This is a genomic window from Erwinia sp. 1181_3, from assembly GCF_052824965.1.
The window spans coordinates 576,210-806,895 of the sequence record NZ_VTDE01000002.1 but is presented as its reverse complement, the minus strand read 5'-3'; the positions used below and the strand labels follow the sequence as shown (position 1 = coordinate 806,895).

Here is a 230,686-nt window from a genome sequence, read left to right as displayed (position 1 = left end):
ACAATGCCGTTTTCCAGCGCGTAACCTTGCGGCGTCTGCATCCAGCTATTGGAGGCCAGGATCCAGAAGGTGGAGATAATCGTGCCCAGCGCGACCATACAGGTCGCGAAGAAGTGCAGGCCACGGCTGACACGGTTCCAGCCAAACAGCATCACCCCGAGGAAGCCAGCTTCAAGGAAGAATGCGGTAAGCACTTCGTAGGTCAGGAGCGGGCCGGTAATACTGCCTGCAAACTGCGAAAATCCTGCCCAGTTGGTCCCAAACTGATAGGCCATCACCAGACCCGATACCACCCCCATACCGAAGTTAACGGCAAAGATTTTTGACCAAAAATGATAAAGGTCGCGATAGACCTCATTTTTGCTTTTCAGCCACAGACCTTCGAGCACGGCGAGAAAACTGGCCAGGCCAATGGTGATGGCGGGAAAGAGAATGTGGAAGGCTACGGTGAAACCAAACTGTATCCTCGCCAGATGGAACGCATCTAATCCGAACATTGCTTACCTCGATCTAACATGAACAACTGCCTTTTATTTTTTTACCCACGGTTAACAAATAGGTGACATATAGCAAAAAAGAAAATGTGTCAGCCGGGGGACTTCTCATCGGAGATTTGATCCTAAGACCAAAGCAGGTGAAGAAGTAGCAACAGTAATAGTGAACTGGCCTATAACAGTAACGATTATTACGAGTAATTGTTTCGTCAACAGGTTAAATCAACGGAAGATAATGTTAATGCAGGATAGAAGAATGATGCTCATATGTGAAAATGCTGTATCTTTCTGTCGTAAAAGCATTTTTTTCGTTGGTGCGTCGGCGGGGTTCGTCAGGTGACTATCGTTATTCTGCGTTGAAAACCTCAGGTGAGGCGTACATCCAATATAGCTAACAGGGCTATAAAAAAGGATGTTTACGCATCATTATTATAATAACCCTATAGTTTTTCATGACTTATGAATAATATGTGGATTTAATGTTATTATTTGGTTCTATTAATTTTAAATGACCTTTTCCCACTATTTGGATTGGCTTATCAATCCCTCTGCCTGACCAATCGTCTCTCTCCTCCCTGTAAATGTTAAGGGTGTAATACACATAAATATGTAAATTGAATTATTTAGTTACAAATTTCTGGCGTTTTTATCGCCGATCGTTGCGGCGAATCAAGAAATCGTCTGAATAATGATGCTTGTGGTGAGTGGGTGCAGTGCGTGCTATAACCAAAAAAACGTTGTCAGCCTCGGGAGTCAAATGGATACCTTTATGATGTTGTTACCCGTATATGTTGCCTATCTGCTGGGCACGGCCAGCCCTGGCCCGAGCAATATGGCGATTATGGGTGTCGCGATGCGCCAGGGGCGCCGCCCGGCATTGATGCTGGCGGCGGGTGTGATCACGGGGTCACTGTGCTGGGCGCTGCTGGTTGCGACCGGTTTATCCACGCTGCTACTGGCTTACGCTCAGGCTATTGTGGTGATCAAAGTGGTGGGGGGCTTCTATTTGCTTTTGCTGGCGTGGAAAGCGGCACGGAGTGCTGCCCGTCGTGGGGAAGACAGCGTTGTACCGCTGGCGGTAGGGGGGGCAGCCGCTTCCCTCTACCGCCGTGGTTTGCTGCTGCATCTGGGAAATCCAAAGGCGATTCTGGTGTGGACGGCGATAATGTCATTGGGGATTCACCCGGATGCGGCCCCTTCCGTACTGCCGTTGATTGTCGGTGGCTGTGCGTTACTGGGGATAATGGTGTTCAGCAGCTACGCGCTGTTGTTCTCCACCCCGGCGATGAGCCGGGGGTATCAGAAATGCCGCCGCAGTATTGAAGGCATTTTCGCGCTGTTTTTCACGGCGGCGGGCGTGAAGCTGCTGTTTTCACGTTAACCGTACGCCGGGCCTCCGGCGTGCCTTATGCCTGAGGCTGATAACCGGCCAGTTCACTGTCCGGCATTCCGGCATCACGCGCCGCCTGACAAATCTGCTGCCAGCTATTGGCATCAATCGGAATACCGTGCAGGCGGCGTTCGGCGCGCTGTGCTTCCTCCCACTCACCCGGGATCAGGATTGCATTGTCACCCGCCTGCGGTGAGGCTTTCGTCCAGGCAATAAAGGCTTCCGCTTCCTGCTGCATGTCCGGTGCGTCAAATGCTGCCGGGTCAAGTACTACGGTGGTCATGCAGTTAAAGATAGCGTCACTGGTATTTTTCAGTGACTGTAGGTGGGTCGTTTGGCCACCGGAAAGTGCCCCGCCGAGGATTTCGCACATCACCGCCAGCGCATAGCCTTTATGCAGGCCAAAGGCCAGAAGGGAACCAAATGGCGCTTCATGCATCACCGCAGGGTCAATGTCCGGCTTCCCTTGATGATCGATCAGATAGCCAGGCGGGACGTTGACACCTTTATTCCAGGCAACGCGGGTTTTACCGTAAGCAATGCCGCTGGTGGCGAAATCAAGCAGCAGCGGTGGCTGGCCGGGGCGCGGGAAGATGGCGCAAAATGGGTTGGTCCCGAAGCGGCGGTCACTGCCGTTAAACGGCGCAACCATCGGATCGCCAACAACGTTGACGAAATGAAACGAGATATAACCGGCGCGTGCGCACTGCTCCGCCCAGTGACCAATGCGCCCAATATGGTGCGAGTTCCGCAATGCGATGGCACACATTCCCAGCTTCTGGGTACGTGCAATCGCCAGATCCATCGCTTCAGCGGCCATCACCTGGCCAAAGCCCTGGCCGCCATCGACGGTGAGCACCGCCCCGGCGTCTTTAACGATCCTGAGCTGCTGGTTCTGCTGCAGATGTCCCTGGGATTTTGAGAGCATATAACTTGGGATCATCCCGACACCGTGAGAATCATGCCCGGCAAGGTTCGCTGCCACCAAATGCTCGGCGACGCGTTGCGCTTCCTGCTTGCTGCTGCCTGCGTGCTGCCACAGACTCTGCACCATCTGCTGTAAAATGGTGTGATTAATGTAAATGTCACCCTGAATCTGGTTCATTTTTTTTCCTTAAAATAATGAAGGTTACTGCTTATTTTTAAACGAATAATTGGTTTTTGTCCGTTTAATTTTTCTGCACGCCAGGCTTCTTTTTCGATGAATATCGCGACATTCCTGTTCGATATATTGCTAATTTCATCGGTTGCTAAGTATACTATTGCATTGATATGTATTGATTTTTTAACTAAAGCCAAATTTTTTTGCTCGTGCTCGGACAGACGCCGCTTGGGGTAAAACAGCCGTATGGAAAGTGAACACACAGAACCCACCAGCACTAACAGTATTCCTTTACTGGATCTGTCTGCGATTTCGCGCGAGATGCTGCTGCTGGGTAAACGGCTGGCAGATACCAAATATAAGATTGATATGCTGGGGAAAGTCGGCTGGGGTGAGCTGACGGCTAACCTGCACGGTCTGGAAGCTAGTGGCGAATGGAATGGCCCGGACGATGCGCTGACTTTTTTCAGTAAGATTTTTCCCTTTGCGATCCTGCCTTCAGAAACTGAGCCGATGGGGATCTATCAGGTGCCAACCGAGCGGGTGATTGGCCGAAGCTGGCGCTGGTGGCCCGATCACCTTAGTGGTAACAGCGAAGAGAAATTGCGTGAGCATCTGAACGGCCCCAATGCTGCCGAGAGTACCTCTTACTATTTTATTTCCGCACTGGCTGTGCTGTTGGCGGTACAGGGACAGAGCAGGGTGAATTATTGCCGACAACGGCATATTCCGCTTATTACGGCGCGGGTAACGTATCTTTCCTACCCGCCCGCTGACCGTTTCAAGCTCTACCATGTTACCCGTGGCAACACCCGGCAGAGCTGGATAGTGCTGAATGATCGCTATTTACAGGCGATTCAGTGGCCGCGTATTACGCTGCCGGCACTGAGCAGTTATGGAGTGCATAGCGCCGTCTGGCCTCAGACGTTTCCCTCCACGGAACGAATTTTCGACGAGTTACATCATCCTCAACCCGCCGAGGATTTTGTCGCACCCTGCGTGGATTTACAGGCGCTGCAACAAAAAATAGAAGTGGAAGAACAGGAAGCGCTGCTGGCGGCTAAGCCGGTGAAAATGGCGCTGAGCGATATGGATATCGTGAATCTCTGGCCGGTGACGATGACCCTGACGTTCTTTTTCCTGCTCTCGCTGGTGGCAGCGGGCGTGACGGCGGGCGGGGGTTGGTTAGGTCTGATTAGTCTGGTGATCTGCGGGATGTCCGGCGCGCTGCTGCTGCTGCTCGCTGCACCTGTTTTCCTTGTGCGACAGAGTTTACGCAGCCGCAACAAAAAGGAGAGGGAAGAGTCGGCCACTTCTGTGCCAGAAGAGAACCCGGCATCCCCGCCAGCCGTATAAAAAAGCCCACGTAAAGTGGGCAACTAAAGCTATTCATCTGACTTTGCCATAATAATTACGGCAATAAATCATCGCACTAATCCCACAATAAATATAAGTGATTATACAGATCGATCTTTAGTGATCGATCGGAAAAACCGATTGATAGTCAAAATGTGAAGCAGGCGATACAAAGATAGAGCGAAATCGCACAATGCGCTTCTAAGTGGCGTCAATAACAGCCTAATGCGGTTGTTCAAATCCTGCTTTAACCATCTGTTCGCGCAGGGCGCTGGTGATAACCCGGTTGCCCCCCGTGACCGGAAAGATCACGTTATTGATCACATCATCCAGATAGTGCTCATTAAATTCATGTGCGGTCAGCTGACCACCACCTTCATCGTTGATCGCAATCGATCCTTTAATATGATCGCCCGCATTCTTCGCGGTCAAACTGTAACGACCCATGCTGGTATTTATCGTGCTCATAAGATCTCCTTGTAACATTTTCAGGGGGAAAGGGTAGCAAGTGAGTCCATAAAATGACCTGAATAAGTCTAGCCAGGCTGCGCGCGATCCTCTAAGTCCTGAGCGTAAAGAAGTGAAAGATCGTGAGCGTGGTCGCTAAATTTTTTGCATGTTGCAGGGCATTATCTGTCCGTCGTTAACCCGCGAGGGTGACGTCAAGTTCAAGCGTAGCCAGTTCCTGACGTGCAGCGGCAGGCAGGTGTGGGTCAGTGATGATGCTGTCAAACTGTGTCAGTGGCAGGGCAAGAAAGGTGGCAATTTTGTTGTACTTTGAGCTATCGGCCAGCAGTACACGTTTTCGGCTGACTTCACTGACGGCGCGTTTAACGGCGATTTTTTCTTCATCCGGGGTAAAGGTGCCACGCATTCCCCAGCATGAGGCGGAGATAAATGCGATGTCTACGGACAGGCCACGCAGCGCCTGAGCAGCAGCATCCCCTACGCAGGAGCGGTTGTCGCGGCACAGTGTACCGCCAGTGTGGATCATCCGGCACTGGCTGGTGTCGATCAGGAAATTGGCAATCACAAAATCGTTGGTGATGATCAGCAGGTCATCACGGATGCCCAATTCGCGTGCCAGGGCCAGCGTGGTGGTGCCGGCATCCAGGTAGATGCAGCTGTTACGCGGGATATGGCGGGCGGCGGCGGCACCAATGGTCTGTTTTTCAAGGCTGAACATACTGGTTTTATCCAGATGCGTCGGCTCGCTGGAGAGGCGTTCTGTGGAACGGACACCGCCTGACACCAGTAACACGGCTCCCTGTTCTTCCAGCTTTTGCAGATCGCGGCGAATGGTCATGTGCGATACGGCCAGACGTTCAGTCAGTTCAGCAATGCTCACGACTCCCCGCTCTTGTACCAGCGTTAATATTTGTTGATGTCGTTCTACCGGGATCATCATTATTCCTGTTGAGAGGGGAGTTGGCTTGACCAGAGTGTAAAGGAGCGTACCCGGCGTCTGCACCACAATTTTTATCAATTTATCACGGAAAGAAGACGTTTTCCTTCCCATATATCGATGGTTTTGTTTTTATCTTTATGAATTTAAATGAGTATTTTTATATCACGGTTATCGTGCTGCGGTGTTAATTCTTGTTATTCCTTCCTTTTTTACGGTTAATTGTTGTGATGCACGTCACCAAAAGTGCCGATAAAAGCGCCTATACTTCACATATCAAAACAAATAATCACCAAAATTAACACGGAGTGCGTATGTCTAAGGCAACATCAATGTCGGTTTGTGTCGTCGGCCTCGGTTCAATGGGGATGGGAGCTGCGCAGTCCTGTATCAAAGCGGGCCTGAAAACCTGGGGCGTGGATCTTAACCCACAGGCTCTGCAAACACTGCGCGACAGCGGTGCGCAGGCGGCGGAGAACTCGGCCAATGACTTTGCAGCCCAGCTTGATGCGGTGCTGCTGCTGGTGGTGAATGCCGCCCAGGTGAAACAGATTTTGTTTGCGGAGCACGGACTGGCGTCACGCTTAACACCCGGCACTGTGGTGATGGTTTCTTCGACGATCTCTGCGCAGGATGCACAGGCGATTGAACAGCAGCTGGCCGCACACCAGTTAATTATGCTCGATGCACCGGTATCCGGAGGGGCAGCGAAAGCGGCAACCGGTGAAATGACCGTGATGGCCTCCGGTAGTGATGAGGCATTTGATCGGTTACAGCCCGTGCTGGACGCGGTAGCGGGAAAAGTGTATCGCATTGGCAGCGAGATTGGTCTTGGTTCGACAGTGAAGATCATTCACCAGTTGCTCGCCGGTGTTCATATTGCCGCAGGCGCAGAAGCGATGGCACTGGCCGCCCGCGCCGGTATTCCACTGGATACCATGTATGACGTGGTGACCAACGCCGCAGGCAACTCCTGGATGTTTGAAAACCGTATGCGTCATGTGGTTGACGGCGATTATTCACCGAAATCGGCGGTCGATATTTTTGTTAAAGATCTCGGCCTGGTCGCTGACACGGCGAAAGCGCTGCATTTCCCACTGCCGCTGGCGTCCACGGCATTCAATATGTTTACCTCCGCCAGTAACGCGGGCTTTGGCCGCGAAGATGACAGCGCAGTAATTAAGATTTTCAGCGGCATTACGCTGCCCGTAAAACAGGAGCAGAAATAATGCGTCTGGGTGTGATTGCGGATGATTTTACCGGGGCGACGGATATTGCCAGTTTCCTGGTACAGAACGGCATGTCTACCGTCCAGGTCAATGGCGTGCCAGCAGGGCCACTGTCGTCGCAGGCTGATGCCATTGTTGTCAGTCTGAAGTCGCGCTCCTGTGCAGCGGAGAAAGCGGTGGCTGATTCGTTACAGGCGCTGGCCTGGTTACAGCAGCAGGGGTGCGAACGTTTTTATTTTAAATACTGCTCCACTTTTGACAGTACCGCACAGGGGAATATTGGCCCGGTCACCGATGCGCTGCTGGCGGCACTGGGTGAGTCACAAACCATTATCTCTCCGTCACTGCCGGTGAATGGTCGCACGGTGTATCAGGGGCATCTTTTTGTCATGGATCAGCTGCTGTCAGATTCCGGTATGCGTCATCACCCTGTGACGCCGATGACCGACAGCAATTTGTTACGGCTGATGGAAGCACAGGCGAGCGGTAAGGCGGGATTGATTAACAGTCAGACGCTGGATCAGGGCGCCGATGCGGTGCGTCTGGCGCTGGAGGAACTGGCACAGCAGGGCGTGCAGTATGTAGTGCTGGATGCGCTGAATGAGCAGCATCTGCTGACCCAGGGAGAAGCGCTGCGCGATCGCCGCCTGGTGACGGGCGGCTCAGGGCTGGCAATCGGCCTGGCGCGTCAGTGGGCCAGTGCCGGGCACGATAGTGCGCGTGCTCAGGCCGCGGGTGCGCCGCAGGGCCAGCGCGCAGTGGTGCTGTCTGGTTCCTGCTCGACCATGACCAACCGCCAGGTGGCGCGTTATCGCCAGCAGGCTGCAGCCGCGGCGATTGATGTGGAACGTGCGCTGCATGAGCGCGACCGTTATGCCAGCGAACTGTGCGACTGGGTGGTGCAGCACGAATCAGATGCACTGGCCCCGTTGTTGTTCGCGACCTCAGACCCAGAAACCCTGCAACGTATTCAGCAGCAGTACGGCGCCGCGCACAGCAGTGAAGCCGTTGAGCAGTTGTTTGCCGCTGTGGTGCGTGAGTTGCAACAGCGTGGCTGGCAGCGTTTTATCGTGGCAGGAGGGGAAACCTCCGGCGTGGTAGCGCAGACGTTAGGCATTGATGCATTTCATATCGGCCCGGTGATTTCGCCAGGCGTGCCCTGGGTGCGCGCCGTCGGGCAGCCCGTTTCGCTGGCGCTGAAATCCGGTAATTTCGGCGATGAAAACTTTTTTGCCCGCGCACAAACGGAGTTCGTAGTATGACTGAACAACAAGCACGTGAAGAGATGGTCCGGCTGGGCGCTTCGTTTTTCCAGCGTGGCTATGCCACGGGCTCAGCCGGGAATCTGTCTATGCGACTGGAAGATGGTACGTTGCTGGCGACGCCCACCGGCTCCTGCCTGGGTGAGCTGGTCGCAGAAAGGCTATCGAAAGTGACCCCGGAAGGAGAGTGGATTGGCGGTGATAAACCGTCGAAAGAGATCAGCTTTCATCGCGCTATTTATCTGAATAATCCGGCATGTGGGGCGATTGTTCACCTGCACTGCCTGTATCTTACTGCGCTCTCCTGCCTGGAAGGGCTGGACACGAAAAACTGTATTCGCCCGTTCACGCCGTATGTGGTGATGCGCGTGGGCGATGTCCCCGTGGTGCCTTATTATCGCCCGGGCGATGAGCGCCTGGGAGAGGACCTGGCGAAACTGGCCCCGCACTACAAGGCGTTTCTGCTGGCGAATCATGGTCCGGTGGTGGTGGGGAAAACCCTGCGTGAAGCCGCTGATAATACCGAAGAACTGGAAGAGACTGCCCGGCTGATCTTTACGCTGGGCGACCGCCCGATTCGTTATCTTAATGATGACGAAGTGGCTGAATTACGGAGCTGAACATGCCTAAATTTGCTGCCAATCTGTCCACCCTGTTTAACGAGCTGCCGTTTTTGGCGCGTTTTGATGCCGCAGCTGAAGCCGGTTTTCATGGGGTAGAGTTTCTTTTTCCCTATGAATACGACGCCGATACGTTAAAGCAGGCGTTAACCCGCAATCATCTGGAACTGGTGCTGTTCAATACGGCGCCCGGTAATACAGCGGCGGGTGAGTGGGGTGTTTCTGCGATCCCCGGCCGTGAAGCGGATGCCCGCAAAGATATCGATCGGGCGCTGGAGTATGCGCTGGCGCTGAATTGCCGCCAGGTTCATATCATGGCGTCGGTGGTGCCGGAAGGGGCTGACCGTGAGGCTTACTGCCGCACTTTCATCGATAACGTGCGCTATGCCGCAGAGCGCTTTGCTCCGCATGGCGTGCGTGTTTTGCTGGAAGCGTTGAATCCAAAGACGAAACCCAATTATCTCTATTCCAGCCAGTATCAGGTGCTGGATATCATCAAACGTATCGACCGCCCAGGCGTGTTCAGCCAGCTCGATCTGTTCCATGCGCAGTTGGTAGATGGCAACCTGAGCCATCTGATTACTGACTATATCGGGCAGTATCAACATATCCAGATTGCTTCCGCACCGGATCGTCATGAACCGGACGAGGGTGAAATTAACTATCCGTGGCTGTTCGATCTGCTCGATCGTAGCGGATATAGCGGCTGGATAGGCTGCGAGTATTTCCCGCGTACCACTACGCTGGAAGGACTGGGCTGGTTTAACGCCTTTAAATAACAGGACCTGTTGTGATGAACGCTGCGTGTTCTGGCGCGCAGCGCTGGCTTTTTGCTGCCTGAATCAGGCGGTAAAGCCGGGGAAAATGAAATAAAACGGTGCTGTAGAGCACTGCGTAAAAAATAAAACCCTACGAGGCTGCAAAGATGTCTACTGCCCTGTTATTAACCATTGCTGTTGCCAGCGTGCTGATCCTGCTGCTGCTGGTGATTAAAGCCAAAGTTCATCCGTTTGTTGCTCTGCTGGTCGTCAGCCTGTTAGTGGCGATCTCGACCGGTATACCTGCCGATAACATTATGAAGGTGATTGTTTCCGGTATGGGCGGGCTGCTCGGCTCGATTACCATTATTATCGTGCTGGGCGCCATGCTGGGTGCGATCATTGAATCGTCCGGCGGAGCGGAGTCGCTGGCACAGCGCTTTACCCATACGCTGGGAGTCAAACGCACCGTCGCTGCACTGACTATGGCGGCGTTTATCCTCGGGATTCCAGTCTTCTTCGAAGTCGGGTTCATTATTGTTATCCCGCTGATTTACGGTTTCACCAAAGTGGCGCGCGTCTCTCCGCTAAAATATGGTTTGCCGATGGCGGGGGTGATGTTAACCGTGCACGTCGCATTGCCTACTCATCCGGGGGCGGCAGCAGCGGCGGGGTTGTTAGGGTCTGATATGGGCTGGTTGATGTTGCTGGGTATCGCGGTATCGATTCCGGTCGGTGTGGTGGGTTATTTTGTCGCGAAAGTGATGAACCGCCGTCAGTATCATTTGTCGCTGGACGTCCTGGAGCAGCTTCAACTGGCGAAACCGGAAAGTAGCCCGCGTCAGAATCAGGAATTACCACCGGGTGCCTGGATGATTTCATCGCTCATTGTGGTGCCGATTGTCCTGATTGTGGTGGGTACACTGGCACATAGCGTACTGCCTGAAGGCAACAGCCTGCGCCAGTTCCTGACGCTGGTGGGGACGCCGGCCATTGCATTACTGATCGCACTGGCGCTTTCTGCCTGGTTGCTCGGTCTGCGCCGTGGCTGGAGCAAAGAAAAGCTCAGCGAATTGCTGGACCGCGCTATTCCGAGTTCAGCAGGGGTGATTCTGGTAGCAGGTGCAGGGGGCGCGTTTGGTAAGGTGTTGGTGGAATCAGGCGTCGGTAAAGCATTGGCACTGTCGCTGGAAACTATCCATCTGCCGTTGATTCCGGCTGCTTTTATTCTGTCGCTGGCACTGCGTGCCTCGCAGGGATCGGCGACCGTTGCCATTCTGACGACCAGTGGCCTGCTGACGCAGGCGGTCACCGGGTTAAGTGATACACAACTGGTGCTGGTCACCCTGTCTGCCTGCTTCGGTGGCCTGGGGCTGTCGCATGTGAATGATGCCGGATTCTGGGTGGTGACGCGTTATCTTGGCCTGTCGGTCGCCGACGGTCTGAGAACCTGGACCGTGCTGACAACGGCGATGGGATTGACCGGTTTTGCGCTGGTATTGATGCTGTCTCTGGTGCTGTAGTGTTTGTCTGATCGGTTTCACCACGCGAAGAATCAATCTTCTTCTATACTTAAGTCACTACGTTGTAGTGACTTTTTTTATGAGAAGAGGGCATGGAATGAAAATTATTCTCTGGATTATTGCGATCATCTTTATTGTCGGTCTGCTGACTATTACCGGTGTATTCAAGCTTATTTTCTAACGGTATGTGGATAAGCATTATTCCGTTTTAACACGGCGGTCAGCAGTTTGCTGGCCCCGTACTCAACGTCATTCCGTCAACATCAGCCGCGTAAGGGTTTATCCGTAAAGTAGCATACGGCATGCTTATCGCCTTTTTTCGCTGGCCATACTGAAACCGATTCCGCAGAACGGATGCAGACATCATGTGGATTCAGACGCTTATGACAGACTGCACAAGCAGCCCCGTGATATTCAGTACTATCATTACGCGTCGTGAATATAAATTTTGAACTTCCGCACCTGCCACACCTTAGCATTTTCACAACCTCTACTCTTCCTGAGTGCTATTCAATGAGAATTATCTTATCAAAAATTCCGAGGAGATCTATAAATAATATTCATTAATTAGCTTTGTGAATTAACGGCTAATAGTATGATTTTTGTAGTGTTTACGGTTTTTTTATCAGTTTTTTCGAATTATTGAGGATAAAAACAGTCATTTCATTCACTGTACAATGATTTTCATCAAGTAAACTTCACCGAATTTTTACTGATTGATTAGCGCTGTGAAGGTTTTTTTCACTTTTTGGAAAGATTACTACTGAAGTTTACGAGTTTTCCTGGTGTGATATTTTCTCAGCTGAATTATATTTTTTCTTACCTACACCGATGTTTTATAATGTGAAATAACGGGAATGCTCTTTTTACTGATGGGATATATTTCGGTGATTAATGGAGTGTTTAAGTGCTTTGTTTATAATTATTACCAGAACGGGTAATACATTTGGTCAGGGTTTCTGACTAACGTTGAGGATGTTGCATACAGCGATCATCCAGGGAGCAGTGAATTTATCGTGAACACAAAACCGGCCTTATTACTTTCAACCCTGCTCGGTGGGCTGACTCTGAGCAGCGCGCATGCGGCAACTCTCGGAGATGGGATTGCTGATACCTGGCATTCCTTCAGTGATAACGTTAGCCAGACATGGAATGAACCACAAACTGTCGATCTCTATGTCCCTGCTATTACCTGGCATAACCGCTGGACTTACGACAAAGAGAAAACGGACCGCTACAATGAACGTCCCTGGGGCGCGGGTGGCGGTGTTTCACGTTATGACGAAAAGGGTAACTGGAATGGCATCTATCTGATGGTGTTTAAGGACTCTTATAATAAGTGGGAACCGATTGGCGGTTATGGCTGGGAGAAAACCTGGCGACCGCTTAATGACCCTGACTTCCGCCTTGGTCTGGGTTATACCGCCGGGGTAACAATGCGTGATAACTGGAACTACATCCCGATCCCACTGGTGCTGCCGCTGGCCTCAGTCGGCTATGGGCCTGCAACTTTCCAGATGACTTACATTCCAGGAACTTACAATAACGGCAATGTTTTCTTCGCCTGGCTGCGCTGGCAGTTTTAATCTCCGGGGTTTGTCGTAAAAATGATGTCGGGTAAAAAAAGGCGATATTTATCACTTTTTCGTCCTCGGCTACTGGACAAAAGCCTTGGCAATTGCTGTACTAACCCCCGACACAGTTTAGTGTCCATTTTTCATGTAAAGGTAATATAGATGTCTAAGATCAAAGGTAGCGTTAAGTGGTTTAATGAGTCCAAAGGATTCGGTTTCATTACTCCTGAAGATGGTAGCAAAGACGTGTTCGTACACTTCTCTGCCATCCAGAGCAATGGTTTCAAAACTCTGGCTGAAGGTCAGCGCGTAGAGTTCGAAATCACCAACGGTGCCAAAGGCCCATCTGCTGCTAACGTTGCCGCTATTTAAGTTATCAGACAGAATTTTTAAAAACCCGCCAATGGCGGGTTTTTTTTCGCCTGCGATCCGGGGGCACAGTATGTCTCTACGTGTTGAAATACTGCATTAGCCAGGCAACAGTCGCAGTACAGGCCAGCAGGACGGCAAGATACTCATTTTTGTGGCGGGGAAGAAGGTTCATGGCGATCATCTCTGTTGGCTGAATGATGACCAGTGTGCCGTGCGATTATTAAGGAAACATTAAAATAGGGGGTTGCACGCCATAATTAAGGGGATCCTTACACGAATTAGCTTTTGTAACATTACCCTGTGATCTGGCTCCTTGCAGGGACTGCCTTGCTACAGCTATAAACATAGGCAGAAGTTTTCACCTGTTCACCCGGCTTGTTGGCATATTGCGGAGAATGACCATGAATATTCGTCTGGCTGAATCGAAAGATGCTTTTGCCCTCAGCGCATTGTTAACAGAACTGGGCTATGCGGATACCGCGCCTTTTATTGAGCGCAGGCTGGCTCAACTGATGATCGACGAGACTGAACAACTTCTTATTGCCGAACAGGGAAATACGGTATTGGGGTTTCTGTCGTTGCATTTTATTCCACAGCTTGCGTTGGCAGGGGATTTTGCCCGTATCAGCTATTTCTGCATTGCCGAAGGTGAGCGCAGCAAAGGGGCCGGGCAGCAGCTGTTACAACATGCTGAGCAGTTGGCAATGGAGCGTGGCTGTGACCGGGTCGAGGTACACTGCCATGAGCGTCGTGAAAAGGCGAATGCGTTTTACGCGCGCGAGGGTTACCAGGAATCACCACGCTACCACATCAAAGATTTGACCTGACCGCCCCAGGAGCATAACGATGACGATGAAAGTGGCATTAGGACAGTTCGCCGTGAGCCGTGAGTGGCAAGATAACGCCGATATCTGCATCGGCTTAATGGCTCAGGCAGAGCAGCAGGGAGCAAGACTGCTGGTGCTGCCAGAAGGGGTGCTGGCGCGTGATATTACCGACCCGGACCTGGTGCTAAAAGCGGCGCAGCCGCTTGATGGCCCGTTCCTCAGCCAGGTCCTGGCCGCCAGTCGGGCGAATACGCTGACGACGATGATGACGGTGCACGTACCGACGGCGGATGGACGGGCGCTGAATGTGCTGGTGGCGATACGTAACGGTGAGATTATTGCCCGTTACGACAAACTGCATCTGTATGACGCCTTTGCGATGCAGGAGTCGCGCAATGTCACGGCGGGCAATAATGTCCCTTCGCTGGTGGATGTGGACGGGTTGAAGGTCGGGTTGATGACCTGTTATGACGTCCGCTTCCCTGAGCTGGCACGTCGCCTGGCGCTGGACGGTGCTGACCTGTTGGTACTGCCTGCTGCCTGGGTGAAAGGGCCGCTGAAAGAGATGCACTGGGAGGTGCTGGTGACCGCCCGAGCGCTGGAGAATACCTGTTATGTGGTCGCGGTGGGTGAGTGCGGCCCGCGTAATATCGGCAATAGCCTGGTGGTTGACCCGCTCGGTGTGGCGATTGCCAAAGCCGCAGAAGGCCCGGCACTGGTGTTTGCCGAGGTCGACCCACAGCGTATTGCCGATGCACGCCGTGCATTGCCGGTATTAGAGAATCGTCGCTTTGCCCGCCCTGAACTTGATTGTGGGAAGACTCAGTAATGAAATAACACGCTATTGCGCTGATGCTGGGGACGTTAAATCTGGTCAGTCACGCTGCGCCAATACAGCGCATATTCTGTTACAGATTGCAGTTGTAATTTCACGCCATCAGCGCGTTAATACTCGCCTGTTACCGACCGTTGTGACGGTCAGATAAATGAAAGAAGGTAAGTATGGAAGGTCTCAGTCTTGGCAAATTGCTGATCGTTGGCGCGTTAATCGTCCTGTTATTCGGAACCAAAAAACTGCGCACCCTGGGAGGGGATTTAGGTTCGGCCATAAAGGGATTTAAGAAGGCGATGAATGACGATGATTCTTCTGCGCAGAAAGCCTCGTCAGAAGAGAAAAACGCCGGACAGATCTCTCACAAAGAGTAATTCTGCTCAAAAAAAACGGATGACATTGTCATCCGTTTTTTTTGCTCCGGGCAGAAGGATTACTTTACTTCCAACCCTTTCGCCTGCAGATCAGCATGGTATGACGAACGTACGAACGGGCCACAGGCTGCATGGGTGAAGCCCATATCCATTGCGGCTTCTTTCATTTCGTCGAACTCAGCAGGGCTCACATAGCGCTGTACGGGTAAATGGTGGCGGCTTGGCGACAGATATTGCCCGAGGGTCAGCATGGTCACGCCATGGCGACGCAGATCACGCATCACTTCAACGATTTCTGCATTAGTTTCACCCAATCCCACCATCAGGCCTGACTTGGTTGGAACGTCCGGGTGAGCTTCTTTAAAGCGCTCCAGCAATTTCAGTGACCAGTCATAGTTAGCACCCGGACGTACCTGGCGGTAAACGCGCGGCACGTTTTCCAGGTTGTGGTTAAACACATCCGGTGGTGTATCAATCAGAATTTCCAGTGCGCGGTCCATACGACCACGGAAATCAGGCACCAGCGTTTCGATTTTAATCGCAGGGCTTTTTTCACGGATAGCACGGATACAGTCAGCAAAGTGCTGTGCTCCGCCATCGCGCAGGTCATCACGGTCAACCGAGGTGATCACCACGTAGCGCAGTGCCATATCCGCGATGGTCTGTGCCAGTTTGCCGGGTTCATTGGCATCAGGTGTTACCGGGCGGCCGTGGGCCACATCGCAGAACGGGCAGCGGCGTGTACAGATGGCGCCCAGAATCATAAAGGTGGCCGTGCCGTGGTTAAAACATTCAGACAGGTTAGGGCAGGAAGCCTCTTCGCAAACGGAGTGCAGACCATTTTTACGCATCGCGGCTTTGATGCCCTGAATACGGCTGGAATCGGCAGGAAGTTTAATACGCATCCAGTCTGGCTTACGTAAAATCTCCGTACGCTCGGTCATCACGGTTTTCACCGGGATCAATGCCATTTTGTCTGCGTCGCGGTATTTTACACCGCGTTCCATCACGATCGGTTTACTCATATTCTTGCAGGTTCCAGGTTGGATTGCGGCAATCTATTCGTATACAAAACAGCCGCTAACACTCAATGAGTTGGTGATTTTCAACTTTTTTTGATAAAGCGCAAAAATTATATCATCTCCTCGCAGCAGATTCAGCCTGACTGTGCGAGAAAGCGTTGCAGAATTGTAAAGCAACATACGTATTTGCCCCCTATCTTAGCGGGAGTTCCGTACTTTCGCTCCAGGAAACGTCAGTTATTGCCAGTTGAAGAGCAAAATTTTTGATCAGCAACGGCTGGATATCGGCAGGTGTCGCAGAGGCAGTGAGTGCCGCCAGCTGTGTCATCTCCATTCCGGCATAGCCGCAGGGGTTAATGCGCAGGAAAGGGGTTAAATCCATATCAATATTCAGCGCAAGGCCGTGAAAGGAGCAGCCATTGCGGATCCGCAGCCCTAATGAGCAGATTTTTTTGCCGTCAACATAGACACCCGGGGCATCGGGGCGCGCATTGGCGGTCACGGAAAAATGCGCCAGTGTATCGATCACCGTTTGTTCAAGGGCGGTAACCAGCTGGCGTACGCCCGTTTTACGACGCTTCAGATTCACCATCACATACATGATCTGCTGACCGGGGCCATGATAAGTCACCTGGCCGCCACGATCGCTCTGCATGACTGGAATGTCGCCGGGCATTAACAGGTGTTCACTTTTTCCTGCCTGCCCCTGAGTAAACACCGGGGGGTGTTCCACCAGCCAGATCTCGTCCGGCGTATTATCGTCACGCTGGTCGGTGAACTGATGCATGGCGAGAGAAACAGGCGCCCAGGGCTGCATGCCGAGTTGGCGGATAATCAGGCTAGTGTGAGGCAAAACGGACAATCCGGTTGGGTAACGAGGGGAACAGTATAACGTTGGCACAGGGCAAGAGCCAGCTTGCCCCCGCCAACGTCAGGGTTACAGCACCATGCGGACAATTTCAATCTTACCCAACTCGTCATACAGGGTTTCGACCTGTTCGATGTGGGTGGCGGTGATGGTAATCGACACCGAATGATAATTGCCTTTGCTGCTTGGTTTAACATCCGGAGAGTAGTCACCTGGTGCATGACGCTGCACCACTTCAACCACTTGATCGACCAGCTCCGGCTGTGCCAGACCCATCACTTTATAGGTAAAAGAGGTGGGGAATTCGAGCAGTTCTTTAAGATTGGTTTTCATATGGACTCCGGTGACACCAACAAGGACTCCCGCCGCAGCGGGAGTAAACAGATACTCACAATATGGGGATATTAGAGATTAATTTCAAGATGTGAGCGATCGCGTAGGGGTCGGGCATGCCCAACCCGGATCTGTGGTTAACCGAACCAGTGGTGGAACATCAGTTTGATATAATCAATGATGCGGCCAAAGAAGCCACCTTCCGGCATATCATTCAGCACCACCAGTGGGTGCTGTTCAATGGTTTTGCCGTCCAACTGGAAGTTGATGCTGCCGACGACCTGGTTTTTCTGCAAGGGAGCATGCAGCTCGGTATTGCTCAGGGTATAGCTGGCTTTCAGGTCTTTCATGCGGCCACGAGGGATGGTAAGGAACACATCTTTTTCCACGCCCAGCTGCACACGATCGCTGTTACCGAACCATACAGGCTCAGAGGCAAACTCTTTCCCGGCTTTCAGTGGTGCCACCGTTTCGAAGAAGCGGAAGCCCCAGGTCAGCAATTTCTTGCTCTCGGTTTCACGCCCTTTGTAGGTGTGGCCGCCCATCACGGTGGAGATCAAACGCATCTGGCCTTCGGTCGCAGAGGCCACCAGGTTGTAACCTGCCGCATCGGTGTGGCCGGTTTTAATACCGTCAACGTTGAGGCTGGTATCCCACAACAAACCGTTACGGTTGGTCTGGCGAATATTATTAAAGGTGAACTCTTTCTCGTGATAAACAGCGTATTCGTCCGGCACATCACGGATCAGTGAGCGGCCAATCAGTGCCATATCGCGCGCAGAGCTGTACTGCCCTTCAGCGTCCAGACCGTGGACCGTCTGGAAGTGAGTGTTTTGCAGGCCCAGCGCTTTCACGTAGTTGTTCATCAGGCCCACGAACGCATCCTGACTGCCGGCAACATAATCGGCCATGGCCACACAGGCATCATTACCTGATTGCAGTACGATACCGCGCGTCAGCTGGGAGACCGGTACGCGGTCGCCAGGCTTCAGAAACATCAGAGACGAACCTTTGAACACCGGGTTGCCGGTGGCCCAGGCATCTTTCCCGACGGTGACGATATCATCCTGATGGATTTTACCGGCTTTGACCGCCTGGCCGATGACATAGCTGGTCATCATTTTTGTCAGACTCGCCGGGTCACGGCGCGCATCGGCATTCTTCTCAGCCAGGACTTTCCCTGAGTTGTAATCGATCAGGACATAGGCTTCAGCATCAATTTCCGGTACGCCGGGGATCATGGTCTTGATGTTCAGGTCGTCAGCATAAGCGACAACATTGAGGCTGAGGGCGATAAGCGTGCCTGTAGTCAGGCGTTTGAGCAGTCGGGATGGCTTCAGAGTGTTCATGTAAGGACAACAACATCCATGGGCTAGGTTAAAAAAAGTGACTCACTATAGCAAAATCATCCTGCCACGACCCGCCTAAATCTGGCGGATCGGTGGAGAATTACATTGCGTCAGGTGCGACAGTAATAAACGATTGTTGCTGTGCTTCACTCGCCAGGCGCTGCTGTAATGCGGCGGCCTGCTGGCGCGAAGTGAAACGACCAAGCTGGACGCGATACACATTGCCACGGCTGTCTACTGAGCCGGGAACGCCGAACTGTTTACCCAAACTGGTTGCCAGCTGGCGTGCACGTGGACCATCGCTCAGTGCGCCAACCTGCACCACATAATTGCCGGTGGCACCCGTTGCAGGGCGTGAAGCTGCTGCTGCTGCCGTTGGGGCCGCGACAGCAGCAGGGGCTGAAGAAGCGGAAGGTGTTACCGCGACCGGTTCACTGCTTTCCAGTACGCCGCCCGGTAAGGGTTGTGCCGCGCCAAGGAAACCACTGCTGCGCACGGGAGCGCCCATGGTGTTATCACTGTTCAGCGAGCCGTTATCCACCGGACGTGACTGTTGTTCCATTTCCTGTGGCTGCGGACTGGAGTACTGTGCGGGCTGTGATGGTGATGATGACATCACGGGTGTCGAAGCAGCACCGCCGCCCATTGTCATACCGCCACCAATTTCCGGGCGCGAGGGCAGTGCATAGCTCTGTTTCGCCACGGTAGTGCCAACCGTCCCCGGGCCTGACAGGCTGCCATCCGGTGCGACAGCAATGTAATCGACGCGGACTTTGCTGTTATTGGAGATATTAAGGCGGTCGCCTGCCGCACGAGACAGGTCAATAATACGGCCTGGCGTGTAAGGGCCGCGATCGTTGACGCGCACCACAATCATACGGCCATTGGCAATATTGGTCACACGGACGTAGCTGGGCAGAGGCAGCGTGGGGTGTGCGGCCGTCATGGCGTTCGGATCGAAGGTTTCGCCCGTTGCGGTACGGTTGCCGTTGGCTTCTTCGCCATACCATGCAGCCAGGCCAACCTGACTGAAGTTCGATGGATCTTTGACAATTTTATAATTTTTGCCGTTGACCGAGTAATCCTGGCTGGTGCCGGGATTAATCGGTTCATAGCGAGGCTCCGCACCGCCAATCTCGACCACCGGGCCGTTATAGGTCGCTTGCTGTTGGGTGACGGGCGCCTGCTGGTCGCTGTCAGTAGTACAGGCTGCCAGCAATGCTGAAGCCAGGGCAATCCAAAGCCAATCCTTACGCATGTTTATGCCTCTTAAACGCTCTTCGACAACAGTTTTCGATGGGTGTGAATCGACATAATGATCCCGAACCCGGCCATCAGGACGATCAGCGCGGAACCCCCGTAGCTCACCAGCGGTAACGGTACCCCAACAACGGGCAGAATGCCGCTCACCATGCCAATGTTAACAAAAACATAAACAAAGAAGATCAGCATCATTCCACCAGCCATCACGCGACCAAAGGTTGTCTGCGCGCGGGCGGCCATCATCAGGCCGCGCATAATCAGCAGCACGTAGAGTATCAGCAGAACCAGCACCCCGACTAATCCTAATTCTTCGGCCAGTACGGCAAAAATAAAGTCCGTGTGACGCTCCGGTAAAAACTCCAGCTGTGACTGGGTTCCATGCAGCCACCCCTTCCCGCGCAGGCCACCAGAGCCGATGGCTATCTTCGATTGAATAATATGGTAACCCGCCCCCAGCGGATCACTTTCCGGATCCAGCAACATCATCACGCGATCGCGCTGATAGTCGTGCATCAGGAAGAACCACAGGATCGGGATAAATGCGGCGACCAGCAGCACCGCAACAGCGATCAGTTTCCAGCTCATGCCAGACAGGAAAAGGACAAAAAGCCCGGAAGCGGCAATCAGGATCGACGTTCCCAGATCGGGCTGTGCAGCCACCAGCAGGGTCGGCATAAAGATCAGTACCAGCGCGATAGCGGTATTTTTCAGCGTAGGCGGGCAGACATCACGGTTAATAAAGCGCGCCACCATCAGTGGTACGGCTATTTTAGCGATTTCCGATGGTTGGAATCGTACCACGCCGAGATCCAGCCAGCGCTGTGCGCCTTTACTGATATGACCGAACGCATCGACCGCAATCAGAAGGATCACGCAGACAATATACAGATAGGGTGCCCACCCTTCGTAGACGCGTGGTGGGATCTGCGCCATCACCAGCATGACAATCACGCCCATGGCGATTTGACCGAGCTTGCGCTCCATCATGCCGGGATCCTGGCCGCTGGCACTCCACATCACCAGCGCACTGTAGATCAGCAGCGCGGTAATGATGAGGCAAAATAGAGGATCAACGTGGATGCGAGTCCAGATTGTCCGTTTTTGATGGCTATCATTCATAACCGGTTATTCGCCTTCATAGCCTGGCGGCGTTGGTGCAGCGTCAGGCAGGTTGGTATTGTTATCGCCAAGAATAATATGGTCGAGTATCTGGCGCATGATCGTACCGACTGCCGGGCCTGCGCCGCCGTTTTCGAGAATAATACTGACGGCCACGCGTGGGTGATCATAAGGCGCAAACGCGGTCATCAGTTTATGGTCACGCAGGCGCTCAGTCAGTTTGTGGGCGTTGTAGGTTTCGTTCGCTTTCAGGCCAAATACCTGCGCGGTACCGGACTTGGCGGCAATTTTATAGGGCGCATCGTCAAAGCTTTTACGCGCCGTACCGTTTGGACGGTTCGCCACGCCATACATCCCGTCTTTCGCAATTTCCCAGTATCCGGTGTGAATATCCGCGATAGGCGCAGCCGGGGGTTGACGCCACGGCACTTTCACCGAGCCTTGCATGGTGTCCATCATCAGGTGTGGCGTTTTAATCACACCGTCGTTAATCAGGATCATCAGCGCTTTGTTCATCTGCACCGGTGTCGCGGTCCAGTAACCCTGGCCGATGCCCACCGGGATGGTATCACCCTGGTACCAGGGTTTCTTAAAGCGCTTCATTTTCCATTCGCGCGTGGGCATGTTACCCGGGGTTTCTTCGATCAGATCGATGCCCGAAAGATGACCGTAACCGAATTTGCTCATCCATTCGCCCAGACGGTCAATGCCCATATCATAGGCGACCTGATAGAAGAAGGTATCGGCAGATTCTTCCAGCGATTTGGTGACATTCAGACGACCATGACCCCAGCGTTTCCAGTCACGAAAGCGCTTCTCAGAACCGGGCAGCTGCCACCAGCCGGGGTCAAACAAACTGGTATTGCGGGTGATAACACCTGCCGTCAGGGCGGAGACCGCAATATACGGTTTCACCGTCGAGGCGGGAGGGTAGGCACCCTGGGTGGCACGGTTAATCAATGGGCGGTTTTCGTCATGCAGCAGGCCGTTGTAATCTTTACTCGAGATACCATCGACAAACAGATTTGGATCATAGCTTGGCATGGAAACCATCGACAGGATTTCGCCATTCCGCGGATCCGTTACCACCACTGCCGCACGGCTACCCGCCAGCAAGGTTTCGATATATTGCTGAAGTTTAAGATCAATGGTCAGGTAGATATCACGCCCGGCCTGAGGGGATTGCTCATGCAACTGGCGGATCACGCGGCCACGATTGTTAACTTCTACTTCTTCGTAGCCGGTTTTACCGTGCAGAACATCTTCATAGTAGCGTTCAATACCCAGTTTGCCGATGTCATGAGTGGCAGCATAGTTCGGCCATTTACCCTCTTTGTCCAGGCGCTCGACGTCACGATCGTTAATTTTCGACACGTAACCCAGCACATGGGTCAGGGCAGATCCGTAGGGATAATAGCGACGCTGGTAGCCTTTGACTTCAGCGCCGGGGAAGCGATATTGGTTCACGGCGAAACGCGCCACCTGGACATCGTTCAGGCTGGTTTTCACCGCGATAGACGTAAAGCGGCGCGAGCGTTTGCGCTCTTTTTGAAAGGCTTCGATATCGTCATCGGTGAGATCGATAATCGGTTTAAGTTCCTGCAACGTCTGCTGCAGGTTCTCCACTTTTTCGGGCATCAGCTCAAGCTGATAAATGGTGCGATTAAGCGCCAGCGGGACGCCATTACGATCGTAAATAATACCGCGACTCGGTGCGACAGGAACCAGCTTGATGCGGTTTTCATTGGAGCGCGTGCTGTAGTCATCAAAGCGGATGATTTGCAGGTGGTAAAGATTGGCCACCAGAACACCGGAAAGTGTGATAATGCCAAAAAATGCAATCAGAGCCCTGCGAACAAACAGAGTCTGCTCGGCGGTGTAGTCACGAAAGGAGTTACGTTGTAATTTCATCCGCTGCTTTGTCAGTCCGGTTAGCCTTATTCGCTATTCGCGATGATAAGGATGATTCGCAGTAATGCTCCATGCACGATATAAACTCTCTGCAACCAATACGCGTACCAGCGGATGGGGCAGGGTTAGCGCCGAGAGTGACCAGCTTTGTTCCGCCGCAGCCTTGCAGGCGGGTGACAAGCCTTCCGGTCCGCCAATAAACAGGCTGACATCACGGCCATCCTGCTTCCAGCGCTCCAGCTGGCTGGCAAGCTGCGGGGTTTCCCACGGCTGGCCGGGTATATCCAGCGTGACGATGCGGTTGCCTTTTCCTGCGGCGGCCAGCATCAGTTCGCCTTCTTTTTCCAGAATGCGTTTGATATCCGCATTTTTACCGCGCTTTCCGGCGGGCACTTCAACCAGTTCAAAGGGCATATCTTTGGGAAAACGCCGCAGATATTCCATAAAACCAGTTTGTACCCAGTCAGGCATTTTGGTGCCGACGGCGACCAGTTGAAGCTTCACGGTTTAACTCCAGAGCTTTTCCAGTTCGTAGAGCTTACGGCTCTCAGCTTCCATCACATGAACAATGACTTCACCGAGATCAACCACTACCCAGTCACTTGGGGCACGGCTGTTCACGCGAAATGCATCCAGACCGATCAGCTTGGCTTCCTGTACCACGTGTTCTGCGATTGAAACCAGATGACGTGTAGATGTACCGGTGCAGATAACCATGCAGCTGGTGATGCTTGATTTGCCCTGAACGTCGATAGCAATGATGTCCTGAGCTTTTAAATCGTCACATTTATCAATGACGAAGTCTTGGAGTGCTTGACCTTGCAAAAGGTTCCCCCTTGGGATTTTAAGTCTGATGGGTTATCTCATATAAGCTATGTCAGCCGAAATGATAACCGTAACATTGTGTGTTTGCGGGGCTTACGCCCTGAAAATTTGAGCGGCGCAGTATATCACGCTGTTAGAGGTTACGATATAAACCCTCGCGATCGATGTAGTCGCTGACTGCCGGGGGCAGCAGGTCGACATCCGACTGGCCCCGATGGCGGCGAGCGCGGATTTCCGTGGCGGAAATATCAATCAACGGTGTTTCAGCCAGAAGAATATTACCGGCGGGCGATTGTTGTAGCACCTGTGGCTGTGTTGTCAGATGACAGTCAAGCCAGCGTTGCAGCTCTGGTGTCTCCATTTCACTGCGATAGCCGGGGCGTTGACAGACCAGCAGGTGGCAAAGTGACAGTAAATCCTGCCAGCGATGCCATTTGTGTAAGGTGAGCAGGGAATCCTGACCAATGATAAAGGCGAGTGGCTGTCGGTCACCGCGTTCAAGGCGCAGGGCTGCCAGCGTGTCGATAGTATAAGACGGCGTGTCGCGCTGCATTTCCCGCAGATCAAGGTCAAACAGCGGGTTATCGCTAATCGCCAGTTTTACCATCGCCACACGCTGTTCTGGTGTGGCTTCCGGCTGTGGACGATGTGGCGGGACGTTGTTCGGCAATAATGTCACTTTTTCCAGCCCGGTGAGATGGGCCAGTGCTTCTGCTGGTTTCAGGTGACCGTAATGAATCGGGTCAAATGTGCCACCGAACAGCGCATGGAGCGCGTAGCGATCAGACATCACAAAAACTCGTCGGGAATGATGGATGGCATAACATCAGCGCCAGGGTTTCCAGCTCAGACCAAACAGACTGGCCGTAATCCTGTTTTAGTGTTAACTCAATCTGCGTTAGCAGCCTTACCGCCTGGGCGAGTTGCATGGCACTCAGTCGCTGTAATGCATCGCTGAATAGCGTACGGCGGTTCTGCCAGACGCGATGCTGATCGAACAGCGTGCGGAGCGGCGTCTGTGCCATTTGTCGCTGTAACGTCACCAGCAGCAGCAGGTCGCGTTGCAGGGTTCGCATCAGGATCACCGGCTCGCTATCTTCGGAATGCATCTGGTGCAGGATGTGCAGGGCGCGTTTGCTTTTACCTGCCAGCAGGGCATCTACCCAGTGGAAAGGGGTAAAGTGCGCAGCATCGTTTACCGCCTGCTCAACGCGGGGTAGCGTCAGCTTTCCGTCCGGCCACAGCAGCGAAAGCCGCTCCAGCGCTTGCGACAAAGCCAGCAGGTTGCCTTCGTAGCAGTAACACAACAGCTGATTAGCGGCATCATCCAGCGTGAGTTGGTGCTTTTTGGCGCGTGCAGAAACCCAGCGCGGCAGTTGCGCCTGTTCCGGCGTCTGGCAGGGAACCACAACACCTTGTGCACTGAGCGCTTTATACCAGGCGCTATTTTCCTGCGCCTTGGTCAGTTTGGCGGCTCGCAGCACCAGCAGAATATCGCTGTGCAGCAGTGTCGACAGGGTGAGCAGTTGTTCACCTGTCGCGGCATTGGGGCCATTTTCTGGCAAAGTCAGTTGCAGTGTCTGGCGGCTGGAAAACAGACTGAGCGCCTGACAGATGGCAAAAATATCCTGCCAGTCGGTGCTCGCTTCCAGTGTGACACTGAAGTGTTCGGTAAAGCCGTGCTGCTGGGCGGCGGCACGAATGTCATCTTGCGCTTCCTGCAGCAGCAGCGGTTCATTACCACTCAATAAATAACAGGCGCGCAGCCCCTCACGGAGTTGCGCGCCTAGCTGTTCAGGGTAAATCCTGATCATCGTGTGTAAGAACTGTCCGACATACTGCCCGGATCAGTCGGTAAACGGTCGACCGCTGAGGGGGTATTGCCAAGCGTGTTGATTGACGCATCGTTCTCAGCCGCATGCACGGTGAGAAGCTTGCGCACCAGCTGCTGCACGGCCTGAGTTCGCATTTCATTGACAATGATCTGCTGTTCAGAGTCTTTCGCCAACGCTGCCAGTGGGTTATCAAAGAATGAACGATACACCGTGGCGCTGATTGGATAGATGCCCTTATTGGGTACCAGTACCTGAGCATTAACAGTCATCACCATTGAATACTCCGCCGTTTTACCGTCCTGGAAAATCGAGGCGGTATCACGACCCCGAGTTTCGCCCATCAGACGCAGGGAAGGGACATCGGTGCGCTCTTGCGGATTATCAATAATGTTAACATCGTTCAGTCTTAACTGTTCACGCACCTCGCGAGTCAGTGGACCGTACGGGTCAGCGGTATCGAGAATCAGGGTTTTCATTTCCGGCGGCACCGATGTGGTGCCGCGCAGATGGTAACCACAACCGGCGGTGATCAACACCGCCAGGCTGAGTAACAGAGAGACTATAGGATGTCGCACAATTCCTCCAGACATCAACCAACGACCAGGTTAAGCAGCTTGCCCGGTACGTAAATCACTTTACGAATGGTGACGCCATCGAGATATTTGGCCACCAGATGCTCCTGCGCAGCGCGAGCCTGCACCTGTTCTTGATTAGCGTCAGCGGCTACGGTGATTTTACCGCGCACCTTGCCGTTAACCTGTACCACAACCAGCAGTGAATCTTCTACCATTGCAGCGTCGTCTGCCTGCGGCCACGGTGCGTTGTCAATATCCCCGGCGCCACCCAGCGCCTGCCACAGCACGAAGCTGGCGTGCGGGGTAAACGGGTTGAGCATGCGTACAACGGCCAGCAGCGCTTCCTGCATCAGCGCACGATCCTGTTCGCTCTCCTGTGGGGCGCGTGCCAGTTTGTTCATCAGCTCCATAATTGCCGCAATCGCGGTGTTAAAGGTCTGACGACGGCCGATATCATCAGACACTTTACTGATGGTTTTGTGCAAGTCACGACGCAGGCTTTTTTGATCGTCGTTGAGTTCATCAACGTTCAGGGCAACCGTTGCACCTTTTTCTGTATGTTCAAACGCCAGCTTCCAGACACGTTTCAGGAAGCGGTTAGCCCCTTCCACGCCGGATTCCTGCCATTCCAGCGTCATTTCTGCTGGTGAAGCAAACATCATAAACAGACGAACAGTATCTGCACCGTAACGCTCAACCATGATCTGTGGGTCGATGCCGTTGTTTTTCGACTTCGACATTTTGCTCATGCCGGCATACACCAGCTCATGGCCTTCGGCATCGCTGGCTTTGGTGATACGGCCCTTCTCATCACGCTCAACGGTCACGTCAACCGGTGAAACCCAGTTACGTTCTCCGCTGGTACCAAGATAGTAGAAGGCATCTGCCAGTACCATTCCCTGACACAGCAGGCGTTTTGCGGGTTCATCCGAGTTCACCAGGCCTGCATCACGCAGCAGTTTATGGAAGAAACGGAAGTAAAGCAGGTGCATGATGGCGTGTTCGATGCCGCCAACATATTGGTCCACTGGCAGCCAGTAGTTGGCGGCAGCCGGGTCCAGCATGCCTTTATCGTAATCCGGGCAGGTGTAACGCGCGTAATACCATGAGGATTCCATAAAGGTGTCAAAGGTGTCGGTTTCACGCAACGCAGGCTGGCCGTTGACGGTGGTCTTTGCCCATTCAGGATCGGCTTTAATCGGGCTGGTAATACCATCCATCACCACGTCTTCTGGCAGGATCACCGGCAGCTGGTCTTCCGGGGTTGGCATAACGGTACCGTCTTCCAGGGTGACCATTGGGATTGGGGCGCCCCAGTAACGCTGACGAGACACACCCCAGTCGCGCAGGCGGTAGTTCACTTTACGCTCACCGACGCCGTTATCGGCCAGTTTTGTCGCGATGGCGTTGAAGCCTTCTTCGTAAGACAAACCGTCAAACTCACCGGAGTTAAACAGCGTGCCTTTTTCGGTCATTGCCGCTTCGCTCAGATCCGGTGCGCTGCCGTCTGCAGCCAGGATAACCGGTTTGATCTGCAGGTCGTATTTAGTGGCGAACTCCCAGTCGCGCTGGTCGTGGCCAGGAACGGCCATCACAGCACCTGTGCCGTATTCCATCAGCACGAAGTTAGCGACCCATACCGGCACGTCCTCACCCGTCAGCGGGTGTTGTGCGTACAGGCCGGTGGCCATGCCTTTTTTCTCCATGGTTGCCATTTCTGCTTCAGCAACTTTGGTGTTACGGCATTCAGCGATAAAGTCAGCCAGCGCAGGGTTGCTTGCTGCTGCTTGTGCAGCCAGAGGATGGCCTGCAGCCACAGCGAGGTAAGTCACACCCATGAACGTGTCAGGACGTGTGGTATATACGCGCAGCTTTTCCGGGCTGTTGCTGACATTAAACTCGATTTCCACGCCTTCAGAACGGCCAATCCAGTTACGCTGCATGGTTTTAACCTGTTCAGGCCAGCTTTCCAGCGTGTCGAGGTCATTCAGCAGTTCGTCAGCATAATCCGTGATTTTTACAAACCACTGCGGGATCTCTTTACGCTCAACTTTGGTATCACAACGCCAGCAGCAGCCATCGATGACCTGCTCGTTAGCCAGAACGGTCAGATCGTGTGGACACCAGTTAACCGCAGAGGTCTTTTTATAGACCAGGCCTTTTTCATACAGCTTGGTAAAGAACCACTGTTCCCAACGATAGTATTCTGGCTGACAGGTCGCCAGTTCACGGTTCCAGTCGTAGCCGAAGCCCAGCAGTTTAAGCTGGTTCTTCATGTAGTCGATGTTGGAGTAAGTCCATGGCGCAGGCGCAGTGTTGTTTTTAACTGCGGCTCCTTCAGCGGGCAGGCCGAATGCATCCCAGCCGATAGGCTGTAAGACGTTTTTACCCAGCATGCGCTGATAGCGGGAGATCACATCGCCAATGGTATAGTTGCGTACGTGGCCCATGTGCAGGCGGCCAGAAGGATAGGGCAGCATGGAGAGGCAGTAGTACTTCTCTTTACCTTCTTCTTCGGTCACTTTGAACGTTTGCTTGTTATCCCATTGCTGCTGAACATGGGATTCTATCTCTTCCGGGCGATATTGCTCTTGCATAGTAGCCAGTAGTCCTTTGTATCAATTTTTTCGTGTTCGTTCAGATCCGCATAGCATAGCTGATTCGGCCCCGAGGCAACAACAGTAAGCGTCCTGCCGCGGGGCATTTCTCTACAAGCTGGAAGCGCGGCGGCAAATTTCAGTGCGAAAATGTGGGTATTTGCCATCAGCAACTAGAATGAGGAGAAACGCTTTCGTTATCAATAAGGAGTGTCTATGAACAAGGTTGCTCAGTATTATCGCGAGCTGGTGTCCTCGCTGACCCAACGCCTGGAGCGCGGGGAACGTGACATCGATACCCTGGTGGAGAGTGCCCGACAGCGTATGCAAAACCGGGGTGAGTTGACCCGTAGCGAAATTGATGAAGTCAGTCGTGCCGTTCGTCGTGATCTCGAAGAGTTTGCCCGCAGCTATGCGGAGAACCAGGAAGAATTAAGCGATAGCGTGTTTATGCGGGTTATCCGTCAGAGCCTGTGGAAGGAGCTGGCTGATATTACGGATAAGAGTCAGCTTGAGTGGCGCGAGGTCTTCCAGGACCTCAACCATCATGGTGTCTATCAAAGTGGTGAAGTGGTGGGATTGGGCAATCTGGTGTGTGAGAACTGTCAGTATACGCGGGCGATTTACACACCCGAGGTTCTGAAACGTTGCCCGGAGTGCAATCATGACCAGTTTGTACGTCAGCCCTTTGAGCCATAAATGAACGCAGGACAATGGCACAACGGATTAATGTAGGGGTCGGGCATGCCCGACCCAGAGCCAGGCATACCTGGCTCCCTACGGATTAATGCAGAATCTTCGCCAGGAAGTCTTTAGCACGCTCAGACTGTGGATTGTTGAAGAACTCATCCTTCGGTGAATCTTCGACAATCTTTCCTTCATCCATAAAGATCACCCGGTTGGCCACTTTACGGGCGAAGCCCATTTCGTGCGTCACCACCATCATTGTCATGCCTTCATTCGCCAGTTCGACCATGACGTCCAGCACTTCATTGATCATTTCTGGGTCCAGCGCTGAAGTGGGTTCGTCGAACAACATGGCGATAGGATCCATACACAGCGCGCGGGCAATTGCTACACGCTGTTGCTGACCACCGGAGAGCTGTCCAGGGAACTTATTGGCATGGGCGGACAGTCCAACGCGTTCGAGTAGCTTAAGCCCTTTCTGACGCGCTTCTTCTTTATTGCGTTTCAGGACTTTTACCTGTGCCAGCGTCAGGTTCTCGACGATCGACAGATGTGGGAACAGCTCAAAATGCTGAAACACCATGCCAACTTTAGAACGCAGTTGGGCAAGGTTGGTCTTCTTGTCGTTGACGGGGGTGCCATTCACTTCAATCAGCCCTTTTTGGATAGGCTCAAGACCGTTCACCGTTTTGATCAGCGTCGACTTCCCTGAGCCTGAAGGACCACACACCACCACCACTTCACCTTTTTTGACTTCGGTTGAGCAGTCGGTCAGCACCTGAAAGTGACCATACCACTTAGAAACATTTTTCAGGGTAATCATTTACGCAGTCCTTTTTTTCTTTAAATAGCTGACCAACAGCGAAGCGCTAAGGCTGATAACGAAGTAAATCGCACCGGCAAACAGCACCATTTCAATCTCAGTACCATTATTCACACCGATGGTATCGGCAGTACGGAAGAAGTCCGCCAGGCTCAGAACATAGACCAGCGAGGTGTCCTGGAATAAAACAATGCCCTGGGTAAGCAGCAGCGGCACCATGGCGCGAAACGCCTGAGGCAGGATGATCAACCGCATCGATTGCCACTGCGTCATACCCAGTGCCAGTGCAGCGCTACCCTGACCACGAGCAATACTCAAAATACCCGCACGGATGATTTCTGAGTAATACGCGGCTTCGAATAGCGAGAAGGCCACCATCGCAGAGATCAGGCGGATATCTGTCTTCGGCGACAGCCCCAGCACCTGCTGCAGGAAACTTGGCACCACCAGATAGAACCACAGCAACACCATCACCAGCGGAACGGAGCGGAACAGGTTGACGTAGATCTTGGCGAACCAACTGATAGGTTTGAAGGATGACAGGCGCATGACCGCCAGCAGGGTGCCCCAGATGATGCCAAAAATTACCGCCGTCACGGTGATTTTCAGCGTAACAACCATCCCTGCCCAGAGGTAAGGAAGATTGGGGACGATGGTACTCCAGTCAAATTCATACATTGTTTATTTGCCCCCCGGTAAGCGGACTTTACGTTCAACCAGCCCCATCAGCAGCATGATCACCGCGTTGATAGCGATGTAGGCGAGGGTAATTGCGGTGAAAGATTCATAGGCGTGTGCGGAGTAGTCCAGCAGTTTTCCCGCCTGAGCCGCCATATCAACCAGCCCGATGGTGGAAGCAATGGCTGAGTTTTTGACCAGATTGAGCATCTCCGAGGTCATCGGCGGCACAATCACGCGATAGGCGTTAGGCAGCAGCACATAGCGGTAGGTTTGTGGCAGCGTCAGCCCCATGGCCAGTCCGGCATTTTTTTGGCCGCTGGGCAGTGACTGAATAGCGGCACGAACCTGTTCACAAACACGGGCGGCGGTGAACAGACCCAGGCACAGCACGGAGCAGGTGAAGAACTGGATGTTCGGATCGATTTCCGATTTAAACCACATGCCAAGACCTTCCGGCAGCAGCTCCGGCACCACCAGATACCAGATAAAGAATTGCACGATCAGCGGCACGTTACGGAATAACTCAACGTAGCAGGTGCCAAGACCGGACAGTAAACGGTTAGGAACGGTTCGCAAAATACCGAACAGGGAACCGACTAACAGGGCGATGATCCAGGCACAAACGGAGACGGCGATGGTGACCTGAAAACCGGACCACAGCCAACCAAGATAGGTTGTATTACCGAATGGGGCCTCTTGCAGGAATATTCCCCAGTTCCAATCAATAGACATAAAATACTCCGGAAAAAAAGGGTAGCGACCGCTACCCTGAAGATTGATGAGAGGCTCAAATACTCTCCCTGCTTCGGGAGAATATTTTGATATGCGCACCGGGGAACGACCGGTTTGCATCTTCGTCAGGCGCCAGAACGTAAGCCCTGTCCGCCTGACTGTGTCTGTCCGAGCCTGTGTTCAACAATCGTAGGGCAGCGTACCGCCCTGTTGACACGCGAATCAGTGCGTGCTTTTTCTTTATTAATTCATTGCCTTGTCGTTAGGCGCTTTGAACAATGCTTTCATGTCGTCAGACAGGTCAAAGTCCATCGTCATATTTTTTGGTGGGATAGGCTGTTTGAACCATTTGTCGAACCACTTAGTGGCTTCGCCAGACGTCTGTGCCTGGGCAATTGTGTCGTCCATCAGCTTTTTAAACTCGCCATCACCTTTTCTCAGCATACAGCCGTAAGCTTCGTGAGACTGTGGAGTGCCAAGAATTTCCCAGTTAGCCGGTTTTTTTGCCTTAGCTCGTTCACCTGCCAGCAGAGCATCATCCATCATAAATGCGACAGCGCGGCCGCTTTCCAGGGTGCGGAAAGAGTCACCGTGATCTTTTGCACTGATGATACGCATGTCGAGTTTCTTCTCGTCGTTCAGCTTGTTCAGCAGAATTTCTGACGTGGTACCTGAAGTCACAACAACACTTTTGCCTTTCAGATCGGCGAAGTCTTTAATCGCGCCGCCTTTCTTCACCAGAAGACGCGTACCGACGACGAAGATGCTGTCGGAGAAGCTGGCCTGTTTCTGGCGCTCAAGGTTATTGGTGGTAGAGCCACATTCAAAATCGTAGGTGCCGTTTTGCAACAGCGGAATACGGTTCTGCGAGGTAATCGGTAGCATTTTTACTTGCAGGTCAGGTTTGTTCAGCTTTTTCTTGATAGCTTCAACAATCGCGTTGGAATAATCCTGAGAGTAACCCACAACTTTTTGCTGGTTGTCGTAGTAGGAGAACGGGACGGAGGATTCACGGTGGCCAACGACGATCACGCCGTTTTTAGCAATCTTTTCCAGAGTAGATGCTTGCTGTTGTGCATCAGCTGCTGCCTGTGGTTTTGCGTCCTCAGCGTGAGCGATACCAGAGGCGAATCCTGCCAGTGCAAGGCAAAGCCCCAGTTTCCGTAATTTCATGTTCCAACTCCTTTGCAGTTGTGGCGCGAAATAAACCCACGCCGACGTGATGTGATGTGTGTATTTCCTGCTAGTTATCTGTTTTATCCATAGCGAAAACGGTGTCATTCCTCCATAACATAGCTGAATGTTAATGAAGTGATACGGAAAAGTTTCTTTTTTGCGATGCAACCCGCACCAATTAAGTGCGATTCTTTCGACAATGCTTCGCATGGGTGCAATATCTGCGCCATGAAGGTGCGCGAACGATTTCGTAGCGACTTGATATCGGGCTGACACACGTTTCACGGAAATATTTTGCAATCATCGTGCCAACGGCGGTTTTTTAACAGAAATGCAGCATAAGCTGTTGGGGATGGGGGGAGAAAGATAGGGGCGAGGCATGCCTCGCCCGGAGAGAGTTATGAACGGCGTGAACGCCAGGCGCAGAGGACGCCAGCAAGGGCAAACAGTAATGTCACAGCCCAGATACCCCAGTTGCCGATTCGGGCATAAGGTGTCAGCCCGGTCGTCGGTGTGACCTTGGCTGCCAGTACTTCCGCTTTGAACTGTGGAATAATCTGTGCAATCTCACCCTCAGCATTCACCACTGCTGTCACTCCGTTATTGGTGCTGCGAAGCAGTGGGCGGCCGAGTTCCAGTGCACGCATACGCGCCATTTGCAGATGCTGCCACGGACCAATGGAGTGACCAAACCAGGCATCGTTCGAGATTGTCAGAAGGAAGTTGGTATCGGGCCTGAAGTTGTCACGCACCTGCTGGCCCAGTACGATTTCGTAGCAGATGGCGGCTGTCAGGTTGTAACCCGCAACCTGGAGCTGTGGCTGCACGTAGTCACCCCGACTGAAGGAAGACATTGGCAGGTCGAAGAACGGTGCCAGTGGACGCAGCAGGGTTTCCAGCGGAACGAACTCACCAAAAGGCACCAGATGATTCTTCTGGTAGCGGTTCTTGCTGAAATAGTTGTAAGGCTGCGGTCCGCCCAGCACGATGATGGTGTTGTAGTCGTGGTAGCGATTGCTTTCGAGGCGTGAATCAACAATGCCGGTCACCAGGCTACTGCCTCCAGCCCGCAGTTGTTCATCCACGGCTTTCAGGAACGGCTGCTGGCGAGTTTCCAGGTCAGGAATCGCCGACTCTGGCCAGATGATGATCGGCGCTTTCCCTACAAACGGACGGCTGAGCGCGGTATAGGTTTTCAGCGTATTTACCAGCTGATCCGGATCCCACTTCATCGATTGTTCAATATTGCCCTGTACCAGCGCCACATCCACTGCCCGCTCGGGCAAAGGCTGGAACCAGCTGATCTGACGCAGCGGCCAGGGGAGCAACAGTAATGCCAGGGCGGCGACACCAGCAGCCAGATGGCGTTTCAGTGCGGCATACACCGCCAGGCCGGCGATAATCATCAGCAGGAAGGTGATGCCTTCCACACCCAGTAATGGCGCCAGGCCTTTCAGCGGGCCATTAATCTGGCTGTAGCCAAACTGCAACCACGGGAAACCGGTCAGTACCCAGCCGCGCAGGAACTCCGTCATTTGCCACAGCACCGGAGCCGCCAGCGCCAGGCGCAGCAGCGTGGTTTTCGGGCTCAGGCGGTTGAGCAGGGCAGCAAACAGCAGGGGATAGAGAGACAGCCAGGCTGCCAGCAGGATCACAAGGAAGACATTGACCGGACCAGGCATTCCGCCGAAGGCGGCAATGCTGACGTAAACCCAGTTAATGCCGCTACCGAACAGTCCCATGCCCCAGACAAAGCCGATGGCACTGGCCTGACGCGTGCTGCGGTTTAACGTCAGGGCCTGTAAGCCGATCAGTGAAACCAGTGCCGCAGGCCAGAAATCATAGGGGGAGAAAGAAAGGGTGCCAATGGCACCCGTGATAAGCGCTAAAAGCAGGCGAACCTGCTGGCGCTGGCAGAATAAGGCAATTGCCATAAGTCGGTTACTCTTCCAGAGTCGGTTGCGGCGAATTTTCCGGGATTTTGACATGGACCTGAATAATACGGCGGCTGTCTGCCATCGCGACTTTAAACTGGTAACCATCGATCTCAATGCTTTCACCCCGTGCCGGCAGATGGCCAAAGCCCTGCATCACCAGGCCGCCGATGGTATCCACTTCTTCATCGCTGAAGTGGGTGTTGAAGACTTCGTTGAAATCTTCGATCGGCGTCAGGGCGCGAATGGTGTAAGTGTGGCGACTGAGCTGACGAATATCGCGATCTTCTTCATCGTCATACTCATCTTCAATTTCACCGACGATCAGCTCAAGGATATCCTCGATAGTCACCAGGCCGGACACGCCACCAAATTCATCAATCACAATAGCCATATGATAGCGCTGTGAACGGAACTCTTTCAGCATCCGGTCGACACGCTTACTTTCCGGCACCACCACCGCTTGACGCAGTACCTTTTCCATACTGAACGGCTCGGACTCACTGCTCATAAATGGCAGCAGGTCCTTGGCCATCAGGATGCCTTCAACATGGTCCTTGTCTTCGCTGATCACCGGGAAACGCGAGTGGGCAGACTCAATAATCACCGCCAGGCACTCTTCCAGCGTCTGGTTACGCTTGAGCGTGACCATCTGAGAGCGAGGGATCATGATGTCGCGTACACGCTGTTCGGCGATATCCATCACACCTTCCAGCATGTCCCTGGTATCCGGGTCGATCAGGTCATTCTGTTCAGAATCACGGATCAACTCCAGCAGGTCATCGCGGTTTTTCGGCTCACCGTGGAACAATTGGTTGAGAATCAGCGTAAAAAATCCCTTTTTGGTACTGGGACTGTCATTGTTTTGTGAATGGTCATCGCTCATGGCGTTTTTGAGTTTGTCTCTCTATCAATAAAATCGGCTGCCCCAGGTGGGGCAGGCGTGATGGCTTGTACAAATCTGTCATCTGAAGCCGCAGTGGCCTTCATTTTCAGGCGATACAAGCCAGGTACTTATTCTTTCTCCGAAATGTACGGATCGGGATAGCCAAGAGCAAGCATTATCTCGGTCTCCAGCGATTCCATCTCTTCGGCTTCGTCATCTTCAATGTGATCATAACCCAACAGATGCAGGCTACCGTGGATCACCATGTGCGCCCAGTGGGCCTCAAGCGTTTTTTCCTGTTCGGTAGCTTCCGCTTCCACCACCTGGCGACAGATAATCAAATCGCCCAGCAGGGGCAGTTCGATGCCCGGAGGGGCTTCAAATGGGAAGGACAGCACATTAGTCGGTTTGTCTTTTGCGCGATAGGTGTGGTTTAACTCACGGCTTTCCGCTTCATCAACCAGACGGATAGTGACTTCGCTTTCTGGCTGGAACTGCGGCAGTACCGCCTCCAGCCAGCGTTGAAAATCGGCTTCAGCCGGCAGACCCTGCTCGCTTTCACAGGCGAGTTGCAGGTCCAGAATAACATTACTCATTTGTTCTCCTGTGAAGCCTGCTGGGCAGCCAGTGCTTCACGTTTACGTTCTTCTGCCTGGGCATCACGCCGTTTTTGGTCGGCAGCTTCCCAGGCTTCATAGGCAACGACAATGCGCGCAACGACAGGATGGCGCACCACGTCTTCACTGTGAAAGAAGTTAAAACTCAGTTCATCCACATCGGACAGCACCTCAATAGCATGGCGCAGGCCGGATTTCAGGTTACGTGGCAGGTCAATCTGCGTCACATCACCGGTGATCACCGCTTTCGAGTTAAATCCAATACGCGTCAGAAACATCTTCATCTGTTCGATGGTGGTGTTCTGGCTTTCATCGAGAATGATAAACGCATCGTTCAGTGTACGACCGCGCATATAGGCCAGCGGTGCCACTTCAATCACGTTACGCTCGATCAGCTTCTCCACGCGTTCAAAGCCCAGCATCTCGAACAGAGCGTCGTACAGAGGGCGCAGGTAGGGGTCCACCTTCTGGCTGAGGTCCCCCGGCAGGAAGCCGAGTTTTTCACCGGCTTCAACGGCAGGACGGGTCAGCATAATACGACGGATCTCCTGGCGCTCCAGGGCATCCACCGCGGCTGCGACCGCCAGATACGTTTTACCGGTTCCCGCAGGGCCAATACCAAACGTAACATCATGGTCGAGAATGTTGGCGACATACTGCGCCTGGTTTGGCGTACGCGGTTTGATCACGCCGCGTTTGGTTTTAATATGAATCGCTTTGCCGAACTCGGGCACACTGTCCGCGGTCTGTTCAAGCACGCCGCTCTCTTTGATAGCCAGATGAATCTGTTCCGGGTCGATATCCGGGATATGGCCTCGTACAGGGGCGGTATCCACATAAAGATGACGCAGAATGTCTACGCCAGCATGAACGCTCAGCGCACGTCCCACCAGCTTAAAGGCGTTTTCACGGCGGTTGATCTCAATACCCAGTCGGCGTTCCAACTGTTTGATATTGTCATCAAATGGGCCGCACAGGCTCAGCAGCCGCGCGTTATCAATAGGTTCCAGCGTTACTTCACGTGTTTCAATATTCAAACTAATCCTTTGGGTCACACAGGGCCAGGTTGAGAAATGGATGACTGTCTGGCTTCAGCGCCATAAATGAATTATTTATGGCAGCACATAAAGCTGCAAGCGTCCGAGTGGATATTTGGGCGCGTCTTTCAGAAAGCAAGTGTAACGCAATGAAATCATACGGCGAACCCGGAAGGCTCGCCGCATTATTGAGGGATTAAGGCTGGAAGGTGCCGACGCCCAGTTCGTTCTCTTTGCGCGTGCGCGCAATAACGGAGGCTGGGGTCTCGATGCTGCGCAGGTCCATTTGAGCTTCACCGCGGACAAAAATGCCGCGCAGTGAGTTGGCATAGACATCGACGATATCGACATCAACGAATTTGCCAATGTGTTCTGGCGTGCCTTCAAAATTCACCACGCGATTACATGCAGTACGGCCGGACAGCTCCATCACATTTTTACGTGAAGTGCCTTCGACCAGAATGCGTTGCACAGTGCCAAGCTTACGGCGACTCCAGGCCATCACCTGCTGATTAAGGCGATCCTGCAGAATATAAAGACGCTGTTTTTTCTCGTCGTCGGAGACATCATCCGGCAGGTCGGCAGCGGGGGTTCCCGGACGGGCTGAATAGATAAAGCTGTAGCTGGTATCAAAATTGATTTCACCGACCAGCTTCATGGTCTGCTCGAAGTCTGCCTGCGTTTCGCCAGGAAAACCGATGATAAAGTCAGAGCTGATTTGAATATCCGGGCGTGCAGCAACCAGCTTGCGAATAATCGCTTTGTATTCCAGCGCCGTGTGGGCACGCTTCATCAGCGTCAGGATGCGGTCGGCTCCGCTTTGTACCGGCAGGTGCAGGAAGCTCACCAGCTCTGGTGTGTCGCGGTAGACATCAATGATATCGTCGGTAAATTCGATAGGGTGGCTGGTGGTAAAGCGAATGCGGTCAATACCATCAATGGCGGCAACCAGGCGTAGTAGCTCAGCGAATGAGCAGATACCGCTGTCGAAGGTCTCACCGCGATACGCATTGACGTTCTGACCCAGCAGATTCACCTCACGCACGCCCTGTGCGGCCAGTTGAGCGATCTCGAACAGAATATCATCCGAAGGGCGGCTGACTTCCTCACCGCGCGTATAAGGCACCACGCAGAAGGTGCAGTATTTATTGCAGCCTTCCATGATCGAGACAAATGCGGTCGGCCCATCAGCACGCGGCTCGGGCATGCGGTCAAATTTCTCGATTTCCGGGAAGCTGACGTCAACGATTGGGCTTTTCGTGCCACGCACCGTGTTAATCATCTCTGGCAAACGGTGCAGGGTCTGCGGGCCAAAAACAATATCCACGCAGCTGGCACGTTGGCGCAGTTGATCGCCTTCCTGTGATGCCACACAGCCGCCGACGCCGATAATCACATCGGGATTAGACTCCTTCAGTTTTCTCCAACGGCCAAGCAAAGCAAAAACTTTTTCCTGGGCCTTTTCACGAATCGAACAGGTGTTGAGCAGCAGGACATCGGCATCTTCTGCCGCATCGGTCAGGGTATAACCATGAGTGCTGTTTAACAGGTCTGCCATTTTGGATGAGTCATACTCATTCATCTGACAGCCCCAGGTTTTAATATGCAGTTTTTTTGTCATCGACTTGCCATTTGTCATGCAGAAAGGAGAGCGGGGCGCGTATTGTAGTGCTTCGCTGCCAGTGAGGCCGGTGTTCTGAATGTCACAGAAAAATCCGGTACACTTACGAACGATCAGGATAACAGAATTCTGCCGGTGAGGTGTAGCTGCACAGCACGCGTGATACGGCCGGAGAAGGAAAAAAAATGACGGAAAAAAAACATAAAGTAGATGTGGCCATCGTCGGTGGCGGCATGGTGGGCGCCGCGCTGGCAAGTGGGCTGGCACAGCAGGGTTTTCAGGTCGCGGTACTGGAGCAGGCGGCACCGGCCGCGTTTGATGCTGCCAGCCACCCTGACGTGCGAATTTCGGCCATTGGTGCGGCCTCTGTCGCACTGCTGAAGCAGCTGGATGTCTGGCCTGCGGTACTCGGTATGCGCTGCGTCCCTTATCGTAAGCTGGAGACCTGGGAGTGGCAGACCGCGCATGTCGGATTCGATGCTGAATCGCTCGGCTTACCTGAGCTCGGTTATATGGTTGAAAACAGTGTATTGCAGCGTGCGCTGTGGCAGCGTTTGCAACAACAGGAGGTGGCGCTGTTATGCCCGGCCCGCCTGCGCGATTTACAGCAAGTTAACGGTGGCTGGCAATTGGCGTTGGAGAACGGTGAGACAGTCACAGCCAGGCTGGTCGTGGGGGCCGATGGTGCCAATTCGCAGGTACGTCAGTTAGCGGGCATTGGTATTCACGGCTGGAATTATGCTCAGTCCTGTATGTTAATCAGCGTTCGCTGTGAACAGGATGCCGGGGATACCACCTGGCAGCAGTTTACCCCGGAGGGGCCACGTGCTTTCCTGCCGCTGTTTGACCGCTGGGCTTCACTGGTGTGGTACGACAGCCCGGCGCGTATTCGCCAACTGCAAGCAATGACGATGCCACAGCTGCAAAAAGAGATTCAGGCGCATTTCCCGGCACGTCTCGGCCAGGTTACGCCGTTTGCGGCTGGATCATTCCCGTTGGTTCGTCGTCACGCCACGCGTTATGTCCTCCCTGGCCTGGCGCTGGTGGGTGATGCTGCGCACACCATTAATCCGCTGGCCGGACAGGGCGTAAATCTGGGCTATCGTGATGTTGATGCATTAATCAGTGTATTAAGCGAGTCGCGTCTGCGGGCAGAGGATTGGGCGTCGACGGCGGTATTACAGCGTTATCAGCGTAAACGACAGAAAGATAATCTGCTGATGCAAAGTGGTATGGACCTGTTCTATTTCGCCTTCAGTAATCAGTCTGCGCCGCTTAAAGTGGTGCGTAATCTGGGGCTGATAGTGGCGCAGCATTCTGGCGTGTTAAAACGGCAGGCGCTGAAGTACGCACTGGGATTGTGAGATTGCGGGTTGACCGAAACAGAAGGCCAACCCCTGCATGATCGTTAGTTTGGATTTACTACAGACGTAAAAAAGCCCGCTTGCGCAGGCTTTTATACTTTATGGCTGGGGTGCAGGGATTCGAACCCCGGAATGCTGGTATCAGAAACCAGTGCCTTACCGCTTGGCGACACCCCAATTTTTTATGCGACTGGCGAACCAGGCGTCTTCTTCTTTGCGACTCGTACTACCAGCCGTCTTTATATGGCTGGGGTGCAGGGATTCGAACCCCGGAATGCTGGTATCAGAAACCAGAGCCTTACCACTTGGCGACACCCCAATAAAATTGGTGGCTACTACGGGAATCGAACCTGTGACCCCAGCATTATGAGTGCTGTGCTCTAACCAGCTGAGCTAAGTAGCCTAATTTTACTGCTTTACAATACTAACATACTTCTAAAAAAATGGCTGGGGTACCTGGATTCGAACCAGGGAATGCCGGTATCAAAAACCGGTGCCTTACCGCTTGGCGATACCCCATCCGTGCAAAACCGCTTATGGAAATGGTGCGGGAGGCGAGACTTGAACTCGCACACCTTGCGGCGCCAGAACCTAAATCTGGTGCGTCTACCAATTTCGCCACTCCCGCGCAAAAAAGATGGTGGCTACTACGGGAATCGAACCTGTGACCCCAGCATTATGAGTGCTGTGCTCTAACCAGCTGAGCTAAGTAGCCTTCTTTTTTCGCGTAACCTTCTGCGGCGTTGCGGGGCGCATTATGCGGAGTTGGCCTAAAAGCGTCAACAAGTTTTTTCCCGTTTTTTGTCACAATCGTGTTGTTTGACTGCCTTGTGAGCAGGATGACGATAAAATCAACGAATTCTGATGCTAACAGACGCAACGGCTAAATAAAAACGGGCCACAAGGGCCCGTTAGCGGTGATTCATCAGAACATATTAGTAAGCAGACTGGTGCACACCTACGGCGCGACCTGATGGATCGTCCATGTTTTTGAACGCTTCATCCCATTCTATGGCCTTAGCGGACGAACAGGCCACTGACGGGCCGCCAGGGACGCATTCTGCTGCGCTTGGCAGCGGGAACAGCTCTTCAAAGATTTCACGGTACAAATACGCTTCTTTAGACGTTGGCGTGTTGTACGCGAAACGGAAGTGGGCGGTTTGCAACTGCTGGTCGCTAATCTGCTCTGCAGCCACTTCTTTCAGCGTATCAATCCAGCTGTAGCCCACACCATCAGAGAACTGCTCTTTCTGGCGCCATGCGACGCTGGCTGGCAGGTAAGATTCAAAACACTCACGCAGGATGTGTTTTTCCATTTTACCGTTGCTACCACACATTTTATCCTGTGGGTTGATGCGCATTGCCACATCCAGGAATTTTTTATCCAGGAACGGTACACGCGCTTCCACGCCCCAGGCTGACATCGCCTTGTTAGCGCGAGCACAGTCAAACATATGCAGTGCATGCAATTTACGCACGTTCTCTTCGTGGAATTCACGGGCGTTCGGTGCTTTATGGAAGTAAAGGTAGCCGCCGAACACTTCGTCAGCACCTTCACCGGACAGTACCATCTTAATGCCCATTGCCTTGATTTTACGTGACATCAGGTACATCGGCGTAGACGCGCGGATGGTGGTCACATCATAGGTTTCGATGTGGTAAATCACATCGCGAATCGCATCGAGACCTTCCTGCACGGTGAAATGAATTTCGTGGTGCACGGTACCCAGATGTTCTGCCACGGCTTTCGCCGCGGTCAGGTCCGGCGATCCTTCCAGGCCAACGGCAAAGGAGTGCAGCTGTGGCCACCAGGCTTCGCTTTTATCCTGATCTTCTACGCGCTTCGCCGCAAAACGTTTGGTCACGGCAGAGATAATCGAAGAATCCAGACCACCGGACAGCAGGACACCGTAAGGCACATCTGACATCAGGTGGCTTTTAACGGACTCTTCCAGTGCGTTTTTCAACGCCGCTGCATCAGTGACGTTTTCTTCTACTGCGGCATAGTCAAACCAGTCACGCTGCCAGTAGCGGCGGATCTCGCCATCGGTGCTGGACAGATAGCTTCCCGGTGGGAATTCTTTAATGCTGCGGCATACAGGCACCAGCGCTTTCATTTCGGAAGCGACATACAGGTTACCGTGCTCGTCGTTGCCCATATACAGCGGGATAATCCCGATATGGTCACGGCCGATTAACCAGGTGTTTTTCACACTGTCATACAGAATGAAGGCAAACATGCCTTGCAGGTCATCGAGGAAATCGATGCCTTTTTCCTGATACAGCGCGAGAATCACTTCACAGTCAGACTCGGTCTGGAACTCATAGCGATCGCTCAGTTCAGCGCGCAGCGCCTGATGGTTGTAAATTTCACCGTTCACCGCAAGTACGTGGGTATGCGCTGCGTTGTACAGCGGCTGTGCGCCGTTGTTAACGTCAACGATCGACAGACGCTCATGGACGAGGATCGCTTTGTCATCGGCATACACGCCGGACCAGTCCGGGCCACGGTGACGCATCAGACGTGAAAGCTCCAGGGCTTTCTTGCGCAGTTCAACAGGATCGCTTTTCAGATCGAGTACACCAAAAATAGAACACATAAACAGCTCCCTAACGACTTACCTTGCGGTGATGATATTGGTTTAAAGCGACAGATATCGCGTGATGTATAAGAAAATGCGCTAACCAGTGAGGTGATGCAAGTAATTTAGTCATTAGGTGAAAAATAGCCTGTTGACCAAGGTGAATTCTTAGTGGATATGCAAATTAAATGGAGTTTTATTGACGAATCGATAATGAATGGTGAAAAGTGAACAAGAAGTGCACAGCGTGGGGGCGGTGCCCGGCGGACCGGGCAGAAAACTAGATAATGTCGATATCGGCAACGGAAGGGTAGATCCAGGTAGGACGGAACGGCATCGCGTCAACGTCACTCAGGCTGGAAACTCCCGACAGAACCAGAATGGTTTCCAACCCGGCCTGGAAGCCAGCAAGAATATCGGTGCGCAGGTTATCACCTACGATCACCGTTTCTTCGGAGTGCGCCTGAATCTTATTCAGTGCTGCACGCATAATCCACGGACTGGGTTTACCGACGTAAAAAGGCTGACGGCCGGATATTTTTTCGATACCTGCGCAAAGCGCGCCACAGGCTGGTGAGAAGCCATGTCCACGGCTGTCCGGGTTAGTTGCGATGAATCGTGCACCATTGGCCACGAAGAAAGCGGCTTTATGCATCATGTCCCAGTTAAAGGAACGGGTTTCTCCGACGATAACGAAATCAGGATTGATATCGGTAATCGTAAATCCGGCTTTGTACAGCTCATGGATCAACGCGCCTTCTCCAACCACATAGGCTTTTTTTCCTTCCTGACGCTTCAGGAAGTCCGCAGTGGCCATTGCAGAGGTATAGAACACGCTGTCCGGCAGTTCAATGCCGGCAGAGGCAAAGCGATTAGACAGGTCCATCGCGGTTTGGGAAGGGTAGTTTGTTAACACCACCAGCGGCATATTATTGCCGACGATGCGCTGTAAAAACTCACGCGCGCCGGGGACGGCAGTATTGTCGTGCATCAGCACGCCGTCGATATCACAGATTACGTTCTTTATCGTCATGCGTTCAGAGTCCATCATTCAATTAACCTTCCAGCAGGCGCTGAAGCAGAATTCCGTTGAGCATGGCGCGTTTCACCAGTGCAAAAGCACCAATGGCCGATCGGTGGTCGATCTCCGAGCGTACAACGGGTAAATTTTTACGGAAGGCTTTGAGTGCCTGAGTATTAATGCAGCCTTCAATTGCCGGCAGCAGCACTTTATCTGCTTCCGTAATTTCACCGGCAATGACAATTTTTTGTGGATTGAACAGATTAATGGCAATGGCGATTGCTTTGCCGAGGTGACGGCCAACATGTTCAATCACTTCACTTGATAGCGCATCTCCGCGATTGGCGGCACGGCAGATAAGTTGAATCTGACAATCATCAAGGGTGAGACTACTTGGATAACCCTGCGTGAGTAGATGGCGCACGCGATGTTCAATGGCGCTGTTGGCAGCGATAGTTTCAAGACAGCCAAAGTTGCCGCAGTGGCAACGCTCGCCTAACGGGTCCACCTGGATGTGCCCCAGCTCACCCACGTTGCCGTTGCTGCCGAGGAAAATCTGACCGTTAGCAATAATCCCGGCACCTGTTCCCCGATGAACACGCACCAAAATGGAGTCAGCACAATCGCGCGATGCGCCAAAATAGTGCTCTGCCAGGGCCAGACTACGGATGTCATGGCCGACAAAACTGGTGACATTGAATCGTTTTTCCAGGTTGGCGACCAGCGGCCAGTGGCTGACGCTGATGTGTGGCATATAACGAATAATACCGTTTTTCGGGTCGACCAGACCTGGCAGAATGACGGAGATCGCAATCAGTTCGCGCAGTTTGCGCTGATGCAGTTCGCTAAAGTCAGCAATGGCCTTAAACAGCGCGTTTTCGAGGGTTTCCTGCGTGCGTTCTGGCAGTGGGTAGTGCTCTTCCGCCAGCGATTTTCCGCTTAAATCAAACAGGGTGACGGTGGCATCGTTGCGACCAAGGCGCACGCCAATGGTATTAAATCCGCGGGTTTCCGTAATGATAGAAATCGCCCGGCGCCCCCCGGTAGAAGCCTGTTGGTCAACTTCTTTAATCAGACCACGCTCAATGAGCTGACGCGTGATCTTGGTGACACTGGCGGGGGCGAGCTGACTGTGCTCGGCGATCTGGATTCGTGAGATAGGGCCCTGCTGATCGATGAGCCGGTAGACGGCTGCACCATTAAGTTGTTTAACAAGATCAACATTTCCAATTTGAGCCTGGCCGCCAGTGGTCATTAAATATCTACTCGCTTAAGACCTCGTTACCATTAACGATAGTCCGGGTGATTTTGTAATCGCGGGTGAACACCGTCAGATTAGCCACTTTCCCGGCTTCAATTGACCCTAAATGCGTGTCTACCCCCATTGCGCGGGCCGGATAAAGTGTTGCCATACGCAGCGCCTCGTCAAGGGAAATGCCCACGTGTTCGACGCTGTTTGCTACAGCCTCAATCATAGTTAGCGCAGATCCGCTCAGAGTGCCGTTCTCATCAACACACAGCCCGTTGCGATAGTATATTGTTTTACCAGCAAAAATGAACCGATCAATAGAAGCACCCGCCGGTGCCGTGGCATCGGTAACGAGGATCAGTTTGTCGCCTTTGGTTCGTTTAGCATTACGAATGTTAGCGTAATGGACATGTAAACCGTCGGCGATGATACCGCACCAGACATCCGGTGAATCAAACAACGCACCGATTAATCCAGGTTCACGACCGCTGGTGGTCGGCATAGCGTTATATAAATGCGTGGCAAAGGAGACCCCGGCATCAATCCCGGCAAGCGCTTCGTCATAAGTACCGTGGGAATGGCCCGCAGAGATGATAATCCCGGCATCACGCAGTTGACGAACAACCGCGGCGTCTACTTTTTCTGGCGCGAGGGTAATCTTACTGATGACATCGGCGTTGGCACACAGGAAATCGACCAGCGCGCTATCTGGAGCACGGATGAGGTCTGGATTGTGGGTGCCTTTTTTCAACGGATTGAGCCAGGGGCCTTCCAGATGCAGGCCGAGCGCCTGGTTGCTGTTCTGCGCCAGCCAGGCACGCATCACTTCAACGGCACGTTTCATCAGCTCATCGGTGCTGGTGATAAGCGTAGGCAGAAAGCTGGTACAGCCTGACTTCTCATTGGCTTTCTGCATGATTTGCAGGGTTTCTACGCTGATCGCTGAAATATCATCGTTAAACTGCACGCCGCCGCAGCCATTCAGCTGCAGGTCAATAAAGCCAGGGGCAATAATCGCACCGCCAACCTGACGAGTTTCAATGCCAGCGGGCAGATCCTCCAGCGGGCAGATACGATCGATCAGGCCATTGGCAACCACTACCGCATGCCGATCGAGGATTTTATGGCCTGTGTAGATACGGCCCTGGGTTAATGCGTACATAGTTGTTCTCCTGACTTTCCTGATATTTCTTGTCCTGCCGGCAGGGCGCTAACCCTCCGGCAGGCACCGGTCTGAAATGACGACAGCGACCAGGGATGATCACAGATCTTTAATATTTCCAGCTTCCATCTCGCGGAAATACTTCACGGTTTTCATCTTCAGCTCCATCGTGGACGGTTCATCACACACCACGACCGCTTTCGCGTGCAGCTGCAAACAGCTGATGGTCCACATATGATTCACGTTGCCTTCTACTGCGGCTTGCAGCGCCTGAGCTTTCAGATGGCCCGTGACCAGAATCATCACCTCTTCTGCATCCAGTAATGTACCCACACCCACCGTCAGGGCATATTTTGGCACCTGGTCGACGTCGCCACCAAAGAAGCGTGAGTTGGCGATGCGGGTATCGTGAGTCAGCGTTTTAATACGGGTACGAGACGCCAGAGAGGAAGCGGGTTCGTTAAAGGCAATGTGTCCGTCATTTCCTACGCCACCCATGAACAGGTGAATTTTGCCGTAAGAACGGATTTTTTCCTCATATTGGCGACATTCTGCGTCAATATCCGGTGCATTACCATTGAGAAGGTTGATGTTTTCACTTGAAATATCAACATGATCAAAAAAGTTACGGAACATAAAACTGTGGTAACTTTCCGGGTGCTCTTTCGGCAGGCCGACATATTCATCCATATTGAAGGTCACAACATGCTTGAAGCTGACCTGGCCCGCTTTGTGCATATCAATAAGATGTTTATAGGCTTCCAGCGGTGTGCCTCCAGTGGGTAAGCCCAGGACAAACGGACGATCGGCGGTAGGATTGAACGCATTGATGCGATTTACAATATGGCGTGCCGCCCATTTTCCGACCTGGGCTGGTGTTGCCAGAGGAATCAGTCTCATGTTGCACCTCGTATATAAGCAGAGTTAGGTATTAAGTTAAAACGGTGCTCTGTCGTTGTTCTGGTAAGCGTAACGCGATTACCATCATGCAACAGAGGGATTTGTCCGTTTTGATTTTTCGAATCATAAAATAAGTTTGTGCTGTTGACCAGCCATATGCTAAGAATAATGCGTTTTTAGGTGATTTTAATCACATATATGACGGTTTAATTTGCGAAGCGAATTAATTTTTTTTTACACTTCGTTTCGTGGTGTGTAGTGTCGGGCTGACAAAAAAAACCGTGAAAAAAAACAGACGGTTTTTGCCGCCTTAACGGGTCTCATAGGGGGAAATGGTGAATATTTTAGGATTCTTTCAAAGATTAGGGCGGTCGTTACAGCTGCCAATAGCCGTGCTGCCTGTTGCTGCACTGATGCTGCGCTTCGGCCAGCCTGATTTACTCAATATGCCGTTTATTGCACAGGGCGGCGGGGCGATTTTTGACAACCTCGCACTGATTTTTGCTATCGGTGTGGCGTCGACCTGGTCTAAAGACAACGCCGGTGCTGCCGCGCTGGCTGGTGCTGTGGGTTACTTTATTCTGACCAAAGCGATGGTGACCATCAACCCAACGGTCAATATGGGTGTGCTGGCGGGGATTATTACGGGCCTGATAGCCGGTATGACCTACAACCGCTGGGCTGACATCAAACTGCCTGACTTCCTGAGCTTCTTTGGCGGTAAACGCTTCGTACCTATCGCGACGGGCTTTTTCTGTCTGGTGCTGGCGGCGGTGTTTGGTTATGTCTGGCCTCCGGTTCAGGCGGCAATTCATTCCGGCGGTGAGTGGATTGTCTCTGAGGGGGCTTTCGGTGCGGGTATCTTCGGTTTCGTTAACCGTCTGCTGATCCCAACCGGTTTGCATCAGGTGCTGAACACTATTGCCTGGTTCCAGATTGGTGAGTTCACCAATGCGGCCGGTGCTGTGGTCCACGGTGATATCAACCGCTTCTATGCGGGTGACGGCACGGCGGGGATGTTCATGTCCGGGTTCTTCCCGATCATGATGTTTGGTCTGCCGGGTGCTGCACTGGCGATGTATCTGGCTGCGCCGAAAGCGCGCCGTCCAATGGTTGGCGGTATGCTGCTTTCTGTTGCGGTGACCGCATTCCTGACGGGTGTGACCGAGCCGCTGGAATTCCTGTTTATGTTCCTGGCGCCGATGCTGTATCTGATCCACGCCTTGCTGACGGGCATCAGTCTGTTTGTGGCGACAACGCTGGGCATTCATGCCGGGTTCTCTTTCTCTGCGGGCGCCATCGACTATGTATTGATGTATAAATTGCCTGCGGCCAGCCAGAATGTGTGGTTGCTGCTGGTGATGGGGCTGGTGGCCTTTGTAGTCTACTTCGTTCTGTTCAGCGCAGTGATCCGTATGCTCAATCTGAAAACGCCAGGCCGCGAAGATGAAGGCGACCTGCTGGTAAAAGATGAAGCGAACAGCAATACCGAAGAGGGCTTGGCAGACCTGTCCCGCCAGTATATTGGTGCGATTGGTGGCTCGGATAACCTTAATGTTATTGATGCCTGCATCACTCGCCTGCGTCTGTCCGTTAAAGATGCATCGCTGGTGAATGATGCACAGTGTAAACGCCTGGGGGCTTCCGGGGTGGTGAAACTGAACAAGCAGACCATTCAGGTGATTGTGGGTGCGAAAGCAGAATCCATCGCCGAAGAGATGAAAAAGCAGATTGCTAAAGGCCCGGTTGCTGCCGCAGCGGCGAGCTCGAAACCTGTTGCGCCAGTCGCCGCTCCGCAGGCAATACCCAATGCGGCTAAAGGGGTGATCGGTACACTGGTTGCACCGGTTAGCGGTAAGGTTGTTGCCATTGACCAGGTGCCTGATGAAGCCTTCGCCAGCAAAGCCGTGGGCGACGGCCTGGCCATCTTGCCAACCGGTAGCACCGTTGTTGCTCCGGCTTCCGGTACGCTGGTGAAAATCTTTAATACTAACCATGCATTCTGTCTTGAAACCGAAAACGGCGTCGAAATTGTAGTGCACATGGGGCTGGATACGGTTGCACTGGAAGGTAAAGGGTTTACGCGTCTGGCTGAAGAAGGCTCAACGGTAGTGGCGGGTCAGCCAGTACTGGAAATGGACCTTGTCTTCCTGAATGCGAATGCCCGTTCGATGATCAGTCCGGTGGTGATCAGCAACATTGATGATTTCGCGGGATTAACGCTGCTGGCCGGTGAAACCGTGGTAGCGGGTGAGACCCGAATCGTTGAAATTAATGGCTAACACCGTCGACTGATGCGACTGTGACAGGGCGGGAAGCGATTCCCGCCCTTTTTTTATGTGATTCCCGCAACAAACGGTTGTTTCCCCTCTCTGCTTTGTGGATCATACTCCGTTATTTCATAGCTAATTTAAGCCATGCACTATTGAGGAAATTGAGATGAGTGAGGCTGAAGCCCGCCCAACTAACTTTATTCGTCAGATCATCGACGAAGATCTGGCGAACGGCAAGCACAGCTCAGTGCATACCCGCTTCCCGCCTGAGCCGAATGGCTATCTGCATATTGGTCATGCGAAATCGATCTGCCTGAACTTTGGCATCGCACAAGATTATCAGGGGCAGTGCAACCTGCGCTTCGATGACACCAACCCGGTGAAAGAAGATCTGGAGTTTGTTGAGTCGATCAAGCGCGATGTGCAATGGCTGGGTTTCACGTGGAGCGGTGAAGTACGCTACTCATCTGATTATTTTGAACAGCTGCATAACTATGCTGTTGAACTGATCACCAAAGGGCTGGCTTATGTTGACGAACTGTCGCCTGAGCAGATCCGTGAATACCGTGGCAGCCTGACGTCAGCGGGTAAAAACAGTCCCTACCGCGATCGCAGTGTGGAAGAGAACCTGGCGCTGTTTGCCAAAATGCGTGCCGGTGGCTTTGCCGAAGGCACCGCCTGCCTGCGCGCTAAAATCGATATGGCTTCCAACTTTATCGTGCTGCGCGATCCGGTGATTTACCGTATTAAATTTGCTGAACATCATCAGACCGGTAACGCCTGGTGCATCTATCCGATGTACGACTTTACCCACTGCATCTCGGATGCGCTGGAAGGCATTACCCACTCCCTGTGTACGCTGGAGTTCCAGGACAACCGTCGTCTGTACGACTGGGTGCTGGATAACATCACTATTCCCGTTCACCCGCGTCAGTATGAGTTCTCCCGTCTGAATCTCGAATACGCCATTATGTCTAAGCGTAAATTGAGCCAGCTGGTGTCTGAGAATGTGGTGGAAGGCTGGGACGATCCTCGCATGCTGACTGTTTCTGGTCTGCGTCGCCGTGGTTACAGCGCTGAGTCTATCCGTGAGTTTTGCCGCCGTATCGGCGTGACAAAACAGGATAATATCGTTGAGATGGCTGCGCTGGAATCCTGTATTCGTGACGACCTGAACGAAAATGCACCGCGCGCGATGGCGGTGATGGATCCGGTTAAAGTGGTGATTGAAAACCTGCCTGCGCATCATGACGAGATGATTAGCATGCCGAATCATCCGAACAAGCCCGAAATGGGAACACGTGAAGTGCCGTTCAGCCGTGAGATCTATATCGATCGCGCTGATTTCCGAGAAGAAGCGAACAAGCAGTACAAACGTCTGGTGCTGGGCAAAGAAGTCCGCCTGCGTAACGCTTACGTGATCAAAGCCGAGCGTGTGGCGAAAGATGACGAAGGCAACATCACCTGCCTGTTCTGTACCTGCGATGTGGATACTCTGAGCAAAGATCCGGCTGACGGCCGTAAAGTGAAGGGCGTGATCCACTGGGTATCGGCTGTTCATGCGCTGCCAGCGGAGTTCCGTCTTTATGATCGCCTGTTCAGCGTGCCGAACCCGGCAGCGGCAGAAGACTTCCTCGCCAGCATCAACCCGGATTCTTTAGTGATCCGCCAGGGCTTTGTTGAGCCGGGTATGCAGCAGGCGGAAGCCTCTGCGCCGTATCAGTTTGAGCGCGAAGGTTATTTCTGTGCCGATAGCGTGTATTCCAGTGCCAGCAATCTGGTGTTTAACCGCACCGTTGGCCTGCGTGATACCTGGGCAAAAGTGGGCGAGTAAACCGCTATTTGCTGATAAAAGGCCGCCGATGCGGCCTTTTTTTCGTCTGCTACTTATAATTCGGCACACAGATAATCAATAAACATCCGCGTTTTACGCGGCAGAGCGGTGCGGGTGGCAAAGACAGCGCTGACGGGCTGTACCGGTAGCTGCCAGTCATTGAACAGAAGCTGTAATTCTCCGCTGGCCAGATCGTCTGTCACCAGCCATTCAGGCAGCACCGCCACGCCCATTCCGGCCAGTGCCATCTGGCGCATAATCTGCGCAGAATTGGCGCTGTAACGTGCTTCGCTTTTCACTTCACAACGATCCTGCCCGCGCTGGAAATGCCAGCGGCCGGGATGGGAGAGATTACTGTTGTGTATCCATGGCAGGGTGCCCACCTCACTGAGCTGTTGCAGCGAATAGCGCGCCATCAGCAGCGGCGACGCCACCAGCACAATACGGTATTCCCCCAATTTGCGACTCTTTAGCGAGGAGTCGCGCAGTGTGCCGAGGCGGATAGCCACATCCAGTTTGTTGCTCACCAGGTCATCAAGCGAGGCACCGACGTTATAGCTCAGGGTGAGCCCGGGGTGACGCTGGCAAAAACGGGCTACGGGTGGCATCAGGAACTGCTGGCCATACTCCCAGGTGGAGGTGATACGCAGTTCCCCCGATAGCGGCTGGCTGTCATCGGTGATGCGACTTACGGCAAGGTCGATATCGCAGAAGATCCCCTTAAAATCCTGGTAGAGCTGGCTTCCGCTCTCTGTCAGCGCCAGGTTACGGGTATTGCGCGTCAGCAGGGCGACGCCGAGTACCTGTTCCAGTGTCTTAATATGCAGGCTGACCATCGCCTTACTTAAGCCGAGATTATCGGCGGCGCGGGTAAAACTGCCGCTTTCCACGACCGCAAAAAAAGTGTGAATTTTATCCAGTTGAGCATGCATGGGATTGTTTACTTATATCGAACAATCTTTTCACTGTATGCCAGTCGATCTCCGTGGTCAATCGCCGCTATGCTGCGCCCGGAGGTATGACTATGAGCTATCGCTACCGCATAGCAGTAATTTTCCTGCTCGGCTTCTTTATTGATTGTATTAATATTTTTATGTCGGCGATTGCGCTGCCGGAGATGGCGGGAGAACTGCGTATAGCCAGCGGTTCGCTCGGCTGGGTGGCCAACAGCTATATACTCGGCTTGACGGTGATTATCCCAATAAGCAGCTGGCTTGCCGGGCGTTATGGTGCTCGCCGGGTGCTGGTGGCCTCGATGTTGCTGTTCAGCCTGGCGGCACTGGGCTGCGGTCTGGCAGATACGTTTATCACGTTGGTAATGTGGCGTTTTGTACAGGGTATGGCGGGAGGGTTGCTCATCCCGGTGGGGCAGGCTCTGACATTTAATCTGTTTAAGGGCAAGGAACGGGCAACCATATCGACCCTGATTATGAGCGTGGCATTGATTGCGCCAGCACTGTCGCCGCTGCTGGGCGGCATGATTGTCGACAGCCTCTCATGGCGCTGGATTTTCTGGTGCAATATTCCGTTCAGCCTGATGGCCGCTGCGCTGGCCGCGCTGTGGGTGCAGCGTGAAACGCGGGTGGCAGTCCGGCCTGATATCCGTGGCATTCTGCTGGTGTGCCTGGCACTGGCTGCCGTTCTGCTTGGGTTGTCGCAGCTTGCGGAGGCGGGGTCTCTTATTTCTGCATCGTTATGGCTGCTGGCCGCGTTGGGCCTGGCTATCGGCTATTTGCGCCATTACCATCGTCAACCCCAGGCGGTGATTGATTTGAAGCTGTTGCGTAATCCCCGGCTAAAGCTGGCGGTGGTCATTTACTACGCCGTGCCGGGCATCTTCACCGGTGTGAACCTGCTCAACATTTTTTATCTGCAACAGTGCCTGCATTTTTCTGCCGAACGTTGTGGAGCATTTATGCTGCTGTACGGTGGTGGGGCACTGGTGGCGATGCTGGTATGTGGTCGTCTTTACCATTGTCTGGGCGCACTGACCCTGTTCAGCTGTGGGTTGGTCTTACATGCAGGCGGCATCGTGCTGCTGGCGCTGGTACAGAGTCCCGAACAGGTGATGCTATTGAATGCGGCTTATCTGCTGATGGGGATTGGCGGTGGAATCAGTGCCAATACGGCACAAACCAGTGCTCTGACTGATTTTCACGATGAGCAGATGACGCGGGCCAGTGTGATATGGAATATTAATCGTCAGCTTTCATTCAGCCTCGGCGCCGCATTGTTTACACTGCTGTTTACGTTGATGAGCCGCCACTATTCTGCTGCTCAGTCTTATCATCAGGTCTTTGTTGTTGCCGCAGTTACCGGCCTGTTCCCCTTGTGGATGATTTATCGCCACGCCCGTCATAAGGATGTTGTATGTCAGCGTTAACCGAAAAAGCCTGTGAAAGTATCATTGTACTGCATCAGCTTATTGAGAAAGTGTTTCACGGAGATGGGAGCTTTGTCCCTGAGCTGTTGCGACATTTTGAACCCGATTTTATCATGGTCGCGCCCAGCGGAAAAAGTCTGTCGATGGAGGAGGTGACTGCGCTGTTCACTCGTCTGGTCGGCGAACGGCAGGGTGTTGCTATCACGATTGAACACTGCAAAGTGATCTCTCAGTTTGGCCAGGAAGTAGCGATCCAGTATCACGAGCTACAACAGCAGGGTGATAATCATACCCACCGTATTTCACTGGCGGTGATTGATTGTGGTTGTACGCCACCTCGCTGGCGCTATTTGCAGGAAACAATGGTGGTCAGTTAATTACTGTACTAGTTCGTGAGTGTGATTCTGTGTAGACTATGCGGCATTCTTGCCGTTTAGCCAGTGGATTATCCCGGTTTATGGCATGTTATTTATTGCATTCGCTAAGGGATTTCATGGCTACACCTGCTTCTGCTGTTCGTCTGCCGTCAACACTCTGGGGGGCGTTGATTATCAGTGGCACCATTATTGGTGCCGGGATGTTCTCGCTGCCGGTAGTGATGTCCGGTGCCTGGTTTGCCTGGTCCTCCGCGCTGCTGATCGTGACCTGGTTCTGTATGCTGCTGTCCGGATTACTGTATCTGGAAGCCAGCCTGCATTATCCCATCGGGGCGAGTTTTGATACGGTCACACGCGATTTACTTGGGCGTGGCTGGAACCTGATCAACGGTTTGTCCGTGGTCTTTGTGCTGGGGATCCTCACCTATGCGTACATTTCTGCCAGTGGCGCGATTATTCAGCACAGCCTTAATCAATTAAATGTCGGAATATCGGCACGTATGGCTGGGCTGCTCTTTACGCTACTGGTGGCGCTGTTTATCTGGCTGGGAACAGCGGTTGTCAGCCGGATGACGCTGATTTTTCTCGGCGCGAAGATCCTCACCTTTTTGATGATTTTTGGCGGCCTGCTGTGGCATGTTCAGCCGGCTATTCTGCTCGACAGCCAGGGAGCCGATCGCGATTATCTGCGATATCTCTGGATAGTGGTGCCGTTTTGTCTGGCCTCCTTCGGCTACCATGGCAACATTGCCGGGTTGACGACTTACTACCATAAGAATGCAGGCCGCGTGAGCCGTTGCCTGATTTACGGCACGCTGCTGGCTCTGATGATTTACTTTATCTGGATCATCGGCACGATGGGCAATATTCCCCGCAGCGAATTTAAAGCGATTGCCGCGCAAGGCGGTAATATTGACGTACTGGTGGGGGCGTTATCCGGCGTACTGCACAATCGCTCTCTGAATCTGTTACTGGATATCTTCTCTAACTTCGCCGTTGCCTGTTCATTCCTCGGTGTCAGTCTTGGCTTTTTTGATTACCTTGCCGATCTCTTTAAACTGGATAACTCCGCGTCCGGAAGATTAAAAACCACGCTGCTGACGTTTATTCTGCCGCTAACGGCCGCGATGATCTGGCCCAACGGTTTTCTGCTGGCAATCGGTTATGCCGGGCTGGCCGCGACGTTGTGGGCTGTTGTCACGCCAGCGCTACTAGCCTGGCAGTCACGTCGACGTTTTGCCACTGCCACGTGGCGAGTCAGAGGGGGGATGGCACCGATTGTGCTGGTTCTGCTGTTTGGTGCACTGAATGCCGTGGTCTCGTTGCTTTCATATGGTGGCTGGCTGCCGCTCTATACGCGATAACCTTTTGAGACAGATTGGCAGCGTTTTAGCCGGGAGGAATCGCTATAACGCAGGCATAAAAAAACCGGTGGCAAGCCACCGGTTTTTACACTGAACAGTGCAGATTATTTGTCGTGCAGAGTCTCGTCTTCACGACAGTCACCCAGAGAACAATGGCCATAAAGATACAGGCTATGGTTGCTCAGTTTGATACCGTGACGCGTGGCGATTTCACGCTGACGTTCCTCAATGTATTCGTCTCTGAACTCAATAACTTTACCGCAGTCCAGGCAGATCAGGTGATCGTGATGGTGCTGCTGAGTCAGTTCGAAAACGGATTTACCGCCTTCAAAGTTATGGCGGGTAACGATCCCCGCATCATCAAATTGGTTCAGCACGCGGTAAACGGTGGCCAGACCAATTTCTTCGCCCATATCAATCAGGCGTTTGTACAAGTCTTCCGCACTGACATGATGGCCCTCTGGTTCCTGAAGCACTTCCAGAATTTTCAGTCGGGGAAGCGTGACTTTCAGGCCGGCCTTCTTTAATGCGGTGTTATTGTCAGTCATGCGGATATTGTCCTGTTACTTTGCTAGTCACTTAGTGGCTGAAAAGCCCTGAACATCGGTCGACGCTAAAAGATGAGTGCGTCTCAGTATAGAACTGATACTCCGAAATGAAAACCATAAGGGGTGCCTGAAACCGCAATGGATGTAAGGATAAGTGTCATTACATCCAGGGTAGCACGCGCCCGAATTAGGCTGGGTTAACATTTCAATCTGCATCATCTTCACCGCTCTTTGGGCGACTCACATCCTCAAAGAGTGGGGCAGGTGCTGAGTAAGCGGGTAACCGATGGGGTTATTGTACAGTTTTGCAGATGAAAGTTACAAACATGTATCTATTACTTCTATAGGAAAAACCACTTACTTGATGTGAGATAGCTCCCACATCAAGCGGCTATGGTTATGCTTCGATGATATCTTTTAGCTGAAGTTCATCAAAAATTTGTTTTACCCACTTTTCAACGCGTTCGTTGGTGAGCTCTGGCTGGCGATCTTCATCAATGGCCAGGCCAAGGAAATGGTTATCATCTGCCATGCCTTTCGAGGCCTCGAAATGGTAGCCTTCGCTCGGCCAGTGGCCGACAATCACTGCGCCGTTCGGCTCAATGATGTCGCGGATGGTGCCCATTGCATCGCAGAAATACTCGGAATAGTCTTCCTGATCGCCGCAACCAAACAGCGCAACCAGTTTACCGTTGAAGTCGATTTCTTCCAGCGTTGGGAAGAAGTCATCCCAGTCGCACTGGGCTTCACCGTAGTACCAGGTTGGGATGCCAAGCAGCAGAATATCAAAGGCTTCAAGGTCTTCTTTGCTGCTTTTAGCAATATCACGAACTTCTGCAACATCTTTCCCCAGTTGCTTCTGGATCATTTTTGCAATGTTTTCGGTATTGCCTGTATCGCTACCAAAGAAAATGCCGACGAGTGCCATGAGTTTAATAACCTCTTGAATCTTAATGATATGGTGACTGCTGATTTTTTCGCAGATATCGCTAATGATAACAGACCGTCGTGAGCGGATAAATGAGTAATGCTGCCGGTTTTGTCGCTGAGTGCTAAGGCCCTGATACCATCAGGACGGATGACGTTGCAACTGTTCCAGCAGCATTTCTTCGATCAGTTCACTGCGGCTGATATTGCGCTCGAAAGCTAGCTGATTCAGGACATCAACCGCGTCGCTGTTCATTTTCAGTTCGACACGCTTCAGGCCGCGCACTTTATCGCGCTTGAGCTGATTGCGTTTGTTGATACGCAACTGCTCATCACGCGTCAGCGGATTAGTCTTGGGTCGTCCCGGACGTCGTTCATCTGCAAACAGATCGATCGTTGTGCGGTCCGTGTTCTCTTTTGCCATAGGAATCGTAATACTGAAAGGCTGGATTGCTGATGAATAGGGCCGTTATGCCGTCTGATAATCAGCAGCGGCAAAATTTTAGCGCGCCATCATACCCCAGCGAAAATGGTTTTCACAGCGCTAAAAAACGTCGGATTGCACGTAATACCGCATCGGGTTTCTCAGCATGTACCCAATGCCCTGCGCCGGTGATGACATGGGCACGCGCCTGCGGGAACTGGGTTAACAGTGCATCGCGATATGCATCGGCCAAATAGGGAGAACGCTCCCCACGAATGAACAGCACAGGATGTGACCAGGGGGCCAATGGCTCCCAGCCAATGATGTTTTCATAACATGCCAGCAGCGCCGGAACGTTGAAACGCCAAACACCCTCGTGGAACGACTTGAGTAAAAACTGGATAACGCCTTCTTCACTGATACTTTGACGCATCAGGGCAGTAGCTTCGCTGCGCGTGGTGATACCGGCCTCAGTCACCGCATTCAGTGCGGCAAAAATATCGTCATGATGACGCGTGGTGTAGGCCACAGGAGCGATATCAATCACTACGATCTCCTCAACACGATCGGGCGCCAGTGCGGTAATCGCCATGGCGATCTTCCCCCCCATCGAGTGACCGATCACGCTGAAACGATCGACCTGCATCGCGTCAAGCGTGTCCAGGACATCCTGAGCCATTAACGCATAATCCATCTGTTGCGCACGCGGAGACAAACCGTGGTTGCGGACATCGAGTTGAATCAAACGGCGATCGTCTTTTAATCCCCGGGCCAGTACGCCGAGGTTATCCAGGCTACCAAATAAACCGTGGATCAATACCAGTGGAAGCCCGTCAGTGGCGGATTGTTCAGATTGCAGGCGAAAATTCAAATTCATAGAGAAAGTTCTTACAGTTGGCACCAAGGCTTAGGGTATCATGGATCCCACAATTTCTGCCGCTGGCGCGAATGGCGGGTATGATCTTTTTGCGGCATATTCCGACTTTTGCCCTGAAACGGGTCTGGCGCTACACCCTGGCGGGATTTAACTTTATAATCCTGATGTTAGAACTGGATCGGCTCAACGTCATGATGGTTGCGTGGATTGTTGTCCCCGAACAACCGGTTCTGATACTAGCAACAACCGTACTGGATAAAGATGAAAACGATAGAAGTCGACGAAGAGCTATACCGTTATATTGCCAGCCACACTCAGCATATTGGTGAAAGCGCATCCGATATTTTGCGCCGTATGCTGAAGTTCACTGCGGGTCAAACTGCTCCTGTGGCGGCGAATGCTGCAGCGGCAGCCAAAGAACCTGCCGCTGCAGGTATTAAATCTGAATCCCGACCGCAGGATCGTGTTCGTGCGGTACGTGAGCTGTTGCTTTCGGATGAGTACGCGGAGCAGAAGCGTGCAGTGAATCGCTTTATGCTGATTCTATCGACTTTATACAGTCTGGATGCCAAAACGTTTGGCGCAGCGACTGAGTCTCTGCAAGGTCGTACGCGTGTTTACTTCGCGGGCAACCAGCAAACGTTGGTAGAGAATGGCACCCATACCAAGCCGCAGCACGTTCCGGGCACACCGTATTGGGTGATCACCAACACAAATACTGACCGTAAGCGCAGCATGGTGGAACACATTATGTTGTCGATGCAGTTCCCGGTGGAGCTGACAGAGAAAGTTTGCGGTACCCTCTAACTGAAGCGTCAGGGAGAAGCGCCAATGGCCAATCACCCCCGTGCCGGGCAACCCGCCCAGCAGAGCGATTTGATTAACGTTGCACAATTAACATCTCAATATTATGTCCTGCAGCCTGAACTGGGTAACGCAGAGCATGCGGTGAAATTTGGCACTTCCGGCCATCGCGGTAGCGCGGGCCGTCATAGCTTCAACGAGACGCACATTCTGGCCATCGCGCAGGCGATTGCGGAAGAACGCAAAAAGAACGGTGTAACCGGTCCTTGTTTTGTGGGTAAAGATACGCACGCGTTGTCTGAACCGGCCATCATCTCGGTATTGGAAGTGCTTACCGCTAACGGTGTTGATGTGATCGTTCAGCAGGATAACGGCTATACGCCGACCCCTGCGATCTCCAATGCGATCCTTGAACACAACAAAACCGGTGGTGCTCAGGCTGATGGTATCGTCATCACGCCTTCACACAATCCACCTGAAGATGGCGGTATTAAATACAATCCACCAAACGGTGGCCCGGCCGATACGAACGTCACGAAAGTGGTGGAAGATCGCGCTAACGCTCTGATCAAAGACAGCCTGAAAGAAGTGAAACGCATAACGCTGGATCAGGCCTGGGCCAGCGGTCACTTGACGGAAAAAGATCTGATCCAGCCTTATATTGAAGGTCTGGCTCAGATCGTTGATATTCCGGCGATCCAGAAAGCCGGTCTGAAGATTGGCGTTGATCCGCTGGGCGGTTCAGGGATTGCCTACTGGCAGCGTATTGCGGAGTTCTACAATCTTGATTTGACCATCGTTAACGATGCTGTCGATCAGACTTTCCGCTTTATGCACCTTGACCACGATGGTGTGATCCGCATGGACTGCTCGTCTGAGTCGGCGATGGCGGGTTTGCTGGCGTTGCGTGACAAGTTCGACCTGGCCTTTGCCAACGATCCTGATTATGACCGTCACGGTATCGTCACGCCTGCGGGACTGATGAATCCAAACCACTATCTGGCAGTAGCGATTCAGTATCTGTTCCAGCATCGTCCACAGTGGGGCAAAGATGTCGCGGTGGGTAAAACGCTGGTGTCCAGCGCGATGATTGACCGCGTAGTCGACGATCTGGGCCGCAAGCTGGTAGAAGTGCCGGTTGGCTTCAAATGGTTTGTTGATGGTCTGTTCGATGGCAGTTTCGGTTTTGGTGGCGAAGAGAGTGCGGGTGCTTCGTTCCTGCGCTTCGACGGCACGCCTTGGTCAACCGATAAAGACGGCATCATCATGTGTCTGTTGGCTGCAGAGATTACTGCGGTAACGGGTAAGAACCCGCAGCAGCACTACGACGAACTGGCACAGCGCTTTGGCGCACCAAGCTACAACCGTATCCAGGCTCCGGCCACTTCCGCGCAGAAAGCTGCGTTGTCAAAACTGTCCCCGGAAATGGTCAGTGCTGACACGCTGGCGGGTGATCCTATCACGGCACGTCTGACGGCAGCACCGGGTAACGGTGCCTCTATCGGCGGCTTGAAAGTGATGACCAAAAACGGCTGGTTCGCTGCGCGTCCATCCGGTACGGAAGATGCTTATAAAATCTATTGCGAAAGCTTCCTGGGTGCTGAACACCGCGAGAAGATTGAGAAAGAAGCGGTAGAGATTGTGAGTGCGGTACTGAAAAACGCCTGAGATATCAGGCAGTGAAGAGAAGGGCTCACGCAGTGAGCCCTTTTTTTATGGCATAAAGCGATAGCCCACACCGGTTTCGGTCAGCAGATGTTGGGGTCTGGCGGGGTCGCGTTCAATTTTGTGACGCAGATGCCCCATATAAATACGCAGATAGTGGCTGTGCTCAACCGCATTCGGCCCCCAGACTTGAGTCAGCAGCTGTCGCTGAGTCATCACCTTACCCGGGTGGTTAATCAGGCTGACCAGCAGACGAAATTCAATCGGCGTCAGGTGCAGGTCCGCACCGTCGCGCATCACCCGGCGGGCGGCAATATCCACCGTGACGCTACCAATATTAATTGGCGCATCCACGCTGTCGTTACCCTGCTGTGGGCGATGACGTAAGGCGACACGCACTCTTGCCATCAGCTCACCGACACCAAAGGGTTTCGTCAGGAAGTCGTCAGCGCCAGCATCCAGCGCGGTGATTTTATCCTGCTCATCACTGCGTGCCGAGAGCACAATCACCGGGATATTGCTCCACTGGCGCATATCACGAATAAATTCTGTCCCATCACCATCTGGCAGACCGAGGTCAAGTATCACCAGTTCCGGTTTGCGCGTGGCGGCTTCGATTAAACCCCGGCTCAGGGTTTCGGCATCAACCACGCGAAAACCTTCCCCTTCCAGCGCCATGCGCAGGAAACGGCGGATCTCTTTTTCATCTTCAACAATCAGAATTGTGGACACAGAACCTCAGTAGCTAAGCGGCGTGACGACGGGAAAAATGATAACAGGGCTAATTTAGCAAAAAGAACGAAGGGCGTCTGTGATTGTTGCGCTCACCCCTGATGTTAAAGAAAGGATATATTTTTCACATTCTAAGGTTAATATTTAACGAATATGTAACCTTCTTTCATTTTTTAGGCGGTTGGTGGTTTTTATTTCGACAAAAGTGGTCGGATCAGTAGTAAAATTACATCTGAAGGCGTATATTTTGTTCAGATTACACACAACCCTTTTAATCATCTCAGGAGGACGTATGAGTCTTTATCATAACTATTCATCTGCTCGGATTTTCATGCGTCGCACTGCGGTGCTGGTTATCGGCATCGCTGCGCTGCCATTTATGCTGTTTCGCGCCGATCGTGCCCGCTTTTACAGTTACCTGCATCGCGTCTGGGTGAAAACCAGCGATCAGCCCGTCTGGCTGGCACAGGCAGAAGCTGCCGGGTGTGATTTCTATTAACTGACCTCGCATTCATAAAAATCCCGCCGTCTGGCGGGATTTTTTTTGCCTGTTACACCGTGTTTTGCGCTACACTCAAATCTGTACAAGATATCTGAGGTTGTATAATTATGGGCGATAAAATTCCAGTGGGTATTAGTGCCTGTTTGTTAGGTCAGAAGGTGCGTTTTGATGGCGGCCACAAACGCAATGAATTCGCAGCTGAACATCTGGCGCCCTTTTTACACTTCGAGCCCGTGTGCCCGGAAATGGCTATCGGTTTACCTACTCCCAGGCCCGCACTGCGCCTCACTGAAGCCGGGGAAGGGGAGGTGTCACTCTGTTTCAGCAACGGACAGGATGCCCCTGTTACAGAAAAAATGGCATCTTTCTCGCAGGAGAAAATCAGCCATCTACATCATCTCTGTGGCTACATTGTCTGCGCAAAATCCCCTAGCTGTGGCATGGAGCGGGTACGTATTTACCAGCCAGATAATAACAATAACCGCAAAGCCGGAACCGGGGTCTTTACCCGGGAACTGATGGAACAGATGCCCTGGCTGCCCGTAGAAGAGGATGGCCGCCTGCACGATCCGCTGTTGCGCGAAAATTTCGTTGCGCGAGTCTATGCCCTGCATGAATTTAACCAGCTTTGGCAAAGCGGGCTGACCCGCGCCAAACTGATGGCATTTCATACGCGTTACAAGCTGCTGCTACTGGCACACTCTCAGCCCGACTACCGTGAAATCGGGCCCTTTGTCGCGAAAATGGATCAATGGGAATCGCTGGAGGATTTTGCAGTAGAGTATCGGCAGCGGCTGATGGACCTGATGAAGCAGGTGGCCTCCCGCAGCAATCACACCAACGTACTGATGCATGTTCAGGGCTATTTCCGTCGTGATCTGACATCGTCTCAGCGTCAGGAGCTGGCCGGGCTGATTGACCATTACCGTCAGGGGATCCAGCCGTTGCTGGCACCCATTACCTTACTGAAACACTATATGGCGGAATTCCCGCATCCGTGGCTGGCCGGACAGCGTTATTTTGCGCCTTATCCGGAAGCTCTGCGTCTGCGCTACGGGCATTAATCTCAGGGAGCACTATGACAACTCATCTGGTCTGGCTGCGCAATGACCTGCGTATCAACGATAACTACGCACTCCATGCCGCCTGCCGTTCAGCAAATGCCCGGGTGATAGCGTTGTTTATCGCCACTCCCGGGCAATGGGCGCAGCACCATATGGCGCCGAAACAGGCGGAGTTTATCTGGCAGAGCTTGCTTGACGTCCAGCGCTCACTGGCCAAAAAAGGCATTCCTCTTCATATCGCTGAGTGTGATGATTTCACTGCCTCGGTGGCTTTGTTACAGGACTTTTGTCGGGATCAACGTGTCGACCGTTTGTTCTATAACTATCAGTATGAAGTGAACGAGCGTCAGCGTGATGCAATGGTAGAACAGACGCTGTTTGATCAGGATGTCATGGTACAGGGATTTGACGACAGCCTGCTGCTGCCACCCGGCAGCGTGCTGACCGGCAACCGTGAGATGTACAAAGTGTTTACGCCGTTCAGCCGGGCGTTTGTGAAGCGATTGAAAGAGGGATTACCTGAGTGTCTGCCTGCTCCTGATGTCAGGAAAGGCGGGGCGATCGAAACCGATGATCGTCCCTTAAAGGCATTTGATTACCCGCGCGAAGCGGTGGACGCCCGCCTTTTCCCGGCAGGAGAGCAGGCGGCGATTGCGCGATTGCGCGAGTTTTGTCAGCAGCCTGTGACGGAGTACCCCGAGCAGCGTGACTTACCCGCCCGCGATGGCACCAGCCGCCTGTCGGTCTATCTGGCGACCGGTGTACTGTCTCCGCGTCAGTGTCTGCACCGGTTACTGAAACAGCACCCACGTGGGCTGGAAGATCAGCAGGTGTTTGTCTGGTTGAATGAATTAATCTGGCGTGAGTTTTATCGTCATCTTCTGGTGGCCTGGCCGTCATTGTGCCGGCATCAGCCTTTTACACGCTGGACCCGAGGCGTGAAATGGCGGGACGATAAACAGGGGCTGCTGGCGTGGCAACAGGGGAAAACCGGCTATCCGATTGTCGATGCAGCGATGCGTCAGCTCAACAGCCTTGGCTGGATGCATAACCGTTTGCGCATGATTACAGCCAGCTTTCTGGTGAAAGACCTGCTGATCGACTGGCGCGAAGGTGAGCGTTATTTTATGTCGCAGTTGCTGGATGGTGATTTGGCGGCGAATAACGGGGGATGGCAGTGGGCAGCCTCCACAGGGACCGATGCCGCCCCCTATTTTCGCATTTTTAACCCTACCACCCAGGGTGAGCGCTTTGATAAAAGTGGGGAGTTTATCCGCCACTGGTTGCCAGAGTTGCGCGCGGTGCCGGAAAAATATATCCATCAGCCGCATGAGTGGGCAAAGAAAAATCAGCAAAGTCTCGATTATCCGCTGCCGATCGTGGAACATAAACAGGCGCGCCAGCAAACGCTGGATGCCTTTGAAGCAGCACGAAAACAGACGGACTGATTATGCTAAATACTGAACTCGAACAGCTGGTTAACCAGTTACTCAACAGCGCGGATTACAAAGACTATGCCCCGAACGGGTTGCAGGTTGAGGGACGCCGCGAGATTAAAAAAGTGATTACCGGTGTCACCGCCTGTCAGGCGCTGCTCGATGAAGCCGTGCGTCTGGAGGCCGATGCTGTGCTGGTGCATCACGGTTATTTCTGGAAAAGCGAAGCGCCAGCTATCAGGGGCATGAAACGTCAGCGCCTGAAAACGCTGCTGGCTAACGATATCAACCTGTTTGGCTGGCACCTGCCACTGGACGGACACCCTTCAATCGGCAACAACGCTCAGCTTGCCAGGCTGTTTGGCATTGATGTAAAAGGTGAAATTGCATTGCTGCTGCCCTGGGGTGAACTGGTTGAGCCGGTCAGTGGGGAACAGTTTGCCCAACGTATCACGACGGTACTGGGCCGCGAGCCACTGCACTGTGGCGACAATGCACCCGCGCTTATTCGTCGCGTGGCCTGGTGCAGCGGTGGCGGTCAGGGCTATATCGATCAGGCCGCTGCTTTCGGTGTTGATGCTTTTATCAGTGGTGAAGCGTCTGAGCAGACAATCCATAGCGCACGTGAGCAGGGCCTGCATTTCTTTGCTGCGGGCCACCATGCGACCGAACGTGACGGCATTAAAGCGCTGGGGGAGTGGCTGGCAAACGAGCACGGCCTGGACGTGACATTTATCGACATTCATAACCCTGTCTGAGCCTTTCCAATCGTTCAGCGCGTTCTGATGGAATGCGCTGAAGGTTGACTCCGTTACAACAATTCCGCATAACTGTCTGTCATATCTGCAATTAACCAGACTCACCTTCTTACTGGCCATTCTGTTTTGCCATTGGAGTGAGTGGTTTTTTCCCTTTTCTTATTTTCAGGAGGCGCCTTTTGCAACGAGCACGTTGTTATCTGTTAGGCGAACGCGCAGTCGTACTGGAGCTGGACCCGCCAATATCGCTCGCCAGCCAGCAACGTATCTGGGGCCTGACGCAGCGATTGCAGGATCGCCCGGAAGTGATCGAAGTGGTGCCGGGCATGAACAACATCACCGTGATGCTCAGCGATCCACAGCAGACCGCGCTGGATGCGATTGAGTGGTTACAGCAATGGTGGGAAGCCAGTGAATCACTGACGCTGGAATCCCGGTTGATAGAAATCCCGGTGGTCTATGGCGGTGATTCAGGCCCGGATCTTAATGAGGTTGCCCGCAACAGTGGCATGAGTACGTCTGAGGTAGTGGCCTGCCATGCCTCGGTGGACTACGTGGTCTATTTTATCGGTTTTCAACCCGGATTTCCGTACCTCGGTGGGTTAGATGAGCGGTTGCATACGCCACGGCGCGCCGAGCCACGTGTACAGGTTCCCGCCGGTTCGGTCGGGATCGGTGGCAGCCAGACCGGTGTTTATCCGCTGGCAGCACCGGGTGGATGGCAGCTGATTGGCCACACTAAAACGGCACTTTTTACCCCGGATACGCACCCTCCGGTGTTGCTGCGTCCCGGCGACCGCGTGCGCTTTGTGCCGCAAAAGGAGGGGGTATGTTAAAGATTATTCGTGCCGGTATGAGCACCAGCATTCAGGATGGCGGCCGTGTTGGCTGGCGAAAATACGGTATCAGCCTGGGCGGCGTGCTGGACCATCCGGCGATGCAAACCGCCAATATGCTGGTGGGCAATCCCCGCGACAGTGCGGTGCTGGAAATCACCCTGGGCCAGTTTTGTGCTGAATTCCAGCGCGATGGCTGGATAGCGCTGGCGGGGGCAGGCTGTCACGCCGAACTGGATGGTAAAGCCGTCTGGACCGGCTGGCGCACCGAGGTGAAAAAAGGCCAGCGTTTAACGTTGAGTTTGCCATTACGTGGGATGCGCAGCTATCTGGCTGTCAGCGGCGGTTACCGTGTTGATGAGCGGCTGGGATCGGACAGTACCGATTTGAAAGCCGGTTTCGGTGGTTTTGCCGGACGTAAGCTGGAAGACGGTGATATTTTGCCGCTGGGCGAACCGACACGCCAGTTCCACCAGCCGGCGGGGGTGCGTCAGTTGCTGTGGGGCAATCGGGTGCGTGCCATGCCAGGCCCGGAATATCATGAGTTCAGTGAAGACAGTCAGGAAGCGTTCTGGCGCACTGCCTGGCGGCTTAACCCACAGAGTAATCGTATGGGATATCGTTTACAGGGGCGGAAATTACAGCGTGATGCTACCCGTGACCTGCTCTCACACGGTCTGGTGCCTGGCGTGGTGCAAGTGCCACCTAATGGGCAACCTATTGTGCTGATGGCCGATGCCCAAACCACCGGGGGATATCCGCGTATTGCCTGCGTGATCGAAGCGGATCTTTATCATCTGGCGCAGTTGCGTCTGGGAGAACCGATCCATTTTGTGCACTGTACGCTGTCCGATGCCCTGCATGCCAAGAATGAGCAGCAGCGCTCACTGGATCAAATGGCCTGGGGGTTAGCAGATGAACGTCGATCTTAATGCCGATCTCGGGGAAGGAGCGGCATGTGACCGCGAGCTGTTGCAACTGGTCTCTTCAGCCAATATTGCCTGCGGGTTCCATGCGGGTGATGCGCAGACGATGTTGCAGTCCGTTCGCTGGGCACGGGAGTTCGGTGTCGCCATTGGTGCCCATCCCAGTTTTCCTGACCGTGAAAATTTCGGCCGTACGGCCATGCAACTTCCTGCAGAAACCGTGTATGCGCAGGTGGTTTACCAGGTTGGCGCGCTGAAAGCACTGACCGAAAGTGAAGGGGGCAGGCTGGTTCATGTTAAACCGCACGGGATGCTTTACAACCAGGCGGCCTGCGACCCGCAGCTGGCGGATGCGATTGCCGCAGCGGTTAACGCCGTTGATCCCGGACTGATGCTGGTCGGCCTGGCCAACAGCGAGCTGATTCGCGCAGGCGTGCGGCACGGATTAATCACCCGGCAGGAAGTGTTTGCCGACCGCGGTTATCAAACCGATGGCTCACTGGTTCCTCGTGGCCAGCCCGGTGCGCTGGTGGACAGCAACCAGCAGGCGATTACCCAAACGCTGGCGATGATTCAACAAGGGCAGGTTCAAAGCCTGAGTGGAGAATGGGTGAAGGTGCAGGCCGACACAGTGTGCCTGCACGGTGATGGCGCACACGCACTGGATTTTGCCCGACAGCTCCGGCAGGCATTCAGCCAGCAGCAGATTGTGGTGACCAGCTGCTAATACCGATTACTTATTATACGCCCTGACCACGGTTGGGGCGTTTTTTTCTGTTTCAGGAGTCAATATGGACGCTGCTGTTAATCTCTGGCCCCTTGCGGGGATCGCCGCCATCGTGGTGGGTTTTCTCTTACGGTTCAACCCGGTCATTGTGGTGGTGGTTGCCGGGCTGATCACGGGTCTGGCGGCACAGATGCCGATCGCCGATATTCTGGAAAAACTGGGTGCCGGGTTCCTTAATACCCGTAATTTACCGTTTATTCTGTTACTTCCTCTGGCAATCATCGGGTTGTTGGAGCGCAACGGTTTGAAAGAGCGTGCCCAGGCATGGATTGCGCGCATTCGAAGCGCCACGGCGGGCAGATTGATGATTGTGTATCTGTTTGCACGTGAAATTACCGCAGCGCTGGGGCTGACCAGCCTCGGCGGACATCCCCAAATGGTGCGTCCACTGCTGGCACCGATGGCGGAAGGTGCCGCTGAGAGCCGTTATGGCGAACTGCCTCCGGCGGTGCGCTACCGGCTTCGTGCTATGGCCGCCGCCACCGATAATGTCGGGCTGTTCTTTGGTGAGGATATTTTTGTCGCCTTTGGCGCGATTATCTTTATGCATAACTTTATGCAGGAGTCCGCGGGGATCCAGACCGAACCGCTGCATATTGCCCTGTGGGGGATCCCTACCGCGCTTTGTGCGTTTTTAATTCATGCAGTACGGTTGCATCGCCTCGATAAAACGCTGGCGAACGAGTTGAGTAAGCTGAATGCCAGTGCGCTGCAACAGAAGGGGGGACGCTAATGTTCCAGCAAAATTATCTGTACTGGCTGGCGGGCAGCATCCTGCTGGTGGTGGCGCTGATGTCGTGGCGTGATAAAACCAATCCCCGCCGACTGACGACCGGGTTGTTTTGGGCGTTGTATGGCCTGGTGTTCTTTGTGGGGGAATGGGCCACGGATCTGGTGGGGGCGCGTGCTCTGCATATCAGTATTGGCGTGGGGGTTGTCGTGATGGCGCTGATTGCCGGTCTGGGGGGCGTTAAGCTCGGCAGTTACTCACAGCGTACCCCGGAACAGCGTATTGAACGGGCAGAGCGCCTGGGGAACCGCCTGTTTATGCCTGCACTGATCATCCCGGTGGTCACCGTGATTGGGGTTCTGATGTTCAACAATATTCCTGGTCTGCAACAGACGGTCTTCGGGGCCGGGAATCATGCCACACTGGTTACGTTGTTCTCGATGTCGGTTGGCTGTCTGCTGGCATGGTTGCTGGCACTGAGGATGACGCGGGAATCCCCGGCACAGTCCTTACAGGAGGCCCGGCGTCTGCTGGACTCGATTGGCTGGGCATTTATCTTGCCGCAGATCCTGGCGACGTTAGGGCTGCTGTTCACCAGTGCGGGCGTGGGAACGGCAATTTCCCATCTGACCGAAAGTTACCTCGCCGTGGATAATCGCTTTATTGCGGTGGTGCTGTATGCGGGCGGTATGGCGTTGCTGACCATGGTGATGGGCAATGCCTTTGCGGCTTTCCCGATTGTGACGGCGGGCATCGGTATTCCCATTCTGGTGCTGCAACATCATGGTAATCCGGCCGTCATGGCGGCAATTGGGATGTTCTGTGGTTACTGCGGCACGCTGATGACACCGATGGCAGCAAACTTCAATATTGTGCCCGCCAGACTGCTGGAGTTGCCTGACCGTAACGCGGTGATCAAGGCGCAGATTCCGACGGGCGTGCTACTGTTAATAGCCAATATCTTCCTGTTGTATTTCCTGATGTTTTTGTGAGGAAAAAATGAAAACGGTACTGATTACAGGTTTTGAGCCTTTTGAAGGCGCGCGTATCAACCCCTCCTGGGAAGCTGCCAGCCAGTTAAATGAACGGATGATCGGCGGTGTGAAGGTGGTTGCCAGACAGCTGCCCTGTGTTTTTGGCCATTCGCTGGAAGTACTGGAGCAGGCGATTGACGAGCTGGATCCTGTTCTGGTGATTGCTGTGGCGCTGGCAGGGGGGCGTACGGATATCAGCGTTGAACGGGTAGCAATAAATATTGATGATGCGCGCATAGCGGATAATGCGGGTAACCAACCGATTGATGAACCCATTATCGTCGCGGGTCCGGCGGCTTATTTTTCAACCTTGCCGATTAAAGCAATTGTCTCCGGCATTCGTGAGGCCGGTATCCCTGCATCGGTTTCCCAAACCGCGGGGACTTTTGTCTGTAATCATGTCATGTATGGTCTGTTGCATCGCCTGCGGCGGCGTAAAGCACGGGCTGGGCTGATTCATGTGCCCTGTTCGCCCGAGCAGGCGATTGAGCGCCCGGGAACACCCAGCATGTCGCAGGCCTCGGTGGTGCTGGCGCTGGAAATGGCGATCAGTATTGCCTTGACGGTTGAAGACGATATCCGCCTCGAAGGCGGCGCAACCCATTAATTCAGAGTGAGGATCTATGCCTGAGGGCCCGGAAATCCGCCGAGCGGCGGATCAACTGGAAAAGGCAATACAAGGTAAGGTGTTAACCGATGTCTGGTTCGCATATCCGGCATTGCAAACGTATCAGCAGGCGCTGATCGGCGAACGTGTTGTCTCAATAGAAACCCGTGGGAAAGCCTTGTTGACCCATTTTTCAAATGGCCTGACGTTGTACAGCCATAATCAGTTGTACGGCGTCTGGCGGGTGGTGAAAACCGGCAGTCTACCGGAAGGAAAACGCATTCTGCGTGTTCGTCTGGCCGCGGCAGACAAGACGCTGCTGCTGTTCAGCGCATCGGAGATTGCGCTGCTGGATGCTGACGGGGTGGCCAGTCATCCCTTCCTGTTAAAGATCGGACCGGATGTCCTTGATATGTCGCTGACTGAAGAGACGGTGCGTGAGCGGCTGTTATCGCCGCGTTTTCGCCGCCGTCAGTTTAGCGGCCTGCTGCTGGATCAGGCTTTCCTGGCCGGGCTGGGTAATTATCTGCGCGTGGAGATACTCTGGCAGGCGCAGTTGGCCGCACACCATAAAGCAGAATCGTTAAACAAAGCCCAGCTTGATGCGCTGGTCGCCGCATTACTGGCAGTACCGCGTCTCTCTTATCAGACTCGCGGACAGGTGGATGAGAACCATCATCATGGTGCATTGTTTCGTTTTAAGGTATTTCACCGGGCAGGGCAGGCGTGTGAGCGCTGTGGCGGGATGATTGAGCGTACGATGCTGTCATCGCGGCCGTTTTACTGGTGTGCGGGATGCCAGAAATAAATCAGGGCGAGGCATGCCTCGCCCCAACGGGTCATATCTGCAGGAGTCGGGCATGCCCGACCCGGAAGATTATTTCTTGATGTTTGACGAGAAATCACGCTGATCGTAGCCAGTGTACAACTGGCGTGGACGGGCGATTTTTACACCATCGTCATGCATTTCTTTCCAGTGTGCAATCCAGCCCACGGTACGTGCCATCGCAAAGATAACCGTAAACATGGAAGACGGAATGCCCATTGCTTTCAGAATGATGCCTGAATAGAAGTCGACGTTTGGATAGAGTTTACGCTCAATGAAGTACGGGTCGTTCAGCGCAATGTGTTCCAGCTCCATCGCCACTTCCAGCAGGTCATCTTTCATGCCCAGCTCTTTCAACACTTCATGGCAGGTTTCACGCATCACGGTGGCACGCGGATCGTAGTTCTTGTAAACGCGGTGGCCGAAGCCCATCAGACGGAACGAATCGTTTTTGTCTTTCGCGCGGCGCAGGAACTCAGGAATGTGCTCAACGGTGCTGATCTCTTCCAGCATGCGCAGACAGGCTTCATTGGCACCACCGTGCGCCGGTCCCCAAAGGGAGGCGATACCTGCAGCGATACAGGCAAACGGGTTGGCGCCAGACGAACCGGCGGTACGCACGGTAGAGGTTGATGCGTTCTGCTCATGATCGGCGTGCAGGATCAGAATGCGGTCCATGGCGCGTTCCAGCACCGGGTTCACCACATATTCTTCACACGGCGTAGAAAACATCATGTGCAGGAAGTTGCCGGCATAGGACAAGTCGTTGCGCGGATAGGCAAACGGCTGACCGATGGAATATTTGTAACACATTGCCGCCATAGTTGGCATTTTAGACAGCAGACGGAACGCAGCGATTTCACGATGGCGCTCAATGTTGACGTCCATAGCATCATGATAAAATGCCGCCAGCGCACCGGTAACACCACACATGACTGCCATCGGATGTGAGTCACGGCGGAAGCCACGGAACAGATGGTGAATCTGCTCATGCAGCATTGTATGGCGCGTCACAGTGAGTTTGAATTCTTCAAACTCTTTCTCGGTTGGTGGTTCACCATTCAGCAGGATGTAACACACTTCCAGGTAGTTTGAGTGCAGCGCTAACTGGTCAATCGGGAAACCACGGTGCAGCAGAATGCCTTCATCACCGTCGATATAGGTAATTTTAGATTCGCAGGATGCAGTAGAAGTAAAGCCGGGGTCAAAGGTGAAATACCCTTTGGAACCCAGATTCCGGACATCGATTTCTTCCTGACCCAACGTACCTTTCAGTACATCGAGCACGATAGGATCTTCGCCATCCAGGGTTAGTGTTGCTTTTTTATCAGCCATTTACAGTCTCCTTAGCGCCGTATTTTAGGGATCTTTATCACCAGGAAAGTCATATTCCCCAGCCTTGTGTCTGGCGCAGAAGGTCATCATCTCTGTGGCATCTTTTTGCGTGCAGGGTACAGAGTGACGGGCGCGTGCTGGCCGGGATGACATATTACTGATGCGTAGCATGGTTGTATAAAGACCCGGTTTGGTAATGACTTACGTTGTCGTCAAAACCTGATGCTTTATGGGTAATCCCAACCAATGTTACATAACTTGTGCTTAGGGGAAAGTGTATCCCCATAACTTTTGTGCATCATAGAACTTTTATTCGTCCGTTTGTAACAAGAATGTTGAACTTTTGTCAAATCAGATAATTAAAATTGTATCAATTATGAAAACCGTGAGAGTGATCACTGTTCCGCTGAAATGTTCCCAAAGAGTTTGTAGGGGAATTGTAATGAGAATGTGATCCACCTATACTGCCGCCAGGTCTCCGGATTTCCCCTGCAGTAGGAGCCACCCAGCGTTTCATACGCGTCGTTTTTGACACTGGACGTTGTAGTTTTGGTGCCTGGCGCGAATGGTCAACTTAGATAACGCTGTCTGACCCCCCTTCAGGACCGGAGGAAGCAAAATAAGAAAAGCTGTGTGGGCAAAACCGTGAAAAAACAAAGACCTGTCAACTTGGATCTCACTACGATCCGGTTTCCCTTAACCGCAATTGCGTCCATTCTCCACCGCGTGTCCGGCGTGATCACCTTTGTGTCGATCGGGATTCTGCTCTGGTTACTGGGTCTGTCTCTCTCTTCTCCCGAAGGCTTCCTTCAGGCTTCTGCCGTCATGGATAGCTTTATTGCCAAATTCATCATGTGGGGCATCTTAACCGCACTGGCGTACCATATCGCTGGCGGCATTCGCCATATGATGATGGACTTTGGTTTCCTCGGTGAAACCTTAGAAACGGGTAAGTTTTCCGCGCAAATTGCATTCGGTATCACTGTCGTGCTCTCAATCCTGGCTGGAGTCCTCGTATGGTAAGCAATGCTTCTGCACTGGGTCGCAACGGCATTCATGACTGGTTGCTGCTGCGTGCTGCCGCCATGGTTATGACCCTCTATGTGCTGTATATCCTCGGCTTTATCGTGATGTCAGGGACCCTGACCTATGACATCTGGCGTGGTTTTTTTGCCTCAAACTTCACGAAAGTCTTCACCCTTCTGACGCTGTTCTCCATTCTGGTGCATGGCTGGATTGGGATGTGGCAGGTACTGACTGACTACATTAAACCACTGGCGCTGCGCATGATGCTGCAACTGGTGATTGTGGTAGCCCTGTTGGTGTATGCAATTTATGGAACCGTTGTTGTGTGGGGTGCGTGATGAGTTTGCCAGTCAGAGAATTTGATGCCGTGGTTATCGGCGCAGGCGGTGCAGGTATGCGCGCCGCCTTACAGATTTCCCAATCGGGCCAGACTTGTGCCCTGTTGTCCAAAGTTTTCCCAACCCGTTCTCATACCGTTTCTGCGCAAGGCGGTATTACCGTTGCGCTGGGTAATACCCATGAAGACAACTGGGAATGGCACATGTATGACACGGTCAAAGGTTCCGACTATATCGGTGACCAGGACGCGATTGAATATATGTGTAAAACCGGTCCGGAAGCGATTCTTGAGCTGGAACATATGGGCCTGCCATTCTCCCGTCTGGATGATGGTCGTATTTATCAGCGTCCGTTTGGTGGCCAGTCGAAAAACTTCGGCGGTGAGCAGGCGGCACGAACGGCTGCAGCCGCTGACCGTACCGGCCACGCATTGTTGCATACGCTGTATCAGCAGAACCTAAAAAACCACACCACTATCTTTTCCGAATGGTATGCGTTGGATCTGGTGAAAAACGCCGATGGCGCGATTGTCGGCTGTACTGCGCTGAACATTGAAGATGGTGAAGTGGTGTACTTCAAAGCGCGTGCCACCGTGCTGGCGACCGGCGGTGCCGGACGTATTTACCAGTCTACAACCAATGCGCATATCAACACCGGTGACGGCGTCGGTATGGCATTGCGTGCCGGTGTACCAGTGCAGGATATGGAAATGTGGCAGTTCCACCCGACCGGTATTGCGGGTGCGGGCGTGCTGGTGACCGAAGGTTGCCGTGGTGAAGGCGGATATCTGCTGAATAAACACGGCGAACGCTTTATGGAGCGTTACGCGCCAAATGCGAAAGACCTGGCGGGTCGTGACGTGGTAGCACGTTCTATCATGATCGAAATCCGTGAAGGTCGTGGCTGTGACGGTCCGTGGGGTCCACACGCTAAGCTGAAGCTGGACCACCTGGGTAAAGAGGTGCTGGAAGCGCGTTTGCCGGGCATCCTTGAGCTGTCGCGGACCTTTGCGCACGTTGATCCGGTGAAAGAACCGATCCCGGTCATCCCAACCTGCCACTATATGATGGGGGGGATTCCAACGCGTGTGAGCGGTCAGGCACTGACGGTGAACGAGAAAGGTGAAGATGTTCTGGTTCCGGGCCTGTTTGCGGTGGGTGAAATTGCCTGCGTATCCGTCCACGGGGCTAACCGTCTTGGCGGCAACTCGCTGCTCGATCTGGTGGTGTTTGGCCGTGCTGCTGGTGTGCATCTGCAGGAATCCATTGCCGAGCAGGGTGAGCTGCGCGAAGCCACGGAAGAAGAAATTGACGCTTCTCTGGCCCGACTGAACCGCTGGAATAACAACGTCACGGGTGAAGATCCGGCAGATCTGCGTAAAGCGTTGCAGGCCTGTATGCAGAATAACTTCTCGGTCTTCCGTGAAGGTGATGCGATGGCGCGGGGTCTGGAAGAGTTGAAAGTGTTGCGCGAGCGTCTGAAGAATGCCCGTCTGGATGACCGTTCCAGCGATTTCAACACCCAGCGTGTTGAGTGCCTGGAGCTGGATAACCTGATGGAGACGGCCTACGCCACAGCGGTGTCAGCCAACTATCGTACGGAAAGCCGTGGGGCACATAGCCGCTTCGACTATCCTGAACGTGACGATGCAAACTGGTTATGTCACAGCGTGTATCTGCCGCTGACTGAAAGCATGACGCGCCGTGAAGTGAACATGCAGCCGAAACTGCGTGCGGCCTTCCCGCCGAAAGCACGTACATACTAGTTTGCGGAGATAACACCATGAGACTCGAATTTTCCATCTATCGTTACAATCCGGATGTCGATGATGCTCCGCGTATGCAGGAATACACGCTGGAGTCAGAAGACGGCCGTGACATGATGTTGCTGGACGCGCTGATGCGTCTGAAAGAGAAAGACCCGACGTTAGCGTTTCGCCGCTCGTGCCGTGAAGGGGTGTGTGGCTCTGACGGTCTCAATATGAACGGTAAAAATGGCCTTGCCTGCATTACCCCCGTTTCTGCGCTGGGTAATGGTAAACAGAAAATTGTGATCCGCCCGCTGCCCGGTTTACCGGTGATCCGCGATTTGGTGGTGGACATGGGGCAATTCTATGCTCAGTATGAGAAGATTAAGCCTTACCTGTTGAATAATGGGCAAAAACCACCAGCAAGGGAACATCTTCAGGAGCCGGAACAGCGTGAAAAACTGGATGGTCTGTACGAATGTATTCTTTGCGCCTGTTGCTCGACCTCATGCCCGTCATTCTGGTGGAACCCGGACAAATTTATCGGTCCGGCAGGTTTGCTGGCGGCATACCGTTTCCTGATTGATAGCCGTGACACCGAAACCGATGCGCGTCTTGATAATCTGAACGATGCTTTCAGTGTATTCCGCTGTCACAGTATCATGAACTGTGTGAGCGTATGTCCTAAAGGGCTAAACCCAACGCGTGCCATCGGCCATATTAAGTCGATGCTGTTGCAGCGGGGCGCTTAACACTGACGTACCGGGAGCCTGCGGGTTCCCGGTGTTTTACCAGGTCATCTTTGTAAGGTGTTTTCGGCAGAGTGAAGTTGCCGGAAACCCTTTGCAAAGGTTCCCTTACGGGCCGGTCGCTCGTATCGAAGAACCGTACCACGGTAAGCCGTTAACGCGGCGCGGGACTTGCAAAGGTTCCATTAACCAACCACGGCGAAAAAAAAAGCACAAATATGCTTAAGGGATCACAATGCAGAACAGCGCGATGAAACCCTGGCTGGACTCCTCCTGGCTGGCCGGCGCGAACCAGTCCTACATAGAGCAGCTCTATGAGGACTTTTTAACCGATCCTGACTCTGTCGATGTGGCCTGGAAGTCTCTTTTCCAGCAGCTTCCTGGAACTGGGGTTAGACCTGAGCAATTTCACTCCACCACCCGCGAGTATTTCCGCCGTCTGGCGAAAGATGCTTCGCGCTATACCGCCTCCGTCAGCGATCCTGAAACCAATGCTAAACAGGTTAAGGTACTGCAACTGATCAACGCCTTCCGTTTCCGCGGACATCAGCAAGCAAACCTCGACCCGTTAGGCCTGTGGAAGCAGGAAGCTGTACCGGATCTCGACCCAGCCTACCATGGTCTGAGCGAAGCCGATTTCCAGGAAAGTTTCAATGTCGGTTCCTTTGCCATTGGTAAAGAGACACTGAAGCTGGCGGATCTGTTTGCGGCGCTGCAGCAAACCTATTGCGGTTCGATCGGTGCGGAATATATGCACATGACCAACACCGAAGAAAAACGCTGGATCCAACAGCGTCTGGAATCGGTGGTGGGGCAGGCATCTTACTCTGTTGAAGAGAAAAAGGGCTTCCTCAAGCAGCTGACTGCAGCAGAAGGTCTGGAGCGCTATCTGGGCGCGAAATTCCCGGGTGCTAAACGCTTCTCACTGGAAGGCGGTGACGCGCTGGTGCCGATGCTGAATGAGATGATTCGTCATGCCGGTAAGAGCGGTACGCGCGAAGTGGTGCTGGGTATGGCACACCGCGGCCGTCTGAACGTGCTGATCAACGTGCTGGGCAAAAAGCCACAGGACCTGTTCGACGAATTCTCTGGTAAGCATAAAGAGCATCTTGGCACGGGTGACGTGAAGTACCATATGGGCTTCTCATCGGATGTGGAAACTGAAGGCGGCATGGTTCACCTGGCGCTGGCGTTTAACCCATCACATCTCGAGATTGTCAGCCCGGTGGTCATGGGATCTGTCCGCGCCCGTCTTGACCGTCTTGATGAACCTGCCAGCAACAAAGTCTTACCTATCACTATTCACGGTGATGCTGCCGTTATCGGGCAGGGCGTGGTGCAGGAAACCCTGAACATGTCGCAGGCCCGGGGTTACGAAGTGGGCGGTACAGTACGTATCGTGATCAACAACCAGATTGGTTTCACCACCTCAAACCCTAAAGATGCACGTTCAACTCAGTACTGTACCGATATTGGTAAAATGGTGCTGGCCCCGATCTTCCACGTCAACGCGGATGACCCGGAAGCGGTTGCCTTTGTCACCCGTCTGGCGTTGGATTTCCGTAACACCTTTAAACGCGACGTGTTTATTGATCTGGTCTGTTATCGCCGTCATGGTCATAACGAAGCTGATGAGCCAAGCGCCACGCAGCCTGTGATGTACCAGAAAATCAAGAAACACCCGACGCCGCGTAAACTCTATGCTGACAAGTTGGAAGCCGAAAAGGTCGCCAGCCTGGAAGATGCCACGGAAATGGTCAACCTGTACCGTGATGCACTGGATGCAGGTGAGTGCGTGGTACCGGAATGGCGCCCAATGAGCCTCCACTCTTTCACCTGGTCGCCGTATCTGAACCATGACTGGGATGAAGGCTACCCGGAATCTATCGAACTGAAGCGTTTGCAGGCACTGGCGAAACGCATCAGCACGGTACCGGAATCTGTCGAAATGCAGTCCCGTGTGGCGAAGATTTACAACGATCGCGCTGAAATGGCGGCCGGAAATAAGCCGTTCGACTGGGGCGCAGCAGAAAACCTCGCGTACGCCACGCTGGTGGATGAAGGCATTCCATGCCGTCTTTCCGGCGAGGATATGGGGCGCGGTACGTTCTTCCATCGTCATGCGGTTATCCATAACCAGGCGAATGGGTCGACCTACACTCCGTTACAGCATGTGCATAACGGGCAGGGCATCTTCAAAGTATGGGACTCCGTGCTGTCAGAAGAAGCCGTGCTGGCGTTTGAATATGGCTACGCCACCGCAGAACCGCGGACCCTGACCATCTGGGAAGCACAGTTCGGTGACTTCGCTAACGGGGCGCAGGTCGTGATTGACCAGTTCATCAGCTCCGGCGAGCAGAAGTGGGGCCGTATGTGTGGCCTGGTGATGCTTCTGCCACATGGCTATGAAGGTCAGGGCCCTGAGCACTCCTCTGCGCGCCTGGAGCGTTACCTGCAACTTTGTGCAGAGCAGAACATGCAGGTTTGCGTGCCGTCTACACCTGCGCAGGTTTACCACATGCTGCGTCGTCAGGCGCTGCGCGGTATGCGCCGTCCGCTGGTGGTGATGTCACCGAAGTCATTGTTACGTCATCCGCAGGCGGTATCTTCACTGGAAGAGTTGGCCAGCGGTGCGTTCCTGCCTGCCATTGGTGAAATCGACGATCTCGACCCTAAAGGCGTCAAACGTGTCGTGCTGTGTTCCGGTAAGGTGTATTACGACCTGCTGGATAAACGTCGTAAGAATGAGCAAGCCGACGTTGCTATCGTGCGTATTGAGCAGCTTTATCCGTTCCCGCACAAAGCGGTGCAGGATGTGTTGCAGCAGTATTCTCATGTGCATGATTTTGTCTGGTGTCAGGAAGAACCACTGAACCAGGGTGCCTGGTATTGCAGCCAGCATCACTTCCGCGAAGTCGTGCCGTTTGGGGCTTCATTACGTTATGCCGGTCGCCCTGCATCTGCATCTCCGGCAGTTGGCTATATGTCCGTTCACCAGCAGCAGCAGCAAGATCTGGTTAATGACGCGCTGAACGTTGAATAATTAAGGAAATAGAATGAGTAGCGTAGATATCGTTGTTCCTGACCTGCCTGAATCCGTGGCAGATGCCACCGTGGCAACCTGGCACAAAAAACCGGGCGACAGCGTCAAACGTGACGAAGTGCTGGTAGAAATTGAAACAGACAAAGTGATTCTGGAAGTGCCTGCCTCGGCGGATGGCGTACTGGAAGCTATCCTCGAAGATGAAGGCGCCACCGTGGTGTCTCGTCAGGCGCTGGGTCGCTTGAAAGAAGGTAATAGCGGCGGCAAAGAAACCTCTGCCAAAGCCGAAGCCAAAGAGGCGACCCCTGCGCAGCGCGCAACGGCCTCACTTGAAGAAGAGAGCAACGATGCGCTCAGCCCGGCGATTCGCCGTCTGATTGCCGAGCACAGCCTTGACGCTGCCGCAATAAAAGGCAGCGGCGTGGGTGGTCGTATCACCCGTGAAGATGTGGAAAAACATCTGGCAAATGCTCCGGCGAAAGCTGCTGAAGCGAAAGCGGCACCTGCTGCTACCGCACCGGCTGCTTCTCTGGGCAACCGCAGCGAGAAGCGTGTGCCAATGACGCGCCTGCGCAAGCGTGTGGCTGAACGCCTGCTGGAAGCGAAAAACAGCACGGCAATGCTGACCACGTTCAACGAAGTCAACATGCAGCCCATCATGGCACTGCGTAAGCAGTATGGTGATGCCTTCGAAAAACGTCACGGTGTGCGTCTGGGCTTTATGTCCTTCTACATTAAAGCCGTTGTTGAAGCCTTGAAACGCTACCCGGAAGTGAATGCGTCCATCGATGGTGAAGAAGTGGTGTATCACAACTACTTCGACGTCAGCATTGCGGTTTCCACACCGCGCGGCCTGGTGACTCCGGTGCTGAAAGATGTTGATGCTTTGAGCATGGCTGACATTGAGAAGAAAATTAAAGAGCTGGCAGTGAAAGGACGCGACGGTAAGTTGACTGTTGACGAACTGACTGGCGGTAACTTCACCATTACTAACGGTGGTGTTTTCGGTTCCCTGATGTCTACCCCGATTATCAACCCGCCGCAGAGCGCGATCCTGGGTATGCATGCCATTAAAGATCGCCCAATGGCGGTGAATGGCCAGGTCGTTATCCAGCCAATGATGTATCTGGCACTCTCTTACGATCACCGTCTGATCGATGGCCGCGAATCAGTGGGCTATCTGGTGGCGATCAAAGAGCTGCTGGAAGATCCGGCGCGTCTGCTGCTGGATGTCTAAACCCCTGGGGTACGGCAGTATATTGTCGTACCCAACCCTATGTGTAGCCGCTTCTGGCGGCTAAGTCTTTTCAGACCTGAATGGATAGAACATCATGAACTTACACGAATATCAGGCAAAACAGTTGTTTGCACGGTATGGTTTACCGGCACCAACCGGTTATGCCTGCACCACGCCACGCGAAGCAGAAGAAGCCGCCTCTAAGATTGGTGCCGGCCCGTGGGTAGTGAAATGTCAGGTTCATGCCGGTGGCCGCGGTAAAGCGGGCGGTGTGAAAGTGGTTAACAGTAAAGAAGAGATCCGCGCTTTCGCTGAAAACTGGCTGGGTAAACGTCTGGTGACCTACCAGACTGACGCACATGGCCAGCCGGTTAACCAGATTCTGGTGGAATCCGCGACCGATATCGACCAGGAACTGTACCTGGGCGCAGTCGTTGACCGTGGCACCCGTCGCGTGGTGTTTATGGCGTCAACCGAAGGCGGCGTGGAAATTGAGAAAGTGGCGGAAGAAACCCCGCACCTGATTCACAAAATGGCGCTGGATCCCCTCACCGGGCCACAGCCTTACCAGGGTCGTGAGCTGGCGTTTAAACTAGGTCTGACTGGTAAGCAGGTTGGTCAGTTCACCAAGATCTTTATGGGTCTGGCAACGCTGTTCCTGGAGCGTGATCTGGCGCTGGTTGAGATCAACCCGTTAGTGATCACCAAGCAGGGCGACCTGGTTTGCCTGGACGGCAAGCTGACGGCTGACGGCAATGCTTTGTTCCGCCAGCCAGAGCTGCGCGAAATGCGCGACCCAAGCCAGGAAGACTCCCGCGAAGCACATGCAGCGCAGTGGGAACTGAACTACGTGGCGCTGGAAGGTAACATCGGTTGTATGGTCAACGGTGCGGGTCTGGCGATGGGTACGATGGACATCGTGAAACTGAGCGGTGGCCAGCCTGCTAACTTCCTTGATGTTGGCGGCGGTGCGACCAAAGAGCGCGTGACCGAAGCCTTTAAAATAATCCTGTCAGATGACGCGGTGAAAGCGGTCTTTGTTAACATCTTCGGCGGTATCGTTCGCTGCGACCTGATTGCTGACGGCATTATCGGTGCGGTGGAAGAAGTGGGTGTAAACGTGCCGGTGGTGGTGCGTCTGGAAGGGAACAATGCCGAGCTGGGTGCCAAAAAACTGGCAGACAGCGGCCTGAATATTATTGCAGCAACCAGCCTGAGCGATGCGGCGCACCGTGTTGTTGCCGCAGCGGAGGGTAAATAATGTCTATTCTGATTGATAAAAACACCAAAGTTATCTGCCAGGGCTTCACCGGTGGTCAGGGGACTTTCCACTCCGAACAGGCGCTAGCCTATGGTACTCAGCTGGTCGGCGGTGTAACGCCAGGTAAAGGCGGCACTGAGCATCTGGGTCTGCCGGTATTTAACACCGTGCGCGAAGCGGTAGAAGCAACAGGTGCGACAGCATCCGTGATTTACGTACCGGCTCCGTTCTGCAAAGACGGTATCCTGGAAGCGATTGAAGCGGGCATTAAGCTGATCATCACCATCACTGAAGGCATCCCAACGCTGGATATGCTGACCGTGAAAGTGAAGCTGGATGAAGCCGGTGTGCGTATGATCGGTCCAAACTGCCCGGGTGTTATTACCCCGGGAGCCTGTAAGATCGGCATCATGCCTGGCCATATTCACCAGCCAGGCCGCATTGGCATCGTGTCCCGTTCCGGTACGCTGACCTATGAAGCCGTGAAGCAGACGACAGATATTGGTTATGGCCAGTCTACCTGCGTCGGTATCGGTGGTGACCCGATCCCAGGCTCTAACTTCATCGATATCCTGAAGCTGTTCCAGGATGACCCACAGACCGAAGCCATCGTCATGATTGGTGAAATCGGCGGTAGCGCAGAAGAAGAAGCTGCTGCGTTTATCAAAGAGTACGTGACTAAACCGGTAGTGGGTTACATCGCCGGTGTGACGGCGCCTAAGGGCAAACGTATGGGGCACGCAGGGGCTATCATCGCAGGCGGTAAAGGCACAGCAGACGAGAAGTTTGCAGCGCTGGAAGCAGCAGGCGTGAAAACCGTGCGTAGCCTGGCTGATATCGGCGAGGCCGTAAAAGCGGTACTGCCACAGTAATACGCTTGTTTACTGCAATACAGGCCACCTGAGGGTGGCCTTTTTTATGGTTGTCTGCCACACTTTTTACTGTTAGTGATTAACGTTAAATTATTATTAAAGCTCTCAGATGTAATTTAACGTTAAATTGCCACTCCATTGTTTTTATATTTTAACCTTCCCCCTGTAATCGCATACAAACCTTTAACAAACAAACCTTGCTACCACAATATATGAGATCTCAATCTTAATTTAGATCAAGAAAAGCAGACTTATTTATTGGGTATATTACTGGAGTCTTTGTGCGTTTTTGGTTTAAATTGCGCTACATCAAATTCAGGTTGTTTCCGCTATCTCATTAAAAGTTGATACAGCCTGCTAAAAATAATACTGTCGTCACAAAACCACTTTAAACCTGTGTGTATAAAGGCGTATTATGGAAGCCGGGATGTCTTTCTGGATCTTCTAAGGTTGTTACTAACCCTTTTAGCCCTATGGCTGGGATGATTCCCTGTGTCAGGAGACACTTTACGGGATTACGTTTTCTTTTTTATTTATTGGGATGTCTCCAGGTAATTCTGAGTAATTTACTCGGGTATTCTTCTGTCGGAACCCACTTGCGGAGCAAGGAGTCAGAATGTTTGATATTGTCGAACTGTCGCGATTACAGTTTGCTTTGACTGCTATGTACCATTTTCTGTTTGTGCCTCTAACGCTAGGTATGGCGTTTTTACTGGCCATTATGGAAACGGTATATGTGTTGTCGGGTAAACAAATCTACAAAGATATGACCAAGTTTTGGGGCAAGTTATTTGGTATTAACTTTGCCCTGGGTGTTGCAACCGGGCTTACGATGGAGTTTCAGTTCGGCACTAACTGGTCTTATTACTCGCACTATGTGGGTGATATCTTCGGTGCCCCGCTGGCCATTGAAGGCCTGATGGCATTCTTCCTTGAGTCGACATTTGTCGGGCTGTTCTTCTTCGGCTGGGATCGCCTGGGCAAAGTACAGCACATGGCCGTGACCTGGCTGGTGGCTCTCGGTTCCAACCTCTCCGCATTGTGGATTCTGGTGGCAAACGGCTGGATGCAGAATCCAGTGGCCTCTGAGTTTAACTTCGAAACGATGCGTATGGAGATGGTCAGCTTCTCCGAACTGGTATTAAACCCGGTAGCACAGGTGAAATTCGTGCACACCGTGGCAGCCGGTTATACCTGTGGTGCGATGTTTATTCTGGGTATCAGTGCTTACTACTTGCTGCGCGGCCGTGATATCGCTTTTGCCAAACGTTCATTCGCGATTGCTGCCAGCTTTGGTATGGCCGCTATCCTGTCTGTTATCGTACTGGGTGATGAATCGGGCTATGAAATTGGTGATGTGCAGAAAACCAAGCTTGCCGCGATAGAAGCCGAGTGGGAAACGCAGCCAGCGCCGGCCGCCTTTACACTGTTCGGTATCCCCGATCAGGAAGCACAGAAGAATAACTATGCTATTCAGATCCCCTGGGCGCTCGGCCTGATCGCGACCCGTTCCGTCGACAAACAGGTCACCGGTTTGAAAGAGTTGATGGAGCAGCATGAAGTGCGCATCCGTAACGGGATGAAGGCTTACCAGCTGTTGCAGGAACTACGTACCGGCAACCAGGACCCAGCCGTGCGTACTGCATTCAATGCGGCCAAACAGGATCTGGGCTATGGCTTGCTGTTAAAACGCTATACAGCGAACGTTGCGGATGCCAGCGAAGCTCAGATCCAGCAGGCAACGAAAGATTCGATTCCCAGCGTTGCTCCACTCTACTTCTCCTTCCGCATCATGGTGGCCTGTGGCGTGTTGATGTTACTGATTATCGGGCTGTCATTCTGGACCGTTATTCGTAATCGCATTGGTAAATGCCCACTCCTGCTGAAATGCGCGCTGTACGGCATTCCGCTGCCGTGGATTGCGATTGAATCTGGCTGGTTTGTTGCGGAATATGGCCGTCAACCCTGGGCGATTGGTGAAGTGCTGCCCACCGCTGTAGCGAACTCATCACTGACTGTAGGCGATCTACTGTTCTCGATGGGGCTGATTTGTGGTCTGTATACGCTGTTCCTGGTGGCTGAAATGTACCTGATGTTCAAGTTTGCCCGCCTGGGTCCTAGCAGCCTGAAAACCGGACGCTATCACTATGAGCAGTCCAGCATCGCCTCGCAGCCGGCACGCTAAGACAGGAGTCCATACATGTTAACTTATGAAGAATTGCGCTTTCTCTGGTGGTTGCTGATTGGTATTTTGCTGATCGGTTTTGCAGTCGCTGACGGTTTTGATATGGGCGTTGGCATGCTGACCCGCATCCTGGGGCGTTCTGATACTGAACGCCGTATTATGATCAACAGTATCGCCCCACACTGGGACGGTAACCAGGTCTGGTTGATCACGGCTGGTGGTGCATTGTTTGCTGCCTGGCCGATGGTTTATGCCGCTGCGTTTTCCGGTTTTTATGTGGCGATGATCCTGGTGCTGGCCTCATTATTCTTCCGTCCGGTCGGGTTTGACTACCGCTCCAAGATTGAAGATATGCGCTGGCGCGGGATGTGGGACTGGGGGATTTTCATCGGCAGCTTTGTCCCGCCGCTGGTCATTGGTGTCGCCTTTGGTAACCTCTTACAAGGTGTACCTTTCCACATCGACAACGATTTGCGCCTGTTCTATACCGGCAACTTCTTCCAACTGCTGAATCCGTTTGGTCTGCTGGCGGGGATTGTCAGTCTGACGATGATCCTGACCCAGGGTGCAACGTATTTGCAGATGCGCACCGTCGGTGAATTGCATCTGCGTACCCGTAAAGCCGCGCAGATTTCTGCTGCCGTGATGATGGTCTGCTTCGCGCTGGCGGGTGTCTGGGTGGTGTACGGCATTGATGGTTATGTGGTGACCTCGGCACTCGATCATAACGGTGCGTCTAATCCACTGGTGAAAGAAGTCAGCCGTCAGGCGGGTGCCTGGATGGTGAACTTCAATAATGCGCCGATTCTCTGGGCCATTCCGGTGCTGGGCGTGGTACTGCCGTTACTGACTATCCTCTTCTCGCGTATTGAGAAAGGGGCCTGGGCGTTCCTGTTCTCTTCACTGACGCTGGCCTGTGTCATTCTGACGGCCGGTATTGCGATGTTCCCGTTCGTTATGCCATCCAGTACCGTACCGAATGTGAGCCTGACCATGTGGGATGCTACGTCGACGGTATTGACACTCAACGTCATGACCGTGGTAGCGGCTATCTTTGTGCCAATTATCCTGGCTTACACAACCTGGTGTTACTACAAAATGTTCGGCCGTGTGACCAAAGAACAGATTGAAAATAACAGTAATTCTCTCTACTAAAGAAGGAGCGACATCATGTGGTATTTTGCCTGGATTCTTGGCACGCTGCTGGCCTGTGCCTTCGGTATCATTACCGCTCTGGCGCTGGAACAAGCTGAAGCGTCAGCCGCGAGTAAAGAGGAACTGTGATGGGGGAGGGCATCGCTCGTCTCTATCAACTGATGGACAAGGGCCCGCTGAGGGCGCTTTCCCTGGTGGCCGCGTTACTGCTGGCGGGGTGTATGTTCTGGAACCCATCGCGCTTTGCCGCGAACAGCAGTGAGCTGGCTATCTGGCAGGGGCTGTTGCTGATGTGGGCGGTCTGCACGGGCGTAATTCACGGTGTGGGGTTCCGCCCGCATCGTCTACGCTGGCGCGGATTTTTCTCTCCACTTCCTGCCTTGTTAGTTGCCATGAGTGGCGTTGTTTTTTTCTTCCTCTGATCGTGCAGAGGGACAGATTCATCTGTCCCTCTGTTTTCCTCTTTGTCCCTCGCCATAATAAATGTCGCTGAAGCTATTTTTAGCTGCGTTTATGTCAATATTTGTCTAACAAATGTCCTGAAATTAGTGAAGTTGTTACGCAGGGATAATTATTTTCGTCAGCCTCTGGCAACCCATTCCCAACAGGTTAGCTCTTGCGTATAGTAGCAACGTTTTCCTGTACCAACGTTAGCATTACCGGGATGTAGAGTGAGTACAACGCTGTTTCGATGGCCGGTGCGTGTCTATTACGAAGATACCGATGCCGGTGGTGTGGTTTACCACGCCAGCTATGTCGCTTTTTATGAACGGGCACGGACTGAAATGCTGCGCCAGCGCCATTTCAATCAACAGGTTCTGCTGGAACAGCAGGTGGCCTTTGTCGTGCGTCGTATCACGGTTGATTACCTTGCAGCTGCACGCCTCGACGATATGCTCGATGTGCAAAGCGAGGTTATTGGCATGACCAGAACGACCATGACATTCGCACAACGCATCGTTAATGCAGAAGGCCGTGTGCTCAATGAAGCAGAGGTCCTGATCGCCTGCATCAATCCACATCTAATGAAGCCGATAGCGCTTCCCAAGTCTATTGTCGCGGAGTTCAAGCAGTGACTGACATGAACATTCTTGATTTGTTCCTGAAGGCGAGCCTTCTGGTCAAACTTATCATGTTGATATTGATCGGATTTTCTATCGCCTCCTGGGCTGTAATCATTCAGCGTACCCGTATTTTGAATGCGGCCACGCGTGATGCAGATGCCTTCGAAGATAAGTTTTGGTCCGGTATCGAACTGTCTCGTCTCTATCAGGAAAGCCAGGCCCGTCGCGATGAGCTGGGCGGTTCTGAGCAGATTTTCTATGCGGGTTTTAAAGAGTTTGCCCGTCTGCATCGTGCTAACAACCATGCGCCGGAAGCGGTCGTGGAGGGGGCGACGCGTGCCATGCGTATTTCCATGAACCGTGAACTGGAAGCGCTGGAAAACCATATACCTTTCCTGGGTACCGTAGGTTCCATCAGCCCTTATATTGGTCTGTTTGGTACGGTATGGGGGATTATGCATGCCTTCATCGCGCTGGGCGCGGTGAAACAGGCCACCTTACAGATGGTGGCACCGGGTATTGCTGAAGCACTGATTGCAACTGCAATTGGTCTGTTTGCGGCCATCCCTGCGGTCATGGCTTACAACCGCCTGACGCAGCGTGTGAACAAACTTGAGCAGAACTACGACAACTTTATGGAAGAGTTCACGGCTATCCTGCATCGTCAGGCGTTCTCTAGCGACGTAAGCAAGTAAGTCGGAGGTTAGCATGGCCAGAAGGCGTGGTCGCGGTCGCCGCGACGTCAAGTCCGAGATCAATATTGTTCCGTTGCTGGACGTGCTGCTGGTGCTGTTGCTGATTTTCATGGCAACGGCGCCGATCATCACTCAAAGCGTGGAAGTTGATCTCCCGGACGCTACAGATTCTAAAACCGTCTCCAGCGATGATAATCCTCCTGTGATTGTTGAAGTCGCGGGTGTCGGGCAGTACAGCCTGGTGGTCGATCACGATCGGATGGAGCAGTTGCCAGCGGAACAAGTGGTGGCCGAAGCGCAGCGCCGCATTACGGCTAACCCGAAAACGGTGTTCCTGATTGGCGGGGCCAAAGAGGTTCCTTACGAGGAAATCATCAAGGCGCTGAACTTGCTGCATCAGGCAGGCGTGAAGTCTGTCGGATTAATGACGCAGCCGATTTAATTCATTCGAACCGTTTTTGGGAACCGAGAGTGTCGAAGGCAACCGAGCAAGACGAAAAGTTAAAACGAGCGATAACAATATCAGTCATCTTCCACATTATTCTGGTGGCCGTGCTGGTATGGAGTTCGTTTGACGAAAACATCGACGCCAGCGGCGGTGGTGGCGGTAGCGATATTGATGCAGTCATGGTCGATCCTGGCGCGGTGGTAGAACAGTACAATCGTCAGCAAAATCAGCAGAGCGACAGCAAGCGTGCCGAGCAACAACGTCAGAAGCAGGCTAAACAGCAGGCGGAAGAGTTGCAGCAGAAACAGGCCGCAGAACAGCAAAGGCTGAAACAGATCGAGAAAGAACGTCTGCAGGCGCAGGAAGATGCCAAACAGCAGGCGGCAGAACAGGCCGCCGAGCAGAAGCAAGCCGCGGATGCGGCGAAGCAGGCACAGCAGGAGCAGAAACAGGCTGAAGCCGCCGCGGCAAAAGCCAAAGCCGATGCGAAAGCCCAGGCGGATGCCCAGGCGAAGTCTGCTGCTGATGCACAGAAAAAAGCTGCAGAAGAAGCGAAAAAAGCGGCTGCTGATGCGAAGAAAGAAGCCGAAGCAGAAGCGAAACAGGCCGCTGCGGAAGCCGCTAAAGTGAAAGCGGCAGCGGATGCAAAAGCCAAAGCGACTGCTGAGGCAAAAGCGGCGGCGGATGCGAAGGCTGCTGCTCAGGAAGCCAAAGCACAGGCGGCGGCTGAGGCGAAAGAAAAAGCAGCGGAAGAAGCCAAAGAGAAAGCGGCGACTGCTGCCAAAGAAAAAGCGGAAGCGGCTGCAAAAGCGAAAGCTGATGCCGCAGCGAAAGCCAAATCCGATGCCGCAGCCAAGAAGAAAGCAGCAGCTGAAGCCGCGAAAGAGTCGGGTGATGTCGGTGACTTACTGGGTGACCTGACCTCAGGTAAAAATGCGCCGAAGTCGGGTAACGCTGCTGGCGGCGGTGGTGCTGCGGGGCAGGGTACGCAGAAAAAATCGGGTGCATCCGGTGCTGCTATCGACAGTTACCTCGGACAGGTTAAAGGCGCGATTCAAAGTAAATTGTATAATGCGGATACTTTCGCCGGGCAAACCTGCGATATCCGCATCAAACTGGCTCCGGACGGGCTGCTGATTTCAGCGACGACGGCCGGTGGTGATGCTGCGCTCTGTCAGGCCGCGTTAAGTGCTGCTCGTACTGCTAAAATTCCAAAACCGCCTACCCAGGATGTCTGGCAGGCGGTGAAAGAAGCGACAGTCGAGTTTAAACTGTAAGAATTCGGTCATCAGCGGCATGTTGAACTATGTTTTGCATGCCGTACTCTTAGGTTTCTTGATACAAGGCTAATTATCGTGGGTGCTATGCCCGGATAAGGGAGAAAGAATGAAGCAGGCATTTCGTGTAGCGCTGAGTTTTTTAATGCTGTTTGTCGCGGTCGCGCATGCAGAAGTTCGCATTGAAATTACTCAGGGTGTGAATTCCGCACGTCCTATCGGCGTTGTGCCGTTTAAATGGGATGGTCCAGGTGCCGCACCGGAAGATATTGGTGGCATTGTTGCTGCCGACTTGCGTAACAGCGGTAAATTCAATCCAATCGATCGTTCACGTTTACCACAGCAGCCAACCTCTGCTGCCGAAGTGCAGCCCGCTGCATGGAGCGCGCTGGGCATTGATGCCGTCGTGGTAGGCCAGGTTCAGCCAGGTGCTGACGGCAGCTATACAGTTTCCTACCAGTTGGTCGATACCTCGGCTAACCCTGGCGCTGTGCTGGCGCAGAATCAGTTCAAAGTGACAAAACAGTGGTTACGTTATGCGGCGCATACAGCCAGTGATGAAAGCTTTGAAAAACTGACCAGCATCAAAGGGGCATTCCGTACCCGTATTGCTTACGTAGTGCAGACCAACGGCGGTCAATTCCCGTATGAACTGCGCGTATCTGATTACGATGGTTACAACCAGTTTGTTGTGCATCGTTCACCAGAACCACTGATGTCACCAGCCTGGTCTCCAGATGGTAGCAAAGTGGCTTACGTGACCTTTGAAAGCGGTAAGTCTGCACTGGTTATCCAGACGCTGGCGAATGGCGCGATCAGGCAGGTTGCTTCGTTCCCACGTCACAACGGTGCGCCAGCCTTCTCTCCAGATGGCAGCAAACTGGCGTTTGCGTTATCAAAAACGGGTAGCCTGAATCTGTATGTGATGGACATTGGTTCTGGTCAGATTCGTCAGATCACTGATGGTCGTTATAACAGCACCGAACCAACCTGGTTCCCGGACAGCCAGAGTCTGGCTTACACCTCCGATCAGGCAGGTCGTCCACAAATTTATAAAATCAGCGCAAGCGGCGGTACAGCTCAACGTATTACCTGGGAAGGTTCTCAGAACCAGGACTCAGACGTCAGCTCTGATGGCAAATCAATGGTGATGGTCAGCACCAATGGCGGTGCTCAACACATCGCCCGACAAGATCTGGTAACGGGAGCCGTTCAACAATTAACGGACACGTTCCTGGATGAGACGCCAAGTCTCGCACCTAACGGCACAATGGTAATCTATAGCTCTACTCAGGGTATGGGTTCCGTATTGCAGTTGGTTTCGACGGATGGGCGTTTCAAAGCGCGTCTTCCGGCAACTGATGGACAGGTCAAATTTCCTGCCTGGTCGCCGTATCTGTGATGCATGTGTAAATATGTATGGCAAACTATAATAGGAATTAAATAATGCAACTGAACAAAGTGCTGAAAGGCTTAATGCTGGCACTGCCAGTAATCGCAGTGGCTGCATGTAGCTCTCATAAGAACAACAACAACGACCAGACTAACGGTCTTGGTGACGGTTCTAACAGCGGCATGAACAGCGGTAACATGTCTTCTGACGAGCAGGCACGTCTGCAGATGCAAGAACTGCAGAAAAACAACATCGTATACTTCGGTCTGGACAAGTATGACATCGCTTCTGACTTCGCTCAGATGCTGGATGCGCACGCTAACTTCCTGCGTAGCAACCCATCATACAAAGTGACCGTAGAAGGTCATGCGGATGAGCGCGGTACACCTGAATACAACATCGCCCTGGGCGAACGTCGTGCTTCAGCTGTTAAAATGTACCTGCAGGGTAAAGGCGTTTCTGCTGACCAGATCTCTATCGTTTCTTACGGTAAAGAAAAACCTGCAGTACTGGGTCACGACGAATCAGCTTATGCTAAAAACCGTCGTGCAGTACTGGTTTACTAAGAGAATCACATGATTAGTAGCTTCAGAACTCACCTGTTGAGTCTGTCGTTACTGGTTGGCGTAGCGGCCCCCTGGGCCGCTAATGCCCAGGCAACAATCAGTAACGTTGGCTCCGGCTCGGTTGAAGACCGTGTCACTACACTTGAGCGTATTTCTAATGCTCAGGCGCAACTCCTCCAGCAACTTCAGCAGCAACTTTCCGAAACTCAAAATGATATTGACTCACTACGTGGTCAAATTCAGGAAAACAGCTATCAGCTGAATCAGGTTGTGGAGCGTCAGAAAGGACTTTACCAGCAGATTGACAGTCTCAGCAGCGGTGGTGCAAACGCCGGTGCAGCGGCCGCGTCAGGTGCGGGTGCGGCAGCCGCCGATACGTCCTCTGACGGCAGCAATGCAGCGGCAGCAGCTCCTGCTGCCGCTGCTGCCCCGACCCAAAGTGGGGATGCGAATACCGATTACAATGCGGCAGTGGCGCTGGTACTGGAGAAAAAACAGTACGATCAGGCTATCGCAGCATTTCAGTCCTTTGTGAAGAAATACCCGGATTCGACTTTTCAGCCTAACGCGAACTATTGGCTTGGTCAGTTGAATTACAACAAAGGCAAAAAAGACGATGCCGCGTTTTATTTCGCGACTGTTGTCAAAAATTACCCAAAATCACCGAAGAGTGCAGATGCGCTGCTGAAGGTGGGGGTGATCATGCAGGAAAAAGGCGACAAGGCGAAAGCCAAAGCGGTCTATCAGCAGGTGGTCAAACTGTACCCTAACAGTGAAGCCGCAAAACAGGCACAAAAGCGCTCAGCGGCACTCTGATTGGCGTGATTGAGCTCATTTTAGCCTGAAATATGGTCTTACCGCGTGAAAGCTAAGCAGTTGAACAACTTATCCTGAAATAGTGGTTGCGCTGGAAATTCAAATCAGTAATATATGCCGCCGTTGCCGGGGGATATGTTAAGAGACGCCAGCAGCACAAAAGTGGGTCGTTAGCTCAGTTGGTAGAGCAGTTGACTTTTAATCAATTGGTCGCAGGTTCGAATCCTGCACGACCCACCACTATTAAGTTTTAAACGGTGTAAACCGTGAAGGATGAGAACCGTAAAAGGTTCGAGTCGAGCGAAAGCGAGACAACGTTGCTTCAGCAACGGCCCGTAGGGCGAAGTCATCCTGCACCACCCACCAGTATTAAGTTTTAAAACGGTGTAAACCGTGCTTTGAAGTTTCGATATGGGTGATTAGCTCAGTTGGTAGAGCATCTCCTTTACACGGAGGGGGTCGGCGGTTCGAGCCCGTCATCACCCACCATATCGGGTCGTTAGCTCAGTTGGTAGAGCAGTTGACTTTTAATCAATTGGTCGCAGGTTCGAATCCTGCACGACCCACCACTTCAAAGTAGTCAGCGGTGTAAACCGTGGAGGATGAGAACCGTAAAGGTTCGAGTCGAGCGAAAGCGAGACAACGTTGCTTCAGCAACGGCCCGAAGGGCGAAGTCATCCTGCACGACCCACCACTTCAAAGTAGTAAGAGATAGCATAGTACAGATATACCGCATTGCGGGTCGTTAGCTCAGTTGGTAGAGCAGTTGACTTTTAATCAATTGGTCGCAGGTTCGAATCCTGCACGACCCACCATCTCTTAAGAGATAAACATGCGTAGCAGTTCTGATATGGGTGATTAGCTCAGTTGGTAGAGCATCTCCTTTACACGGAGGGGGTCGGCGGTTCGAGCCCGTCATCACCCACCATATCGGGTCGTTAGCTCAGTTGGTAGAGCAGTTGACTTTTAATCAATTGGTCGCAGGTTCGAATCCTGCACGACCCACCAATTCAGAAAAAAGCGCCTAACAGGCGCTTTTTTCGTTTCTGTGCGGTGAAGCTTAACGTGCAGGATGAGAACCTGCAGCAGGTTCGACAAAATTGCACTGCAATTTTGTGCTGATGCGCCAGCATCACCCGCAGGGCGAGCATCAATATGATGCGAGGCATATCCTGCACGACCCACCAATGTAAGAAGGCGCCCTAAAGGCGCCTTTTTGCTGTCTGCGATTCGTGTAGGGTGAGAACCTGCAGCAGGTTCGAGTCGAACGCAGTGAGACAGCGTTGCCAAAGGCAACGACCCGGAGGGCGAGGCGAAGCCGAGTCATCCTGCACGACCCACCAGTGTAAGAAGGCGCCCTAAAGGCGCCTTTTTGCTGTCTGCGATTTGAGTGTCCGGTCGCCCCGTTCCTTTATACCAATTTTCCACTGTGCCAGATATGCATCACCGCATAGCTGCGCCACGGACGCCACGCCTGTGAACACTCCTCCGCCTGTTTAACGCTAAGACCACCGAGATTATTGCGTACCACAATATCTCCCGCCGGAAACGCGTCAGGCCAGCGTAATGCGCGCATAGCGAGGTATTTCGCCGTCCAGTCACCAATGCCAGGCAAGGCTAACAGTTGTGCAATCGTATCGTCAGGATTGCTGACGATATCCAGTTGCAGTTTCTCCAGAGCACACTGTTCCGCCAACGCCAGGATACAGCGGGTGCGGGCACTGACAATCCCCAGGCGGGCAATCTCATCCACACTGCATTGCGCCACCCGGGCTGGCAGGGGAGAAAGATGTGTCAGTTCGGCAAAGGGCGTGGCGATCTCTTCTCCCAGTGTGGTGGCGAAGCGTCCACCCAATGTGGCAGCGGCTTTCACTGTGATCTGCTGGCCGAGAATCGCACGCACGGCCATCTCAAAACCGTCGAACGCACCGGGAACCCGTAATCCGGGATGCGCCAGCACCGAGGCGTGCAACAACGGGTCCTGTCCCAGGTGCTCTGCAATCAGGTCAGGGCGGGCATTCAGGTCAAACAGATTTCTCAGTCGGCGCAGCAGCACAGGCAAAACGGCATTCAGTGAATGTGTGAACTCAACCTGCAGCATATTTTTCTCTGCCTGCTGCGTCACTCTTATCCATCCATAATGCGGCCCCAGACGCACGGTACGGGCATAACTGACATCATCTACACTCTCTACGCCCAGCAGCGCACGACGGCGCAGGAAGGCCAGCATCGCCTCCCAGTCATAAGGAGGGCGATAGCTGAGCTGCAATGTTGACGTGTCGTTGCTGTCGATGCCTCCTTCTCTGATCTTCATGTTCTTACGCAAATGCGAAGGGGGCATACGATACTGGCTGCTGAACGCAGCGTTAAAACGACGCAGGCTGGAAAACCCACTGGCAAACGCAATTTGCGTGACGGGCAAATGGGTTTCGCTCAATAACTGTTTAGCCAGCAGCAATCGCCGGGTTTGGCGTAACTCCTGTGGCGAAACGCCCAGCTCTTTATGAACAATGCGGCGAAGTTGACGCAGACTGAGATGAAAACTGGCAGCAATCTCTTCCAGGCTGTCGACCTGCTCAATCATCCCTTCATCAATACGCTGCATCAACCGTTCGGCAATACGCTGACTGTGATCGACAGGCGCATGGCCGGGAGCCAGCTCGGGTCTGCAACGGAGGCAGGGCCGAAAGGTGGCTTTTTCTGCCGCTTCAGCGCTGTCGAAAAACAGGCAGTTCTCCGCACGTGGTGCCTTCACCGGGCAAACGGGACGACAATAAATGCCGGTTGAGGTCACACCCACGTAGAATATGCCGTCAAAACGCGCATCGCGTGAGGTGAGGGCGCGGTAAGCTGAGACTGGGTCAATCATCGTTATGTCCTGTCGCACAGAATTCACTTCAGATTAGGTGTTTAGCGCATCCAGTACTCGCCGTTTGCGGACACAACATTATTCTGTACTGATGTCCGAAAACGGCCAGTGATATGCCATCCCCAGGGCATAATAGCGCGTACCCCAGACAGAGAAGGAGAGGGAAGATGGCTTTCTACTATAAAATGATGCAATCCCCGGTTGGTGAGTTGAAACTGGTGGCAAGCGAACAGGGTCTCGCCGCTATTCTGTGGGAAAATGATGATCCCAAACGTGTGCGCTTCAGGCCACAGCTGGAAGACACCCACAACGCAACCTTGCTCGAAGCCGAACGGCAGCTGCGCGAATATTTTGCCGGCCATCGCCAGCAGTTCAGCTTGCCGCTGGATTTCATCGGCACGACGTTCCAGAAGCAGGTCTGGGCGGCGTTGATCACCATCCCCTTTGGTGAAACGCGCAGCTACGGGGAAATCGCCCACCAGATCGGCAACCCCAACTCTGTTCGTGCAGTGGGCGCAGCCAATGGAAAAAATCCACTCTCAATTATTGCCCCTTGCCACCGGGTGATTGGCGCCAATGGTAAACTGACCGGATTTGCCGGTGGCCTGGCAGCCAAAGCCTTTTTACTGCGTCTGGAAGGGGGGCAGTTGTGGGCGGAGGAGTCTCTTTGATGATCGGCATCACATCCTGAGGCAAAAGTTAGAAATCCGGCGACATAGGTTCATTTTTCAGCTATCGTGTTTAGCATATAAAACAAACCAGCCGTAGAGTTGGCACCAGATGGGCCTTCTACGTTAATTCGGTTAAGTTGAAGAAACGAGAGTTGCCTTATGAGCCTGATGTTTGATCCCGAAGCCGCTGTTTACCCCTTCCCGCCAAAACCGGCACGTTTATCTGTTGATGAAAAACAGTTCTACCGTGAAAAAATCAAACGCCTGCTGAAAGAGCGTGATGCGGTCATGGTCGCTCATTATTACACCGATCCGGAAATTCAGGCCCTGGCAGAAGAGACCGGTGGCTGCGTCTCTGATTCTCTTGAAATGGCGCGCTTTGGCAGCCAGCACTCTGCTTCCACCCTGCTGGTTGCTGGAGTGCGTTTTATGGGCGAAACGGCCAAGATCCTCAGCCCGGAAAAAACCATTCTGATGCCAACCCTTCAGGCCGAGTGTTCACTCGATCTCGGCTGCCCGATCGAGGAATTCAGCCAATTCTGTGATGCCCATCCTGATCGCACCGTGGTGGTGTATGCCAATACCTCTGCGGCGGTAAAAGCCCGTGCTGACTGGGTGGTCACCTCCAGTATCGCCGTGGAATTGATTGAGCATCTCGACAGTCTGGGAGAGAAAATCATCTGGGCGCCCGATCGCCATCTTGGACAGTATGTCACGCGAAAAAGTGGCGCAGATGTCATTTGCTGGCAGGCGGCCTGTATCGTTCATGACGAGTTTAAAACGCAAGCACTGCAGCGCATGAAGATGCTCTACCCGGAGGCGGCGGTGCTGGTCCATCCTGAATCCCCGCAGGCGATCGTCGATCTGGCCGATGCCGTTGGTTCTACCAGTCAGCTGATCCATGCTGCGCAGACGATGCCGCATAAGCAAATGATCGTCGCCACCGACCGCGGTATTTTTTATAAAATGCAGCAGGCGTGTCCGGACAAAGAATTGCTGGAAGCGCCGACGGCCGGCGAAGGTGCCACCTGTCGTAGTTGCGCTCACTGCCCGTGGATGGCGATGAACGGCCTGAAAGCGATTGCTGATGGTCTGGAGCAGGGGGGGAGTGAACATGAAATTTTTGTTGATGATGCGCTGCGTGAAGCTGCATTGATCCCGCTGAATCGTATGCTAACCTTTGCCGCAGACCTTAAATTAAAAATTAAGGGCAACGCATAATCGATAAAATTGAAGGAATTTCAATATGGATTTTTTTAGTACCTCGAATATTCTGGTTCACATTCCTCTGGGTCAGGGCGGGTACGACCTGTCATGGATCGAGGCGATCGGTACCATTGCGGGCCTGCTGTGTATCTGGCTTGCCAGCCTTGAAAAGATCGCTAACTATGCGTTTGGCCTGATAAACGTCACCCTGTTTGCGGTGATCTTCTTCCAGATCCAGCTGTATGCCAGCCTGCTGCTGCAACTGTTCTTCTTTGTTGCCAATATTTACGGATGGTACGCCTGGAGCCGGCAAACCAGTGATAATCAGCAGGCGCTGAAAATACGCTGGCTGCCGCTGCCTAAACTGCTCGGCTGGGGCGCGGCAATTGTCGTGGCGATTGCCCTGATGACGCGCTATATCGATCCGGTGTTTGCTTTCCTGACGCACACCGCCGTATCGCTGATGCAGGGGCTGGGCATGAACGTGGTGATGCCGCAGCTACAGCCGGATGCGTTCCCCTTCTGGGACTCCTGCATGATGGTGCTGTCGATTGTGGCGATGGTATTGATGACACGTAAATATGTCGAAAACTGGCTGCTGTGGGTGATTATCAACGTGATCAGCGTGATGATTTTCGCCCGCCAGGGGGTTTATGCGATGGCGCTGGAATATGCCGTGCTGACATTAATCGCCCTCAACGGTTCGTGGCTGTGGGTGAAAAGCGCCCGTCAACGCTGATGCCTGGCTCAGGGCAGACCGTCTGTTTTGGTCCGCCCTGAGCCACGGATACCCTCATTCCAGGCATCTCAATGATGGTGATGTGTGCTGTGGTTCTCCTGAACCCCGTGCAGGCCACAGTCGTCATCTTCACAGCGCTGATACTCCATCTGTACCGTTGCATGCGCAATATGATAGTGCTGACGCAGATAATCCTGAATGCAGTGCAGCAGAGCATCATGATCCCGCGGGGGAATCACCTGGACATGCAGCATAATCACCGGTTTCTCCCCCACCTGCCATAAATGCACATGGTGCACGTGACGGACTTCAGGAATGCTGCGGACCAGGGCGCGTTGCAGCTTATCCACGTCAATATCCCGTGGTGCACCTTCCAGCAATTCGCGACCGCTCTCTTTCATCAACGCCCAGCCGCTGCGCAGTACCAGTAACGACACCAGAACCGATAAAATAGGGTCGATGGGCGTCCAGCCGGTGAGCATGATGATCAGTGCAGCAACAATGGCACCGACTGAGCCAAGCAGATCGCCAAGGACATGCAGTGCTGCGGCCCGTACATTCAGGTTCTTCTCTTCACTGCCGCTGCGCAGCAGCCAGAGCGACAGCAGGTTCGCCAGCAGCCCGCCGATAGCAATGATCAGCATCATACCTCCTGCAATCGGCTGCGGTTGCCGGAAACGCACCAGCGCTTCCCAGACAATCAGGGCAGTAATGACCAGCAGGGCGATCGCATTCACAAAGGCGGCAAGCGTGGTTAAACGCAACAGACCAAATGAGTGCTGTGCCGTCGGTTTGCGCCGGGAAAACTGGGTAGCGAGCAGCGCCAATAGCAGTGCAGCGGCATCGGTGAGCATGTGTCCGGCATCGGCCAGCAGCGCCAGCGAGCCTGAGATCAGTCCACCCGCGACTTCCGCCGCCATAAAAATGGCGGTGACGGCGAAAGCGGCCAGCAGACGGGATCGGTTGGTGTCGGTTTCACCGTGGTTGTGAGCCATAAGATTCCAGTTGAGTTAATAACTTATCGCTTAATGATATCAATAAAGTTAGCGCAGATTTAGGGGGCTGATGGTTTTTTGCCGACTGAATGATCTGCTGGCAAAGTCGTTCCCCTTCGCTATAACCCAGCAGCAGCCAACTTCCCTTCATCCGGTGAGCAGCGCTCTCAAGTGCAGGCCAGGCCTCAGCGGCAATGGCTTGATTCATCGCCTCGACATCGCGCGCTAATGTCTCACTCAGTGTCTGGCAGAGGCGCTGAAAATAGTGCACGTCATTGTGGGCAAGCTGGTTCAGACGTTGGGTGATATCCGCAAACAGGTCCGGTGCATCGGCCTGCAACAGCGTAGCGATATCCGCAAGAGACACGGGCTTGAGCAGCAGATGATCGGCAACCTGCTGTGCCTGCGGATGGTTAAGAATATGCGCATCAGCCGAACAGAGCACAATGCGCGTACGGTGCGGCTGATGGCGTTCGCGGCGGCGCAGGATTTTTGCCAGCGTCAGGCCATCCGGATGAGGCATGCTGAAGTCGATAAACAGCAAATCCCATTGCGCCTGTTTTGCGGCATCCAGCAGTGCGCGTCCATTGCCGAAGGTGTCAGCCTGAATGCCACAGTGTGCCAGCTGCTGCTGCATCACCAGTAGGTTAGTGGGATGATCATCGATAATTGCCGCCCGTAAATGGTGGGTCATCGCCGCAACAGGACCCGCCTGTGACGCTACAGGCTGCGGTGGATTGATCACCTGCCACGGCAGCGTGACACTGACACAGGTGCCTTCGCCAGGTGCCGATTGCAGGTCAATGGTCCCGCCCATGCGACTCACAATTTCACGGCAGATAGAGAGCCCCAGCCCGCTGCCCTGCACTGACAGTTGGCGGCCGGAAGGCGTCTGATACCAGGGTTCAAACAGCCGTTGCTGTTCAGCCAGAGGAATGCCGCTGCCGGTATCAGTGACCCGCAGACAGAGGCGGGGCGGATCCTCCAGCGCGGCCAGCGTCAGATGGATCTCGCCTTGCGGGGTAAACTTAATGGCATTCCCCATAAGATTATTGGCGATCTGTTGCAGACGCTCACCATCAATCAGCACCCAGTCGGGCAGGGTCGTCAATGCACTGACGTTCAGCTGCGGTCCATTACGGCGAATAAGAGGGGGATAAAAAACGGCCAGATGCTTCAGCCAGCTTTCCGGTTCCAGCGGGCGCGGCACCAGGTTGAAGCTGTTGCTCTCTACTCTGGCATGATCCTGGAGATCATTGAGCAGCGTCAGCAGGCTGGCAGCGCTGCTGTAGATCAACGATAAATTATGGCGCTGAGGTTGTTGTACCAGCTCCAGTTCAAGCAGTCCCAGCACTGCCTGCATTGGCGTGCGCAGCTCGTGGCTGACGGTGGCCAGGAACTGGCTTTTCATGCGGTTTTCCCGAAGAGCCACTTCGCGCTCCTGTTCCAGCCGTTGCCGCTGCTGACGTTCACGACGCTGGTCAAGATAGCGTCTCAGCAGCAGGATCAGCAGGAAGACAATGGCAAACAGCGCCGCCACCAGCACGAACAGCGATATGGGTCGCATGGCTCCCTGATGACCGTCATCAACACTTTCCGGTGTGCTGCCCCAGTTTTCCCGCAGCCGCTGCCAGCTTTCCGCCGGGATCTGTTGCAGGCTATTGTTCAGTAATGCCCGCAGTAGCGGCTGGTCAGGGGCAATGCCCAGGGTAATGGGCCAGGCGGTATCACTGGCAGTAAACGCCAGTTGCAGCGTATTGACATAACGGCTTTGGATACGCCAGCGAGCCGACAGCACATTGTCCACCAGTGCATCAATCTGACCGCTGGCCAGCGCGTCATACAGGCGGGTTGTGTCATCGAACACCTGAGGCTCGGTGCCCGCAGGCAACAGGCGGGAAGCAATATCGCCACGCTTTACCCCGATGCGCTTGCCATTAAGATCTGCCCAACTGCTGATGCTCTGTTCCGATGGGCGAACGTAAACGCCCCATAGCGCTCGCCAGACGGGCTGCGTATTATTCAGCATGGCGTCATTGCCGGTCAGGGGTAACGTCAATTGGATCAGGGCACGACCCTGCGTCACCAGCGTACCCGCCTGCTGAGCATTGCTGACCCAGTAAGGCTGGAAGCGCAACCCGGTGAGCTGGCCAATGCTGTTGAGCAGATCCACACTGTAACCGGCGGGCTGACCGCTGGCATTGCGGTAGCTCCACGGATAATCATCACTGACGGCGGCATAAATAATCATCGGATGTTCGGCGATCCAGCTGCGTTCCATCGGAGTGAGCCGGGCGGTATTACTGTCCTGATAGCGCGGCAGTGCGCTACTCCAGCGTGCCTGGATGCCGTTGACTACCTCCATAGGGAGCTGACGAATGGCATCGTCCAACTGCTGCGTCAGTGCCGGACTCCGGGTTACTGCTCTGATTTGCAACATACCCGGATCAAGGGGCGAGGCCAGTTGGTAAATTTCACCCTGCTGTAACTGACCAAGCAGGAAACCTGCGCTGGTTTCATCCGCGACCACATAATCACTGTGCTGATTCAACAGACCTGAGAGTGCCTGAACATCGCTGTCAACGATCTGCCAGCGATGCTGTTGGACAAAGGCGGGATTGACGCGTGCCAACGTATCACGGCTGACGCTGATGCGTGCTTCGCTGGAATTAAACATCACCGGACGCAGATTGTTGCGATTACGATAGATGCGCAGTGGGCTGCTAAACCAGGGCTGTGTGGCGCTGATGCCGGGGGGCAAAGGGTGCTGAGGCACGCCGAACAGCACGTCCACTTTCCTCTGCTGTAAGGCTTCCAGCATATCGGGCAGGCGATTAAAGCCCTGTACGTTCATACTCAGGCCGCTGGTTTGCTGTAACGCCACCAGATAGTCTGCATTAATGCCGTAAAGATCGTTGCCCACCACCATATTCCACGGAGAACTGCCGCCAACCAGCACACCAATGCGCAGGTTTTTTAACGATTCTGACGCAGGCGAGGCCAGCGGCATCATCTCCTGTGGCAGGGCAATACTGCTGATGGGCCGCAGACTGGCGCTGACGCTACTGACGAACAGCAGCAGGATAAGCAACAGTGGTCTGGCTATCACTGGCGCGACTGCCACAGCTGTGCCAGTTCAACCACCGACTGTGCCCCGGTTTTATCCATAATATTCTTTTTATGCGTGCTGACCGTTTTATTGCTGATATGCAACTGTTCGGCAATTTGCAGATTGGACTGACCCCGTGCCAGCAGAGCAAGGATCTGCAACTCTTTAGCGGTGAGCTGTTCATGCAGCGTTTCATCCTGCTGCTGGGCAGGGAAAGCCCGTTGTCCCCCCAGCACGGCGAGTACGGCCGATAACAGCTGGCTTAAAGGCTGGCGTTTTGCCACAAAACCCGATGCCCCAGCCGCTTCTGCCAGACGCGGCCAGACACGCTCTTCCTGCGCTGAGTAGATCACCACGGGCAGTGAGGGGGCAAGCCGTTTGATACGTTTAAGCAGTTGCAGACCGTCGCTGTCAGGCAGACCAATATCGAGTATCACCAGGCTGACACGCTGACTGTCGAGTAACGCCAGTGCATCCTGCTGATTTTCAGCAGACAATAAAGTCAGAGGGAATGGCGCATGAACCAGAGCGGCTTCCAGTGCAACCTGCACCAGCGGGTGATCGTCAATCAGCAGCAACGTGGCCATGAAAAAGTCCGAAGTGAAACAGGGGATTCAGGATAGCTGATGGGATGGCCGAAGAAAACGAGAAAGAAAAAAGGAGAGCACCCGCTCTCCTTTAATGAATCTGACGTTATAACAGATTACTGACTGGTACCATCGGTTTTGGTATCAGCTTCATTACCGACTTTTTTGTTGATGTCGGGGCATTTGCCATCTTTACATTGGGTATTTTTATTCACTTCATCCGCACTCATGCCTTTATGGTGCTTCATATCTTTGTGCGTACCCGTACCGTCAGTGTTAATTTTACTGTTATCAACGTTATTTGGGGCAATTTTTTCATTAGAACCTGGGGCCACTGCACCGGCATCTGCGGCTGCATTCGCTGAACCGTTATTATCGGCAGCCATTGCCGCACCGCTGCCCAGGGTCATTGCTGCTGTCAGAAATACGATTGCAAACTTATTCATCATTATGCTCCGTTAATTATTGAATGTTGCCTGACTCATTAACTCGATTCGATGAGTTACGCGATTTCATTATCTTCAGAATAAAATCCTGTAAAAAGGTCAGGGTGAAATCGTAAGTGGTACAAATGCGTTTAATGCAAGAGTTAACGAGTAAAAGTGTAGTTCACGACAGGGATAAATCAAATCTGAGTGTGGGTTAACCAATGTAATGCGATTTACAGGGCTGGGGAGTCGCGATAGATTGGAGGCGATGCGCCTGGTGTGCAGTACGGCAATGAAATAACATGGAAATATTATGAATTATCAGAACGATGACTTAAGAATCAAAGAGATAAAAGAACTTTTACCTCCGGTTGCGTTATTTGAAAAATTCCCTGCCACGGACAAAGCGGCCAGCACCGTTTCCCAGGCCCGTCAGGCCATTCATCATATTCTGAAAAAACAGGATGACCGTCTGTTAGTGGTGATTGGTCCCTGCTCGATTCACGATACGGCGGCGGCCAAAGAGTACGCCTCCCGCCTGCTATTGCTGCGTGAAGAGTTGAAAGACTCGCTGGAAGTCGTGATGCGCGTCTACTTTGAAAAACCGCGCACCACGGTGGGCTGGAAAGGGCTGATCAACGATCCCCATATGGATGGCAGCTTCCAGATCAACGATGGCCTGCGAATCGCACGTCAGCTGCTGCTGGAGATCAACGACAGCGGCCTGCCAGCGGCGGGGGAATTCCTCGATATGATCACCCCGCAGTATGTCGCCGACCTGATGAGCTGGGGCGCCATTGGCGCACGTACTACCGAGTCTCAGGTGCACCGTGAACTCTCGTCCGGCCTTTCCTGCCCGGTAGGATTCAAAAATGGTACTGACGGCACCATCAAGGTCGCCATTGACGCCATCGGCGCAGCCAGCGCCCCTCACTGCTTCCTTTCGGTGACCAAATACGGGCATTCGGCGATTGTTGAGACCGCCGGTAACGAAGACTGCCATATTATCCTGCGTGGCGGCAAAGAGCCTAATTACAGTGCTCACCACGTCAGCGCCGTAAAATCCGGCCTGGAAAAAGCCGGTCTGGATCCACAGATAATGATCGACTTCAGCCATGCCAACAGCAGCAAGCAGTTTAAAAAGCAGCTGGAGGTGTCAACGGATGTGGCACAGCAGATTGCGGGCGGCGATCGCGCAATCATTGGTGTGATGATCGAAAGCCATCTGGTTGAAGGAAATCAGAGCCTGGAGAGCGGTGAGCCGCTGGTCTATGGCAAAAGTGTCACCGATGCCTGTATTGGCTGGGAAGATACTGAAACCGTGCTGCGTCAACTGGCGGATGCGGTGAAAACACGTCGCGGTTAATCCGTTAACGTACATAAAAAAACCCGCCGTCTGGCGGGTTTTTTTATATCAGCGAATCCTCTATTGCTAAAGGATTACTTCGCTTTACCCTGGTTAGCAACGGCAGCGGCTTTCGCAGCAATCTCGTCAGCATCACCCAGGTAGTAATGTTTAATAGGTTTGAAGTTTTCATCGAACTCATACACCAATGGCACGCCAGTTGGGATATTCAGTTCCAGGATCTCTTCTTCGCTCATGTTGTCCAGGTATTTCACCAGCGCACGCAGGGAGTTACCGTGGGCGGCGATAATCACTTTCTCACCGCTTTTCATGCGTGGCAGAATAGATTCATTCCAGTAAGGCAGCACGCGATCGATGGTCAGCGCCAGGCTCTCGGTGGTTGGCAGCTGTTCAGCGGTCAGTGATGCATAACGTGGGTCGTGGCCAGGGAAACGCTCATCCGCACGATCCAGTTCTGGTGGGGTCACGGCAAAACCACGACGCCATTGCTTAACCTGCTCATCACCGTACTTGTTCGCGGTTTCAGCTTTATCCAGACCCTGCAGCGCACCATAGTGACGCTCGTTCAGGCGCCAGGATTTCTCCACTGGCAGCCACACCTGGTCCACTTCATCCAGGATGTTCCACAGCGTGTGGATGGCACGTTTCAGCACAGAAGTGTAAGCGAAATCGAAGGTGAAGCCTTCTTTCTTCAGCAGCTGACCAGCAGCTTTCGCTTCGGTGCGGCCTTTGTCTGACAGATCAACGTCATACCAACCGGTGAAACGGTTTTCATTGTTCCACTGGCTTTCGCCGTGACGTACCAGAACCAGCTTAGTTACAGCCATAGCTTAACTCCTTAATAACTTTACGTTTCTATGATAATGGTGACCGGTAAACTGCCGGAGACGACAACGCGGCAATTTTAATGTGCATTACCATAGCTGAATTCTGCGCAGCGCGTAAGTCCGTAACGCTCGCGATGCGCGATTTTCATGCGCTTTATCAAACCGCAGTCAGTTGATAACGCGTTATCGACTGATACGATTCACCTGGTTGCAGCCAGCAGTTGGGCTGTGGCCACTCAGGGTGGTTAGGCGAGTCGGGTAGGAACTCGCTCTCCAGCGCAATACCCTGGAAAGCAGTATAGACGCCCTGTTCGCGCGCCGGAGTACCTTCCAGATAATTCCCGCTATAAAGCTGTAATGCCGGGGCACTGGTAAAGACGTTAAGTTGCAGTTTGCCATCGGCAGACCACAACGTGGCAGCGGGCTGTGCCGCGCTGTTATTTAACAAATAGGCGTGATCGTAGCCTTTTACCGCGCGCTGATCGGCATCACTGAGGAAATCCTGTGCAACCGATTTTGCCTGGCGGAAATCAAAACTGGTCCCTGCCACGGCTTTCAGTGGGGCATTGGGGATCCCTTCGCTATCCACCGGCAGATAATGATCGGCATTCAGGTACAGGCGATGCTGACGTGCATCACCGTGTTCCGCATCCAGATTGAAATAGGCATGATTCGTCAGGTTAACCGGGCAGGCTTTATCCACGGTAGCGTCATACTGAATCGACAGCGTGTTGTCATCATCCAGATGGTAGCGCAGCGATACCAGTAGCGTGCCTGGGAATCCCTGATCGCCATCGGGAGAGTCCAGGCGATATTCCACTTCGCTGTCGCTTTGACAGACAATCTGCCAGCGACGGTTGTGGAAGCCCTCCGGGCCTCCGTGCAACTGATGCGCACCCTGATTGGCAGTGAGTGCGATGCGCTGGCCGTCATGCTGCAACTGTGCGTGGGCAATGCGGTTGGCATAGCGGCCTACGGTCGCACCTAAGTAAGCGCTCTGTGCCAGATAGTCTGACGGCGTGGCGCAGCCGAGCAGCGCCTCACGAACGTGACCATCGCCCATCGGGACCCGGGCAGAGAGCCAGGTGGCACCCCAGTCCATAAATGTCGCGACCATCCCATTGCGATTGCGCAGGGTAGTGATGCGCCACGGTTGCCCATCGGGCGCGTGAGAATTTGGGGTTAACATTCGCCGGCTCCTGCTGAGGCTTTGCAGACGTAGAAGGTCTCTTTAATGCCAGATTTTACTTCGTACTGTTCTGCTACGGCGGCTTTGACCTCGTCCACCAGATCGAACGGCATCAGCGCTACGATGCAACCCCCGAAACCACCGCCGGTCATGCGCACGCCGCCGCGATCGCCGAGCGTGGCTTTGACAATCTCAACCAACTGGTCGATCGGCGGTACGGTGATTTCGAAGTCATCACGCATTGAGGCGTGCGACTCGGCCATCAGCACGCCCATGCGGGCCAGATCGCCGCGCGCCAGGACATCGGCGGCTTCAAGGGTACGAGCGTTTTCCGTCAGAACATGACGAACACGTTTGGCCACCAGCGGATCAAGCTGATCCTGCTGCGCGGTAAACTGGCTCAGTTCCACATCACGCAGTGAGGTTTCGCCGAAGAATTGTGCTCCGGCTTCACACTGCTGGCGGCGCGTATTGTATTCACTGCCTACCAGGCTGCGGCGGAAGTTGGAGTTGATAATGACCACCGCGATATCGGATGGCATCGGCACCGGGCGCGTGCCCAGCGTGCGGCAATCGAGCAGCATGGCGTGATCTTTCTCACCCAATGCCGAGATCAGTTGATCCATAATGCCGCAGTTACAGCCGACAAACTGATTCTCAGCTTCCTGTCCGTTTACCGCAATGGCGGCACCGTCCAGAGGCAGTTCATACAGATGCTGGAACACGGTACCGACGGCCACTTCCAGCGAGGCTGAGGAACTTAATCCGGCACCCTGTGGCACATTGCCGCTGATCACCATATCGGCACCGGCAAAATCGGGTGCACGCTTCAGCAGGTGTTTTACCACGCCGCGTACATAGTTAGACCACATCTGATCCGGGTGGCTGACGATCGCTTCATCCAGCGAGAAAATGTCCTGCTGATTGTCATAGTCGGCGGCAATCACCCGCACCTGACGGTCGCTGCGTTTTGCACAGGCGATAACAGTCTGGTAGTCAATGGCACAGGGCAGCACAAAACCGTCGTTGTAGTCGGTATGCTCACCGATCAGGTTGACGCGGCCCGGTGCCTGAAGGGTATGGGTTGGCGCGTAGCCGAACACGGTACTGAAAATCTGTTGGGTAGCGGTCTGTAAGCTCATGATTATTCCGCCTCACGGAAATGAATATCGCTGACGGCGCGCAGACGTTCTGCTGCCTGCTCGGCCGTTAAGTCACGTTGGGTTTCAGCCAGCATTTCATAGCCGACCATAAATTTACGCACCGAGGCTGAACGCAGCAGCGGTGGATAGAAATGTGCATGTAGCTGCCAGTGGTCATTGGCATCGTCATTAAACGGCGCGCCATGCCAGCCCATGGAATAGGGGAAAGAGCACTGGAACAGATTGTCATAGCGACTGGTGAGCTTTTTCAGCGCCAGCGCCAGATCGCTGCGTTGTGCCTCGCTCAAGTCGGGCAGGCGCTTCACGTGGGCTTTCGGCAGCAGCAGTGTTTCAAACGGCCATGCCGCCCACCACGGCACCACGGCCAGCCAGTGCTCCGTTTCCACTACGGTACGACTGCCATCGTTCAGCTCGCGAGCCGTGTAATCAACCAGCATCGGGGAGGCATGTTTCGCAAGATACGCGCGTTGCAGATCGTCTTCACGCTTCGCTTCATTCGGCAGAAAACTGTTGGCCCAGATCTGGCCATGCGGATGCGGGTTAGAGCAGCCCATTGCGGCGCCTTTGTTCTCGAACACCTGTACCCAGGGATAGTGCTGGCCCAGATCCGCCGTTTGTTCCTGCCAGGTTTTTACGACATCGACCAGGCCTGCCAGCGTCAGTTCGGGCAGCGTTTTGCTGTGGTCCGGAGAGAAGCAGATCACCCGGCTGGTGCCGCGTGCGCTCTCGCAACGCATCAGGATGTCGTCGCTCTCTGGCGCATCCGGGGTGTCGGTCATCAACGCAGCGAAGTCGTTAGTGAAAACGTACGTGCTGGTGTAATCGGGATTTTTATCCCCGGTCACACGGGTATTTCCCGGGCAAAGGAAGCAATCGGGATCGTGTGCAGGCAGTTTTTCCTGCGACGGTGTTTCCTGTGCACCCTGCCATGGTCGTTTGGCACGGTGAGGGGAAACCAGAATCCACTGATCGGACAGCGGGTTATAACGTCGATGAGGGTGATCGACCGGATTAAATTTCTGCATGTTGTGTCCTGATAACCGGGTTTATGCATTTCTGAACTGCAAAGAAAAATAGCACAATCTACGCGCTGAAAGCGTGATCGAGTTTGTATAAATGGAATCGTTTACACAAGCTGAAAAATCCGAAGTATCAATAAAAATAGTGCGGGCTTGGAGAGTTATCAGGCAGGGTGGGGTGAATAATGGTAGCGGTTACACCAAAAAAGCAACGGTCAGGTTGCCACGAACTGCAGGGGTCGATCGTTTTTTCCGATCGACCCGAAAGGTCAGAGTGACAACGCGTCCTGCGTGTAACGATATCCCTCGCCATCAGCGACAAAGCTCAGACGATGAGTAATGCACTGCGGAGCATCCTCCGCATGGTGCGAGACAAACAGCAGTTGGGTACGGCCTTCTCCAATCAGCACATCAACGAAGCGGCGCACCAGCAGGCGATTTATCGGGTCCAGGCCTTGCAGAGGTTCATCGAGGATGAGCAGCGCCGGATGTTTCACCAGCGCCCGGGCGATCAATACCAGCCGTTGCTGACCCCAGGAGAGATCGTGGAAAGGGGAATCCGCCACGGCTCCGCTCATGCCCAGCAGCGCCAGCCACTGTTTTGCCAGCGCCTGCTGACGGTCGGACACCGCCTGATAAATCCCGATGGAGTCAAAGTAGCCGGAAATCACCACATTGCGCACGCTGCTGCTGACACGATAGTCGAGATGCAGACTGCTGCTGACATAACCAATATGCTGTTTGATATCCCAGATAGTTTCCCCGCTGCCACGGCGGCGGCCAAACAGCGTCAGATCGTTGCTGTAGCCCTGCGGGTGATCGCCTGTCACCAGGCTGAGCAGTGTCGATTTTCCGGCACCGTTAGGGCCGGTGATCTGCCAGTGCTGGCCACGTTCCACCTGCCAGCTGAGAGAATGCAGGATGGGACGGTCGTTGTAAGACACCACGCCATCGCGCAGCGTAATCAGCGGTGCGTCCTCCGCCAGTAATGGGATCGCGCTGGCATCATCGGCTTCCGGCAGTGTCATGCCCGCCAGCTGTTCACTGTGCGCCAGCTGCGCCACCAGCGCTTCCGCCAGGATCGCCTGCCGTTCACCGGTGTGGGTCAGGGTGCATTCAGCCAGCACGCCCACCCGATCGATGAAATCAGGAATATCATCAAAACGGTTAAGCACCAGCACCACCGTTAATCCCTGCTGTTGCAGGTTGCCGAGGACATCGGCAAGGTTGGCGCGTGACGCCACATCTAAACCGTCAAACGGTTCATCGAGGATCAGCAGATCGGGCTGCGCCATCAATGCCTGACAGAGCAGCGTTTTGCGGGTTTCCCCGGTCGAGAGATACTTAAAACGGCGTGTCAGCAGGTGCTCAATACCAAACTGAGCAGCCAGTTGCTGGCAGCGAACGTTATCGCGTACCGCTTCCTGAATAATTTCACTGGCAGTGAGGCCGGTATCGTCTTCATCAGCACTCAGCAAATCGGTGTTATTACGCTGCCATTCATCGGCTACCAGTTTTTGTAACTGCTCCAGCGATAAACGGGTGGGGCGTTGAAACTGGCTGGTCACGCTGCCTTTCGAGGGCGGCAGTTCACCTGAGAGGGCGCGGGCCAGTGAGGACTTACCGCTACCGTTAGCGCCGACAAACGCCCAGCTTTCACCGGCCGTCAGGGTCAGGTCGTTGAGGTTAAGTACCCGGGTATCGTTCAGACGGAAGATACCCTGGCGAATCTGCAATACTGGCATTCTCGTTTCCCTTTTCGATTCACAGTAACGTCGCGATGATGACGCGGTCGGCATTAAAACTGGCGGTCACAGTGGCGCCCGGTTCGATTTTTTGCTGCACAATATGCAGATTATCCACGGTCGCGCACAGGATTTCACCGCCTCCCACGGCAATCAACACCTCGCTGTGGGTTTCCCCCTGCTCAATCTGACTCACGGTTCCGGCCAGCTGATTATCCGCCTGGGTGGGAGCGCGAGTCACCTCAATCCACGGCGCTTTAATCAGCACCAGCACCTCTTTGCCGTGGGTCAGTTGCAGACGATTGGCACTTACTTCCGTCAGGGCGACCTGGATTTGTGTCTGCCCGTCGGCCAGTTGCACTCTTATATGCTGCTGCACCGGACGCTCATCGCGGGCGATAAGCGTGCCGAAAAGCTGATTGCGTGCGCTGGTTTGCAGTGAAAAGCGCGCAATGGCACCTAACAGACTGCCTGGCAGTGCGTCATCCTGCAAGACATCAAACGCTTTTTGCTGAATCTGCTCCAGCAGGGCATACAGTTGCAGCAGGCGCTCGCCGTAGGCGGTGACCACGGCACCGCCGCCGCCTTTTCCTCCGGTGGCGCGATCCACCAGCGTCCGGTCGGCCAGCTGATTCATTTCGTTAATCGCATCCCAGGCACTTTTATAGCTGATGCCCGCAAGTTTGGCACCCTGGCTGATCGAGCCACTCTCTTTCACCTGGCGCAGCAGTTCAATACGGCGTGGGTCGGCAAACAGCCGTTGTTGCAGTTTCAGGATCAGGGAAATATCGGCCTGCATAGGAACTCCGGAAGGGGGCAAGATAAAGGGTCTGGGTTGATTCTATCAGTGCGCGGCAAATAAATTGCGCACGAAGGCACAAAAGGTCAGTGCTTTCTTAACCATGCCCGCTACAATGCTTCTTTTATCCCGTAAGATGAGGTTTCCATGCTGGAGTTACTGAAAGGCCTTGCCGTTGCCATTATCATGGTGCCAATCGTCATGGCGATTATCCTCGGTCTGATTTGGGGTCTGGGCGAAGTATTCAACGTTATTTCCAAAATTGGTCACCGCAAAGACCAGCCAGCGAAAAAAAACCAGATTACCCAGTAAATCTCTCCTGTTTCTGATCGGCGCCCGGCTCTGCCGGGCGTTGTCGTTTCTGCCCCACTAAACTTCTCGCCTCAGATGCCGATAATTACGGTTACAGATCCCAGTGCATCGTTATATTATTCAGTACATAACGAACCCACTGGAGAGAAAACATGTCTGTAAAATGGAATCACTGGCTGGCCGCCGCCGCCGTCAGCCTGAGCGTTGGTGGCCATGCCATCGCGGCAGAAAACGTGACTGTATTTGCGGCAGCTTCACTGACCAATGCGCTGCAGGATATTGCCAGCGAGTATGAGAAGGGCAAGGACGTGAAAATCGTCTCTTCGTTTGCCTCCTCATCAACGCTGGCTCGCCAGATTGAGCAGGGTGCGCCGGCCGATCTGTTTATCTCTGCCGATCAGCAGTGGATGGACTATGCCAGCGAGAAGAAAACGATCGATAATGGCAGTCGTGTGACCCTGTTGGGTAACGACCTGGTGCTGGTGGCCCCAACGGCCAGTCAGCCACAGCCGGTGAACATCAGTAAAACAACCGACTGGAAAAGCCTGCTAAAAGGTCAGCGTCTGGCCGTCGGGGACCCGGACCATGTTCCTGCGGGAATTTATGCCAAAGAAGCGTTGCAAAACCTGGGCGCATGGGAGCAACTTTCCCCGCTAATGGCGCGCAGTAACAGCGTGCGTGCGGCGCTGGCGCTGGTGGAGCGTAATGAAACCCCTTACGGAATTGTTTACGGCTCTGACGCCATAGCCAGTAAGAAAGTCACCGTGGTCGGCATCTTCCCGAAAGAGAGCCATAAACCGGTTGAGTATCCGTTGGCGATCGTCACCGACCATAACAATGCCCGTGTGAAGGCGTTTTATGACTATCTGAAAGGGCCGGAAGCGGCGGTTGTGTTCAAAAAGTACGGGTTCGCGCCATTATAATTGCAGGTTAAAAAGATAAATTAACCAAAATATTTTAAGCTGCAGCAAGGCGGCAAGTGAGTGAATCCCCAGGAGCTGACTAAAGTCAGTGACTGGGGTGAGGGAGTGCAGCCAACACTGCTGCAGGTTAAAAGATAAAGGTTAAAACGATGTTTTTAAGCGATCCTGAATGGCAGGCCGTAGCGCTGAGTCTTAAAGTTTCTCTGGTCGCAGTCGCCTGTAGTCTGCCTTTTGGGATCCTGATGGCATGGCTACTGGTGCGCCGTCAGTTCCCCGGAAAAACCCTGCTCGACAGCATTATCCATCTACCGCTGGTGCTGCCACCGGTGGTGGTGGGCTATTTGCTGCTGCTGGGATTCGGGCGTCGCGGCTTTATTGGCGAGTATCTTTATGACTGGTTCGGCTTCAGTTTTGCCTTTAGCTGGCGCGGTGCCGCACTGGCCTCAGCGGTGATTGCTTTTCCGCTGATGGTGCGCGCTATCCGTCTGGCGCTGGAGGCCGTGGATACCAAACTCGAACAGGCAGCACGTACCCTCGGGGCCGGGCGCTGGCGGGTCTTTTTCACCATTACCCTGCCGCTTACGCTGCCGGGTATTATTGCCGGTACGGTGCTGGGTTTTGCCCGATCGCTGGGCGAGTTTGGCGCCACCATTACGTTTGTTTCCAATATTCCGGGCGAAACCCGTACGCTGCCTTCTGCCATGTATACCCTGATTGAAACGCCGGGGGCCGAAGGGGCGACAGCGCGCCTGTGCGTGATCGCCATCCTGCTGGCGCTGGTTTCCCTGCTCCTTTCCGAATGGCTGACCCGTTGGGGTCGTAAGCGTTTAGGGCTCTGATGCTGATCCTCGATTTTACTCAACAGCAGGGCGACCACACCCTGACGGTAAAGGCCAGTCTGCCTGCCAGCGGTGTCACGGCCATTTTTGGCGTATCCGGTGCGGGAAAAACCTCACTAATCAATGCCATTGGCGGGCTAACCGTACCGCAGCAGGGCAGCATTACGCTGAACGATCGGGTGCTGAGTGATACGGCCACCGGCATCTGGTTACCGCCGGAGCAGCGGCGTATTGGTTATGTCTTTCAGGATGCCCGCCTGTTCCCGCACTACCGGGTGCGCGGTAATCTGGAATACGGCATGGTAAAAAGCATGCGCCCGCAGTTCGATGCACTGGTCAAACTGCTGGGGCTTGAATCCCTGCTCGATCGTTTTCCGTGGTCATTATCCGGTGGTGAGAAACAGCGCGTTGCCATTGGCCGGGCGCTGCTGACCGCCCCGGACATGTTGCTGATGGATGAACCCCTGGCGTCCCTCGACTTACCGCGTAAGCGCGAACTGCTGGCCTGGCTGCAAACGCTGGCGCGCCAGGTTTCTACGCCAATCCTCTATGTCAGCCACAGCCTGGATGAACTGCTGCATCTGGCCGATAACGTCATGGTGCTCGATCAGGGGAAGGTAAAAGCGTTTGGTGCACTGGAGAGAGTCTGGGCCAGCAGCGCCATGCGTCCGTGGCTGCCAAGAAGTGATCAGAGCAGCATTCTGCGCGTGCAGGTGCTGGAACAGCATCCGCATTATCAGATGACGGCGCTGTCGCTGGGCGATCAGCATATCTGGGTGAATCGGGTGGATTCCCCGGCGGGCACGCCGTTACGTATCCGTATTCAGGCCGCCGATGTATCGCTGGTGCTCAAGCCACCGGTGAACAGCAGCATCCGCAACGTCATCCCGGCGCAGGTGGCTGAACTGCTGGAGATTGATAACCAGGTGGAAGTGAAGCTGCTGGTGGGGCAAAGCGAGCTATGGGCGCGTATCACGCCCTGGGCTCGCGATGAACTGATGATAAAACCGAATATGTGGTTGTTTGCTCAAATCAAAAGCGTGTCGATCACCACCTGATTACAGCACTTCCTGATAGAGAGTGTCGGCAATCCCGGTTTCCAGATTGGTGCCAATCACGCGTTTTGCCCGCGCTTTAATGGCTTCGTCGGCGTTGCCCATGGCCACGCCTAACCCCACGGTTTCCAGCATACTGAGGTCGTTATAATTATCGCCAAAGGCGATCACGTCACTCATCTGGTAACCGTTGGCGGCCACCCATTGCGCCAGTCGTTTACCCTTGCTGTTGCCCGCTTTGGCGATATCCACCTGATCATGCCATGACCATTCACAGGCCAGGCCCATCTCGGCTTCGACCTTTTCAGCGAACTGTTGCAGCGCTGTGGTGTCTGCATGAGACAGGGCAAATTTCCAGATCGACTGCGCATTTCTTGCCGCATCTGCCAGGCTATTGACCTGCAAGAATGTCGGACGCTGGGCTTCAGGCAGTGACAGCCCCCAGTTAATGGTGCGCGTCACATGGCCGGTTTCTGTCTGGTACAGCATCGCATCATCGACGTAAAGCAGACCGTGGATCCCCGCGGTGTCGAGCATCTCAATCACACGCAGCGCCTGTTCTTTGGGCAACGGGTCACTTTGCAAGACTGTTTTTGCCTGATAATCATACAAATAAGTGCCATTGCAGCAGATTGCAGGTGTATCCAGCGCCAGTGCCTGATAAAAAGGATGGATGGCCACATGATGGCGACCCGTCACGATCAGGATTTTTATGCCGGCCTGTTGCGCCTTTTTGAGCGCTTCCAGTGATTCTGGCAGTATGGTTTTGGAAGGGGTTAACAGCGTGCCGTCCAGATCGAGGGCGATGATGCGATAGCTCATAACAGTTCCCGTGGCTCAAAAGAAGTCAATAAGTGTACACCTTGTGACGCCAGCCACAAAACTGGCGGCACAGAGAGAAAGCATCATCCGAAGATGAAGAGAAAAGCCACTTACCGATTTCCCGTTCAGAACAAGGAGCATTCATGAAACAAGTTGTTTATACCGCCAGCCCAGAGAGCCATCAGATCCACGCCTGGCAGCTGAATGATGACGGCGCACTGACGTTGTTGCAGGTGGTTGATGCCCCAGGCCAGGTGCAGCCGATGGTGGTCAGCCCGGACAAAAAGTTTCTTTATGTCGGCGTGCGCCCGGATTTCCGTGTGGTCGCCTATCGTATTGATGCCGAAGGTAAACTGAAAGAAGCGGGCCATGCACCGCTCACAGGCAGCCCGACGCATATCTCTACCGACCGCCAGGGGCACTTCATTTTCGTCGGCTCTTATAACGATGCTTTCGTCAGCGTCAGCCCGATTGGCGCTGATGGCCTGCCGGGTGCGCCAACGCAGATTGTAAACGGTCTGGAAGGTTGCCATTCGGCCAATATCGATCTGACCAATCAGACGCTGTTTGTTCCGGCACTGAAGCAGGACCGTATCGCTTTGTTCAACCTGTCTGACAGCGGCGAACTGACGCCGCGAGCGCAGTCTGAGCTGAACACCACCAAAGGGGCCGGTCCGCGCCATATGGTGTTCCACCCTAACCAGCGTTACGCCTACTGCGTGAATGAACTGGACAGCACGGTTGACGTCTGGGATATCAGTAAAGATGAAGTGGAGAAAGTACAGAGCCTGGATATGATGCCGGAAGGTTTCAGCGATACCCGCTGGGCGGCCGATATTCATATCACGCCGGATGGCCGTCATCTGTACAGTTGCGACCGTACCGCCAGCATTATTACCGCGTTCAGCATCAGCACCGAGGGCGCAACCCTGACCGTTGAAGGCCATCAGCCTACGGAAACGCAGCCACGTGGTTTCAACATCGACCATAGCGGCCAGTACCTGGTGGCAGCAGGGCAGAAGTCGCACCATATCGAAGTGTATAAAATCACAGCCGACCGTGGCCTGTTACAACCGCTGGCACGCTATGCGGTAGGGCAGGGACCAATGTGGGTGGTGGTTCACCAGCTGGATTAATCGCGTTAATTTTTCAGTCAGTAAATATCAAGGGTCGGCCATATTCTGGCTGGCCTTTTTTATTGGTCTGAGAGAGATAACATGAAGCATTATTAAAGATGATTGATTACCGCTTAGCGTAACGGACTCAGATAATAATGAAGAGGGTTGAGTCAAAATAACCATAACGAAAAGTAGCATATTTTTTTCCAATCGTATTTTTACCATTTCTCAATAATTATGATCTATGCTGCACTTTTGGTTTTTATCCTCATATTAATTAGGATGTACTGACTGCGACCGATAAATTACGTTGTCGGCAACTGAATGACACTTTCTCTGATGCCGCATGAGAACTGACAGGAAGTCAGCGTCAGGATGACTATTTTTAAAAACAAGGAATGTTTTCAATGTCCGCATTATCTTTTCCCTGTAACATTTTTACCACCCAGCAACGTATGGATGACTTCGGCGCCAATGACATGTGCTGCGGTGATTTAAGCGCGGAACAGCTGAAAAGAGATTTTGGCCTTGCAATTGTCTCTGACAGGGTTGATCCCTGGACGCTGGCACGAAAAAAGCACCAGCAAGTGCCCACTTATCCTGCATCCTCATCCGCCTGGAAGGCGGAGTCGATTAGCAAACAGGAGTGCATCAATATCCTGTTTGATGAGTTCCGTGAGTGCGCAAAATTATTCTCTTTTTACGGTCCCTATCGGGATAACATCATTGAGATGATCACCCATATGCAGCATAAGAAGGGTCTGGATTTTAGCAGTTCGAGGCTGGATTCGGCATTGAGAGTACAAATACTGACTGATCAATCAAACGAAAATAGTTCACGGTTGTTATTACAAAAAACGTTAATAAAAAATATTGATTGGGAAAATGGTTACTATCCTTCAAATGAGAAAAATGAACTTACAGATGCGATATTCAAAGGTAGACTTCCAAAGTTTGATCGCATTCAGGATCGGTTTAACGGTATGGGAATTAGCGTGCATGATACCTGGGCAACCCAGATCAGTATTAAGTCGCTAAGAATAGACGGCAATCGTTTTCGCGCTGTTGTGCATTATAAAATTCAGGACCATTTTGGCTTGGATAACCAGGATATCCAAAACTGGAAATACAGGAATTTCAATTTATTCCGTATCTGGTTTGTCCTTCAGCGTTACAGTAATTTTGCCTTTAAACCGTTTATGACCAATATGGAAGCTACCATTGAGATTACAGGTGAGCGTAATGTTAAATAGTTCTAAAAAAAGAAAGCTCATGGTTCTGATAATCATGATTATTGGTGGTTACATATTATGGTTATGGTGTCGTCCAGTAAAAATAATCGCCGTTCATCAGAGTGGTAGTTATAGCATCGTATTAGTAAAAAATTATCCGTTTACTGATGCAGGGAAAATGGAATGGTGGTTAAAAAATAAAGAAATGGTAAAGGAGACGTATAATATACCCAAGCTAGATAAGCAGGGACGATATCATGTAACATTGTGGGATTTTGACGAGGGATATAAAGAGTTGGATAAATACGATCGTCTTTGTTTTGAGGATATGAAACCACCCAAAAACTGTGTGGATAAAAATGCGATGATGACCGTTAGTCGCGATAAATACAACGTTACAGATTTCACACTTGATGATGGAGTTTACATCCTTCAGGACAATGGCCTCATCGTAAAAAGAAAATCGGATTAAGATAATGTTTTTAAAGTTGATTAAAAAAAGAGTGCTTATCCTACTGATGCGATAGATAGCGGAATACTGCCAAAATTTGATCGCATTAAGGATAGGTTCAACGGGATGGGAATTAGCGTGCATGATACCTGGGCCACCCAGATTACTATCAAATCCCTGAAGGTGGAAAATAATCGTTTTCGCGCTGTCGTATACTATAAAATCCAGGATCATTTTGGGCTGGATAATCTGGATATACAGAACTGGAAATTCAGGCAATTTAACCTGTTCCGTATCTGGTTTGTCCTTCAACGTTACAGTAAGTTTGCTTTTAAACCGTTTATGACGATTATGGAAGCTACCATTGAGATTACTGGTGAACGTCGTGTTAAATAGTTCTAAAAAAAGAAAGTTCATGATGCTGTTGGTCATAATCGTTGGTGGGTATTTATTATGGTTGTGGTATCGTCCAATGAAAGTCATAAACGTTCATCAGAGAGGTAGTTATAGTGTTATCTTGGTCAAGGACTATCCTTTCTCTGATAGGGAAAAAATGAAATGGTGGTTAAAAAATAAAGAGATGCTAAAGGTGAAGTATAATACTCCTAAACCCGATGAGGATGGGCGATATCGTGTGATACTGTGGGATTTTGATGAGGGTTATAAAGAAGAGGGTAAATATGATCGTCTGTGCTTTGATGATATGAAACCACCTATCAACTGCGTTGATAAGAATGCGATGATGATCATCCAACACAGTAAAGACAACATAACTCAAATTACCGTGGGTAACGAGTATTATATTCTTCAGGATAATGGTCAGTTCGTAAAAAGAAAACGGAATTGATGATGAGTTTCGGGAGTGATAGTAGACTCCCAAAGTTTGATCGCATTCAGGATCGGTTTAACGGTATGGGAATTAGCGTGCATGATACCTGGGCCACCCAGATAATTTTTAATTCGCTAAGAATAAACGGTAATCGTTTTCGCGCTGTTCTACATTATAAAATCCAGGACCATTTTGGGTTGGATAACCAGGATGTCCTGGATTGGAAGTTCAGGCAGCTTCGCTTGTTTCGTCTCTGGTTTGTCCTTCAGCGCTATAGCAAGTTTGCCTTTAAACCGTTTATGACCAATATGGAAGCTACCATTGAGATTACTGGTGAGCGTAATGTTAAATAGTTATAAAAAAAGAAAGTTCATGGTTCTGATAATCATGATTATTGGTGGTTATATATTATGGTTATGGTGTCGGCCAGTAAAGATTATCGCCGCTCATCAGAGTGATAGTTATAGCATCGTATTAATAAAAAATTATCCGTTTACTGATGCAGGAAAAATGGAATGGTGGTTAAAAAATAAAGAAATGGTAAAGGAGACGTATAATATACCCAAACTAGATAAGCAGGGGCGGTATCATGTAATACTGTGGGATTTTGATGACGGTTATAAGGAGTTGGATAAATACGATCGTCTTTGTTTTGAGGATATGAAACCACCAGTAAACTGCGTAGACAAAAACTCGCTCATGATAATCAGTCGCGATAAATATAATGTCACCAAGTTCATCGGTGATGATGGAGTTTACATCCTTCAGGACAATGGCCTCATCGTAAAAAGAAAATCGGATTAAAATAATGTTTTTAAAGTTGATTAAAAAAGAGTGCTTATCCTACTGATGGTTATTGTATTCGCTGGGGCTATATTATGGCTGTTGTGTCGGACAATGAAGATTGTCGCCGTTCATCAGGATGATAGTGTGAGAATAAAATCTAATTGAATGGAGGTTGTTGATTTTAATTAAAGAAGGAATGTTTTTTCTGTTGTCTATGGTTTTTATAGAGGTTTATTATAACTAGCTGTAATGGGCGAGGTGTTGACACCTCCTGTTACTATTCGTATTTTTACTATTTATCAATAACTATGATCTGTGCTGCACTTTTGGTTTTTATCATCATATTAATTTGGAAACACAGACGGTGATCGATAAATTACGTTGTCGGCAACTGAATGACACTTTCTCTGATGCCGCATGAGAACTGACAGAAAGTCAGCGTCAGGATGACTATTTTTCAACACAAGGAGCGTTTTCAATGTCGGCATTATCTTTCCCCTGCACCATTTTCACCACTAAGAAGCGCATGGATGACTTCGGCGCTAACGATATGTGCTGCGGTGATTTAAGCGCGGAACAGCTGAAAAGAGATTTTGGCCTTGCAACTGTCTCTGACAGGGTAGATCCCTGGACGCTGGCACGAAAAAAGCACCAGCAAGTGCCTACCACCTATCCTGCAGCCTCATCCGCCTGGAAGGCGGAGTCGATTAGCAAACAAGAGTGCATCAATATTCTGTTTGATGAGTTCCGTGAGTGCGCAAAATTATTCTCTTTTTACGGTCCCTATCGGGATAACATCATTGAGATGATCACCCATATGCAGCATAAAAAAGGTCTGGATTTTAGCAGTTCGAGGTTAGATTCGGCACTGAGGGAGCAAATATTGACTGATAGATCAGATAAATATAGTTCGAGATTATTATTACAAAAAACGTTAAGAGACAGAATTGACTGGGGTAATTGTCATTACCCTTTAAAATGGAAAAATGAACTTACTGAAGCTATAAACCGCAGCATACTTCCAAAATTCGACCGTATTGAGGATCGGGTAAATGGAATGGGAATTAGCGTGCATGATACTTGGGCTACACATATTACCATTAAATCTCTGAAGATAGAAAATGAACGTTTTCGCGCTGTTATACATTATAAAATTCAGGACCATTTTGGCTTGGATAACCAGGATGTCCAAAACTGGAAATACAGAAATTTCAATTTATTCCGTATCTGGTTTATCCTTCAACGTTACAGTAAGTTTGCTTTTAAACCGTTTATGACGAATATGGAAGCTACCATTGAGATTACAGGTGAGCGTAATGTTAAATAGCAAAAAAAAAATAAAGGCCATAATGCTGGTGATCATGGCTATTGGTGGCTATTTATTATGGTTATGGTCTCGGCCAGTGAAAATCATTGCCATTCATCAGAGCGGTAGTTACAGTGATGTTTTAGTTAAAGACTATCCTCTTACTGATACGGGAAAAATGGACTGGTGGTTGAAAAATAAAGAGGTATTAAAAGAGAAGTATAATATCCCTAAACCTGATGAGGATGGCGGATATCATGTTGTATTCTGGGATTTCGATAAAGGGTATAAAGAAGAGGGTAAGTATGACCGATTATGTTTTGAAGATATGCACCCACCGAAAAACTGTATTGATAAAAACAAACTGATTACGGTTGGTCGAAATAAATACAATGTAACAGATTTTACCGTAAGTGGTGGGGTTTACATCCTTCAGGATAATGGTCTGATCGTAAAAACAAAATCGGATTAAGGAAATATTGTTAACATTGACTAAGAAAAGAGTGCTTATCTTGGTGATAATGATGGTATTGGTTAGTTTTTTACTCTGGTTATCATTTCGTTCAGTGAAAGTCATCGCTGTCCATCAGGACGGTAACTATAGTGAGGTTTTAGTTAAAGACTATCCTTTTACAGATGAAGGAAAAATAAAATGGTGGTTAAAAAATAAAGCGATATTAAAAGAAAAATACAACATTCCCAGACCAAGTAAGGATGGGCGATATCATGTGATACTGTGGGATTTTGGCGATGGTTATAAAGAAGGAGATGGATATGATAGTCTATGTTTTGATGATATGCCTCCTCCCATCAACTGTATTGATAAGAACAAAGTGATAACAATTGGCCATAATATAAATAGCCCTGCAAGTTTCACCGTAAGTGGTGGGGTTTACATCCTTCAGGATAATGGTCTGATCGTAAAAAGAAAGCGCCAGGAGTAATCATATTGGCCAGGAGCATTGATTCTGTGGGGGATCATCTGGCAGGTCCGCTTACTCCTCATTAACTCTCTTTAAACTGCCTGTTAAGCCAGTCGGAAAACATCGTCATTGCCTCACTTTCTGGCTGGGACTGCAACCGTGTCAGCCAATAGCCTCCAAGGTGGATTTCAGCGTCAAAAGGGCGAACAATTTTCTCCGTTTGTAGCAGGTGATGAAAAATCTTAACTGGTGCCAGCGCAATGCCCGCTCCCAACAAGGCAGCCTCGATCATCGTCAGCGAAGAGTCGAAAATCATCACCGGATGTGAGGGAGAAGGTGGGAGTTCGTTAAGACTGTGCAACCAGTGGCTCCACTCGTCACGACGAAATGACCGCAACAGCGTAAATTTATGCACGTCCGCCGGTTGCTGTAACTGACGGGCTATCGTGGGATGACAGAGCGGTGAAAACGGGGCATCACAAATTAACGTCGCCTCGGTGCCGTGCCAGGCACCGCTACCGAAGCGGATGGTGTAATCGTGACCTTCGGCTGCGGGGTCAACCCGATTATTGTGTGTGGACAGTTGCAGCTCAATATGCGGATGACGGTGGTTGAAATCCTCCAGGCGCGGCAACAGCAAACCAGTAGCAAAGGAGCCAACCACCCCCACTTTTAATTTTTCGCGCATCTTACCCGCAGAGAAACGGTCCAGCGTATTGGCAATACGATCAAAAGATTCGTTTAAGACCGGTAACAAATTCTCGCCTTCCGTGGTCAGCATCAGACCGCGAGCAACACGGATAAATAACGAGCAACCCAACTGCTGCTCAAGCGACTTTACCTGCTGGCTCACGGCCGCATGCGTTACATTCAGTTCAACTGCTGCATTAGTAAAACTTAGATGGCGCGCAGCTGCTTCAAACGCTCTTAGCGCATTGAGAGGGATGTAAGGACGGGTCACGGATTTACCTGTAAGATTTTCTTTTATCAGGTGTAAAAATTAACAGTTTGTTGCTGATTGTCAAACCCGTCAAACTGACTGCTGTTCAAGAATATGGAAGGTTAGAAACAGTGAAATTACGTTCTCAGGCTGTGATGGTGGCTGTACTGGCATCGGCATACTCATTGGGTGCCGTGGCGGCTCCTGATGTGGAAACAACGGTCAGCCAGGCGATTAAACCCCTTATCGATCAGCAAAACATTCCGGGTATGGCAGTGGCGGTCCTGGTAAAAGGCAAACCTTACTATTTTACCTGGGGTATGGCAGATAAAGAGCAGCATCTCCCGGTGACTCAGGACACCCTTTTTGAACTGGGTTCGGTGAGTAAAACGTTCACCGGTGTGCTGGGGGGCGTGGCGGTGGCAAAAGGTGAGATCGCGCTGAACGATCGTGCCAGTCAATACTGGCCGGCACTTAATCTTCCTCAGTGGCGCAATATTACGCTACTACAACTGGCAACGTATACGGCAGGTGGCTTGCCCCTCCAGGTTCCGGATGCCGTTACGGATGAAGACAGGCTGAAAAACTTCTATCAACAGTGGCAACCTCAGTGGGCTCCGGGAGAGACGCGGCAGTATGCGAATAGCAGTATCGGACTTTTTGGTATGCTCGCGGTCAAGCCAACGGGACTCTCCTTTGAACAGGCGATGCAGCAGCGTGTATTGACGCCGCTAAAACTCACACACACATTTATTACCGTACCAGAAGCCAGCGAAAATGCTTATGCGTGGGGTTATCGCGATGGGAAACCCGTCCGCGTATCGCCTGGCATGCTGGATGCAGAATCCTACGGTGTGAAGTCGTCCATAAAAGATATGTTGCGCTGGATGCAGGCCAATATGAATCCTGAACAGGTTGGGGATAAGACATTGCAGCAGGGGTTGGCACTTGCCCAGACGCGTTATTATCGCACTGATGCGTTATATCAGGGACTTGGCTGGGAGATGCTTGACTGGCCAGAACAGTCAACACTGGCCATCAGAGGCGCTGATAGTCCGGTGGCTCTGGGGCCCCAGCAGGTGCGGGATGCGCAATCGCATCCACGGGTGAAGGCATCATGGGTACACAAAACGGGCGCTACAGGGGGCTTTGGAGCCTATGTTGCCTTTATCCCGCAAAAACAGATCGGTATTGTCATGCTGGCGAATAAAAACTATCCCAATACCTTGCGGGTAAAAGTCGCCATGCAAATAGTCAAAGCTTTAGAGTAATAGTGAGGCGGGGGCATTGTGCCGGAAGGGAAACGCCCCCGCCTCTTTCAACATTAGATTTTAACGTGAATTAGGCATACATCGCCGTTATGGATGCACTGCCCAGTGAATGGAAGTGCACGTTAAAGCCTACCAACGCACCGCTGGCGTTCTCATCCACTTCCAGCACTTCAACGTCAATGGCATGAACGGTGAAGATATAGCGGTGGGATTCACCTTTAGGCGGGGCCGCGCCGCCGTAGCCCGCGCTGCCGAAGTCCGTGCGCGTTTGCACTGAACCCGTTGGCAAATCGACTTTGCCGGAACCGGCACCTTCGGGAAGTTCACGCGTGTCGGCGGGCAGGTTAGCTACCACCCAGTGCCACCAGCCAGAACCGGTAGGGGCATCAGGATCGTAACAGGTGACCACAAAACTTTTTGTCCCTGCGGGAACATCGTCCCAGGCCAGATGTGGCGACAGATTATCACCCTGGTAACCCATGGCGTTCAGCACCTGGCGTTCCGGCAACTTGTCTCCGTCGTTAAAATTCTGGCTGCTTAATTTCATGTCATCCCCCATTTATTGGTGTAGTAGCTTCAGCAGCTCTTCTGCCGCCGCTGCGGAAGAGGCCGGATTTTGTCCGGTGACCAGGTGGCCATCGGTCAGCACATAAACACCCCAGTTATCAGTGTGTTCAAACTGACCGCCAAGCTTCTTCAGCTCGTCCTCGACCAGAAAAGGTACCACATTCGTCAGGCCAACGGCGGCTTCTTCGCTGTTGGTAAACCCGGTCACCCGTTTCCCGGCAACGATGGGCGTGCCATCGGGTTTTTTGGTATGACGCAGTACGCCCGGCGCATGACAGACGGTGCCCACCGGTTTGCCATGAGCAAACAGCGTTTCGATCAGCTGAATACTGTCGGCATTCTCGGCCAGATCCCACAGCGGGCCGTGCCCGCCAGGATAGAACACCGCATCAAACTGGCTGGCATCGATAGCATCCAGACGTTGCGTATGGGCCAGCGCCTGCTGTGCCTCCACGTCACTGCGGAAACGTTCGGTGTCGCGGGTTTGTGCATCCGGCTCGTCGCTGACCGGATCGAGCGGGGGTTGTCCGCCCAGCGGAGAAGCCAGCTCTACGGTGATCCCGGCATCACGGAAAACATAATAAGGCGCAACAAACTCTTCCAGCCAGAAACCGGTTTTATGGCCGGTATCGCCCAGTTTATCGTGCGAGGTTAATACCATTAATAACTTCATGAGGGTTTATCTCCTGCCACACGCACCACCAACTTGCCGAAGTTTTTCCCTTCCAGCATACCGATAAACGCCTCCGGCGCATTATCCAGCCCGTCGATAATATCTTCACGGAATACCAGGCGCTCTTCAGCCACCCACTGGCTCATCTGGCGGAAGAACTCATCAAAGCGGTGGCCATAATCCTGAGTAATGATAAAGCCCTCAACGCGCAGGCGTTTTTTCAGGATGGCGCTTTGCAGCAGCGGCAGGCGGTCCGATCCGGCGTGCTGCCCGGTGCTGTTATAGTCGGCAATCAGGCCACAGACCGGAATGCGTCCTTTGGTGTTCATCAGCGGGAGCACGGCATTAAACACCTTGCCACCAACGCTTTCGAAATAGACGTCAATGCCATCGGCGCAATGACGGCTCAGCTGTTCGGCCAGGTTGTCATCACGGTGATCGAGGCAGCGATCAAAGCCCAGCACGTCTTCGGCGTAGCGGCATTTCTCCGCACCGCCTGCAATGCCCACCACATGGCAGCCTTTCAGTTTGGCAATCTGGCCAACGAGGGAGCCAACGGCACCTGTCGCGGCGGCGACCACCACGGTTTCTCCCGCCTGGGGATTACCGATATCCAGCAGTCCCATATAGGCGGTAAAGCCCGGCATCCCGAGCATTCCCAGCGCCCAGGATGGATGCTTCAGCACCGGGCCGCTGAGTTTCACCAGCTCTTCTCCGCTGGAGATCGCGAAATCCTGCCAGCCGCTGTAACTCAGCACCCAGTCCCCGGCGGCAAAATCTGCGTGCTCAGAGCGCTCAACAATCGATACGGTTCCGCCACACATCACCTCATTAAGGGCGACGGGTGGCACATAGGAAGGGGCATCGCTCATGCGTCCACGCATATAAGGGTCGAGCGACAGCCAGACAGTGCGCAACAGCACCTGTCCGGCAGCGGGTTCAGGAACGTGCTGTGCCTCGAGGCGGAAATTCGCCGTAGTCGGTGCGCCGTGCGGACGAGAGGCCAGCAGCAGCCGACGGTTGGTCTGTTTATCTTGTGGCATGTTATCTCCTGTTTGCGGCAGCAGGCCGCGCAAAACCTGATAAAAGCGTAGCGCATCACGCTGACGGCTGCCTGGAGACTGCCTCCATTGTTAACAATTAAACAGGGCAGGATGTGCTATAGCGGCACTGACGGCGTCCGTAAGCTGTGTCAGCGCCTGTGAAGTGATCACGTAAGGCGGCATCAGATAAATCAATTGCCCGAACGGGCGGATCCACACACCCTGTTCAACAAAGAACTGCTGCATCGCCGCCATATTGACGCTTCTGTGCGTCTCCACCACGCCAATCGCCCCCAGCACCCGCACATCGGCCACTTCCGGCTGTGTGCTCAAGGGCAACAGTGCCGTGCGTAGCTGTCGCTCAATGTTTGCCACCTGCGCCTGCCAGTGGTTCTCCTGCAATATTGCCAGGCTCTCTGATGCCACGGCGCAGGCCAGCGGATTGCCCATAAACGTTGGACCGTGCATAAAGCAACCGGCGGCGCCGTTGCTGATGGTGTCTGCCACCTGGCGTGTCGTCAGGGCTGCTGAGAGTGTCATGGTGCCGCCGGTCAGCGCTTTCCCCACGCAGAGAATGTCCGGGCTGATGGCCGCATGTTCACAGGCAAACAATTTGCCGGTACGGCCAAATCCGGTCGCGATCTCATCGGCGATCAGCAACAGCTGATAGCGGTCACACAGCTCACGCACCCGTTGCAGATAGCGCGGATGATAAAAGCGCATGCCGCCTGCACCCTGCACGATAGGTTCGAGGATCACCGCCGCCAGCTGGCGATGATGCTCAACAATCAACGATTCCAGCTCATTGGCATCTTGTGCCTGCCACGGTTGATCGAAACGCGGCGGCGCAGGTGCAAAAAGATGTTCCGGCAGATAGCCCTGATACAGGCTGTGCATCGAGTTTTGCGGGTCGCACACCGACATCGCCGCAAAGGTATCGCCATGATAGCCGTTACGCAGGGTGAGGAAACGCTGGCGTTTTTCTCCCTTCGCCTGCCAGTACTGCAAGGCCATTTTCATCGACACTTCAACGGCGACGGACCCCGAGTCTGCCAGGAATACGCACGTCAGATTCTGTGGCGTCATCGCCACCAGACGACGGCACAGCGCAACCGCCGCCGGATGCGTGACGCCGCCGAACATCACATGGGACATCTGCGCCATCTGCGTCTGTAACGCCTGGTTAAGGCGCGGATGGTTGTAGCCGTGGATCGCCGCCCACCACGAGGACATGCCGTCCACCAGCTGGCGGCCATCCGCCAGTTCCAGCGAGGTGCCAGCGGCAGCGACCACCGGGTAGCAGGGAAGCGGCTGGCTCATTGAGGTGTAAGGGTGCCAGATATGCTCACGGTCAAAGGCGAGATCGTCAGGGGTCATAAAATCACTTGTAAACCAAAAATAAAAAATTTAGTTTACAAGTATAACCAGGCCGTGAAGACAAATGACAGACTTTTTTGGAGCAAGCAATGGCAACTCGTTGGACCCTTTCTCAGGCACAGGCGCTGTTTGATAAACCTTTTCTCGAACTGATGTTTGAGGCGCAGCAAATCCATCGCCAGTACTTTGATCCGCGTCAGGTGCAGGTCAGCACGCTGCTGTCGATCAAAACCGGGGCCTGCCCCGAAGACTGTAAATACTGTCCGCAAAGCTCGCGTTATAAAACCGGGCTAACCTCCGAACGCCTGATGGAAGTGGAGGAGGTGCTCAGTTCAGCGCGTAAAGCCAAGGCCGCCGGATCCGGACGCTTCTGCATGGGCGCCGCATGGAAAAACCCGCACGAGCGCGATATGCCTTACCTGGAGCAGATGGTGCAGGGGGTAAAAGCGATGGGGATGGAGACCTGCATGACGCTGGGCACCTTGAGCGAGCAGCAGGCGCAGCGACTGGCGCATGCCGGGCTGGATTTTTATAACCATAACCTGGATACCTCGCCGGAGTTTTACGGCAGCATCATCACCACCCGTAGCTATCAGGAGCGACTGGATACGCTGGGCAAAGTGCGCGATGCCGGGATCAAAGTCTGTTCCGGTGGCATCGTCGGGCTGGGAGAAACAGTCAGCGATCGTGCTGGCCTGCTGGTGCAGCTGGCCAACCTGCCAACCCCGCCGGAGAGCGTGCCAATCAATATGCTGGTCAAAGTCAAAGGCACCCCGCTGGCGGATAACGATGACGTCGATCCCTTCGATTTTGTACGCACCATTGCGGTGGCGCGCATCATGATGCCGCGTTCCCATGTGCGCCTCTCTGCCGGGCGTGAGCAGATGAGCGAGCAAACCCAGGCGATGTGCTTTATGGCCGGAGCCAATTCGATTTTCTACGGCTGCAAGCTGCTGACCACGCCAAACCCGGAAGAGGACAAAGACCGGGTGTTGTTCCGCAAGCTGGGCCTGAACCCGCAGCATACGGAGACGGAAAGCGGGGATAACGAGCAGCAACAGGCGCTGGCAGCCCAGTTGATGACTGCGGATACCGACCTGTTCTACAACGCGGCGCTGTAATGAGCTGGTCACAGCGTATTGAACAGGCACTGACCGCCCGGCGCAGCAGCGGGCAGTACCGCCAGCGCCACCCTAGCCAGCAAGGGGATGCACGCAGCCTGCGGGTGGCGGGGCAGGACTATCTGAACTTCTCAGCGAATGATTACCTCGGATTAAGCCACGATGCCCGCATCATCAGCGCATGGCAGCAGGGCGCTGCGCGCTATGGCGTTGGCGCAGGCGGTTCGGCGCATGTGACCGGCTATCGCGCCCCTCAGGCCGCACTGGAAAGTGAGCTGGCCGACTGGCTGGGATACGATCGCGGATTACTGTTTATTTCAGGATTTGCGGCGAACCAGGCTGTTGTCACGGCGATGATGGCGAAAAATGACCGGATCTTCGCCGATAAGCTGTGCCATGCCTCGTTGCTTGAAGCCGCCAGCCTTAGCCCGGCGACGCTGCGGCGCTTCGCGCATAATCAGTCGTCGGCACTGGCGCAGCTGCTGGTTCTGCCTGCCAACGGCGAAACGCTGGTTGTGACGGAGGGGATTTTTAGTATGGACGGCGACCGTGCCCCGCTGGCAGAACTGCATCAGCTCTCTCTGGCACAGGGCGGCTGGCTGCTGGTGGATGATGCGCACGGTATCGGCGTCTGCGGCGAGCACGGGCGCGGCAGCTGCTGGCAGCAGGGGGTGAAACCGGAGCTGCTTATTGTCACCTTCGGCAAAGCCTTTGGTGTCAGCGGCGCAGCGGTGCTGTGCAATGAGGACACTGCCGAGTACCTGCTGCAGTTTGCCCGTCACCTGATTTACAGCACCGCGATGCCGCCTGCGCAGGTCTGCGCACTGCAGGCGGCCCTCGGCTGTATCCGGCAAGGCGAGGGTCTGCGCGAGCAGCTGTCGGCCAACATTCACTACTTCCGCCAGCAGGCGGCTGGTTTGCCCTGGTCACTGGCATCCTCCGACAGTGCCATCCAGCCCCTGATGGTCGGTGATGAACAGGCGGCGCTGACATTGTCGCAGCGGCTGCGTGAACGCGGCTGCTGGGTCAGCGCCATCCGCCCCCCCACCGTGCCGCCGGGGACGTCACGTCTGCGTATTACTCTCAGTTCGGCTCATCGCACGGAGGATATCGATCGGCTTCTGGAGGCTCTCCATGCAGCAAACCGTTGATAAGCATGCCGTAGCGGCAGCCTTCGGGCGCGCAGCACACTGCTATAACCAACATGCGGATCTTCAGCGTCAGTGCGGTGAACACCTGATGGCGCTGGCACGCCCCGGTCACACGCTGCAGGTGCTGGATGCTGGCTGTGGCACCGGCTGGTTCAGCCAGCGCTGGCGTGCTGCCGGGCATCAGGTCACGGCACTGGATCTGTCGGAAAAAATGCTTCAGCAGGCAGCGAACAGCCACGCTGCGGACCATTACCAGCCCGGCGATATCGAGGCGCTGCCGTTTGCCGATGCCCGCTTTGATCGCTGCTGGAGCAATCTGGCCGTTCAGTGGTGCAGCGATTTATCACAAGCGCTGCGTGAGCTGCAACGGGTGACGAAACCGGGCGGTCAGGTGCTGTTCTCTACGCTTGCAGCCGGGTCACTTGCTGAAGTGCAGCAGGCCTGGCAGGTGCTCGGACGGGCGGCGCCGGTTAACACGTTTGCCAGCCTGAGCAGGATTGAACAGGCGGCGGCGGGCAGTGCACTGACGCTGACCCCTTACACGTTGACGCTGGCCTTCCCGGATGTCCTGAGTCTGCTTCGTTCCTTAAAAGGCATCGGTGCCACCCATCTGCATCAGGGCCGCGAAGAACGGCCGCTTAGCCGTGGACAGCTGCAACAGCTTGAACAGGTCTGGCCGCGTGATGTGCGCGGTTGCCTGCTCAGTTATCAACTGGTTTCAGGAGTGATGGAACGTGAATAAACGCTGGTTTGTGACCGGAACGGATACTGAAGTGGGAAAAACCGTGGCCAGCTGTGCGTTACTCCAGGCGGCACGGGCCGCGGGCTATCGCTGCGCAGGCTATAAGCCAGTTGCCTCCGGCAGTGAGATCACCCCGGAAGGGATTCGTAATGAAGATGCTCTGGCATTGCAACGTAACAGCGCGGTCAGGCTACCCTACGATGTGGTGAATCCGCTGGCCTTTGTTGAACCGACCTCACCGCATATTATCAGTGCCGTGGAGCAGCGGACGATTACTGCACAGCAGCTTTCTGACGGGCTTGATGCGGTGGCACAGCAGGCGGATTGGGTGCTGACGGAGGGGGCGGGTGGCTGGTTTACGCCGCTGTCGGACACCCTGACGTTTGCCGATTGGGTGCAGCAGATGCAGCTGCCGGTGATTCTGGTGGTGGGGATGAAGCTGGGATGTATCAACCATGCGCTGCTGACCGTACTGGCGGTACAGTCTGCCGGTTTATCACTGGCAGGATGGATTGCGAACGGTATTCAGCCGCCGGGTCAACGGCATCAGGAATATCTGGCTACGCTGAAACAACGTATACCCGCACCGTTACTGGGTGAAATCCCGCATCTGACCGGGCAGGGGAGAGAGGATTTAGGGCGTTTTATTACGCTACCTTGAGGCTGACTGGCGGACCAGAAAACAGGGGCCGCCCCTACGATATCCTGTAGGGGGAGCCCCTTTTTTCCGGTCGACCCGTCGTCATTACACCGTCAGCCATGTATTCACCATGCTGTCATCCAGTTGGGCAACTTTGCCATGGGCGACATTGCGCCCGCGATGCAGCAGCAGGAAGTAATCGGCCACGCGGCGAATAAACGACAGGCGCTGCTCCAGCAACAGAATCGTCATGCCGAAGTCGTGATTCAGACGATGGATCAGATTGCCCATCTCCTCTTCCAGCCAGGGTGACATCCCCTCCGTCGGCTCATCCAGAATCAGCAGCTTCGGTTGCAGTACCAGCGCACGTGCCAGCGCCAGTTGCTGTTGCTGGCCAATCGGCAGCTCGCCGCTGCGCTGATGGCGCAGAGAGTAAAGCGCCGGAAACAGATCGTAAACCATCGGCGGGATTGCGCGGTGGCGCTCCATACCTGCCCCTGCCAGTAGGGCAATTTGCAGGTTCTCTTCAATGGTCATCTGCGAAAAAATCTGGCGCCCTTGCGGCACATAGCCAATGCCCAGCGACGCGCGTTTCTCTACCGGTTGCAGTAACAGATCCTGCGGCGGGCCGTTATCTTCCTGCCAGATCATGGAACCGCTGTTGATGGGCAGGTGTCCCATAATGCAGTTCACCAGCGTGGTTTTACCCATTCCCGGCTGGCCGATAATGCCGGTGCAGGTGCCCGGTTGCAGATCCAGGTCAACGTCCCACAGAATGTGGTTTTGCCCATAAAATTGATTAATAGAACGTAAACTGAGCATCTGACACTCTCCTTCAGACAGTTATCGATCGCACCTGTTTTGCTTACGCTCTTTGTCGTCAGGCAAACAGTCCGGCATTGATAAAAATGCCCGCGGCTTTGCGCTTTTCGCTTTGGTGTGATGAAAGCGTGAGGCGGTACTGATATAGCTTGCAAATAGCAGGCCAGTTCGGAAAAAGGCCAAAAATACACAAAATGGTAACATTGACGGCAGGTATTGGTGAGCGGCGCTAAACAATTTCTCGTGGTCAACCGCGCGCTGCACCGGGCCAGTGCCGCAGGTGAAACGGTCATGGTGCAACTGCCATGTAAAATAGCAGAGCCGAAAATGTGAGGTGATAATTCGATAGGCGCACGTGGCTCAAAACGGTGCATAAGTTGCCCGTTTATCCTTGCTGCTGCCCCCTTTGCGTGACGAAAAAAAAGCAAAAAAAAATATTTGGCGGTCAGATGGGAGCGTGGGGACGATTTATACACATCAGACGGGTCAGGCGCTGAAAACAGTTATCCACTATTCCTGTGGATAACCTTGTGCATTAACGTCTGAAAACCTGCGCAATGCGAGAGCGGACGCGGCTTTGGCTCGGGTTGGTGTGAAACTCGGCTTATTGATAAACTATAGTTAAATCAATTGTTTATTTAAAATCAATACAGGTAAAAATCCTGGGTTGATCCATCAGCGCTTTTGGCGGGCGGCTATTGACAAATGTTAAAAGGCTAAACTATCTGGGGATAAGCCTTTCAGACACTTTCCGCATACGTTTGCGCACCGGGCGGCAAAAGTGCGGCTTTGCGTTTCTTTGAAGCAGTATGAAAAATACCTGGGATTTTATCCAGCCTTTTTTGCTGGCAAAATCGTCACGGCAGAGTAGAATTACAGTCCGGTTCGCGTCCCTCTTCATCAGGTAGCCTGTTATGAGCAAAGTGTTTAAACTCAACTCCGATTTCAAACCTTCTGGCGATCAGCCGGAAGCGATTCGCCGCCTGGAAGAGGGGCTGGAAGATGGCCTGGCGCATCAAACGTTATTGGGCGTAACCGGATCAGGTAAAACCTTTACGATTGCCAACGTGATTGCCGATCTCAATCGACCGACGATGGTACTGGCACCCAATAAGACGCTGGCGGCACAGCTTTACGGCGAGATGAAAGAGTTCTTCCCTGATAACGCGGTGGAGTACTTTGTCTCTTACTACGACTATTACCAGCCTGAAGCCTATGTCCCCAGTTCTGACACCTTTATCGAAAAAGATGCCTCGGTAAACGAACACATTGAGCAGATGCGTCTTTCTGCCACCAAAGCCCTGCTCGAACGGCGCGATGTGATTGTGGTGGCCTCAGTGTCAGCAATTTACGGCCTGGGTGACCCGGACCTCTATCTGAAAATGATGCTGCACCTGTCACGTGGCATGGTTATTGACCAGCGCGCGATCCTGCGTCGTCTTGCCGAGCTGCAATACACCCGCAATGACCAGGCTTTCCAGCGCGGCACGTTCCGCGTGCGCGGTGAAGTGATCGATATCTTCCCGGCAGAGTCTGACGACTATGCGCTGCGCATTGAGCTGTTTGATGAAGAAGTCGAACGCTTATCCATTTTCGACCCGCTGACCGGGCAGATTGACTCGGTGGTGCCGCGTTATACCATCTACCCCAAAACCCACTATGTGACCCCGCGTGAGCGCATTCTGCAGGCGGTGGAAGAGATCAAAGTGGAGCTGGTTGACCGTAAACAGGTGCTGCTGGCTAACAATAAGCTGCTGGAAGAGCAGCGAATCAGCCAGCGAACCCAGTTTGACCTGGAGATGATGAACGAGCTGGGTTACTGCTCGGGCATTGAAAACTACTCCCGCTATCTTTCCGGGCGTGGCCCTGGTGAGGCACCGCCTACGCTGTTTGACTATTTGCCCGCCGATGGCCTGCTGGTCATTGATGAATCCCACGTGACGATCCCACAAATCGGCGGGATGTATCGCGGCGACCGGGCGCGTAAAGAGACGCTGGTCGAGTACGGTTTCCGCCTGCCATCAGCGCTGGATAACCGCCCGATGAAATTTGAAGAGTTTGAAGCGCTGGCGCCGCAAACCATCTATGTGTCCGCGACTCCTGGCAACTATGAGCTGGAGAAATCGGGTGGGGACGTAGTGGATCAGGTGGTGCGTCCCACCGGCTTGCTTGACCCGACCATTGAGGTGCGCCCGGTAGGGACGCAGGTCGACGATCTGCTGTCTGAGATCCGTAAACGCGTGGTGATAAACGAGCGCGTGCTGGTCACGGTGCTGACCAAACGTATGGCAGAGGATCTCACCGAGTATCTGGAAGAACACGGCGAGCGGGTGCGGTACCTGCACTCAGATATCGATACCGTGGAGCGCGTGGAGATTATCCGCGACCTGCGCCTCGGTGAGTTTGATGTGCTGGTGGGGATTAACCTGCTGCGTGAAGGGCTGGATATGCCCGAAGTGTCGCTGGTGGCAATCCTCGATGCGGATAAAGAGGGCTTCCTGCGCTCTGAACGCTCACTGATCCAGACCATTGGCCGCGCGGCGCGTAACCTTAACGGTAAGGCGATCCTCTACGGTGATAAAATCACGCCGTCTATGGCACGTGCGATCAGTGAAACGGAACGGCGTCGTGAAAAGCAGGAGCAGCACAACCTGGAAAACGGCATTGTACCGCAGGGCCTGAATAAGAAAATCGCGGACATTCTGGAGTTGGGCCAGGGGCTGGCGAAGAACAAAGCGAAGGTGCGCAGCATGAAAGGGCGCAGCATTGTGGAAGACGATCCTGAGTATGTTGATCTGTCGCCGGGTGGATTGCAGAAACGCATCCACCAGTTGGAAGCTCAAATGCAAAAGCATGCACAGAATCTGGAGTTCGAAGAGGCCGCCCAGGTACGCGACCAACTACACAAGGTGCGCGAACTGTTTATCGCGGCATCTTAGCGTAGGGTCTGACCCGATTCTGTAGGGGCGACCCCTGAGGGATCCCCACAAAACAAGACCTGCATTATTTGCAGCCACCTTCTTTTCCGGTCGGCCAGTGACGCGGGCCTGCACGATGGTTCAGGTCAACGTCAAGGGCGTTTCGCTTTCCCGCTGCGCGGGCTGAGCGACCCAGGGCGGCCAGTCGCCGCCGCCCTGGGGGCCCGGGCTTTGCGGCAGGCGCTGCGTCCACTGCGTGGATACCTTCGCAAGCATCGTTCACCGACGGAGCAGTCGTGACGGCACATCCCTGTGCCGGCTCTCACTCTCACCGCCGTCCTGGCGGTTCGTCCTGGTTCACTGCGCTTCCTCAGCGCTGCTGAATGCCGCCTCAACGTCAAAATCCAGGTCAAAACCAAGATCCAAAATCCTGATTCAAATCAATCCGCAGAGACTGTCACATGGTGGGGGTTGTAATACCTACAGCGAGCAGACGTTCTGCGGGGATGGGGCCAGTTTGAGGTAAGCCGGACGTCACGCGGCAGGGACGCCGCGTGCCGAGGCCCGCATGGATGCGGCAGTTGCCGATCCGGCGTGCTCAAACTGGCCTCAGACCTGAAGCCGAATGATCAGACATTAATTTTTCCGGTCGCCCCGTCTTTACACCATTGCCTGCACTGCGTGCTCCAGCGCCATACGTAGCAACTGGCGATCGTGGCGATACGGAATATCTCCGGCCTCCAGCGGTTCCTGAATGATCAGTCGCCCGTCGAGTTGGCTGCTGTCGACCTTTGGCCCCAGCACCAGCGCATCAATCACACGTTTGCCTATCGCCTTCTCCATCATGGCCAGCTTATCGGTGACCGTCAGCTTCGCGGCCGCCGGGCTGAGTTCTTTCCCGAGATTACCAATAAACACCATCGTGGCCGGCGTGCGGCGCAGGGCCTGAGCAATCTCAGGCAGCAGCAGAACGGGCATCAGGCTGGTGTAAAAACTGCCCGGACCAATCAGGATCAGGTCAGCTTCGCCAATGGCCTCCACCGCTTCACGCGTGGCGCTGACTTTGGGCGCGAGCATCAGCTCCTGCGGCGGTTGTATCATCTGATCAATTTCAGTTTCGCCGTATATCAGATGGCCTTCTTCATCCAGCGCCACCAGGTCAACCGGCTGCTCGGACATCGGGATCAGGAATGCATCCACCTTCAGCAAATTGCGGATCAGATTGATAGCTTCAAACGGCCTGACGCTGAGGTGATCGAGGGCTTTCAGCATCAGGTTACCGAGGTTATGCCCTGCCAGCTCACCGTTACCGGCAAAACGGTACTCAAACATGGCGGAAGCAACGCTCGGTTCGGCGATCAGCTGATTCAGGCAATTACGCATATCGCCCCAGGCGATACCGCCTTCAGAGCGGCGTATACGCCCGGTGGAACCCCCGTTATCGGTGGTGGTGACAATGCCGGTCAGGCGGGAACCCAAAGGTGAAAGGGCGGACATCACACGGCCCAGACCGTGTCCTCCCCCTAATGCCACCACGCGGTCGAGGTCAGCTAACGTGCGATTTCGCATAATATCCATTCGTCATGTGATGAAACTGTTATGAGCCTTATTTTACGCTAAACGTCCGCTAAAATGCGGGGAAAATGCGTTATATATAATAATACATAGCGAAATACTGCGCTGGTAACCCTGCTGTATTAGCGCTAACATTTGCGCTATCACGGTTTACCGATTTTCGGTGAATCACACTTAAGCCCTGATACCTGTGTCCTGCTGGATATGGTGTCCTGGCCGCAACCGTTGAGTTGCCAGGGTGCAGAAAGAAATGACTGCATCTCCCTATCTGGAAAGGTGTCACAGGTGCCACAATTTACTGATAACTTCGCGCGCAGGTTTTATTACCTGCGCCTGTCGATCACCGACGTGTGCAATTTCCGTTGCACTTACTGTCTGCCCGACGGTTACAAGCCGCAGGGCGCGCAGAACAAAAGCTTCCTGTCGCTGGATGAAATCCGCCGCGTCACACGTGCCTTCGCCGCAGCAGGTACGGAAAAAGTGCGCCTGACGGGCGGTGAACCTTCAATGCGCCGTGATTTTACCGAGATCATCGCGGCCGTGCGTGAAAATCCTTCCATTCGTCAGATAGCCCTCACCACCAATGGTTATCGCCTGAAGCGCGATGTCGCGCAGTGGCGTGCTGCCGGGCTGACCGCGCTGAATGTCAGTATCGACAGCCTGGATGCGCGCCAGTTTCATGCCATCACCGGGCAGGATAAATTTGATGACGTGATGCGCGGGATTGATGCGGCCTTCGACGCCGGATTCAGCAAGGTAAAAGTCAACACCGTACTGATGCGTGACGTCAATCATCAAAGCCTCGATACCTTCCTCGACTGGATACGCACCCGTCCCATTCAGCTGCGTTTTATCGAACTGATGGAAACCGGTGACGGTGGTGCACTGTTCCGCAAACACCATGTTTCCGGCCAGGTGATCCGCGACCAGTTACTGCAACAGGGCTGGGTGCAGCAACTGCGCGCCCGTAGCGACGGCCCGGCGCAGGTGTTCAGTCATGCGGATTATCAGGGTGAAATTGGCCTGATCATGCCGTATGAAAAAGACTTTTGCGCCAGCTGCAACCGTCTGCGCGTCTCTGCCACGGGAAATCTTCATCTTTGCCTGTTTGGCGATGGCGGTGTGCCGCTGCGTGATTTGCTGGCCGATGACAGCCAGCAGGCCGAATTACAGGCGCGTATTGCCGGTAGCCTGACGACGAAGAAAGAGACGCATTTTCTCCATCAGGGAAATACCGGTATTACACAGAATCTCTCGTTTATCGGCGGCTAACAGCCGACGATACAGGCGTTAATCTAAGGAGTATATATGGGCAAAGGATCAACGGATTTTATCCCCCTTAACGTGGCGGTACTCACCGTCTCCGATCGCCATACGACTGAAACTGACAGCTCCGGCGACTATCTGCGCGAAGCGCTGGCAGAGGCCGGGCACCACACGGTGGAGAGCGGTATCGTGGCGGATAACCGCTACGGTATTCGTGCCGAAGTCTCGCGCTGGATCGCCAGCGATAATGTGCAGGTGGTGCTGATTAACGGCGGCACGGGGTTTAACGAGAAAAACGCCACGCCAGAGGCGTTACTGCCGCTGTTCGATCGCGAGATTGAAGGCTTTGGCGAACTGTTCCGCATGATCTCCTATGAGGATATTGGCACATCTACCCTGCAATCGCGCGCGGTGGCCGGTTTAGCCAATAACACGCTGATTTTCGCCATACCGGGATCAACCGGGGCCTGCCAGCTTGCCTGGGAGCGCATCATTCAGGATCAGCTCGATGCCCGCACCCGTCCCTGTCACTTTGTTTCGCATGTGAAGAAGCCGTAAATGTCTCAGTTAACGCATATTAATGCCGCCGGAGAGGCGCATATGGTGGATGTGTCCACCAAACAGGAAACCGTGCGTGAAGCACGGGCAGAAGCCTATGTCGTCATGCGTCCTGAAACGCTGCAAATGATTATCGATGGCAGCCACCACAAAGGGGATGTGTTCGCCACGGCGCGCATCGCCGGTATTCAGGCGGCCAAACGGACCTGGGAGTTGATCCCGCTGTGCCATCCGCTGCTGCTGAGCAAGGTCGAAGTGTCGTTAAGCGCCGAACCTGAACATCACCGGGTTCGCATTGAATCGCTGTGCCGCCTGACGGGGAAAACCGGGGTTGAGATGGAAGCGCTGACGGCTGCATCGGTCGCTGCGTTAACGATTTACGATATGTGCAAAGCCGTGCAGAAAGATATCACCATTGAGCAGTGTCGCCTGTTAAGTAAGAGCGGCGGGAAATCCGGTGATTTCCAGGCGGTGGCCCATGATTAACGTGCTGTTTTTCGCCCAGGTGCGCGAACTGGTCGGTATTGATCGCCTTGAACTGCCCGCGGAATATCAGAATGTCGAAGCCCTGCGCAGTCAGCTGGCGCAGCAAAGCGAGCGCTGGGCGCTGGCGCTGGAATCCGGCAAGCTACTGGCCGCGGTTAATCAGACGCTGGTGTCAATGCAGCATCCTGTTCGTGCCGGGGATGAAGTTGCCTTCTTCCCGCCGGTCACCGGGGGCTGAAATGGATACCCGCATTCGCGTGGGCAGTGCGCCCTTCAGCATGAGTGATGAGTACCAGTGGCTGGCGGCATCCGATCTTGACGGTGCCGTGGTGACGTTCACGGGCAAGGTGCGCAACCACAATCTGGGGGATAATGTCAGCGCGCTGAGGCTGGAACACTATCCCGGTATGACCGAAAAAGCGCTGGCAGAGATTGTCGAAGAGGCGCGCGCCCGCTGGCCGATGCAGCGTGTGACGGTGATCCATCGTATTGGCGAGCTGTTCCCTGGCGATGAAATCGTGCTGGTGGGGGTTAGCGGTGCGCATCGGGGAGCGGCGTTTGCCGCCGCAGAATTTATCATGGATCAGCTTAAGACCCGTGCCCCGTTCTGGAAACAGGAAGCCACCGCTGAAGGTGACCGCTGGGTTGCCGCGCGTGACAGCGACCATCAAGCCGCAGACCGCTGGAAATAGCGTATTTATCATTTTGACTCTGCCTTGAGGATTTTCATGCGCCGGATTGAACTGCATCATCTTTTGCCGCTGGCCCTGCTGGTGCTGGCGGGTTGTAGCCATCAGCCGTCGGACACAGCATCTCAGCCGCGCCCGACCGATGTAAAAGCCGATATTGCCCGTCTGTTACCTGCGGGCGTCAGCGATCGTCAGGGATGGACGCAGGATATTTTCGTGGCATTTAACAGCCAGAATATCGTGCCCGACGTCAGCAATATCTGCGCCGTCATTGCGGTGACCGGACAGGAATCTAACTTCAGCGCCGATGCCACCGTGCCGGGTCTGCCAAAAATTGCCTGGGCGGAGATAGATCGCCGTGCCGGGCAAATGCATATTCCGTCCTTCCTGGTGCGCACCGCACTGATGATCAACTCACCGACCGGCAAAAGTTATGCCTGGCGTCTGGATCACGTCAAAAGTGAGAAAGAGCTGAGCGCGGTATTTGATGATTTTATCGATATGGTGCCAATGGGACAGAAGCTGTTTGGCAACCTGAATCCAATCCACACGGGCGGGCCGATGCAGGTCAGTATTGCCTTCGCGGAAGCCAATGCTAAAGGGTATCCGTATCAGGTGGACAGTTCTGTTCGCCGCGAAGTCTTTTCCCGCCGGGGAGGCATGTGGTTTGGCACCCGGCACCTGCTTGGCTATCCGGCTAATTATCCGTCGCCGCTGTATCGCTTTGCCGACTTTAATGCAGGCTGGTACGCCAGCCGTAATGCGGCATTCCAGGCGGCAGTGTCGCGGTTAAGTGGCATTAAGCTGGCGCTGGATGGTGACCTGATAAACTACGGTTCCGACAGTGCAGGATCGACCGAGAAGGCGGTACGTACTCTGGGTAAGCGGCTGGATTACAGTGACCGGGCGATTCGCCGTGCACTGGAGAAAGGCGACAGCATCGATTTCGAGAAAACCGATCTGTGGAAGTCGGTATTTGCTCTGGCTGAGAAAGATGCCGGGAAAAAGCTGCCGCGCGAAGTGTTACCGGGGATCAAGCTGGAGAGTCCGAAGATTACCCGTAATCTCACCACCGCGTGGTTTGCCCAGCGGGTGAACAGCCAATATCAGAGCTGTATCGGTCGTCATTAACAGGGACGGGCATGCCCGTCCCCTACCGCTGTCTTACACTGATTGCAGTTTGAAAATCTGCACCGTCTGCGCCAGCGTCTTCGCCTGATCTTCCAGCGAAGCCGCAGCCGCGGACATCTCCTGAACCAGCGCGGAGTTTTGCTGCGTTGCGCCATCCATCTGGTTCACGGCGACCGTTACCTGACCAATACCCTGTGATTGCTCATCCGAGGCATGCACAATTTCCCCGATAATGGTTTTCACCGAGTTCACCGCCTGGGTCATCTCCTGCATGGTTTTTCCGGCGCTCTGCACCAGCGTCACCCCCTGATCAACACGTTGAGTCGATTCGCTGATCAGGGCAGAAATGTCTTTCACTGCGTTGGCACTGCGCTGCGCCAGATTGCGCACCTCTGCCGCCACAACGGCAAAACCACGCCCCTGTTCCCCGGCTCGTGCAGCTTCAACCGCCGCGTTCAGCGCCAGGATGTTGGTCTGGAAAGCGATACTGTTGATAATGCTGGTGATAGCACCGATTTTCTGTGAACTTTCATCGATCTGTTGCATGATCTTCACCACCTGCGACACCAGATGCTCACCGCGTTGGGCAATATCCGTGGCATTTTCGGTCAGTGCCGTGGCCTGATGCGCGTTATCGGCGTTATGTTTTACCGTCGCTGTTAACTGCTCCATGCTGGCTGCTGTCTCTTCCAGCGCTGCCGCCTGCTGCTCGGTACGGGAAGCGAGGTCAAGGTTGCCGCTGGCAATCTCTTCTGCACCCTGGCGCACGGAATCACTGGCCGAAATAATCTCACCGACCATATTGCGCAACTGATGCTGCATGGTCTGCATGGCGAAGAAAATACTCTGCTGATCATTCTTTTTCACCGGAATATTGGCGCTGAGATCGCCTTCCGACACGGCCATGGCGATATCTGCCGCCTGACGCGGTTCGCCACCAATAGGCGTTGCCACTTTACGGCTGAAGATCACGCCCAGCACGCCGCACACCACGATGATACTGATCAGCATCATTGCCACTGCGTACATTAACTGGCGGTTAGCGGCGGCCATCACCAAATCAACCGGAGCGACAACGCTGAGATACCATGAAGCTTTGCTGTTACCGACGGTCACCGGACGCCAGGTTTGCAGCACCTCTTCGCCCAGTACCGGATCAAAGCGTTCGACCATTTTGGTGGTGAAGCCGTCAGTTTCGCCTTTGTACTGCTTACCGGCATCCGCTTTATTCGGACTGGAAACCACTTTACCGGCGGTGGAAATCAGCATGGCATAGCCGCTGCCTTCCCAGGGTTTGATTTTACTGACACGCTCTTGCAGCGAGGCGAGGGAGATATCAGAGGTGGTGACCGCTTTCAATTTACCGTCATCGACAATGACCGCAGAAACCGACGTCAGCAGGGTAGGGATGCCGTTATAAGCGTAGCTATAGGGTTCGGTCAGGGTGTCGCGCTCAAGTTTGCGCGGCACCAGGTAGTAGTCACCCTGGCCTGGTGTCAGGAACGATCCCATAAAGTGCGCTTTATAGTTTCCGGCCTGGTCACGGTCAACAAAACGGGCAAAACGCCCGGCGGGCGGCGATCCTGGCTGGCTGGCGAACTCGGCATCGCGGCCATCAAAGGCATCAGGTTCGAACACGACCGACATCGACAGATAGCTTGGGTTAAGTTTCAGGGAGTAGATCATCTGCTGTTCTGCAATAGCACGATCGCTGATGCCAGAGGCACGCAGAGCGACCAGGCTCTGTCCCATCGATGTGGCGACAGTACGGGCATAATCCAGCTCATTCTGTACGGCCAGTGCCTGGCTCTGGGCGATCTGACCGAGATATTCTTCTGCCAGTTTCCTTTGCTGTTGGCTGGACTGCCAACTGAGCAGTCCAATCGTCACGCTGAAACCGAGGGTGATAGTCAGCACCCCGGTCAGCAGCATCAGTGTACGGGTACTCATTTTCTTTTTTGGAACCGACTGACTCTGCATCTGACTTCCCCCGATGTGGCAATAATGTGATCGCTATGTGTCTTCTTGTAACTAAAATTCCCTGTAAGCGATCTATCGGCAGAAGCTGCACAATCTTTATCCGCTTATTGTCTCACTCCGTAATAACTTCAACAGGTAATCAATCTGGCAAAAAGAGCACGGTTGCAGGGTGGCGGAGCGGGTGGAGTTTGTGCCAAGCTAATAGCGGATCTAACCGTAATTTCATTCACCTTTTAAGGGGAGCATCATGGACCGATATCCACGTTCCAGTGATTCAATCGTACAGCGCGCCAGCACCGGCCTGTCTGTTTATATGGCGCAGGTCTACGGCTGGATGACCTGTGGACTGCTGTTAACCGCCTTTATCTCCTGGTATGCGGCCAATACGCCGCAGGTGATGGAACTGGTGTTTGCCAATCGTATTACCTTCTTTGGCCTGATTATCGTCCAGTTGGGACTGGTGTTTGTGCTGTCGGGGATGGTGCATAAACTCAGCGGCACCGTTGCCACCGGGCTGTTTATGCTCTATTCGGCGCTGACCGGACTGACGATGGCGAGTATTTTCCTCGTGTATACCTACTCTTCCATTGCCAGCACTTTCCTGGTGACGGGCGGGATGTTTGGTGCCATGAGTCTGTGGGGCTACACCACGAAACGCGATCTGAGCGGAATGGGCAGTATGCTGTTTATGGCGCTGATCGGCATCGTACTGGCATCACTGGTGAACATCTGGCTGAAGAGCACGGCACTGATGTGGGCGGTAACCTACATTGGGGTAGTGGTGTTTGTTGGTCTGACGGCGTATGACACCCAGAAGCTGAAAAATATCGGTGAAGGGATCGACGTTAATGATAAAGAGAACCTGCGTCGCTTCTCCATTATGGGGGCGCTGACGCTGTATCTCGACTTTATCAACCTGTTCCTGATGCTGCTGCGGATTTTCGGCAACCGCCGTTAAAACCAGAGTGGGCGAGGCGTGCCTCGCCCCTACGTGTCTGCATGTCCCGCAGGTGTCAGGCGCGTATCTGAATTCACGTAGGGGTCAGGCGCGTATCTGAATTCACGCAGGTGTCAGGCGCGTATCTGAATTCACGTAGGGGTCAGGCATGCCTGACCCGCTATCATTACGTTGACAAATTCTTTGCCCGTAACGATTTCGCCCGGCCTTCCAGCCATAAATACAGCACCAGCGCCAGCAGCAGCGGGGCAATAAAATAGAGCACTCGATAGGCCAGCAGCGCGGCGATAATCGCACCATGCGAAATCGGTTCACCACGCAATAACGCCAGGAACACCGCCTCCAACACGCCAATTCCGGCCGGAATATGAATGATTACCCCGGCAATACTGCTGATCAGCAATACGCCCAGCACCTGCGGGAAATCCACTTTCTGCATTAACAGCAGCCAGATAATGGCGCCCATCACCAGCCAGTTGGCGCTGGATACCGCAAACTGAATCAGCGCCATTCGCAGTGACGGGAGCGCCAGCTTCTGTCCTTTGATCGTCCAGCGCCGTTTTTTTGAGAATGCACACAGCGCCAGATAAGCCACGACAAAAGCCAGCAGTGCGAAGCCCGTGATACGCAGGGTGCCGGCACCGATAAACCAGCCGCCTGGCACGCTGACCATACCGGCGCTGAACACCACGCCGGCCACCAGAACATAACCCAGCCAGTTAGTCGCGATACTCAGTGAGAAGATGCGCGTAATGGTGCTGCCGTCCAGCCCCAGCCGTGAGTAAAGGCGATAGCGCATCGCTACCCCTCCGACCCAGGTACTGAGCGTCAGGTTAAAGGCGTAACAGATAAACGACACCAGCATGACCTGGCGTTTTTCCAGCTTATGTCCGCAGTAGGCGCGGCCGATCAGGTCATACAGACCGTAAGTCAGGTAACTGACCACCACCAGCGCCACTGAGCCTAAAATGGCCAGCCGGTTATAATTGACCACCACATTCCAGACATCGGCCCAGTTCACCTGGCGGGCGTAGACCACCAACAGGACAATAACCGCGATAAAAAACAGCCAGGTGAGGACTTTTCGCGTACGTTTCCAGAGTAACGAGGAGGTTGCCATCAGGGTTTTGCCCCTTCGTTTTCCGGTTCAACGCGATCCTGAGTTTCCATCTCCGGCTGAACCGGTGGAGGTACCTGGGCCAGTTTCGGCGTATGGGCCGGCAGCCAGCCTGCAATTGCCGGGAAGTGGCGCAGAAAGTGGAACACCACCACATTTTTAGTGAGCTGCCACCAGCTGCGTGACGGTAGCTGACTTTCCTGCACCCGCTGACAGTCGGCTGACAGCAAGCCCTCCAGGTTATCACGCACCTGCTGATTAAATGCACTATCGTGGATCATTAAATTAGCTTCCAGATTTAGCGACAGACTCAACGGATCAAGGTTACTGGAGCCCACCGTTGCCCACTGGCTGTCCTGCACCGCGATTTTGGCATGCAGCGGGCGACGGCAATACTCATAGACTTCCACGCCGCCCTCCACCAGGTAGTTGTACAGCAGCTCGGCACCCACTTTGACAATCGGCATATCCGGTTTGCCCTGCACGATAAGGCGCACGCGCACTCCGCGCCGCGCCGCCTGACGCATCTCACGCAGCAGGCGATAGCCGGGAAAGAAATAGGCATTGGCGATGATCACATCCTGTCTGGCATTTTTCAGCATTTCGATATAATGCTGTTCAATATCATCGCGGTGCTGATGGTTATCACGATAAACCAGCAATGCCTGGGCATCCCCTGGCGTGGCATTGTGCGCCGGACGGTGAGAACGGTGTCCCCACCAGCGGTAATGTTTTTGTTCGCTGCCGATCTCCTGCTGCACATAGTGTGCAATATCGTCAACAATCGGGCCTTTCACCTCAACGGCATAATCCTGTTTGGCCTGCGGGCCAAAGCTGGCGTTATGCTCTGCGGAATAGTTGATGCCCCCGACGAAAGCGATCGTACCATCGACGACCACGATTTTACGGTGCAGGCGGCGGAACAGGTTGGTGCGCATCCCCAGCACCAGCGGACGCGGATCATAATAGAGAAAACGTACCCCCAGCGACGTCAGGCTGTGAACGAATGTGTCCGACAGATCCGGTGAACCATAACCATCCACCATCATCTCGATTTTCACCCCGCGCTGCGCGGCCGCCAGCAGTTCCTCATGGAGGGCGTTACCCACGTCATCCTCAAACAGGATAAACGTCTCCAGCAGCAGGCTGTGCTGTGCGCGGCGGATCGCCCCAAATACCCGGGGGAAAAATTCTTCACCGTTTTCCAGCAGCGTAATCTGGTTGCCCTCACGCCAGTTCAGATTCATAGGTGGATCTCCACGGCGAGCGGGGCATGATCGGAGAGATGTGCCCACGGGCGTAACGGGATGGTTTGCGGATGGCTAATGCCCGCATTGCGCACATAGATACGGTCAAGCCGCAGCAGAGGAAAGCGGGCAGGGAAGGTGCGAGCCGGACGGCCATTTTTGCGGCTGAATACCTCTTCCATCCCCGCCTCACGCTTCAGAATGGCATTCGCCCGCTGGCGCCAGTCATTGAAATCGCCGGCGATCACCACCGGCGCTTCCGGCGGCAATTCATTGACCAGCTGACACATCATGCGCAACTGGGCCGAACGGTGCGCCTCGCGCAGACCAAGATGTACGCAGAGAATATGCAGCGTAACGGGGGAGTCCGGCACCTGAATCTGGCAATGCAAAATGCCGCGTTTTTCCGTGCCCGCAACAGAGATATCCCGGTTTTGATAATCGACGATCGGCAGACGTGATAACACGGCGTTGCCGTGATGCCCCTCCGGATAGACCGCGTTGCGCCCATAGGCAAAGTCTTTCCACATGGTATCCGCCAGAAATTCGTAATGAGGGGTTTCAGGCCAGTCAGCAACGCGTAACTGATGCAACGCATGGCTGCCCATCACTTCCTGTAACAGCACAATATCCGCCCCGGTGTTGCGAACGGCATCACGCAGTTCAGGCAAAATAAAGCGACGGTTAAAGGCGTTAAAACCCATATGTGTATTGATCGTCAGGACTTTAAATGAAAATCCTTGCGCTTTTTGTGACATACTGATGACGCTACCTTCATAACTAATGAAGGATAAAGTGTAGTCTTTGTCACAAAAGTGTGGCGGGATATGCGTTAATTTGCAGCATAATCCGAAAACTACGTTAGTCTGAGGAAATATGTTACTGGCCTGTGTCAGTAACCCGCTTGGGTAACCTTTAACGGAGGTTGCCAGGAGAAGAGCATGAAATGGTCTAATCGTATTCAGATTGTCACCGGACAAAACTGCGTACATATCGCACTGCACCTGCTGCTGATTGCTGCGCTGGTGTGGGGGTGGAAACATCAGGCCTTGTTACAGGTCAGCACGATTTTACTGGCGATGTATGTCAGCGTGTTTGCCGCGATGTTATTGACCCAGCGTTTGCCGCGTCTGCGGCGTATTGGCGATTTTCTGGAAGACGTGACCACCACTTACTATTTTGGTGCCGCAATGCTGGTGCTGTTGGTGCTGTCACGAGTCATCCATAATAACCTGCTGCTGTGTGCCGCAGGGGTCGTTATGTTAGCTGGCCCTGCGCTGGTCTCCCTGCTGGTGAAAGAGCGGGTGCAGCCGAGTCAGCGCCCACGCTAAACCCCAACGGGCCACTTCGGTGGCCCGTCTGTTTTATGGCCTTTCTCTCCGTCGTTTCAATCACTCTGCCAGCGTTAGCAATACCACCACGACCACCACGTGCTGCAGTGTCACCAGGGCCGTCATCACTTCATAAACCTCCTGCATGACAAAAGTGTTGTTACGTTAATGCGTTGTATGCAACAGCAAGCGATCGTTTGTGCACTGTTACAGGCTGTAGCGCATTTTCGGATAACACGATAAGAATAACTCCCTGTGCAGCGTAGGGATCTGTTATAATGCCCGGCTTACGCACCGTGGTTTGTGCTCTCATTCAAGCGTCAGGAATGATCCTGGCGTCAACTCTCCCCCTGGAAACTACACCGCTATGCGGTCAGGGCGGATCCGGAGTCAGTCAACTTTATGTCATTTGATTCTCTCGGCCTTAACGCCGATATTTTGCGCGCTGTTGCAGAACAGGGCTATAACGAGCCGACGCCTATTCAGCGCCAGGCTATCCCGGTAGTCCTTGCTGGCCGCGACCTGATGGCCAGCGCACAGACCGGTACCGGTAAAACCGCAGGTTTCACCCTGCCACTGCTGCAGTTGTTAAGCAGCAACAACCCGCACCCTAAAGGCCGTCGCCCGGTGCGCGCACTGATTTTGACCCCGACCCGCGAACTGGCGGCTCAGGTGGGCGAAAACGTGCAGGAATACAGTAAATATCTGGATATGCGTTCGCTGGTGGTCTTCGGCGGCGTGAGCATCAACCCGCAGATGATGAAACTGCGCGGTGGTGTGGATGTGCTGGTCGCGACCCCGGGTCGCCTGCTGGATCTTGAGCACCAGAACGCTCTTGATCTGTCTCAGGTGGAAATCCTGGTTCTGGACGAAGCGGACCGTATGCTGGATATGGGCTTCATCCACGACATCCGTCGCGTGCTGGCAAAACTGCCTGCAAAACGTCAGAACCTGCTGTTCTCTGCCACTTTCTCTGATGAGATTAAAACCCTGGCGGAAAAACTGCTGCACAACCCGGAACAAGTGTCCGTGGCGCGCCGCAACACGGCTTCTGAGCAGGTGACGCAGCATGTGCATATGGTTGATAAGAAACGTAAGCGCGAGCTGTTATCGTTCCTGATTGGTCGTGACAACTGGCAGCAGGTGCTGGTGTTTACCCGTACCAAGCACGGTGCTAACCATCTGGCTGAACAGTTAAATAAAGACGGCATCACGTCTGCTGCTATTCACGGTAACAAGAGCCAGGGCGCACGTACCCGTGCACTGAGCGACTTTAAAGACGGCAAAATTCGTGTGCTGGTGGCAACGGATATCGCTGCCCGTGGTATCGATATCGAAGAGCTGCCACACGTAGTGAACTACGAACTGCCAAACGTGCCGGAAGACTATGTACACCGTATTGGTCGTACCGGTCGTGCGGCCGCAGTGGGTGAAGCGTTGTCACTGGTGTGTGTGGATGAGCTGAAGCTGCTGCGTGATATCGAACGCGTACTGAAGCGTGAAATCCCGCGTATGGCGATTGACGGCTACGAGCCAGACCCAAGCATCAAAGCAGAACCGATCATCAACGGTCGCCAGCAGCAGCGTGGCGGAGCCGGTGGCGGCGGTGGACGTGGTCGTGGCGGCCCGGGCCAGGGTCAACGCAGTAACAGCGGTGGCGATCGCAGTGCCAGCGGCAGTCGTACCGGTAACGGCGGCGGCGGCAATGGCGGCGAACGTCGTCAGGGTAATGCGAATGGCAGCAGTGCAGGAGCCCCACGCGGCGCTCGCCCTGAAGGCGGTAACGCTGGCGCACCACGCGTCAACAAAACCCGCCCACGTCGTTCTAACCCGGCGAACAACGGCTAATTAATCAGGGGGAAGCGCCCGCTTCCCCCTTTGCTCACCCATCCCACAGGTTTACCATGCGCGTATTACTTGCCCCGATGGAAGGCGTTCTCGATTCGCTGGTGCGTGAACTGCTGACCGACGTCAACGACTACGATCTCTGTATTACCGAATTTCTGCGGGTAGTGGATGCACTGCTGCCGGTGAAATGTTTCCAACGCCTCAGTCCCGAACTCGATCATGACAGCCGCACGCCGTCAGGCACCCGTGTGCGTATTCAGCTGCTTGGGCAGTATCCGCAATGGCTGGCAGAGAATGCCGCGCGTGCCGTCGAGCTGGGCTCCTGGGGCGTGGATCTCAACTGTGGTTGCCCGTCAAAAACGGTGAACGGCAGCGGCGGTGGGGCAACGTTATTAAAAGATCCCGAGCTGATTTATCAGGGCGCGAAGGCGATGCGTGCCGCCGTGCCTGCCCATCTCCCCGTCACGGTGAAAATCCGGCTGGGCTGGGATTCCGGTGCGCGGCAGTTTGAAATTGCCGATGCGGTGCAGCAGGCTGGCGCCACGGAGCTGGCGGTACATGGCCGAACCAAAGAGGATGGCTATCGCGCTGAGGCGATAAACTGGGCGGCGATAGGCGAGATTCGTCAGCGGCTGTCGATTCCGGTGATTGCCAACGGTGAAATCTGGGACTGGCAGAGTGCGCAGGATTGTATGCAGGCCACGGGATGTGATGCCGTTATGATCGGGCGCGGTGCGCTGAATGTGCCCAATCTCAGCCGTGTGATCAAATACAACGAACCGCGGATGCCGTGGCCGCAGGTTGTTCAACTGCTGAAAAAGTATGTGCTCCTGGAGAAGCAGGGCGATACCGGACTGTATCATGTGGCGCGTATCAAACAGTGGCTGGGGTATCTGCGTAAAGAGTATGAAGAAGCCTCACCGTTGTTTATGCAGGTGCGCGTGTTGCAAACCTCCGCGGATATTGCGCGGGTGATTGGTTCCGTGAATGGCTAACCCTCTGTTAATGGCTGGCCCACAGGCCAGCCTCTGCCTGCTCATCTGCATCAACCCTCTTTCCTCTCACGGACATAACTTGTCTCTAAACTGATCGGGATCTGTTAGCAAGCTAAGGGTATAATGTGACACATATCGTATCTTTTTCTGGCTCCGCTATGTCCGCAATCCCGGCGTTAACCAATGCCCAACTGAACAAACGTATTATCTCTGTCGTGATCTTCACCTTCTTTTGCTACCTGTCTATCGGCCTGCCGCTGGCGGTATTGCCGGGCTACGTGCATAACCAGCTGGGCTACAGCTCGTTTATTGCCGGACTGATTATCAGCCTGCAATATTTCGCCACGTTGATCAGCCGACCGCAGGCCGGGCGTTATGCCGATCTGCTGGGGCCGAAAAAAGTGGTGCTGGTGGGGCTGATCCTCTGTGGTGCCAGCGGGCTGTTTACCCTGCTAGCGGTGCTGATGGATGCCTCACCGCTCACCAGTCTGCTGCTGCTGGCCGTGGGGCGCGTGGTATTAGGCTTTGGTGAAAGCCTCACTGCCACCGGATCGATCCTCTGGGGCATCAATGTGGTGGGCACCGTGCAGAGTGCTCGGGTAATCTCGTGGAATGGCGTGGCAACCTATCTGGCAATGGCAATGGGGGCACCGCTGGGCGTGATGCTCAATGCGCTGTTCGGCATCCCCGGTTTTGCCGTGTTGATCATGCTGATGGCCGCCTTTGGCTACTGGCTGGCGACCCAACGCCCGGCGATTCAGGTACAAGTGGGGCAGCGCATTCCCTTCAACCAGGTGTTTGGAAAAATCTGGCTGTATGGTCTTTGCCTGGGATTAGGCACGGTCGGGTTTGGGACTATCGCCACCTTTATTACGCTCTACTTCTCCCATCATGGCTGGAACGGTGCGGCGTTCTCCCTGACCCTGTTCAGCATCGGTTTTATTCTCATGCGCCTGCTGTTTAACAACAGCATTGCGCGCTACGGGGCCATTCGTGTTTCGCTGGTCTCCTTTGCCATTGAATGTGTAGGATTGCTGCTAATCTGGCAGGCCGGTTCGATCTGGCTGGTGGATCTGGGGGCATTTCTTACCGGCAGCGGTTTCTCGCTGATCTTCCCGGCGCTGGGCGTGGAAGCGATCCGTCGGGTTCAGCCACAAAATCAGGGATCGGCGCTGGGGCTTTACTCCGCGTTTCTCGACTGTGGATTAGGCATTACCGGGCCGATTGCCGGATTGCTGATTGGGCACTGGGGCGTGGACAGTATCTATCTGGCGGCGGCAGGGGTGGTGTTGCTGGCCCTGTTAATCATGGTCAGTGTGCTAATCCGGGGCAATAACACATTGCCCCGACAGGCTTAGTACACTTCCGGCACAATCATATCGTCCGGCACCGGGGTGCGGTGATAATCCTCGTTGCGCTCACGGCTGGGCAGGGTGATGGGTTTTAAGGCGCTGTCCTCATACGGCACCTGGCGCAGCAGGTGGCTGATGCAGTTCAGGCGCGCCTTCTTTTTATCCACGCCCTGGACCACCCACCACGGCGCTTCGTCAATGTGGGTGCGCGACAGCATAATCTCTTTGGCTTCGGTGTAGTCTTCCCAGCGGCGGCGGCTTTCCAGGTCCATCGGGCTGAGCTTCCACTGCTTCAGCGGATCGTGAATGCGGCTGAGAAAACGCAGTTCCTGCTCTTCATCGGTGATAGAGAACCAGTATTTAACGATCTGGATCCCGCTGCGCGTCAGCATCTTCTCGAACTCCGGTACGCTGCGGAAAAACTCTTCCACTTCCTGTTCATTACAAAAACCCATGACCCGCTCAACGCCTGCGCGGTTGTACCAGCTGCGGTCGAACAGCACCATTTCGCCCGCCGCAGGCAGGTGTGCAATGTAGCGCTGGAAGTACCACTGTGTACGTTCACGGTCGTTGGGGGCGGGCAGGGCAGCCACACGACAGGTACGGGGGTTCAGACGCTGGGTAATACGTTTGATCACGCCACCTTTGCCCGCGGCATCGCGGCCTTCAAAGATAATCACCATGCGGTGCCCGGTGCGCATCACCCAGTCCTGCATCTTCACCAGTTCGCCCTGTAGCCTTAGCAGCTCGCGGAAATAGTGTTTACGCCAGGCTTTCTCGCCTTCTTCCATCTTGCTGTCATCGCCAAAACGCAGATCGTCCAGCTCCATTTCCAGCTCTTCGTCGTAGCTGTCGTAAAATTCCTGTAGCAGACGATGGTGAATATTCTCAGCTGAGAAATCATTACCTTGCATCGCCATACGTCGTTCTCCCGGTCATGTGGTGAAAATAGCCATTCAGGCAGGTTCATCAATTTATCCTCTGGTAATACGCACTCTGTGTGACAGGAAAATGACATCCGTGAGGGATTTCTGCGCGAACAGTCGCTCCGGTAACAAAACTGTCATCGGCATACGGCAGGATAAGACTATCGCCATAACGCGCCCGAACCGGAAAAAAACGAATGACGCAACACCTGCCGTTACTGCGGCAAAAACCGGACTTCAGTGATGATGTTTCCGGCCTGATTTATGGCTACCGCTTTGTTCAGGATCACGCACCCGAAAGCCTGACCGTTCAGCAATCCTGTGAGGCCTGGGCCAGCGGAGCCGTTGAGGGCAGCTTTCTCTGGCTGCACGTTAATCTTAACCATGCCGCCGCCGCCCGCTGGCTGAAAACCCACTTTGGTGTTGATGAAGACTTCTTTGACGAAATCCAGCAGGGGTCGCACAGCACCCGTATAGAACGACAGAATGATGCGCTGATGGCGGTACTGAACGATGTTACTTTCAACGCACGGGAAACCAGCGACGAAAGCGCTACGCTGTGGATCTGGTGTCGCGATGGGCTGGTGGTCAGCGCCCGCTTTAAACCGCTGCGGCTGGTGGAACGGTTAGTCAGTAAGCTGGACCAGCTGGAGCTGCGTTCGTCGACCGGGCTGCTGGCTCAGTTGCTGGCGGAACAGGAAGAGGTGCTGGCGCTGATTGTGCGCCAGTCGAATCAGTATGTGGATCAGATAGAAGAGCGCCTGCTCGGGCAGCATATAAAAAGTAATCGTGGTGAACTGGGGCGCCTGCGCCGCACATTGCTGCGTTTCCAGCGCCTGCTGGCACCGGAACCGGCGGCACTGTTTCGCCTGATCAATCGCCCGCCGGGCTGGCTGCATCATCATGTGGTGCAGGATCTGCGTCAGTTTACCGAAGAGTTCACCGTGGTCCTGAACGACCTGAATGGACTGACCGAGCGCATCCGGCTGCTGCAGGAAGAGATCGCTGCGCAGCAACTGGAACAGAGTAACCGGACCCTGTTTACCCTGACGCTGATCACCGTGCTGGCCCTGCCGATTAATCTGGTGGCCGGGTTCTTTGGCATGAATGTGGGCGGTGTGCCGCTGGCCAATAATCCGCACGGTTTTTTCCTGCTGGTGATGCTGGTAACGCTTTTCACCTGCGTTGCGGCCTGGCTGGTGTTGCGGCGGCGTGATAAGCCCTGACGGCTATCTCGCGCCAGTAAAAAACGCACAATAAAAAACCCCCGCACCTTAACGGCACGGGGGTTTTTATATCTACTGCGCGGAATTAAGGCTTCGGCGTGCTGTAGATCGGGCCAGGCTGAGTCAGCGCGGGAACCGCCTGTACTGACGCATCGGTTGTTGCCGGTGCTTCCGTGGTTGCTGGCACGTCAGTAGCGGCAGGTGCGTCAGTGCCCTGAGCTGCGGCTGGGGCAGCAGGTGCTTCCTGAGGCGTGGCAGCCTGCTGAGGCACCACAACCGGAGCAGAAGGCTGGCTATTTGCATCGCCGTTCACTTTGGTTGGCATGCCAGAACGTGCTTTCAGCGCGTCTTCCATTGCGGTTGTGTTAACGCTGGCGTCTGAAACCACCTTGTTCACCGCATTGGTCAGTGTCAACGGAACCGGCTCGCGTGAAGCAAACTGCTCTTCGGTCTGCGACAGTGGGTTATGAATTTCCACGTAGCGTGAACCGTCCGGCTCAACCGATGCTTTAATCGGCTGATCGATAAACTGCACGCGTGTACCCACTGGCACATTCTTGAACAGCCATTTGATATCGTCAGCACGCAGACGCACACAGCCGTGACTCACGCGCAGGCCGATACCGAAGTTAGCATTGGTGCCGTGGATGGCATACAGGCGGCCGATGTACAGCGCATACAGACCCATCGGGTTGTCCGGGCCAGCCGGGAAGACCGCTGGCATGGATTCACCGCGTGCGGCGTACTCTTCATGCATCTTCTTGGTTGGAGTCCAGGTCGGGCCATCTTTTTTGCGCTGAACGGTAGTCGTCCAGTTTACCGGTGTATCACGGCCCAGTTCGCCGATGCCAATAGGCAGCACAACCACAGTTTTACTGCCTTTCGGGTAGTAGTACAGACGCATTTCCGCACTGTTGATCACGATGCCTTCACGCGGAGCGTCAGGCAGGAGCAACTGCTGAGGAATGATCAGTTTGCTGCCTGCTTTCGGCAGATAAACGTCCACGCCTGGGTTCGCTTCCATAACGTTGCTCAGACCCATCTGGTACTGAGCAGCGAAAGCTTCCAGCGGAAGTTTGCTGTCTTCCGGGATGGTAATTTCCAGATTTTCCCCGGTCAGGCGGCTGTTGGCGGCCGGAAGAGGGTAAACCACAGCGAAGGCAGAGTGGCTGAAAGCCGCAGCGGCCAGAATCAAGGTGACTAACGCACGGATGTTCTTTTTCATAGTAATTTCAGGTGTAGCGCCATGTAGACTGTTGATAAACGACCCAATACTGGCCAACTGTGACCGGCTGCACATTATATGTGCATTATGGCCCCGGATGAAACCAGGATTTTCCCTGTTGAACTATCTTTACGATAAATTGTCTGCAATACGACCATTTTTGCGATGCATCATTCTGTTTCTGCGATGCATCGTCCTGATTTCAGGGTTGCCAGAGCGGATCTTTCCCACTCAGTTTCCGGTCAAGGAAGAAGGCGGCACTGATCAGGGCCAGATGGGTGAGCGCCTGAGGCGTATTGCCTAACGCGTGACCGCGACTGTCAAACTCCTCCGCATACAAGCCGAGGGGGTTGGCGTAATTTAGCAGCTTCTCAAATTCAAAGTGTGCTTCATCAAGCCGCCCGGCACGCGCAAGGCACTCAACGTACCAGAAAGAGCAGGCGGCAAAGGCGCCTTCTTCACCCTGCAGGCCATCGGCCGGGGTTTCGCTGACGTTGTAGCGGCGCACCATTCCATCACTGACCAGCTTCTCTTTAATCACATCCAGCGTTGCCAGCCAGTCCGGGTCGGTCGCCCCGACAAAGCGCACCAGCGGCATCAATAGCATTGAGGCATCAACAAACTCGCCGTGACGGGTGGCGACAAAGTGACCCGCCTCTTTATGCCAGAAATTCTCCCAGATATCGCTACGGATCGCATCCCGGGCGGCGGTCCAGCGTTCGGCAGGCATCGACAGCGATCGCTTTTCACCCAGACGTATTGCACGGTCGAGTGCTACCCAGCACATCAGGCGTGAATGCAGGAAGTGCTGCGGTTCCCCGCGCATTTCCCAGATGCCTGCATCACGCTGCTCCCAGTGGTCGGCCACATAGTCAATCATCCGGCTGACGTGGCTCCAGCCGCGCTGGGAAATCGCTTCGCCGTATTTGTTGGCGAGATAAATGGCGTCCATCAACTCACCGTAGATATCCAGCTGCGACTGGCGCCAGGCATCATTACCAATGCGCACCGGGGTGGAACCGGCATAGCCCGACAGGTTCAGCAGTTCGCTTTCGTGTAGCTCGGTGCCGCTGTCGATGCGGTACATCACCTGTAATTTTTCAACGTCGTTGTGACTGTTCTCAACGCAGCGGCTGACCCAGTGCGTGAAGTGTTTTGCTTCATCGACATAGCCGAGGCGCATCAGGGCATACATGCTGAAGGAGGCATCACGGATCCAGGCGGCGCGGTAGTCCCAGTTCCGTTCACCACCCAGCTCTTCCGGCAGGCCAAACGTGGCAGCAGCGGCAATCGAACCGTGTTGCCAGGAGGTCAGCAGCTTCAGCGTCAGCGCCGAGCGGTTCACCATTTCCCGCCAGCGTCCCTGGTAGCTACTCTGCGCGCTCCATTGCCGCCAGAACGCCAGCGTGGCATCAAAGCAGCTTTCGGTACCTTCTTCTTCACGCTGCGGATCCTCATCGCCCCCGAAAATAAACTCGCGCGATTCCCCTTCCTGTAGGGTGAAGCGGGCGACCGCCGCGGCACCTTCCAGGGCAAAGTCCACTTCGCCCGTCAGGCGTAACGTGGGCTGACCTTCTGCGTGGAATATCACGCCTCCTGATTGCAGAGTGGCGCGGGTTTCTGCCCGGGCATAATCATGGACAGGCGCACAGCGCAGGTTGATGGTGGCGCTGCCGTGCACCACATTAATCCGACGAATTATGCGCGGCTGGCGGTCTTCCCGCTGGCATACCGGCATATAGTCGGTCACTTCCACGACACCCAGATCGTCCAGCCAGCGGGTTTGTAGCAGGGTGGTATCGGGCAGGTAGATCTGCATACGACGCGCATCGGGCCAGTCGGGGCTGAGGCTGAATAAGCCCGCCTTATCGCTGTCGAGCAGGGCGCTGAATACCGAGGGGCTATCGAGGTTGGGCCAGCAGAAGTAGTCGAGGGTTCCGTCATTGGCGATCAGTGCGCAGGTGCGCAGATCGCCAATGACGCCGTGGTCTTCAATCTTTCGTTTGATTTTATTCATCGTTTAACTATAGCGGTTGTTTTGGCTGATGGGCGCGGCATGCCACGCCCCTACGACAACCGCACTATCTTTTCGCCGGGGTCAGGCATGCCACTCGTCTACTACAACCGTAATCTTTCGCCGGGGTCAGGCATGCCACTCGTCTACTACAACCGTAATCTTTCGTAGGGGTCAGGCATCCCACTCGTCTACTACAACCGTAATCTTTCGTAGGGGTCAGGCATGCCTGACCCTCACTCAACTATCATCCCGTAAAAAACGCTCTTCCAGCGTCGCCTGCAGCAACAGCATCGCCTGCTCAGCATGCTGCATATGATCGCGCATGATGCGTTCCACCGCGGTGACATCCTCACGGCGCAGCGCATCAATCAACTGATACTGATATTCGATGCCCTGGCGACGATCGACGGGCTGCGGCTGCTGATAAATGTCTTTGCACACGGCCAGATCTTTCAGCAGACGTTGCAGAAAGCGACAGAAAAAGGCCAGCAGCGGATTAGTCGAATAGCTGGCCACCACGCTGTGAAAATCCAGCTCGGCCATACGCTGCTCCCAGCGCTCTTCCTCACTGGCGGGCGGGTGATCATAGATACGAATCAACTGATGCAACTGCTGAAAACCCGCCTCATCAATCTGGCCGATGGCGCTGACGGCGACCTGCGGTTCCAGCGTTTTACGCAGCGCATAGATATGGCTGATGCTCAGCTCACGGGTAAACAGATAATTCGACAGCAGGCTCATGGCACGGTTTTCCGGCATGCTGTCGATAAACGCACCACCGCCAGGTCCGGTACGTGTGCGGATCAGCCCCTGCGCTTCCAGCGCCTTAAGTGCCTCGCGCACCGTACTTTTTCCGGCGGAAAACCGCACCATCAGATCTTTTTCCTGCGGCAGGCGATCGCCGGGCAGCAGGTTGTCATCCACAATGCTCTGCTTGATGGCATCAATGATGGTGTCGGTGCGTTTACGCTTTACTGCCTCGGGGGGCGTTGATACTGAAGACATGGTCACCTGTATGTCAGAGAGTGGGCTGAACGCTGGGCGGCGTGGCCTGCCAGGCTGGCGCGGCTGCCAGCAGTTGACGACTGTATTCGTGCTCAGGCGCACTGAACAGCGTCTGCGTGGCGGCGCATTCGACGATAGTACCAGAATTCATCACTGCAACGCGGTCGGCAATCGACTCCACCACGGCCAGGTCATGGCTGATAAACAGATAAGACAGACCCAGTTCCTGTTTAAGATCCTCCAGCAATAGCAGAACCTGTGCCTGTACTGAGACGTCAAGCGCAGAGACAGGTTCATCCAGCACCAGAATCTGTGCCTCTGCCGCCAGCGCACGGGCAATCGCCAGCCGCTGCGCCTGACCGCCAGAAAACTCATGAGGATAACAGTTCAGGGCATCGGCAGGCATATTGACCGCCGCCAGCAGCTGTTGCATACGCGGCAGACAGTCATGCGCAGAGTAACCACACAGCCGCCGCAGCGGTACGCTCAGCGTCTGACGAATGGTTTTACGCGGATTGAGCGATGCCACCGGGTCCTGAAACACATACTGAATGGTTTTGCCAAAGGCCTGCACGCCACGCTGTGCCAGCAGGCTGGCCTCTTCACCCTGTAGGGTCAGGCTGCCAGACGTGGGGGATTCCAGCCCGACCAGCATACGGGCGAGGGTGCTTTTTCCACTGCCACTTTCACCGACCACGGCAAGGGTTTCCCCCTGGCAGAGATCAAAACTGATGCCTTTTACCGCCTCAACGGCGTTACTGCGTCGCCACCATCCTCCCTGACCCGGGTAGGTTTTTATCAGATTTTTCACTTCAATCACGTTCTTCATGAAGAGGTCTCCTGCTGGTGTAGCTGGCGGATTTGTTGCAGGAAGGCGCGGCCCTGACCGCGCTGCGGCACGCTGGCAATCAGTCGTCGGGTATAGTCGTGTTGAGGAGCCTGTAATACCGTGGCGGTGAGACCGCTTTCCACAATCTCACCCTGACGCATTACCGCTACCCGGTCACACATCTCACTGACCACGGCAAAATCATGCGTGATAAACAGCAGGGCCAGCCCGCGTTTGTGACGCAGTTCGTTCAACAGGGCGAGGATACGCGCCTGCACCGTGACATCCAGCGCCGTGGTGGGTTCATCGGCAATAATCACCTGCGGATCGTTGGCGAGGGCGATTGCAATGCCCACGCGCTGACGCTGGCCGCCGGAAAGCTGATGAGGCCAGGCATCAAAGCGTTCTGCCGCCTGCTGAATGCCGGTATCTTCCAGCAGCGTAATGGCTTTGGCGCGTGCTGCCGCGGCGTTTAGCGGCTGGTGGCACTGAATCGCTTCGACCAGCTGCTGACCAATGCGCATCTGGGGATGCAGTGACGTCAGCGGGTCCTGGAAGATATAAGCCACGCGTACACCACGGCGTTGCTGCATCTGGGTGGCAGAGAGAGACAGCAACTCCTCATTCTCCAGCCAGACGCTACCGCCGGTGATCACACCGGGTGGCGAAGCCACCAGACCCATAATCGCCAGCGCGCTGACGCTTTTACCGGAGCCGCTTTCGCCAATCAGCCCGAGGCATTCACCCGCCTGCACATGGAAGCTGACGCCTTTTACCGTGGGCACCCGATGGCTGCCACGGCTGAACGCCACCTGTAAATCCACCACTTCCAGCAGCGCATCAGGATGAGCACGCGGGGCGACCGCTGCACGATCAACGGTGGTCATTGCCTGTGAGCGTAGCAGGGCGCCGGACTTCAGACGCGGATCCAGCAGGTCACGCACGCCATCTCCCAGCAGGTTAAAACCGATCACCAGCAGGAAGATCATCACGCCCGGCACCAGGGCAACATGGGGGGCGATAAACAGCTGGTTGCGCCCCTGGCCCAGCATCGAGCCGAGATCGGCATCCGGTGGCTGCGTGCCCAGACCGAGGAAGGAGAGCCCGGCCGTTTCAAGGATCATCCAGCCGATGGTGGTGGAGAGCGTCACCACGATCAGCGGCAGTACGTTTGGCAGGACTTCGCTTAACAGGATCTGCGTATGATTTTTCCCCGACAGTTTGGCTGCCTGAATAAAATCACGGCTGCGCAGGCCAAGGGTCAGACCACGTACATTACGGGCAAAGAACGGAATATTGACCAGCGCGATGGCATAGAGCGCATTCAGTAGCCCTGGCCCGAGCACCGCGACAATCGCCAGCGCCAGCAGGATATAGGGAAAGGCCATGATCATATCGATCAGGCGCATCAGGATACTGTCGGTGCGCCCGGCGGCGTAGCCGGCAATCAGGCCGATCAACGTGCCGAATACGGCGGCCAGCAGGGTGGCGCTCAGGCCCACGGCAACGGAAACCCGGGTGCCCCACAGCAGGCGCGATAACATATCGCGGCCCAGCGCATCGGTGCCCAGCAGGTGGCCCGGCGTCAGCGGTGGAGCAAGACGTTGCAGCAGGTCGGTGGCATCCGGGTCCGGCAACGGCAGCAGCGGGGCGATAAAGGCCGCGGTTAAGGTGATTGCCAGCAGCAGCAATCCCAGCGCGGCGAGGCGGTTGTGCAGTAACAGCGACCAGCTGGAGCGGCGCGTGGGCAGGGTAGTGGAAGTCGTCATGATTTTACCCTCGGGTCGAGGCAGGCCTGAACGATGTCGGTCAGCAGATTAATCAGCACGTAAGCAATGGCAGCGACCAGCACGCCGCCCTGAACCAGGAGCAGGTCGCGGGTCGAGACGGCTTTCACCAGCATCGCGCCCAGGCCCGGCCACTGGAACACGGTTTCGATATACACCGCACCGCCCAGCACAAAGCCAGCCTGAATACCGATCGCCGGGATCACCGACACCAGCGCCACGCGAAAGGCGTGACGCCATATCACCCGGCGCTCGCTGACGCCTTTCGCGCGTGCCGTACGGATGTAATCCTGGCGCAGCACTTCCAGCATCGCGGTGCGCGTCAGGCGGGCAATCACCCCGGTGGCAACAATTGCCAGCGTGATGACGGGCAGCGTCAGATGATGCAGCAGGTCCCATGCATCGCCGCCACCATAAATCGCGAACATGCCGGAGGCCGGGAACCAGCGCAGGCTGACGGCAAACAGCATGATCATCAGCAGGCCGATCAGGAACGAGGGCAGGGAAATGCCGATCAACACCAGCAGGGTGATCAGTTTGTCGCCCCAGCCGAACTGGCGTACCGCCGAGGTGACACCCGCCAGCAGGCCGAGGATCACGCTCAGCAACAGCGCGCAGCCGCCCAGCAACAGGGTGGCGCTCAGGCGTTCCAGCACTTCATCGATCACCGGGCGGTTCAGCACATAGGAGCGACCAAAATCGCCGTGCAGCAGGTTGTTGACCCAGATGAAATACTGCTGCCACAGCGGTTTATTCAGCCCCAGTTCGGCGCTGACGCGCGCCACATTTTCCGGTGTGGCAAATGCGCCGAGCAATGCCTGTGCCGGGTTGCCGGGGATCATCGCCATCAGCAGAAAGACAATCAGCGACAGGCCGATAATCACCGGGATGATGCCAATCAATCGCCGCAGTAAATAGTTCCACATGGCAGGCGGCCTCCGTCAGGGTTTGCTGACCTGATGCAGGATCAGGTTGAAGTTAGGTTGCAGGGCAAAATTCTGCACCTGGCGCGTGGTCACAGCGTTTTGCTTCCAGTTGGCGACGAACAGCCAGGGCGCATCATCGTGAACGAGGGCCTGGACCTGGCGATACAGTGCACCGCGCGTCTGCTGGTCGCTGCTGCTACGGGCTTCATCCAGCAGCTTATCGACCTCGGGATTGCTGTAATAACCGGAATTAAAGCCGCCTTTATCCGGCCACGCATCGCGCCGCAGGGTGAGGAACGGCAGGGTATCCGGGTCATTGGTCATCCATGCCATCTCTGCCATCTGGGTTTGCGGGGTCAGCCCGGCATTCACTTTGGCCAGATAGGTGTTCCACTCCCAGGTCTGAATAGTGACGTTGAGGCCCACGGCTTTCAGATCGGCCTGAATCGCGGTGGCCATTGGGATCGGATCAAGCATCCCTGATCCCCCTTCTGTGACGTAGAAATTCAGCGTAGCTCCTTCTGCCCCGGCTTCTTTCAGCAGCGCACGGGCCTTTTCTGGATCGTAAGGATACGGGCTGACCTCTTTATTCGCCGCCCAGGTAAATGCTGAAGGGATCGGGCCATCGGCAACCTGTGCCGATCCCTGCAAGACTTTATCGACCAGTGCCTGCTTATTCACGGCGTAGTTCACCGCCTGGCGGACGCGCTTATCGTTAAACGGTTTCTCTTTGGTGTTCAGCAGCAGGAACCAGACGTGCGGGCCGACCGCCTGGTGCATCTTGAACTGCGGGTTATCGGCGAAGGTTTTTACCGTGTCCGGTGGCACTTCCACCATCGCATCAATGCCGCCGGAGAGCATCTCCGCGGTACGGGTGTTGCCATCGGTAATCGGACGGAACACGGCGGCTTCCAGTTTCGGTGCGCCGTCCCAGTAGTCTTTATTGGCGGTCAGCACCACGCGCTGGTTGGCCTGCCACTCGCCAAAACGAAAGGCCCCGGTGCCGACCGGATGGCGACCAACGTCTTTGTCATATTTCTTCACCGCTGCCGGAGACACAATCAGCCCGGCAGGGGTCGCCAGATTGGAGAGCAGGGGGGCGAAGGGTTGTTTCAGCGTAAACACCACCGTTTGTGCATCCGGGGTGGTGATGGTATCGATGGAAGAGAAGAAGAAACTCAGCGGGAAGGGGCCGGTGTGATAGTACGGATGTTGCTTGTTAAGCATGCGTTCAAAGGTAAATTTCACCGCATCGGCATTGAACGGCGTACCGTCGTGGAACGTGACGCCTTCACGCAGATGGAAGGTATAGCGCAAGCCGTCCGGGCTGATTTCCCAACGGCTGGCGAGTGCCGGTTCAATCGAGAGTGAACCCGGCGCATTGCGCACCAGACCATCGTAAATATTGACCAGAATACGCGAATCGTTAGCAGCTGTAGCCACCTGAGGATCGAGCGACTGTGGCTCTGCCACCTGGCCGATAATTAGCACGCCGGGGGGAGATTCTGCCCCGGCCTGGGGTGCCAGGGCCAGCAGGCCCAGGCAGAGGGAAAGACAGTGCAACCCGGTGCGTAGCGATGTGAACATGGTGGTCCCCGTTAAGCAGAGTGGTCAGCGCACGGTGTGACGTGCGGATGAACAAAGTTTGTCCTGTTTGTTATTTATGCGTATAAATAGCGTTAAGTGCAATAATTTATCCATATAAATTTGATCTGCCTGGCAGAAGGAGGGTGCAATGACCTTTTCTATTGTGGCACGCGATCCACAGAGTGGCGCACTGGCGGCGGCCACGGCCACGGGCGGCCCGGCCGTGGGTGCGCTGGTGATCCATGGCCGCGCTCGTACGGGTGCTATTGCCACGCAGGCGCTGACCAATCCACTGTACGGCAGTCGCGGGCTGGCATTGCTGGCTGAGGGGCTGACGGCAGAACAGACGCTGCATCTGTTGCTGAAGGAAGATGATGCGCGTGAGCGGCGGCAGTTGCTGATTATCGATAATGCCGGAGCGACCGCGCACTGGAGCGGCAACCTGTGCGGGCGCTGCTTCAGCAGCATGGCGGGCCCGCAGCTGGCCGTGGCGGGCAATATGCTGGTCAGTGAGCAGGTCCTGACGGCGATGCAGACTGCGTTTGCAGCGGCGCACCGTCTGCCGCTGGCCGATCGGATGCTGGCGGCGCTCAATGCTGCGCATCAGGCCGGAGGGGATGAGCGTGGCATTCGTTCTGCGGCGCTAAAGGTCTGGGATCGTCGTGCTTATGCCGACATTGATGTGCGTGTTGACTGGTCGGATGCCCCCCTGGCGCAATTAGCCGCGGTGCTGGAGCAGGTGCGTGCGCCCACCTATGCGGATTTTTTCCGGCAGTTGCCGGGGGGGGAATAGGGACCACTGGCCGACCGGAAAAAATGATCGACCACAAGGGGTCAGGTATCCGCATTTCGTAGGGGATGACCTTTTTTTCCGGTCATCCCGTGCCGGGGGTCAGCACCATGGGTGGGCCCGGTGCTGCTGGTCGACCGAAACAGAGGGTAGACCACTACTGATGCTTTTTATGGCGGTGTTTCACCGCCAGGCGTATGCCCCACACCAGCACCACCGCCAGCAGCAGCCAGAAAAGGTGCTTGAGATGATGGTCAAGCTGATGCAGCCACGGCGCAATCACCTGGCCGCCGAGATAACCGAGCGAAACAAAAATCAGCGCCCACAGTGCGGCGCCAATCGCGTTAAAGAGCAGGAACTTGCGTGGCGAGAGCTGACTGGCCCCGATAATAATCGGCCCGACAATGCGCAGTCCGTACATAAAGCGCACGCCAATCACAAACAGCACCGGACGTTTGCGGATCAGGCGGTTAGCACGCTCAATTTGCTGCTGATGTTTTTTGAAACGCTGGAGGATCGGCTCACCGTAGCGGCGGCCAATGAAAAACAGCGCAGTATCACCCAGAACACCCCCACACATCGCCACCAGCATCACCCAGCCGAAATGCAGCAGGCCTTCATGTGCGGCGACACCGCCCAACAGCGTAAATGTCTCACCCTCAGCCAGACAACCAATAAACAGTGCCCAGTAGCCATACTGGGAAATCAGCGTATTCACATCCATCTGTTAAACCCGTTCCTCATGTTGCTTTTAGGGTTAAGTCTAACCCTTTTGATAAAAGTTGCAGCGAAAAGGGCCGTCTCCGTGTTTATTTTTAACGGAAAATGAAGCGCTTAACGCGTTCATCTGCTGGATGAAAAACAAACAGGCCAGGGCCGTTTATACTTGAAGAGATGCCGCCCGAGACTGTGCCTGCTGGCGGTCCGTTGTACAGAGGAGTGAAGATATGAATCATGTCTGGGGACTTCTTGCGCACCCGGGTCGGGAGATGCGCGACATTAAGCAAGAGAATGAAACGCTCTCGCATCATTACACTCATCATGTGCTGCTGATGGCGCTGATCCCGGTGCTCTGCGCCTTCATTGGTACCACTCAAATCGGTTGGGATATCGGCATTGAACGGACTATTCCGCTGTCGTTATTCAGTGCGTTCTCACTGGCCATCCTGTTCTATGCGCTGATCCTGCTGGGTGTGGCCGTCATGGGAAGGGTGATCTGGTGGATGGCGCGTGACTACCCGCAGCGGCCCTCACTCTCAAACTGTCGGGTCTTTGCCGGTTACGTGGCAACGCCGCTGTTTCTCAGCGGGCTGGTCGCTCTCTATCCTCTGGTGTGGCTTTGTGTCCTTGTCGGCGCGCTGGCGCTGGTTTATACCGGCTATCTGCTGTATGTCGGTATCCCGCTGCTCCTCAACATTGACCGCGAAGAGAGCTTACGTTTCTCCGGCTCCACACTGGCCATCGGTATCCTGGTGTTTGAAGTGTTACTGGCGATAACCGTGCTGATGTGGGGTTACGGCTATCAGCTATTTTGAGCGTGGATACCGCCGGGAAACCGGCGGTGTTTTGGTAACGCTCAGAAACGAATATCCTGTAGGATAATCCTTAACTTCCGGCGTATTATGCCTGCGCCAGCCCCCGCAACAGTGCGGGACGCGGTGTGTGGTCTCCACACCCTCATTATCAGCCGCTAAGTTTACAATGCCTGCAAAAATCCGTTTGTCTCTATTAAGTGTGGTTATGCTGTTTTCTGGTCAGGCCATCCTGAATCAGGCCGTTGCCCGTACTCACCAGCCTGCCGTAGAAACTGCATCGGCCCAGCCTGAAATTGCATCAGGCAGTGCGATGATTGTCGACCTGACCACCCAGAATGTGATCTACGCCAGTCACCCGGATTTGGTCCGTCCGATTGCCTCAATCACCAAGCTGATGACGGTGATGGTGACGCTGGATGCCCATCTGCCGATGGACGAAATGCTCAAGGTTGATATCAGCCGTACGCCAGAAATGCGTGGAATCTATTCGCGCGTGCGTCTTAACAGCGAAATCAGCCGTAAGAACATGATGTTGCTGGCATTGATGTCCTCAGAAAACCGCGCGGCGGCCAGCCTGGCGCACCACTATCCGGGCGGATATGATGCCTTTATTCGCGCCATGAACGCCAAAGCCCGTGCACTGGGCATGAGTAACACGCATTACGTAGAGCCGACCGGACTGTCGATTAAGAACGTCTCAACGGCGCGTGATTTGAGCAAACTGCTGATCGCGACCAAACGTTATCCGCTATTGGGCGAACTCAGCACCACCCATGAAGATATGGCAACGTTCCGCAACCCGAATTACACCCTGCCGTTCCGTAACACCAACCATCTGGTGTATCGCCCGGACTGGAATATACAGCTGACGAAAACAGGGTATACCGATGAGGCAGGACACTGCCTGGTGATGCGCACGGTGATCAATAAGCGCCCGGTTTCACTGGTGGTGCTGGATGCCTTTGGCAAATACACCCATTTTGCTGACGCTAACCGTCTGCGTAAGTGGATGGAAACCGGCAAAATCTCTCCGGTTCCTCCGGCAGCGCTGAGTTACAAGAAGCAGAAAGCCTCGCAGGTGGTCACTAACCGGGCGGTCGATGACAGCGCGGTAGAATAACCTGCGCTCACGGGGCGACCTTTTTTTGCGGTCGCCCTGGTTATAACGCTCGCTGCATCAGTAATGTATCGCGCCATTCGCCATGTTTAAAACCAACGGCGCGAAAATTACCGACAATCTCAAACCCCATTTTTTTATGCAGATTAAGCGAGCCGGCATTGCGCTCGCCATTGCCGATAATCGCCAGCATCTGGTGGTAAGGACCTTGCTGACAGCGGACGATCAGCGCGGCCAGCAGGGCGCTGCCGATGCCCCGGCCCCCCATTTCCGCATCAATATAGACCGAATCTTCAACGGTAAAACGGTAGGCGGGACGTGGACGATATTGTGTGGCATAGCAGTAACCCACGACCTGCCCGTCGATCTCGGCGACCAGCCACGGCAGTTCGAACGAACAGACTTTTTGATGTCGGGCAGCCATCTCTGTTGCATCGGGGGGCGTTTCCTCAAAGGAACCGCAACCGTGCAGCACATGCCAGCTATAAATACGGGTCATCGCGTCGATATCGGCTGGTGTTGCATCACGGACGATCGGCTCAGAAGAGGAAAGGGACATTTTTTGCTCCATGCATTTTTGGATAATTTGCCATAACACCAGGAAGGTGAGGTCATAGAATATTCTTATGACAACGACCTCATTTTTCCATCACGAATCCTATAGTCCCGGCCAGATCAAAAGCTTAAACTAGCCGGAAAATTGACAGGCGCCGCCCGGCGCTGCCCTTAGTCTCAGGAACCTGCACATGTCTGGCTTGTTAACTTTTCTTCGTGTTTGTCTGCTGGCGCTGGTGGCGCTGTCGCCCCAGTTTGTACTGGCGGCGGATAACGACAACACTCAGCAAAATGATGCTCCCCCTAAAATCAACGCCTCCGTTGAACTGCCGAAAATGCAGAAGGTGCTGGACAAGATCAAACAGCAGGTTTCCGGTGAAACAAACGACAGTAAACTCAATGCGCTCAACGATCTGGCGCTGGAGTTGTCCGGCGATGCCGATACGCTGATGCAAAGTATCATCCCACAGCGTGCGCAGTTACAGGCGCAGCTGGCGGTGCTGGGCCCGGCCCCGGAAGCCAGCAGCGGTGTGAAAGAAACGGCTGAGGTCACCAGCAAACGCAACAAGCTGGAAAACCAGAAAGGCAAAATGGATGACCAGATAAAACAGGCCGAGGCGATCAAAAGCGGGGCGATTAACCTGTCGGCGCAGATCGTCAACCTGCGTCGTGACGCGCTGAAAACCCAGCTTGCGCTCAACGCTGGCAGTATTTTCGGTCCGCGCTTCTGGGCGCCGCTGTTTAATACCCAAAGCGATGACAGCGAAAAGATCAGCGCTTTTGTCGATGAGCTGACCGGCGCCGCTGCGCTCTCCTGGGAACCCGGCTGGCGCTTTGGCACGTTGGCATGGCTGTTGGCCGCCGGCCTGGTGGCCACGCTGGGGCGCCGCTATCTGGAAGAGTTTCTTGCCTGGGTGGGGATTCACCATTTGCCGGAAGGGCGCCTGCGCCGCAGTTTCCTGGCGGCAGCGACCGCTATCACCACCCTTGCCGCAGTAGTGCTGGCCTTTAACTTCCTCGACCTTGCCTTCACCCGCCACGATGACGTTGTCGACGAGGTCCGGGATTTCGCTGACAAGCTGGTCGGGCTCAGTGTGCTCTGTGGTCTGATTGCCGGCCTCGGGCGGGCTTTCCTCTCCACCCGTCGCCCGTCATGGCGTTTGCCGAATATCTCTAATGAAGTGGCGATGGCGTTAAAACCCTTCCCACCGCTCACCGCTGCGCTGGTGTTTATCTTCCAGACAGTTGAAAGCTTCAACAGCAGCGCCAGCACCAGCGTTGGCACCACTATCTTTGCTAACGGCCTGACTGCACTGCTGATTGGTGCCACGGCGCTGTCAATCAGTATGCGCACCAACCGCGTACGTCGCCGTATGATGCAGGAAGGTAATCAGCCGGAGGCGAAATCTACGCTGGTCGGGCTGATCCAGATGGCGCTGACGCTGATTGGCGTGGCGATTATGATTGCGCTGGTCATTGGCTATATCACGCTGGCGCGCTTCCTGAGCTACGAGCTGATCTGGATGGGGATTGTTTTTGGCTCTTTCTATATCCTCAGCCAGCTGGTGGCCGATGGGTGTGAAAGTCTGTTTTCCACTAACAATGCCTCCGGTAAACGCATTCAGGCTTCGCTGAATATCGATGAGCGTCATCTGGGGCAGGTTGCAGCAGTGCTGGGCGCCATAGGCAAAACTGTGCTGGTGCTGGCTGCTGCGATGGCGTTGCTTAACGGTACTTTCGGCAGTTCGACACCGATTGAGCTGGTGCAGAAAGCCATTGAGTTCTGGGGCGGTAAAGGCCTTGAATCCCTGAATATCGTCCCGGCGCATCTGGTGAATGCGCTGATCTGCATGGTGGTGGGCATCTGGGTTCTGCGTTCGGTCAAGCGCTGGCTGGAGCATGATTTTCTGCCGAAAACGACGATGGACAAAGGGATGCGCCTGTCGCTGATCACCCTGTTCAGTAATATCGGTTTTGTGCTGGTGATCCTGATGACCCTGTCGATTATGGGCCTGCAATGGAACAAGCTGGCCTGGATCGTCAGCGCCCTGTCAGTCGGTATTGGTTTTGGCTTACAGGAAATTGTGAAGAACTTTATTTCCGGCCTGATCCTGCTGACGGAACGTCCTGTTAAGGTCGGTGATCTGGTGAGTATCAGCGGCATTGAAGGCGATATTCGCCGTATCAATGTGCGTGCCACGGAAATCCAGCTGAGTGATAAATCGACGGTGATTGTGCCTAACTCGCAGCTGATTTCGCAGAACGTACGTAATGCCACAATGGGCAATGCCCAGGGGGTGGCGACCATTACGCTGACCTTCCCGCTGGATATTGACCCGCAGCAGGTTCGTCAACTGCTGCTTGAGGTGTATAACGAGAACGAACGCATTCTGGAGACCCCGGAGCCGTCAGTCACCTTTAAGGATCTGACCTCCACGGGGATTGTGCTGTCTGTAACCGGTAACGTTGCCAGCCCGCGTCAGGTGGGTGGGGCGAAAAGTGATCTGCTGTTTGATATCCTCACCCGCTTACGCAAAGAAGGGGTGATGTTATCCACACCGCAGACCATGATCATTGAACGTAAAAACGGTCAGATGGTATTGCAGGAGCCGAAAGAGTAAGGTCGAGGCACGCCCCGACCAGGGCACATTGAACGTAACAATGTAGGGTCGAGGCATGCCTCGACCGCCTCAAGGGTCAGGCGTGCCGGTCCCCCTGTGATTTATCGCACCCGCATTCGCCCCAGTGCTTCGCCCGCGTGGTTTTACCAATCCCCGGATTAAAGCTGTTGGTCGGGTCGAGCTGTTGATAGAACGCCTTCAGCTGCGGTTTGGCTTTGTACAGATGCCCGACGTTATGCTCTGCCGGGTACTCCGCGCCACGCGCGTGCAGGATGTCCAGCATCTTCTCCTTGAGCGCGTGCACATCCACCCCTTTTTTCACGATGTAATCCTGATGGAACACATGACAGAGGAAATGGCCGTAATAAAGACGGTGGGTCAGCGCATCGTCGAACTCCGGCGGGAGTTGCTCAAACCAGTCACGATCGTTACGGCGCAGGGCAATATCCAGCGCCAGGATATCCTCCACTTCCTCATGGTGTACCGCGTGATAACGCACGGCCGCGCCCGCCGCGGCAAAGCGATGCAGGAAAGCGTGTGCTCCCTCTTTTCCTTCGCACGCGAAGAACTCCCCTTCGGCGCTGCTGAAAAAGTCGTTTAAATAAGCGCGCGCTTCCGCCACCCCGTCGCCGGACATCTTCAGCATCAGATGGTGTTCAAAACGATCGCGATACTGCTTCATGCGCGGTGGCAGATGTGACGGCAGCAACGCGGCTATTTTCTGCAACAGACGGTCGCTGAAGTGGGGCTTCAGCCATTTGATCCGGGCGAGCAGGGCATCTGCGCGTCCCTTGAGCGTGAAGAACAGCGGCATTTTGTCGGTGCCGAGCTTATCGATCATCACAAAGGTGTCTTTGCCGTAGGTTTCCGCCATATCAAAAATATCGCGGTGCATATATTCCCCGGCCACGGGCAGATTATCGAAGCTGGCCAGCATATGGCGGCGCAGTTGGTCGAGCACCGCCGTGTCATTGGTGCCGATGTAAAACACCTGCTGGGCGCTTTCGCTGGCAAAGGTGTCCAGGCGGACGGCAAACAGGGCCAGTTTGCCGGCACAGCCGGAGGCCTCAAACAGCCGGCGTTCATCGGCATTAAAACGCGATGGCGTGTCAGCATCGACGTCGCGCACCCGTTCGGCGTAATCCGGGTCAGAGGCGTGACGCTGGTCGTGCAGCACATCACTCTGCTGCCAGCTGTCGTCATCCAGCTTGCCTAAAATCTGCTCCGGTGTGACGCCGAGGTTGATCCCAAGATGATTCACCAGCTGCAATTTTCCGCTGGCATCAATCTGCGCATACAGCGCCATCTCGGTATAGGCCGGGCCGCGTTTCACCAGCGATCCACCCGAGTTATTGCAGATACCGCCCAATACCGAGGCGCCGATACAGGAGGAACCAATCACCGAGTGCGGTTCACGTCCCAGCGGTTTCAGGGCTTTTTCTAACTGATAGAGCGTGCTGCCGGGAAACGCCAGCACCTGCTTCCCCTCATCCAGCAACTGGATTTTATCCATCCGCAGGGTGCTGATAATCACGATATCACGCGGATAATCTTTGCCGTTCGGCGTTGAGCCTTCGGTCAGCCCGGTGTTGGCTGCCTGCATCAGAATAATCACGTCGGCGGCAACACAGGCCTGCAAAATACGCCACTGCTCCAGTAAATTGCCGGGGAAGACCACCGCCAGCGCATCGCCTTCGCCCGATCGGAAGCCTTTACGATAGCGTTCCGTTTTTTCCGGTTCCGTTAACAGATGGTTGCGGCCCACAATGCGGCCCAGTTCAGCGATCAGTTTTTGTTCTGCGTGTTGGGAAGTGTGCATGTCATATCCTTGTCAGTATCACCGTCCTACTGTAGCACTCGCAGCGTGGCAATAAAGTCCGGCCTGTGGCGTCTGTGATTCATCACCTGAAAACTAGCTGCTATTCTCAAGGTATGACACACTGCACCCGCTTGTTACTTGCACTAAAATAATATAGATACGCCACAGTCACTTGAGAGAAAATCATCTGATGAAATGGATTTGTTCTGTCAGCCTTGCCGTTACTCTGGCGATCCAGCCAGCTTTTGCCGACGATTTGATCGGCCCACATCAACTGACTCCGCAGGCGCGTGACGCATTCGTTACCGATCTGCTGACAAAAATGACCCTGGATGAAAAGATCGGCCAGCTCCGGTTGATCAGCGTGGGGCCGGAAAATCCGAAATCCGCCATACGAGATATGATCCAGCAGGGGCAGGTGGGGGCGATCTTTAATACCGTCACCCGGCATGACATTCGTCAGATGCAGGATCAGGTGATGCAACTCAGCCGCCTGAAGATCCCGCTGTTCTTTGCTTATGATGTGATCCATGGGCAACGCACCCAGTTCCCGATCCCGCTGGCGCTGGCCGCGAGCTGGGACACCGAGGCCGTAGCGAATGTTGGCCGCATTGCGGCGTATGAAGCCGCTGATGACGGGCTGAATATGACCTGGGCGCCCATGGTGGATGTGACCCGTGAACCCCGCTGGGGACGTGGCTCAGAGGGCTTTGGTGAAGATACTTATCTGACGTCGGTGATGGGCCGCACGATGGTGCAGGCGATGCAGGGCAAAAGCCCGGCGGATCGCTATTCTGTCATGACCAGCGTCAAACACTTTGCCGCCTATGGTGCGGTGGAAGGCGGGCGTGATTACAACACCGTAGACATGAGTTCGCAGCGTCTGTTCCAGGACTATCTGCCGCCGTACAAAGCGGCGTTAGATGCGGGCAGCGGCGGCGTTATGGTGGCGCTTAACTCGCTGAACGGCGTACCGGCCAGCGCCGACAGCTGGCTGTTGAAAGAGGTGCTGCGTGATGACTGGAAGTTTAAAGGCATCACCATCAGCGATCACGGTGCCATTAAAGAGCTGATCAAACACGGCGTGGCACGTGATCCGGAAGACGCGGTGCGTATTGCGCTGAAGTCCGGCATTGATATGAGTATGAGCGATGAGTATTACAGCAAGTACCTGCCGGGCCTGGTAAAACGCGGTGAAGTGAGCGAGAAAGAGATCGACGATGCGGCACGCCATGTGCTGAATGTGAAATACGATATGGGGCTGTTTAACGACCCGTACAGCCATCTTGGTCCGGTGGGGAGCGACCCGGAAGACACCAATGCGGAAAGCCGTCTGCATCGCACCGAAGCCCGCGATGTGGCGCGCAAAAGCATGGTGCTGTTGAAAAACCGTCTGGAGACGCTGCCGCTGAAAAAATCCGGCACAGTGGCTTTAATTGGCCCGCTGGCGGACAGCCAGATCGACATCATGGGTAGCTGGTCTGCCGCCGGTGTGGCAGCGCAGTCCGTCACGCTGTTGCAGGGGATGAAAAACGCCACGGCCGGTAAAGCCACGCTGCTGTACGCCAAAGGCACGAACGTCACCGACGATAAAGGCATTCAGGACTTTATCAACCTGTATGAAAAAGCGATGACCGTCGATACGCGTTCACCGCAGCAGATGCTGGATGAAGCCGTTGCCACCGCTAAAAAAGCGGATGTGGTGGTGCTGGCGATAGGTGAGGCGCGTGGTATGGCGCATGAAGCCTCCAGCCGGAGTGACCTGACGCTGCCACAAAGTCAGCTGAAACTGATTGATGCGCTAAAAGCGACCGGAAAACCGCTGGTGCTGGTGCTGATGAATGCCCGTGCGCTCACGCTGGTGCATGAAACGCAGCAGGCCGATGCGATGCTGGAAAGCTGGTACAGTGGCACCGAAGGCGGTAACGCCATCGCCGATGTGCTGTTTGGCGACTACAACCCGTCTGGCAAATTGCCGATGTCCTTCCCGCGCTCCGTGGGCCAGATCCCGATCTATTACAACCATCTCAACAGTGGCCGTCCGTATAACTTCGAAAAACCGAACAAATACACCTCACACTATTTTGATGAAGCGAATGGCCCGCTGTTCCCGTTTGGCTACGGTTTGAGCTATACCTCGTTCACGCTGTCGCCTGTGAAGATGTCTGCGACGACCATGCCACGTAACGGCACGGTCAACGCCAGCGTCACGGTGACCAACAGCGGTAAGCGCGATGGTGCAACCGTGGTCCAGCTTTATCTGCGCGATCAGGTGGCCAGCATTAGCCGCCCGGTGAAAGAGCTGAAAGGCTTTAAGCGCATCATGCTCAAGGCCGGTGAATCACAAACCCTCACCTTCCCGATTGACGTCAGCGCGTTGCAATTCTGGAATGCCAGAATGCAGCAGGTGGCCGAGCCGGGTAAATTCAGCGTGATGATCGGGCTGGATTCCGCGCGCACCGTCGATGCGGAGTTTGATTACCTGTAAAGCGGGTCGGGCAGGGCATGCCCACCTCATTTTCCATTGGGGTGAGGCATGCCTCGCCCGGTTTCACTGGACGCTGTAATGGTCAATTTTCGCGATAAAATTCAGCAGCAGGTGTTCCGCTTAAATGGCCTGTCATTAAATGAGTTTGACCTGTCAAAACCACCTGGTGACCCCGGTCTGTACGGCCCGGACAGTGTGATATGGCGGGTGCACGGTGATTTTTCTTCCATGCTGTGTGGCGGGATCGCCGCGCTGTTGTTACAGATGCAACATCCGCTGGCGCTGGCTGGCGTGTGGGATCACTCCACTTTCCGCGACGACATGATGGGGCGGTTACGCCGCACCAGTCAGTTCATCGCCGTCACCACTTTTGGTAACACCATCGATGCACACACCCTGATTGAACGGGTGAAGCGCATTCATCTGCGCGTCAGCGGTGTGGATGCGCACGGGCAACCTTATGCCGCCAGCGATCCGGCGCTGCTCACCTGGGTTCATGTCGCGGAAACCCGCAGTTTCCTGGCGGCGCATTTGCGCTATAAAAACCCGCAGCTCAGTCTGGCTGAACAGGATCGTTATTATGCAGAGGCAGCGTTAGTGGCCGAAGCGCTGGGCGCGCAGGATGTACCGAAAAGTGTTGCCTGCGTTGCTGCGTATCTTGAGGCGATGCGGCCGCAGTTACGCTGTGATGAACGCACACAGGAAGTGTTATCCCTGCTGCTGAATGCGCCCGCGCCATCATGGCAGGCGCGTCCGGCGATGAATGCCATGCTGCTGGCGGGCATTGAACTGCTGCCGGAGTGGGCACAACAGGCGTTCGGACTGCATTTTTCTCCGCTACGGCGGCGCATTATTCGCCTGCGTATTGAGGTGATTGCCAGGCTGCTGCGCTGGGCGATCTCGCGCGGGGCGTATCAACGGGCCATGACGCGGGTCGGACGTTAATTCTCTTTCACGGTTCAAGGATCTCATCATGAAAAATATTCTCATCAGCGTGCTGCTGCTCAGCGGCACGGCCAGTGCAGCAGAAACATTACGTCAGGATCTGGATACCCGCCTGGCAAACTGCCAGCAGCAGGCGGTCAGCACGCTGGAGAATCTTCAGTGTTATGAGGTGGCGAATAAAGCCTGGGATAGTGAGCTGAATAAACAGTACCGGCTATTGCTGGCAGGGCAGTCACCTGAGGCGCAGGCCGCGCTGAAAAATGCCCAGCGGGCGTGGATCAGCTACCGTGACAGTTATTTGCAGGCAATGAACCGCTTTTATCAGCAGCAGCAGGGAACAATCTGGGGGCTGGTGGCGTCAGAAGCGAAGCTGAATGTGATTAAAGAGAAGGCCCGCGATCTCTATCGATTGCGTGAAAGCACCCATATGGGGGAGTAACAAAAGGCATTTTGAGACTTTTACCCTTGCCCCAACGTGATGTAACGCGCCATTCTCTTCTTATTGCCCAGGCCTATTCTCAAGGGAATGGAACCCGCCACACACCGTCGAGGCGTTATGACACAGCCCTATCAGATTGCTGAAGTCACCAATCAGCAACAGACGCTCATCGCAATTGTCGAACAGGATGAGCGCACCGCGTATTTTTATATCTGGCCGACAGACGCATTTCGTCAACAGTTTGCCGTGCGCGGCTGCTGGTTGCGTAACCTGTTGCCTGCCCCCTTGCAGGATGATGTTGCCGCGATGGAGCAGGGCACACCGCCGCTGCTCAGTGCCGAGTATTGCCGTACGCTGGCCGCCGAGCCGATGCTTGACCCGGCCGGGCTACAGATCATTTGGGAGCCGTCAGATGACGGTGCTGCTCTGTGGTACCAGGGGCAGCTTCTGGCCGTGATCCCGGGCTGGAGCCTGTACCAGGATCAGCAGGTGAGCTTTTCGGCGGGCTGCATTAAAGCGAACCGTCTGACCGCGCCGCTGGGTTCTGCGTCGACCAACAAAAACTACGCCGCCGCACAACAGCACCGGCAGTTTTTTCGCGAGTGGCAGGATGGCCAGCAGTGGGAGCCCTTCCAGCAGGAGATGCTGCAATGTTATGAAGCGCAGTACGGTGAATCACTGAAATATTACTCTATTGATCAGGGCAACTGGCCGCCGATGGCGATCTCCCAGCATTACCATGAGGGCTGCTGGTACTTTCTGACGCTTGGCATGTGCATCCGCCCGATGCCGTGGGTGGATTTCCTGTTTGATGACCTCGCCCCGGAATATCGTCGGACGGAGCTGGCGCTGGCCATCGATGCCGAGGTGATGACGGAAGAAAATGCCGTGCAAATGGCCAGTGCGTTAGCCGGATTTGCGCATATGCCATGGTCTCGCCTCAGCTGGCTGGGGGAAGGGCATACGCTCGAATCCTCAGTGGCCCCGATGGGGTTTGAAGGGTTTATTCTCTCATCTGCCCTGGGGCGTGAAAGCGGCCAGTTCCCGCTACCAAAACGTGACGGCGAAAAGGTCAATCTGCTCTGGGCGGCCCCGATTACGCAGCTTGAGCGCGAATTCGCGCAGGCCGAAGAGAACGGTGGCCTGGATCTGGTGGCGCGTCTGTTGCAGTACGGCGGCGGGCATATTTTTCGCGCCCGTCAGCAGGTGGTGAATGTAGAAGAGTAATTTCTCGCGATCCCGGCCTGCCAACGCCGGGAAACTTTCGGTTTACGCCCGCCTCGCATAAAGCACGATTTTATGCAGACCATGAGATGCCTCTTATGCCAGAATAGTCAGTATCATTTCTGAGGAGTCGGCATGTCTGCAATTGAAGTTATTCTGGTCGACAGCCAGGATCGTCCTACCGGTAAGATGGAAAAAATGGAAGTTCATGAAAAAGGTCTGCTGCATCGTGCGGTCACCGTTTACGTGTTCAACACCGACCATCAGCTGCTGTTACAGCGTCGTGCCAGTGGTAAATACCACTGTGGCGGGCTGTGGAGCAACACCACCTGTGGGCACCCTTATCCGCAGGAGTCGACTCAGGATGCCGCTGAACGCCGCTTGCGCGAGGAGATGGGGCTGCGCCTGACGCTGCAACCGGTGTTTGAACTCAGTTATTATCTGCCGCTCAGTAATGGCCTGACCGAACATGAATATGGCCACGTCTATTTTGCCATCAGCGATGTGCAGCCTGATATTAATCCGGAAGAGGCCGACGACTGGCGTTATTGTTCCCTGGCCGATATCCAGCGAGAAATGCACGCTCACCCGGAACGCTTCACTCCGTGGTTTTTGCTGACGTTTTCCCGCATCCCTTCTGAATTTGCGCGTTTTACCGCGCAGCAGTCAGATCACTCTTCCAGATAGATCCCCATCCGGTCAGCCAGCGCCAGTAACTCGCCAACCACCGGCGGGGTAGTGAGAAGCTGAGTTCCCTGGTGGTGCATCTGTAATTCTCCGTTAATACGGTCGCCAAAAAACAACCATGCCTGGCCTTCGTGTTGACGTGAAGGCCAGGTCAGACCCTGAATGTGCGGATATTGATGATGGACTGCTTCAGCCCACTGGCGTGTAATGTTGTATTCACTGGCATCGGAGTGAATGAGCTTTTTGTTGGCGCGCATTTTTACCAATGAAGCCAGGTCGAGGCTGGCTAACTGCATGGGGACTGTGGTGACCAGTTGGCTATGACGAAATGCAGCCAACGCTTTAACCTGATAGACGATAGCCGACTGCGAAATATCGATATCATGAAATATCACTTCGCACAGCGCCACCCTGGTGACGTCTCCGGCATAGAGTGTCGGAATGAGTCTGCCCTGCTGGTCGAAAATCGGGCTGAAGCGCGCGTTACCCTGCAATGTATTGTTAAAACTGTCGCCAGCAAACTGCTGACGATGAACGCGAAACAATAAATGACCTGCAGGTAGTAACACAGGGTTAATCGCAACCGAACCTACAGGACATAAAAACGGCGAAAGTCCTTTTCCGTTACTGCTCTCCTTAGCCATGCTGTGCTCCGGATTTTGCCTGAAGCGCAGCATCGGTGACTGCCTGAGGATCGCTGGTGAGCAGGTCTTTTGGCCTGCGTCCCCCCAGCCAACTGTTTCCAGTAGCAAACCAGGCGGCCAGCGACCAGGGCGTGCGTGTGCCATCGAAGATGTCCAGCACCTGTTTGATCACGGGCAGAGGTTGCCAGGCTTCATCAAACGCGTAATCCGGGTAGCGGTCCTGGCCTTCAACGTTGATGGCAAAGGTTTTACCCCGACGTTTCCAGGCATTGGGCCCGGCACTGCGGTTAGCATTGGTAAAATGGGCTTTGTCAGACAGTTCGCCGGATCTGATCCATCGGTCTTCGCTCAGTACGAATTCACGGATATCGTGCTGACGCTGTTGATTACGTGCATGGTACTGCTCATAGCCATCAAAAATACTTTCTGATTTATTTCCCCCGGCGTGAGCGGTTTTTTTTTTGCGCGCAGGTTTAAGCAGTGTCTGGGCAATTTCAAAAAAAGCCAGCGCCAGGGAGGGATCAAGAAGGGGATTACTGACCATCTTCTCCAGTTTTTTGCGCAATGCGACACCATTGCCTGCAGGCGAAGGGGCGGCATCTTTTAGCTGATTAACATTGATGACCAGATATTCAGCACTCTCTTCAGCAGCCATATTGCGTAGCTGCTGACCATTAAACAGGCTGATGGTTTCTGATATGGCTGGTGTAGATTTTGCTGACATAGAACACCCCCGACTGGATATATTGCATATTTTGAATATATCGAATATTTGTCGGTATGTCTAAAATTTCATCGAAATTTGCGTGCAATGCGGGAGCGTGTGACGAATCATTTCGCCACACGCTTTCTCCTCTACTGATGACTGAAAGCAAAATCCTCGGAATCCACATCATAACCTGAGGGTTCCCAGCGGATAGCCAGCAGGGCGATCAGGCCGATAATCGGTGCCATCCCAATCACCCAGAACACATTAGTGCCCAGCAGGGCGGCCAGCACCGGGAACAGGAACAGCGAAGCCCTCGAACTGGCGCGCACCATTGTCTGATTGAAGCCCACGCCCACGCCGCGCAGCGACGTCGGGTAGCTGAGTGAGGCGTAAGTCATGGTATGTGCGCCCGGTCCGAAGCCCTGGCCCAGCAGGAACAGGGCCAGCATGCCAATCGAGATCGCCGCCTGTTGCCCGTCTTCCGGGCGTCCAACCAGTGCCAGACCGACCAGCGCCGCGATCTGGAACGTATAACCGAGTGTCATCATTTTCCAGGCACCAAAACGTGGCACCAGCCGTACGGCCAGCGTACCCCCGACAAAGGCAAACAACAGATTCAGCGCCAGCGACAGCAGAATGGTGTTCAGCATCGATTGTGCCAGGAAGCTGGAGATAATCACCGGCAGGCCAAACGCCACCGCGTTATAGGCGAAGGGGGAGACAATCGAGGTAACAGTCGCCAGCACGGTACGCTTCAGGTAAACCCCTTTGAACAGCGAGCCGTAGTTGCTCCAGCTGGCACGGCGTACCGCTTTGACTGGCGCGAGATCCGCATCTGCGGCGACATGTGCATTAATGCCCCAGGAGCTGCGCAGGATGGCCGCTGCCCCTTTCAGGTCACCCTGATTGGCGGCCCAGACCGGAGACTCGCTCATATAGCGACTGCGAATGGCGATAATAATCAGTGCCGGTACGGCCCCGAAGCCAAGAATAATGCGCCACATCAGGTCGCTGTGGCTTTCCGGCAGCACTGACCAGAAGAACAACACCAGCAGATAAGAGATAGAGATCGCTGCGTACCAGGTGGGGCACCACATGGCAATACTGGCGGCTTTATTGCCGCGCCCCCGCAGTTTGGAAAACTCGGCAAGAAAAGCCATCGCTACCGGTAAATCAATACCGATGCCCATGCCCATCACGAAACGCGCACCGGCCAGAACGTACTCATTGGGGGCAAAGGCACAGGCGAGGGCTGCAAAAACAAAGAAGAACATATCCGCCATAAAGACGCGGTAGCGGCCAATTTTATCGGTAAGGTAGCCACCAATCAGCGCGCCGACGATGGCACCCAGCGTAATCGATGAGGCGATCATACCTGCCCCAGCCGGGGAGAGGCCAAATTCGCGGGTGACATCTTTCATGCCAAAGGCCAGTGCACCCAAATCATAGGCGTCAAGAAAGACACCGCCGAGGGCGATACCGATAACAATACGTGCATTGTTGCCAGAGTGACTGCTGGTGTTGACCAGCTGAGAGACATCCGATGCCTGACGGAGGGTGACGACTTCGCCTGTCGGCGTGTTCCCTGCCAGCGCGACGTGCGCCGAAGAAGTGATTTCAGTCATGATGTTGAGTTTTATTGTGATGAGTAAACTCAGAGCATAACTGTCTGACCTGTCGTGTTAAATTCCGTCTGATTATAAGTTACAACCAACGGTGCTAGCGGGGCGGCAACAGGCTGCCGCCGGGCCGCACGATCAGGAACGCACGATGAAGGTATATCCGGCGAGCATCACGCCGCCAATCCCGCCCAGCGCCATCAGCAGGAAGATAAATATCACACCAATCTTTTGTAAGTTCATCACTTCATCCATTTTCTCAACCAGGGGCGAAGTATAGCGCTTTCGCCCGTGGGAATTAAGTTAAAGCCGGCGTTTTATTGTGCCGAATCGGGCTGTTTTGAGAAGAACAGCGTGACGCGTGCCACTTCAATACCAAATTTTTTCATCGAGGTGACGTTCATCAGATGCTGCGCATCCTGCTGATAAATCCAGTCGTCAAAGTTCAGTTTATAACTGCTGTCGTCGGTTTTGACCGTCATGGTGTAACGCCAGTTAAACGCGTTACCGCTGGCATGGCCGGTTGCCGTGCCGATAATATCCCCGGCCGTTCCGGTGTAGCTGCCGTCGGCCAGGCGGCGGATATGCCAGACCCGCGTCTGCTTCTCGCCGTCGTCATAAACGAACTGCTCGTTTAACGTCAGGGTTTCGCCCACCACCTGGCCGCGGATAACCACTTCAAAACGGCGGATCTGCTTCCCGCTGTAATCCTGCACCATGCCCCAGGCGCGGGACTCACCGTTGAACCAGCTGAAAATATCAATCTTCGGTTGCGCCTGCTGATAGTCTTCCAGCGTGGCACCACAGCCTGCCAGCAGCAGGCTGAACGTCAGTAACAGGGATTTCCACATGATTAACCTCCGGTCAGTTCCCGACGGATATCGGGGTAAGTCGACGATGGCGATAGCCAGATATTGAGGAAAGCGTCGCGAAAGGCAGCATCAAAGCGCGGGCCGATCGGGCTAATAGCCGCCTGCGTTCCGGCGGCCTGCCAGTAAAACTGTCCGCCGCGGGCATCCGCCTGAAATGCCAGGCGGGTGCCATCGCTGACGTCCGGCCAGACGGTGGCCAGCTGTTGTAGCCACTGCTGACGCTGATCGCTGCTGCCGGTATTCTGTGCCTGCCACTGTTCCAGCGTGGCATCCAGCAGTTCCTGGCGGCTGATGTCGCGGCGGTAGGTGATCACCAGTGCCAGCGGCCACTGCTCGGGTTGCCAGCGTCCGCCGGGCGTCAGGAGCTGGGAATCGTACAGTGTAAATGGCCCCCAGGTCAGCGTCGCTTTGCCCACGTTCTTCCAGCGTAGCCAGTCAGCGGCCTGGCTCAGCGATGAAAATAACAACAGCAATAACAGCCATTTTTTCATGAATTTCTCCGCAGGAGTCTGCTGGCTAACGGTAGCCAGATCGCCCAGCCAATCGCCAGCGCACCCAGCGCCATGGCGGGTGACTGATGCCATTGCAGGCCACCGAGCCGCTCACCAATGAAATAGGAAAAGGGTCCGCCCAATGCGCCAGCCACGATCAGCCAGCGCCAGTCAGGTGCAAAGCGATGGAGGATCAGCCCCCACCAGCAGGCGAACGTCAGCCACAGTGCAAGCATCCAGACGGGAAACGCGTGGCTGCCGCTAAAACTGAACAGATCGACGCCCAGCCACAGACTGTCGAGCGCGATACCTGCCAGCGCGACCAGCAGCAGGCGCAGCTTCATCACGCGCGGGCTCAGCAGCCAGGCCAGCAGCGCCCCGGCGCACAGCAGCAGCCCGATGCGCTCGCGCAGCGCCACGGCCAGCCCCCAGTAGAGATCAAAACCGAGGGTGAGCAACCAGAAGCGCAGGCGGCTCATGCGCGTTGCAGTGTGAGCTGGACGGTGCCAATGGTCTGCGCGCGGAAACCCGCCTCGCAATAGCAGAGATAAAACAGCCACATACGGCGGAAGCGCTCATCAAAGCGTCCTTTTGACAGCTGTGGCCAGGCGTTGTCAAACCGCCGCCGCCACAGTTGCAAGGTCTGCGCGTAGTCCGGGCCGATTTCCAGCTGGTCAATTTCGCTGAAATCGCTGATTTCTTGCAGCGTGTTCTGCAACAGGCTGACTGAGGGTAAAAAGCCGCCGGGGAAGATATAACGCTGGATAAAATCGACGCCGCGCGCATAGCTGTCAAAACGTTCTTCACTGATGGTGATCGCCTGCAATGCCAGACGGCCGCCCGGCTTCAACAACTGCTGGCAGCGCTGAATAAACAGCGGAATATAGGCTTTACCCACCGCTTCAATCATCTCTATCGAGACAATTTTGTCGTACTGGCCGCTAAGATCACGGTAATCTTCACACAGCACGGTTACCTGGTCGCTCAGCCCGGCGGCGGCGATGCGCTGACAGCAATAGACATACTGTTCGCGCGAGATGGTGGTGGTGGTCACCCGGCAGCCGTACTCGCGAGCGGCAAATTCAGCCATGGCGCCCCAGCCGCTGCCAATCTCCAGCAGATGATCATTCGGCGTCAGCCCCAGCTTCACGCACAGGCGTTTCATTTTGGCCTGCTGCGCCTGCTCCAGCGTCATCTCCGGCTGCTGGAACCAGGCGCTGGAATAGAGCATCGCCTCATCAAGAAACGTGGTGTAGAAGTCGTTGCCGAGGTCGTAATGGGCGGCGATATTGCGCTTTGCCTGGCGCACATTGTTGCGGCGCAACGCATGACGCAGCTGATTAAACGGTGCGGTCAGCCAGCTGAGGCGGGCCTCCAGTTTATCAGCGACACGGGTATTTTGTGCCAGCGTCAGGATCACGGCGGTTAAGTCCGGGGTTTCCCATTCGCCATCCATATAGGTTTCTGCAGCGGCTATGCTGCCGCCCAGCAGGATACGGCGATACGCCCGTGAGTGATGCACCATCACTTCGGCCTGAAGCGCAGCCTGCGCATCGCCGAAGAAGCAGGTGCCGAGATGCGGGTCATGCAGGGTTAATCCCGCCCCTTTGATGCCCTGCAACAGGGATAAAATCACCCGGCGTGATGCGGAGAAGCGTTTACCCGTTTTTGCACGGCGTGCCAAGCTGAAATCAGTGCCAGTCATGGGTTATTTCTCCGACTTGCTGTGGTCATACACCGGCGCACCTTTGCGCCAAAGTTTCCACGCCTGCCAGTAAATCGCCAGCGCGGTACGAACGGTCATCATTGGAAAACGCCAGAGAAAATGGCGCAGCGTCTGCCGGGTCAGCGGCTGACGGCGTAAATGCAGGGTGGCATCAAACTCGCGCCCCTCACGGTGATTCTCAATATGCACCTGCAGTGATTTACCCGGCGGGGACAGCCGCCAGTGGTAAACCATCTCCATGGGGTTAAACGGCGAGACATGAAACGCTTTCTGCGTGGTTTCGCTGCCGTCAGGTTTCACCGCATACGTATGACGCTCATTCCACGGCGTATTACGCACTTCGGCCAGCATCCAGCGCAGGCTGTCGGCAGCATCGTACAGGTAGTAAAGGTTGACCGGATTGAATGAGCAGCCAAAGTAACGCAGCTGCGTCAGCAGCATCACGCGTCCGGTAAGATGCTCCCCAGTCAGGGCGGCAATGCGCGCCTGAGCACGCTCTTTGATGCCGCTGCCGCCACCAAGATAATCGTCCTCACTGAAGCTGGCAGCGCGCAGATTGTGGTGGCCGATGCCGACATTTTTTAGCAACGGCAGCTCATCAAGATCAATTAGCGGCATAAAAATGCGGTAGCTGAACTGATGATCGACCGGGGTGAAGCGACGATGGCGCACATGGCCGCTGTACAGCACGCTGTTCACAGTAAACCTGCCTGGTCCATGGCCGTCGTTACATCTAACGCGCTGCGAATGCCATCTTCATGAAAACCGTTGTAGCTCCATGCGCCGCAGAACCAAGTACGGTTGTTCCCGTTCAGCAGCAGCCGCTGCTCTTGTGTGTGCAGAGCATGTGGTCCGAACTGCGGATGATGGTATTCAAAGCGGCGTAACACGCGGGCCGGATCGATCGGTTGTGTCGGGTTGAGGCTGACGCAGAACGTATGCGGTGACTGAATGCCCTGCAGGATATTCATATTGTATGTCACGCTGGCACCCTGCTGTTCGCTGTCGTTTGCTTCATCATCCAGACGGTAGTTCCAGCTCGCCCAGGCTGCGCGGTTCTGTGGAAGCAAACGGGTATCGGTATGCAGCACCACTTCATTGGCGCGATAGGGCACACCGGCCAGCATCTCACTTTCCTGCGGCGACGCATCGCCCAGCAGCTGCAATGCCTGATCGCTGTGACAGGCGAAAATAACCTGGTCATAGCGCTCGACGCCTCGCGGGCTTTCCAGCGTGACGCCATCGGCATCACGCGTTATCCGGGTGACCGGGGTATCGAGATAGACCTGCATCTGCTGCCCGATCAGCTGCATCATGCGGCGGATATATTCCCGCGAACCGCCGGGCACTACGTACCATTGCGGTCGCTGGGTTAAATCCAGCAGGCCGTGATGATGGAAGAAGTTCAGAAATTGGGTCAGCGGCATACGGCGCATCTCACTCAGTGAGACTGACCAGATGGCGGCACCCATCGGCAAAATATAGTGCCGGGCAAAAAATTCACTAAAGCCCTGCGCGGTCAGAAACTCATCCAGTGAACCCTGGTCCTGCTGCTGCGCCAGCCACTGCTTTCCACAGCGATTAAACCGCACGATCTCTGCGAGGAAGCGATAAAACGAGGGCTTTAACAGGTTGCTACGCTGGGCGAAAAGGCTGCTGAGCGTGTGGCCGTTATACTCCAGCCCGGTGCGGGAATTGCGCACTGAAAAACTCATTTCCGTGGGCCTGCCTTCCAGCCCCAGTTCGGCCAGGAATCCCTGAAAACGCGGATAAGTGCGATCGTTAAAAACAATGAATCCGGTATCAATCGCCCAGTGCTGACCGTCCAGCTCAACGTCCACCGTGGCGGTATGGCCACCGAGTGTACTGCCGGTTTCATAAAGATGAACCTCGGTGCGTGGGGCTAATTTCCACGCACAGCTCAGGCCAGCAATTCCACTGCCAATAATCGCAATGCGCACGCATTACCTCGCTATTTTTTGCGTTAACAGACGCTGAAGGGCCTGGGGCAACCGTGAGGTCACCCGCAGAATAAAAGCAAACAGCGCCGGGAAAGCGATTTCGGCCTTTCCTTTTGCCAGCCCGCGCCGGATAAAGCGCGAAGCCTGAACCACGTCGACAATCATCGGCATGGCAAAATCGTTGCGCTGTGTCAGCGGCGTGTCGACAAAGCCGGGCAGCACCAGCGTGATGCCAATCTGCTGACGCTTGACATCCTGCGCCAGGCTGCGGGCGAAATAGGCCAGCGCGGCTTTCGAGGCACCGTACGCTTCGGCGCGCGGCAGGGGAACCATGCTGGCGGTAGAGCCGACCAGCGCCACGCGGCTGCCAGGCTGCATCTGTGGGAGCAGGCTGTCCAGGCAGTTCACCGGACCACTGAAGTTCGTCAGCATCACGCGGTGGACTTTTTCGGCATCGACAATGCCATGGTCAAGATATTCACAGGTGCCTGCACAGAGGATCGCCAGATCTGCCCGCTTGCCGTCCAGAGCGGCGCGCGTTTCAGCCAGGTCAGTGATATCAAACAGGCAGATGTCAATCAGCGGGAACTGCTGGCGCAGTGCGTCCAGTCGCTCCGGATTACGCCCGCAGGCGGTGACATGCCAGCCTTCCGTTGCATAATCCTGCGCTAATTGCAGGCCGATGCCGGAGCTGGCGCCAGTGATCAGGACACGTTTCATGGTTGCAACCTCTTTTTGACCAGGCCGATGATCGTGCCCAGCAACGGTAGCTTTTCGTAGAGCATGGCGCCCATATCGTAGTAATCGCGCTGAAAGACCACTTTATTGTCGCGAAATTGCAGGTAGCTGCTGCCCTCCAGCGTCTGGTCAGCTCCCCGTTGCAGGGCAGGGTGGGCATACTCCATGCGCCACAGCAGCAGCGCGTCGGTATCAAACTCGCGCACCTGCGTCACCACAAAGCGGCAGTAACGCATGTTTTTCAGCAGGCTGGCAAAGTACTGCTCCACCACCGCAATGCCCTGGTGTTCACCTACCGGATCGCTCAGGCAGATCTCCGGATGGTAAATCTGCGCCAGCATTGTCAGCCTGTCGCTGTCCAGCGTCTGGTAAAATGTCACTAACTGCTGTAGTGCGGCCTGCTGAGTCATACCTGATTCCTTAGTGACCGTATGCGGTAATCGAGAACCCCTGCGCCTGCCAGTGGCTCATCTGTTCCTGCTGGCGTTTGGTTAACGCTTTTCCGGTATAAACAAAAATATGCTGACCGGGGAAAAGCTCGGGGCGGGGAGACTCCAGCGGCTCGGCCAGGATGTCAATGCGCCAGCCCTGCTGCGAGAGTCGCCAGGCTTCCAGCCACAGGCGGGGTCGGTCCGTCAGGCCCCAGCCAATCAGCAGTGCATCTTTGCCTGCTTTCTTGCGTGAACCCGTTAAACAGAAGCTTATGTAATCAATTAAAGCACCATCTAATAAACTACACATGGCCCGGGCGGTATTTTGATCTAAACCAAGGCGCTGGCGGATGGGGATGAAAACATGGTCGATAAGAATTTCTGCCGGGTTTTCTTTACCCATTGAGGCGATTTTTACGCGTAGCTTTGACGGACGCACGAGGCGAATAACCGCCAGCATCTCTTCCTGAAGGGCAAGCCACCCATCATCAATATTAACGTTTTCGCCTTCGAGCAGCGCTTTGACCTTACCGACCGGCACGCCGCTCTCAATCCAGCGTTTAATCTCTTCAATGCGCGCAATATCGTCTTCATCAAACAGACGATGACCCCCTTCGGTGCGCTGTGGTTTCAGCAGACCATAACGACGTTGCCAGGCGCGCAGCGTGACCGGATTAATGCCGCAGCGTTCTGCGACGTCACCGATGCTGTACAGTGCCATGTATTACCTCTTGACTTGCTGTCAGACCTTTTATCAGCCTAACCAATATTATCAGGTTGTACAAAGTATTATTTGTTGTACAAGTTGAAATGATGAAAATAAACAGCTATATCTCATATTAGAGATTAATTCCCAAATATGAGAAATGAAGATGGAACAAACCCCAACGGAACAGCGGCTGGCACAACGTCTGGCCGACCTGCGTGTGGAAAAGGGCTGGTCGCTGGAGACGCTTGCCGAGCTTACCGGGATTAGCCGCGCTTCGCTATCCCGTATCGAGCGGGCTGAGACCAGCCCGACAGCCTCTTTGCTTAACCGACTGTGTAATGCCTACGGATTAACGATGTCACGTTTGTTAAGCGAAGTGGAACAGGAGGCTGTACAACTTTTGCGGCCTGAGCAGCAAAGCGTCTGGCACGATGTGGAAAATGACTACGAGCGCCGATCGCTCTCCCCGCCTGCGCAAGCGTTTCATGCGGAGCTGGTGGAAGCCCGGCTGGCGGCGGGTGCGCGTATTGACTATGACATTCCGCCGATCGCCGGGCTTGAGCAACATATCTGGATCCTGGATGGCGTACTGGAATTTCAAATGGATGAGCGTTTCTGGCGGCTGGAGCAGGGGGACTGCCTGCGTTTTCATCTGTTTGGCCGCACCCGCTTTCATGCACCTGAAGCGGGCGGTGCACGCTATGCACTGGTGGTGGCCCGTCCATGAACAATATTGATTATCAATGGCTGGATGCCGGTCAGGCGCAGCAGGCGCTGCCTGCATTGTGTGAGGTGCTGGATGGCTGCGTGGCGCAGGGGGCCAGTATTGGCTTTATCGATCGTGATGCGCAGAGGCTGCACCATTTCTGGCAGGATGCCGTTCTCAGCCTGGCCTGCGGGGATAAACAGCTGCTGGTGGCGAAGCGCGACGGGCGAATTGTCGGGACGGTAATGCTGGTGCTGGCTATGCCCGCGAACGGCGTGCATCGTGCCGAAGTGATCAAACTGTTGGTGCATCCGGATGCACGCCGCTGCGGGATTGCCCGTGAACTGATGCAGCAGGCAGAAGCCCGGGGACGTGAACTCGGGCGCAGTCTGCTGGTGCTGGACACGCGCAGCGGGGATGCGGCTGAACCGCTTTACCTCTCGCTGGGCTGGAAGGTGGCCGGGCAGATCCCGGGCTATGCCCGATCGACCGCTGGCGTGATAGATGCCACCACGATCATGTATAAGGCGATCGATCCGATTGGGTAAGCGGTCGGGCGCGCTCCCCCGGATCACTTTCCGGGGGAGACGGGGCTAAACGCGGGCGGCCAGCGCGTCCACGCGCGCCATCGCCTGATACAGCGCACTTTCTGTCACCGTCTCGCGCATATTTTCCATATCCGGTGCATGCACCGATTCACGCACAATCACCGCCAGTTCGTCCGCATTCAGTTCGGCAATCTCTGCCAGACTAAGCGGTACACCACAGTCTCGCGCCAGGCGCATTTCTGCCAGCAGCTCTGCATCATCGCGCTGCTCCAGCGCCAGCAGGCAGAGATTGCCGTAGCCGACCAGCAGGCCGTGGCCGAATTCGCGGGTTTTGTCGACGAAAGTGAACCCTTCGTAAATGGCATGGGAAGCCGCCGCATGGGCGCCGTTGCTCATCAGTGAAGTCAGCCCGGCAAAGGTGAAGATGGCATCCAGCGCCTGATCGAGAGCGTGATCAGGCTGCCGCTGGCGCACGGCTTCACAGGCTGCCGGGCCGTGTTTTGCTATCACGTCATAGCAGAGACGGCTGTGTGCCAGCGAGGAGAGCGCATTCGCATCCACGGCCGGGTGGCGTTCGCTCACCGCACGAAACTCATACCATTTTGCCAGCGTATCGCCCAGCCCTGCGGCCAGCCAGCGCAGCGGTGCCTCGGTCAGCAGTTGGCTGTCGATGATCACCGCCGCCGGAGCCTGCGGCAGCGGGAAGATATCAAAAAAGTTGCCGTTATCGTCATAGCGAATGGTTAACGGCGTCACCGCCGAACAGGTCGCGGCGATGGTGGGCAGGGTGATCACCGGGATATTCTGCTCGGCACCGACCGCCTTGCAGGTATCCAGCGATTTACCTCCCCCCGCTGCAATAATCACGTCGGCCTGATATTCCTGCGCCAGCGCGCCCAGGCGGGCAATCTGGCGTAATGAGGTTTCGCCGCCAAACCATTCGCTGCCCACCAGCAGACAACCTGCTGCCGTCAGCTGTTGCGCCACCCGGTCTTTGACCGCCGCCAGCGCCTGGTGGCCGCCAATCAGCAGCACACGCTGGCCCAGTTCACGGCTGAGGGTGCCGATCTGGTTGATGACTCCCGCGCCACGCAGTACGCGCGCCGGGAAAATCAGATGTTGGTGTGACATGGTTATCCTTCAGAAAAAAAGGGGGAAAGTTATGGCTATCATCTGACGGAACCCTCCGCAGGAAAATCACTCGTATCCACTATTCACTTCATGATTTACTTAACTATCGATCGTTTAATCAGTGGAACGAAAGTGAGCCTCAACCGTTTACCCAATCTGAAACTATTGAGTGTGTTTGTCTGTGTGGCGCGCTGCCAGGGCTACTCCCGCGCCCAGCAGGAGCTGAATATGACCACGCCTGCGATCAGCGCCTATATGAGTGAGCTGGAGCAACAGCTGGGTTTCGTGCTGTGCCGACGCGGGCGGGCAGGATTTTCACTGACAGAAAAAGGCGAACAGTATCTGCAATACAGCCTGCAATTGCTGGATACCTTGCAGGACTTTGACCGCCAGGTGGACGGGCTGAAGAATGAGCAGGGTGGCGTGTTTTCACTTGGCGTCGTGGACTCTATCGCCACGGATGACCGACTGCATCTGGCCGATACCCTGCGTCAGTTCAGTGACCGCTTTCCGGCGATCTACCTCAGCCTGGCGGTACGTGACCCGAATGAGTTGCAGCAGCAGGTGCTGGATAACCGCCTTGACCTGGCCATCGGGCATTTCCCGGTGAACGTGAATAATCTGGTGACAGTGCCGCTGCACCATGAACAGCACTGGCTTTACTGTAGCGACAGCCATTCGCTGTTTGCCCGCCACACCCTGGATGACCTGCAAAATGTGGGCTTCGTGACTCGCAGCTACTGGAATCAGAGCGAGCTGGCGCGGCGCGGCTTTAAAGATAGTAGCGCCTCTGTGGAAAGCATCGAAGCGCAGCTGATTCTTATCCTTTCTGGTAAGTATATTGGTTACCTGCCGGAGCACTGCGCGCGGTCATGGGTGGCTGAGGGCCGGTTGCGGCGTCTGTCACCGGAACAGTTCAACTATCGTGCAGCATTTTCCCTGATTTTTCGTCGTGGCCGCAGCCGGGAAGTTCCGATCCGTGCCCTGCGTGACCTGCTGAAACTGCAAGCCGCCGCAGGAGATTAACGTTTGCAGGCTGACGCCGCCGCAATACTGTGTAAAAATACAGCCTTGTTTAGCTGGAAGTGATTGTCATGGCGTTAACTGTCGCGTTAAAAACGCAAATTGCCGGGTGGTATAAAGCCCTGCAACAGCAAGTTCCCGATTTTATTCCGCGTGCGCCGCAGCGGCAGATGATTGCCGAGGTCGCGAAAACGCTGGCGGGGGACGACGGTCGTCATCTGGCAATTGAAGCGCCGACCGGGGTGGGGAAAACCCTCTCCTACCTGATCCCCGGTATTGCTGTCAGCCGCGCTGAGGAAAAACCGCTGGTGGTCAGCACCGCTAACGTGGCCTTACAGGATCAGATTTTCAGTAAGGATCTGCCCCTGCTGAAGAAAATTATTCCCGATTTGAAGTTCACTGCGGCGTTTGGTCGTGGTCGTTACGTGTGTCCGCGCAATCTGTCGGCGCTGGCAACAGATGAAGAAAATCAGGGCGATCTGCTGCTGTTCCTCGATGACGATATGACCGCCAGCAAAGATGAGCGGGTCATCTGCACTGAACTGGAAAAATCCCTCAAGCGCTATCAGTGGGATGGACTGCGCGATCACTGTGCGGAAAATATTGAAGACTCCCTCTGGCAACGCCTGAGCACCGATAAAGCCAACTGCCTCGGCAGTAACTGCAACTGGTTCCGTGAATGCCCGTTTTATGTGGCGCGGCGTGAAATCGAAGATGCGGACGTGGTGGTGGCGAATCACGCCCTGGTGATGGCCGCACTGGAAACAGAATCCGTGCTGCCACCGCCGAAAAACCTGCTTCTGGTGCTGGATGAAGGCCACCATTTACCGGATGTGGCACGCGATGCGCTGGAGATGAGCGGCGAAATCACCCCAGGCTGGACCGTGTTACAACTGGATCTGTTCTGCCGCCTGGTGGAGCAGTGCCTGGCGCAGTTTCGTCCGAAACGCCCGCCGTCCCTTAGCCACCCGGACAAGCTCAAAGCCCACTGCGAAGAGGTGCGTGAGCAGTTACAGATGCTGTCGCAAATCTTAGGCCTGTATCTGCCGCCGGAAGGGCAGGAGGGCGAATATCGCTTTGAGATGGGGCTGCTGCCCGAAGAGATCCTGACAATCTGCGCCCGCCTTTTCAAACTCAGCGATGCGCTGCGTGGGTTGGCGGAAGGGATGATGAATGACCTCAGCGAGAAAACCGGCCAGTTTGACGTAGTGCGCCTGCACCGTACGCTGATCCAGATGAACCGTGCGCTGGGCTGGTTTGAAGCCAGCAGCAAGCTGTGGCGACTGGCGGCAATGGAGCAGGCATCCGGCGCCCCGGTGTCGAAATGGGTCACACGGGAAATCCGCGACGGTAGCGCGCATCTGATGTTTCACTGCGCCGGGATACGCGTCAGTGAACAGCTGGAAAAGTTGCTGTGGCGCAAGATCCCGCATGTGGTGGTGACCTCGGCGACGCTGCGCTCGTTAAACAGTTTCCAGCGTCTGCAGGAGATGTCCGGCTTGAGTGAGAAAGCCGGGGACCGTTTTGTCGCCCTCGATTCGCCGTTTAATCATGTGACTCAGGGGCAGCTGATTATCCCGCAGATGAAGTACGAGCCGATGCTGGCGAACGAAGTGATGCACCTGGCGGAAATGGCGCACTTCTTTCGTCATCAAATTAAGCTTGCGGCCCATAAAGGTATCCTGGTGCTGTTCGCCAGTGGTCGCGCCATGCATCAATTCCTCGCTTACCTGCCCGAGTTGCGCCTGATGATGCTGGTGCAGGGCGATAAGCCACGCCCGGCGCTGGTGGCGCTGCACCGTAAACGCGTAGAGCAGGGGGAAACCAGCGTTCTGGTGGGATTACAGTCCTTTGCGGAGGGGCTGGATCTGAAAGGTGACCTGCTTTCTCAGGTCCATATTCATAAAATCGCTTTCCCCCCGATAGACAGTCCGGTTATTTTGACAGAGGGAGAGTGGCTAAAAAGCCTCAAGCGCTATCCGTTTGAAGTGCAAAGCCTGCCCAGCGCCTCGTTTAACCTCATCCAGCAGGTCGGGAGGTTGATCCGCAGCCATGATTGCTTTGGCGAGATTGTGATTTACGATCGGCGCTTGATCAGCAAAAGCTATGGCGCACGCCTGCTGGGAGCGCTGCCGGTGTTCCCCATCGCGCAGCCTCCGATGCCGGAAGGCGAACTGCCAAAAGCCGTGACCCCGGCCGCGAAGAAGAAACCCGCGCCGCGCCGTCGTCGTTAACCCTTTTTACTGAGCAAAAACATGAGCATGGACTATAAAAAAATTATCAAAGAGGTCGGACGCGGTAAGAATCATGCCCGCGATATTGATGCGGATACCGCGTGCGAGCTTTATCGCCGGATACTGAACGGCGAGGTACCGGATCTTGAGCTGGGTGCTCTGCTGATTGCTCTGCGCATTAAAGGCGAAGGCGAGGGCGAGATGCTGGGCTTCTACCAGGCGATGCAGGAGCAGATGCCGCGCCTGATACCACCTGCACAGCGACCGATGCCCATCGTGATCCCGAGTTACAACGGGGCACGCCGTCAGGGAAACCTGACGCCGCTGCTGGCGCTGCTGCTGTCGCGTTTGGGCTTCCCGGTGCTGGTTCACGGCGTTAGCGACGATCCGACCCGCATCACCAGCGAGGCGGTCTTTGCAGCGCTGGATATACCCGCGGTTTCCACCCTGGAAGAAGCACAGGCGAAGCTGGATGCCGGTGAGCTGGTGTTTATCACTATTGGCACGCTTTGCCAGCCCATGGAGCAGCAGCTGGCGTTGCGCTGGCGTATGGGGGTGCGTAACAGTGCGCATACGCTGGCCAAGCTGGCAACGCCGTTTGCCGCCGATGCGGCGCTGCGGTTGGCCAGCGTTTCGCATCCGGAGTATATCCCGCGCGTGGCAACATTTTTCAGCGCCGTTGGCGGGCGGGGTTTGTTGCTGAACGGTACGGAAGGGGAAGTGTACGCCAGCCCGCAGCGGTGCCCGTCGATCACGCTGATTGCTGGAGAAGACACGCGTGCGCTGTTGTCCCGGCAGGAAGAAGTGGTGCTGAGCGCTGACCATCTGCCTTCAGCTAAAGATGCGGCCACCACGGCCGCATGGATCCGTCGTTGCCTGGATCGCCAAGTGCCCGTGCCCCAGTCGCTGCGTTTGCAGATTGCCTGCTGTTACCTCGCCACCGGGCGGGCGATTGATCTGGATGACGCGTTAGCGCAGATCGATTCGGCGGGCTATTAACACCCGCGCCGCATTCGGGTCGGGCATGCCCGACCCCTACCAATCCCTCATCATCGTTAACCGCTGTAGGGGCGAGGCATGCCTCGCCCGATGTTGTATACGCGGTTCTAACGAGGCAATAACGGCCCGACCCCGACGAGATCCCCCTTATCTGGAACGGATGGACCGGATCCGAAAGCCCTTTTATCTGGAATCGCTGTAGGGCCGAGGCATGCCTCGCCCGGTGTTGAATACGCGGTTCTAACGGGGCAATAACTGCCCGACCAGGGCGGTCCACAGCGCAATACCTGGGCCGATCAGCGTATCGTTAAAATCATAGCGAGCATTATGCAGCGGTGCAGAAGGGGTTTCACCGTCGGCCCCCAGCCAGAAATAGGCACCGGGACAGGCTTCCAGCATGCAGGCAAAATCTTCCGATGCCATCGATGGGTTAACATTCCAGTGCACCTGCTCTGCGGGAAGTAACGTCAGCGCACAGTCACGCACCTTCGCGGCTTCCTGTGGATTATTCGCCGTGACCGGATAATCCGTCTGATAAACAATGCTGCCTTCGATGCCCAGCGGGCGAGTGAAGGTGGTGACAAACTCATCAATCATCTGGCGTACCCGTACACGGACATCCGCCTGCAGGCAGCGCAGCGTGCCGCGCAGCACCACCGTCTCCGGGATGACGTTGATCGCTTCGCCACCGTTAATCTGCGTAATGCTGACGACCGCCGAGGCCAGCGGCGACAGGCGACGTGCAGGGATGGTTTGCAGCGCCAGAATCAGTTGGGCAGCAGCGACAATCGGGTCTGCGCCGTTTTCCGGCATGGCGGCATGACAGCTGCGTCCGTTCAGTGTGATTTCGAACGAATCCAGCGAGGCCATCATCGCTCCTTCATTGACCGCCACATGGCCCGCAGGCAGGCCCGGCCAGTTGTGCATACCGTAAATGGCATCCATCGGGAACAGGGTAAACAAGCCGTCTTCAACCATGCGGCGTGCACCGCCGAGGTTTTCTTCCGCAGGCTGAAAGACAAAGTGAACGGTGCCGCTAAAACATCGGGTGGTGCTGAGGTGTCTGGCCGTTGCCAGCAGTATTGCCGTGTGGCCATCGTGGCCACAGGCATGCATCACGCCCGGCTGCGTGGAGCGGTGCGGCGGGTTTCCCAGTTCGGTCATCGGCAGTGCGTCCATATCAGCGCGCAGACCAATGGTCGGGCCGGGGCCGTTTTCCAACGTCCCGACGACGCCCGTCCCCGCCAGGCCACGATGCACCTGAAGCCCCATCGCTGTAAGCTGTTCCGCCACCGCTTGCGACGTATGATGCTCCTGATAGCCAAGCTCCGGGCGGGCATGAAATGCCCTGCGCCAGCCAGTGGCTTCATCAATCAGCGAAACGGGAATGACCATAGATTACTTCTCCTGTCAGGGGCTTTGCTATCCAGTAGCGGGCACAAAATAAGTTAGCATAAAACGGATAAGGAAAGGGGCAGGTGCAGAGAAAAACGGGCCTGAGAGCAGGCCCGTGTGGGGTTATTTGATCATGGGAAGATTTAGCTCGTGCTTGCGGGCACAGGCTTTGGCTGTTTCGTAACCCGCATCCGCATGGCGCATCACGCCGGTAGCCGGGTCGTTCCACAGTACGCGCCCGAGGCGCACATCAGCTTCCGGGGTGCCGTCTGCAACAATCACCACACCAGCATGCTGTGAGAAGCCCATCCCGACGCCACCGCCATGATGCAGACTGACCCAGGTGGCCCCGCCAGCGGTGTTCAGCAGAGCGTTCAGCAGCGGCCAGTCCGACACGGCATCCGATCCATCCATCATCGCTTCGGTTTCACGGTTAGGGGAAGCCACCGAACCGCAGTCAAGGTGGTCACGACCGATAACCACCGGTGCTTTTAGCTCACCGTTGCGCACCATTTCGTTGAAGGCCAGCCCGGCAAGATGACGCTCACCCAACCCCAGCCAGCAGATGCGGGCAGGCAGACCCTGGAAAGCGATGCGCTCCTGCGCCATATCCAGCCAGCGATGCAGGTTGCTGTGATCCGGGAACAGCTCTTTCAGTTTGGCATCGGTCTTGTAGATATCTTCCGGGTCACCGGACAGGGCGACCCAGCGGAAGGGACCTTTGCCTTCACAGAACAGGGGGCGAATATAAGCAGGAACAAAGCCTGGGAAATCAAAGGCATTTTTCACCCCTTCGTCCAGGGCAACCTGTCGAATATTATTGCCGTAATCCACCGTCGGAATGCCCATATGGCAGAAGTCGAGCATCGCCTGAACATGGACTGCCATTGAGGCACGGGCGGCTTTTTCTACGGCTTTTGCATCGGTCTTGCGGGTGGATTCCCAACGCGCCAGATCCCAGCCCGCAGGCAGGTAGCCGTTGATCGGGTCGTGGGCAGAGGTCTGATCGGTGACGATATCCGGCTTCATGCCGCCGGCTTTCGCACGTTTCACCAGCTCTGGCAGGATTTCGGCCGCGTTACCCAGCAGGCCGACAGAAATCGCGCGTTTCTCTTTGTTTGCCCGGTCGATAATTTCCAGGGCTTCATTGATGCTAAAGGCTTTGTAATCCAGATAACGGGTGCGCAGACGGAAATCAATACGGGACTCCTGGCACTCTATCGCCAGCACGGAGGCACCGGCCAGCACGCCCGCCAGAGGCTGTGCGCCGCCCATCCCGCCTAGCCCGGCGGTCAGGATCCATTTACCGGCAAGATCGCCCTGATAATGCTGGCGCCCGGCCTCCACGAAGGTTTCAAACGTCCCCTGCACAATGCCCTGCGCACCGATGTAGATCCAGGAGCCGGCAGTCATCTGGCCGTACATCATCAGCCCGGCTTTATCCAGCTCATGGAAGTGGTCCCAGGTGGCCCAGTGCGGCACAAGGTTAGAGTTGGCAATCAGCACGCGTGGCGCATCGGCATGGGTGCGGAATACGCCCACCGGTTTGCCGGACTGCACCAGCAGCGTCTCTTCCGGTTTCAGCGCTTTCAGCGATCGCAGGATCTGCTCAAAGCACTCCCAGTTCCGTGCTGCTTTGCCAATGCCGCCATAAACCACCAGGTCTTCCGGGCGCTCAGCAACATCCGGGTCAAGGTTGTTCTGGATCATGCGATAAGCAGCTTCAATCAGCCAGTTAGCACAGTGCAGTTCACTGCCGTGCGGGGCGCGTATGGTACGGGCGACGGCATTTTTTACAGATTCAGTCATGGTGTATTCCTTCTCAATATGGGCTTAGCGCGCGCGTGAGGGTTGCAGGGCGGCGATCATATCCGGCCAGCGATCCGCGCCAGCCCACAGACGCATCTGCTCGATATCCGGTGCCATCAGGCGGTCTTTTTCCAGGTAAGGCACGCGTTCGCGGATGGCGGCGAGCACGTTTTCCAGCTGAGGGGAGCTGTGCAGCGGGCGGATAAAATCAATACCCTGTGCAGCGGCCATCGCTTCGATGCCGACCACTGCAGCGGTGTTAAAACACATCGCGCCCAGACGACGGGCGGCGTAGGTTGCCATGGAAACGTGATCTTCCTGGTTTGCGGAGGTGGGCAGGCTGTCGACGCTGCCCGGATGGGCCAGCGATTTGTTTTCAGAGGCCAGCGCAGCGGCGGTCACCTGAGCGATCATAAAGCCGGAGTTCACCCCACCATCGTTCACCAGGAACGGCGGCAGACCGGAAAGGCCGGTATCCAGCAGCAGCGCCAGGCGACGCTCAGAGATGGCACCGATTTCGGCAACGGCCAGTGCGATGATATCGGCGGCAAACGCCACCGGCTCGGCGTGGAAGTTACCGCCGGAAATCACTTCGCCGGTGTCGGTAAACACCAGCGGGTTATCGGAGGCGGCATTAGCTTCAATCTGTAACACTTTCGCCGCATGATTGAGGTTATCGAGGCAGGCGCCCATCACCTGTGGGACACAGCGAATGGAGTAGGGGTCCTGCACGCGGCCACAGTTGGCATGCGAAGTGAGGATTTCACTGCCTTCCAGAAGCGCTGACACCGCAGCGGCCACGTCAATCTGACCCTGCTGACCACGCGCTTCATGAATACGGTGATCGAAAGGTTTGATCGAGCCTTTAATGGCTTCCAGCGACAGAGCGCCCGCCACCAACCCGGCGGCAAACACATTCTCCCCCTCGAACAGGCCGCGCAGTGCCAGCGCCGTCGACACCTGGGTACCGTTGAGTAGCGCCAGGCCCTCTTTGGGTCCCAGCACAAAGGGCTTCAGCCCGGCGATCGCCAGCCCTTCAGTGGCAGGTATCAGTTTGCCCTGTACGCGGACGTCACCTTCACCCAGCAGCATCAGCGACAGATGTGCCAGCGGGGCCAAATCGCCGGAGGCGCCAACGGAGCCTTTTTCCGGGATGCACGGCATGATGCCTGCGTTAAACAGGGCGAGCAGTGCGTCGACAAGTTCAATACGTATTCCCGAATGACCGCGCGCGAGACTGATGACTTTGGTCGCCATAATCACGCGCACAACATCATCTGGCAGCAGATCACCCAGCCCGACGCTGTGTGAGAGAACAAGGTTACGTTGCAGCTCGGCCAGGCGTTCCGTTGGAATGGTGGTTTGTGCCAGTTTGCCAAAACCGGTGTTGATGCCGTAGGTCACTTTGCCTTCTTTGACGATCGCGGCCACCGTGGCACTCGCCTGCTGAATACGGCTGCGTGACGTTTCGTCCAGCGCCAGTGTGACACCCCCGCGATAGATCCTTTTGAGGGTGGCCAGGTCCACCTTGCCCGGCGTCAGCAGGCAATGATGCGTAGTCAGTGACATGGTATACTCCTGTATAGACAACTAAGGTTGCTGTGTTTTGTTAGGAAGACGTTAATGAGTGAAACACATGTGTATAGTCTTGTCTATACAACCAGCAAGAGTTGTGCCAGCTGCGTCACAAAAACGATTTCGGAGAAAATGTGTGTTTAACCGGGGATTTTTCCAGCAGCCCGCGCACAGCAGGCTTTCGGGTTTGCACTGCATCAGGGCATCATGCTTTATTCAGGTGCGGTCCGGATGTCTATACATATCAGGTTTTAGCCCGTAAACTTCCGTTATCAGATAATTAAGGAATCCGCTATGGTCGTGCAGACTGCCATTTCACAACTCTCCGCAGCCATGAGCGATCAGCCTGCTCCGATTTACCTGCGTGTTAAGCAGGCGATTATCAGCCAGATCCGTGAAGGGGTGTGGAAAGCCAACCAGCGCGTGCCGTCAGAAAGCGAGCTGGTCAATGAACTCGGCGTCAGCCGTATGACCATCAACCGCGCACTGCGCGAACTCACCAGCGAAGGGTATCTGATCCGTATGCAGGGGGTGGGCACCTTTGTGGCCGAAGTGAAGGGCTATACGGCAATGCTGGAAGTGCACAATATCGCAGAAGAGATCGCCCAGCGTGGTCATCGGCACAGCAGCAAAATCCTCACGCTGCGCGAATGTAAAGCCGACCCGGAACAAGCGGCTGTGCTGGGATTAGCCACCGGTCAGTCACTGTTCCACTCGCTGATGGTGCATTACGAAAACGAGCAACCCGTACAGCTGGAAGATCGCCTGGTGAATCCGCAAATGGCACCGGATTATCTGCAACAGGACTATGAGCATCAGACGCCTTATACCTATCTGATGCATGTGGCACCGCTGACAGCAGGTGAGCATATTGTGGAAGCGGTATTGCCGGATGCACAGCAGTGCCGTCATCTGGCAATCGAGGCTACGGAACCCTGCCTGTTGATCCGCCGCCAGACCTGGAGCGAGGGCAAGATTGTGACTTACGCGCGCCTGCTCTATCCTGGTTCACGCTATCAGTTATTCGGACGTTTTAAGTGAAGTGTGCCCCAGAGCAACTGCGCATCTTCTGACACCGGGATAAACGCCCCGGCATTGTTCTCCCACCATGCGCCCTGGCCCGCTTTTAGCAGCGTTTGCTGATGCTGCCACTGACCTGAAATCACATACACCACGCCCGCCTCAATCGCCGCAGGTGCAAAGCGCGTGGTGGCAATCCCCGCCTCCGGCAGAAAAGCACTGCGCCGTGCCATGATATTAAAGTCTGTACTGATTTTGCCGGAGAGCCGGGCGCTGATGGCTTCTTCGCCACGAAAGGCGAACGGCTGATGCAGGCTCAACGGCTGATAAAGCTGGTCATGACGATAGAGCGCCACATCCCCGCTGAGCAGCGTAATAATGCGATCGATGCCGGGGAACAGTGAAAAATCACCGTCAGCGGCAATGGTGGCAATGCTAATGCGCCAGTCAAAATCCGCTGCACCGGGTGGATAGCTGACAATTTCCCGCGTTTCACCACCGCCATTACGCCAGCGGCTGGCGGGCAGGCGGTTGCTCTCATACAGATGGATCACTGTAATGCCTCCAGGGCATCACGCAGATCGGCATTAATTGCGGTCTGTTGTGCATGCTGTCCGTCACGGATGCGCTGCTGTCCGGCGACAAACACATCCTGAATCTGGCTACGGTGGCCGGCAAACAGCCAGCGGTTCAGCAGTGAGGTATCCGGGGTGCTGTCCAGCAGGGCATCCCCGGCCAGCACCAGCCAGTCAGCGCGGTAGCCGGGCTGCAGGCTGCCGATCTTCACGCCGCATGCCTGAGCACCACCTGCCAGCGCTTGCTGATACAGCACGTCACCCACTGACGGTTCCTGCGCGGTCACAATACGGTTGCGGCGGCGGTCGCGCAGTCGCTGGGCATATTCCAGCCAGCGCAACTCTTCCACCACATCCAGCGAAACATGGCTGTCAGAGCCAATCCCCCAGCGACCGCCCTGAGCCACGTAGTCGGTGGCCGGGAAAATCCCGTCCCCCAGATTAGCCTCGGTGGTCGGGCACAGACCGGCAACGGCCTGGCTGGCGGCAAGGCGGCGGATCTCCTGTTCGTCCAGATGCGTGGCGTGAATCAGACACCAGCGTGAATCCACGGCAAAGCGATCCAGCAGCCAGCTCACCGGGCGTTCACCGCTCCAGGCCAGCGAGTCGTTGACTTCTTTTTCCTGCTCCGCAATATGAATATGCACCGGAAGATCGGCGGGACTGCTTTCCAACACCTCGCGCATCTGCTGTTCGTTCACCGCACGCAGAGAATGGAAGCACAGCCCCTGGTTGTACAACGGCCGCCCGGCAATCAGCTGGTGCAGGCGCTGCTGCTGAGCCAGATAGGTGTTGGTATCCTGAATAAACCGTTTCTGCCCCGGCTGTGCGGGCTGGCTGCCAAATCCGGCATAACTGTACAACACGGGTAACAGTGTCTGACCAATGCCGCTGCGGTCGGCGGCGTGAATCAACTGGCGCAGCATCGCATCGTCAGGATAGGGCTGGCCATCGGGCTGATGGTGCAGATAGTGGAACTCGGCCACCTGGGTATAGCCGCCTTTCAGCATATCAACATACAGATGTGTGGCGATGGCACCGACCTGCTGCGGCGACAGACGCTGCACCATGCGATACATCAGGTCGCGCCAGGTCCAGAAGCTGTCCTGCGGGTCACCCGCCACTTCGGCCAGCCCGGCCATCGCCCGCTGGAAAGCGTGTGAGTGCAGGTTGGCCATCGCAGGCAGCACGACGCCATTAAGCCGCTGTGCTCCCTCGGGCGTGCTGTTGGCAGCAGTGGCGGTGATCATGCCCTGTGCATCGACATCAATCAGGACATTGCGCTGCCAGCCATCGGCCAGCAGGGCGCGGGGCGCAAAAAAGCGTGTCATGGTTGCTTCCTGTGCAATGAGGTTGTATATACATATACATACTTATGATTCAACAGTAAAGTGCATAACATGGGAGAGCGGATGAACCAGCAACTCAGCTGCGACCATCTTTGGTATGGGGCCGATATTGTCACCATGCAGGATGGGCGTTACAGCATCATTGAGCAAGGCGCCATTGCCGTCAGCGGGGAAGAGATTGTCTGGCTGGGGCCTTATACACACAGTGCGCATATTGCGGCCAGTCAGCGCACCGATCTCGGCGGGGGGATCATCACGCCCGGTCTGGTGGACTGTCATACGCATCTGGTGTTTGGGGGCGATCGCAGCCATGAGTTTGAACAACGTCTGAACGGGGTCAGTTACAGCGAGATTGCGGCCCAGGGCGGGGGCATTTTGTCTACCGTGCGCGCAACCCGCAGCGCTTCCCAGGCGCAGTTAGTGGCCAGTGCCCGCAAGCGCCTCGATCATTTGCTGGCCGAGGGTGTCACCACCGTTGAGATTAAATCCGGTTACGGGCTGGAAATTGCCAGCGAGCTGCGGATGCTGCAGGCCATTCGTCAACTGGCGCAGCAGGTACCTGCACAGATCCAGGCAACCTGCCTGGCGGCACATGCGGTGCCGCCGGAGTATCAGCAGCAGCCCGATGCCTGGGTTGACGTCATTTGTGATCGGCTGTTGCCTCAGGTGGCGGCAGAAGGTCTGGCCGATGCGGTGGATGCCTTCTGCGAGCACCTGGCCTTTTCCCCCGATCAGGTACGGCGGGTCTTTACCGCGGCGCAGCGGCTCGGATTGCCAGTGAAGCTGCACGCAGAACAGCTGTCACCGCTGGGTGGCAGTGCGCTTGCGGCAGAATTTAATGCGCTGTCGGCGGACCATGTGGAATATGCCACTGAAACTGACGTTGCTGCGATGGCGCAACATGGCACCGTTGCCGTACTGCTGCCCGGTGCTTTTTATCTGTTGCGTGAAACACAGCGCCCGCCTGTTGAGTTGTTCCGCCGTTATCAGGTGCCGATGGCGCTGGCCAGCGACGCCAATCCGGGAACGTCCCCGGCTTTGTCACTGCGTCTGATGCTGAATATGGGCTGCACGCTGTTTGGTATGACGCCGGAAGAGGCGCTGGCAGGAGTGACGCTGAACGGTGCGCGTGCATTGGGTCTGGCCGATCGACTGGGTTCGCTGGAGGTGGGTAAGTTGGCCGATTTCGTCCACTGGCCGCTGGCGCGCCCGGCTGAACTGGTTTACTGGCTTGGCGGGCAGTTACCCTGCCGGGTCATCTTTCGTGGAGAAGAACGATGAACGCTTATCAATTCAGCGCCGGTACGCTTCCGCTGCTGCTCAGTATTCCCCATGCGGGCACGCAGCTCACGCCTGAAGTGGAATCCGGCTTAAGTGATGCCGCACGCGGGCTGCCCGATACCGACTGGCATATCCCTCAACTGTACGACTTTGCCCGGGCAATGGGCGTCAGCGTGCTGGTGGGCAACTATTCACGCTTTGTTATCGACCTCAATCGTCCGCCGGATAACCAGGCACTGTACACCACGGCGACCACCGGGCTTTATCCGGAAACCCTGTTTGACGGCTCTCCAACGTTTGCCCCGGGAAAAACACCGATACCGGCACAGCGTGAAGGTTATCTGCAGCATATCTGGCAGCCATATCATGACAAAATCGAGCAGGAGCTGGCGCGGATCAGGCATCAATTTGGTTATGCGCTGTTATTTGACGCCCATTCGATAGCGTCAGTTATCCCACGTTTATTTGATGGCAAATTACCGGATTTGAATCTGGGAACCAACGATGGTGCCAGTTGCCACCCGGAACTGGCGCAACAGCTCGCTGCCTGCTGTGATGCCCAGTCTCAATTTAGCTGGGTGCTGAATGGGCGCTTTAAAGGCGGCTATATTACCCGCGCTTACGGTAAACCGCAGGAGAACCAGCATGCGGTGCAGCTGGAACTGGCGCAGTGTCATTATATGGATGAGCAGCCGCCCTTTGGCTGGAGAGAAGATAAAGCCAGCAGGCTTCAGCCGCTGCTTAAGCAGCTGATCGAGACGCTGCTGCACTACGGAAAATCGCGTTGATCTTTCGGGCGCAACGGTGTTGCGCCCTGATTTTATCTGCCTTACAACAATTTTTATGTCTTACAACAACGTTTCTGTCTTACAACAACAGGGTTTCAATGTCCTGCCAGTTTTCCACGCGTCGGTAGCCCGTCACATGACGGTTATGCGGCGCCGAATAGAGAATGCCTTCCCCGCAGAAATTCGCGAAGTTAATCACGTTATCATCGATCATATAGTCGGCATTGATAATGCTTTTGTTGCCGCAGAACACGATATTGCTGGGTTTGATGGCCGGGAAGTGTTGTTTCAGCCACTGGAATTTAGCGTTGAACGATGTCGGCACTTCCATCGCAGCGGTGGTAATAAAAATCTCGTAATGCTCGCTCAGCCGGGCGATCACCCGCTGACTGTCGGCGATCACGCCCAGGTCGGCAAAGAAGGTGGGGTCGCCGACCAGCTCAAAGATTTCCACCAGTTTATCTTGATCGTCCTGATGCAGATTAAACAGGTTCAGCTCATCCGGCATCAGCTGCTGTGAAAAATGGGCGTTCCAGGTGGCTAATATCTTAGTATGAAAATCAGCGATGACTTCATCCATATCGATGGCGATGCGTTTCATAATCACTCCATGACTAATGTTTTTAGAATTCGCATCATAGCAAAAAAGCCTGCGGACGGCATGTCGGCGTTTGTCATGCCTGCCTCACTGAATGGTCTGCTATCTGACGTTTATTCCATTGCACCTGCCGGGCATGCCCGACTTGTATTTAACCCCGGGCATCCGGCCTGACCATATCAAACTTCAGCGCTTCACTGATGCCGTAATAGGCGGAGGGGCCGCCTGCACGCAGGATCGGTTCTGCTTTTGCCGTCTGATAGATCCCGTCAACCAGCAGATCCTGATCAATATGGATCGCCACCACTTCGCCCAATACCAGCCAGGTCGGGATCTGCTCGCCATCGGCGGTTTGCAACTGAATGCACTGTGAGAGTCGGCACTCAAAATTGACCGGGCTTTCGGCCACCATACTGACGTTTACCAGGCTGGCCGGCAGGGCAGTCAGCCCCGCATAAGCAAACTCATCCTCGCCGTGGGCAAGAGAGGCCGAGCTTTCATTCATCGGAACGGCCAGCGAACGTGTCGCCAGGTTCCAGACAAATTCTCCGGTTTCAACGATGTTCGCCACGCTGTCTTTCCAGCCGCTGCTGGCGAACCCAATCACTGGAGGGCGGTAATTAAAGCAGTTAAAGAAGCTATAGGGTGCGAGATTACGCTGCCCGGCCACATTCTGTGAACTGATCCAGCCAATCGGGCGCGGACCAATGATCGCATTGAGTGGATCGTGCGGCAGGCCGTGGCCTTGTTTAGGTTGATACGAATGACGCGTACGCAAAGGGAACTCCTATAATAATAAAGATAAATATTAATGACTTAAGTCAAATGCATTCAGTTGGAAAATCATTTGAAACATGCAATATATTAGGGGCGCTATCTAAGAAGATATGCCCTTATATTTTTTAAGGAACTTAATTTTAAGGAGCTTTACATGTATTCAAATGCCTCGCGTTTTACTGCAACCCCTCTTCTGATTGCTGCCGCGGTACTGTTTTCGGCTACAGCGGCTACAGCGGCGGATAATAGCGCATTTTTTGATGCCGCATTATGCAAACCAGCCTACACCACCAAGGCTGCCAGCGCGCTCTACAATGAAGCAGAAAAAGTGTCCAAATATCAGCTGGTGGGTGCAATGGCGGTTTACCCGCTGACTGAAGCTGTGGTCAAAGATGGTTACAGCACCAAAGCCTTTGTGCTGGCAGGTACCACCTACGGCGTGCTGGTCGAAGGCAATAAAGCCGATGAGCTGGCGAAAACTTATCAGTTAACGCCTGAGCCCAAAAACCCGATGATCGTGGCGACCAAAAGCTACATTCGCGTATTAGCTGATGCCGACCAGCCTTCACCGGAGATGGGACGCGTGGCGATCACGGCACGTGAAGCGCAGGGGATCCCGGGTAAGACACTGCTAAGCTGCGAATTTACGTCATTAGCCGATCTCGAAGCGATGAAAGCGATGGCGAAATAGTCAGCACAAAAATCAGGGCCGTCAGGCCCTTTTTCTCTCAGCAGGCGCTCCCCACCCGCAGGCACAACGCGTGAATTATCTGCCAGTGGTTTACCATTAATAGCGCAGCAGGTATCTTACGCGTCTGCTGATAAGAGAATGACTGATGAAAACCCCTGTTGAAAAAAATGTGCTTCACCCCCGTAACCGTCATCGCGGTCGCTACGATTTTGCCGCGCTGATTGCCAGCCATCCCTCCCTGGCACCTTTTGTCGCGGTCAATAACTGGGGCAGCGAGTCCGTGGACTTCGGCAATCCCGATGCCGTTAAGGCGCTGAATCAGGCCCTGCTGAGCCATTTTTATCAGATCGCTCACTGGGATATCCCGGAAGGTTTCCTTTGCCCGCCAGTGCCGGGACGTGCCGATTATATTCATCATCTGGCTGACCTGTTGGCGGAAGATAACCGCCGCGTGGTGCCGCGTGACATTAACGTGCTGGACGTCGGCTGCGGTGCAAACCTGATTTATCCGTTGATTGGCCACAGCGAATACCAGTGGCGCTTTACCGGCAGTGAAGTCAACGAGCAGGCGATGACCTCCGCCAATACGATTATCGCGGCGAATCCGGGCCTGAACCGTGCCGTTCGTCTGCGCCGTCAGAAAGACACTAACGCGATTTTTAAAGGTGTGATTCACAAAAGTGAGCTGTATCAGGCCGTACTGTGTAACCCACCGTTCCACGCATCCGCAGCCGATGCCCACCAGGGCAGCCAGCGGAAGCTGCGCAACCTGGGGCTGGATCGCCACTCTCCGTTGAACTTCGGCGGGCAGCAGGACGAACTCTGGTGTGAAGGCGGCGAAGTGGCGTTTATCAAGCGCATGATTGAAGAGAGCGCCAGCTTCGGCCGTCAGTGCGTGTGGTTCACCACGCTGGTATCACGCAAAGAGCATCTGCCGGAGCTGTGGCGTACGCTGGAAGAGGCGGATGTTGCTGCCATGCGTACCGTTGAAATGGCGCAGGGACAGAAGCAGAGCCGCTTTATTGCGTGGAGTTTTATGGAACAGCCGCAGAGAACGCGCAACCTTAATCTTTAACCTTGCCGCTGTGTGAGTCGGCCCGTTTCGTTTAAGCGGGCGTCAAACACCCTGTTCGTGTGCGCGAATCCTCTTCTCCTGTAGTGGCGATCGGCAGAAAAGTATAGACCGTCAAGACGGTGTGAAAGAGAAAGGAGAGGTTTTGAGACAAAGACGAAAAGCAGGGGCGAACGCAGGTTCGCCCCTGAAGGGATTACGACACGTGCTGTAAGAACTCACGCAGACGGGCGCTTGGCGGGTTGGAGATCAACTCGTCAGGGTTACCGTCTTCCGCAATACGGCCTTTATCGATAAAGATCAGGCGCGATGCCACTTTCTGCGCAAAGCCCACTTCGTGGGTCACGATGACCATGGTCATGCCTTCTTCAGCCAGGTCCTGCATCACTTTTAACACTTCGTGACGCAGCTCCGGGTCAAGCGCAGAGGTGGGTTCATCGAACAGCATCATTTTCGGCTTCACGGCTAGCGCACGGGCAATCGCCACGCGCTGCTGCTGGCCACCGGACAGCTCGGAAGGGAAGTGGTTAGCACGTTCAGCCAGGCCGACTTTACCCAGCAGTTCCTTCGCCAGACGCTGAGCATCGGCTTTCTTCGCACCGCGTACGCGGATAGTACCGAAGGCAACGTTGTCCAGCGCACTCATCTGTGGGAACAGATGGAACTGCTGGAATACCATGCCCGCTTCCTGGCGGATCAGACGATCGTCCACTTTCGGGTCGTTGACCTTTTTGCCATCAACAATCAAATCACCGCTGGTGATCTCTTCCAGTTTGTTGATGCAGCGCAGCAGTGTGGATTTACCGGAACCCGATGGGCCGATAATCACCACCACTTCGCCCTGGTTTATTTTCAGATCGATGTCATGCAGGACCTGAGTAGCACCGAAGTGCTTGGAAACATTTTTAAATTCAATCACAGGATTTTCATCCTTCTCTCAAGGCGACGCAGAACGAAACTCAGCACCAGCGTAATAATCAGATAGATAACCGCAACGGCGCTCCAGATTTCCAGTGCGCGGAAGTTACCTGCAATAATTTCCTGTCCCTGGCGGGTCAGTTCTGCCACACCAATCACGATAAACAGTGAGGTGTCTTTGATGCTGACGATCCACTGGTTACCCAGCGGTGGCAGCATACGGCGCAGCGCCAGCGGCATAATCACGTAGCGCAGCGTTTCACGGCTGGAGAGGCCCAGCGCCAGGCCGGCTTCACGGAAGCCACGGTTAATCGACAGCACAGCACCACGCGTAATCTCAGCGATGTAGGCACCTGAGTTGATCATGATGGTCACCACCGCAGCAGTGAACGGGTCGATTCTGAAATCGGGCAGTGCCATTGGCAGTGCGAAATAGATAAACATCACCTGCACCACGATAGGGGTGCCACGGATCAGTTCAATGAAAACCAGCGCGATGTTGCGTGAAAGCCAGCCACCGTAGGCGCGGGCGAAACCTGCGGCCAGACCGATGATCACACCGCCAAGCAGACCGAGGACCGAAATCCACAGGGTCATTTTGGCACCTTCAAGCAGGATTGGAATAGCAGGCCAGATGGCGCTCCAGTCAAACTGCATGTTTATTCTCCGGATCTAAAACAGTGTGTTGATGTGGAAAAAACGCAGGAGCAACACGCTCCTGCATTTAAGGCGTTACCGATATTTTCTTATTATTTAGGTTCGCTGCCGAACCATTTTTTGTACAACGTATTGTAGGTGCCGTTCTCACGCAGTGTTTTCAGTGCGCCGTTCACTTTCCCACGCAGCTCATCACTGCCTTTCGGGAAGGCGATACCGTACTGCTGTGCTTCAATTGACTCACCTACAGCTTTGAACTGGCCTTTGCCTGCGGTGTGGATGAAGTAAAGAATGTTTGGTGTGTCGTGCAGGACCGCGTCAGCACGGTTGGTACCCAGTTCCATATAGGCATTGTCGATGTTCGGGAACTGACGCAGATCTTTAAATTTGATGTGCTGTTTAGCGTAGTCAACCGATCCGGTGCCGCTCTTCACTGCAACCACTTTGCCATTCAGGTCATTGATGCCTTTGATGGCATCGTTACCCGCTTTCACCATCACTAACAGGCCGCTTTTGTAATAGCCGTCAGAGAAGTCGATCGCTTTTTGGCGCTCTTCAGTAATGGTGATACCGGCCAGAGCCAGGTCAACGTTACGGGTTTGCAGCGCAGGAATGATGCCGCTGAAGTCCATTGGCTTCAGGGTGTATTCCATGTTCAGTTGTTTGGCAATCGCATCCCACAGGTCGATGTCGAAACCGACATATTTATCACCCTGTTTGAATTCAAAAGGCACGAAAGCGGTATCGGTAGCAACAACCAGTTTTTTGTCAGCAGCCGTGGAAGACATCGCAAACGCCAGCGTCAGCGCTGCAAGAGAAACCTTAAAAATTGACTTCATCATTTTATCCTTATCGCTTCTCGGGAAAGGTCTTTCCCGATTAAATGCCCGCAGCCCTATGAAAGAATCGTGCCAGTTTTGCAAAAACAATGAAAAACAGCAAGTTAAATGCGATTTTTCTTAAGCTCATTGACAGGGTTCAGGGTGGTGCACAATTTTGGTGCCCCATTATGGTGCGCTGTGTCTATGGTGGTGCATCAGCAGTTTTAGCAAATTACGGGATAAAAACAACAGATAGTGTCGGGGGGGATTAATTTAATGTCACAGAGTTCTTACTTTAGCAACATTTTGGCAAAAAAAAGGCAGATGGATCACCATCTGCCAGGAGCTGAGCGGAATCGTCAGTGCGATTATTCGATGTTAGATTCGATAAACCACAGGAATTTATCCAGATCGCGTGATGCGGCGGTGAAGATGTCGGCAGAGTCTTCATCCGAGACTTCACTGATAGCTTTACGCACGTCATTAGCAACGATGCCATAACGATCGGCCAGCGCTTTCAGGTGATCCTGCACGCTGTGAATATTCAGCGGGTAGCTTTTCAACGGTGTTTTGTCGGCAACGATCTGCGTGGTGCCCAGTGCCACGCCACCCAGCTGCACAACGCGTTCTGCAATGGTATCCTGGTGGTCGGTGATCGCAGTGCGGAAGCCATCAAGCATCTCGTGGACGCCAATAAAGTTTGCTCCGCGCATGTTCCAGTGCGCCTGCTTGGTGATCAGCGACAGATCGATAAATTCAATAACCAGACGATTAAGCACCTCAATGGTGGCTTTTTTCTCGTCATCGGCCACGTCGTTACGGGTGTAAATCAGATCAGAAGATTTTGCTTTAACCAGTTTAGCGGTACTCATCATTAATATCCTCTTGATAGTCAGGTTGTCCTAATTGAATACGGGATTAAGTATAGCACTGGTTTTTAATTTTGTTGGAAAGTTAGTGCCTATTGATTGAATAGTGCCGGCCTGTTGACAGAATAAAGACAGAGAAGGGTGAGGTTAAATAATGATGCGAATGATTTTTGTTTATTTTATTATTCTATCTTTCTGTTTTTAAAGGATAATTTTTTTAATTTTGCATTAAGTGATTCATTTTTATTAAAATTATAACTGGATGTTTCTGATGAGGTAATTAACCAATTTGTCACAATTCGCGCTGTGGAATTAAGCATGGAGGATGTCATCACCTGCGGGAGATACATTTCCCGCAGGCAGGGTGCCGTTTATTCTCTTAATTCTCCCACCGGGTCAATGTCCTGCTTTGCCGGGCGCATCGTCAGGGTTGAACCCGCCGAGGCGGTAATAATCGCCAGCAGTGCCAGCCACTGCACCAGCGTCAGTACTTCACCCAGGAACAGCATGCCAGAGATAGCCGCCATTGCCGGTTCCAGGCTCATTAACGTACCAAAAGTCCGTGCAGGCAGACGTGTCAGTGCGACCATTTCCAGTGAGTAGGGCAGAGCACTGGAGAGCACCGCAATCGCCAGGCCAATGGGGATCAGTGATAAGGTCCAGATCCCGGGGTTGGCATACGCCAGGCCCAGAGGTACAAACACCAACGCGCCAATCAGGGAGCCTGCCGCGACGGTGGCCGGGCCGTGCTGGCTACCCGCACGTTTGCCCGCCAGAATATACACTGCCCATAGGGCGCCAGCGGTCAGCGCATATATCGCACCAAGCGGGTCTATGCTATCAATGCTATGCCCGATCGGCAGCAGGAAGAACAGCCCCAGTACGGCCAGCCCGACCCAGAGAAAATCCAGGGGTCGTCGTGATCCTGCGAGCGCCAGCACCAGTGGGCCGGTAAACTCCAGTGCCACGGCAATACCCAGCGGTACAGTGCGTATCGATAAATAGAAGGAATAGTTCATTCCGCCCAGCGCCAGACCGTAGATCACCAGTGGCAAGATCTGCTGACGGTTGAAATGCAACCGCCAGGGTTTGAAGATCACGCAGAGAATAACCGTACCCAGGCCAAGACGCAGGGCGGTAATGCCTGGTGCACCGACGGTAGGAAACAGTGTTTTGGCCAGCGCAGCACCACCCTGAATTGACGTCATGGCAATCAGCAGCACCAGCACGGGTAACCAGACAGCATTTTTTACGTGTGAAGACATCCTGTATTCCAGCCTTAATTGATCCGTTTCGAAGATAAACGCGCTGTGACAGTGTACTGGAAGGCGCTGTTAAACCCAGTGAGGGGAAAAAAATAAGTGAAAAAAACAGAAATTTTGTCAGAAAACAGGGCCAGTTCAGTAAAGAACTGTCAAATTTGATTAGGATTTATCTCAATGAAGCTTTTTTTACAGTCGATAAAAATAGAATGAAAATGGCAATAATCATAAGAAAAAAGAATGACATAGAAAGCATCATTAACTTTCTGTTACACCAAACATTCTGTTAGACAACAAAATCAGGGCAGAGTTTCTCGCTGATTTTTGTTATATTTCCAGCGTTGTCAGGAGAGAAGTACTTTCACATTTGAGGTGGTTATGAAAAAAATTGCATGTCTTTCAGCATTAGCTTGCGTACTGGCAGTATCTGCTGGTTCAGCAATGGCGCAGAGCACCGTTTCCGCTGGTTACGCTCAGAGTGATTACCAGGGCGTAGCTAACAAAGCTAACGGCTTCAACCTGAAATACCGCTACGAGAACGGCAGCGATGCACTGGGTTGGATTGGCTCTTTCACTTACACTGAGAAAGACCGTACCGATGCAGGCGACTACATCAAGGGCCAGTACTATGGCATCACTGGTGGTCCAGCTTACCGTCTGAACGATTGGGCAAGCATCTACGGTGTTGTGGGTATCGGCTACGGCAAATACCAGTACAACGAACCAAACCGTGAAAAATATGATTCAAGCGACGTAGGCTTCTCCTACGGTGCTGGCCTGCAGTTCAACCCAATCCAGGACATCGCTCTGGACGTGGGTTACGAGCAGAGCCGTATCCGCAGCGTTGACGTTGGCACCTGGACTGCTGGCGTAGGTTACAGCTTCTAAGTTGCTAACCGCAAGTCCGGATTACCGGGCTGACGTTGAAGAATCCGCCCCTCGGGGCGGATTTTTTTTATGTGAATGTCCTACTTAGCAAAATGATCCTGCGGCAGTTGATTAAACGGCAGGCGCTTCAGTGCAAAGTTAGTCACTTCAATCGGTGGCGCTTTCTCTGCGGATACAAAGCGATAGCGTGATGTAATTTCCCTCGTCTCAATCCCCGTCCACTGTGAGAACAGCATCAGGAAATCATTGGCTGAGCGCGGCGTAGTGATCATCTGATGACGACTGTCGTTACTTGAGCTGATAAACATCGGCACCTCAAAGTTCTGACGATATTTATCATCGTGAGTCAGATACTCGTTACGCGTCCCTTTCTCTTTAAATGCCAGGCCGTGATCGGAAAAATAGATCATCGAAAAAGTCAGACCGCTGCTGTGTAACTGCTCCCAGAGCTGCTGCAGGAAACCATCGGTCTGCGTCATGCTGTACAGATAGCATGAGGTTTCCAGCGAATGCAGACGTTCGACAAAGCGACCACGCGTGCGATCACAGGCCTTCGGATGTGAGCCGACAAGGTGATACACCAGTAAGCGAGGACGATCGACCGGACGTGCCAGTGCACCCGGCGTAAAACTCAACAGGTCTTCATCCCGCGTGTTTTTATCCGCTTCAAAGTCGCCGCTTTTAAGGAAATGCACATTTTTGGCTCGCTGAGCAATGCTGGCAATCGGCGTATCATATTGACCAATCTGGCCCTGATTCGACATCCACCAGGTATCAAACCCGGCGCGGTTAGCGAGAGTAATGATATTGTTCTGGTATTCAGGGTTACCGTCCACCACCTGATTAAGCGTCAAGCCCAGCGATTTCTGAGTGGAAGAGGCCGCCGAGGTATAGCGGGTGAAAAACTGGCCGTTAAGCTGGCTGGCAAAAGGCGTATTATCCCAGTGCCCGCCAAAGGCACCCAGCGCATCACGACGCGCGCTTTCCCCAATGACCACCACATAAATCTGCTGCTGGGGTTTGACGCTTAACACATGCCAGTCGTCTTTCAGCGTGGCCAGCTGGTTCATCCGGTCGATCTCTTTATCGACAGAAAACTTACTCTCCAGCGTATCTTTAACAAAGCGCACCAGTGGGAAACCGGTATCCTTCAGATTAAACACCCCACCCGTCAGCTGGTTCATCACTGGCTGTGTCACCCACGCCACCAGTACGAAGGCAAGGCAGGCACTTTCCGCGTGCCACCAGCGCTGTTTTTCCAGTGGTTTACGCCTGAGCGCCAGCAGCCCGGCGGCCAGAATGGCCATGCCAATAAAATAATCATGCAGTGGGAAGATCAGCATTATTTCACTGGCTTCTTCCACATTGGTCGCGTGCAGTGCCAGCAGGGTATTAAAATTGGGTGGGCCATAAACCTGACCAAAAGGGTAATAGAACCCGGCCATCAGTACACCGACGGCAATCAGCGTTTTCTGCGTCTTCGGGGCAACCGCCGCCAGCAGCACCAGCAGTGCCGTAAAGGCCAGACTGTATAAACCGCTTAACGGGTAACCGAATGCCAGATTAATCAGAACGGATAAAAGTAAATACAGCCCAACGTACGGGCTAACCCAGGCACGATAACGGCCTGCTGTAGCAGTTTTAATTAATGTCAGATTCATTATTGGTTCTTATTAGGGAAAGCTATAGCGACCATTCAGTTCGACGCTGAAGTGGCAAACTGCCTGATACAACTCGTAAGATCATGGGGGAAGGGGTGGGGTGGAGCCCGATCGGCCTGCATTCTTTACGAAAGGCTGGCACGATAATCGCTGTTTTGCCGAAAGGCAACCAGCATCATCAATAAGTTCTGTGAAGTGACAGACAAAATAGTCGGAACAAGGGCTGAGTGGTTAAGAAGCCTGACGGGCAGGCTTCGAATTCACCAGCATTTCCAGCAGCATCAGTCGGAGTGTAAACGGCGAACGGCAAAAGAGTTTTAATAGCAGTGGTGTTTTCATCTGATGTCCCTCCGGTCAATCAGGATATGCGCGAATTATCATCAGGTATAGCACAGGCTATACCCTATAGCCATAGCTAATACGCTAAATTTTGTGCTTGCCTGCGGTTCGTTTACAATGTGGCACACAACAGACCGCTGCCCGCTATAATGCAGCGGTTGATAAGAAGAGGAAGCTGAATGAGTCGTCGCGCAAAAGTGGCAGTGCCCGCGCCACTGAAAGATATTGAAGAGCATGTCGAGGGTTTCCGTCAGGTACGTGAAGCGCACCGTCGTGAATTAATCGATGACTATGTAGAGCTGATTTCTGATCTGATCCGCGAGTTTGGTGAAGCCCGCCAGGTGGATATGGCTGCTCGTCTGGGCGTGTCGCAGCCAACGGTGGCAAAAATGCTTAAACGTCTCGCCACAGGCGGGCTGGTTGAACAGGTACCTTACCGGGGCGTTTTCCTGACACCGGAAGGGGAAAAACTGGCTGAAGAGAGCCGCGAACGTCACCATATTGTTGAAACCTTCCTGCTGGCACTGGGTATCAGCCCGGATACCGCACGCCGCGATGCGGAAGGTATTGAGCATCACGTCAGCGATGAAACGCTGGCCATCTTTAAAAAATTTAGCGAAAGTCGTTAATCACCTTCTTCCCCCATCACTGGCGTTGCCTGCGACAGCCCTGAAGAACCTTACCCCATCCAGGGACGGTCCATCGGGCGTATGCTGATGCAGCGTCAGGGATAAAGGGGATATCACATGGCGCGCCAGCATGACTTCTCTGCTCAGACCTTTTTTGCACGATCGTTTTTTGCATCTGTTGGTGGTTCTGGGGCTGCTGCTGGCCTGTTTTGTGCCTTTCCGCCTGGCAGAACTGCCTGGTGCCGTAGACTGGCCCACCATTATCACGCTGAGCGGCTTGCTGATGCTGACCAAAGGCATTGAGGCCAGCGGTTATTTTGATGTGCTCGGGCGTCGTCTGGTGCAGGGCTTTCGCCACCAGTGCCAGTTGGCGCTGTTTCTGGTGGCTGCTGCCGCACTGCTCTCAACGTTCCTGACCAACGACGTTGCTCTGTTTATTTTGGTGCCGCTGACGCTCTCTCTGCGAAAGTATTCCGCGCTGCCGATTGCACGGTTAATTATCTTTGAAGCCCTGGCGGTGAACGCGGGTTCGCTGCTTACCCCCATCGGTAATCCGCAAAATATCCTGCTGTGGCGCCACGGTGAGGCAGGCTTTGCCGGTTTTATCTGGCAGATGTTACCGCTGGCCGGATGGCTGGTGCTCAGCCTGCTGTTACTGACCGCCTGCTGTTTCCGCGCGAAGAAGATTGAGCAGCATCAGACGTCAGAAGATGCCCCCTGGCAGCGCCGGTTGCTGTTCGCCAGCGCGCTGCTTTATCTGCTGTTTATTACGGCGCTGGAAATGGATCTCGCCATCTGGGGGCTGGTGCTGGTCTTTGCTACCTTCCTTGTGCTGGCGCGTCGCATCCTGTTAAGCATCGACTGGAGCCTGCTGGTGGTGTTTATTGTGATGTTTATCGATGTCTTCCTGCTGACAAAGCTGCCGCTGGTACAGTCCACCCTGCATCTGGCCGGGCAGCTTCCGGCTGGCGGGCAGTTTTTGCTGGCCGCGGGGCTGTCGCAGGTGATCAGTAATGTTCCTGCCACCATCCTGCTGCTCAGCAGCCTGCCGCCGTCGGTGCTGCTGGCCTGGGCGGTGAATATTGGTGGGTTTGGCTTGCTGCCAGGCTCGCTGGCCAACCTGATCGCGCTGCGCATGGCAAAAGATCGCGCTATCTGGTGGCACTTCCACCTCTATTCCCTGCCGATGCTGGTGTGGGCGTTAGTCAGTGGCTGGGGGCTCTATTTGTTTATTCATGCGAACTGACGTCAGGCAATTCCGGATTTGTCAGGAAACCCTGGCATTTGTCAATTTTGGCCCTATGGTTATACCAGACTGAATCATTGCGCTCGCTGAACCCGGGCGCACTCACCGACGGATACTATGGCTAATCAAACCTCCTCTGCACCTGATGATGAATCCCAGCATCAGTCTGATGCTGCGCAAAATGAAGAAACTCCACGCAAACGGCCCGGTAAAAAGCCTCTGGTTATTCTGGCGATAGTGGTTGTCGTGATGATTATCGTGGCGCTGTGGTTCTGGCTGACCACGCGCAATATTGAAACCACCGATGATGCTTTCACTGAAGCGGATGCGGTGACCATTGCGCCGAAAGCCTCTGGCTATGTCACCGAGCTGCGGGTTAAAGATAACCAGCGAGTGAAGAAGGGCGATCTGCTGGTAGTGATCGATCCGCGTGATACCACTGCCCAGCGCGATCAGGCGAAAGCGCAGCTCGGCCTGGCTCAGGCACAGCTGCATCAGGCGCAGGCTCAACTGGAACTGGCACGGGTACAGTACCCGGCACAGAAAGACCAGGCGCTGGCACAGCTCGCCAGTGCGCAGGCCAATTATATGAATGCTCAGGCTGACGATAAGCGCCAGCGTGGCGTCGACCCGCGTGCCACGTCACAGCGCAATATCGATACAGCAAACGCCCAGTTACGCAGTGCCAGAGCTGAACTGGCGAATGCCCAGGCGCAGGTTGAAGTCGCTTCTCAGGTGGCTTTGCAGATCCGTCAGCAGGAAACCAATGTTGAAGCGCGGCAGAGCCAGGTTGAACAGGCACAGGCACAGCTCAATACCGCGAATCTGAATCTCTCTTATACCGAAGTCCGTGCCCCTTACGACGGTTTTGTCACCAAACGTAATGTACAGGTGGGGACGCTGGTGCAGGCAGGCTCGTCGCTGTTCTCACTGGTATCACCCGACGTATGGATTGTGGCTAACTTTAAAGAGTCGCAGCTGGCACGGATGAAACCGGGCGACAGAGTGGAGATTAGTGTCGATGCCTGGCCGGACCTCAAGCTGGAGGGACATGTCGACAGCGTACAGATGGGCAGTGGTTCCCGCTTCTCTGCTTTCCCTTCTGAGAATGCTACTGGCAACTACGTGAAAATCGTGCAGCGCGTGCCGGTGAAAATCGTGATTGATAAAGGGCTGGATCCGAACCATCCGCTTCCGATTGGTCTGTCGGTTGAACCTAAGGTCACGCTGGAATGAATCCCGGCCAGAACTGGAAGCCCGCCAGTAACCCCTGGCTGGTCGCGATGACCGTGACGCTTGCGGTGTTCATGGAGATCCTCGACACCACCATCGTTAACGTTGCCCTGCCGCATGTGGCCGGATCGCTCTCGGCCAGTTATGACGAATCCACCTGGGTGCTGACCTCCTATCTGGTGGCCAACGGCATCGTGCTACCTATTTCAGCCTTCCTGAGTCGTTTGCTGGGCCGTAAGCAGTTTTTCCTCATCTGTATTGTGATGTTTACCGTCTGCTCATTCCTGTGCGGCATTGCGACTGAACTGTGGCAGATCATTCTGTTCCGCGTATTACAGGGATTCTTCGGCGGCGGGTTACAGCCTGTGCAGCAGTCTGTGCTGCTGGATTATTTTAAACCTGAGGATCGCGGTAAGGCGTTTGGCCTCTCCTCCATCGCGATTATTGTGGCACCGGTACTGGGTCCGACGCTGGGCGGCTGGATCACCGACAACTACAGCTGGCGCTGGGTGTTCTTCATCAATATTCCGGTGGGGATCCTCAGCGTGCTGGCGATCTACCAGCTGCTGGAAGATCCGCCGTGGGAGCGTAAAAAGGCGAAGGGCAAACTGAGCGTCGACTATATCGGCATCAGTCTGATCACACTCGGCCTTGGCTGCCTGCAGGTGATGATGGACCGTGGCGAAGATGAAGACTGGTTCCAGTCGGGGTTTATCGTTACCTTCGCGCTGTTGGCGCTGACCGGGATTGTCGGAGCGATTTACTGGTTGCTGTATGCCAAAAAGCCGGTGGTCGATCTGCACGTGCTGAAAGATCGTAATTTTGCGGTGGCCTGCCTGCTGATGGCGGGTATGGCTGCCATCCTGTATGGCAGTTCGGTGGTTATCCCTCAACTGGCACAGCAGGACCTGGGGTATACCGCCACGCTCTCGGGGCTGGTGTTGTCGCCCGGGGCGGTGCTGATTGTGCTGTCGATCCCGCTGGTGCTGAAGCTGATGCCCATCGTGCAGACGCGTCTGCTGATTGCCTTTGGCTTTGCATTGCTCGGGGTGTCGTTTATCTACTCATCGACCCTGACGCCGGATATCGACTTCACCACGCTGGTCATCATGCGCAGTTTCCAGACCATTGGCCTCGGCTTCCTGTTTGTACCGCTGACCACCATCGCGTTTGTCACTATTCCGCAGCGGCTGAATGCCGATGCCTCGGCGCTGTTTACCATGTTTCGTAATGTGGCGGGATCGATTGGTATTTCGCTATCGACGGCGATGATCACCGAACGCTCCCAGGCGCGTAGCGCGCAATTGGTACATAACATGACCCCACTCAATGAGCCGTTTAACCTGACGGTTGAGCGTTGGGCCCAGGGCGTCAGGGACTATGTGCATATGGCGGGTGACCCGGTGACCATCGCCACCGGGCAGTTGTATAAACAGATGATCGTGCAGGCGCGTTTCCTCGCCTATATCGATGTTTTTATGGGCCTCAGTATTGTTGCCCTGGTCCTTATTCCATTTTGTCTGTTACTGGCGCCTATCAAGAGCCAGGGCAGTGCAGGAGCACACTGACATGAACGTTCCTCCTTCTTTTTTGCGTTCGCGCAGTGGTGGGCTGATAGCCGTTGCACTGATGCTCAGTGGCTGTGCCGTTGGCCCGGATTACCAGGCGCCGAAGCCCGCCACACCGGAGCGTTTTAACAGTATGCAGCCGGACGGTATCTCCGCGCCGCTGGCGGCAGCGACTAACCCGAACTGGTGGAAGTCATTTAACGATCCGCAGTTGGACAGCCTGATCGCACGTGCCATTAAAGGCAATTTATCCCTGCAGCAGGCGGTACTGCGTATCGCTGGCGCACGTCAGCAGCTGAACCAGGCACGCGGTGCCTGGGCACCTTCTGTGAACGGTAACGCCCGTTTTACCCGCCAACAGTTGGGCATTAAAGGCGAATTGGAGTCCGAAGGGGTCTACGACCAGATTGACCAGGCGGGAAGCGAAACCGATTTAAAACCGGCGCTCGACAGCCTGTCTAAGCCGGTCGGGCTGTATCAGGGCAGTTTTGACGCTTCGTGGGAGCTGGATCTGTGGGGCAAAGTGCGTCGTCAGGTCGAAATGGCCGATGCGCAGCAGCAACAATCGGTAGAAAACCGTAATGATGCGCTGGTGTCACTGGAGGCCGAAGTGGCGCGGGCTTACCTGCAGCTGCGGGGCGCGCAAGCCATTACCCGTACCCTGCAAACACAGATTGACGTGGCGGAGCAGACACTGGAGCTGACGCAGAGCCAGCAGCGTAATGGGCTGGCACCGCAGACCAATGTGGAGAACTCCCGCGCCCAGGTGAATTCACTGCGCGCTCAACTGCCGCAGTATCAGGCGCAGATCCACCAGGCGATGAACGGTCTGGCCGTGCTGACGGGCAGAGTCCCCGGCGCACTGGATGCGGAGTTAATGACCGCCAAACCGCTGCCGGCTCTGCCGAAAGCGGTGCCGGTCGGCGTACCGTCTGAGCTGGCGCGTCGTCGCCCGGATGTGCGTGAAGCGGAAGCCAGCCTGCACGCGGCGACCGCCAATATTGGTGTTTCTGTGGCACAGCTGTTTCCCAGTCTGTCACTGACCGGGCAGTATGGCATGCGTAACAGCGATGCCAGCTATCTGGATAACTGGAGCAGTCATTTCTACAGCTACGGACCGTCCGTCACCATCCCGATCTTCCAGGGGGGGCGGCTGGTATCCAGTGTGAAGCTGGCCCGTGCGCAGCAGGCGAGCGCGGCGCTGGGTTATCGTCAGACGGTGCTGACGGCGTTGCAGGATGTGGAAAATGCGCTGGTCAGCTATCGCAGCGACCAGCAGCAGGTGGAAGGGCTGGATGACACTGTGGCGGCGTTACAGCGTGCCTTTACGCTGGCCAGCGACAGCTATCGCCAGGGGATCTCGACCTTTATTGAGGCGCTGGATGCACAGCGTCAGCTGGCGCAGGCGCAACAGCAGGCGGAACAGGCACGGGTACAGAGCACGCTTGACCTGGTCGCGCTGTATAAAGCGCTGGGCGGCGGCTGGGAAGCGTATCAAAACGTGAACATGCCGGATTATTCGGTATTTGGCCCCGCAGAAAACCCACAGTAAGTTTTTATCTTTCTAAAAAAACGCGGCTCTCATCAGGGGCCGCGTTTTTTTTGGTTTGAATCTCATCGCCTTTTTTCCTCAAAAAATGCAAGAAATGAGAGTTTACTCCATTTCACTCTTTTAACCTGTGTAAGCCATAACGATGGAATTCCTGTTTATTTTCATTATGTTTGACCATAAAAGAGAGGCCTGTTCTGCGAAAAGAGAGTTTTTTATGATCGAATGATAATTAAATATCATTTTCTAATCCATTGTAATTAATGGAATTTATTAAATAGATTTATGGGGTAATCTGTTTTTGGTTTGATGTGTTCCTGTCATTTTTTCATTTTAAATGAAATGAATAATTATTATTTCATTTGAGATGAAATGTTCTCAAAATATTTTTGCGCCAATTAGATCACATTAATACAACGTAATTGGTGTTTTTATGTGATGAGTGTCGCAATTAAAATGAAATAATGCGATGTAACGCTCAAAATTTAATTTTCATTGTTAATTAAAATGAAAGAAATAGTCTAAATTAAGATTCAGAGGCGGTGAGCGGTTGAGCAAAATAATGATTTACCCCTCTGCATCCTACTAACCAGGTCGATGAGAGGTCACTGTAGTCACCATGGCAAAAGAACAATATTTAACACCTAACCGGGCATCAGGGCCCAACAGCAACACCAAAACAGAACCCTTTGTTAAGGTCATTGCGTTGGTTGCCACTCTCGGCGGATTACTCTTCGGTTATGACACCGGCGTTATCTCCGGCGCGCTGCTGTTTATGGGCGACGAATTACACCTTACTCCCTTCACTACCGGACTGGTCACCAGTTCACTGCTGTTTGGTGCAGCCTTCGGCGCACTGTTTTCCGGGCATTTCGCGGCTTCTGCCGGGCGTAAAAAAATCATTATCATTTTGGCGATTATTTTCGCTGTCGGCGCAATGGGGACCGCCCTGGCACCGAACGTGGAATGGATGATCTTCTTCCGACTGGTGCTAGGGGTGGCCGTTGGTGGTGCATCCGCCACGGTGCCGATCTACATTGCAGAGATTGCACCAGCGAATAAGCGTGGGCAACTGGTGACGATTCAGGAGCTGATGATTGTCTCCGGCCAGATGCTGGCTTATATCTCGAATGCCGGATTTAACGCCGCGTGGGGTGGCCATGAAACCTGGCGCTGGATGCTGGCCGTGGCCACCATTCCTGCAGTGCTGCTGTGGTTTGGCATGATGTTTATGCCGGACACACCACGCTGGTATGCGATGAAAGGACGCCTGGCAGAAGCGCGTAAAGTGCTGGAACGCACCCGTGCCAAAGAGGACGTTGACTGGGAGCTGGAGGAGATTACTGAAACGCTGGAAGATGAGGACAAAGCCCAGACGCGAGCCAGCGTGCGTGAGCTGAAAAAGCCCTGGCTGTTTAAGCTATTCCTGATCGGTATCGGGGTGGCGGTGATCCAGCAAACCTCCGGTGTAAATACCATTATGTACTATGCACCGACGATGCTAAAAGCAGTGGGAATGAGTACGGATGCAGCGTTGTTTGCCACCATCGCTAACGGGGCTATCTCAGTGCTGATGACCTTCGTCGGCATCTGGCTGTTAGGTAAAATTGGCCGGCGAACGATGGTCAAAATAGGCCAGTTTGGCTGTACCGCCTGCCTGTTCTTTATCGGTGCCGTCAGCTATTTCATGCCTGAGACCATCAACGGTCAGGTGGATATGTTACGCAGCTACATGGTTCTTTTGGGAATGCTGATGTTCCTCAGCTTTCAGCAGGGGGCGTTATCGCCCGTCACCTGGCTGCTGCTGTCAGAGATCTTCCCAACAAGGCTGCGCGGTGTCTTTATGGGCGGTGCGGTCTTTGCCATGTGGATTGCCAACTTCCTGATATCTCTTGCCTTCCCGATGCTGCTTGCCAGCGTGGGGCTGTCAGGTGCGTTCTTTATCTTTGGATTGATTGGTATTGTCGGGGCGGTATTTGTTATCAAATGCATCCCGGAAACACGCAATCGCAGTCTTGAGCAGATAGAACATTATCTGCATGACTGGCTCAGTAACGAGGAAGAGAGCAAGGCATTAACCGCGTCGAAACGTAAAGCAGAAAGTCATTAACCGCCAGGGCCGGGTTTCTTCCCGGCCCTGATTCTCCCCCTCTCCAGGATTTCCCGCTGTATGCCCCGCGCCTTTTTTTTGGCATAATGCGCGCTGACTCACATACTCACATTAAAAATTAAAGGCTATCTCTGTGCTAGTTTCCAGCAACGTCACCATGCAGTTTGGCAGTAAGCCGCTGTTCGAAAACATCTCTGTCAAATTTGGCGGCGGCAACCGTTATGGCCTGATTGGCGCCAACGGCAGCGGCAAATCCACCTTTATGAAAATTCTGGGCGGCGACCTGGTGCCATCTGGCGGCAACGTTGCTCTTGATCCGAACGAACGGCTGGGTAAATTACGCCAGGACCAGTTCGCCTTTGAACAGTATTCCGTACTGGATACCGTGATCATGGGTCACGGCGAGCTGTGGGCGGTGAAAGAAAAGCGCGATGCGATCTATGCGCTGCCGGAAATGAGCGAAGAAGACGGCTACAAAGTTGCCGATCTCGAAGAGAAGTATGGTGAGATGGACGGCTATACCGCGGAAGCGCGCGCCGGTGAACTGTTGCTGGGCGTGGGGATCCCGCTGGAGCAGCATTACGGCCCGATGAGCGAAGTCGCTCCCGGCTGGAAACTGCGTGTGCTGTTGGCACAGGCGCTGTTCTCTAACCCGGAAATTCTGCTGCTTGACGAACCAACGAACAACCTGGACATCGATACCATTCGCTGGCTGGAGCAGGTGCTGAACGAACGTAACAGCACCATGATCATCATTTCGCATGACCGTCACTTCCTGAATATGGTGTGTACGCACATGGCGGATCTGGATTACGGCGAACTGCGCGTCTATCCGGGCAACTATGATGAGTATATGACCGCGGCCACCCAGGCCCGCGATCGTCTGCTGTCGGATAACGCCAAGAAGAAAGCGCAGATCAACGAACTGCAATCCTTCGTCAGCCGCTTCAGCGCCAACGCCTCGAAATCTCGTCAGGCAACGTCACGCGCCAAGCAGATTGATAAGATCAAGCTGGACGAAGTCAAAGCCTCCAGCCGTCAGAACCCGTTTATCCGTTTCGAGCAGGACAAGAAGCTGTTCCGTAACGCCTTGACACTGGAAGCGGTGACTAAAGGTTTCGACAATGGTCCCCTGTTTAAGAATGTCAACATGCTGCTGGAAGTGGGCGAAAAGCTGGCGATTCTGGGGCCAAACGGTATCGGTAAAACCACGCTGCTGAAAACCCTGATCGGTGAGCTGCTGCCAGACAACGGGACGGTGAAATGGTCTGAAAACGCGCAGATTGGTTACTACGCGCAGGACCATGCCCATGACTTTGCCGACGACCTTACCGTGTTCGACTGGATGAGCCAGTGGAAGCAGGACGGCGATGATGAGCAGGCCGTACGCGGTATTCTCGGCCGCCTGCTGTTCAGCCAGGACGATATTAAGAAGCCTGCGAAGGTGCTGTCCGGTGGTGAAAAGGGCCGTATGCTGTTTGGTAAGTTGATGATGCAGAAGCCTAACGTGCTGATCATGGATGAGCCAACCAACCACCTCGATATGGAATCCATCGAAGCGCTGAACATGGCGCTGGAAATGTACGAAGGTACGTTGATCTTCGTGTCTCACGACCGTGAATTCGTCAGCTCGCTGGCGACCCGCGTGATTGAAATGACACCGGGCAAAATCAACGACTTTACCGGTGACTACGAAGATTACCTGCGTAGCCAGGGTATCGTTTAAGGTCCAGTGGCTGCGGGCTGACCGAAACAGAAGGTCAGCCCCTACGGAAGACCCGCACGGGATGACCATTTTTCCGGTCACCTCCACGCCAAACCCGTAGGGGTCGACCATTTGTTTCGGTCGACCCGTGCCAGGGTTAGCACGATTTATCAGGTCTCTGCCTCAGATTGATTTTCCGCCACCCGGTTTTTCCCCGCCTTTTTCGCGGCATAAAGCGCTTTATCCGCTTCCGCAATCAGCGCCAGACTGACATCAACATTGCGTTCGGCGTTCACCACATGCATCCCCACGCTGATGGTGACTACATTCCCCGTTTTTTCGGCATGCTGATGAGGGATAGCAAGGTTGGCAATCGCCGCGATGGCCTGATGAGCAAAGCGCAGCGCGGCAGCACGATCCGCCCCTGGCATCACCACGGCAAACTCTTCACCCCCATAGCGCGCAACCAGATCCTCGGGTCTGCGGGGTAAATGCGCCAGCGTATCACCCACCTGTTTCAGACAGTCATCGCCTGCCAGGTGCCCGTAGCTATCATTGAACATTTTGAAGTTGTCGACATCTATCATCAGCAGTGCCAGCGGGGTGTGCAGTTTTGCCGAACGCTCCGCGCTACGTTGCAGATAGAGATCAAACTGTCGCCGGTTGGCTAACCCGGTCAGGCTGTCTACCAGCGCCAGCGTCTGGAGAGTCCGGTTCATTGAGGTCAGCCTGTCGCGTACCTGAGTCAACTCCAGCTGATTTTTCAGGTTAAGTGAAATATGGCGTAGCACCAGAAAACCGAGCAGGGCGATCACCAGCAGCAGAATGGTGCAGAGCGTAATAAAGATGCTGATATCGGAGAACCACACTTCCAGCAGATGGTTCTTGTCGTAGCCTGCGGCCACCACCAACGGATACCGTTTCAGACTGGAGTAGCCAAATACCCGTTCGATGCCATCCAGCGCCGAGCCATAAATGGCGGTACCGCTGGACGCATTATTGAGCAGGCCGGTAAACAGCGGGCTGCCGGAAATATTGCGATTAATGGTGTCATCGGGGAAAGGACGGACGTACAGAATCGTGCCGTCTTTCAGCATCAGCGCCAGTACATCGTGCTCGCCGAGGTTGTAATAGCTGTATGCCTGCTTGAAATAGCTCAGCCTGACGGTGGCCAGCAGCACACCCCGAAAAGAACCATCGTAATTAACGAGGCGCATGGACACCGGGATAATGAGCTCCCCGGTGGTTCTGCTGCGGATCACTTTGCCAATATGCACCTGCGTGCTGTTGTTCTGCTGGTGATATTGAAAAAATTCGCGGTCGCTGTTATTGGCGCGTTTAGGGATATTGCCGTCAGAAGTCACCAGCCAGCTGCCCTGTGCATCAAAGATAAACAGACCATGCAACTGTGGCAGACTGGCCTTACGGTTGGTCAGTATCTCACGCAGGTACTCGGTCTGATCGTCGCGCAGGCCGATCAGGGAGACGCGATCACGCAGATCCTGTAATGTGAGATCAACCTGCAAGAAGGTATCTTCTGCCTGACGGGAAAGGGACTGGGAGAGATTACGCGCATCATCCTTCGAGGTGGAAATCATGCGGTTCCACGAGCTCCACACAATCCAGCTGTTGATCGCAATCACAGCCGTGACAATCACCAATAGAAAAATAATCATCATTTGACGCAATGACGATTTTTCACTCGCGCTTATCCCACTTTGCTCATCAGTCATGTGCTAATCAATCCTTTACGCATCCAGGCATCTCCCCTAACTATAGTGCTGCTTGACGATGCCACAGACTTCACAATCCGGATCTTTAGCCAGCGTCATACTTCGGAACTGCAAGGTCATTGCGTCATACAACAGCAGTTTCCCTGCCACCGGGCTGCCGTATTGGGTCAGGACACGGATCGCCTCCATCGCCTGCAATGAACCGATCACGCCCACCAATGGCGCCATTACGCCCGCTTCCACACAGCTCAGCGGCGCGATGCCAAACAGGCGGCTGACACAGCGGTAACAGGGTTCATCGTGGCCCCAGGTGAAGACGCTGATCTGGCCTTCCATGCGGATCGCCGCACCGGATACCAGCGGAATTTTGCGCGCATGGCACAATCGGTTGAGCTGCTCACGCGTTTCCAGGTTATCGCAACAGTCCACCACCAGGTGATGCGCAGCGATCTGATCGCCCAGCGGTTGATCGTCCAGCCGGTCGTTGATGGCCTCAAGGGAAATCAGGGAATTGATGGCCGCCAGCCGCAGCCGTGCTGAGTCCACCTTTGCCATACCGACCTGCGCTTCGCCGTGCAGGATTTGACGTTGCAGATTCGACACCGACACGTGGTCGAAATCGAGCAGTGTCAGATGACCCACACCGGCCGAAGCGAGGTACTGGCTGGCGCTACAGCCCAGCCCGCCCAACCCGACCACCAGCACCCGGGCAGCCTTCAGCCGCTCCTGTCCGTCAAAATCGAAGCCGCGCAGCACGATCTGGCGATTGTAGCGCAGCATCTCTTCATCATTCAGTTCGGGAAACATATCAGCCTTCCAACAGGGAATTGAACGGTTCGACTTCCACCCATTCTCCCACGTCGACGTTGCCGCGATCCCGTTCCAGAACAATAAAGCAGTTAGCCTGTTGGAAGGAACTGAAGATATGTGAGCCCTGATGGCCGGTGGTGGCTACCTCCAGCTCGCCTTGCCCATTGCGCTGCAAAATACCGCGCTGAAAGTCGAGGCGGCCGGGGGATTTCTTCAGAAAGCTGGCGCTCCGCACCCGCTGACGTGGCGGCAATGCCGGGCCTGCCTGCCCCGTCAGCTTCGCCAGTAATGGCTGCACCAGCTGGTAAAAGGTCACCACCGCCGAGACCGGATTGCCAGGCAGACCGCAGAACCAGCTGTTCGGCAGGCGACCGAAAGCAAAGGGCTTACCGGGTTTCATTGCCAGCTTCCAGAAGCCGATTTCACCCAGTTCTTCCAGCATCTGCCGGGTGTAATCCGCTGCACCCACCGATACGCCGCCGCTGCTGATCACCACATCCGCACGACTATCGGCCTCAATAAAGGCAGCACGCAGCGCAGCCGGGTCATCACGGATAATCCCGAGATCGATCACCTCGCAGCCGAGTTTGTTCAGCATCAGCTGCACGGCGAAGCGGTTAGTATCGTATATCTGGCCCGCAGCCAGCGGCTGACCCACCGGCTGTAACTCATCGCCGGTGGAGAACAGGGCAACCCGTAGCTTACGCAGCACCGCGACCTGGGCAATGCCCAGCGAGGCGAGCAGCGGCAGTTCGGCCGCACCCAGTTTTATTCCCGCCTCCAGTACCTGGGTTCCCTGGCGGATATCTTCACCCACCCGGCGGATATTTTGCCCGGCACTGACATCGGCAGTGATGCGGATGGCCTCACCTTCCTGCTCAGTCTGTTCCTGCATCACCACCGCGTCACAGCCCTCAGGCAGCGGCGCTCCGGTCATAATTCGAATGCAGGTCCCGGCAGGCCAGTTGCCGCTGAATGGGCTACCGGCAAAAGCCATCCCCGCCACGGGCAGTGTGCTTCCCGCGGTGAGATCGGCCATGCGCAGGGCATAACCGTCCATGGCGGAATTGTCGAATGGGGGGACATCGATGGGGGAGATCACCGTGCTGGCGGTAATACGGCCAGCGGCATCCGGTAATGTGACGGTGTCGTGTTGCTGAACAGGGATCACGCGCGCCAGCAACGTGCTGAGTGCATCATCAAGCGAGATCAACCCCGCAGTGAAAGCTTCCATTGAGTTATTTCTCCAGGATTCGGGCAAAAATCTAATGCGATCATTATGGCGTGAATCGCTCGCAGGGTCACGTTTGCCCGCCTGCGTAAGCCATAACCGTCTATAAAGTTTATCTTAGAATTAATGGTTATTATCAGGGTGCGAACTTTCTGCTTTACATCGCTATATTGCCTGCCTATAGTCAAAAACTGCTTTTTTTCGACAAATATATTCTAACTCAGTGTTTTTCATGCTGATTTGGCACACAGGGTAAATGAATTATGGCCATAGCGACGATTGCAATTCACGGTGGTGCAGGAGCTATCGCGCGTGCCAGCATGGATGCAGAGAAAGAGCTGCTCTATCGCCAGGCGCTGTTGCAGATCGTTGCCAGCGGGCAGGCATTGCTGGCGGCGGGGTGCAGTGCATTGGATGTGGTGACCGAGGCAGTGCGCCAGCTGGAAGAGTGTTCACTGTTTAATGCCGGGGTCGGCTCAGTCTTTACGCATGAAGGCACGCATGAGCTGGATGCCAGCGTCATGGATGGCCGCACGCGAGAAGCCGGGGCTGTGGCGGGTGTTACCCGCGTGCGTAATCCGGTGCTGGCGGCACGCACGGTGCTGGAAAACAGTCCTCATGTGTTGTTTATCGGCCAGGGTGCGGAATCGTTTGCGGCATCACATGGCCTCGAAATGGTCGAAAATGCGTTTTTCTCCACGCCAGAGCGCCGTGCACAGCTTGAGCGCGCCATCGCCACACAACAAACTCTGTTGGATCACGATGGCGATGCGTCTGGCGAACCGCTGGATCCTGACCGCAAGTTTGGCACGGTGGGGGCGGTTGCCCTCGACCAGGCGGGCAATCTTGCAGCGGCAACCTCTACGGGCGGCATGACTAACAAGCAGGTGGGTCGTGTCGGTGACTCCCCCTTACCTGGCGCAGGATGCTACGCCAGCGACAGCGTGGCCGTCTCCTGTACGGGTACCGGGGAAGTGTTTATGCGCACGCTGGCGGCCTATGATATCGCCGCGCTGATGGCGTACGCCGGACTGTCGTTACAACAGGCCAGTGACAAAGTGATCCACGAAAACATTCCTGCACTGGGCGGCAGCGGTGGGCTGATTGCTATCGACGCTGCTGGCAACGTGGTGCTGCCGTTTAACAGCGAAGGCATGTATCGCGCTTATGCCGTGGTGGGTGAACGGCCAGTGGTCGCCATTTATCGGGAGGAGCCCTGATGAGTGAGTTACCCCATCAGGATGATGTGGTGCTGTCGGTAAGCGACCTCAGCGTCAGCTTCCAGCATGAAGGCCAGCGTATTCAGGCCGTCAATAACCTGTCACTGGAGGTCCGCCGTGGCGAAACGCTGGCGATTGTTGGTGAGTCCGGTTCCGGTAAATCGGTCACCTCTCTGGCCCTGATGCGGCTGGTGGAGCAGGGCGGCGGGAAAATTGACAACGGGGAGATGTGGCTACGTCGTCGCAATCATCAGTTGGTCAATCTGGCCACACAGTCGCCGTCGCAGTTGCGCACCCTGCGCGGTGCCGATATGGCGATGATTTTCCAGGAGCCGATGACCTCGCTGAACCCGGTATTCCCGGTGGGTGAGCAGATTGCAGAATCCATTCGTCTCCATCAGGGCAAAAGCCACGCCGGGGCCCTGGCCGAGGCGCAGCGGATGCTCGACCTCGTGCGTATCCCTGAAGCAAAAAATGTGCTGGCGCGCTATCCGCATCAGCTTTCTGGCGGGATGCGTCAGCGTGTGATGATCGCGATGGCGCTCTCCTGCCGTCCTGCGCTGTTGATTGCCGATGAACCCACTACCGCGCTGGATGTGACCATTCAGGCACAAATACTCCAGCTGATCCGCGTGCTGCAAAAAGAGATGCAGATGGGGGTGATCTTTATCACTCACGATATGGGCGTGGTGGCCGAGATGGCCGACCGCGTTCAGGTCATGTATCGCGGTGATGTGGTGGAAACCGGCAGCGTCGAGGCGATCTTCAGTCACCCTCAACAGCCCTATACGCGTGCGCTGCTGGCAGCCGTACCGAAACTGGGGGCGATGACCGGGCGTCACTGGCCAGCCAAATTCCCGTTGGTCAGTGAAGGTGAATCCGTGGCAGAACAGCCGCAGGATACGGTAAACCCGCAGGATACGCCGATTCTTCAGGTGCGCGACCTGGTGACGCGTTTTGATATTCGTGGCGGCCTGCTCAACCGGGTACAGCGCCGTGTGCATGCGGTAGAGAAGGTGAGCTTTGATCTGCGCCCCGGCGAAACGCTGGCGCTGGTGGGAGAGTCCGGCTGCGGCAAGTCCACCACCGGGCGTTCGCTGCTGCGGCTGGTTGAAAGCCAGGGCGGCAGCATCACTTTCAACGGCCAGCGTATCGATAATCTGACTGGGAGCGCGTTGTCGCATCTGCGGCGTGATATTCAGTTTATTTTCCAGGACCCTTATGCGTCGCTCGACCCGCGCCTGACGGTGGGGTTTTCGATCATGGAACCGCTGCTGGTGCACGGCATTGCCCGTGGGCGGGAGGCCGAGCAGCGCGTGGCCGCCCTGTTAGAGCGCGTCGGCCTGCTGCCTGAACACGCCCAGCGCTATCCCCATGAATTTTCCGGCGGGCAGCGACAACGCATCTGTATTGCCCGCGCGCTGGCGCTTAATCCGAAAGTCGTGATCGCCGATGAAGCGGTTTCCGCGCTGGATGTGTCGATCCAGGCACAGATTATTAATTTGATGCTCGATTTGCAGCGTGAATTTGGCATTGCGTTTCTGTTTATCTCGCACGATATGGCGGTGGTGGAACGAATCAGCCACCGTGTGGCGGTGATGTTCCTTGGGCAGATTGTGGAAATCGGTCCGCGCCAGGCGGTGTTCGAACATCCCCAGCATCCTTACACCCGTAAGCTGATGGCCGCTGTACCGGTGGCCGAC

Annotated in this window: 217 protein-coding genes, 12 tRNA genes, 4 other RNA genes, 2 pseudogenes and 1 riboswitch (2 of these 236 only partly in view); of the genes and pseudogenes, 127 read left to right on the top strand and 108 right to left on the bottom strand. The window is 54.4% G+C overall.

The genetic code is table 11. The features are described from left to right. On the bottom strand, positions 1 to 497 hold the beginning of the coding sequence (locus FY046_RS08195) for a cytochrome ubiquinol oxidase subunit I (protein WP_133845630.1). The gene continues 928 nt to the left of window position 1, outside the view; the window shows 497 of its 1,425 coding nt (coding positions 1-497); the start codon lies at positions 495 to 497; the stop codon falls past the left edge of the window. A gap of 754 nt (positions 498 to 1,251) precedes the next feature. Here FY046_RS08195 and FY046_RS08190 point away from each other — a divergent pair. Next, positions 1,252 to 1,875, top strand: coding sequence for a LysE family translocator (locus FY046_RS08190; RefSeq protein ID WP_446185939.1), 624 nt, complete (start codon positions 1,252 to 1,254; stop codon positions 1,873 to 1,875). A gap of 25 nt (positions 1,876 to 1,900) precedes the next feature. Here the strand turns inward: FY046_RS08190 and FY046_RS08185 are convergent, their stop codons facing one another. Then, positions 1,901 to 2,989, bottom strand: coding sequence for a malate/lactate/ureidoglycolate dehydrogenase (locus FY046_RS08185; RefSeq protein ID WP_446185938.1), 1,089 nt, complete (start codon positions 2,987 to 2,989; stop codon positions 1,901 to 1,903). Between the two features lie 243 nt (positions 2,990 to 3,232). Between FY046_RS08185 and FY046_RS08180 the strand changes: the two genes are divergently transcribed. Beyond that, a complete protein-coding gene (locus FY046_RS08180) occupies positions 3,233 to 4,342 on the top strand; it encodes a hypothetical protein (RefSeq protein WP_238337072.1) in 1,110 nt (369 codons plus the stop codon). Between the two features lie 222 nt (positions 4,343 to 4,564). Here the strand turns inward: FY046_RS08180 and FY046_RS08175 are convergent, their stop codons facing one another. Beyond that, complete coding sequence (locus tag FY046_RS08175) at positions 4,565 to 4,810, bottom strand: hypothetical protein (RefSeq protein ID WP_133845626.1); 246 nt, start codon at positions 4,808 to 4,810, stop codon at positions 4,565 to 4,567. Positions 4,811 to 4,985: 175 nt separating this feature from the next. Then, on the bottom strand, positions 4,986 to 5,747 hold the full coding sequence (gene ygbI, locus FY046_RS08170) for a DNA-binding transcriptional repressor YgbI (protein WP_167864164.1): 762 nt from the start codon (positions 5,745 to 5,747) through the stop codon (positions 4,986 to 4,988). A gap of 314 nt (positions 5,748 to 6,061) precedes the next feature. Between ygbI and ltnD the strand changes: the two genes are divergently transcribed. The 11 genes from ltnD to tatE all read left to right on the top strand — a co-directional run bounded on the left by ltnD (position 6,062) and on the right by tatE (position 15,118). Next, entirely contained in the window at positions 6,062 to 6,976 is a 915-nt protein-coding gene (ltnD, locus tag FY046_RS08165) for an L-threonate dehydrogenase (protein ID WP_133845624.1), read from the top strand. Further along, entirely contained in the window at positions 6,976 to 8,238 is a 1,263-nt protein-coding gene (gene otnK / locus FY046_RS08160; protein WP_446185937.1) for a 3-oxo-tetronate kinase, read from the top strand. Before ltnD ends, otnK begins: the two co-directional genes overlap by 1 nt. Beyond that, positions 8,235 to 8,858 (top strand): 3-oxo-tetronate 4-phosphate decarboxylase, encoded by a 624-nt coding sequence (gene otnC / locus FY046_RS08155; RefSeq protein WP_159337445.1) that lies wholly within the window; start codon positions 8,235 to 8,237, stop codon positions 8,856 to 8,858. Before otnK ends, otnC begins: the two co-directional genes overlap by 4 nt. A 2-nt stretch (positions 8,859 to 8,860) precedes the next feature. After that, positions 8,861 to 9,637, top strand: coding sequence for an HPr family phosphocarrier protein (locus FY046_RS08150; RefSeq protein WP_421504834.1), 777 nt, complete (start codon positions 8,861 to 8,863; stop codon positions 9,635 to 9,637). Positions 9,638 to 9,783: 146 nt separating this feature from the next. Beyond that, positions 9,784 to 11,139: a GntP family transporter gene (locus FY046_RS08145; RefSeq protein ID WP_446185936.1), complete on the top strand. Its 1,356-nt coding sequence runs from the start codon at positions 9,784 to 9,786 to the stop codon at positions 11,137 to 11,139. 79 nt (positions 11,140 to 11,218) lie between these two features. After that, positions 11,219 to 11,320, top strand: a complete 102-nt coding sequence (locus FY046_RS08140) for a hypothetical protein (protein ID WP_445224722.1) — start codon at positions 11,219 to 11,221, stop codon at positions 11,318 to 11,320. 835 nt (positions 11,321 to 12,155) lie between these two features. Continuing rightward, entirely contained in the window at positions 12,156 to 12,725 is a 570-nt protein-coding gene (pagP, locus tag FY046_RS08135) for a lipid IV(A) palmitoyltransferase PagP (RefSeq protein ID WP_133845614.1), read from the top strand. Positions 12,726 to 12,875: 150 nt separating this feature from the next. Next, positions 12,876 to 13,085 (top strand): transcription antiterminator/RNA stability regulator CspE, encoded by a 210-nt coding sequence (gene cspE, locus FY046_RS08130; protein WP_004156612.1) that lies wholly within the window; start codon positions 12,876 to 12,878, stop codon positions 13,083 to 13,085. Between the two features lie 401 nt (positions 13,086 to 13,486). Further along, a complete protein-coding gene (locus FY046_RS08125) occupies positions 13,487 to 13,912 on the top strand; it encodes a GNAT family N-acetyltransferase (RefSeq protein WP_133845612.1) in 426 nt (141 codons plus the stop codon). Between the two features lie 25 nt (positions 13,913 to 13,937). Further along, positions 13,938 to 14,741: a deaminated glutathione amidase gene (locus tag FY046_RS08120; protein ID WP_133845776.1), complete on the top strand. Its 804-nt coding sequence runs from the start codon at positions 13,938 to 13,940 to the stop codon at positions 14,739 to 14,741. Positions 14,742 to 14,914: 173 nt separating this feature from the next. Further along, positions 14,915 to 15,118, top strand: coding sequence for a twin-arginine translocase subunit TatE (gene tatE, locus FY046_RS08115; protein ID WP_133845610.1), 204 nt, complete (start codon positions 14,915 to 14,917; stop codon positions 15,116 to 15,118). 59 nt (positions 15,119 to 15,177) lie between these two features. Here the strand turns inward: tatE and lipA are convergent, their stop codons facing one another. The 13 genes from lipA to leuS form a co-directional block, all read right to left on the bottom strand. Further along, on the bottom strand, positions 15,178 to 16,143 hold the full coding sequence (gene lipA / locus FY046_RS08110; RefSeq protein ID WP_133845608.1) for a lipoyl synthase: 966 nt from the start codon (positions 16,141 to 16,143) through the stop codon (positions 15,178 to 15,180). Between the two features lie 190 nt (positions 16,144 to 16,333). After that, positions 16,334 to 17,002 carry a lipoyl(octanoyl) transferase LipB gene (gene lipB, locus FY046_RS08105; RefSeq protein WP_420361217.1) on the bottom strand — a complete coding sequence of 223 codons (669 nt, stop codon included), beginning with the start codon at positions 17,000 to 17,002 and terminating at the stop codon, positions 16,334 to 16,336. A 75-nt stretch (positions 17,003 to 17,077) separates the two neighbouring features. Then, entirely contained in the window at positions 17,078 to 17,341 is a 264-nt protein-coding gene (ybeD, locus tag FY046_RS08100) for a DUF493 family protein YbeD (protein WP_062745316.1), read from the bottom strand. Positions 17,342 to 17,478: 137 nt separating this feature from the next. Continuing rightward, complete coding sequence (dacA, locus tag FY046_RS08095; RefSeq protein ID WP_133845604.1) at positions 17,479 to 18,690, bottom strand: D-alanyl-D-alanine carboxypeptidase DacA; 1,212 nt, start codon at positions 18,688 to 18,690, stop codon at positions 17,479 to 17,481. A 100-nt stretch (positions 18,691 to 18,790) separates the two neighbouring features. Further along, positions 18,791 to 19,948, bottom strand: coding sequence for an endolytic peptidoglycan transglycosylase RlpA (gene rlpA / locus FY046_RS08090; RefSeq protein ID WP_159337440.1), 1,158 nt, complete (start codon positions 19,946 to 19,948; stop codon positions 18,791 to 18,793). Between the two features lie 11 nt (positions 19,949 to 19,959). After that, the gene (gene mrdB, locus FY046_RS08085) at positions 19,960 to 21,072 is read right to left on the bottom strand and encodes a peptidoglycan glycosyltransferase MrdB (protein ID WP_133845600.1); all 1,113 of its coding nucleotides are present in this window, start codon (positions 21,070 to 21,072) and stop codon (positions 19,960 to 19,962) included. Positions 21,073 to 21,078: 6 nt separating this feature from the next. Beyond that, a complete protein-coding gene (gene mrdA / locus FY046_RS08080) occupies positions 21,079 to 22,983 on the bottom strand; it encodes a peptidoglycan DD-transpeptidase MrdA (RefSeq protein WP_133845598.1) in 1,905 nt (634 codons plus the stop codon). A gap of 33 nt (positions 22,984 to 23,016) precedes the next feature. After that, positions 23,017 to 23,487, bottom strand: a complete 471-nt coding sequence (rlmH, locus tag FY046_RS08075; protein WP_056240011.1) for a 23S rRNA (pseudouridine(1915)-N(3))-methyltransferase RlmH — start codon at positions 23,485 to 23,487, stop codon at positions 23,017 to 23,019. A gap of 3 nt (positions 23,488 to 23,490) precedes the next feature. Beyond that, entirely contained in the window at positions 23,491 to 23,808 is a 318-nt protein-coding gene (rsfS, locus tag FY046_RS08070) for a ribosome silencing factor (protein WP_062745328.1), read from the bottom strand. 133 nt (positions 23,809 to 23,941) lie between these two features. After that, complete coding sequence (nadD, locus tag FY046_RS08065; RefSeq protein WP_133845595.1) at positions 23,942 to 24,598, bottom strand: nicotinate-nucleotide adenylyltransferase; 657 nt, start codon at positions 24,596 to 24,598, stop codon at positions 23,942 to 23,944. Then, positions 24,591 to 25,622 (bottom strand): DNA polymerase III subunit delta, encoded by a 1,032-nt coding sequence (holA, locus tag FY046_RS08060; RefSeq protein WP_446185935.1) that lies wholly within the window; start codon positions 25,620 to 25,622, stop codon positions 24,591 to 24,593. Before holA ends, nadD begins: the two co-directional genes overlap by 8 nt. Then, positions 25,619 to 26,218: an LPS assembly lipoprotein LptE gene (gene lptE, locus FY046_RS08055; RefSeq protein ID WP_133845591.1), complete on the bottom strand. Its 600-nt coding sequence runs from the start codon at positions 26,216 to 26,218 to the stop codon at positions 25,619 to 25,621. The genes holA and lptE overlap by 4 nt, the downstream gene beginning before the upstream one ends. 14 nt (positions 26,219 to 26,232) lie before the next feature. Continuing rightward, positions 26,233 to 28,815: a leucine--tRNA ligase gene (leuS, locus tag FY046_RS08050; protein ID WP_133845589.1), complete on the bottom strand. Its 2,583-nt coding sequence runs from the start codon at positions 28,813 to 28,815 to the stop codon at positions 26,233 to 26,235. 216 nt (positions 28,816 to 29,031) lie between these two features. Here leuS and FY046_RS08045 point away from each other — a divergent pair, with 216 nt between their 5' ends. After that, positions 29,032 to 29,514: a zinc ribbon-containing protein gene (locus tag FY046_RS08045; RefSeq protein ID WP_159337439.1), complete on the top strand. Its 483-nt coding sequence runs from the start codon at positions 29,032 to 29,034 to the stop codon at positions 29,512 to 29,514. 85 nt (positions 29,515 to 29,599) lie between these two features. On the opposite strand, the gene FY046_RS08040 is transcribed toward FY046_RS08045, so the two are convergent. The 9 genes from FY046_RS08040 to miaB form a co-directional block, all read right to left on the bottom strand. Beyond that, entirely contained in the window at positions 29,600 to 30,325 is a 726-nt protein-coding gene (locus FY046_RS08040; RefSeq protein WP_133845586.1) for an amino acid ABC transporter ATP-binding protein, read from the bottom strand. Then, the gene (gene gltK, locus FY046_RS08035; protein WP_062745345.1) at positions 30,326 to 31,003 is read right to left on the bottom strand and encodes a glutamate/aspartate ABC transporter permease GltK; all 678 of its coding nucleotides are present in this window, start codon (positions 31,001 to 31,003) and stop codon (positions 30,326 to 30,328) included. A gap of 3 nt (positions 31,004 to 31,006) precedes the next feature. Beyond that, complete coding sequence (locus FY046_RS08030) at positions 31,007 to 31,738, bottom strand: amino acid ABC transporter permease (protein WP_133845584.1); 732 nt, start codon at positions 31,736 to 31,738, stop codon at positions 31,007 to 31,009. A 243-nt stretch (positions 31,739 to 31,981) separates the two neighbouring features. Further along, positions 31,982 to 32,911 carry an amino acid ABC transporter substrate-binding protein gene (locus FY046_RS08025; protein ID WP_133845582.1) on the bottom strand — a complete coding sequence of 310 codons (930 nt, stop codon included), beginning with the start codon at positions 32,909 to 32,911 and terminating at the stop codon, positions 31,982 to 31,984. Positions 32,912 to 33,312: 401 nt separating this feature from the next. Then, positions 33,313 to 34,848: an apolipoprotein N-acyltransferase gene (gene lnt, locus FY046_RS08020; RefSeq protein ID WP_446185934.1), complete on the bottom strand. Its 1,536-nt coding sequence runs from the start codon at positions 34,846 to 34,848 to the stop codon at positions 33,313 to 33,315. Between the two features lie 7 nt (positions 34,849 to 34,855). Next, the gene (gene corC / locus FY046_RS08015) at positions 34,856 to 35,734 is read right to left on the bottom strand and encodes a CNNM family magnesium/cobalt transport protein CorC (protein WP_339454962.1); all 879 of its coding nucleotides are present in this window, start codon (positions 35,732 to 35,734) and stop codon (positions 34,856 to 34,858) included. Positions 35,735 to 35,862: 128 nt separating this feature from the next. Next, positions 35,863 to 36,330 carry an rRNA maturation RNase YbeY gene (gene ybeY / locus FY046_RS08010; protein WP_133845576.1) on the bottom strand — a complete coding sequence of 156 codons (468 nt, stop codon included), beginning with the start codon at positions 36,328 to 36,330 and terminating at the stop codon, positions 35,863 to 35,865. Further along, positions 36,327 to 37,388: a PhoH family protein gene (locus tag FY046_RS08005; RefSeq protein WP_133845574.1), complete on the bottom strand. Its 1,062-nt coding sequence runs from the start codon at positions 37,386 to 37,388 to the stop codon at positions 36,327 to 36,329. The genes ybeY and FY046_RS08005 overlap by 4 nt, the downstream gene beginning before the upstream one ends. A gap of 196 nt (positions 37,389 to 37,584) precedes the next feature. Then, the gene (gene miaB / locus FY046_RS08000) at positions 37,585 to 39,009 is read right to left on the bottom strand and encodes a tRNA (N6-isopentenyl adenosine(37)-C2)-methylthiotransferase MiaB (protein ID WP_167864130.1); all 1,425 of its coding nucleotides are present in this window, start codon (positions 39,007 to 39,009) and stop codon (positions 37,585 to 37,587) included. Positions 39,010 to 39,194: 185 nt separating this feature from the next. Here miaB and ubiF point away from each other — a divergent pair, with 185 nt between their 5' ends. Continuing rightward, entirely contained in the window at positions 39,195 to 40,373 is a 1,179-nt protein-coding gene (gene ubiF, locus FY046_RS07995) for a 3-demethoxyubiquinol 3-hydroxylase (RefSeq protein ID WP_212813893.1), read from the top strand. Positions 40,374 to 40,475: 102 nt separating this feature from the next. Here the strand turns inward: ubiF and FY046_RS07990 are convergent. From FY046_RS07990 to nagB, 11 genes are all read right to left on the bottom strand, one after another. Then, positions 40,476 to 40,550: transfer RNA gene (locus FY046_RS07990), tRNA-Gln, on the bottom strand. Positions 40,551 to 40,617: 67 nt separating this feature from the next. Next, a tRNA-Gln gene (locus FY046_RS07985) sits at positions 40,618 to 40,692 on the bottom strand. Between the two features lie 7 nt (positions 40,693 to 40,699). Next, a tRNA-Met gene (locus tag FY046_RS07980) sits at positions 40,700 to 40,776 on the bottom strand. A gap of 41 nt (positions 40,777 to 40,817) precedes the next feature. After that, a tRNA-Gln gene (locus FY046_RS07975) sits at positions 40,818 to 40,892 on the bottom strand. 24 nt (positions 40,893 to 40,916) lie between these two features. Next, a tRNA-Leu gene (locus tag FY046_RS07970) sits at positions 40,917 to 41,001 on the bottom strand. A 10-nt stretch (positions 41,002 to 41,011) separates the two neighbouring features. After that, a tRNA-Met gene (locus FY046_RS07965) sits at positions 41,012 to 41,088 on the bottom strand. Positions 41,089 to 41,308: 220 nt separating this feature from the next. Beyond that, positions 41,309 to 42,973 carry an asparagine synthase B gene (gene asnB, locus FY046_RS07960; RefSeq protein WP_133845568.1) on the bottom strand — a complete coding sequence of 555 codons (1,665 nt, stop codon included), beginning with the start codon at positions 42,971 to 42,973 and terminating at the stop codon, positions 41,309 to 41,311. A 262-nt stretch (positions 42,974 to 43,235) separates the two neighbouring features. Then, positions 43,236 to 43,988 (bottom strand): HAD-IIA family hydrolase, encoded by a 753-nt coding sequence (locus FY046_RS07955; RefSeq protein ID WP_133845775.1) that lies wholly within the window; start codon positions 43,986 to 43,988, stop codon positions 43,236 to 43,238. 22 nt (positions 43,989 to 44,010) lie between these two features. Continuing rightward, positions 44,011 to 45,231 (bottom strand): DNA-binding transcriptional regulator NagC, encoded by a 1,221-nt coding sequence (gene nagC, locus FY046_RS07950; RefSeq protein WP_133845566.1) that lies wholly within the window; start codon positions 45,229 to 45,231, stop codon positions 44,011 to 44,013. A gap of 7 nt (positions 45,232 to 45,238) precedes the next feature. After that, complete coding sequence (gene nagA / locus FY046_RS07945) at positions 45,239 to 46,387, bottom strand: N-acetylglucosamine-6-phosphate deacetylase (RefSeq protein ID WP_446185933.1); 1,149 nt, start codon at positions 46,385 to 46,387, stop codon at positions 45,239 to 45,241. A gap of 99 nt (positions 46,388 to 46,486) precedes the next feature. After that, positions 46,487 to 47,287, bottom strand: a complete 801-nt coding sequence (gene nagB / locus FY046_RS07940) for a glucosamine-6-phosphate deaminase (protein WP_133845562.1) — start codon at positions 47,285 to 47,287, stop codon at positions 46,487 to 46,489. A gap of 335 nt (positions 47,288 to 47,622) precedes the next feature. On the opposite strand from nagB, the gene nagE reads away from it, so the two are divergent. Continuing rightward, the gene (gene nagE, locus FY046_RS07935; RefSeq protein WP_133845774.1) at positions 47,623 to 49,569 is read left to right on the top strand and encodes a PTS N-acetyl glucosamine transporter subunit IIABC; all 1,947 of its coding nucleotides are present in this window, start codon (positions 47,623 to 47,625) and stop codon (positions 49,567 to 49,569) included. A 157-nt stretch (positions 49,570 to 49,726) separates the two neighbouring features. Continuing rightward, the gene (gene glnS / locus FY046_RS07930) at positions 49,727 to 51,394 is read left to right on the top strand and encodes a glutamine--tRNA ligase (protein ID WP_133845560.1); all 1,668 of its coding nucleotides are present in this window, start codon (positions 49,727 to 49,729) and stop codon (positions 51,392 to 51,394) included. Positions 51,395 to 51,447: 53 nt separating this feature from the next. On the opposite strand, the gene FY046_RS07925 is transcribed toward glnS, so the two are convergent. Further along, positions 51,448 to 52,326, bottom strand: a complete 879-nt coding sequence (locus tag FY046_RS07925; protein ID WP_133845558.1) for a LysR family transcriptional regulator — start codon at positions 52,324 to 52,326, stop codon at positions 51,448 to 51,450. Between the two features lie 92 nt (positions 52,327 to 52,418). Between FY046_RS07925 and FY046_RS07920 the strand changes: the two genes are divergently transcribed. From FY046_RS07920 to mtr, 3 genes are all read left to right on the top strand, one after another. Continuing rightward, positions 52,419 to 53,777, top strand: a complete 1,359-nt coding sequence (locus FY046_RS07920) for an MFS transporter (RefSeq protein ID WP_159337436.1) — start codon at positions 52,419 to 52,421, stop codon at positions 53,775 to 53,777. Then, complete coding sequence (locus FY046_RS07915; protein WP_159337435.1) at positions 53,765 to 54,154, top strand: hypothetical protein; 390 nt, start codon at positions 53,765 to 53,767, stop codon at positions 54,152 to 54,154. The genes FY046_RS07920 and FY046_RS07915 overlap by 13 nt, the downstream gene beginning before the upstream one ends. 116 nt (positions 54,155 to 54,270) lie before the next feature. After that, positions 54,271 to 55,518: a tryptophan permease gene (gene mtr / locus FY046_RS07910; RefSeq protein ID WP_133845552.1), complete on the top strand. Its 1,248-nt coding sequence runs from the start codon at positions 54,271 to 54,273 to the stop codon at positions 55,516 to 55,518. A 104-nt stretch (positions 55,519 to 55,622) separates the two neighbouring features. Here the strand turns inward: mtr and fur are convergent, their stop codons facing one another. The 4 genes from fur to ybfF all read right to left on the bottom strand — a co-directional run bounded on the left by fur (position 55,623) and on the right by ybfF (position 58,294). Beyond that, positions 55,623 to 56,066 carry a ferric iron uptake transcriptional regulator gene (fur, locus tag FY046_RS07905; protein WP_062748415.1) on the bottom strand — a complete coding sequence of 148 codons (444 nt, stop codon included), beginning with the start codon at positions 56,064 to 56,066 and terminating at the stop codon, positions 55,623 to 55,625. Positions 56,067 to 56,463: 397 nt separating this feature from the next. After that, positions 56,464 to 56,994 carry a flavodoxin FldA gene (fldA, locus tag FY046_RS07900; protein WP_133845550.1) on the bottom strand — a complete coding sequence of 177 codons (531 nt, stop codon included), beginning with the start codon at positions 56,992 to 56,994 and terminating at the stop codon, positions 56,464 to 56,466. A gap of 141 nt (positions 56,995 to 57,135) precedes the next feature. Continuing rightward, positions 57,136 to 57,417 (bottom strand): LexA regulated protein, encoded by a 282-nt coding sequence (gene ybfE / locus FY046_RS07895; protein ID WP_133845548.1) that lies wholly within the window; start codon positions 57,415 to 57,417, stop codon positions 57,136 to 57,138. Between the two features lie 112 nt (positions 57,418 to 57,529). Further along, positions 57,530 to 58,294 carry an esterase gene (gene ybfF / locus FY046_RS07890; protein ID WP_421504838.1) on the bottom strand — a complete coding sequence of 255 codons (765 nt, stop codon included), beginning with the start codon at positions 58,292 to 58,294 and terminating at the stop codon, positions 57,530 to 57,532. 261 nt (positions 58,295 to 58,555) lie between these two features. Here ybfF and seqA point away from each other — a divergent pair, with 261 nt between their 5' ends. Both seqA and pgm read left to right on the top strand, forming a co-directional pair. Further along, entirely contained in the window at positions 58,556 to 59,101 is a 546-nt protein-coding gene (seqA, locus tag FY046_RS07885; RefSeq protein ID WP_133845544.1) for a replication initiation negative regulator SeqA, read from the top strand. A gap of 24 nt (positions 59,102 to 59,125) precedes the next feature. Beyond that, positions 59,126 to 60,766 carry a phosphoglucomutase (alpha-D-glucose-1,6-bisphosphate-dependent) gene (pgm, locus tag FY046_RS07880; RefSeq protein ID WP_133845542.1) on the top strand — a complete coding sequence of 547 codons (1,641 nt, stop codon included), beginning with the start codon at positions 59,126 to 59,128 and terminating at the stop codon, positions 60,764 to 60,766. A gap of 45 nt (positions 60,767 to 60,811) precedes the next feature. On the opposite strand, the gene kdpE is transcribed toward pgm, so the two are convergent. Continuing rightward, complete coding sequence (gene kdpE, locus FY046_RS07875; protein ID WP_133845540.1) at positions 60,812 to 61,495, bottom strand: two-component system response regulator KdpE; 684 nt, start codon at positions 61,493 to 61,495, stop codon at positions 60,812 to 60,814. 292 nt (positions 61,496 to 61,787) lie between these two features. On the opposite strand from kdpE, the gene FY046_RS07870 reads away from it, so the two are divergent. The 11 genes from FY046_RS07870 (at position 61,788) to nei (ending at position 70,983) form a co-directional block, all read left to right on the top strand. Beyond that, positions 61,788 to 61,994 carry a YbfA family protein gene (locus FY046_RS07870; protein ID WP_133845539.1) on the top strand — a complete coding sequence of 69 codons (207 nt, stop codon included), beginning with the start codon at positions 61,788 to 61,790 and terminating at the stop codon, positions 61,992 to 61,994. Positions 61,995 to 62,104: 110 nt separating this feature from the next. Then, a complete protein-coding gene (locus FY046_RS07865) occupies positions 62,105 to 63,061 on the top strand; it encodes a YbgA family protein (protein ID WP_133845537.1) in 957 nt (318 codons plus the stop codon). A gap of 14 nt (positions 63,062 to 63,075) precedes the next feature. Further along, positions 63,076 to 64,509: a deoxyribodipyrimidine photo-lyase gene (gene phrB, locus FY046_RS07860; RefSeq protein WP_159337433.1), complete on the top strand. Its 1,434-nt coding sequence runs from the start codon at positions 63,076 to 63,078 to the stop codon at positions 64,507 to 64,509. A gap of 2 nt (positions 64,510 to 64,511) precedes the next feature. Further along, entirely contained in the window at positions 64,512 to 65,255 is a 744-nt protein-coding gene (locus tag FY046_RS07855; protein WP_167864133.1) for a type 2 GTP cyclohydrolase I, read from the top strand. Between the two features lie 179 nt (positions 65,256 to 65,434). After that, positions 65,435 to 66,091 (top strand): 5-oxoprolinase subunit PxpB, encoded by a 657-nt coding sequence (gene pxpB, locus FY046_RS07850; RefSeq protein ID WP_171148736.1) that lies wholly within the window; start codon positions 65,435 to 65,437, stop codon positions 66,089 to 66,091. Next, positions 66,085 to 67,023 carry a 5-oxoprolinase subunit PxpC gene (pxpC, locus tag FY046_RS07845; RefSeq protein ID WP_133845530.1) on the top strand — a complete coding sequence of 313 codons (939 nt, stop codon included), beginning with the start codon at positions 66,085 to 66,087 and terminating at the stop codon, positions 67,021 to 67,023. Before pxpB ends, pxpC begins: the two co-directional genes overlap by 7 nt. Further along, on the top strand, positions 67,007 to 67,744 hold the full coding sequence (gene pxpA / locus FY046_RS07840) for a 5-oxoprolinase subunit PxpA (RefSeq protein ID WP_133845528.1): 738 nt from the start codon (positions 67,007 to 67,009) through the stop codon (positions 67,742 to 67,744). The genes pxpC and pxpA overlap by 17 nt, the downstream gene beginning before the upstream one ends. A 64-nt stretch (positions 67,745 to 67,808) precedes the next feature. Then, the gene (locus tag FY046_RS07835) at positions 67,809 to 68,537 is read left to right on the top strand and encodes a DUF969 domain-containing protein (RefSeq protein WP_133845526.1); all 729 of its coding nucleotides are present in this window, start codon (positions 67,809 to 67,811) and stop codon (positions 68,535 to 68,537) included. Beyond that, complete coding sequence (locus tag FY046_RS07830) at positions 68,537 to 69,526, top strand: DUF979 domain-containing protein (protein ID WP_159337432.1); 990 nt, start codon at positions 68,537 to 68,539, stop codon at positions 69,524 to 69,526. The genes FY046_RS07835 and FY046_RS07830 overlap by 1 nt, the downstream gene beginning before the upstream one ends. Before the next feature lie 7 nt (positions 69,527 to 69,533). After that, a complete protein-coding gene (pcp, locus tag FY046_RS07825; RefSeq protein WP_159337431.1) occupies positions 69,534 to 70,175 on the top strand; it encodes a pyroglutamyl-peptidase I in 642 nt (213 codons plus the stop codon). 16 nt (positions 70,176 to 70,191) lie between these two features. Beyond that, positions 70,192 to 70,983 (top strand): endonuclease VIII, encoded by a 792-nt coding sequence (nei, locus tag FY046_RS07820; protein ID WP_133845520.1) that lies wholly within the window; start codon positions 70,192 to 70,194, stop codon positions 70,981 to 70,983. 69 nt (positions 70,984 to 71,052) lie between these two features. Here nei and FY046_RS07815 read toward each other — a convergent pair whose 3' ends face one another. After that, the gene (locus FY046_RS07815) at positions 71,053 to 72,336 is read right to left on the bottom strand and encodes a citrate synthase (protein WP_133845518.1); all 1,284 of its coding nucleotides are present in this window, start codon (positions 72,334 to 72,336) and stop codon (positions 71,053 to 71,055) included. 633 nt (positions 72,337 to 72,969) lie between these two features. On the opposite strand from FY046_RS07815, the gene sdhC reads away from it, so the two are divergent. From sdhC to FY046_RS07670, 29 genes are all read left to right on the top strand, one after another. Continuing rightward, the gene (gene sdhC / locus FY046_RS07810) at positions 72,970 to 73,359 is read left to right on the top strand and encodes a succinate dehydrogenase cytochrome b556 subunit (protein WP_133845516.1); all 390 of its coding nucleotides are present in this window, start codon (positions 72,970 to 72,972) and stop codon (positions 73,357 to 73,359) included. After that, entirely contained in the window at positions 73,353 to 73,700 is a 348-nt protein-coding gene (gene sdhD / locus FY046_RS07805; protein ID WP_133845514.1) for a succinate dehydrogenase membrane anchor subunit, read from the top strand. The genes sdhC and sdhD overlap by 7 nt, the downstream gene beginning before the upstream one ends. Continuing rightward, positions 73,700 to 75,466 carry a succinate dehydrogenase flavoprotein subunit gene (gene sdhA / locus FY046_RS07800; RefSeq protein ID WP_133845512.1) on the top strand — a complete coding sequence of 589 codons (1,767 nt, stop codon included), beginning with the start codon at positions 73,700 to 73,702 and terminating at the stop codon, positions 75,464 to 75,466. The genes sdhD and sdhA overlap by 1 nt, the downstream gene beginning before the upstream one ends. Positions 75,467 to 75,483: 17 nt before the next feature. After that, positions 75,484 to 76,200 carry a succinate dehydrogenase iron-sulfur subunit gene (locus tag FY046_RS07795; protein WP_133845510.1) on the top strand — a complete coding sequence of 239 codons (717 nt, stop codon included), beginning with the start codon at positions 75,484 to 75,486 and terminating at the stop codon, positions 76,198 to 76,200. Positions 76,201 to 76,432: 232 nt separating this feature from the next. Beyond that, positions 76,433 to 79,240, top strand: coding sequence for a 2-oxoglutarate dehydrogenase E1 component (gene sucA, locus FY046_RS07790; RefSeq protein ID WP_446185932.1), 2,808 nt, complete (start codon positions 76,433 to 76,435; stop codon positions 79,238 to 79,240). Between the two features lie 13 nt (positions 79,241 to 79,253). Then, complete coding sequence (odhB, locus tag FY046_RS07785) at positions 79,254 to 80,477, top strand: 2-oxoglutarate dehydrogenase complex dihydrolipoyllysine-residue succinyltransferase (protein ID WP_133845506.1); 1,224 nt, start codon at positions 79,254 to 79,256, stop codon at positions 80,475 to 80,477. A 94-nt stretch (positions 80,478 to 80,571) separates the two neighbouring features. Continuing rightward, positions 80,572 to 81,738: an ADP-forming succinate--CoA ligase subunit beta gene (gene sucC / locus FY046_RS07780; protein ID WP_062748462.1), complete on the top strand. Its 1,167-nt coding sequence runs from the start codon at positions 80,572 to 80,574 to the stop codon at positions 81,736 to 81,738. Then, the gene (gene sucD / locus FY046_RS07775) at positions 81,738 to 82,610 is read left to right on the top strand and encodes a succinate--CoA ligase subunit alpha (protein WP_062748464.1); all 873 of its coding nucleotides are present in this window, start codon (positions 81,738 to 81,740) and stop codon (positions 82,608 to 82,610) included. Before sucC ends, sucD begins: the two co-directional genes overlap by 1 nt. Positions 82,611 to 83,226: 616 nt before the next feature. Beyond that, on the top strand, positions 83,227 to 84,795 hold the full coding sequence (gene cydA, locus FY046_RS07770; protein ID WP_133845504.1) for a cytochrome ubiquinol oxidase subunit I: 1,569 nt from the start codon (positions 83,227 to 83,229) through the stop codon (positions 84,793 to 84,795). A 15-nt stretch (positions 84,796 to 84,810) separates the two neighbouring features. Continuing rightward, on the top strand, positions 84,811 to 85,950 hold the full coding sequence (gene cydB, locus FY046_RS07765; RefSeq protein WP_133845502.1) for a cytochrome d ubiquinol oxidase subunit II: 1,140 nt from the start codon (positions 84,811 to 84,813) through the stop codon (positions 85,948 to 85,950). 15 nt (positions 85,951 to 85,965) lie between these two features. Then, complete coding sequence (cydX, locus tag FY046_RS07760; protein ID WP_133845500.1) at positions 85,966 to 86,079, top strand: cytochrome bd-I oxidase subunit CydX; 114 nt, start codon at positions 85,966 to 85,968, stop codon at positions 86,077 to 86,079. Then, the gene (gene ybgE, locus FY046_RS07755) at positions 86,079 to 86,372 is read left to right on the top strand and encodes a cyd operon protein YbgE (RefSeq protein ID WP_133845498.1); all 294 of its coding nucleotides are present in this window, start codon (positions 86,079 to 86,081) and stop codon (positions 86,370 to 86,372) included. Before cydX ends, ybgE begins: the two co-directional genes overlap by 1 nt. A gap of 249 nt (positions 86,373 to 86,621) precedes the next feature. Further along, positions 86,622 to 87,026: a tol-pal system-associated acyl-CoA thioesterase gene (gene ybgC, locus FY046_RS07750; protein WP_133845496.1), complete on the top strand. Its 405-nt coding sequence runs from the start codon at positions 86,622 to 86,624 to the stop codon at positions 87,024 to 87,026. A gap of 5 nt (positions 87,027 to 87,031) precedes the next feature. Then, the gene (gene tolQ / locus FY046_RS07745; RefSeq protein WP_171148735.1) at positions 87,032 to 87,709 is read left to right on the top strand and encodes a Tol-Pal system protein TolQ; all 678 of its coding nucleotides are present in this window, start codon (positions 87,032 to 87,034) and stop codon (positions 87,707 to 87,709) included. Positions 87,710 to 87,722: 13 nt separating this feature from the next. Continuing rightward, complete coding sequence (gene tolR, locus FY046_RS07740; protein ID WP_062748479.1) at positions 87,723 to 88,151, top strand: colicin uptake protein TolR; 429 nt, start codon at positions 87,723 to 87,725, stop codon at positions 88,149 to 88,151. A gap of 29 nt (positions 88,152 to 88,180) precedes the next feature. Further along, entirely contained in the window at positions 88,181 to 89,434 is a 1,254-nt protein-coding gene (tolA, locus tag FY046_RS07735; protein WP_167864136.1) for a cell envelope integrity protein TolA, read from the top strand. Between the two features lie 109 nt (positions 89,435 to 89,543). After that, positions 89,544 to 90,836 carry a Tol-Pal system beta propeller repeat protein TolB gene (gene tolB / locus FY046_RS07730; RefSeq protein WP_159337429.1) on the top strand — a complete coding sequence of 431 codons (1,293 nt, stop codon included), beginning with the start codon at positions 89,544 to 89,546 and terminating at the stop codon, positions 90,834 to 90,836. 44 nt (positions 90,837 to 90,880) lie between these two features. Next, entirely contained in the window at positions 90,881 to 91,393 is a 513-nt protein-coding gene (pal, locus tag FY046_RS07725) for a peptidoglycan-associated lipoprotein Pal (protein WP_133845490.1), read from the top strand. A 9-nt stretch (positions 91,394 to 91,402) separates the two neighbouring features. Beyond that, positions 91,403 to 92,209: a cell division protein CpoB gene (gene cpoB / locus FY046_RS07720; RefSeq protein WP_159337428.1), complete on the top strand. Its 807-nt coding sequence runs from the start codon at positions 91,403 to 91,405 to the stop codon at positions 92,207 to 92,209. A gap of 164 nt (positions 92,210 to 92,373) precedes the next feature. After that, positions 92,374 to 92,449 (top strand) — tRNA-Lys (locus tag FY046_RS07715). A 12-nt stretch (positions 92,450 to 92,461) separates the two neighbouring features. After that, positions 92,462 to 92,575: non-coding RNA, RtT sRNA (locus tag FY046_RS07710), on the top strand. Positions 92,576 to 92,622: 47 nt separating this feature from the next. Further along, positions 92,623 to 92,698: transfer RNA gene (locus FY046_RS07705), tRNA-Val, on the top strand. A 4-nt stretch (positions 92,699 to 92,702) separates the two neighbouring features. Beyond that, positions 92,703 to 92,778: transfer RNA gene (locus FY046_RS07700), tRNA-Lys, on the top strand. Between the two features lie 12 nt (positions 92,779 to 92,790). After that, positions 92,791 to 92,903: non-coding RNA, RtT sRNA (locus FY046_RS07695), on the top strand. A gap of 45 nt (positions 92,904 to 92,948) precedes the next feature. Continuing rightward, a tRNA-Lys gene (locus tag FY046_RS07690) sits at positions 92,949 to 93,024 on the top strand. Positions 93,025 to 93,061: 37 nt separating this feature from the next. After that, positions 93,062 to 93,137: transfer RNA gene (locus FY046_RS07685), tRNA-Val, on the top strand. A 4-nt stretch (positions 93,138 to 93,141) separates the two neighbouring features. Next, positions 93,142 to 93,217 (top strand) — tRNA-Lys (locus tag FY046_RS07680). Between the two features lie 43 nt (positions 93,218 to 93,260). Then, positions 93,261 to 93,396: non-coding RNA, RtT sRNA (locus FY046_RS07675), on the top strand. A gap of 31 nt (positions 93,397 to 93,427) precedes the next feature. Further along, a non-coding RNA gene (locus FY046_RS07670) (RtT sRNA) lies at positions 93,428 to 93,552 on the top strand. A 68-nt stretch (positions 93,553 to 93,620) separates the two neighbouring features. Here the strand turns inward: FY046_RS07670 and FY046_RS07665 are convergent. After that, positions 93,621 to 95,078, bottom strand: coding sequence for an AlkA N-terminal domain-containing protein (locus FY046_RS07665; RefSeq protein WP_446185931.1), 1,458 nt, complete (start codon positions 95,076 to 95,078; stop codon positions 93,621 to 93,623). Between the two features lie 167 nt (positions 95,079 to 95,245). Between FY046_RS07665 and FY046_RS07660 the strand changes: the two genes are divergently transcribed. The 3 genes from FY046_RS07660 to pnuC all read left to right on the top strand — a co-directional run bounded on the left by FY046_RS07660 (position 95,246) and on the right by pnuC (position 97,694). Then, positions 95,246 to 95,749 (top strand): methylated-DNA--[protein]-cysteine S-methyltransferase, encoded by a 504-nt coding sequence (locus FY046_RS07660; protein WP_133841215.1) that lies wholly within the window; start codon positions 95,246 to 95,248, stop codon positions 95,747 to 95,749. 159 nt (positions 95,750 to 95,908) lie between these two features. Beyond that, positions 95,909 to 96,970, top strand: a complete 1,062-nt coding sequence (nadA, locus tag FY046_RS07655; protein ID WP_171148731.1) for a quinolinate synthase NadA — start codon at positions 95,909 to 95,911, stop codon at positions 96,968 to 96,970. A gap of 25 nt (positions 96,971 to 96,995) precedes the next feature. Continuing rightward, the gene (gene pnuC, locus FY046_RS07650) at positions 96,996 to 97,694 is read left to right on the top strand and encodes a nicotinamide riboside transporter PnuC (RefSeq protein WP_212813908.1); all 699 of its coding nucleotides are present in this window, start codon (positions 96,996 to 96,998) and stop codon (positions 97,692 to 97,694) included. 68 nt (positions 97,695 to 97,762) lie between these two features. On the opposite strand, the gene zitB is transcribed toward pnuC, so the two are convergent. The 4 genes from zitB to FY046_RS07630 all read right to left on the bottom strand — a co-directional run bounded on the left by zitB (position 97,763) and on the right by FY046_RS07630 (position 102,834). Continuing rightward, positions 97,763 to 98,689: a CDF family zinc transporter ZitB gene (zitB, locus tag FY046_RS07645; protein WP_133841212.1), complete on the bottom strand. Its 927-nt coding sequence runs from the start codon at positions 98,687 to 98,689 to the stop codon at positions 97,763 to 97,765. Beyond that, on the bottom strand, positions 98,670 to 101,813 hold the full coding sequence (locus tag FY046_RS07640) for an ATP-binding protein (RefSeq protein ID WP_421504842.1): 3,144 nt from the start codon (positions 101,811 to 101,813) through the stop codon (positions 98,670 to 98,672). Before FY046_RS07640 ends, zitB begins: the two co-directional genes overlap by 20 nt. Next, positions 101,795 to 102,385, bottom strand: coding sequence for a response regulator transcription factor (locus FY046_RS07635; RefSeq protein WP_133841211.1), 591 nt, complete (start codon positions 102,383 to 102,385; stop codon positions 101,795 to 101,797). The genes FY046_RS07640 and FY046_RS07635 overlap by 19 nt, the downstream gene beginning before the upstream one ends. A 116-nt stretch (positions 102,386 to 102,501) precedes the next feature. After that, the gene (locus tag FY046_RS07630) at positions 102,502 to 102,834 is read right to left on the bottom strand and encodes a YbgS-like family protein (protein ID WP_133841210.1); all 333 of its coding nucleotides are present in this window, start codon (positions 102,832 to 102,834) and stop codon (positions 102,502 to 102,504) included. Positions 102,835 to 103,126: 292 nt separating this feature from the next. Here FY046_RS07630 and aroG point away from each other — a divergent pair, with 292 nt between their 5' ends. Beyond that, positions 103,127 to 104,179, top strand: a complete 1,053-nt coding sequence (gene aroG, locus FY046_RS07625; RefSeq protein WP_133841209.1) for a 3-deoxy-7-phosphoheptulonate synthase AroG — start codon at positions 103,127 to 103,129, stop codon at positions 104,177 to 104,179. A 74-nt stretch (positions 104,180 to 104,253) separates the two neighbouring features. On the opposite strand, the gene gpmA is transcribed toward aroG, so the two are convergent. From gpmA to modE, 6 genes are all read right to left on the bottom strand, one after another. Then, positions 104,254 to 105,006, bottom strand: a complete 753-nt coding sequence (gene gpmA / locus FY046_RS07620; protein WP_012441996.1) for a 2,3-diphosphoglycerate-dependent phosphoglycerate mutase — start codon at positions 105,004 to 105,006, stop codon at positions 104,254 to 104,256. A gap of 157 nt (positions 105,007 to 105,163) precedes the next feature. Next, positions 105,164 to 106,195: a galactose-1-epimerase gene (galM, locus tag FY046_RS07615; RefSeq protein WP_159337426.1), complete on the bottom strand. Its 1,032-nt coding sequence runs from the start codon at positions 106,193 to 106,195 to the stop codon at positions 105,164 to 105,166. Further along, complete coding sequence (gene galK / locus FY046_RS07610; protein WP_133841207.1) at positions 106,189 to 107,337, bottom strand: galactokinase; 1,149 nt, start codon at positions 107,335 to 107,337, stop codon at positions 106,189 to 106,191. The genes galM and galK overlap by 7 nt, the downstream gene beginning before the upstream one ends. 2 nt (positions 107,338 to 107,339) lie before the next feature. Next, positions 107,340 to 108,383, bottom strand: a complete 1,044-nt coding sequence (gene galT / locus FY046_RS07605) for a galactose-1-phosphate uridylyltransferase (protein ID WP_133841206.1) — start codon at positions 108,381 to 108,383, stop codon at positions 107,340 to 107,342. 263 nt (positions 108,384 to 108,646) lie between these two features. Then, a complete protein-coding gene (modF, locus tag FY046_RS07600; protein ID WP_133841205.1) occupies positions 108,647 to 110,122 on the bottom strand; it encodes a molybdate ABC transporter ATP-binding protein ModF in 1,476 nt (491 codons plus the stop codon). A gap of 19 nt (positions 110,123 to 110,141) precedes the next feature. Beyond that, positions 110,142 to 110,921, bottom strand: a complete 780-nt coding sequence (gene modE / locus FY046_RS07595; RefSeq protein ID WP_133841204.1) for a molybdenum-dependent transcriptional regulator — start codon at positions 110,919 to 110,921, stop codon at positions 110,142 to 110,144. Positions 110,922 to 111,068: 147 nt separating this feature from the next. On the opposite strand from modE, the gene FY046_RS07590 reads away from it, so the two are divergent. From FY046_RS07590 to modC, 4 genes are all read left to right on the top strand, one after another. Continuing rightward, the gene (locus tag FY046_RS07590; protein ID WP_133841203.1) at positions 111,069 to 111,233 is read left to right on the top strand and encodes an AcrZ family multidrug efflux pump-associated protein; all 165 of its coding nucleotides are present in this window, start codon (positions 111,069 to 111,071) and stop codon (positions 111,231 to 111,233) included. Positions 111,234 to 111,385: 152 nt separating this feature from the next. Beyond that, positions 111,386 to 112,156, top strand: a complete 771-nt coding sequence (gene modA, locus FY046_RS07585; protein ID WP_159337422.1) for a molybdate ABC transporter substrate-binding protein — start codon at positions 111,386 to 111,388, stop codon at positions 112,154 to 112,156. Between the two features lie 149 nt (positions 112,157 to 112,305). Further along, on the top strand, positions 112,306 to 112,995 hold the full coding sequence (gene modB, locus FY046_RS07580) for a molybdate ABC transporter permease subunit (RefSeq protein WP_133841201.1): 690 nt from the start codon (positions 112,306 to 112,308) through the stop codon (positions 112,993 to 112,995). Further along, on the top strand, positions 112,995 to 114,053 hold the full coding sequence (gene modC / locus FY046_RS07575; protein WP_133841200.1) for a molybdenum ABC transporter ATP-binding protein ModC: 1,059 nt from the start codon (positions 112,995 to 112,997) through the stop codon (positions 114,051 to 114,053). The genes modB and modC overlap by 1 nt, the downstream gene beginning before the upstream one ends. On the opposite strand, the gene FY046_RS07570 is transcribed toward modC, so the two are convergent. Beyond that, the gene (locus FY046_RS07570) at positions 114,054 to 114,872 is read right to left on the bottom strand and encodes a pyridoxal phosphatase (protein WP_133841199.1); all 819 of its coding nucleotides are present in this window, start codon (positions 114,870 to 114,872) and stop codon (positions 114,054 to 114,056) included. It abuts the gene before it with no gap. Between the two features lie 143 nt (positions 114,873 to 115,015). On the opposite strand from FY046_RS07570, the gene pgl reads away from it, so the two are divergent. The 10 genes and pseudogenes from pgl to FY046_RS07520 all read left to right on the top strand — a co-directional run bounded on the left by pgl (position 115,016) and on the right by FY046_RS07520 (position 121,538). Continuing rightward, positions 115,016 to 116,008, top strand: coding sequence for a 6-phosphogluconolactonase (gene pgl, locus FY046_RS07565; RefSeq protein WP_446185930.1), 993 nt, complete (start codon positions 115,016 to 115,018; stop codon positions 116,006 to 116,008). A 389-nt stretch (positions 116,009 to 116,397) separates the two neighbouring features. Then, positions 116,398 to 117,243, top strand: coding sequence for a YPO3983 family protein (locus FY046_RS07560; protein ID WP_339505743.1), 846 nt, complete (start codon positions 116,398 to 116,400; stop codon positions 117,241 to 117,243). Beyond that, positions 117,233 to 117,694 (top strand): DUF943 family protein, encoded by a 462-nt coding sequence (locus FY046_RS07555; RefSeq protein ID WP_339505744.1) that lies wholly within the window; start codon positions 117,233 to 117,235, stop codon positions 117,692 to 117,694. The genes FY046_RS07560 and FY046_RS07555 overlap by 11 nt, the downstream gene beginning before the upstream one ends. Positions 117,695 to 117,739: 45 nt before the next feature. Beyond that, positions 117,740 to 118,069, top strand: a pseudogene (locus FY046_RS07550) (YPO3983 family protein); the annotation flags it as partial. 19 nt (positions 118,070 to 118,088) lie between these two features. Then, complete coding sequence (locus FY046_RS07545) at positions 118,089 to 118,520, top strand: DUF943 family protein (RefSeq protein ID WP_446185929.1); 432 nt, start codon at positions 118,089 to 118,091, stop codon at positions 118,518 to 118,520. Next, positions 118,505 to 118,855: pseudogene (locus FY046_RS07540) on the top strand (YPO3983 family protein); the annotation flags it as partial. The gene FY046_RS07545 and the pseudogene FY046_RS07540, both read left to right, overlap by 16 nt. Continuing rightward, positions 118,845 to 119,306: a DUF943 family protein gene (locus FY046_RS07535; protein WP_446185928.1), complete on the top strand. Its 462-nt coding sequence runs from the start codon at positions 118,845 to 118,847 to the stop codon at positions 119,304 to 119,306. The pseudogene FY046_RS07540 and the gene FY046_RS07535, both read left to right, overlap by 11 nt. 460 nt (positions 119,307 to 119,766) lie before the next feature. Further along, positions 119,767 to 120,615, top strand: a complete 849-nt coding sequence (locus FY046_RS07530; protein ID WP_446185927.1) for a YPO3983 family protein — start codon at positions 119,767 to 119,769, stop codon at positions 120,613 to 120,615. After that, a complete protein-coding gene (locus FY046_RS07525) occupies positions 120,605 to 121,066 on the top strand; it encodes a DUF943 family protein (RefSeq protein WP_446185926.1) in 462 nt (153 codons plus the stop codon). Before FY046_RS07530 ends, FY046_RS07525 begins: the two co-directional genes overlap by 11 nt. A 16-nt stretch (positions 121,067 to 121,082) precedes the next feature. Then, on the top strand, positions 121,083 to 121,538 hold the full coding sequence (locus FY046_RS07520) for a DUF943 family protein (protein WP_446185925.1): 456 nt from the start codon (positions 121,083 to 121,085) through the stop codon (positions 121,536 to 121,538). A gap of 61 nt (positions 121,539 to 121,599) precedes the next feature. Here the strand turns inward: FY046_RS07520 and ampR are convergent, their stop codons facing one another. Continuing rightward, positions 121,600 to 122,478 carry a LysR family transcriptional regulator AmpR gene (ampR, locus tag FY046_RS07515; protein ID WP_212815932.1) on the bottom strand — a complete coding sequence of 293 codons (879 nt, stop codon included), beginning with the start codon at positions 122,476 to 122,478 and terminating at the stop codon, positions 121,600 to 121,602. Positions 122,479 to 122,612: 134 nt separating this feature from the next. Here ampR and ampC point away from each other — a divergent pair, with 134 nt between their 5' ends. Further along, the gene (ampC, locus tag FY046_RS07510) at positions 122,613 to 123,728 is read left to right on the top strand and encodes a class C beta-lactamase (RefSeq protein WP_212814422.1); all 1,116 of its coding nucleotides are present in this window, start codon (positions 122,613 to 122,615) and stop codon (positions 123,726 to 123,728) included. A gap of 70 nt (positions 123,729 to 123,798) precedes the next feature. Here ampC and FY046_RS07505 read toward each other — a convergent pair whose 3' ends face one another. The 4 genes from FY046_RS07505 to bioA form a co-directional block, all read right to left on the bottom strand. Further along, positions 123,799 to 124,275, bottom strand: coding sequence for a kinase inhibitor (locus FY046_RS07505; RefSeq protein WP_159338062.1), 477 nt, complete (start codon positions 124,273 to 124,275; stop codon positions 123,799 to 123,801). Positions 124,276 to 124,287: 12 nt separating this feature from the next. Beyond that, entirely contained in the window at positions 124,288 to 124,968 is a 681-nt protein-coding gene (locus FY046_RS07500) for a type 1 glutamine amidotransferase domain-containing protein (RefSeq protein ID WP_133841187.1), read from the bottom strand. Continuing rightward, positions 124,965 to 126,011, bottom strand: coding sequence for an NADP-dependent oxidoreductase (locus FY046_RS07495; protein ID WP_133841186.1), 1,047 nt, complete (start codon positions 126,009 to 126,011; stop codon positions 124,965 to 124,967). Before FY046_RS07495 ends, FY046_RS07500 begins: the two co-directional genes overlap by 4 nt. Positions 126,012 to 126,101: 90 nt before the next feature. After that, positions 126,102 to 127,388: an adenosylmethionine--8-amino-7-oxononanoate transaminase gene (bioA, locus tag FY046_RS07490; protein ID WP_446185924.1), complete on the bottom strand. Its 1,287-nt coding sequence runs from the start codon at positions 127,386 to 127,388 to the stop codon at positions 126,102 to 126,104. Between the two features lie 89 nt (positions 127,389 to 127,477). Between bioA and bioB the strand changes: the two genes are divergently transcribed. From bioB to bioD, 4 genes are read left to right on the top strand one after another with little or no spacing between them, the layout of a single operon-like run. Next, positions 127,478 to 128,509, top strand: a complete 1,032-nt coding sequence (gene bioB / locus FY046_RS07485) for a biotin synthase BioB (RefSeq protein WP_171149348.1) — start codon at positions 127,478 to 127,480, stop codon at positions 128,507 to 128,509. Beyond that, positions 128,509 to 129,660, top strand: coding sequence for an 8-amino-7-oxononanoate synthase (gene bioF, locus FY046_RS07480; RefSeq protein WP_446185923.1), 1,152 nt, complete (start codon positions 128,509 to 128,511; stop codon positions 129,658 to 129,660). The genes bioB and bioF overlap by 1 nt, the downstream gene beginning before the upstream one ends. After that, positions 129,644 to 130,402 (top strand): malonyl-ACP O-methyltransferase BioC, encoded by a 759-nt coding sequence (gene bioC, locus FY046_RS07475; RefSeq protein WP_446185922.1) that lies wholly within the window; start codon positions 129,644 to 129,646, stop codon positions 130,400 to 130,402. Before bioF ends, bioC begins: the two co-directional genes overlap by 17 nt. Then, complete coding sequence (bioD, locus tag FY046_RS07470; RefSeq protein WP_212815937.1) at positions 130,395 to 131,063, top strand: dethiobiotin synthase; 669 nt, start codon at positions 130,395 to 130,397, stop codon at positions 131,061 to 131,063. The genes bioC and bioD overlap by 8 nt, the downstream gene beginning before the upstream one ends. An 84-nt stretch (positions 131,064 to 131,147) precedes the next feature. Here the strand turns inward: bioD and FY046_RS07465 are convergent, their stop codons facing one another. Then, positions 131,148 to 131,864, bottom strand: coding sequence for an ABC transporter ATP-binding protein (locus FY046_RS07465; protein WP_133841180.1), 717 nt, complete (start codon positions 131,862 to 131,864; stop codon positions 131,148 to 131,150). A 914-nt stretch (positions 131,865 to 132,778) separates the two neighbouring features. On the opposite strand from FY046_RS07465, the gene uvrB reads away from it, so the two are divergent. Further along, positions 132,779 to 134,803: an excinuclease ABC subunit UvrB gene (gene uvrB, locus FY046_RS07460; protein WP_446185921.1), complete on the top strand. Its 2,025-nt coding sequence runs from the start codon at positions 132,779 to 132,781 to the stop codon at positions 134,801 to 134,803. Positions 134,804 to 135,442: 639 nt separating this feature from the next. Here uvrB and FY046_RS07455 read toward each other — a convergent pair. After that, complete coding sequence (locus FY046_RS07455) at positions 135,443 to 136,351, bottom strand: gluconeogenesis factor YvcK family protein (RefSeq protein WP_133841178.1); 909 nt, start codon at positions 136,349 to 136,351, stop codon at positions 135,443 to 135,445. 165 nt (positions 136,352 to 136,516) lie between these two features. Next, positions 136,517 to 136,652, top strand: a riboswitch (molybdenum cofactor riboswitch). On the opposite strand from FY046_RS07455, the gene moaA reads away from it, so the two are divergent. The 6 genes from moaA to FY046_RS07425 all read left to right on the top strand — a co-directional run bounded on the left by moaA (position 136,643) and on the right by FY046_RS07425 (position 140,487). Beyond that, positions 136,643 to 137,629: a GTP 3',8-cyclase MoaA gene (moaA, locus tag FY046_RS07450; RefSeq protein ID WP_159338067.1), complete on the top strand. Its 987-nt coding sequence runs from the start codon at positions 136,643 to 136,645 to the stop codon at positions 137,627 to 137,629. (Overlaps the previous riboswitch by 10 nt.) 36 nt (positions 137,630 to 137,665) lie before the next feature. Beyond that, a complete protein-coding gene (moaB, locus tag FY046_RS07445; RefSeq protein ID WP_167864904.1) occupies positions 137,666 to 138,181 on the top strand; it encodes a molybdenum cofactor biosynthesis protein B in 516 nt (171 codons plus the stop codon). Next, positions 138,182 to 138,667, top strand: a complete 486-nt coding sequence (gene moaC / locus FY046_RS07440; RefSeq protein ID WP_159338069.1) for a cyclic pyranopterin monophosphate synthase MoaC — start codon at positions 138,182 to 138,184, stop codon at positions 138,665 to 138,667. Further along, positions 138,660 to 138,905, top strand: coding sequence for a molybdopterin synthase sulfur carrier subunit (moaD, locus tag FY046_RS07435; RefSeq protein ID WP_133841174.1), 246 nt, complete (start codon positions 138,660 to 138,662; stop codon positions 138,903 to 138,905). Before moaC ends, moaD begins: the two co-directional genes overlap by 8 nt. 1 nt (position 138,906) lies before the next feature. Further along, entirely contained in the window at positions 138,907 to 139,359 is a 453-nt protein-coding gene (gene moaE / locus FY046_RS07430) for a molybdopterin synthase catalytic subunit MoaE (protein ID WP_159338070.1), read from the top strand. Positions 139,360 to 139,395: 36 nt separating this feature from the next. After that, complete coding sequence (locus FY046_RS07425) at positions 139,396 to 140,487, top strand: DUF1615 domain-containing protein (protein ID WP_446185920.1); 1,092 nt, start codon at positions 139,396 to 139,398, stop codon at positions 140,485 to 140,487. A gap of 33 nt (positions 140,488 to 140,520) precedes the next feature. On the opposite strand, the gene FY046_RS07420 is transcribed toward FY046_RS07425, so the two are convergent. Beyond that, positions 140,521 to 142,467: a methyl-accepting chemotaxis protein gene (locus FY046_RS07420; RefSeq protein WP_133841171.1), complete on the bottom strand. Its 1,947-nt coding sequence runs from the start codon at positions 142,465 to 142,467 to the stop codon at positions 140,521 to 140,523. Positions 142,468 to 142,714: 247 nt separating this feature from the next. Between FY046_RS07420 and FY046_RS07415 the strand changes: the two genes are divergently transcribed. After that, positions 142,715 to 143,425, top strand: a complete 711-nt coding sequence (locus FY046_RS07415) for a Bax inhibitor-1/YccA family protein (RefSeq protein ID WP_133841170.1) — start codon at positions 142,715 to 142,717, stop codon at positions 143,423 to 143,425. 166 nt (positions 143,426 to 143,591) lie between these two features. On the opposite strand, the gene FY046_RS07410 is transcribed toward FY046_RS07415, so the two are convergent. Genes FY046_RS07410 through FY046_RS07400 form a run of 3 tightly spaced genes read right to left on the bottom strand, consistent with a single transcriptional unit; the run spans position 143,592 to position 146,547 of the window. After that, entirely contained in the window at positions 143,592 to 144,545 is a 954-nt protein-coding gene (locus tag FY046_RS07410) for a lysylphosphatidylglycerol synthase domain-containing protein (RefSeq protein WP_133841169.1), read from the bottom strand. After that, a complete protein-coding gene (gene clsB / locus FY046_RS07405) occupies positions 144,545 to 145,789 on the bottom strand; it encodes a cardiolipin synthase ClsB (RefSeq protein ID WP_446185919.1) in 1,245 nt (414 codons plus the stop codon). The genes FY046_RS07410 and clsB overlap by 1 nt, the downstream gene beginning before the upstream one ends. After that, positions 145,786 to 146,547, bottom strand: coding sequence for an endonuclease/exonuclease/phosphatase family protein (locus FY046_RS07400; RefSeq protein ID WP_133841167.1), 762 nt, complete (start codon positions 146,545 to 146,547; stop codon positions 145,786 to 145,788). Before FY046_RS07400 ends, clsB begins: the two co-directional genes overlap by 4 nt. 183 nt (positions 146,548 to 146,730) lie before the next feature. Here FY046_RS07400 and FY046_RS07395 point away from each other — a divergent pair, with 183 nt between their 5' ends. The 4 genes from FY046_RS07395 (at position 146,731) to FY046_RS07380 (ending at position 151,321) form a co-directional block, all read left to right on the top strand. Next, on the top strand, positions 146,731 to 147,120 hold the full coding sequence (locus FY046_RS07395; RefSeq protein WP_133841166.1) for a YbhQ family protein: 390 nt from the start codon (positions 146,731 to 146,733) through the stop codon (positions 147,118 to 147,120). Positions 147,121 to 147,522: 402 nt separating this feature from the next. After that, a complete protein-coding gene (gene rhlE / locus FY046_RS07390) occupies positions 147,523 to 148,968 on the top strand; it encodes an ATP-dependent RNA helicase RhlE (RefSeq protein WP_133841165.1) in 1,446 nt (481 codons plus the stop codon). Positions 148,969 to 149,024: 56 nt separating this feature from the next. After that, positions 149,025 to 149,963 carry a tRNA dihydrouridine(16) synthase DusC gene (gene dusC, locus FY046_RS07385; RefSeq protein ID WP_133841164.1) on the top strand — a complete coding sequence of 313 codons (939 nt, stop codon included), beginning with the start codon at positions 149,025 to 149,027 and terminating at the stop codon, positions 149,961 to 149,963. A gap of 158 nt (positions 149,964 to 150,121) precedes the next feature. Further along, on the top strand, positions 150,122 to 151,321 hold the full coding sequence (locus tag FY046_RS07380; protein ID WP_133841163.1) for an MFS transporter: 1,200 nt from the start codon (positions 150,122 to 150,124) through the stop codon (positions 151,319 to 151,321). On the opposite strand, the gene ppk2 is transcribed toward FY046_RS07380, so the two are convergent. Next, complete coding sequence (ppk2, locus tag FY046_RS07375) at positions 151,318 to 152,235, bottom strand: polyphosphate kinase 2 (protein WP_133841162.1); 918 nt, start codon at positions 152,233 to 152,235, stop codon at positions 151,318 to 151,320. The two genes, FY046_RS07380 and ppk2, sit on opposite strands and share 4 nt — an antisense overlap. A gap of 203 nt (positions 152,236 to 152,438) precedes the next feature. Here ppk2 and FY046_RS07370 point away from each other — a divergent pair, with 203 nt between their 5' ends. Continuing rightward, complete coding sequence (locus FY046_RS07370; RefSeq protein WP_133841161.1) at positions 152,439 to 153,467, top strand: transporter; 1,029 nt, start codon at positions 152,439 to 152,441, stop codon at positions 153,465 to 153,467. An 85-nt stretch (positions 153,468 to 153,552) separates the two neighbouring features. Here FY046_RS07370 and FY046_RS07365 read toward each other — a convergent pair whose 3' ends face one another. The 7 genes from FY046_RS07365 to FY046_RS07335 all read right to left on the bottom strand — a co-directional run bounded on the left by FY046_RS07365 (position 153,553) and on the right by FY046_RS07335 (position 162,843). Continuing rightward, complete coding sequence (locus FY046_RS07365) at positions 153,553 to 154,692, bottom strand: L,D-transpeptidase family protein (RefSeq protein ID WP_446185918.1); 1,140 nt, start codon at positions 154,690 to 154,692, stop codon at positions 153,553 to 153,555. A gap of 202 nt (positions 154,693 to 154,894) precedes the next feature. Beyond that, the gene (locus FY046_RS07360) at positions 154,895 to 156,709 is read right to left on the bottom strand and encodes a glycoside hydrolase family 15 protein (RefSeq protein WP_446185917.1); all 1,815 of its coding nucleotides are present in this window, start codon (positions 156,707 to 156,709) and stop codon (positions 154,895 to 154,897) included. A 237-nt stretch (positions 156,710 to 156,946) separates the two neighbouring features. Then, a complete protein-coding gene (locus FY046_RS07355; RefSeq protein WP_133841158.1) occupies positions 156,947 to 157,714 on the bottom strand; it encodes a FadR/GntR family transcriptional regulator in 768 nt (255 codons plus the stop codon). 13 nt (positions 157,715 to 157,727) lie between these two features. Then, a complete protein-coding gene (locus FY046_RS07350; RefSeq protein ID WP_133841157.1) occupies positions 157,728 to 158,543 on the bottom strand; it encodes an ATP-binding cassette domain-containing protein in 816 nt (271 codons plus the stop codon). Then, a complete protein-coding gene (locus tag FY046_RS07345) occupies positions 158,540 to 160,312 on the bottom strand; it encodes a dipeptide/oligopeptide/nickel ABC transporter permease/ATP-binding protein (protein ID WP_167864901.1) in 1,773 nt (590 codons plus the stop codon). Before FY046_RS07345 ends, FY046_RS07350 begins: the two co-directional genes overlap by 4 nt. After that, complete coding sequence (locus FY046_RS07340) at positions 160,309 to 161,256, bottom strand: ABC transporter permease (protein WP_167864900.1); 948 nt, start codon at positions 161,254 to 161,256, stop codon at positions 160,309 to 160,311. The genes FY046_RS07345 and FY046_RS07340 overlap by 4 nt, the downstream gene beginning before the upstream one ends. A gap of 15 nt (positions 161,257 to 161,271) precedes the next feature. Beyond that, on the bottom strand, positions 161,272 to 162,843 hold the full coding sequence (locus FY046_RS07335) for an ABC transporter substrate-binding protein (protein ID WP_167864899.1): 1,572 nt from the start codon (positions 162,841 to 162,843) through the stop codon (positions 161,272 to 161,274). A 148-nt stretch (positions 162,844 to 162,991) separates the two neighbouring features. On the opposite strand from FY046_RS07335, the gene FY046_RS07330 reads away from it, so the two are divergent. Next, complete coding sequence (locus FY046_RS07330) at positions 162,992 to 163,636, top strand: DUF1028 domain-containing protein (RefSeq protein WP_159338080.1); 645 nt, start codon at positions 162,992 to 162,994, stop codon at positions 163,634 to 163,636. 154 nt (positions 163,637 to 163,790) lie between these two features. On the opposite strand, the gene FY046_RS07325 is transcribed toward FY046_RS07330, so the two are convergent. After that, a complete protein-coding gene (locus FY046_RS07325; RefSeq protein WP_446185916.1) occupies positions 163,791 to 164,357 on the bottom strand; it encodes a DedA family protein in 567 nt (188 codons plus the stop codon). Positions 164,358 to 164,580: 223 nt separating this feature from the next. Between FY046_RS07325 and FY046_RS07320 the strand changes: the two genes are divergently transcribed. Together FY046_RS07320 and pbpG are read left to right on the top strand one after the other, a co-directional pair. Next, the gene (locus FY046_RS07320; protein ID WP_446185915.1) at positions 164,581 to 165,168 is read left to right on the top strand and encodes a Yip1 family protein; all 588 of its coding nucleotides are present in this window, start codon (positions 164,581 to 164,583) and stop codon (positions 165,166 to 165,168) included. A gap of 166 nt (positions 165,169 to 165,334) precedes the next feature. Then, on the top strand, positions 165,335 to 166,288 hold the full coding sequence (pbpG, locus tag FY046_RS07315) for a D-alanyl-D-alanine endopeptidase (protein WP_133841150.1): 954 nt from the start codon (positions 165,335 to 165,337) through the stop codon (positions 166,286 to 166,288). Between the two features lie 40 nt (positions 166,289 to 166,328). Here the strand turns inward: pbpG and FY046_RS07310 are convergent, their stop codons facing one another. After that, a complete protein-coding gene (locus FY046_RS07310; RefSeq protein WP_244290431.1) occupies positions 166,329 to 166,844 on the bottom strand; it encodes a GNAT family N-acetyltransferase in 516 nt (171 codons plus the stop codon). Positions 166,845 to 167,031: 187 nt separating this feature from the next. Between FY046_RS07310 and FY046_RS07305 the strand changes: the two genes are divergently transcribed. Further along, positions 167,032 to 169,461, top strand: a complete 2,430-nt coding sequence (locus FY046_RS07305; protein ID WP_446185914.1) for a DUF3772 domain-containing protein — start codon at positions 167,032 to 167,034, stop codon at positions 169,459 to 169,461. A 76-nt stretch (positions 169,462 to 169,537) separates the two neighbouring features. On the opposite strand, the gene dld is transcribed toward FY046_RS07305, so the two are convergent. Then, positions 169,538 to 171,280 (bottom strand): D-lactate dehydrogenase, encoded by a 1,743-nt coding sequence (gene dld, locus FY046_RS07300; RefSeq protein ID WP_171149352.1) that lies wholly within the window; start codon positions 171,278 to 171,280, stop codon positions 169,538 to 169,540. 190 nt (positions 171,281 to 171,470) lie between these two features. Between dld and bglX the strand changes: the two genes are divergently transcribed. From bglX to idi, 5 genes are all read left to right on the top strand, one after another. After that, entirely contained in the window at positions 171,471 to 173,768 is a 2,298-nt protein-coding gene (gene bglX, locus FY046_RS07295; protein WP_446185913.1) for a beta-glucosidase BglX, read from the top strand. A 78-nt stretch (positions 173,769 to 173,846) separates the two neighbouring features. Beyond that, the gene (locus FY046_RS07290; RefSeq protein WP_159338084.1) at positions 173,847 to 174,713 is read left to right on the top strand and encodes an oxygenase MpaB family protein; all 867 of its coding nucleotides are present in this window, start codon (positions 173,847 to 173,849) and stop codon (positions 174,711 to 174,713) included. Positions 174,714 to 174,741: 28 nt separating this feature from the next. After that, on the top strand, positions 174,742 to 175,152 hold the full coding sequence (locus tag FY046_RS07285; protein ID WP_133841144.1) for a lysozyme inhibitor LprI family protein: 411 nt from the start codon (positions 174,742 to 174,744) through the stop codon (positions 175,150 to 175,152). Between the two features lie 117 nt (positions 175,153 to 175,269). Continuing rightward, a complete protein-coding gene (locus tag FY046_RS07280; RefSeq protein ID WP_133841143.1) occupies positions 175,270 to 176,379 on the top strand; it encodes a suppressor of fused domain protein in 1,110 nt (369 codons plus the stop codon). 132 nt (positions 176,380 to 176,511) lie between these two features. Then, on the top strand, positions 176,512 to 177,063 hold the full coding sequence (idi, locus tag FY046_RS07275) for an isopentenyl-diphosphate Delta-isomerase (RefSeq protein ID WP_171149355.1): 552 nt from the start codon (positions 176,512 to 176,514) through the stop codon (positions 177,061 to 177,063). Here the strand turns inward: idi and FY046_RS07270 are convergent. The 13 genes from FY046_RS07270 to FY046_RS07210 form a co-directional block, all read right to left on the bottom strand. Further along, positions 177,048 to 177,608, bottom strand: a complete 561-nt coding sequence (locus FY046_RS07270) for an RES family NAD+ phosphorylase (protein WP_166653673.1) — start codon at positions 177,606 to 177,608, stop codon at positions 177,048 to 177,050. The two genes, idi and FY046_RS07270, sit on opposite strands and share 16 nt — an antisense overlap. Positions 177,609 to 177,699: 91 nt before the next feature. After that, the gene (locus tag FY046_RS07265) at positions 177,700 to 178,431 is read right to left on the bottom strand and encodes a DUF2384 domain-containing protein (protein WP_242462178.1); all 732 of its coding nucleotides are present in this window, start codon (positions 178,429 to 178,431) and stop codon (positions 177,700 to 177,702) included. 131 nt (positions 178,432 to 178,562) lie between these two features. Further along, on the bottom strand, positions 178,563 to 180,041 hold the full coding sequence (locus tag FY046_RS07260; protein ID WP_446185912.1) for an MFS transporter: 1,479 nt from the start codon (positions 180,039 to 180,041) through the stop codon (positions 178,563 to 178,565). Positions 180,042 to 180,173: 132 nt separating this feature from the next. Continuing rightward, on the bottom strand, positions 180,174 to 180,278 hold the full coding sequence (locus FY046_RS07255; protein WP_133841139.1) for a protein YohO: 105 nt from the start codon (positions 180,276 to 180,278) through the stop codon (positions 180,174 to 180,176). 74 nt (positions 180,279 to 180,352) lie between these two features. Then, entirely contained in the window at positions 180,353 to 180,886 is a 534-nt protein-coding gene (locus tag FY046_RS07250) for a DUF3833 domain-containing protein (protein ID WP_133841138.1), read from the bottom strand. A gap of 2 nt (positions 180,887 to 180,888) precedes the next feature. Beyond that, positions 180,889 to 181,398, bottom strand: a complete 510-nt coding sequence (locus FY046_RS07245) for a hypothetical protein (RefSeq protein WP_133841137.1) — start codon at positions 181,396 to 181,398, stop codon at positions 180,889 to 180,891. Beyond that, entirely contained in the window at positions 181,395 to 181,877 is a 483-nt protein-coding gene (locus FY046_RS07240; RefSeq protein WP_133841136.1) for a DUF2878 domain-containing protein, read from the bottom strand. Before FY046_RS07240 ends, FY046_RS07245 begins: the two co-directional genes overlap by 4 nt. Beyond that, entirely contained in the window at positions 181,874 to 183,103 is a 1,230-nt protein-coding gene (locus tag FY046_RS07235) for an SAM-dependent methyltransferase (RefSeq protein WP_167864893.1), read from the bottom strand. Before FY046_RS07235 ends, FY046_RS07240 begins: the two co-directional genes overlap by 4 nt. A 3-nt stretch (positions 183,104 to 183,106) precedes the next feature. Then, entirely contained in the window at positions 183,107 to 183,823 is a 717-nt protein-coding gene (locus tag FY046_RS07230) for a DUF1365 domain-containing protein (protein WP_133841134.1), read from the bottom strand. Next, the gene (locus tag FY046_RS07225) at positions 183,820 to 185,085 is read right to left on the bottom strand and encodes an NAD(P)/FAD-dependent oxidoreductase (protein ID WP_159338089.1); all 1,266 of its coding nucleotides are present in this window, start codon (positions 185,083 to 185,085) and stop codon (positions 183,820 to 183,822) included. The genes FY046_RS07230 and FY046_RS07225 overlap by 4 nt, the downstream gene beginning before the upstream one ends. Before the next feature lie 3 nt (positions 185,086 to 185,088). After that, a complete protein-coding gene (locus FY046_RS07220) occupies positions 185,089 to 185,805 on the bottom strand; it encodes an SDR family NAD(P)-dependent oxidoreductase (protein WP_133841132.1) in 717 nt (238 codons plus the stop codon). Continuing rightward, positions 185,802 to 186,233 (bottom strand): nuclear transport factor 2 family protein, encoded by a 432-nt coding sequence (locus tag FY046_RS07215; RefSeq protein ID WP_133841131.1) that lies wholly within the window; start codon positions 186,231 to 186,233, stop codon positions 185,802 to 185,804. The genes FY046_RS07220 and FY046_RS07215 overlap by 4 nt, the downstream gene beginning before the upstream one ends. 10 nt (positions 186,234 to 186,243) lie before the next feature. Continuing rightward, complete coding sequence (locus tag FY046_RS07210) at positions 186,244 to 186,975, bottom strand: MerR family transcriptional regulator (RefSeq protein WP_446185911.1); 732 nt, start codon at positions 186,973 to 186,975, stop codon at positions 186,244 to 186,246. A 151-nt stretch (positions 186,976 to 187,126) separates the two neighbouring features. Here FY046_RS07210 and FY046_RS07205 point away from each other — a divergent pair, with 151 nt between their 5' ends. Continuing rightward, a complete protein-coding gene (locus FY046_RS07205; RefSeq protein WP_446185910.1) occupies positions 187,127 to 187,690 on the top strand; it encodes a helix-turn-helix domain-containing protein in 564 nt (187 codons plus the stop codon). Beyond that, complete coding sequence (locus FY046_RS07200) at positions 187,687 to 188,217, top strand: GNAT family N-acetyltransferase (RefSeq protein WP_133841128.1); 531 nt, start codon at positions 187,687 to 187,689, stop codon at positions 188,215 to 188,217. Before FY046_RS07205 ends, FY046_RS07200 begins: the two co-directional genes overlap by 4 nt. A gap of 45 nt (positions 188,218 to 188,262) precedes the next feature. On the opposite strand, the gene FY046_RS07195 is transcribed toward FY046_RS07200, so the two are convergent. Then, complete coding sequence (locus FY046_RS07195) at positions 188,263 to 189,348, bottom strand: iron-containing alcohol dehydrogenase family protein (RefSeq protein ID WP_159338091.1); 1,086 nt, start codon at positions 189,346 to 189,348, stop codon at positions 188,263 to 188,265. Between the two features lie 132 nt (positions 189,349 to 189,480). Here FY046_RS07195 and FY046_RS07190 point away from each other — a divergent pair, with 132 nt between their 5' ends. The 3 genes from FY046_RS07190 to ybiB all read left to right on the top strand — a co-directional run bounded on the left by FY046_RS07190 (position 189,481) and on the right by ybiB (position 193,604). After that, the gene (locus FY046_RS07190) at positions 189,481 to 190,374 is read left to right on the top strand and encodes a LysR family transcriptional regulator (RefSeq protein WP_192933208.1); all 894 of its coding nucleotides are present in this window, start codon (positions 189,481 to 189,483) and stop codon (positions 190,372 to 190,374) included. Positions 190,375 to 190,442: 68 nt separating this feature from the next. Beyond that, a complete protein-coding gene (gene dinG, locus FY046_RS07185; RefSeq protein WP_446185909.1) occupies positions 190,443 to 192,605 on the top strand; it encodes an ATP-dependent DNA helicase DinG in 2,163 nt (720 codons plus the stop codon). 27 nt (positions 192,606 to 192,632) lie between these two features. Further along, positions 192,633 to 193,604 (top strand): DNA-binding protein YbiB, encoded by a 972-nt coding sequence (ybiB, locus tag FY046_RS07180; protein ID WP_446185950.1) that lies wholly within the window; start codon positions 192,633 to 192,635, stop codon positions 193,602 to 193,604. A gap of 240 nt (positions 193,605 to 193,844) precedes the next feature. Here the strand turns inward: ybiB and FY046_RS07175 are convergent, their stop codons facing one another. From FY046_RS07175 to hutH, 3 genes are all read right to left on the bottom strand, one after another. Then, positions 193,845 to 194,999 (bottom strand): M20 aminoacylase family protein, encoded by a 1,155-nt coding sequence (locus tag FY046_RS07175; protein ID WP_167864890.1) that lies wholly within the window; start codon positions 194,997 to 194,999, stop codon positions 193,845 to 193,847. Between the two features lie 123 nt (positions 195,000 to 195,122). Further along, the gene (gene hutU, locus FY046_RS07170; RefSeq protein WP_133841123.1) at positions 195,123 to 196,808 is read right to left on the bottom strand and encodes a urocanate hydratase; all 1,686 of its coding nucleotides are present in this window, start codon (positions 196,806 to 196,808) and stop codon (positions 195,123 to 195,125) included. Between the two features lie 24 nt (positions 196,809 to 196,832). Next, positions 196,833 to 198,377 (bottom strand): histidine ammonia-lyase, encoded by a 1,545-nt coding sequence (hutH, locus tag FY046_RS07165; RefSeq protein ID WP_133841122.1) that lies wholly within the window; start codon positions 198,375 to 198,377, stop codon positions 196,833 to 196,835. 300 nt (positions 198,378 to 198,677) lie between these two features. Here hutH and hutC point away from each other — a divergent pair, with 300 nt between their 5' ends. Beyond that, complete coding sequence (hutC, locus tag FY046_RS07160; protein ID WP_167864889.1) at positions 198,678 to 199,424, top strand: histidine utilization repressor; 747 nt, start codon at positions 198,678 to 198,680, stop codon at positions 199,422 to 199,424. On the opposite strand, the gene FY046_RS07155 is transcribed toward hutC, so the two are convergent. Together FY046_RS07155 and FY046_RS07150 are read right to left on the bottom strand one after the other, a co-directional pair. Next, positions 199,400 to 199,957: a HutD/Ves family protein gene (locus tag FY046_RS07155; protein ID WP_133841120.1), complete on the bottom strand. Its 558-nt coding sequence runs from the start codon at positions 199,955 to 199,957 to the stop codon at positions 199,400 to 199,402. The two genes, hutC and FY046_RS07155, sit on opposite strands and share 25 nt — an antisense overlap. After that, on the bottom strand, positions 199,954 to 201,309 hold the full coding sequence (locus FY046_RS07150; RefSeq protein WP_133841119.1) for a formimidoylglutamate deiminase: 1,356 nt from the start codon (positions 201,307 to 201,309) through the stop codon (positions 199,954 to 199,956). Before FY046_RS07150 ends, FY046_RS07155 begins: the two co-directional genes overlap by 4 nt. 81 nt (positions 201,310 to 201,390) lie before the next feature. On the opposite strand from FY046_RS07150, the gene hutI reads away from it, so the two are divergent. Both hutI and hutG read left to right on the top strand, forming a co-directional pair. Beyond that, on the top strand, positions 201,391 to 202,608 hold the full coding sequence (hutI, locus tag FY046_RS07145; protein ID WP_167864887.1) for an imidazolonepropionase: 1,218 nt from the start codon (positions 201,391 to 201,393) through the stop codon (positions 202,606 to 202,608). Continuing rightward, positions 202,605 to 203,396, top strand: coding sequence for an N-formylglutamate deformylase (gene hutG / locus FY046_RS07140; RefSeq protein WP_167864886.1), 792 nt, complete (start codon positions 202,605 to 202,607; stop codon positions 203,394 to 203,396). Before hutI ends, hutG begins: the two co-directional genes overlap by 4 nt. Before the next feature lie 79 nt (positions 203,397 to 203,475). On the opposite strand, the gene FY046_RS07135 is transcribed toward hutG, so the two are convergent. Further along, a complete protein-coding gene (locus tag FY046_RS07135; RefSeq protein WP_133841116.1) occupies positions 203,476 to 203,997 on the bottom strand; it encodes a 5' nucleotidase, NT5C type in 522 nt (173 codons plus the stop codon). A gap of 148 nt (positions 203,998 to 204,145) precedes the next feature. After that, complete coding sequence (locus FY046_RS07130) at positions 204,146 to 204,772, bottom strand: flavin reductase family protein (protein ID WP_159338096.1); 627 nt, start codon at positions 204,770 to 204,772, stop codon at positions 204,146 to 204,148. Positions 204,773 to 204,925: 153 nt separating this feature from the next. Between FY046_RS07130 and FY046_RS07125 the strand changes: the two genes are divergently transcribed. Together FY046_RS07125 and rlmF are read left to right on the top strand one after the other, a co-directional pair. Then, a complete protein-coding gene (locus FY046_RS07125) occupies positions 204,926 to 205,462 on the top strand; it encodes a hypothetical protein (protein ID WP_133841114.1) in 537 nt (178 codons plus the stop codon). A gap of 145 nt (positions 205,463 to 205,607) precedes the next feature. After that, positions 205,608 to 206,537, top strand: coding sequence for a 23S rRNA (adenine(1618)-N(6))-methyltransferase RlmF (rlmF, locus tag FY046_RS07120; RefSeq protein ID WP_446185908.1), 930 nt, complete (start codon positions 205,608 to 205,610; stop codon positions 206,535 to 206,537). Between the two features lie 193 nt (positions 206,538 to 206,730). Here rlmF and glnQ read toward each other — a convergent pair whose 3' ends face one another. The 5 genes from glnQ to rhtA all read right to left on the bottom strand — a co-directional run bounded on the left by glnQ (position 206,731) and on the right by rhtA (position 211,064). After that, complete coding sequence (gene glnQ, locus FY046_RS07115) at positions 206,731 to 207,453, bottom strand: glutamine ABC transporter ATP-binding protein GlnQ (RefSeq protein ID WP_446185907.1); 723 nt, start codon at positions 207,451 to 207,453, stop codon at positions 206,731 to 206,733. Next, positions 207,450 to 208,109: a glutamine ABC transporter permease GlnP gene (gene glnP / locus FY046_RS07110; protein ID WP_062746608.1), complete on the bottom strand. Its 660-nt coding sequence runs from the start codon at positions 208,107 to 208,109 to the stop codon at positions 207,450 to 207,452. The genes glnQ and glnP overlap by 4 nt, the downstream gene beginning before the upstream one ends. 92 nt (positions 208,110 to 208,201) lie before the next feature. Next, a complete protein-coding gene (glnH, locus tag FY046_RS07105; protein WP_133842094.1) occupies positions 208,202 to 208,948 on the bottom strand; it encodes a glutamine ABC transporter substrate-binding protein GlnH in 747 nt (248 codons plus the stop codon). Positions 208,949 to 209,298: 350 nt separating this feature from the next. Further along, entirely contained in the window at positions 209,299 to 209,802 is a 504-nt protein-coding gene (gene dps, locus FY046_RS07100; RefSeq protein ID WP_133842093.1) for a DNA starvation/stationary phase protection protein Dps, read from the bottom strand. A 368-nt stretch (positions 209,803 to 210,170) separates the two neighbouring features. After that, positions 210,171 to 211,064, bottom strand: a complete 894-nt coding sequence (rhtA, locus tag FY046_RS07095) for a threonine/homoserine exporter RhtA (RefSeq protein ID WP_133841111.1) — start codon at positions 211,062 to 211,064, stop codon at positions 210,171 to 210,173. A 375-nt stretch (positions 211,065 to 211,439) separates the two neighbouring features. Between rhtA and ompX the strand changes: the two genes are divergently transcribed. Beyond that, positions 211,440 to 211,949: an outer membrane protein OmpX gene (gene ompX / locus FY046_RS07090; protein WP_133841110.1), complete on the top strand. Its 510-nt coding sequence runs from the start codon at positions 211,440 to 211,442 to the stop codon at positions 211,947 to 211,949. A gap of 80 nt (positions 211,950 to 212,029) precedes the next feature. Here the strand turns inward: ompX and FY046_RS07085 are convergent, their stop codons facing one another. Further along, complete coding sequence (locus FY046_RS07085) at positions 212,030 to 213,610, bottom strand: phosphoethanolamine transferase (protein WP_133841109.1); 1,581 nt, start codon at positions 213,608 to 213,610, stop codon at positions 212,030 to 212,032. Between the two features lie 518 nt (positions 213,611 to 214,128). Here FY046_RS07085 and mntR point away from each other — a divergent pair. The 7 genes from mntR to FY046_RS07050 all read left to right on the top strand — a co-directional run bounded on the left by mntR (position 214,129) and on the right by FY046_RS07050 (position 224,010). Then, positions 214,129 to 214,578 carry a manganese-binding transcriptional regulator MntR gene (gene mntR, locus FY046_RS07080; protein WP_133841108.1) on the top strand — a complete coding sequence of 150 codons (450 nt, stop codon included), beginning with the start codon at positions 214,129 to 214,131 and terminating at the stop codon, positions 214,576 to 214,578. Between the two features lie 130 nt (positions 214,579 to 214,708). Continuing rightward, positions 214,709 to 215,824 carry an SLC13 family permease gene (locus tag FY046_RS07075; protein WP_446185906.1) on the top strand — a complete coding sequence of 372 codons (1,116 nt, stop codon included), beginning with the start codon at positions 214,709 to 214,711 and terminating at the stop codon, positions 215,822 to 215,824. Between the two features lie 117 nt (positions 215,825 to 215,941). Then, complete coding sequence (locus tag FY046_RS07070; protein ID WP_133841106.1) at positions 215,942 to 217,060, top strand: HlyD family secretion protein; 1,119 nt, start codon at positions 215,942 to 215,944, stop codon at positions 217,058 to 217,060. Next, on the top strand, positions 217,057 to 218,625 hold the full coding sequence (locus FY046_RS07065; RefSeq protein ID WP_446185905.1) for a DHA2 family efflux MFS transporter permease subunit: 1,569 nt from the start codon (positions 217,057 to 217,059) through the stop codon (positions 218,623 to 218,625). The genes FY046_RS07070 and FY046_RS07065 overlap by 4 nt, the downstream gene beginning before the upstream one ends. A gap of 1 nt (position 218,626) precedes the next feature. After that, the gene (locus FY046_RS07060; protein WP_446185904.1) at positions 218,627 to 220,177 is read left to right on the top strand and encodes an efflux transporter outer membrane subunit; all 1,551 of its coding nucleotides are present in this window, start codon (positions 218,627 to 218,629) and stop codon (positions 220,175 to 220,177) included. A 616-nt stretch (positions 220,178 to 220,793) separates the two neighbouring features. Beyond that, positions 220,794 to 222,284 carry a sugar porter family MFS transporter gene (locus FY046_RS07055; RefSeq protein ID WP_159338101.1) on the top strand — a complete coding sequence of 497 codons (1,491 nt, stop codon included), beginning with the start codon at positions 220,794 to 220,796 and terminating at the stop codon, positions 222,282 to 222,284. A 133-nt stretch (positions 222,285 to 222,417) separates the two neighbouring features. Further along, on the top strand, positions 222,418 to 224,010 hold the full coding sequence (locus FY046_RS07050; RefSeq protein ID WP_159338102.1) for an ABC-F family ATPase: 1,593 nt from the start codon (positions 222,418 to 222,420) through the stop codon (positions 224,008 to 224,010). Between the two features lie 149 nt (positions 224,011 to 224,159). Here the strand turns inward: FY046_RS07050 and FY046_RS07045 are convergent, their stop codons facing one another. The 3 genes from FY046_RS07045 to moeA are packed head-to-tail and all read right to left on the bottom strand — an operon-like array spanning position 224,160 to position 227,766. After that, complete coding sequence (locus tag FY046_RS07045) at positions 224,160 to 225,722, bottom strand: sensor domain-containing diguanylate cyclase (RefSeq protein WP_421507406.1); 1,563 nt, start codon at positions 225,720 to 225,722, stop codon at positions 224,160 to 224,162. A 36-nt stretch (positions 225,723 to 225,758) separates the two neighbouring features. After that, positions 225,759 to 226,529 (bottom strand): molybdopterin-synthase adenylyltransferase MoeB, encoded by a 771-nt coding sequence (gene moeB / locus FY046_RS07040; protein WP_133841100.1) that lies wholly within the window; start codon positions 226,527 to 226,529, stop codon positions 225,759 to 225,761. A 1-nt stretch (position 226,530) separates the two neighbouring features. Next, positions 226,531 to 227,766 (bottom strand): molybdopterin molybdotransferase MoeA, encoded by a 1,236-nt coding sequence (gene moeA, locus FY046_RS07035; RefSeq protein WP_446185903.1) that lies wholly within the window; start codon positions 227,764 to 227,766, stop codon positions 226,531 to 226,533. Positions 227,767 to 228,026: 260 nt separating this feature from the next. Here moeA and FY046_RS07030 point away from each other — a divergent pair, with 260 nt between their 5' ends. Next, positions 228,027 to 228,983 (top strand): isoaspartyl peptidase/L-asparaginase family protein, encoded by a 957-nt coding sequence (locus FY046_RS07030; protein WP_133841098.1) that lies wholly within the window; start codon positions 228,027 to 228,029, stop codon positions 228,981 to 228,983. Continuing rightward, positions 228,983 to 230,686, top strand: the 5' portion of a protein-coding gene (gene gsiA / locus FY046_RS07025; RefSeq protein WP_133841097.1) for a glutathione ABC transporter ATP-binding protein GsiA. It continues 147 nt past the right edge of the window; 1,704 of the gene's 1,851 nt are visible here — the first part of the coding sequence; its start codon is at positions 228,983 to 228,985; its stop codon lies beyond the right edge, outside the window. Before FY046_RS07030 ends, gsiA begins: the two co-directional genes overlap by 1 nt.

Bases quoted from the DNA above. Each gene is read 5' to 3' on its own strand.
- otnK (WP_446185937.1), top strand. From the start codon at position 6,976: ATGCGTCTGGGTGTGATTGCGGATGATTTTACCGGGGCGACGGATATT.
- FY046_RS07630 (WP_133841210.1), bottom strand. From the start codon at position 102,834: ATGATGAATAAGTTTGCAATCGTATTTCTGACAGCAGCAATGACCCTG.
- FY046_RS07290 (WP_159338084.1), top strand. From the start codon at position 173,847: ATGGTCAATTTTCGCGATAAAATTCAGCAGCAGGTGTTCCGCTTAAAT.
- FY046_RS07305 (WP_446185914.1), top strand. From the start codon at position 167,032: ATGTCTGGCTTGTTAACTTTTCTTCGTGTTTGTCTGCTGGCGCTGGTG.
- rlpA (WP_159337440.1), bottom strand. From the start codon at position 19,948: ATGCGTAAGGATTGGCTTTGGATTGCCCTGGCTTCAGCATTGCTGGCA.
- FY046_RS08185 (WP_446185938.1), bottom strand. From the start codon at position 2,989: ATGAACCAGATTCAGGGTGACATTTACATTAATCACACCATTTTACAG.
- FY046_RS08145 (WP_446185936.1), top strand. From the start codon at position 9,784: ATGTCTACTGCCCTGTTATTAACCATTGCTGTTGCCAGCGTGCTGATC.
- sucD (WP_062748464.1), top strand. From the start codon at position 81,738: ATGTCTATTCTGATTGATAAAAACACCAAAGTTATCTGCCAGGGCTTC.
- cspE (WP_004156612.1), top strand. From the start codon at position 12,876: ATGTCTAAGATCAAAGGTAGCGTTAAGTGGTTTAATGAGTCCAAAGGA.
- pnuC (WP_212813908.1), top strand. From the start codon at position 96,996: ATGGATTTTTTTAGTACCTCGAATATTCTGGTTCACATTCCTCTGGGT.
- bioA (WP_446185924.1), bottom strand. From the start codon at position 127,388: ATGACCCCTGACGATCTCGCCTTTGACCGTGAGCATATCTGGCACCCT.
- clsB (WP_446185919.1), bottom strand. From the start codon at position 145,789: ATGAATCTGAACTGGCGTGAGGGCAACCAGATTACGCTGCTGGAAAAC.
- pgm (WP_133845542.1), top strand. From the start codon at position 59,126: ATGGCCAATCACCCCCGTGCCGGGCAACCCGCCCAGCAGAGCGATTTG.
- ybfF (WP_421504838.1), bottom strand. From the start codon at position 58,294: ATGAATTTGAATTTTCGCCTGCAATCTGAACAATCCGCCACTGACGGG.
- hutC (WP_167864889.1), top strand. From the start codon at position 198,678: ATGGTCGTGCAGACTGCCATTTCACAACTCTCCGCAGCCATGAGCGAT.
- dacA (WP_133845604.1), bottom strand. From the start codon at position 18,690: ATGAACACTCTGAAGCCATCCCGACTGCTCAAACGCCTGACTACAGGC.
- FY046_RS07400 (WP_133841167.1), bottom strand. From the start codon at position 146,547: ATGTCACAAAAAGCGCAAGGATTTTCATTTAAAGTCCTGACGATCAAT.
- FY046_RS07045 (WP_421507406.1), bottom strand. From the start codon at position 225,722: ATGACTGATGAGCAAAGTGGGATAAGCGCGAGTGAAAAATCGTCATTG.
- FY046_RS07530 (WP_446185927.1), top strand. From the start codon at position 119,767: ATGTCGGCATTATCTTTCCCCTGCACCATTTTCACCACTAAGAAGCGC.
- FY046_RS07500 (WP_133841187.1), bottom strand. From the start codon at position 124,968: ATGAAGTTATTAATGGTATTAACCTCGCACGATAAACTGGGCGATACC.
- FY046_RS07150 (WP_133841119.1), bottom strand. From the start codon at position 201,309: ATGACACGCTTTTTTGCGCCCCGCGCCCTGCTGGCCGATGGCTGGCAG.
- FY046_RS07360 (WP_446185917.1), bottom strand. From the start codon at position 156,709: ATGAATAAAATCAAACGAAAGATTGAAGACCACGGCGTCATTGGCGAT.
- FY046_RS07410 (WP_133841169.1), bottom strand. From the start codon at position 144,545: ATGGCAACCTCCTCGTTACTCTGGAAACGTACGCGAAAAGTCCTCACC.
- bioC (WP_446185922.1), top strand. From the start codon at position 129,644: ATGCAGCAAACCGTTGATAAGCATGCCGTAGCGGCAGCCTTCGGGCGC.
- galK (WP_133841207.1), bottom strand. From the start codon at position 107,337: ATGAGCTTACAGACCGCTACCCAACAGATTTTCAGTACCGTGTTCGGC.
- moaC (WP_159338069.1), top strand. From the start codon at position 138,182: ATGTCTCAGTTAACGCATATTAATGCCGCCGGAGAGGCGCATATGGTG.
- FY046_RS07815 (WP_133845518.1), bottom strand. From the start codon at position 72,336: ATGGCTGATAAAAAAGCAACACTAACCCTGGATGGCGAAGATCCTATC.
- FY046_RS07265 (WP_242462178.1), bottom strand. From the start codon at position 178,431: ATGTCAGCAAAATCTACACCAGCCATATCAGAAACCATCAGCCTGTTT.
- odhB (WP_133845506.1), top strand. From the start codon at position 79,254: ATGAGTAGCGTAGATATCGTTGTTCCTGACCTGCCTGAATCCGTGGCA.
- FY046_RS07195 (WP_159338091.1), bottom strand. From the start codon at position 189,348: ATGTCACACCAACATCTGATTTTCCCGGCGCGCGTACTGCGTGGCGCG.
- FY046_RS07070 (WP_133841106.1), top strand. From the start codon at position 215,942: ATGGCTAATCAAACCTCCTCTGCACCTGATGATGAATCCCAGCATCAG.
- ygbI (WP_167864164.1), bottom strand. From the start codon at position 5,747: ATGATCCCGGTAGAACGACATCAACAAATATTAACGCTGGTACAAGAG.
- ompX (WP_133841110.1), top strand. From the start codon at position 211,440: ATGAAAAAAATTGCATGTCTTTCAGCATTAGCTTGCGTACTGGCAGTA.
- sucA (WP_446185932.1), top strand. From the start codon at position 76,433: ATGCAGAACAGCGCGATGAAACCCTGGCTGGACTCCTCCTGGCTGGCC.
- FY046_RS08140 (WP_445224722.1), top strand. From the start codon at position 11,219: ATGAGAAGAGGGCATGGAATGAAAATTATTCTCTGGATTATTGCGATC.
- FY046_RS07370 (WP_133841161.1), top strand. From the start codon at position 152,439: ATGACGCAACACCTGCCGTTACTGCGGCAAAAACCGGACTTCAGTGAT.
- FY046_RS08180 (WP_238337072.1), top strand. From the start codon at position 3,233: ATGGAAAGTGAACACACAGAACCCACCAGCACTAACAGTATTCCTTTA.
- FY046_RS07420 (WP_133841171.1), bottom strand. From the start codon at position 142,467: ATGCAGAGTCAGTCGGTTCCAAAAAAGAAAATGAGTACCCGTACACTG.
- FY046_RS07205 (WP_446185910.1), top strand. From the start codon at position 187,127: ATGGAACAAACCCCAACGGAACAGCGGCTGGCACAACGTCTGGCCGAC.
- FY046_RS07795 (WP_133845510.1), top strand. From the start codon at position 75,484: ATGAGACTCGAATTTTCCATCTATCGTTACAATCCGGATGTCGATGAT.
- FY046_RS07925 (WP_133845558.1), bottom strand. From the start codon at position 52,326: ATGCATGCTCAACTGGATAAAATTCACACTTTTTTTGCGGTCGTGGAA.
- ltnD (WP_133845624.1), top strand. From the start codon at position 6,062: ATGTCTAAGGCAACATCAATGTCGGTTTGTGTCGTCGGCCTCGGTTCA.
- FY046_RS07220 (WP_133841132.1), bottom strand. From the start codon at position 185,805: ATGAAACGTGTCCTGATCACTGGCGCCAGCTCCGGCATCGGCCTGCAA.
- tatE (WP_133845610.1), top strand. From the start codon at position 14,915: ATGGAAGGTCTCAGTCTTGGCAAATTGCTGATCGTTGGCGCGTTAATC.
- FY046_RS07920 (WP_159337436.1), top strand. From the start codon at position 52,419: ATGAGCTATCGCTACCGCATAGCAGTAATTTTCCTGCTCGGCTTCTTT.
- ybiB (WP_446185950.1), top strand. From the start codon at position 192,633: ATGGACTATAAAAAAATTATCAAAGAGGTCGGACGCGGTAAGAATCAT.
- glnP (WP_062746608.1), bottom strand. From the start codon at position 208,109: ATGCAGTTTGACTGGAGCGCCATCTGGCCTGCTATTCCAATCCTGCTT.
- FY046_RS07455 (WP_133841178.1), bottom strand. From the start codon at position 136,351: ATGCGAAATCGCACGTTAGCTGACCTCGACCGCGTGGTGGCATTAGGG.
- FY046_RS08190 (WP_446185939.1), top strand. From the start codon at position 1,252: ATGGATACCTTTATGATGTTGTTACCCGTATATGTTGCCTATCTGCTG.
- uvrB (WP_446185921.1), top strand. From the start codon at position 132,779: ATGAGCAAAGTGTTTAAACTCAACTCCGATTTCAAACCTTCTGGCGAT.
- glnH (WP_133842094.1), bottom strand. From the start codon at position 208,948: ATGAAGTCAATTTTTAAGGTTTCTCTTGCAGCGCTGACGCTGGCGTTT.
- FY046_RS07545 (WP_446185929.1), top strand. From the start codon at position 118,089: ATGATGCTGTTGGTCATAATCGTTGGTGGGTATTTATTATGGTTGTGG.
- FY046_RS07955 (WP_133845775.1), bottom strand. From the start codon at position 43,988: ATGACGATAAAGAACGTAATCTGTGATATCGACGGCGTGCTGATGCAC.
- nadA (WP_171148731.1), top strand. From the start codon at position 95,909: ATGAGCCTGATGTTTGATCCCGAAGCCGCTGTTTACCCCTTCCCGCCA.
- FY046_RS07495 (WP_133841186.1), bottom strand. From the start codon at position 126,011: ATGCCACAAGATAAACAGACCAACCGTCGGCTGCTGCTGGCCTCTCGT.
- FY046_RS07365 (WP_446185918.1), bottom strand. From the start codon at position 154,692: ATGAAAAAGAACATCCGTGCGTTAGTCACCTTGATTCTGGCCGCTGCG.
- FY046_RS07415 (WP_133841170.1), top strand. From the start codon at position 142,715: ATGGACCGATATCCACGTTCCAGTGATTCAATCGTACAGCGCGCCAGC.
- sdhA (WP_133845512.1), top strand. From the start codon at position 73,700: ATGAGTTTGCCAGTCAGAGAATTTGATGCCGTGGTTATCGGCGCAGGC.
- hutU (WP_133841123.1), bottom strand. From the start codon at position 196,808: ATGACTGAATCTGTAAAAAATGCCGTCGCCCGTACCATACGCGCCCCG.
- FY046_RS07355 (WP_133841158.1), bottom strand. From the start codon at position 157,714: ATGTCTTCAGTATCAACGCCCCCCGAGGCAGTAAAGCGTAAACGCACC.
- FY046_RS07535 (WP_446185928.1), top strand. From the start codon at position 118,845: ATGTTAAATAGTTATAAAAAAAGAAAGTTCATGGTTCTGATAATCATG.
- sdhD (WP_133845514.1), top strand. From the start codon at position 73,353: ATGGTAAGCAATGCTTCTGCACTGGGTCGCAACGGCATTCATGACTGG.
- aroG (WP_133841209.1), top strand. From the start codon at position 103,127: ATGAATTATCAGAACGATGACTTAAGAATCAAAGAGATAAAAGAACTT.
- FY046_RS08030 (WP_133845584.1), bottom strand. From the start codon at position 31,738: ATGTCTATTGATTGGAACTGGGGAATATTCCTGCAAGAGGCCCCATTC.
- FY046_RS07465 (WP_133841180.1), bottom strand. From the start codon at position 131,864: ATGCTCAGTTTACGTTCTATTAATCAATTTTATGGGCAAAACCACATT.
- holA (WP_446185935.1), bottom strand. From the start codon at position 25,622: ATGATCAGGATTTACCCTGAACAGCTAGGCGCGCAACTCCGTGAGGGG.
- moaE (WP_159338070.1), top strand. From the start codon at position 138,907: ATGGATACCCGCATTCGCGTGGGCAGTGCGCCCTTCAGCATGAGTGAT.
- cpoB (WP_159337428.1), top strand. From the start codon at position 91,403: ATGATTAGTAGCTTCAGAACTCACCTGTTGAGTCTGTCGTTACTGGTT.
- FY046_RS08120 (WP_133845776.1), top strand. From the start codon at position 13,938: ATGAAAGTGGCATTAGGACAGTTCGCCGTGAGCCGTGAGTGGCAAGAT.
- sucC (WP_062748462.1), top strand. From the start codon at position 80,572: ATGAACTTACACGAATATCAGGCAAAACAGTTGTTTGCACGGTATGGT.
- FY046_RS07250 (WP_133841138.1), bottom strand. From the start codon at position 180,886: ATGTGGAAATCCCTGTTACTGACGTTCAGCCTGCTGCTGGCAGGCTGT.
- FY046_RS08045 (WP_159337439.1), top strand. From the start codon at position 29,032: ATGAACAAGGTTGCTCAGTATTATCGCGAGCTGGTGTCCTCGCTGACC.
- FY046_RS07345 (WP_167864901.1), bottom strand. From the start codon at position 160,312: ATGACGACTTCCACTACCCTGCCCACGCGCCGCTCCAGCTGGTCGCTG.
- pgl (WP_446185930.1), top strand. From the start codon at position 115,016: ATGAAACAAGTTGTTTATACCGCCAGCCCAGAGAGCCATCAGATCCAC.
- gpmA (WP_012441996.1), bottom strand. From the start codon at position 105,006: ATGGCTGTAACTAAGCTGGTTCTGGTACGTCACGGCGAAAGCCAGTGG.
- ppk2 (WP_133841162.1), bottom strand. From the start codon at position 152,235: ATGGCGATGCAAGGTAATGATTTCTCAGCTGAGAATATTCACCATCGT.
- phrB (WP_159337433.1), top strand. From the start codon at position 63,076: ATGACAACTCATCTGGTCTGGCTGCGCAATGACCTGCGTATCAACGAT.
- FY046_RS07855 (WP_167864133.1), top strand. From the start codon at position 64,512: ATGCTAAATACTGAACTCGAACAGCTGGTTAACCAGTTACTCAACAGC.
- FY046_RS07200 (WP_133841128.1), top strand. From the start codon at position 187,687: ATGAACAATATTGATTATCAATGGCTGGATGCCGGTCAGGCGCAGCAG.
- moaB (WP_167864904.1), top strand. From the start codon at position 137,666: ATGGGCAAAGGATCAACGGATTTTATCCCCCTTAACGTGGCGGTACTC.
- bioF (WP_446185923.1), top strand. From the start codon at position 128,509: ATGAGCTGGTCACAGCGTATTGAACAGGCACTGACCGCCCGGCGCAGC.
- pal (WP_133845490.1), top strand. From the start codon at position 90,881: ATGCAACTGAACAAAGTGCTGAAAGGCTTAATGCTGGCACTGCCAGTA.
- FY046_RS07055 (WP_159338101.1), top strand. From the start codon at position 220,794: ATGGCAAAAGAACAATATTTAACACCTAACCGGGCATCAGGGCCCAAC.
- FY046_RS07210 (WP_446185911.1), bottom strand. From the start codon at position 186,975: ATGGCACTGTACAGCATCGGTGACGTCGCAGAACGCTGCGGCATTAAT.
- FY046_RS07665 (WP_446185931.1), bottom strand. From the start codon at position 95,078: ATGATTGACCCAGTCTCAGCTTACCGCGCCCTCACCTCACGCGATGCG.
- leuS (WP_133845589.1), bottom strand. From the start codon at position 28,815: ATGCAAGAGCAATATCGCCCGGAAGAGATAGAATCCCATGTTCAGCAG.
- pxpC (WP_133845530.1), top strand. From the start codon at position 66,085: ATGTTAAAGATTATTCGTGCCGGTATGAGCACCAGCATTCAGGATGGC.
- seqA (WP_133845544.1), top strand. From the start codon at position 58,556: ATGAAAACGATAGAAGTCGACGAAGAGCTATACCGTTATATTGCCAGC.
- FY046_RS07865 (WP_133845537.1), top strand. From the start codon at position 62,105: ATGGGCGATAAAATTCCAGTGGGTATTAGTGCCTGTTTGTTAGGTCAG.
- FY046_RS08040 (WP_133845586.1), bottom strand. From the start codon at position 30,325: ATGATTACCCTGAAAAATGTTTCTAAGTGGTATGGTCACTTTCAGGTG.
- miaB (WP_167864130.1), bottom strand. From the start codon at position 39,009: ATGACAAAAAAACTGCATATTAAAACCTGGGGCTGTCAGATGAATGAG.
- FY046_RS07125 (WP_133841114.1), top strand. From the start codon at position 204,926: ATGTATTCAAATGCCTCGCGTTTTACTGCAACCCCTCTTCTGATTGCT.
- FY046_RS07425 (WP_446185920.1), top strand. From the start codon at position 139,396: ATGCGCCGGATTGAACTGCATCATCTTTTGCCGCTGGCCCTGCTGGTG.
- FY046_RS07215 (WP_133841131.1), bottom strand. From the start codon at position 186,233: ATGACTCAGCAGGCCGCACTACAGCAGTTAGTGACATTTTACCAGACG.
- gltK (WP_062745345.1), bottom strand. From the start codon at position 31,003: ATGTATGAATTTGACTGGAGTACCATCGTCCCCAATCTTCCTTACCTC.
- FY046_RS07310 (WP_244290431.1), bottom strand. From the start codon at position 166,844: ATGTCCCTTTCCTCTTCTGAGCCGATCGTCCGTGATGCAACACCAGCC.
- modF (WP_133841205.1), bottom strand. From the start codon at position 110,122: ATGCCAGTATTGCAGATTCGCCAGGGTATCTTCCGTCTGAACGATACC.
- rlmF (WP_446185908.1), top strand. From the start codon at position 205,608: ATGAAAACCCCTGTTGAAAAAAATGTGCTTCACCCCCGTAACCGTCAT.
- cydX (WP_133845500.1), top strand. From the start codon at position 85,966: ATGTGGTATTTTGCCTGGATTCTTGGCACGCTGCTGGCCTGTGCCTTC.
- glnS (WP_133845560.1), top strand. From the start codon at position 49,727: ATGAGTGAGGCTGAAGCCCGCCCAACTAACTTTATTCGTCAGATCATC.
- FY046_RS07060 (WP_446185904.1), top strand. From the start codon at position 218,627: ATGAACGTTCCTCCTTCTTTTTTGCGTTCGCGCAGTGGTGGGCTGATA.
- nagA (WP_446185933.1), bottom strand. From the start codon at position 46,387: ATGTACGCATTAACCCAGGGCCGTATCTACACAGGCCATAAAATCCTC.
- FY046_RS07395 (WP_133841166.1), top strand. From the start codon at position 146,731: ATGAAATGGTCTAATCGTATTCAGATTGTCACCGGACAAAACTGCGTA.
- FY046_RS07335 (WP_167864899.1), bottom strand. From the start codon at position 162,843: ATGTTCACATCGCTACGCACCGGGTTGCACTGTCTTTCCCTCTGCCTG.
- tolQ (WP_171148735.1), top strand. From the start codon at position 87,032: ATGAACATTCTTGATTTGTTCCTGAAGGCGAGCCTTCTGGTCAAACTT.
- FY046_RS07135 (WP_133841116.1), bottom strand. From the start codon at position 203,997: ATGAAACGCATCGCCATCGATATGGATGAAGTCATCGCTGATTTTCAT.
- FY046_RS08125 (WP_133845612.1), top strand. From the start codon at position 13,487: ATGAATATTCGTCTGGCTGAATCGAAAGATGCTTTTGCCCTCAGCGCA.
- FY046_RS07085 (WP_133841109.1), bottom strand. From the start codon at position 213,610: ATGAATCTGACATTAATTAAAACTGCTACAGCAGGCCGTTATCGTGCC.
- hutG (WP_167864886.1), top strand. From the start codon at position 202,605: ATGAACGCTTATCAATTCAGCGCCGGTACGCTTCCGCTGCTGCTCAGT.
- fldA (WP_133845550.1), bottom strand. From the start codon at position 56,994: ATGGCACTCGTCGGCATTTTCTTTGGTAGCGATACAGGCAATACCGAA.
- idi (WP_171149355.1), top strand. From the start codon at position 176,512: ATGTCTGCAATTGAAGTTATTCTGGTCGACAGCCAGGATCGTCCTACC.
- cydA (WP_133845504.1), top strand. From the start codon at position 83,227: ATGTTTGATATTGTCGAACTGTCGCGATTACAGTTTGCTTTGACTGCT.
- FY046_RS07870 (WP_133845539.1), top strand. From the start codon at position 61,788: ATGAGTCTTTATCATAACTATTCATCTGCTCGGATTTTCATGCGTCGC.
- modB (WP_133841201.1), top strand. From the start codon at position 112,306: ATGTTTTTAAGCGATCCTGAATGGCAGGCCGTAGCGCTGAGTCTTAAA.
- FY046_RS07555 (WP_339505744.1), top strand. From the start codon at position 117,233: ATGTTAAATAGTTCTAAAAAAAGAAAGCTCATGGTTCTGATAATCATG.
- nadD (WP_133845595.1), bottom strand. From the start codon at position 24,598: ATGTCTGATCGCTACGCGCTCCATGCGCTGTTCGGTGGCACATTTGAC.
- FY046_RS07340 (WP_167864900.1), bottom strand. From the start codon at position 161,256: ATGTGGAACTATTTACTGCGGCGATTGATTGGCATCATCCCGGTGATT.
- rhtA (WP_133841111.1), bottom strand. From the start codon at position 211,064: ATGTCTTCACACGTAAAAAATGCTGTCTGGTTACCCGTGCTGGTGCTG.
- galT (WP_133841206.1), bottom strand. From the start codon at position 108,383: ATGCAGAAATTTAATCCGGTCGATCACCCTCATCGACGTTATAACCCG.
- mrdA (WP_133845598.1), bottom strand. From the start codon at position 22,983: ATGAAATTACAACGTAACTCCTTTCGTGACTACACCGCCGAGCAGACT.
- galM (WP_159337426.1), bottom strand. From the start codon at position 106,195: ATGTTAACCCCAAATTCTCACGCGCCCGATGGGCAACCGTGGCGCATC.
- FY046_RS07075 (WP_446185906.1), top strand. From the start codon at position 214,709: ATGACTTCTCTGCTCAGACCTTTTTTGCACGATCGTTTTTTGCATCTG.
- ybeY (WP_133845576.1), bottom strand. From the start codon at position 36,330: ATGAGTAATGTTATTCTGGACCTGCAACTCGCCTGTGAAAGCGAGCAG.
- fur (WP_062748415.1), bottom strand. From the start codon at position 56,066: ATGACTGACAATAACACCGCATTAAAGAAGGCCGGCCTGAAAGTCACG.
- pbpG (WP_133841150.1), top strand. From the start codon at position 165,335: ATGCCTGCAAAAATCCGTTTGTCTCTATTAAGTGTGGTTATGCTGTTT.
- dps (WP_133842093.1), bottom strand. From the start codon at position 209,802: ATGAGTACCGCTAAACTGGTTAAAGCAAAATCTTCTGATCTGATTTAC.
- FY046_RS07915 (WP_159337435.1), top strand. From the start codon at position 53,765: ATGTCAGCGTTAACCGAAAAAGCCTGTGAAAGTATCATTGTACTGCAT.
- FY046_RS07590 (WP_133841203.1), top strand. From the start codon at position 111,069: ATGCTGGAGTTACTGAAAGGCCTTGCCGTTGCCATTATCATGGTGCCA.
- mrdB (WP_133845600.1), bottom strand. From the start codon at position 21,072: ATGAATGATAGCCATCAAAAACGGACAATCTGGACTCGCATCCACGTT.
- FY046_RS08175 (WP_133845626.1), bottom strand. From the start codon at position 4,810: ATGAGCACGATAAATACCAGCATGGGTCGTTACAGTTTGACCGCGAAG.
- ubiF (WP_212813893.1), top strand. From the start codon at position 39,195: ATGACGGAAAAAAAACATAAAGTAGATGTGGCCATCGTCGGTGGCGGC.
- FY046_RS07175 (WP_167864890.1), bottom strand. From the start codon at position 194,999: ATGGTCATTCCCGTTTCGCTGATTGATGAAGCCACTGGCTGGCGCAGG.
- FY046_RS07380 (WP_133841163.1), top strand. From the start codon at position 150,122: ATGTCCGCAATCCCGGCGTTAACCAATGCCCAACTGAACAAACGTATT.
- FY046_RS07560 (WP_339505743.1), top strand. From the start codon at position 116,398: ATGTCCGCATTATCTTTTCCCTGTAACATTTTTACCACCCAGCAACGT.
- FY046_RS08025 (WP_133845582.1), bottom strand. From the start codon at position 32,911: ATGAAATTACGGAAACTGGGGCTTTGCCTTGCACTGGCAGGATTCGCC.
- corC (WP_339454962.1), bottom strand. From the start codon at position 35,734: ATGAGCGATGACCATTCACAAAACAATGACAGTCCCAGTACCAAAAAG.
- hutH (WP_133841122.1), bottom strand. From the start codon at position 198,377: ATGTCACTGACTACGCATCATTGCCTGCTGACGCCGGGCAAGGTGGAC.
- FY046_RS07235 (WP_167864893.1), bottom strand. From the start codon at position 183,103: ATGACTGGCACTGATTTCAGCTTGGCACGCCGTGCAAAAACGGGTAAA.
- nei (WP_133845520.1), top strand. From the start codon at position 70,192: ATGCCTGAGGGCCCGGAAATCCGCCGAGCGGCGGATCAACTGGAAAAG.
- bglX (WP_446185913.1), top strand. From the start codon at position 171,471: ATGAAATGGATTTGTTCTGTCAGCCTTGCCGTTACTCTGGCGATCCAG.
- nagB (WP_133845562.1), bottom strand. From the start codon at position 47,287: ATGAGACTGATTCCTCTGGCAACACCAGCCCAGGTCGGAAAATGGGCG.
- FY046_RS07255 (WP_133841139.1), bottom strand. From the start codon at position 180,278: ATGAACTTACAAAAGATTGGTGTGATATTTATCTTCCTGCTGATGGCG.
- dld (WP_171149352.1), bottom strand. From the start codon at position 171,280: ATGCACACTTCCCAACACGCAGAACAAAAACTGATCGCTGAACTGGGC.
- FY046_RS07285 (WP_133841144.1), top strand. From the start codon at position 174,742: ATGAAAAATATTCTCATCAGCGTGCTGCTGCTCAGCGGCACGGCCAGT.
- otnC (WP_159337445.1), top strand. From the start codon at position 8,235: ATGACTGAACAACAAGCACGTGAAGAGATGGTCCGGCTGGGCGCTTCG.
- hutI (WP_167864887.1), top strand. From the start codon at position 201,391: ATGAACCAGCAACTCAGCTGCGACCATCTTTGGTATGGGGCCGATATT.
- FY046_RS08150 (WP_421504834.1), top strand. From the start codon at position 8,861: ATGCCTAAATTTGCTGCCAATCTGTCCACCCTGTTTAACGAGCTGCCG.
- nagC (WP_133845566.1), bottom strand. From the start codon at position 45,231: ATGACCACTGGCGGCCAGGCTCAAATTGGAAATGTTGATCTTGTTAAA.
- FY046_RS07240 (WP_133841136.1), bottom strand. From the start codon at position 181,877: ATGAGCCGCCTGCGCTTCTGGTTGCTCACCCTCGGTTTTGATCTCTAC.
- FY046_RS07830 (WP_159337432.1), top strand. From the start codon at position 68,537: ATGTTCCAGCAAAATTATCTGTACTGGCTGGCGGGCAGCATCCTGCTG.
- FY046_RS07660 (WP_133841215.1), top strand. From the start codon at position 95,246: ATGGCTTTCTACTATAAAATGATGCAATCCCCGGTTGGTGAGTTGAAA.
- lnt (WP_446185934.1), bottom strand. From the start codon at position 34,848: ATGGCAATTGCCTTATTCTGCCAGCGCCAGCAGGTTCGCCTGCTTTTA.
- moaD (WP_133841174.1), top strand. From the start codon at position 138,660: ATGATTAACGTGCTGTTTTTCGCCCAGGTGCGCGAACTGGTCGGTATT.
- FY046_RS07570 (WP_133841199.1), bottom strand. From the start codon at position 114,872: ATGAGCTATCGCATCATCGCCCTCGATCTGGACGGCACGCTGTTAACC.
- asnB (WP_133845568.1), bottom strand. From the start codon at position 42,973: ATGTGTTCTATTTTTGGTGTACTCGATCTGAAAAGCGATCCTGTTGAA.
- rhlE (WP_133841165.1), top strand. From the start codon at position 147,523: ATGTCATTTGATTCTCTCGGCCTTAACGCCGATATTTTGCGCGCTGTT.
- FY046_RS07330 (WP_159338080.1), top strand. From the start codon at position 162,992: ATGACCTTTTCTATTGTGGCACGCGATCCACAGAGTGGCGCACTGGCG.
- modE (WP_133841204.1), bottom strand. From the start codon at position 110,921: ATGCAGGCCGATATTTCCCTGATCCTGAAACTGCAACAACGGCTGTTT.
- FY046_RS07835 (WP_133845526.1), top strand. From the start codon at position 67,809: ATGGACGCTGCTGTTAATCTCTGGCCCCTTGCGGGGATCGCCGCCATC.
- FY046_RS07260 (WP_446185912.1), bottom strand. From the start codon at position 180,041: ATGACTGAAATCACTTCTTCGGCGCACGTCGCGCTGGCAGGGAACACG.
- mtr (WP_133845552.1), top strand. From the start codon at position 54,271: ATGGCTACACCTGCTTCTGCTGTTCGTCTGCCGTCAACACTCTGGGGG.
- FY046_RS07280 (WP_133841143.1), top strand. From the start codon at position 175,270: ATGACACAGCCCTATCAGATTGCTGAAGTCACCAATCAGCAACAGACG.
- FY046_RS07325 (WP_446185916.1), bottom strand. From the start codon at position 164,357: ATGGATGTGAATACGCTGATTTCCCAGTATGGCTACTGGGCACTGTTT.
- FY046_RS07350 (WP_133841157.1), bottom strand. From the start codon at position 158,543: ATGAAGAACGTGATTGAAGTGAAAAATCTGATAAAAACCTACCCGGGT.
- bioB (WP_171149348.1), top strand. From the start codon at position 127,478: ATGGCAACTCGTTGGACCCTTTCTCAGGCACAGGCGCTGTTTGATAAA.
- tolR (WP_062748479.1), top strand. From the start codon at position 87,723: ATGGCCAGAAGGCGTGGTCGCGGTCGCCGCGACGTCAAGTCCGAGATC.
- cydB (WP_133845502.1), top strand. From the start codon at position 84,811: ATGTTAACTTATGAAGAATTGCGCTTTCTCTGGTGGTTGCTGATTGGT.
- FY046_RS07030 (WP_133841098.1), top strand. From the start codon at position 228,027: ATGGCCATAGCGACGATTGCAATTCACGGTGGTGCAGGAGCTATCGCG.
- modA (WP_159337422.1), top strand. From the start codon at position 111,386: ATGTCTGTAAAATGGAATCACTGGCTGGCCGCCGCCGCCGTCAGCCTG.
- moeB (WP_133841100.1), bottom strand. From the start codon at position 226,529: ATGTTTCCCGAACTGAATGATGAAGAGATGCTGCGCTACAATCGCCAG.
- ampC (WP_212814422.1), top strand. From the start codon at position 122,613: ATGGTGGCTGTACTGGCATCGGCATACTCATTGGGTGCCGTGGCGGCT.
- ybeD (WP_062745316.1), bottom strand. From the start codon at position 17,341: ATGAAAACCAATCTTAAAGAACTGCTCGAATTCCCCACCTCTTTTACC.
- moeA (WP_446185903.1), bottom strand. From the start codon at position 227,766: ATGGAAGCTTTCACTGCGGGGTTGATCTCGCTTGATGATGCACTCAGC.
- FY046_RS07320 (WP_446185915.1), top strand. From the start codon at position 164,581: ATGAATCATGTCTGGGGACTTCTTGCGCACCCGGGTCGGGAGATGCGC.
- FY046_RS07065 (WP_446185905.1), top strand. From the start codon at position 217,057: ATGAATCCCGGCCAGAACTGGAAGCCCGCCAGTAACCCCTGGCTGGTC.
- FY046_RS07505 (WP_159338062.1), bottom strand. From the start codon at position 124,275: ATGAAATTAAGCAGCCAGAATTTTAACGACGGAGACAAGTTGCCGGAA.
- modC (WP_133841200.1), top strand. From the start codon at position 112,995: ATGCTGATCCTCGATTTTACTCAACAGCAGGGCGACCACACCCTGACG.
- dusC (WP_133841164.1), top strand. From the start codon at position 149,025: ATGCGCGTATTACTTGCCCCGATGGAAGGCGTTCTCGATTCGCTGGTG.
- mntR (WP_133841108.1), top strand. From the start codon at position 214,129: ATGAGTCGTCGCGCAAAAGTGGCAGTGCCCGCGCCACTGAAAGATATT.
- pcp (WP_159337431.1), top strand. From the start codon at position 69,534: ATGAAAACGGTACTGATTACAGGTTTTGAGCCTTTTGAAGGCGCGCGT.
- dinG (WP_446185909.1), top strand. From the start codon at position 190,443: ATGGCGTTAACTGTCGCGTTAAAAACGCAAATTGCCGGGTGGTATAAA.
- ybfE (WP_133845548.1), bottom strand. From the start codon at position 57,417: ATGGCAAAAGAGAACACGGACCGCACAACGATCGATCTGTTTGCAGAT.
- zitB (WP_133841212.1), bottom strand. From the start codon at position 98,689: ATGGCTCACAACCACGGTGAAACCGACACCAACCGATCCCGTCTGCTG.
- FY046_RS07525 (WP_446185926.1), top strand. From the start codon at position 120,605: ATGTTAAATAGCAAAAAAAAAATAAAGGCCATAATGCTGGTGATCATG.
- FY046_RS07245 (WP_133841137.1), bottom strand. From the start codon at position 181,398: ATGAAAAAATGGCTGTTATTGCTGTTGTTATTTTCATCGCTGAGCCAG.
- pxpA (WP_133845528.1), top strand. From the start codon at position 67,007: ATGAACGTCGATCTTAATGCCGATCTCGGGGAAGGAGCGGCATGTGAC.
- FY046_RS07635 (WP_133841211.1), bottom strand. From the start codon at position 102,385: ATGGCCACGTTGCTGCTGATTGACGATCACCCGCTGGTGCAGGTTGCA.
- lipA (WP_133845608.1), bottom strand. From the start codon at position 16,143: ATGAGTAAACCGATCGTGATGGAACGCGGTGTAAAATACCGCGACGCA.
- ybgE (WP_133845498.1), top strand. From the start codon at position 86,079: ATGGGGGAGGGCATCGCTCGTCTCTATCAACTGATGGACAAGGGCCCG.
- tolB (WP_159337429.1), top strand. From the start codon at position 89,544: ATGAAGCAGGCATTTCGTGTAGCGCTGAGTTTTTTAATGCTGTTTGTC.